We start from the raw sequence: 230,686 nt of genomic DNA, 5'->3' as shown, positions 1-230,686 counted from the left end.
GGAAGCCCCTGCCGGCGAAGCTGCCGTCTACGTGACCGACGGCTGCCAGCTCTACCGGACGTCGAACGGCAGTCTGGTCATGCTCTGGTCGAGCTACGAGCAGGGCAGCTATGTGCAGACGATCGCGCGCTCGACGAGCGGCCGCCTCGAAGGCCCGTGGGAGCAGCTCGATCCGCTCGTCAGAGGCGACAGCGGGCACGGCATGCTGTTCCGCGCGTTCGACGGCCGCCTGCTGCTGATCCTGCATCGTCCGTTCAGCATGCCGGAATCGCGCGGTTATCTGTACGAAATGGAAGATACGGGAGACACCTTCCGGGTCGTGGGCTGAGCGCAGCGGTACGCCCCTGTCGTCCGCCGCGTTCGATCCGCGGCAGACGGCCGCGTTCGCCCAAGCCCATACGCAAAACCGGACGCGGCACGGCGGGAGATCCGCTGCGCTGCGTCCGGTTTTCTTTTTTTATAACGTTTCTTTTCCATCAAAATCGATTCTTGCGTCCGATTATTTGCCGCGGCGCGCGCCCGGCTTGACGTTGGCGGGCTCGGTGCCCGGCGGCCGACGCTCCACCCGAAGCCACAAAATGCCGCTGACGAGCGCATACACGCCGACGAACAGAACGAAGATGCCGGCGACGAGATTGTCCAGCATGAGGATGCCGGTAACGAACATGATCGCGGCGAGCACGAAACGAATCAGGGAACGCTTGTATTTCATCAAAATCGATCATTCTCCTTTGAATTTAAACGGTATCGTCTAGCTACGCGAAAAAGCGCAAAGGGTTTCAACAAAGCGTGCGCGAAACGAAAAGGAAATAGGAATTGCACGGATTTTGGTTTATAGTAAAAGTAGACACGATATAGACATAGAAGAGTCGATAGTTCCGGAGTGGAGCCTTACTTTTTGCAAATATACGGGATAAGGCAGGTTTTGTTATGAGCAGCGTACTCAAAAAAACAGACGTGATCTTAATCGGGGCCGGAGTCATGAGCGCGACGCTCGGAACCTTGCTGAAAGAACTGGCGCCGGAATGGGAAATCAAAACATTCGAGAAGCTGGCAAGCGCCGGAGAAGAAAGTTCCAACGAGTGGAATAACGCGGGCACGGGCCATGCGGCCCTGTGCGAACTCAACTATACGACGGAAAAAGCGGACGGTTCGATCGATATCAGCAAGGCCGTCAATATCAACGAGCAGTTTCAGCTGTCGCGGCAGTTCTGGGCGGACCTCGTCCGGCGCGGCCTGATCTCGAATCCGGACCAATTCATTCGCCCGATTCCGCACATGAGCTGGGTGACCGGCGAGAAAGACGTCGATTTCCTCGGGAAGCGATTTAAAGCGCTATCACAAAATCCGCTGTTCCAGGGCATGGAATATTCGGAAGACAAAAGCCGGCTCAAAGAGTGGATTCCGCTCATGATGCAGGGCCGTGACGAGAACGAGCCGGTAGCGGCGACCAAGATCGACTCCGGTACGGACGTCAATTTCGGCGCGCTGACGCGGCTGCTGTTCGATCACCTCAAGACGAAGGGCGTCGAGGTGAATTACCGCCACAGCATCAAGGACATCAAGCGCGCGCCGGACGGCGGCTGGATCGTCAAAGTGCAGAACCTGGACAGCAATAGGGTCGAGCGGCATCATGCCAAGTTCGTCTTTATCGGGGCGGGCGGAGGCAGTCTGCCTTTGCTGCAAAAAACGGGCATTCCGGAATCGCGGCATATCGGCGGGTTCCCGGTCAGCGGCCTGTTCATGGTGTGCAAAAAACCGGAAGTCGCCGAGAAGCATCATGCGAAAGTGTACGGCAAAGCCAAGCTGGGCGCACCGCCGATGTCGGTTCCCCATCTGGATACGCGCTACATCGACGGCAAAAAAGCGCTGCTGTTCGGTCCGTTCGCGGGCTTTACGCCGAAGTTCCTGAAGACCGGCTCGAACATGGACCTGATCGGTTCGGTCAAGCCGAGCAATCTGTTCACGATGCTCGCGGCCGGCGCCAAGGAAATGGGCCTGACCAAGTACCTCGTCCAGCAGGTCATGCTCTCGAACGCCCAGCGGATCAGCGAACTGCGCGAGTTTATCCCGGACGTGAAGGACGAAGACTGGGAAGTCGTCACGGCCGGCCAGCGCGTGCAGGTCATCAAGGACACGCCGCAGGGCAAAGGCACGCTGCAGTTCGGCACGGAAGTGGTCAGCGCCGCCGACGGTTCCGTCGCCGCGCTGCTCGGCGCTTCGCCGGGCGCTTCGACCGCGGTGCACGTCATGCTTGAGCTGATGCAGCGCTGCTTCCCGCAGCAGATGCCGCAGTGGGAGCCGAAGATCAAAGAGATGATCCCGTCTTACGGCAAGCGCCTGTCGGACCACCCGGAGCTGTTCCAGGAGTTGTTCGACGCGACGGCGGACGCGCTGAAGCTTGAGAAGATCGCGGCGGTCCGGCGCTAGGCGAGCGTATACCGGGCTTCTGGACCGATCTGTCCGGACCCGCCTCTCTGGCCCGGCCGAGAAGTCGGCCAGCACGATGTGGGCCGCAGCGCCAAGCGGATAAAGCCTTCGATCCCTATGGGGATCGGAGGCTTTTTGTCGTGCGGTCGGGGCGGCTTCAGGCGGCAGGGCGAGCAGAGGCAGACGGAGCAGAGGCACGCCCGGCGAATCGGACCTTTTAACGGAAAAAGGTTCGTCTGGCAGGAAAAGCGGCTTTTTGCCGCCTAAGCGCAAGCGTGCTTTTCTCCGCTTTGCCGCCGCCGCTCGCTTAGTCCGCGCGCGTCTCCTCCGGCTGCGCCGCGAAATACCGATCCGCGGCTTCCCCGAATGCCTGCATCAGGAAAGCCGTCGCCCGGCGGCTGACGTCCGCTCGGGGGCATATCATGTCGAACGCATGATAACAGCCGGCGTACCGCTCGAACCGTACCGGCACGCCGGCGGCGCGCAGGTTCTCGACGTAGGCGACCGTCTCGTCGCGGAACGGCTCCAGCTCGCCGACGAACGTGACGGCCGGAGGCAGGCCGCCGTAGTCGGTCGCCCGGGCCGCGGCGGCGTAGGGCGGAACGTCTTCGCGGCCGTGCAGCTCGCCCAGATACAACTGCCAGGCCCATCCGTTGGAATTGGAATCCCAGATCGGGGCGTTGTTGCCCTGCGCGGATTCGCCCTGCATCCGGTCGTCGATCATCGGGTAGAGCGGCATCTGGAACGCCAGCTTCACTTCGTTCAGATCGCGGGCGTACAGCGTCAGCGCCGCGCTCAATCCGCCGCCGGCGCTTTCTCCGCCGACCATGAGCTGGTCGGTACGGATGCCAAGTTCCGCGGCGTGCTCTTTCATCCAGAGCAGCGCGTCGTAGCTGTCATGCAGCGCCGCCGGATAAGGCGCTTCGACCGACAGCCGGTAATCCGGCGCGACGATCACGCAGTCCCGCGTGCCGATCAGGTTCTTGTACATGTCGGCGTTCAGTTCGGGCAGGCCGAGCGAATAGCCGCCGCCGTGCAGCCACAAGATGCCGGGTACCTGCGAGACTTCGCGTCGCGGACGGTAGATGCGGACGCGAATCTGCCGGCCGCCGCGCGCCGGAATCCACCGTTCGTCGCAGCGCAGCCCGTCGATATTTTTGCCTTTGCGTCCTTGCAGCGCTTTGCCGGCGCTTTTGGCCGAAGCGATATACTTCGCTTCGGTCGATTTTTGCGTGAGAGCTTTCATGAAGAGACCTTTGAGCCGCAGCTGCCGATCGATCATGCGAAGCGTGACTTTCATGGACGAAGCCTCCTGTTCGTTACGGATTCGATACGTGCTTCGGCTTTATTTTAAACGGATTCGAACGCTCGCTTCAAATTTCGGACCGCCCGCCTGGCGAACGATGACAATCCCTTTCCGAAACACACGAAATGTTGCAATAATCCCGTATCTCTGGCGTTCGGCGATTGTTATATTGAGCACAGTCAAAATGTAACCGCTTCATAAGAAGAGAGGGGATCGATCGCAATGAACAGAAAAAGACGGGTATGGCCGCTCATGCTGGCGTTGGTCACGCTGCTCGGTACGCTGCCGACGGCAGCCGGACGGGCTTCGGCCGAGCCTGCCGCTTCGGCGGCCGCACCGCAGATCGTGAACGGAGGATTCGAAGCCGACTTCTGGGCCGATCGTTCGTGGAACGTCGCGACCGACGATTGGGAGCAGGCGGAAGTGAGCCGTTTTGCATACGCGGCCGATTCGTGGATCACGAAAAACGAAGGCGGGCATGCGCTCAAATATTGGATCAAAGACGCCGCCGTCTCGACGCGAAGCGTTACGGTCAGTCAAAGCGTGTACGATCTGCCGGCGGGCCGGTACGAGCTGACCGCGCAGTCGATGGGCGGCGCGGGCGCCGAAGCGGGTCAGGTGCAGCTGTTCGCCGGTACGGCAGCAGGCATCGAACAAGCCACGACCGGCTATAACGGCTGGAACAAGCGGTCGCTGGAATTCACGCTGGGCGAACCGGTGTCCGAACTGCGGCTGGGCGCCTACGTCTCCGGGCAGGCCAAAGCGTGGGGTTATCTGGACGATCTGCGGCTGACGCGGATCGGCGCGGATAAGGTTCAGCCGGTGCAGGCGGATATTTTCGTGCAAAAAGTCGAAGGACTCGGCAGCGGCTTCATCAAAGGGGTCGACGTCTCCAGCGTAACGGCGCTTGAGCGCAGCGGCGTCGTATTCCGCGATGCGGCGGGAACGCCGACGGATCTGTTCGCGACGCTGCACCAATCGGGCGTCAATTACGTGCGGGTGCGCGTCTGGAACGATCCGTATACGGCGGACGGCCAAGGCTACGGCGGCGGAGACAACGATCTCGCCACGGCGATCGACATCGGCCGCAGAGCGACCGCAAACGGCATGAAAGTGCTGGTCGATTTCCACTATTCGGACTTCTGGGCCGATCCGGCCAAGCAGCAGACGCCCAAAGCCTGGGCCGGATACACGCCGGAGCAAAAAGGCGAAGCGATCTACGCGTATACGAAAAATAATCTGCAGCAGATGCGTGCCGCGGGCGTCGACGTCGGCATGGTGCAGATCGGCAACGAGACGAACGGCTTTTTTGTCGGGGAAAAAGAGTGGAAGGCGATCGCCGGGATGTTCGCCCAGGGCAGCCGCGCGGTGCGCGAGGCCGATCCGTCGATCCTCGTCGCCCTGCATTTTACCAATCCGGAATCGTCGGGCCGCTATGCGAATTACGCGGCCGAATTGGCGAAGCATAACGTCGATTACGACGTGTTCGCCAGCTCCTATTATCCGTTCTGGCACGGGTCGCTGGGCAATCTGACCGCCGTGCTCAAGCAGGTCGCGGATACGTACGGCAAAAAAGTAATGGTGGCCGAGACGTCGTACGCCTACACGGCGGAAGACGGCGACGGCCACGGCAACACGGCTCCAAAAGAATCGGGGCAGACGCTCGATTATCCGATCAGCGTGCAGGGACAGGCGACGTCGGTACGCGGCGTGATCGATGCGGTCGCGCAGGTCGGCGCAGCGGGCATCGGCGTGTTCTATTGGGAACCGGCCTGGCTGCCGGTCGGACCGGCCGCCGAGCTCGCGGGCAACAAAGCGCTGTGGGAGAAGTACGGTTCCGGCTGGGCTTCCAGCTACGCGGCCGAATACGATCCGCACGACGCCGGCGCCTGGTACGGAGGCAGCGCGGTCGACAATCAGGCGCTGTTCGATTTTGCCGGGCGGCCGCTGTCTTCGCTGAACGTGTTCAAGTACGTCGACACGGGAGCCGTCGCTCCGCTCCGGGTCGATGCGGTGCGTTCGGTCGGCTTGTCGGTCAAGGCCGGCGAACCGGTCACGCTGCCCGCGACGGTCGAAGCGGTCTACAACGACGGCAGCGTTCGTCCGCTGCCTGCCGCATGGGACGAAGCCGCCCTGAATGCGGCCATCCAACAAGGGCCGGGCCGCTACGTCATCGGCGGCACGGCGGAAGGGGGACATCCGGTGTCGGCTGTGCTTGAGATCAAGCTTGCGAACCTGCTGTCGAACGGAAGCTTCGAGCAGGCGGACCGCAGCATGTGGCATATCGCGTACGGCGAAGGCCGCATTCCGCATACGGCTTACCAGAACAAAGAATCCGACGCCAAATCGGGCCGGTATTCGCTGCACTTCTATTCGTCCGAAGGCACGGACTTCCGGATCGAGCAGACGGTCAGCGGGCTCGCGCCGGGCTACTACGACCTGTCCATGTCGATCCAGGGCGGAGACTTTACGCAGGGCGACCTGAAGCTGCTGGCTTCGAGCGGCGATCAGGCACGCCAAGCGTCCGCCGCGGTCCATGGCTGGCAGCAGTGGGACGAGCCGAAGATCTCCGGCATCCGCGTCGAAGACGGCCGCATCACGGTCGGCGCTTCGGTCTATGCCAACGCGGGCGCGTGGGGCACGCTGGACGATTTCTACCTGACGTTCGCGCGCGAACTGGAGACGACGCCGCCTTCGCCGGGCGGCGGCACGCCGACCGATCCGGCACCGAAGGTGCCGGAAGCGCCGCAGCCGGCCGTGCCGGCGAATCCGACGCCGACCCTGCCGCCTTCGCCGGTCGTCACGCCGGTTCCGGCGCAGCCGGCTGTACCGGCGGTGCCCGGCAATGAGCCCGTCGTACCTGCGCAGCCGGGCGGGGAGCCGTCGGCGGCTGCGCAGCCGTACATGCAGGGCTATCCGGACGGCACGTTCCGTCCGGCCAAAGCGGTCTCGCGGGCGGAGCTCGCCGCGATGCTGCTGCGGGTGAGCGGCGGCCCGGCAGCCGCGGCGAGCGCGAATGCGGGGCCATCCGCATTCGGAGGCGCGACCGGCGCTGCGGGCGCGCCGGTTGCGGCAGCGAACGCCGCCGCAAAAGCGGCCGCTGCGGGTGCCGGCGGTGCGGCCAAGCCGCCGGCAGGCGTCGGCTACGCCGACGTGGCGGCCGACAGTTGGGCCGCGGAAGCGGTTCGGGCCGTGACGGAGTCCGGCTGGATGCGCGGCACCGGCGCGGACGCTTTCGGCCCGAACCGGCCCGTGACCCGGGCCGAGATGGCCGCCGTACTGGCGCGCTGGAAGGCGCTGCCTGCGGCGGGCGGGGCCGGGCTTGAATCGGCGGGATTCTCCGATACCGCCGGGCACTGGGCCGCGGGCGATCTGGCCCGCGCGCGGCAGGCCGGCTATCTGCGCGGCCTGCCGGACGGCCGCTTCGAGCCGGACCGGGCCCTGAGCCGCGCCGAAGCCGCGGCCGTGTTCAACCGGGTCCTGGGTCGGACCCTGCCGGCTGCGCCGGACGCTTCGCGCTGGCCGGACGTGCCGGCCGGACACTGGGCACTCGCGGATATCGAAGCCGCCGCCGGGGATTCTTCCCGCTAGAAGAGGGGTTCTTGATGCTCGAAAATGCGCACCATGTATGCTTATTTGCACACAGGGTGCGCATTTTTGTTTTAAAATCATACGTTTTTGCATTATAATGAAGCCAAGCAAACGTCAAGGAGGCGTATCAAATGACCCAAACCAACATCAATATTCGAATCGACGAAGAAGTGAAAAAAGAAGCGGAGCACCTTTTTGCGGAACTTGGATTGAATATGACGACCGCGGTGAACCTGTTTATTCGTCAAGCGATCCGTCAGGGAGGCATTCCGTTCGAGGTCACGACGCAGGTCGATCCTTTTTATAATCCTGCGAATTTAAAAAGATTGCAGGAATCGATCCAACAAATCGAGCGCGGTCAGGGCGTGCAGAAGACGATGCAGGATCTGGAACATTCAAATCATGCGTAATTTGATTTTCTCGAGTTATGCTTGGGAAGATTACGTCTACTGGCAAACGCAGGATCGCAAAACGCTGAAGCGAATCAATCAATTAATCCAAGACATTGAACGCGGCGGATACGAAGGCATCGGAAAGCCGGAACCGCTGCGAGGCGATCTGTCGGGATACTGGAGCCGCCGAATCGACGATACGAATCGGCTGGTGTATCGGCTGAACGAGACTTCGATCGAATTTTATGCTTTTCGTACGCATTACGGCGATCACTGAAGACCGAATCGGATCCAAGCGAGTTCCAACCCGCCTTCACCCTTCCCGCTCGCCCGCCGCCTCTTCGGCCAGCAGCCGAGTCAGGTGTTCTTCCGTCCCGCTGCCGGCCCGGGGCACGAGAATCGTCCAGATCAGGCTCGGGTTATGGTCGACGCAGCCGGCGGAGCGGATATCGAAGTGCATCTCCGGGCCGTCTGGCAGGCGGAGCACGGCGGCGAAAGCGTGATTCTGCTTGATCTCGTACAGGTCCCAGCAGCGGCGGAAGTGTTCGCTTTCGCGGTTCAGGTGCTCGAACCGCTCCATGTAGACCGGGCTGTGCTTGGCACGCTCGAATAGGGTGCGCAGCCACGAGGCAGTGTAGCGCCCGAACTCTTCCCAGTTGACGAGCCGCTGCCGGTAATCCGCGTCGAGAAAAGCCAGCTGCATCATATGCCGGTCCCGCTCGGGCATGCGGCCGAAGTCCGCGAGCGTCAGCTCGGCGGCCCGGTTCCAGGCCAGCACGTTCGTGTCGTCGTCGGTGATGAAGCTGGGGTAGCGCATCTGCCCGGTGAGCGACCGCAGCAGCGGCAGGTCGATTGGGGCCGCGGAGAGCGGCTCGTCCGCAAGATCGGTCTCCGCGAGCGACAGCAGGTAGCTGCGCTCGGAATCGCCGAGCTGCAGCGCCCGTCCGATGCCGAGCAGGATATCGGGCGACGGATTCAGGTCTTTGCCCTGCTCCAGCCACGTGTAATACGTGACGCTCATATTGGCCAGATAGGCGACTTCTTCCCGGCGCAGGCCGGGTGTGCGCCGCCGGCCCGGCAGCGGGTCGATGCCGCAGTCTTCCGGCTTCAGCCGCTGCCGCCGGGAGCGGATAAATTCGCCGAGCGCGGCGGACGAACGGTAAGTTTTCATGATCGGGGTTCCGCCTTTCTCCGTAATCGGGATCTTCGACTTCATTGTAGAACATATGAACGGAACGCACAAAAAACAACCCGGGCAAGGGTGGGGGGATCGCCCGGGCTGTTTTTGCATCGTACCGGATTGTGCCTGACCAGACCTGATTAAGCCTGGTCGTTCCTGTCGGTCATGCGGGAAAATCGCTGCCAAGCGTCTCTTATTCTTCGATCGGCAGAATAGTCGCGGGCAGCTTCAGCCCGTTGAAATAATCGACCGCGTTGTAGAGGAGAACGGCCGCTTCGGCGCGCGTGATCTCCGCCTGCGGATCGAACTTTTTGTCCGCATCCAGCTCCGCGATCTCAAGCGCGATAGCGAGCTGCGTGGAGCCGAGCTTGTCGATGTCGAATAGATCCTGATCGGCGATCTCCGGAACGAGGATGTTGATCATCGGCAGATTGCCGGCCGTCTTGAGCGCATCCATCAGGTAGTCCACGTAGTCTTCGCGCGTGATTTTGGCAGACGGATCGACCGCGCCGGGGATGCTCACGCCGCTGTTGGCGGCATCGAGGAAGGCATCGGCGTACCACGCGTCGTTCTTGACGGCGGGGAACAGGTCGTGAGCGGTCTTGGACGGATCGGCCTCCGGCGTCTCAAGCGCAGACAAGCCGAGGCCGTTCGAGATGAACTGCAGCGCCTGGGCCTGCGTCAACGCCGCGCCCGGAGCGAAAGACTGCGCGCCGACACCTTTGACGATACCTTTTTGCTGGAGCGCTTCGATCTTTTGCTGTCCGGCCACGCTGCCCAGATCTTTGAACGCCGGAGGTGCCGCAAGCAGCGAGCCGCCGAGCGAAGCGGTCAGCAGGGAGACGGACATGAGCGAGGCCGCGAATTTCTTTTTCATCGATATAACCTCCTAAAGGAACTGTTCGGATACGGGAATCGTCGGATTCCGCTTCTTGCCTACCCAGACGAAGCGTTTTCGGAAAAGGTTGCGGCGGACAGGGCGATTTGCCCTTTTTTTCGCTAAGATAAGTGGACAAGAAGAGGTCCGAGCGGACCTTCACCGGATCGATTCGCGCGATTCGGACTTTCCCTATTGAAGGAGGAATGAAGCATGACCGCCAATCCCGACCGTCACCTTGACGAACCCGAACTGCCACCGGACAAAAGAGCCAAAGTGCACGCGTACCGCATCCTCAACGGCTATGCCGCCCGGGGACAGACGGTGTTTGCCGGCTCGTCCCTGATGGAGTTTTTCCCGATCCACGAGCTGCAGCAGGCGTTCGGGCCGTCGTTTGTCTGCTGCAATCGCGGCGTGGCCGGCTTCGTGACGCGCGAGCTGCTGGCTGCCCTGGACGAATGCGTGCTGGATCTTGCGCCGTCGCGGCTGTTGATCAATATCGGCACCAATGACATCGGCGAACCGGATTACGAGCTGCCGGGGCTGATTGCCCGCTACGAAGAGATTTTGCGGCGGGTGCGGGAGTGTCTGCCGGACTGCCGGATCGTGACGCTGGCGTATTATCCGGTCAACGCGGACGACGTTTTTGCCGGTGTGGACCGGGCGGCCGCGGCGGATCTGTTCTCGCGCCGCAGCAACCGGGCGATCCGCGAAGCGAACGAAGCGGTCGCCGCCCTGTCGCGCCGGCTCGGCATCGAACATCTCGACCTGAACGACGGGCTTGCGGACGACGCGGGCAATCTGCGGGCCGCATACACGATGGACGGCATCCACATGTACGCGAACGGCTACAAAGTCGTATGGGACAATCTGCGGCCCCATCTATGAACGCATCCACAGCGTATACAGGTCAAAGAATCGTAGGCGAAGGGAGCGGAAAGCGATGCAGCCTATTCTCGACCGGTACCTGACCCGGCTCACTTCGCTCGGCGAGCGGGAACGCCAAGACATTCTGGACGAGCTGAATATCCGCAAATATGCCCGGAGTACGCTGCTGCTGGAGCAGGGCGAAGTGTCGGGCAAATGCTATTTCGTGCTGCAGGGCTGCCTCAGGCAGTACGCGATCGACGAGCAGGGCCGGGAGCATACGTCCAATTTCTATACGGAAGAACAGGCCGTTGCCGGCTTCAGCCGGTATGCGCCGGCCGAAGGGTCGGACTGCTTCGTGGCGTGCGTGGAAGATTGCGTCGTGGTCGTCGGGGATTTTGCGGAAGAGCAGGCGATGTTCGGCCGGCACGGGCAGCTGGAATCGATGGCCCGGCGCATGATGGAAGAGCATCTGGGCAAAGTCCAGCGGGAATTCGCCGCGTTTGCCGCTTCTTCGCCGGAAGAACGCTACCGCGACATGCTGCGCAGCCGCCCGGACCTGCCGGGCCGCGTACCGCAGCATCAGCTGGCCAGCTATTTGGGCATGACGCCCGAGTCGCTGAGCCGGATCAAGAAACGGCTTCAGGACGCGTAACCGTCCGGGGAGCTGTTTCTTTGCCGCCGCGTGCCAGCAGCCAGAGAGCAAGCCCCAGTTCGCCTGCCGCCATCGGGACGGCGAGGATCGCTTCGAGCAGTCCCAGCGCTTCGGTTCCTTCGGGCAGCAGGATGCGCAGCGAATGGACGACGATGTAGCCGAACGACGCGAGCAGCAGCAGGAAGCCGATCCAGCGCGGCATCGACGCGGCGCGCAGCGCCAGCAGGCCGAGCGTCAGCAGATGCAGGCCGAACACGACCAGTCCGATCGACCAGATCAGGTCGAACGCGTCCAGCGCCAGCTTGACGAGGGCGGCGTTCGAGCCGGCAGCACCCGGGAGCGGGCCGGCTTGGCCGGCCAGCAGCAGAGCGGCGACGAGAGCCGCGATCGCGGTGCCGAGCAGCGCGGTGTAGGTCAGGCGGAGCCAGGCGCCGAGCAGCGACCCGCCGCGATGGACCGGTTCGAAGAACACGTACAGCGCCCAGGCGGCCGCCGCGTCGCAGATCAGAATGAGCAGCCAGCCGAATATTTCCGCCCTGAACCAACCCGATGCGGAGCGCAGATTGGCCGCAGTGGCGGCAGCGTCGTCCTGTACGACAAGCATGCCGTGAATCCAGCCGTAGCCGAGCCCGGCGATTGCGGCCATCAGCAGCAGCGATACGCCCGCTGTCAATGCCGCGCCCCGCTGCGCAGGGGTGTGGGGATGAGTCGTGTTTTCCATGGATTTCTCTCCTTTTGGATGCTTGGTCTTGTCTTCATTGTAGGGGGCGGACGCAGGAAAAGCCTTGACTTAAGTCAAGGCTTTTTCTGCGTGGGGATAGGTTTGGGAATCCGATCGTAGGAACAACGTTAATTGCGGTCTTGGAATTGTAAAGCTGTTACGTTAAGAGCATATTGTTTTCCGTTTTTGTTATAAATATAAATTGAAAAATCAGAGCTTAATCCGTTATGAATAAGATCTTCTATATGTATCGTTTTTTTGCTTTTTCCGGTTAATTTATAATTCTCGATAAAAGGTGCAGCATTCGCATCCACGCTTATAAAAACGGGAGTATCAGAAGTGTTTTCTACCGTGATATCTAAATATTTGCCGTGTTTACTTTCCGTGTTGAATTCATCCGTAAAAGCGGTATACCCTTTGAATTCAGAAACGGCTATATATCTTTGGCTCTCTTCTTCCTGGACGCCGGCTTGTGCAACATACATTCCCTCTCCCAAACATAAAGCAAGAGCGGCAATCCACGTAACAATCGATTTAGTGTTATACATCGAAATCTCTCCTTTCCAACGGATCGTTGTCATCAGAATATTCTTTAAAGAGTGCTTATAAAATTGTGTTTTATTTTTATTATATAATAAAAATAAAACCTAATACATACAAAATTAGTCGAAAAGCCCGACTTTCCAAGTAGAAAGTTGGGCTTTTCTCTATAAATCCAATCTGACACTAGCCGGAATCGGCCATACACGACTCACGTAGTCCGAACGGCTGCGTCGATCAGCAAGCGAGCGGCAAACAGAGCGGCGTCCTTCGAGCGAAGGGGCGCCGCTTTTTGCAATGCCGCTGTTTTGCCGCAATCCCGCCTCAAGCCGCAACCTGTTTCAAAAACCGCGATCCGGTCCTTCTATTTACAGAGAACGCCCGCTGTCGGGAAGCCGAAGCGCGAAAGGAGAATGTGTATGCTGATCATCCTTTTCGGGATCGGACTGCTGCTGGCCTGCGTATTGGCCTGGACGGTCCGCATGCCCGAAATTCCGACCGCGTCCGCCGCAAGCGTGATGGCGTGCGCCATTTTCACGCAGGGGGTCGTGATCCATTTTGCCGGCAAAGGCTCGATCGGAGCGCAGATTGCCGCCGGGCTGACGCTGCTGCTCTGGCTGGGCCTGCTGGCCGCTTATCTGGGCAGCGTGCGCGACCGCAGCTTCCGGAGCCGCCATTGGGACGAGCCCGTCGGACGCTTCGCGATCGGCACGTGGGTCGCGGGCACGTCGTCGGCGCTGACGGCGGCCCATGTCAACTTCCCCGAGCTGCATCCGGTGCTCGTGCCGCTCGGCATCCTGAACGCCGGCCTGCTGATCTTCTACCTGTTCGCCGCTTCGCTGGCGGCGGGCGAGATCGCCGGGCAGTGGCGGAACCTGAAGCTGCACGGCGTTATTTTGCTGACGGCCGTCGCGATCCAGTCGGTCTCGCTCATGCTGCACGAGCTGTTCGGCGCCAAAGAGTACATGGTCTACCGGGTGCTCGTGCTGCTCGGCATCCTGTTCTATCTGGCCGCGGCGGCGCTGCTCGTGCTGCGTTACGCGCGCAAAGACTGGACGCTGGCCGACGATTGGCCGGAGACGAACTGCATCCTGTACGGAGCCGTCGCCATTACAGGCGCCGCAGCGCTAAAATCGTCCGTGTTTCCGGACGGCGTGCTGCTGGGCATCTGGATCTTTGCCCTGCTGCTTCTGCTGCTCGTGGAAAGCGCGGAGATCGTGCGCGGCGTGCTGCGCGTCCGCCAATACGGCTGGGCCGAAGGGATCGGCGTGTATGCCCCGGCGCAGTGGTCCAGACTGTTTACGCTCGGGATGTTCTACTTCTTCACGCAGCAGGGCGGACGCTTGTTCCCGGAAAATGCACAGCATGGGCTTAGTGTCCTTCGTGAGTGGATATTGGTTGGCGGAGCATGGATGCTGTCTGTTCTCTTTTTCGCGGAGGTAGTGCTCTGGGCATTCAGGTTGGTGATCAATTCGTCCGCACCAGGCAAACAAGTTCGATAAAATTTAACGCATAAATATACAAATTTCTCGCCGGAGAGAGTATGATGGAGGCATCGGCTTATATCCATACAGAAAACGGAGAGATGACCCATGACCCGATTTGAGAGCGATTATACCCAAGGCGCCCACCCACGCATCCTGCAGCGCCTGCTTGAGACCAATCTGGACCAGACGAGCGGCTACGGCACCGACGAATACTGCGACTGCGCCCGCGCGCTGATCCGCCGGGAGTGCCGGTCGGAGCAGGCGGACGTCCATTTCCTCGTCGGCGGCACGCAGACGAACACGACCGTGATCGCCGCGCTGCTGCGTCCGCATCAGGGCGTGCTGTCCGCGGACACGGGGCATATCGCGGGGCACGAGACCGGCGCGATCGAATCGACCGGGCACAAAGTGCTGACGCTGCCGCATCAAGACGGCAAGATTACCGCGCAGCAGGTGCGCCAAGCCTGCCTCGACCATTGGACCGACGACGCGCGCCAGCATACGGTGCAGCCGGGCATGGTCTATATTTCGCAGTCGACGGAGAACGGAACCGTCTACAGCCTTGCGGAACTCGAAGCGCTCAGTCAGGTCTGCCGCGAATACGGCCTGCCGCTGTTCGTCGACGGCGCACGGCTCGGTTACGCGCTGGCCGCCGAAGGCAGCGACGTGACGCTGGCCGACCTGGCGCGGCTCACCGACGTGTTCTACATCGGCGGCACCAAGCTCGGCGCGCTGATGGGCGAAGCCGTCGTGATCTCGAACGAAGCGCTCAAGCGCGATTTCCGCTATCTGATCAAGCAGCGCGGCGGCCTGCTGGCCAAAGGGCGCCTGCTCGGCATCCAGTTCGAGACGCTGTTCGAGGACGGGCTGTATTTCGACATTTCGCGCAGTGCGGTCACTCTTGCCGTCAAGCTGAGAGACGCGCTGGGCGGCATGGGCTTCGGGTTCCTGCATGCTTCGCCGACCAACCAACAGTTCCCGATCCTGCCGGACGCGCTGCTGAACGGACTGCGGAAGCAGCATACGTTTTCGACCTGGGCCAAAGTCGACGCCGGACACACCGCCGTGCGCTTCTGCACGAGCTGGGGCACGACGGAAGCGGAGATCGACGGGCTGATCGGGGATGTGCGGGCACTGGCTTTTCCGGAAGGGCTTGAAGTGCGGCAGTTGGAAAACGCGTAATTCGCCGGGCTTCAAGCCTCTGCTTCGAAAAAAAGAAGGCGGCTTTGTTAAAAAGCGGCCTTCTTTTTGTTGTGTTTTTGGGGAGGCGGAGGCGGAAGCGAAATTAAAATCGAAGGCGGAATCGTTGGGAAAAAGGCGCGGCGACGAGCCCAACGAATCGTCAGCACGCTAAAACGACGTTTTAACTGCCGCAGCAAATCCAACGAATCGTCCTGTCGTTATGCCGCCGATTTTAGCGCCGAACCGGCTTTTTTGGCCCTATAGCGTTCTGACGATTCGTTAGTTTTGGAAAACCCGCGAAAACAGCCGAATAGCGTGATCAGGATTCGTTAGGGTGCCGGGGACCGATGTGTTGGAATGCGGCCCCGCCCATCGCCTTGCCCATCGCCCCGCCCAAAACTCGCCCTACTCGTACTTTTTCGCCATCAGGCCGAGCAGACGCTGGCGCACGGACGGCCATTCCGTATCGAGGATGCTGTAGAAAATATTGTCGTGGACCGGGCCGCCGGGTTCGATGCGGTGGCGGCGGAAGACGCCTTCGCGGACGGCGCCGATCCGCTCGACGGCCTGCTGCGAACGCAGGTTGAGGCTGCTGACGGAGAGCTGGATGCGGATCGTGTCCATGCGTTCGAAGCCGTATTGCAGCAGCAAATATTTGCACTCCGTGTTGACGCCGGTGCGCCAGTAGTCCGGGGACAGGAACGTCCAGCCGATCTCGGCGTTGCGGTGGAAAGCGTCGATGTCGCCGATGCTCGTCGTGCCGAGGACGGCGCCGGTCCGGCGATCTTCGATGACGAACGGGAGACGGCTCCGATCGGCGCGCCGGGCGAGCATGTCGTCGAAGCTTCGTTCCAGCCCGGCGCCGGAAGGAACGTTCAGCCAGGTGTCTTGCCAGATTTCGGGCCTTTGCAGCACCCGGTACAGACCTTCGCGGTGGTGTTCTTCGATCGGGACGAGCGAGACAAGGGAGCCTTGCAAAATGCCGGGTTCCGCCGGTGTCCGCTGCGCGTCGCCGGGCAGGGTGCGGTCCGTAAGAGAGTCGGGGCCTCGATCAAGGTTGATAGACATGGGGGTCCTCCTGCTTGGGTGTGGGATGGGGGTCGATCTTTTTTTCCAGTATAAAAAAGAACACGCCGGCCCGGAATGAATTCGGAAGCGGAATGTATGCACGATTCCACACGAAAAGCCGCGATCCCCGAATCTCGCATGAAAACGCCTCCAATTATCCCGGTAGTGCCGAAGCCCCGGTCTATCATAAAATATAGAGAAGAAAGCGCATTAATAAGGAGGATCACCATGTCTGCCGAAACCAACTATCCGTTTCAGAATACATCGCTTCCGCTTGAGGAGCGCGTAAACGACCTCGTCTCCCGCTTCACGCAAGACGAGAAAGTCGACCTGATGATCCAATACCAGACCGCCGTCGAACGGCTTGGCGTCAAACCTTACAAGCATGGCACGGAAGCCGCCCACGGCATGGCCTGGCTTGGCGAAGCGACCGGTTATCCGCAGCCGATCGGCCTGTCGAGCATCTGGGACGAAGAACTGCTCCGGGAGATTGGCAGCGCGATCGGCGACGAAGCCCGCGGCTTTTACAAAAGAGATCCCGAAATCAACGGCTTGACGCTGTGGGCGCCGACCGTCGACATGGAGCGCGATCCGCGCTGGGGACGGACCGAAGAAGCGTACGGCGAAGACCCGGTTCTGGCCGGCAAGCTCTCGTCCGCCCTCGTCAAAGGCATTCAGGGCGACCATCCCAAGTATCTGAAAGCGGTTGCGACGCTGAAGCATTTTATCGGCAACAATAACGAAGTGGGCCGCGGCGACGCTTCGGTCAGCATCGATCCGCGCAACATGCGCGAATATTACCTCAAAGCGTTCGAGATTCCGTTCAAGGAAGGCGGCGCGCAGTCGATGATGACGTCGTACAACGCCGTCAACGGCGTGCCGGCCAACCTGAACCCGGACGTAAACGGGATCGTCAAGGAAGAATGGGGCATGGACGGCTTCGTCGTCAGCGACGCGTTCGACGTGTCCGGCACGGTGCGCGACCACGGCTACCTGGAGTCGCATACGGAAGCGGTGGCCCGCTCCGTCAAGGAAGGCGGCATCGACAGCCTCACCGACGACGGCGAATTGATGAAGAGTTCGCTGCGCGAAGCGCTCAAAGACGGACAGATTACGGAAGCCGATCTCGACGTCGCGCTGCGCAACACGTTCCGCGTGCGGTTCCGTCTGGGCGAATTCGATCCGGAAGAAGGCAATCCGTACGCGGCGATCGACGAATCCGTCATCATGAACAAGAAGCATGAAGAACTGGCCCGCACCGCGGCGCGCAAAGCGATCGTGCTGCTCAAAAACGACAACAAAACGCTGCCGCTGCAGGCGGACAAGCTCAGTAAAGTCGCTGTCATCGGACCGCTCGGCGGCACCGTCTACCGCGACTGGTACAGCGGCGAACTGCCGTACGCGATCACGCCGCTCGAAGGCATCCGGCAGAAGCTGGACGGCGCGGGGCAGGGCGGACAGGTACAGTTTGCCGGGGGAACGGACCGCATCAAGCTGAAGTCGAAAAAGAACGGCAAATACGTCAAGCTGCAAACTGCGGAAGAAGCGCCGCTTGCGGCATCGGCCGAATCCGCGGACGAAGCGTCCGTATTCGAGCTGACCGATTGGGGCTGGGACAACGCGACGCTGATCGCCGAAGAGAACGGCCTGTACGTGACGACCGACGACCGGATCGTCAAAGCTTCGGCGAACCGCATCTGGGAATGGTTCACGAAGGAAGTGTTCCTCGTTCGTCCCGAGAACGGCGCAGCGTCGCAGGATGCGGCTTCGATCACGTTCTCGACGTGGAAAGACACGCCGGTCACGGTAGGCGACAGCGGCGAACTGCTGTCGGGCGACGGCCGGGCCGAAGAAACGTCGAACGAGATCGACGCGGGCGGTACGTCCGCGCTCGACAATTCCGCGGCCGAAGCGCTGCAGGCGGATACTTTCGATGTGGAGACCGTCACGGACAAGTTCGAAGCGGCCCGCATCGCGGCCCACAATGCGGAAGTCGCCGTCGTCTTCGTCGGCAACCATCCGCTGATCAACGGCAAAGAGACGGTCGACCGTCCGGACATCACGCTGCCGCAGTCGCAGGAGCAGCTGATTAAGGAAGTCATGTCCGTCAATCCGAACACGGTCGTCGTCGTGGTCGGCAGCTATCCGTACGCCCTGAACTGGGTGAACGACAACGTGCCGGCCGTGCTCTATTCGACGCATGCCGGCCAGGAAGTGGGCCGCGCGATCGCGGACGTGCTGTTCGGCGAAGAAAATCCGGCCGGCCGCCTGAGCATGACCTGGTACAAATCGGTCGACCAGCTGCCGGAATTTATGGATTACGATATCATCCAGGGCAATCGTACCTACCGCTACTTCGAAGGCGACGCGCTGTATCCGTTCGGCTACGGCCTCTCGTACACGACGTTCCGCTACGACGGCCTGACGCTCGGCAGCCCGAGCCTCGAAGGTTCCGCCGAAGCGACGATTTCGCTGACGGTCACAGTGGCCAATGCGGGCGAGCTGGACGGCGAAGAAGTCGTACAGGTCTACGGCCGCGTGGATCAATCCCGCGTGAAGCGTCCGCTCAAGCAGCTGCTCGCGTTCCGCCGCATCAAGCTGGCCGCGGGCGAGACGACCGAAGTCTCTTTCGACATTCCGCTGTCGGAACTGGCCGTATGGGACGTTACCCGCGATCGCTTCGTGATCGAGAACGGCGCCTACACGCTGTCGGCCGGCCCGTCTTCGGGCGAACTGCCGGTCAGCGCGGCGCTTGAAGTGTCCGGCGAGACCATTCCGCCGCGCGATCTGACGCAGCTCACCCGCGCCGTCAATTACGACGCCTACGCGGGCGTCATTCTCGGCGAATGCCACGAAGGCGGCAGCGCGATCGAAGTGACCGGCAGCGAAGGCTGGATCTCGTTCAACGATGCCGAATTCGGCTCCGGCGCGGCTTCCGTGACGGTCCGCGCCGCAAGCGCGGAAGGCGGCACGCTCGACGTCCGCCTCGGCGGACCGGAAGGCCAACTGGCCGGCACCGCTTCCGTCGAAGCGGGCGGCGTGCAGCAGTGGAACGACGTGACGATCAGCCTCGCGGACGTAAGCGGCCGTCAGGACGTCTGCGTCATGCTGAACGGCAAAGTCTCCGTCAGCAGTATCCGTTTTGCGTAAATGATCCTACGGGAAGGTTCCCGGTTAGCGGGAGCCTGATTGTCGGGCAGCCCGGTTCTCCAAGTGGAGAATCGGGCTGTTTGGCGTATGGGGTTATAGGCGTATAGCGCGGGCTGTCCTCCGCCGGGGCCGGAAACGAACATTCCGAACACGCCAAAAAGCGAAAATCCGGACCCTACATGTCCGGACTTTCGCTTGGGCAAGCAAGCTTTTTGAAAAGCACGCTCCGAAGAAAGAGATCTTATCTCATGTTCCCGATGATCGAAGATCTCGAGTCCTGCATCTTCTTGACGAAGTTCGTCATTACGTCGAACGCTTCGTTGCGCTTGTTGCTCATCGACTGCAGGCGAAGCATGTCCATCTGCTGGGAATTGCTGGCCGCGTCGATCTGCGCTTGGCGAGCCGCAGCCGTCTCCGCGTCTCCGCTCTGTTTGGCCGAAGCCAACTGCGAGTTCAGCAGCGCGATCTGCGCGTTGCGGTCTTGAACGGCAGTGAGCTGCGCCTGAAGCTGCTGTTCCAGCAGGCGCGAACGCTCCGACTGTACCATCATGAGAGCCGTTTCGATATCCATCGACTGGATATTTTGCATATTGACCGAAGTCATTCCGCCCGTGCCGTTCACGGTCGTCGCGGAAGCCGGAGCCACGATCGAGACCGCTGCCACGGCCGCGAAAGCCGAAGCGAAAATTGCTTTTTTCATGTTTTTCATTCTGTTTCCCCATCTCTTCAAGTAATGGATACCTGTTACTTCTTGGTAGCTTCCGCAAGCTTATCTCATGCCCACCCAATAAACAATTCGATTTAGATCAAATTTAAATCAAATTTTTCGATAACGCGGACGAGGCCGGAAAGGCTTTTTTGCTTTATACTCTTTATAATAAAAGACAGACGACTCACACCCGCAGAAAAGAGGAACAAATGGAACCGATCCAAGACGCATCCAAACAACAGAGCCAACCCGGACAACAAAACCAAACCGAAATCCGCATCGTCCCGTTCGAAGCCGAACATATCCCGTACGTCAACGACATGAACGAAGCGTTCCCGATCTTCGGCCGCCTCGTGCCGAGCTTCGAAGGCGGCATATGGACCTATACGGAAGAGCGGTTCGAGCGCCCATCGTTTCTTAGCTTTCCCGACGACCGCCTGGACTGGGAGAGCTATGTCGGCAGCGACCGCAAAGCGATCTTCCTCGCGTTCCGCGGCGACCGCTGCATCGGCCAGGTCCGGTTGGTGCAGGATTGGACGGGCTACGCGTACGTCGAGAACATCGCCGTTCGCGGCTCGCACCGCGGAAGCGGCATGGCCGCCCTGCTGCTTGAGCAGGCGGAACGCTGGGCGCGCGAGCAGGAGCTGCACGGGCTGTCGCTCGAAGCGCAGGACGACAATCTGGCGGCCTGCCGCTTTTACCTGAAGCACGGCCTGATTCTCGGCGGCGTCGACACGCTCAAGCAGGCGTTCAACCCGGAGATCGGCACGACGCTGTATTTTTACAAAATATTCGAAGCTTCGGAATAGGCGGAGATGACCGAAACGAAAAGAACCGGCACTGCAAAAGGATTGCGGCAGAAGCAGCTATTGCGAATCTGCCGTGATCCGGCTATTCTGAAAATAGTACAATCGTTCTAAAGGGGAATCGGTATGAACAAACGGCATTACGACAGCGGAGAGACCCGGCGGATCATTGCGGAGAAAGCAGGCAAACTTTTTGCGCAGAAAGGATTTGCGGCGACATCGATAGCGGACATCTCACGGGAATCCGGATTTAGCAAAGGGCATATTTATTATCATTTTGAGAATAAAGAGAAGTTGTTCGTCGCGCTTGCGAAAGACACGATGCGGGCATGGGGAGAGAAATGGGCGGCCATCGAGCCCAATTACCCGACCGCGACGGAGAAACTGTATGCGGTGGCCCGTTTCGCGATGAACAATTACAAAACGCCGCTGCTTCTCGTCGGACAAGAGCTGGCGGGCAGCCCGAACACCGATCCGGAGACGCTGCAGCAGCTGCAGAGGTTGGCTGAGACGCCGCTGGGTGTGTACGGAAGCATTTTGCGGAAGGGTATCGAAGATGGGGAATTCGGAATCGACGACCTGCCTAGCGCGACTTTCCTGTTCGGCACTTGGATCGGGGCGCTCTGTCCGCTGATCTTCTCGATGGAACCGGAGGTTCTCGAACGGCTGTTCCAACAGGGAGTCGATATTTTCCTGGGAGGAATCCGGCACAAGTGACGGTTCCTTTATTAAGATTAGAACGATTGTACTAATTATTCTAATCTAAAGGAGTGAGGGTTATGGGAACAAAAACAGGAAGAAATCAGGCAGCGTCGCAGCGTCGGGTCGCAATCGTTACGGGAGCCGCTTCAGGCATTGGACAGGCGATCGCACGTGAATTGACGGAACGCGGAGTAGATGTTTTTATTGCGGATATTGACGAAGCGGGCGGGCGGAAAGTGGTGGAAGAGGTCACGAAGGCAGGCGGCACGGCAAGGTTCCTTCGGCTCGATGTCACGGATGCGGGGCAGGTTGAGAATGCGGTGCGCAGCGTGTACGAGGAGTACGGCCGTCTTGATTATATATTCAACAACGCGGGCATTTCGCTGTACGGAGAGCTGTATGATATGACGCAGGCGCATTGGCGGCGTATTGTCGATGTCAATCTCTGGGGGGTGATCAACGGCGTGCAGGCCGCGTATCCGATTATGAAAAAGCAGGGCTTCGGCCATATCGCCAATACTTCGTCCGCCACGGCCATGGGACCGGCGCCAACAGCCGCCGCTTATGCGACAACCAAGCATGCCGTACTGGGTCTGACGACCTCGCTGCATTACGAGGCGGAGGCGTTTGGAGTCAAAGTGAGCGCCTTATGTCCTTCTTTTGTGGATACGCCGATCTTTGCAAGCAGTGAAGGCATCAACATGGACCTTGGAAAAGTGCAGGCTCAAATGAACAAGCAGAAGATGATGAGCCCCGAACGGTTCGCTCAGATTGCGATTCGCGGCCTGGAGCGAAATCAGCCGCTTGTCTGCCCGATGCCGCTGCGGCGCACGATGGACGTATTCTTCGCCCTTTTCCCGGCAGCGCATCGCAGTCTGATGCGGCTGGTCTGCCACGTATCGCGCAAAGCGCGCAGCGAGAAGGCCGATTCGCGTACCGAAGCAGCCGTGTAGTTGCGCTGCAGGACATGGACAAGTCATAAAGCGAACCCGCTTCCGGTATGGCGCCGAGGATGCCGACAGCGGAAGAAGAATCATAACAGGTACGCCTGCACGGTCCAAACTGGAAATGAGCGTCATACTTCTATACTGTAAGAGAAGTAGAGTATTTTCAACAAGGAGGCCTTTTCCATGACCGATCTTTCCGCCAACCCGACCGCCGGATGGAATTTTGATAACAGTTATGCCAAACTGCCCGAGACGTTCTACAGTTCGCTGCCGCCCGTGCCGGTCCGCAAGCCGGAGGCCGTAATCTTGAACGACGCCCTGGCCGCCGAACTCGGATTGAATCCCGAGTGGCTGCACGGCGAAGAAGCCGCGTCCGTATTCGGCGGCAATACGCTGCCGGAAGGGGCGTACCCGCTGGCGCAGGCTTACGCGGGCCATCAGTTCGGCGGCTTCAACCGCCTGGGCGACGGCCGCGCGGTGCTGCTCGGCGAACAGCTGACGCCCGGCGGCCGCCGCGTCGACATCCAGCTCAAAGGCTCCGGGCGCACGCCGTTCTCGCGCGGAGGCGACGGCCGCGCCGCGCTCGGCCCGATGCTGCGCGAATACATCATCAGCGAAGCGATGCACGCCCTGAACATCCCGACGACGCGCAGCCTCGCCGTCACCGCGACCGGCGAGCCGATCCGGCGCGAAACGGAGCTGCCCGGCGCGGTACTGACGCGCACGGCGGCCAGCCATCTGCGCGTCGGCACGTTCCAGTACGCGGCGCAGTGGGGCGGACCGGACGCGGTCCGGACGCTTGCGGACTACGCAATCGAACGCCACTACCCGGAGATCGAGGCAGCCAATCCGGTCGGCGATCCGGTCGCCGGTGCGGACGGCGAGCGCTATGCGGCCTTCCTGAGCGGCGTCGTGGAGCGCCAGGCCGCGCTGATCGCGCAGTGGATGCTGGCCGGCTTCATTCACGGCGTCATGAACACCGACAACATGACGATCAGCGGCGAGTCGATCGACTACGGCCCGTGCGCGTTCCTCGACGCCTACGACCCGGCGACCGTGTTCAGCTCGATCGACACGGGCGGCCGCTACGCCTACGGCAACCAGCCGCCGATCGCGCTGTGGAACCTGACGCGGCTGGCCGAGACGCTCATTCCGCTGCTGGGCGAAGACACCGAACGCGCGGTCGAGATCGCGCAGGGCATCCTCGGCCGCTTCGAACGGCTGTATCTGGATGCCTGGTTCGACGGCATGCGCGGCAAGCTCGGCCTGTTCGGCCGCGAAGACGAAGACGAGAAGCTGATCGCCGATCTGCTCGATCTGATGAAAGCGTTCCGGGCCGACTATACGAACACGTTCGTCGGCCTGACGTTCGGCTTGCCGGCGTTCGACGACGAAGCGGGCAACGCCGAACTTGACTACGCCGGTATCGAAGCGGAGAGCGGCGAAGGCCGCCCGGCGAATTTCCCCGGCGCGGACGCCCTGCTGGCAAGCGGCGAATATCGCGTCTGGCGCGAGCGCTGGCAGCAGCGGCTGCAGCGCCAGACGGAATCCCGCGCAGAAGCGGAAGCGCTCATGCGGCGCAGCAACCCGGCGATCATTCCGCGCAACCACCGCGTGGAAGAAGCGCTGGCCGCCGCTTCAAGCGAAGGCGATTACGAGCCGCTGCACCGGCTGGTCGCCGCGCTGGCCGATCCGCACGCGCATTCCGCCCGGCAGGCGCCGTACGCGCAGCTTGCGCCCGACGATCACGCAGGCTACCGGACGTTCTGCGGCACGTGATTGGCACGCATTGGCCAAGCAGGGAGAGGATTCCCGATATCCTCTTCCTGCTTTTTTTCGTCGATCCGCCCACGCCGCCGCAGATCCGGGATATAATGGACGGGACGATTGCCGCCGCCCGGGTCCGCTATTTTCCGAAAGCGTTTGCGAAGAACAGCCGACCCGGCGAAATTTCTCCGAAAAGAGGGTACGACGATCATGATCAGACCGACCGAAGACCAGCAGTATTACGAACTGACAAGTCCGACCGAGCTGCCCAAAGCGTCCGGATTTCTGTGGAATAACCAGATGATGATCCATATGAACTGCCGCGGATACGCGGTGTCCCAATTCATGCAGCCGGAGCCGGCCAAGTATTCGTATGCGCCGAACCTGGAAGCCAAAACGTTTATGCAGCCGGAACAGCCGTATTACGCGCATCATCCCGGCCGTTTTCTTTTTATCAAAGATGAGGAGAGCGGTTACATTTTCTCTGCGCCGTACGAGCCGACCCGCCAGCTGCCCGAGAAATACACGTTCGCCGCGGGCAAGCACGATATCCGCTGGACGATCGAGCACTGGAACCTGCGTATCGAGATGACGCTGACGCTTCCAAAGGACGGCGTGGCCGAGCTGTGGAAGATCAAAGTCAAAAATACGGGCGCGCGCAAGCGCAAGATCAGCCTGTATCCGTATTTCAGCGTCGGCTACATGTCGTGGATGAACCAGTCCGGCGTTTACGACGAGAAGCTTGGAGCCATCGTCTGCTCTGCGATTACGCCGTACCAGAAAGTGCAGGATTACCCGGCCATCAAGAACCTGAAAGACAAGACGTACCTGCTCGCGGAAAAAAAACCGGACGCGTGGGAAGTGAGCCAGGAAGCGTTCGAAGGCGAAGGCGGCATCATGCGTCCGTCGGCGCTTGAGAGCGGCCTGCTGGCGTGCGGCGACGCCCGCTACGAGATGCCGACCGCGGCTATGCAGTACCGGATTCAACCGGAAGCGGGCGAAGAACTGGAGTACCGCTTCGTGTTCGGGCCCGCCAAGGACGAAGCCGAGATCGCGGACATTCGGGAACTGTACTTCGGCACGGAAAAAGAGTCCGGCGCGGCGTCTACCGAAGACGGTTTCGACGCAGCGGCAAGGGCTTATGCGGCGTACGTCGCCGAAGGCCGCGGCTGCCTGACGATCGATACGCCGGACAAAGGGCTCGACAACTTCGTCAACCAGTGGCTGCCGCGCCAGGTCTACTACCACGGCGTGACCAACCGGCTGTCGACCGATCCGCAGACGCGCAATTATCTGCAGGATCATATGGGCATGAGTTATATCGATCCGGATACGACGAGAAAAGCTTTTCTCACCGCGTTGTCCCAGCAGCGCCCGGACGGTTCGATGCCGGACGGCATCGTGCTGTACGAAGGCGCGGAATTGAAATACATCAATCAGGTGCCGCACACCGACCACTGCGTCTGGCTGCCGGTCTGCCTGAGCACGTATCTCGACGAGACGAACGATTACGCGCTGCTCGGCGAAGAAGTGGCGTACGCCGGCGCAGACAAGACGGGTACCGTGTTCGAGCATATCGATCTGGCGGTCCAATGGCTGATCGGCGACCGCGACGAACGCGGACTGAACTATATCAATCAGGGCGACTGGTGCGACCCGATGAACATGGTCGGCCACAAAGGCCGCGGCGTGTCCGGCTGGCTGACGATCGCGACGGCGTACGCCTGCCGGATCTGGGCAGACATGTGCGAGCAGTACGGCCGAACGGAAGAAGCGGCGAACTACCGGGAGCAGGCCGAAGAGATCAACGGCGCGGTCAACCGCCATCTGTGGGACGGCGACTGGTATGCCCGCGGCATTACCGACGACGGCGTGCCGTTCGGCATCAGCGCGGACGAGGAAGGGCGCATCTTCATCAATCCGCAGGGCTGGTCGCTGCTGAGCGGCGCGGCGGACGCTGCGAAGAAGGAGAAGCTGATCCGCGCGGTGGAAGAGCAGCTCGAAAGTCCTTACGGAGTCGAGAAACTGGCGCCTTCGTATACGGCGATGCGCGAAGACGTCGGCCGGGTGACGCAGAAGCATCCGGGTTCGGCGGAGAACGGGGCGGTGTACAACCACGCGGCGGCTTTCTATATCTACGCGCTGTACGCGGTCGGCGAGAAAGAGAACGCCTACCGGCTGCTGCGCAAAATGCTGCCGGGCACCGATCCGGCCGACATCAAGCAGCGCGGCCAACTGCCGGTATTCATCCCGAACTATTACCGGGGCGCTTACCGCCAGTTCCCGCGCACGGCGGGACGGTCGAGCCATCTGTTCAACACGGGCACGGTGCCGTGGGTCTACCGCTGCGTCATCGACGGATTGTTCGGGGTGCAGGGCACGCCGGACGGCCTGCGCATCGCGCCGCAGCTGCCGGCGGACTGGAACGAAGCTTCGGCGGTCCGGACTTTCCGGGGCGCGGAGTTCCGGATCGCGATCCGGCGCGAAGCGGGCGTGAGCGAGACGGAAGTGTATCTCGGCGGCGCGGCCGGCGGCGAGCGGATCGAAGGAGGCATCGTGCGCGGCGTACAGGCCGGCGAGTCGTACGACGTGACGGTGAAGCTGCCGCTGTAGGGCGCCGGGGCTCGCGGCCGGCCCGGCCCGGCCGAAAGTGCGGCCGGACGGCTTCGCCGGGAGGCCGGGAGAAGCCGGCGCGCAGCCGCAAGCATCGGCGCGGCGGTCCGCATAGGCGCGGCAAAAGGCTCCTTCCCGATACGGGAAGGAGCTCAACGTGTCGAGAAAGTCTGATTCTGAACAAAGTGAGGAGGCGGAGGGAGAAATTCAGTGTAGGAGCGCCAGCGTTCGCCTTTGAAATCAGGAAAATCCCATTCAAATTTGATCCTTTTTCCTGATTTCAACACGCGACCGGAACGAATTTCTCCCGCAGTCGACAAGCTTCTCATACGTATAGGACTTTCTCGACAGCCTGAGCTCCTTCCCGATACGGGAAGGAGCTTTTTGCCTGTTCGGCGAGCCGCCGGCGGCAATCGGCCTGTCAGGCCGCGCCTCTTCGATCAGGCGGCCCGGGCGGCGGATTTGCGCCGCCGGACGACGCCTTCCGCCAGCGCATAGGCGGCGAACAACGCCAGCAGCATGACGTACACGGCGTCGGTCGAAGGCAGCAGCGGCAGGGCGACGGCCGCGACCAGCACGAACGCGGCCGTGCGCAGCAGCGAACGCCGGACATGGGCCGGGCTGTGCCCCGGCAGGAAGACGATCGCGGACGACGCGGCGTACAGCGCGAAGCCGGCCAGCGACAGCCAGGCAAAATTGCGGACGGTCAGCTCGTGGTGGAAGCCGTAGTGGACGACGTTCGCCACGAGGCCGAGCGACATGAAAGTCAGCAGATGTCCGTAGATGACCGACTGGCCGGAGCTCTGCCGCTCTTCGCCGGCGATATGTTCCGACGATTCGAAATAATGCCACCAGATCGACGCGGCGATGCCGAAGCCGATCAGCGCCGGGAAGATCAGCGGCGCGCCGGCATGTCCTTCCCGCAGCCCGTTCACGATGACGAGAATCAGCTCGCCCAGCAGGATGATCGTCGCGAGGCCGTAGCGTTCGAGCAGATGCGGATGATGGACGGGCAGATGCCCGAGCACGCGGCGGCGCGCCAGCAGCGGCAGCCCAATATCGGCGAAGATGCCGAGATAGAGAACGAAGAACTTGGCGTCTCCCGGCACGAAGACGGAGCTGAAGCTGACCAGGGCGCCGCCCGTGAAGCCGAGGGCGAGAAAGCGGGCGATGCGCCGCGGTTCGCCGTCTTTTTCCAGCCAGGTTCGTACGTACATCGCTGCGGTGGACAGCCGGATTCCGACGTACCCGAGCATGAACGCGAGGAAATACGCGTCGAAGTCGGGGTTGATGCTGGCCGCCATGACGATTACGAACGCCATTTGAAGGAAATAGGCGATTCGCTGGACGGTATCGTCCCGGCCGAAGCGGTTGACGTAGACGGTGAAGCCGGTCCACGCCCACCACAGAGGCACGAAGATCAGTATGTATTTCAGGAGAAGGTCCGGCGCGATAGCGCCGTGATGCGAATGGGACAGCACGTGCGCGGTGATCGAGATGGCCGCGACGTAGATCAGATCGTAGAACAGTTCGAGCCAGGTTACTTTTTTGTGCGCGATAGACGAAATGGAAGCCACGCATCCTTTCTTTGGAAGTTTAGCCGGGCGGTTACAGCCAGTATATCAGCGATTGCGTTCGGGGCGGAAAATATCGTGTGATTTCGCCGGGCGTGCCGTATGATAGAAGCCACGACGAATTTCAAATTCAAATTGGGTCCGGGAGCTGCGCGCCATGAAATACGAAATGCTTTTGTTTGCCCTGCTGATCGCGGCAACCGGCTGTTCGCTGGCGATGGTCGCTTTGTCCTGGCGGCGCAGGGAGTTCCCGATCGCCGTCAGTTACGGACTCAGCATGCTGGCCAGCTCTTTCTATACATTCGGCTACGCATTCGAGCTGCTGGCCGACCGTCTGGACGATATTCGGTTCTGGCTGCGGGTCGAGTACGTCGGCATCGCGTTCGGCACTGCGCTGTGGATCATGATGGTCATGCAGTATACGGGCTCCGTCGGCCGGCTGCGCGCCCGCATCGTGCTGCCGCTGCTGCTCGTGCCTCTGCTCACGTTCGTCGCCCACTACACGAATCCGTGGACCGGCTGGTTCTATTCGTCCGTATCGCTGGTCCACGTAGACGGCCTGGCGCTGATCGCCACGGAAAAAGGACCGCTGTACAAGCTGCATATCGCGTACAATTACGCGCTGATCGTCGCCGGGATGCTGCTGCTCGTGCAGATGCTGCTGCGGGCGAAGCCCGGTACCCGCAAACCGATCGTGTTCATGATCTTCGGTTCGCTTATCGCCTATATCCCTTCGTTCGTGTACGTGGTCGGCTTTTTGCCGCTGTCGATCGATCTTTCCCCGTTCGGGCTGGTCGTCGCCGGGATCTTCTACCTGTGGGGCATCTACCAGTTCAACCTGCTCCGGCTCGCGCCGCTCGCGCTGCGCCGGGTGTTCGCGTCGATGCCGGATGCCGTGCTGCTGTTCGGGCCCGACGACCGGCTGATCGGCTTCAACCCGTCCGCGCGGCAGATGCTGCCCGGGCTCGGGGGACACCAGATCGGGCTGTCCCCGGAAGAGGTACTGGCCGCGATGCCGGCCTTGTCCGGCATCGTCCGGACGGGAGCGGCCGATTTCCGGCAGCGGGCCGCGGACGGCGGCGACGGGCATTACGACGTCCGCTTCTCGACGCTTCGCGACCGGCTTCAGCGGCCGGCCGGCAGCATGGTGCTGCTGACGGATATCGGCGAAGCAGTGCGCGCCGAACGTAGAATCCTCGACGATTCCGCGAAGCTGGAACAGCTCAACACGTTCAAGGACAAAATGTTCCAGGTCGTGGCGCACGACCTGCGCGATCCGCTGGCGGTGCTGGTCAACCTCGCCGAACTGCTGGAAGAAGAAAGCGAGGACCGCGGGAGCCGGAGCGAGGTCGCGGACGAGATCGGGCGGCAGATCCGCGGAACGTTCGCGCTGATCGAAGGGCTGCTGGACTGGCTGCGCAGCCAGGGCGGCGGCATGGCTTTCCACCCGATGCAGCGGGATCTGCCGCGCACGGTGGAGCGGCATTTCGACCGGCTGCGGCATCGCGGCGAGAGCAAGCGCCTGACGCTGCGTTCTTCGGTCCGCGCCGGAACGCTCGTGTACGCGGACAAGGAGATGCTGGACCTGGTCCTGCGCAACCTGCTGTCCAACGCGATCAAGTTCACGGAAGAAGGCGGCACGATCGAAGTCGGCGCGCGCCTCGAAGCGGACCGCTGCGTCGTGTACGTCCGCGATACGGGCTCGGGCATGCCGCCGGAACGGGCCGCCGCCCTGCTGCGCGAGACGTATCCGGTATCGGAGACAGGCACCGCGGGCGAACGCGGCATCGGGCTGGGACTGTCGCTGTGCCGCTCTTTCCTGCGGTTGAACGGCGGCGACATCTGGTTCGACAGCCAGCTTGATCTCGGCAGTACGTTTTACTTCTCGCTGCCCGTATCGCCCGCGGAAGACCAGGAAGGGGGAGAGCCATGAAAGTCATTTTGATCGACGACGAACCCGCCATGCACCTCGTTTTGACCCGCATGCTGTCGAAGCTGGGCGGCTTTGAAGTAGCGGGCGCTTTTTCCGATACCGCTTCGGCCCATGCCTACCTGCAAACGCAGGACGCGGACCTGATCCTGCTGGACATCAGCATGCCGCGGGAGAGCGGGCTGGAATTCGCCGCGCGCCTGCGCGCCGAAGGCCGGCAGATCCGGCTCGTGTTTCTCACCTCGCACAAGGAATACGCGCTGGACGCGTTCGACGTGTATGCGTTCGATTACCTGATCAAGCCCGTCGTGCGCGAGAAGCTGCACCGGACGCTGCTGCGCGCCGCTTCGGAACGAACTTTCGCCGAACCGCCGAGCCCCGCCGAGCCCCCGCCGCCGGGTGCGGACGGCTTGACGGTGCGCGTGTTCGGCGGCATCGAGCTGTTCGGGCCGGGCGACGTGCGCGCCAAATGGAAATCCCGCAAAAGCGCCGAGCTGTTCGCGTACCTGCTGCTGCGCCGCGGCCGGCATTGTTCCCGCGAGCGGCTCGTCGAAGACCTGTTCGGCAGCATGCCGCAAAAAAACGCCGAAACGTACCTCAACACGACCGCTTACCAGCTGCGCAAACTGCTCGAAGGTTTCGGACGCAAAGACATGCTCACTTCCGACAATCTGCACTACGCGCTGGAACCGGGAGCCTCGGACTCGGTCGACCTGCTGGAGTTCGAGGCCGGCTGCCGGGAAGCGCTTGCGCCTGCGGCCGCTTTCGACCTGCCGCGGGCGGCGGCCCTTGAAGAACTGTACGCCGGGCCGCTGTTCGGCGAGCGCGATTTCGTCTGGGCGTCCGGGGAAGCGGAACGTCTGGACCGGATGTATCTCGCGCTCGGCCGCCGGCTGGGCGAAGAACTGCTGGATCGGGGAGAAGCTTCGGCGGCCGCCGACCTGGCGGTCAAGCTGATCGGGCGCAGCGATCTGGACGAAGCGCCCAGACTGCTGCTGCTGGAAGCTTCGGCGATGCAGCATGACCGGGCGGGACTCGTGCGGCAGTACGAAGACTACGCCCGGGCGCTGCGCCGCGAACTGGGCGTCGATCCGTCGCCGCCGCTGGCTGCCCGGTACCGCAAACTGCTAGGCGGCCTGACCTGACTCCTGACGCCTGAAAGTCTCTAAAGTCTCTAAAGTATGAAAGCCCACAAACGCTCGGAACTCCTGTCGTCGGCCCAAGCCGCCGGATAGGACGTCCGAAGCGTTTTTTTTGTCGAAAAAATAAACAAAAAAGCGATTTTTGTCATGGAACAAGCCTTTTGTCGCGGATTTATAGGTCGAAAGGGGAGGTATTTTGTCATTGGTTTGTCATTGAGGCCGTTTATACTTGCTTGGTATTCAATAACAGGCAGCGAATTCATAACTGAGGGGGAATGGTTTTGGTTAAAATGAGGGGTGGAAAATGGACGGCGTCCGCGATGGCGGCGTTGGTGCTGTTTTCGTCGTACGGAACGGCTTTTGGCGCGGAGGCGCCGGCCGCCGGACAGGCTAAATCGGATATTAAGGGACATTGGGCGGAGAGCCAAATCGCGGATTGGATGAGCCGGGGACTCGTGACCGGATACACGGACGGCAGCTTCAAGCCGAACGGACAAATTACGCGCGCGGAGTTTTTCGCCTTGATCAACCGTTCGTTCGGGTTTACCGAAAAAGAAAACGTAAAATTCGGCGACCTGCCCGCGGGCAGTTGGGCTTACGACGAAGTGTCCAAAGCGGTCAAAGCCGGCTACGTATCCGGTTACGGCAACGGCAGCGTCGGCGCGGCCGATCCGATCAGCCGGCAGGAAGCGGCGGTTATCGTGGCCCGCCTGCTCGACCTGAAGGGCGACGCGGCCGGCGCGGACTTCTCCGATGCCGACAAGTTCGCGAGCTGGGCCGACCAGGCGATCCGGGCCGTATCGGCTTCGGACATCATGCGCGGTTCGAGCGGCCGCTTCAGTCCCGGACTGCTGATCACCCGCGGCGAAGCGGTCGTGACGCTGGACCGCGCGGGCCTTGCCTATGCGGCTTCGCAGGCGAACCGCAAGTATGACGCGGCCGGCACGTACGGCCCGGCTTCGGGCAAAGAGACGGTGGCGGGCAGCGTATCGGTGAACGTGCCGGGCGTGACGCTGAAGAACATGGTCATCGAAGGCGACCTGATCCTCGGCGAAGGCATCGGCTCCGGCGACGCATTCCTCGACGGCATCGAAGTCAAAGGCCGCGTGCTCGTTCACGGCGGCGGCGAGAACAGTATCCACTTCAACGATTCGGTGCTGGTCGACGTCATTATCGACAAAGCCTCCGGCTTCGGAACGGTCCGTATCGTGTCCGAAGGCACGACCACGGTCGCGATGGTGATCGTGAATTCCCCGGCCTTTATTCAGGAAGCGGGTTCCACGGCGGCGGGCTTCGGCAACGTCAATGTCAACGCTTCGCTCCCGGCCGGCTCCAAAGTCACGCTGCAGGGCTCGTTCGAGACGCTGAACGTCAGCGCCAAGCAGATTCAGGTCGACCTGCCGGAAGGCACGGTCAAGAACCTGAACGCGGCTGCGACCGCGTCGGACCTGTCGCTGAACCTGAACGCGGGTACGACGGTCAACTCGCTCGTGCTGAACGCGATCGTCAAAGTGCTCGGCCGCGGCACGATCGTCGCCGCCGTCATGAACACGGGCGGATCGACGTTCCAGACGCCGCCGCAGACTTCCAGTGGTTCGGGCGCTTCGACTCCGGCCGTTCCCGCTCCGGTTACGCCGAACCCGGCCCCGTCTGTGCCTTCCAATCCGGCTCCGACCAATCCGAACAACCCGACGAATCCGACGACGCCAAGCGTCCCGGCTGTCGATACGGGCGCGCTGAGCGCCGCAATCGCGGCAGGCGGCGAACTGCTGCAGGCCCATCCGTCCGGCGAGATGAACGGCAGCGTGGCGGTCGAAGCTTACGACGCCTACAAGAACGCCATTCAGGCGGCTCACGGGGTGCTGGGCAATACCGCATCGACGCAAGCCCAAATCAACGCGGCCGTTGAAGCGTTGTCCTCGGCCACGAACGTGTTCCGCGCTTCCTTCATCGTCGTCGATACGAGCGCGCTGAGCGCCGCGATTGCGGAAGCCGGCATGCTGCTCGATGCCCATCCGATCGGCGAAGCGAACGGCAACGTCAGCCAAGACACGCATGACGCTCTCGCTTCGGCGATCAAAGCGGCCGATTCCGTTCTGCTGGACGCTTCCAAGCTGACCCAGGGCCGGGTACAAGCGGCGCTGGACGAGCTGTCCAAAGCGGTCGCGGTCTTCCAGGGAGAAGGCTCGATCATCGTCGTCGATACGAAGGCGCTGAACGAAGCGGTAACGTCCGCCCGCCAGCTGCTGGCCGAGCATCCGGTCGGCGAAGCGAACGGCAACGTGACCGACGAGGTCTATGCCGACTTCGAATCGGCCGTGCAGCTTGCGGCCGTCGTGCTCGGCAGCCCGGCCTCGACGCAGCCGAACGTCTATGAAGCGCTGGACCGTCTGGCGGTCGCCCAATCGGCGTTCCAGGGCCAATACGTGATCGTGAACCTGGAAGAACTGAAGCAGCGCTTCAACGCTTCGGCGAAGCTGCTCGGCCAGCATGCAGTCGGCGAAGCGAACGGCGAAGTTCCGGCTTCCGCCGCTGAAGCAATGCGCGCGGTGCTGGAGCAGGCCAACCGGGCCTTGACCTCGCCGGCTTCGACGCAGGCCCAGGTCGATGCGTTTGTCGCCGCGCTGGCCAAAGCCGATCAGGACTTCAAGGCCTCGATCATCGTAAAAGTGAATATTCAGGCGGACAGTTCGCGCTCTTCGGGCCTTCCGATGATCCGCGTAACCGAACTGCCGGCAGGCGCGAACCGTATTCTCGTCTACGACGGTCAGAAGCAGATCGGTTCCGCGAACTCGAACGGCCCTACCGCTTCCGTCAGCGTGGATTATCTGACGCCGGGCATGCATACGCTGACCGTTCAGGTCACGAACGGCAGTATGCCGTCCGCGATCGCTTCGAACGTCCTGAATTACGAAGCGCTGCCGGCCGCTATCCGGCCGGCTTCCCAGTTCAGCGCAGGTTCGATGCACGGAGTTACCCTGTCGGTAACCGGGTCGGTCTACACGTGGGGCTATAACAATGCCGGACAGATCGGCGACGGCACGAAGACGATCCATCCGGCGATCTACGACGTACCGGGTCTGCCGACAGGCATCATTGCGGTGCAGGCCGGCTTCGACCATACGATGATTCTGACGCAGGACGGCAAAGTATGGAAATGGGGCCGCGGAGCAGGCATGCTTCCGGCGCAGGTCTCGGGGCTCGACCATATCGTCGCGATCGGCTCCGAAGGCGGAACGCTTGAAGTCGCACTGAAAAGCGACGGCACCGTCTTGTACATGGAATCTTACGGAACGCGCAAAAATATGGAACTGACCGACGTTAAAGCGATCGTTGGCACGTACGCTTCCGCCTATGCACTGAAAACGGACGGAACGGTATGGGCATGGGGCGGTTATAACGAAAATGGGCAGCTCGGCAATGACACGACGACAGGCAGCCAGGTCCCCGTGCGCGTACTCGGCCTGCCGGCCAACGTGGCGGAGATTCGCGGAGGCAACCAGCACGGCGTCGCGCTGACGGAAGACGGCGACGTGTATGCCTGGGGCTTTAACCAGATGGGCCAAATCGGCAACGGCACGCTGACGAACAGTCTGCACGCGATCAAGGTCGAGGGTCTGCCCAAGATTACGCTGATCGGTACCGGCAACTACAGCACGTTCGCCAAAGGCGTGGACGGCAAAGTGTACGCTTGGGGCGCCGGCTACAACGGCCAGTTGGGACTCGGGCACACGAATCACGCCAATCCCGTGCCGCAAGCGATCAACTATAACCTGTCGAAGGTTGTAGCGATCAGCGGCGGAGGCAGCAACACGACGTTCGCCCTGATGGCCGACGGACGCGTCATGTCGTGGGGCTCCGGCAGCTACGGCATGCTCGGCGACGGCGCGCAAAGCGGCGGTTACCGCCTGACGCCGGGAACTTCCATCCCGAACATAAATTTGTTCGGCAACGTGATCGAGGATTAATCGATCCTGAATGAATGGATCACGGTTTGACCCGGCGCCGCGCAGCCGCTTTCGGCGTTCCCCGGGAACGCCCGAACGGGCGCGGCGCCGGTCCCCCGCTTCGCCGCTTCGCGCGAACCGATTCGCTTCAATCGCTCCTTCCGCACGCCAAAGGCCCGTCATCTTCCAGGATGACGGGCCTTTTTGCTGCGTTCGGAAGCGGCGGCTGTCCGCCGGCCGCGGGCGACGGATGGTGTCCTCGGCTGGCGGACGGCGAACGTCCGCATTAGGCGGACATGCTCTTACGGCAGGTCCCCATGACGAGTCCCCCCACGACGGGTCCCTACGGCAGTTCCCTACGACGGGTCCTCTACGACGGGGCCCCTACGGCCAGACGCCGGCGGGCCTGCGTCCGGCCGCGGACAAGTCCCCGCTAGCCGCCCAAGCCGAGCCGGGCCGCCATGCTGTAGCCGGTCGGCCCGGCGTTGTAGCGCCGGCGCAGCTCGATCAGGTTCGGCCCGAACGTCGCTTCGAGCGTCTCGCGATGCGCCTGCATCAGCTCGTAGATGTACAGGTCGTGCACGATCACTTCCGTGATCGGCATGACCAGTCCCGGATGCAGCGTCCACGCCGCGCGGCTGTCCGCGCCCAGCGATACGATGCCCGCGACGACTTCGCGGTCGTCGGCGCTGACGACGATCCAGCGGCCGCCGTATTCGCGCGTGATCTCGTCGCTCGAATCGTGCGGATACACCTGCGCGAAGTCGAAATCCAGCTCGCCGTAGACGACGAGCAGCACGTCCAGCCCGCGCTGCGCGGCGGCGCGCAGCCGCGGTTCCAGCAGCCGCGCTTCCTCGGGCCAGATCTCCAGCAGCACGCGGGTCTCGGCCCGCTCGATCGTGTCGGCCGCCCGCGCAAGAATGGCGTCCGTCCCCGTAATGTTCCAGATGTTCTCGCGGTTGGACGAGACGAACGCATAATGGTCCAGCGCCGTCTCCGCCGCTTCGAACGACGATTCGGCGCGCTTTTTTTTCAACCGGACCAGTTCCTGCGGCGGCAGCGGCGTATAGAGCGAAGGTTCTTCGTGGCTGATCAGCACTTCCCCGCGTTCGACGAGGCCGTTCAGCACTTCGTAAATTTTGGAGCGCGGAACGCCCGAACCGAGCGACACGGCATAGCCCGACAGCGGCGATTTATCCAGCAGCGCAAGGTAGGCCTTGGCTTCGTATTCGGTAAAATTCAGATCCTGTAGCAGTTTGATAATCTCGGGTTTCATGCGTGAGCCTCCCAGCGATAGATCTTGCGTCTTCCCCTTCTTCCTCGAAGGTAGCTGACCCCATTATCCCACATCCCGCTTGACACCGTATAGCGCCGATGATATATCTGTATACTAGTGACTACTAGAGTAGCGACTACGTAAACAGACATCGATCGGTCCAATCTTGGAGGTGCAGAATGGGAATTATCGTTAGAAAACGGCCGGCGTCAGCAATCGGCGCAGCGAATACAAGCGCCGAACCGACGGAACATCTTCGGCGCGGGCGCACGCTTTACTTGATCGCCGCGTTAATCGCGATCGTGTTCTGGAGCACTTCTTTTGTGGGCACGAAGATCGCCTACGCTTCGTTCCCTCCGCTGACGCTCGGCGCCGCAAGGTTCGCGATCGCGTCGCTTATTTTGGGCGGCATCGTGCTGCTGCGCCGCGAGTTCGTGCGCCCTGCTCCCCGCGACCTCGGCTTGATGGCGCTGAGCGGGCTGCTCGGGACGACGGTCTATTTTGCGCTGGAAAATATCGGGGTGCAGCTGACGACGGCGTCGAGCGCCGCGCTGATCGTCGCTTCGTATCCGGCCGTGACGGCGCTGCTGGAATTGTTTTTTACCGGACGAGAATCTCGTGGATGCGGGGGCTCGGCATCGCGCTTGCGATCTTCGGCGTATACCGGATTTCGGGCGGCGGCGCGGAGCAGGGAGGCCCGCACGAGCTGACCGGCAACCTGCTGCTGATCGCGGCCGGCTTCGTGTTCGCGCTCTACAATTTTGCTACGCGACAGGTCGTCGGCTGCTACTCGATGGTGACGGTGTCGTTCTACCAGACGGTCGCGGGCACGATCGCTTTTGTCCCGCTTGCGCTGATCGAGGCGCCGCAGTGGCGCGTGCCGACGACGGAATCGCTGTGGATACTGCTGTATCTGGGCGTCTTCTGCTCGGTCGCGGCGTTCATGCTGTACAATTTCGGCCTGCGGGGACTGACGGCCGGCACCGCGATGGCGCTGATGAACCTCGTCCCGATCATTGGCGTGGCGCTGTCGATCGGCCTGCTCGGCGAGAGCCTGCGCCCGGGCGACTGGATCGGCGGCCTGATCGTCATCCTGGGCGTCGCCTTGAGCGTGCGGGAGCGTCCCCGGCCGCGCGGCGAGGGTTGAAGAGGCTGCTCTGCGGCAGCCGTATGGCTCTGATTACGAAACCCGGTTTCATTGGGTAAAATAGAAGAAAGGAGCGTGATGGAGCATGGACAGCAAACAGCGTTTTTCCGAACGGGTAGAAGCCTATATCAAATACCGCCCCGATTATCCGCAGGCGGCGCTCGATTATTTGTACGGCGAGGTAAGGTTGGATCAAGCGGACGAGATTGCGGACGTCGGAGCGGGCACGGGCATCTTCTCCAAGCTTCTGCTGGAGCGGGGCAGCCGCGTTGCGGCGGTGGAACCGAACGCGGACATGCGGGCAGCGGCGACCCAAGAACTCGGCGGACACCCCGGCTTCCGGGCGATCGAAGGTTCGGCCGAGCAGACCGGACTGCCGGAGAACGCCGCGGGAGCGATCGTCTGCGCGCAGGCGTTCCACTGGTTCGACCGGGCCGCGGCGCGGGCGGAGTTCAAGCGGATTCTGAAGCCCGGCGGCCCCGTCGCGCTGATCTGGAACAACCGCCTGACGCACGGTTCCCCGTTTCTCGAAGGGTACGAAGATCTGCTGCAGACGTACGGCACCGATTACGCCGAGGTGAACCACAGCCGGATTTCGCCGGACGAGCTGCAGCGCTTTTTCGGGGACAATCCGATGACGCTCTCCAGGTTCGGCAACCGCCAGGTGTTCGATTTCGAAGGGCTGAGCGGCCGGTTGAATTCTTCGTCGTACGCGCCCGCGCCGGGACATCCCCGGTACGAACCGATGATGGAGGAGCTGCGCCGTCTGTTCGATCGGACGGAGCAAGACGGCCAGGTCTTTTTCGAGTACGAGACGGAGATTTACTGGGGTACGCTGTAGGCAGATCGGCAGATAGACAGATGAAAAAAACCGCTGACCGATCGGGGTCGGCGGTTTTTTGGCGCTCGCTTGTCCGGCACTCTTTTACATAAAATCGAAGAAATACCGGACGACGTGGAAAAATACCGGCGCCGTGTACGTCAGGCTGTCGATCTGGCTGAGGTAGCTTTTCTTGAGCGTGGACGCTTTGTCTTCGTCGCCGACGAGCAGGTCGCGCTTGAGCACGGAGACGGTCAGGCTGCCGAAGAAGCCCGCGAGCGCCAGCAGCACGCCGAACCACGCGGCCGCGCCGGGACCGAACGGGGTCAGGTAGGGAGCGAGCGCAAGCGAAGCGCCCGTCGTCGCAAGCAGCGCGCAGACAAACCCTTCCCACGTCAGGTTCGGATTGGCGGTCGGCACCACTTTTCTTTTGCCGAAGTAGAGCGACACCACGGTGTGGATCACGTCGTTCAGTTGGGTGAGCACGACGAGGAACAGCACGAGCCCGCCTCCGAATTCCGGCGTCGCGAACTGGAAATACGCCAGATGGCTGAGACCGAACACCATGAGCATAAGGCCCCATTGGGTCGAGCTGACGCTGCGCAGGAAGCCGAACGTGCCTTTGCCCATCAGGCGCGGAATCGGCAGCACGAGGAACACATACAGCGGAATAAACACGATGAACATCCCGTACCAGCCGGTATAGATCCAGTAGAACTGCACCGGAATGGCGAGATACGCCCAGAGGAACAGCCGCCGGTCCGCTTTGCGCGTGCCGCGGATCATGGAGAAGTATTCTTTGAGCGCGAAAAAGCACAGGATCATAAGCGAGACGAGCGACACGGCGGGCGTGAACAGCGTAGCAAGGCAGAAAATGAAGAACATGCCCCACCAGGTCTTGATCCGGATGCCGATAGACGCATAGTCTTTGTCGCGGTGCCGACGGCTGACGAACGCGTACACGAGATTGGCCGCGATCAGCACGGCGAGCACGAGCAGAAGCACGATATAGGAACTGAACAAATCATCACCAACTTAGGGTTAAAGTAGCAGTCGAGTCCGCTTGACTATGCTATCATAAAGGAATCATTGAAAAAGGCGCAAGGCGAAAATCGGCCCGGTCCGCGCTCCTCGGCGAACGCCGAATCGAAGCGGGGCGGCCTGCTTACGCAGGGACGCGATTTTGCGCGCTTGGCGCCGCGCCGGAAGGGGGACTCTGCGATGACGGATCAACGGTCCGTGTACATTTTGCTGACGAATACGGGGACGATTTTTACGAAAATGATTCGGACGTACACGCGGGCGCCGTACAATCATGCCTCGATCGCGTTCAACCGCGAACTGACGGAGCTGTACAGCTTCGGCCGCAAAAACCCGTACAACCCGATCGACGGCGGCTTTGTCCGCGAAGACATCCGCACGGGCACGTTCAGCCGCTACCCGAACACGACCTGCGTCATCTACGAACTGCAGGTCAGTCCGCGCGAGGTGGAGAAGATGCGCCGGGTGCTGAACGTGTTTATCCGCAGCCGGGAAAAATATCTCTACAACCTGCTCGGAATCGTCGGCGTGGCGTTCAAAGAGCCGGTGGAGTTCAGCAATTCGTATTTCTGCTCGCAGTTCGTGGCGGAAATTTTGCACCGGTCGGGTATCAAGATCTGGAACAAACTGCCCGCGCTCGTGACGCCGGACGATTTTCGCCAGAATCCGCGTCTGGAACTGGTGTACGAAGGGCGGCTGAACGAATATAAGCACGCGGCTTCGCCGGACGAACCGGCGGTCGAAGGCGCGGAGCCGAAATAGAACGGAAGACAGGCATTCACGCGAAAAAGGAGAGGTCGATTGTGAAAATCGGAAGAAACGACCCGTGCTACTGCGGTTCGGGCAAAAAGTACAAAAAATGCTGCCTCGGCAAAGAAGTCGCGTTCACGGACTCGGCGAAGTTCGCGGAGCTGCAAAAAGCCGACCCGGCGTTCGCGCCGCGCCGCTACTACGTAGGCCGGATCACCGGGCTTGACGCCCGTTTGCAAGGAGAGACGCGCACGGAGGAGCTGGAGACCGAGCTGATGACGCTTGCCGGCGACCTGCTGGACGACCTGGACAGCGGACGCCTGCACGCGTTCACCCGTTACGGCGAAGGCTTCCGCCCGTCGGAGCGCCGCCTGCTGCAGGAACTGGCGAACCGGATCTGGGGCGGCCTCGTGCTTGGCGGCTTCCAGGAGCAGGACGTGCTGCGCGCCCTGACGGCTTTTGCCGCGGCAGCGCTGACCGCCGGATTCGACGAGACGCCGCCGACGGCGGGCGCTCGGCTGTTCGCGGATGCGTACGGCAAGCTGCTGCGCTGGGAGCTGACGCCGGGCGAAGACGGAGCAGAGCCGGACGGATTCGAGCTGGACGTGCGGACGGAGACGGCCGAGGCTTGAGGGGAAGCGGCCGGTGAAGGCGCTGATGGGGCTGAAGGCGGATCAAGCCTGAGTCCGAGCCCAGGCCCAAGCCCAAGCTGCGTTTGAGGCGGACGGGTTCGGGCTTGACGCGCGGACGGAGACGGCCGAGGCTTGAGGGGCAGCGGCCGGTGGAGGCGCTGAAGGCGGATCAAGCCTGAGCCCAAGCCCAAGCCCCAAGCCCAAGCCCAAGCCCGAGCTGCGTTTGAGGCGGACGCGTGCGGGCTGACGTTCGAGACTGAAGCTGGGCAGCCGGCACAGGTATCTGGCCGCTGGAACTGTTTACCAAGACCTTTTCAAATTTTCTATTCAACACTCTAATCTAAAAATGCCGCAGACCTTCATCCGTTCCGGCCGACTCGCGTAATTATGGCGAAGTCCGGCTCGAAAAGATGGGAGTTTGCGGCATTTTGATGTCTGGGGAGCCGGAGAAGGTGGATATAAGGGGGAACGGGGAGGTGGGACGCTTTTTCGGCAGCGCGTGCGGAACTCCGGCGGCAGCTGCGGAATTTTCGCGGCGGGCGGCGAATTAACGGCGAGAATGCATTTAATTTGCCGGGGTTTGGATGAAAAGCGGGAATAGCTGCGAGAATACAGCTATTTGGCTCTTTAGCCGGTGGTTTCGGCGGAAAAGGTGGAAATAAGTGTTGTCAGGCAGTTATTTGAGCGAAGGCGGCGCGGATGGGGGGAATAAGTGTATTTTCGCAGTTATTTGGGCGAACGCGAGGCGGATGAGGCGAAAAAACCTGTCCTCGCGGTTAATTCGGGCGAAGGCGCCAGGCGGCAAGCGGCAGGAGGTACGCCGCTTTTGCGGCGGCGCGTGCGGAACTTCGGCGGTAGCTGCGGAATTTTCGCGACGTGCGGCGAATTAACGGCGAGAATACATTTAATTTGCCGGAGTTTGGGTGAAAAGCGGAAATAGCTGCGAGAATACAGCTATTTCGCCCTTTAGCCAGTGGTTTGGGCGAAAAGGCTGGGAATAAGTGCTCTCTCGCAGTTATTTGAGCGAAGGCGGCGCGGATGGGGGGAATAAGTGTATTTTCGCAGTTATTTGGGCGAGAGCGGGGCGGATGAGGCGAAAAAACCTGTCCTCGCGGTTAGTCGCGCGTAGGCAGGACGGATAGAGAGGCGGTGCCGATCCGATAGGGCGAATAAGCCTTCTCGCATGGGTATTCGCGGGCCGGATGGGACGAATAAGCTTATTCTCGCGGTTATTCGGGCGAAAGTGGCAGGCAGTACGCCGCTTTCTCGGCAGCGCGTGCGGAACTCTGGCGGCAGCTGCGGAATTTTCGCGGCGGGCGGCGAATTAACGGCGAGAATACATTTAATTTGCCGGGGTTTGGATGAAAAGCGGGAATAGCTGCGAGAATACAGCTATTTCACCATCAAGCTGGCGGTTTGGGCGAAAAGGCTGGGAATAAGTGCTCTCTCGCAGTTATTTGAGCGAAGGCGGCGCGGATGGGGGGAATAAGTGTATTTTCGCAGTTATTTGGGCGAGAGCGGCGAAGGCAGAGCCAATAAGGGTTCGGACGCAGCCATTTAGGCGGACTGCATCCGAAGAAAGTCCCTGACTGCATCTATCGCAGTTAGGGACTCGGCTTGGCGCAGCGAAATGATGAGCGCAGCACGCAGGAGAGCGGCTACAAGCGAAGCGCCGACGGGCCGATGTGCGGGAGAAGCGAACCGGCTGGTTCGCCAGAGCCCGCTAATGGCTCGGCGAAGCCGCCTCAAGCCGGCAGCTCCACGGTAAACGTCGTCTGCTCGCCGGGCGTGCTGGCGGCGGAGATCCGGCCTTTGTGCTGATCGACGATCGATTTGGCGATCGCGAGACCCAGGCCGTGCCCGCCCTGGGAACGGGTGCGGGACTGGTCGGTGCGGTAGAAGCGGTCGAATACCCGCGGCAGCTGTTCGGCGGGAATGCCCGCGCCGGTGTTGCGGATCGCGAGCGCGATCTCGCCCTGGCCGCGCTTGAGCGAGAGCGTCACGCAGCCGCGCGGATCGGCGTATTTGATCGCGTTGTCGAGCAGGATCATCGTCACCTGCACGATCTGCTCGCGGCTGCCGACGATCGCAAGGTCGGGCTCGATATCGTAATCGAGCGACAGATCCTTTTCGAAAATGACAGCTTCCATTGTCAGCATGACGTTCTCGACCGCGTCGCTCAGGTCGAAGCGCGACTGGACCATGCCGGTCCGCGAGTCGTCCATCTCGGTCAAATAGAGCAGGTCGCCGGTCAGCTTTGCCATGCGCTCGGTCTCCGACTTGATGTACAGCAGCCATTTCTCCTGGCTGCGGATGCTCTCGTCGCGGTTCGCGAGCAGCACGTCGGCGTTTGTGTTGATGACCGCAAGCGGCGTCTTGAGCTCGTGCGAAGCATCGCCGATAAACTGCTTCTGCTTCTCGAACGCTTCGCGCACCGGTGCAATCGAGCGGTTCGCGAAGAAGCGGCTGAAGAAGAACAGCACGACGAGCATGACGAGGCCGACGGCCGAAAAGGTGTAGATCAGCGTCTTCAGAATTTCCTGGCGCGCCGTCGTGTCGATAAAGACGTACATCGTGCCGTCTGCGGATTGAATCCGGCCGAACGTCCAGCGGCTGTCGTCCAGCACGAAGCTGCCCCGTTCGCGATCGGCCGCGGCAGCTTCCGCAAGCGCCGCGGCATAAAATTCGTCGGTCATGCTGAAACGGGACTCCATCTCCGTCAGCGTTCCCGCCGAATCGGTACGCAGCATGAACGACACGGAACGCTGCGGCGGCGTACCGTTCGCGCCGAAGCCGCCGTCCTCGGGCGGCCCGCCCATCCCGCCTTCAAAAGCCCCGCTGCCTGCACCCGCGTTCGCACCCTCACTTGCGCCCACATTCGCGCCTGGACTATCGCCCGCACCTGGATTCATGCCTGCACCCGCGTTCGCACTCTCACTTGCGCTCGCATTCGCGCCTGCACTATCGCCCGCGCCCGGATTCATGCCCTCACCCGCGTTCGCACCCTCACCCGCGTTCGCACCCTCACTTGCGCCCGCGTCCGCACCCGCACCAGCGCCCGCATTTGCGCCGGCGTTCGCCCCCTCGCCCATACCCGCGCCTCCGCCATTCCCCCCGCCGCCTTCCCGAGGGCTGCCGCCGTTCAAGCCGTCGCGGTACATATTGATCGTGCGCGCAAGATCCATGTTGATCTCGCCCTGCACCTGCCGGTAGGTGATGGTGTAGATGGTCGCAAACGCCGCCAGCATCAGGAGGACGATCGTGACCAGATTGACGATGAGGAAGCGGTCACGCAGTTTTTTGAACAGCGGATTCGACAGGTCGTGCCGGCCGTTCGAGCGGATGCTTTTTCCCATTAGCCCTTACCCTCCTCCAGCACGTAGCCTACGCCCCGGATCGTCGAGATGCGCGTGTCCGAGCCGAGGAAATTCAATTTTTTGCGCAAAAAAGAAATATACACTTCCACGTTATTATGCTCCGCTTCCGAATCGAACCCCCACAGCTTCTCGATGATTTGCTCTTTGGACGTTACCGCCTGCTTGCGCAAAATCAGCAGCTCCAGCAGCTCGCTTTCCTTCGGATTGAGCTTGATCTCTTTGCCGCGCACGGTCAGCTTCGGATTGGTCGCGTTCAGTTCCAGATCCCCGTATTTCAACGCGTCTTCAGGCATGACCTCGCCTTTGCGCCGCATGGCTGCCCGGATGCGCGCCAGCAGCTCGTCCGAGGAAAAAGGCTTCGCCACGTAGTCGTCCGCCCCGTGATCCAGCCCCGCGATTTTTTCGGGAATCTCGCCTTTGGCCGTCAGCAGGATGACCGGCACGGCCATGTTCTGGCTGCGCACCGTTTGGAGAATACTAATCCCGTCCATGCCCGGCAGCATAATATCGAGCAGCAGCAGATCGTAAATGCCGCTGAGCGCGTAATCCAGGCCGTCTTCGCCGTCATGCACGACATCGACCGAATAATTGTTTTTTTTCAAAATTTGGGACAAGGCTTCCGCCAGGTGCACTTCGTCTTCCACGATCAGGATTCTCATCTGTATTCACCCTCTGTTTGAGTTTGGTTGAATGCGTTCGCCGCTTGGCGCTGAATTTCTTTCATTATATCGGGAAAGGCTTTAGTGAACCTTAAGCAGCTGCCTACAGAATGAACAGCTATTTCTTTCAAATGAATGATATAAATAAAATAATATCGAAATATCTTTATAAAGGATAAAAATGGTATTGATTTATATCTAATAAATGCTATCTTATTCATATAGAAAAACAAAAAATTGATGAAAAGGAGTTTTTAAATTGAGCTTATCAAAAAAAATGATATCGTCAGTTTTAGCTTTTTCCATCATTTCTATTTCTTCAACTAATATGTTTACACAGAGTAGTTTTGCACAAGAAGCACAACCCCAAATCGCTCAATATCATCTTGAAAATAATGTAGTCGATGAGAATTTTGTCGTAGTAGGTATTAAATATACCGACACCACCGTTGAGGTTAAGGAAACAAAGCAAGGAAAAGAAACTAATCTAGTTGAGAAAGAGACCTACATATTCAAAGAGAACAAAGAGAAATATGCTGAAATGTTTCCTGATCACACTACAACAACTGAAATTTTGATTACGAATGAAAATGAATATTTTATCAATGATAAAAAACTCTCGGAAGAAGAGCTTAACACGCCATACTCTAGTGACGTAACAAATGACCTTTCCATGAAAGGAACAGCAATGGGCGTTATGACATTAGGCCTAGAAAGTGGAGGTAAGCAGGGGTTAACCTATTATACAAATAGAGGGTTAAAACCATACGATGTCTATGATTTTCGTGCGTATCCTTCTGCTAACTTTTTTCTGGAAAAAGCAGAGGGTAGTGTCACGTTCGGTTCGGCATCAGCCTCTACGCATGGTTCAAGATTAAGCGATTTTAAAATGTACGCTAATGTTGTAGCAAGTTCTAAAGACGGTGTAGATCAAGGAATGGTACAGTTGGCTGCATCCGGAGTTGGATATTTTGCACATGTTATAATAGGAATGATCGGAACTTCAGTAGCGGCGTATCAAGTTTATAAGAATAGTAATGCCGGACTGGAAGCTATGAGAAATGCCTACAACGTAATAAAGTAACGAACACGGATATGGAAAAAGGAACAGAGAGTTTTACTATTAACTCTACTGTTCTTTTTTCTATTTTAGAGGAGGGTGACTATGCTGAAATTGATGCGGAAATTTTTGTTCTTCTTTTGTTTGCTGAGCGCGGGTTTGTCTTTTTTCTATATCGAATTTAATATTCTATTTACCTTTGTACTTTCGCTTTTGATGCTCGTATGCTTTTTGGAAGGAAAAGATCAGAAGACGAGGGAGAAGGATCCGTTAAACTCGATGAATTATTTAATAGGAGCTGTTATTGCATTTTTATTGACGATTGTTATTTTGTTAATGAGATATAATAATTCGTAAAGAACGGGTGCTCCAGTTCTTTTTTATTTTGCCTAAATTCGCCTAGATCGTTTAAGATTCGCTAAAGGTTATCGGCCTAAGATACGGATAGGGCAAGACGACGCCGACCCCACAGCGAAAGGAACGATGAATCATGGCAATCGAAGTCTTCAACCGATACGAGAGCAAATATGTGATGGATCACGCCGCTTACCTCAGGATTTACACGGCGCTGCTGGAATATATGGAAAAAGACGAATATAACAAAAACGAATTTTACTGCATCAGCAATCTGTACTTTGACACGCCGCACGACTCGCTGATCCGCCAAAGCCTCGCCAAGCCGAAATACAAGGAAAAGCTGCGTCTCCGCGCTTACGGCGTGCCGGGCGAAGACGCGAAAGTGTATCTGGAGATCAAGAAAAAAGTGTTCGGTCTGGTCAACAAACGCCGCACGGCGCTGAAGCTGAGCGAAGCCTACGACTTTGTGCGCACCGGCCGGCCGCCGGAACTTCAGCCTTACATGAATGCCCAGGTGGTCGACGAGATCGAATATTTCCTGCGCCTCTACGAACTGGAACCGAAAGTGTATCTGTCCTACGACCGCAAAGCGCTGTTCGACAAGACGAGCCGCGACCTGCGTATCACGTTCGATACGAATATCCGCTGCCGCCGGCACGACGTCCGGTTGGAACGCGGCGATTACGGCGAGCCGCTGATGGAACCCGGCCAATGGCTGATGGAAGTCAAAGCGGAGAAGACGGTACCGGCCTGGCTGTCCAAACTGCTGTCCGAGCACGGACTGTACCGGACGAGCTTTTCCAAATACGGCAACGAATACAAGAAGCTGCTCAAGAACCGAAAAGCCATGCCCGAACTGAATCCGAGTCCGAACCTGAACCCGAATACTCAAGTCGGCGCGATCCTCGATCTGCCCGACTTCGAACATGCCAACCAAAAGGAGACTGTGCTCTATGCTTGATTCCATTCTCAATAGCACCACGACAAGCACGACCGATCTGACTCTTACGACCACGCTGATGACGATCGCCCTCGCGGTGGTGCTGGGCCTGATCATCAGCTTGACGTATATGAAAACGAATAAAGCGACCTATACGCAGGGCTTTACGCTGACGCTGGTCATTCTCCCGATCGTCGTCGCCGTCATCATCTTGATGATCGGCAGCAACGTGGCCCGCGCGTTCAGCCTGGCCGGAGCGTTCTCGATCATCCGTTTCCGCAGCGCGGCGGGCGATCCGAAAGACATTACGTACGTCCTGTTCACGATGGCGTCGGGCCTGGCCTGCGGCGTCGGCTCTCTCGGCTACGCCGTATTGTTCACCCTGATCCTCTGCGTCGTCATGTTCGCGCTGAACGTCTTCAAATTCGGCGCCCGCAAATCGCAGCAGAAGACGCTCAAAGTGACGATTCCGGAAAATCTCGGCTACGAGGAAGCGTTCGAAGAAGTGTTCCGCAAATTCGGCGTGCAGCACGATCTCAAGAAGATCCGCACGACCGAACTCGGCAGCCTGTACGAACTCGTCTACTCCGTTACGCTGGACGCGAGCGTCAACCAGAAAGCCTTTCTCGATTCGATCCGTACCCGCAACGGCAATCTCGACCTGTCGCTGACGATGGCCCCTCCCATGACCGCCGATTATTAAGACCTGCCGCCCCGCCCTTCCCGCGCCCGCCCCCGTTCGATTCCTACAGCAGCGACGCAGGAGCATCCCTCCATTCAGCACCCTGGAAAAGACGTCCTTTCTCCCTCATACCGGGAAAAGGGACGTCTTTTTTCTCACGCACACTCAAGTTCTTCACGCTCTATCCCCTTGGATATTCTTTCTCTACAGCCCCAGCCGCCGTAGACTTCAAGCCCGATTCAATGTTGCAAATACAACAAAATACACTTATGATTTGACTACACCCAAGATTCCCTCCCACAGCCCTTTGCCTTTCCGCCCTTTATCTTTGCCTTTTATCTTTCCGCCTTTTGTCTTTGCCTTTTTGCCTTTTAAATATCCACACCCCCCTGGAGCGGGAGCTTTTCGAACCGGAGCGCCTTTGCCCTTTCCCCTCACCCCTAAATCTTTTACTCAATCAAAGGGGAAAGGACAACGAAGCGCAGGTCGAAACGCTCCCGCTCCCACCACCCGCCCAACAGGAAGGAGCCCCCACCCATGACAGAAATCCTGCGCGAGATCGGCATGATCGCCCGGGCGCTCGACTCGATCAGCAATATCGAATTCAAGGAGCAGCAGCTCACCAAAGGGCAATATCTCTACCTCGTGCGCATCTGCGAGAACCCCGGCATCATTCAGGAGAAGCTGGCGGAGATGATCAAAGTGGACCGGACGACGGCCGCCCGCGCGATCCAGAAGCTGGAGACGAACGGACTGGTCGAGAAAAGAGGCGACGCACATAACCGCAAGATCAAGAAGCTGTTTCCGACGCAGCAAGGGCTGGAAGTCGTCCCGGTGATCCGGCGCGAGAACGACCATTCCGACCGGGTGGCGCTGGCCGGATTGTCGCAGGAAGAAGCAGAGACGGTGCTGCACCTGCTGCGCAAAATCCGCGGCAACGTCGAAGTCGATTGGGAGTTTGTCAAAAAAGGCGGCAAACGGGACTACTGACGCCAAGGCGGCACAAGCCGAACAGAAGAAAGGATGAACGGAATGAACATCAAGCTTCGAACATGCGACGAGCGGGACCTGCAGGAACTGCGCGAGATCAGCATTGAGACGTTTAGCGACACGTTCGGCGAGCAGAACAAACCGGACAATATGCAGGCCTATCTGGAAAAAGCGTTTGACGAACAGCGGCTGCTGCGGGAATTGAAGACGGTGAATTCGACGTTCTTTTTCCTGGAGCTCGACGGGCAGTTGGCCGGCTTCCTGAAGATCAACACCGACGAAGCCCAATCGGAACCGATGGGAGCCGAGGCTTTGGAGATCGAACGTATTTATGTCCGGCGGACTTTTCAGCAAAAAGGACTGGGCCAGACCTTGATCGACAAAGCGTTCGAGCGGGCCGCCGCGCAAAGAAAACGCAGCGTCTGGCTCGGCGTGTGGGAGAAAAACGAAAAAGCCGCCGCTTTTTACGCCAAAAACGGCTTCGTGCGAACCGGTTCCCACACGTTCATGATGGGGGACGAAGAGCAGACCGACTGGATCATGACGAAAACGCTGGAGCCGCAGAAGGAGCCGCAATAAGTTATACACAGAGCCGATCCGCGCCCCAAAAGCCGGATCGGCTTCTTTTGGCCTGTGGATAACCGTTTTTTCACCCGAATTTTGTTTATCCACAGGTGGATAAGTTAAAATTCAACCGCTCCGCCTCCTTTTTCACCGCCTCGCAGCGTACCGCCAAACAAAAAACCGTCTGACGGATCTTGCATCCGTCAGACGGTAAGCCGATCTTTCGAACGCCGCCTATTTCGAAATCGCATCCGAAATTACACGGACATCGCGGCGTTCCCTTGTTCTTTTTCGTCAAGCAGCAGATCCACGAGTCCCGGGAAGCGCAGGTTCAATTCGTCCGCACGCAGGGAGTAGAAGTGTTCCTTGCCCTGAAAGCGCGGCCGGATCAATCCGGCTTCGCGCAGAATCTTGATATGATGCGACAGCGTGGATTTGGAAATATGGTCGACTTCGAAGCCCGAGCAGTTTTTCTCGCCCGAGCTGGCCAGGCACCGCACGATCTTCATGCGAACCGGATCGCCGAGCGCGGCGCATACGACGGTGAGGCTCAGGTCGGGAGCGGCCGGAATATTTGGAGTTTTCATGCTTGTAGGGTACCATATTCGCCGTTTTCGCACAAACTTCGATCAAATTCGAACTAAAGATTGCGCAGGATGGCGAAGAAGTGGTAGGATTCTCTATAGTTCGAAAAATATCGAAACGTTAAAGACGGCGGGCCAAGCCAACTCGTCCCGTCCTATCCGCTTCGCCAGGAGGATCACCCATGGAAACCGTACCTTTATTGAATACTTATTTTCGCCTGTTCGACGCGGCGCGCACCGACGAGTCGGCGATGCAGGATCTGCTCTCGCTGTTCGTTCCCGATGCGGAGATCGTGCTGAACGGCAGCAGCCGTACCGGATTCGAAGACTTCGTGCGAGCGTTCTATGCCTACAACAGCGACGTGAAGCATATGTGGGAAGCGTGGGAACGCCAGCCCGACGGAAGCTACCGCACGAACTGGGCCGTATGCGGACATTCCGCCGAAGGCAAAGTCTACGCCAAGACGGGAATCGACATCGCCCGCCTGAACGAGCAGGGCAAGATCGTCTATCTGGAAAATGTGCCAACCGACAAAGAAGCTTTCGGACGCTACAACGATTAAGCCGGACCTCGGATCGGACTTTCCGCGACGCGAAAAAGCGCCTTTTTTCCCTGCCGGGAGAAAAGGCGCTTTTTGCTGCGGCGTTCGGGTTCGGACCGGCTTTTTTGGCTTGGAATTTTGCCTGGAAGCTAGCCTTTGATCGACCCCACGTATACGCCTTTGACGAAATATTTTTGCAGGAACGGGTATACGAGCAGGATCGGGAGTGTCGAGACGACGATCGTACAGTATTTGACCAACTCGCGGTGGGCGGTGGCGCTGCCCGCGCTGTCGATCACCACGCCGCCGGAGCTGCCCATGGTAGCCGCGCTCGTGTCGTTGGCGACGAGAATCTCCTTCAATAGAAGCTGGAGCGGGAATTTGTCCCGGTCCTGCAGCAGCACCATCGCGTTGAACCAGGAGTTCCAGTTGCCGACGAGATAGTAGAGGAAGATGACGGCAAGCGTCGCTTTGGACAGCGGAACGATGATGCTCAGCAGAATACGCATGGAGCTTGCCCCGTCGATCGTCGCCGCTTCTTCCAGTTCCTGCGGCAGCGCCTGGAAGCCGGTGCGCAGGATGATCATGTTCCACGTATTGATCGCGCCCGGCAGCACCATCGCCCAGACATTGTTGTACAGGCCGATGTCTTTCATCAGCAGGAACCACGGGATCAGTCCGCCGCCGAAGAACATGGTGATCGTGATCAGGATCATGATGTATTTTTTGAAAAACAGATCCCGCCGGGACAGCACGTAGGCGCCCATGATCGTCATGACCATGTTGATCGCCGTGCCGAGTCCGACGTACAGCAGCGTATTGGCGTAGCCGACGAGCAGGGCGTTGTCGCGGAAGATCAGCTTGTAGCCGTCCAGCGTAAAGCCGAGCGGGGCGAGCAGCAGTCCTTTGTGGGCAACCAGCCGCGCCGGATCGCTCATCGAAGCGAACAGGATATGCACGATCGGATACAGGCAGACGAGCGTCAGCGCGGCGAGCAGCAGATAGATCGCCGCGTCGATCAGCCGGTTGCCCAGCGATTTGTATTGGACCATGTTGCGTATACGCTCCTTTCTACCACAGGCTGACTTCGGATTTGCGTCTGGCGATACTGTTCGTCATCCAGAGCAGGCCGAAGTTAATGAGAGCGCTGAACAATCCGACGGCCGTCGAATAGCTCAGGCTGGCTTCGCGCAGGCCGCGTCTATAGACGTAAGACCCGATCACATCCGCCGTGTCGTAAGTGAGCGGATTATAGAGCAGGATAATTTTTTCGTAACCGGAAGCCATCAGACCGCCGACCGCGAAAATGAACAGGATAACGATGGTCGGCGTGATTTGCGGCAGCGTGACATGCCACATTTTGCGCAGTCGGCTCGCTCCGTCCATATCCGCCGCTTCATACAGCGACGTGTCGATCGAGCCCATCGCGGCAAGGTAGATGATACTTTCCCAACCGATGCTCTGCCAGATGCCCGAGAACACGTACAGCGGCCGGAACATCGAAGAGTAGCCGAGCAGGGAAGTATACTCTTTGCCCGTGATCCACTGAAGCGCCTGCGTAATGATGCCTTGGTCGGCAGTGAAAATATGGATCATGCCGGCCACGACGACGAGTGAAATAAAATGCGGCATGTAGGTGATCGTCTGCACGGTGCGTTTGAACATTTTGCTGCGGATTTCGTTCAGCAGCAGCGCCAGAATAATCGGGGCGGTGAAGCCGAACGCGATGCCCCACAGATTCAGCAGCAGCGTATTTTTGACGACCCGCCAAAAATACGGACCCTGGAAAAAGTCGATAAAATGCTTCATGCCGACCCAGGGACTTTCGGAAAATCCGAGCAGCGGCTTGTAGTCCTTGAATGCGATCAGCAGACCCCACATCGGCCCGTAGCAGAACACGATGAACCAGATCAGGACGGGAATGACAAGCAGATAGGGGAACCAATTTTTGCGCACGTCTTTTTTGATCAGCGCCGCGGTTCGGGGGCGTTCGGACACCGCCGAGCCGCGCGTCTTTTTGTTTTTTTGCAGCGTAAGCACCCGGTCGTTCACCTCCCTGTAAATTCATGCGAGGCCGTCCCCGCTTAACGTTGGTTGTAGCGGTCGAGCGCGGCCTGATGCAGGGCGACGAATTCTTCGAGACCCATCTTCTGCGCTTCCTGCAGGAACTTGTCGTACGCGTCTACCGGCAGCTCGCCCATGATGATCTTGGCGTAGTATTCGCTTCGCAGCGTCGCCAATTGGTTGCCGAGCTCGGCTTCGCGCGACGCTTCTTCCTGGGTAAACGTGATCGGAGGCATCGTCATGCTCGCGTCCATCTCTTCCGTCCACGTTTTGCGGATATCGCCGGAGTAGCTGCCTTCGGCCACGATCAGCGGGTTGGAATTATGCTCGTCGCGGATATTTGCCCAGTCGTGCACCCGGTATTTGTGCAGCGTCGTCGCAACCGGCTGTCCGTCCGGGTCTTTGTAAATGTAGCTTTCCGCCGGGAAGTACGGTTTGCCGTCTTTGTCGATCAGATGCACCTTGCCGTATTCGCCGTAGTTGAACACTTCCCAGCCTTTTTTGCTGTAGCCGAAGTCCAGAAACGCCATCGCCGCTTCGACGTTCTCCGCCTGCGTCGTAATCGCGGCGCTCGTACCGGCCCGCATAAAGTTTTTGTAGCTGACCTGAGGCTTATCGCCTTCGTTCAGCACCGGATTCGGCGCGCCGACGAAGTCGATATCGTTCTGCTGCTTCCAGTAGCTCCACATCGTATCCGGGGAGTCCATCATGATCGCGGTCTTGTCGGAGATCGCGGTCGCCATGCGCTGGTTGAAGTCCGCCGTCGCCCAGTCGCGGTTGAGCAGTCCTTCCTTGTTCCAATCCTGCATCGTCTTGAGATACTCTTTGGCTTTGGGCTGGGCCGGTCCCCATTGGACTTTGCCGTCCGCGTCCATGAACGTCCAGTCCCAGACTCCGTAAGCGCCGTTGATAATACCGGTGAAAATCTGTCCGTACGACGAGCCGTAGTTGAGCGGTTCGGTGTAGCCGACTTCTTTGGCTTTGGTGAGGAACGTGTGCCATTCGTCGATCGTGGTCGGTACTTCGAGACCCGTCTTCTCCAGCGCTTCCTTCTTGATCAGCGGACCGAACCACATCCACTCGGAATAAGGCGCGATGCCGTAGAAGCCGAGCAGTCTGCCGCTGTCGGTAACGGTCGTTTTGCGGCGCATTTCGTCGGAGTTGCGCCAGGCGTTGTAGTTCGGCGCATTTTTCTCGATCAGATCGGTGAGGTCGATAAAGGCGCCGTCGTTCAGACCCGCTTCGAGCCCGCCCGGATATCGGCCCGGATCGATAATGATGTCCGGCAGCTCGCCCGACGAGATCATCAGCGTGAACGCATCCGCTTCCTGTCCGACCGGCGGCGTGATGAAATTGACTTTGATGCCGGTGAGCTTCTGCACCTGCTTCTGCACAAGCTGAGTGTTCATGTCCGGGATTTCGGCGGGGGCCGCCATCCATACGTCCAGCGTCACGTCGCCTTCGACCGGATAAGCGGAATAGTCGTTCGGGATGGGCTGATCGAAAATGTCGCCGAGATATGTATCGTTGAGCGTGCCGTTCACTTCGTCGATTTGCTGCTGCGTCGGTTTTTCGTTGCCCCGGATATCGCTGCCGATATCGGTAAAAGCGACCTGTTCCTGCTTGACGGTCGTCTCGCTGTCCGTGGTCGAAGCTTCTTCGGTCTTTGCGCCGCTGCATGCCGTCGAGACGGCAAGCGTGGAGACGGCGGCCAACAGAGCCGCACGTTTGGCGAATGTACGCATATTCATCTTAATCCCCCCTGATCGGTAACTTTGATGTTCCCCTAAATGGTAGCGCTTACAAATAGTGGATTCAATAGACGGATTTTTGGTCTTAGCGACGTATTTTTTGATGTTTGGGTTTCTTTTTCGGCATGTGGCAGGTCGGGCAGACGAAACAGGTTCAGAAGTATTCGTCCGTTTAAGATTCGCTAAAGCTTCGGGGCTTAGGATAAAGGCAGTCGCAACGACGCTTGCCCGCGCACACCACGCACCCAAACCCAACCCGAAGGGAACGATCATAGATGAAAAAAACGACCAAGATCGAGAAAACGAAAAGATTCCAGGCGAAAAAACGGACCGGCCTCGTCCTTTTCCTCGGCGCCCTGCTGACCTTGTCGGCGTGCAGTTCGGCAGCGGACACGGCGGAGACGGCCGCGGCGACTACGACGGCGTCCGCGTCCGGCACACAGACGGCGAACTCGACCACAACCGCCGCGACCGCGACGACCGTCCCGGCTTCCGTTAACCCGAGCGGCCGGACGACAGCCGATCTCGTCACGCTGGACGACGAAGATTACGCCGCGGAAGCTTCGGCGGACGCGACGACGATCGCGCTCGGCGGAAGCGGCGCTTCGATCGACGGAAGCGGCGCCGAGGCGGCGGACGGATCGGTGACGATTACCGCGGCCGGCACGTACGTCCTGAGCGGGACGCTGGGCGACGGGCAGATCGTCGTGGATACGGCGGATGCCGATCCCGTGCACTTGATCCTGAACGGCGTCGATCTGACGGATCAAGACAGTGCTCCGATCTACGTCAAATCGGCCGGGAAAGTGATTCTGACGCTTGCCGCAGGCACGGTCAACACGGTGACAGACGGCCAGACGTATGCGTTGAACGCGGACGGGGAGCCGAGTGCGGCCATTTTCAGCAAAGCCGATCTGACGATTAACGGAACCGGCAGCCTGACCGTCACGGCCAACTACAAAGACGGCATCACGAGCAAAGACGATCTCAATATCGTCAGCGGCACGATCGACGTCAAAGCGGCGGACGACGGACTGGTCGGCAAAGACCGCGTGTATGTCGAAGACGGCACGATCGGTATCGACGCGGCCGGCGACGGCATCAAATCGACGAACGACGAAGACGCGGAAAAAGGATTCGTGGCGATCCGGGGCGGCACATTCGGGATTACGGCGGGCCAGGACGGCATCCAGGGCGAAACGGACGTCGTCGTGGACGGCGGCACGTTCAACCTCGTGACCGGCGGCGGCCACGAAAACGGGCCGGAGCACACCGAAGAAATGGGCGGCGGCTTCGGAGGAGGCGGCTTCGGCGGCGGCCAGCGTCCGGAAGGCGGCATGCGCGGTCCGGGCGGAACCGGCGATCCGGGAACCGGACAGGGACCGTCCGTGGACGGCAGCGGAGCCGCTTCGGGCACGGCGAATACCGGCGCTGCGGCGTCGGACGGCCCTCCGGCGCTGCCGGACGGCGCCCAGCCCGAAGACGGCGGAACGCCTCCCGCCCTGCCGGGCGGCGCTTCGGATACAGCGGCGGCCGAATCCGGCAGCGATTCTTCCGCGGCGTCCGGCACGTCGGCTGCGGCGGCCGAGACCGAGACCGAATCCGGCAGCATGAAAGGCATCAAAGCCGGGACGACGCTGATCGTGAACGGCGGTACGATCGTCGTCGACTCGGCGGACGACGCGCTGCACAGCAACGGCGACGTCGAAGTGACAGGCGGCGACCTGCAAATCTCGACCGGCGACGACGCGCTGCACGGCGAGACGAACCTGACGATCGCGGCCGGCAAGGTCGACGTCAAGACGAGCTACGAAGGGCTGGAAGCCGAACAGATCTCGATCGCCGGCGGCGAGATCAACGTCGTCGCGACCGACGACGGGGTCAATGCGTCGGAAGCTTCGGCGGCGGTCGAGGCGGGGACAGGGTCGGCGGCAGAGGCGGACGCGGCGGCAGGCACGCCGGAGACAGGGACGACAGGAGCCGAGACGAACGCGGCCGATTCGGCGACGGAACAGGCGACGACGACAGTTGCGAAAGCGGAGGTCGGAACGACGGCATCCGGTGCGGCGACGGGCAAAGCGACGACAGCGGTCGTCGCGGCTTCGGGGTCCGCGAATGAGGCGGCTGCGGACGCGAGCGCCGATTCGGCGACGGCTTCCGCGACCGATACGGCGGCGCGCGGCGGCTTCGGCGGCGGCATGGGAGGGATGGGCGCGGGCAGTGCCCAATTGACCATCAGCGGCGGCACGCTGACCGTCGACGCGGAAGGCGACGGCCTCGATGCCAACGGATCGATCGCGATGACGGGCGGCACGGTGACCGTGTACGGTCCGACGGGCGACGGCAACGGTGCGCTCGACTACGACGGCACGTTCGACATTAGCGGCGGCACGCTGATCACGGCCGGCAGCGCCGGCATGGCGCAGGCTCCGAGCGAACAATCGGCGCAGCTCTCCGTCGCGATGACGTTCACGGACACGCAGGAAGCCGGCACGCGGGTCGATCTCAAGAACGACGAAGGCGCCGTCGTGGCGACCGTCACGCCGACCAAAGCGTTCCGCACCGTCGTATTCAGCTCGGCTGATCTGCAGAACGGCGGCACGTATACGGTGGCGGCCGGTCAAGCCGACGTCGTGACCTTCACCGTCTCGGGCAGCGTGACAACGTGGGTAGACGAGTCCGGCATCACAACCGGGAACACCGGCGGAATGGGCGGAGGCAGACGGTAAACCGACTCATGGCAAAATGAACATTCACTCCGATCCGGAGGCCCGCCAGCCTCCGGATCGGTTTTTTTGTATGGAGATGACGCGGATCGGACAGCTTCGGGTCTGCGTTTGTGCCTATAGCTGTACCTGTACCTGTGCTTGGCGCAAACTTGGGGCATCCTATCGAACCTGTCGCGGGGCGCGCCGGATTAACGTCCTGAAGACACTTATTTTTGCGAAAATACTGCCAAAAGCGCAAATAACGGCACAGATCCATTTATTTTGCGGAAAAAAGGGGATTTCGGCTTCGAAGCGCGGAAATAGCTGCTTCTACGCCGTTATTCGGCTCGTCGCGGACCGGCGTAAGGGAGTAAGTGCCCTCTTGCCGTTATTTATACGAAAAAAGGACGACTGGACGGAACAATCGCGCGCCATTTGAATTCCGGCGGAAAGCGTGCTATATTTTACGAAAATAAGAACATGCGTTCTTTTTCGTCTGGAAAATCCCGCCAGGACGAACGTCCAGGGTCGAAAGTCCGATGCCGCATGCCCGAGTGAGATTTGCGCGGGAATCACGTATAATGCTAACCAACCAAAGATTAGCGAGGAGGCGCTTGATTTGCTACAATTGACTGCATCCCATATCGATTCGCTCGCCCCGAACGCTGCCGCGGCCAAGAACGGCCGCGGGCTCGTTCAGAAGAACAAGTTCGTCAAGCTCAACGTATCCGCGGAAGGCGACCTGCTGTTCGGCGAATGTTCCGGCAGCGGCAAGTCCAACTACGTCTGTTCCGTCGACTTCGTCACTCCCGACAATCCGGTGTCCCGCTGCAGCTGCCCGAGCCGGCAGTTTCCGTGCAAGCACGCGCTGGGCCTTATGTACGCTTACGCGGACGGCCTGAAGTTCGAGCAGGCGTCCGTGCCGGAAGACATTTCGTCGAAGAGAGACAAGGCCGGCAAGCGCGAAGAGAACAAGGCCAAGCGCGACAGCGGCGAACTTCCGCCCGCCAAGCCGAAGAAAGTGAACAAGGCCGCGCTCAAGAAGAAGATCGGGCAGCAGCTTGAAGCGCTGGACGAACTGGAGAAATTGTCGCTGTCGCTCGTGCGCGGCGGGCTGGGCACGGCGAACGCGAAGACGGTCAAAGACCTGAACGACCATGCCAAGCGGCTCGGCAGCAGTTATTTGACCGGAGCGGAGAACGAGCTTCGCCGCCTGGCCCTGCTGCTGGAGCAGGAAGATCGCGAGAGCGGGTATACATACGCGGCCGAGCAGCTGACGCTGCTGAACGCTTTTATCAAGAAAGGCCGCTCCTACCTGCAGGCGAAGCAGGAAGATCCGGAACTGTCGCCGGATGCGGAATCGACGATCGAGGAATGGCTGGGCCATGCCTGGCAGCTGTCCGAGCTGAAGGAAGCGGGACGGGTCAGCGAGAACGTCCAACTGCTGCAGCTCGCGTTCTACAGCTACCGGGACGAAGCGCGCAAAGAATTCGTCGATACCGGCTTCTGGCTGGAACTCGGCGAGAGCCGGATTCACCGCACGGTGCAGTACCGCCCGTTCAAAGCGGTCAAGTTCATGAAGGAAGAAGACAGCTTTTTCAGCGTCGCGCAGATCAATGAGCTGTACCGGTATCCGGGCGGCCTGAACGCCCGCGTGCGCTTCGAGGGCATGCTGCCGCGGCAGACGTCTTCCGCCGATTTCGAATCGATTCGATCCGCCGCTTCGACTTCGATCGCGGACGCGGTGAAGGCCGTCAAGAACCAGCTCAAGGACCCGCTGGCCGACCGCGCGCCGGTCGTTCTGCTGCAAGCGGCCCGGATCGCGCAGACCGAGAGCGGGGCTTTCGCGCTGGTCGACGAATCCGGCGGCACGCTGGAACTCGGCGACATTTACCGGCTTCCGCAGCCGACCACGCCCCTGCTGTCGCTCGTCGATCCCGCGCTGCTGGAAGACACCGACGTGCTGGCGATGTTCGAGCACCGGATGGACACGGGAAGACTCGTCGCCCAGCCGCTCACGCTGATCAAGGGCGAGCGGATCACGCGGCTGTTGTATTGAGCGGAACGCCGTCGAAGACAGAGCCCGGATTCCGGGACGAATCGAACAGAATCGGGAGGAGAAGCCAATGAGTACGACTTTGTTGCAGGAACTCCAGGGCGAACTGCGCCGCCTGTATATCGCGGGCAGCGACCTGGCGGCGGACGATTTCCGCCTGAAACGGATCGAACCGAAGCTTGCGCAGCTCGGAGAGCGGGCGCCGGTGTTCAAGAAGCTGGCCGAAGGCATCGCGGAATTGACGGGACCGTCCGAAGCGGAAGCGCGCGCTTCCAGGCTGCAGGACGTGTCGCTGCTGCTGAATTCGGTGCTGTCGACGCAGGGCGCGACGGCACCGGGCGGCGACATGTCGGCCGAGAAGCCGGCGGACAGCGGCCTGACCGATTTGACGACGTCCCGCTCGTACCGCCAGCTGGCGGAAGTGCAGAACGCGCTGTCCACTTCGGGCGGAGGACGCTACGAGATCGTAACGACGGCCCATCGGGACGGCTTGTTCCGCGATCTGCGCCTGTTCCCGTTCGCGATGAAGGCGCTGAACGATCCGTACGCGGAACTGGCCGATTACGCCGTCCGATATATCCTGCCTTCCTACGGAAGGGTCATCGTGCCGTACCTGCTGGCGGACCTGAACCTTCAGGGCGGACGCGAAGAAGAACGCCGCCTTGAAGTCGTGCGGACGCTTGGCGTCGATGCCGGCGACAAGCGTTCGCTTGCGCGGCTCGTGCAGGCGGCGGAAGAAGGCTCGGACAAAGTCCGCGCGGCGGCAATATCCTGCCTCGGCACGCATCCGGACTTCGAAAACCGCCTGATCGAATGGTCGCTCGACAAGAAGAAGCCGGTGCGCGAAGGCGCGCTTGCCGCGCTTGCCGTACGCAATTCGGCGGACGCCCGCGAACGGCTGTACGACGCGTTCGTCGGCAAGGACGCGATTCCGGCCGCGCAGGCGATCGGGGCCGCTCCGGCGGAAGAGATGCTTGCGCGCATCATCCCGCTGTACGCGGAGCGGCTGCGCGAAGAGTATGCGGGCGAAGAAGACCGCAAAAGCAAAGACAAGCTGTGGAGCGCGCTGGAACCGTTCACGATCGCGTTTCGGAATGCGGAGCACCCGCAACTGGAACGGCTGTACCTGGATTTCTGCGGACATCCGAACGCTTATCCGGCGCTCGGCCGGCTGGATTACGCGGAACGGTTCCGCGTCCTGAGCCAGGCGGCCCGCTATCTGGAAAATACGGACACCGAAGAAGCGCTCGAAGTGCTGTACGCGCTCGAAGAGCAGAGTCCCGATTTTCTGCCGTATGCATTCCATGCGACGAAGCGCCGCCGTTCGCCGGCCGAACTGTACGACCGTTACGCCGGTTCGGGCCGGGGCAGGCTGCGCGAAGCCGTATCCAAAAAAGCGCAGGCGATCCAGAAGAAGCTGATCGAGACGCTGCACGGAGAGATCCACGTGTACGACAATTACGTCCGGCGGCGTCTGCCGCAGGACGTCATCGAGACGCAGTGGGACCCGCGTTGGCTCGATTGGACGATCGACCGGGGCGATCTGGAACTGGTATCGGGCTTTGCCGCTCCCGGCAATCCGAGACTGCTGCCGTTTTTGAGAAAACAGGTCGAGAAAAACGCCAGCCCTTATTACGAGAATTACATTTTCAGCGCGCTCGACGCGGGCGATTACGACGAAGATACGAAGTACGGACTGCTCATGAGCTGGATGGAAAATAAGGACTGGAAAAAAATCTACAGCATCTATCCGGACGAGATCGAGCGTTTGACGGGCATCCCGGACCGGTTTGCCGCGGACGCCGCCGACCGTCTGGAGCCGCTGATCGCGAACGCGAGGTTCGAGAGCCTCAAGGAAACGATGCAGGAAGTCGTCCATTCGCTTCGCCGGCGGGCCGCCGGCGCGGAGTAAAGGCGGCGAAGCCGCGATCGGATCACCGCACGGATCACCGCAATCCCATCTTGCAGTCGAGAGGAGAATGAACAAATGGCAGCAGCGAAGAAGCAAGAGCAGGAGGCTATGCGCCTACCGGCGGAAGTGTTGTACCAGGAAGAGATCGAGGCGCTGCAAAAAGCGGACAAAGGGGCGGTCCCGCCGGGTTGGCAGATGTCGCCGCGTTCCGTGTTGACGTTTCTGACCGGCGGCACGGCCGGAAAGCTGGACATCACGCCCAAATACATAGGCAACCGGCGTCTGGTCGAGATGGCGATCGCCACGCTCGTTACGGACCGTGCGCTGATGCTGATCGGCGAGCCGGGCACCGCCAAGTCCTGGCTGTCCGAGAACCTGACCGCCGCCGTCAGCGGCAACTCGGGCCTTGTCGTGCAGGGAACGGCCGGCACGAGCGAAGAACATGTCCGCTATTCGTGGAATTACGCGATGCTGCTGGCCAACGGCCCGACGCCGGAAGCGCTCGTGCGGAGCCCGATCATGCGCGCGATGGAAGGCGGCAGCGTCGCCCGGTTCGAAGAGATTTCGCGCTGCGCGTCGGAAGTGCAGGACGCGTTGATCTCGATTTTGTCCGAGAAGACCGTCTCGGTACCCGAACTCGGCAGCGAGACGAGCGCCCGCAAAGGCTTCTCGATTATCGCCACGGCGAACACGCGCGACCGCGGCGTGAACGAAATGTCCGCCGCCCTCAAGCGGCGCTTCAACATTATCGTTCTGCCCGCGCCGTCGGATCTGGAGACGGAACTGTCGATCGTCAAGAAGCGGGTCGGCGAGATTGCCGCTTCCTACCAGCTGCACGCTTCGCCTCCGGCCGACGAGGCGCTGCTCAAGGTCGTGACGATCTTCCGCGAGCTGCGCAGCGGCATGACGCTCGACCGCAAGGAGAAGCTCAAATCGCCCGGCGGCGTCATCTCGACGGCCGAAGCGATTTCGCTGCTGACGAACAGCATGGCGCTTGCGGCAAGTTTCGGCAGCGGCGAGATGACCGACGAGGATCTGGCGGCCGGCCTGCAGGGCGCGATCGTCAAGGACGATGACAAGGACAAGCTCGTCTGGAAAGAATACCTGGACAACGTCATGAAGAAACGGGGATCGGAGTGGCGCGGACTGTATCAAGCGTGCAGGGAGATGAACGAGTGAAGACGGCGGCCGACGTCACCGTCTCCGTATTCGGCGTCCGGCACCTGTCCCCCGGCGGTGCCCGCCATCTGCTGCAATATCTGGACGCGGTCCGGCCGACGGCGGTGCTGATCGAAGGCCCGTCCGATGCGACTCCCCTGATCCGCGATCTCGTCGATCCGTCGACCGTTCCGCCGGTCGCCATTCTGGCTTTTACCGACGAGATGCCTGTGCGCACGGCGCTGTGGCCGTTCGCCGTCTATTCGCCGGAGCTTCAGGCGATGCGCTGGGCCGCGAAGAACGGCGCCCTGTGCGAACTGATCGACCTGCCGGCCGGGTCGGCGCTGGCGCTGCAGGATCTGCGGCGCGGCGGCGAAGATCTGCCCGGTCGGCCGCAGGGCGAAGAAGAGCCGGAAGCCGCGGTGGCGGGGCGTTCGGTGTACGAACGCATCGCCGACCTGGCGGACGAGCACGACTACGAGACGTACTGGGAACGTCATTACGAGCACAACGCGAATCCGGATGCCTACCGGGATTCGATCCTGGCCTTTTCGGCCGAGATGCGATCGCTCGGCGAAGACCGCGAGCAGTCCGAGCAGCCGCAGGAACACGCGTATAATCACGTCCGCGAAGCGTATATGCGGCGGCAGATTCTGAACGTCGTTGAAGCGGGGCACGATCCCGCCAAAGTCGTAGTCGTCTGCGGCGCCTACCATGCGGCGGCGCTGGAGCATCCGGCCGGCGGCGCCATGAGCGACGCGGAACTTGCGGCGATGCCGCTGCGCGGTTCGAAGCTGACGCTGATGCCGTATTCGTATTACCGGCTCTCCAGCCTGTCGGGCTACGGCGCGGGGAACCGCGCTCCGCATTACTACCAGCTGATGTGGGACGCGATGGAGGCCGGGCGGCCGGACGAGCTGCCGCGCGTCTATCTGTCAACGGCGGCGCGCAGCCTGCGCGAGGCCGGCACGCACCGTTCGACGGCGGAAGTCATCGAAGCGGTGCGGCTGGCCGAAGGGCTGGCTTCGCTGCACGGCGGCAGCGCGCCGACGCTGCTGGAACTGCGCGACGCGGCGCAGACGCTGCTCGGCCGCGGCGAGCTGTCGGTCGTGGCCGAAGCGCTGGCCCGGGTCGAGATCGGCACCCGGATCGGCAGCCTGGCCGAAGGCGTCAGCCAGACGCCGCTGCAGGACGACCTGAACCGCGAGTTGAAGCGGCTCAAGTTGACCAAATACAAGACCGCGGTCGCGGCCGATCTGTCGCTCGATCTGCGCGAGAACCGGCGCGTCTCGTCTCCCGAAGCCGCTTTTCTCGACCTGAACCGCTCCTTCCTGTTCCATCGCCTGGAATTGCTGGACATTCCGTTCGTCCGCGCAAAATCCGCGGGCGCGGATCGGGCGATCTGGGCCGAAGACTGGATTATCCAGTGGACGCCGGAAGCCGAGATCCGGGTCGTCGAATCGACCCTGCTCGGCGAGACGATCGAGATCGCCTGCGCGTATCGGCTGCGCGAACGGCTGGAAGCCTGCACTTCCATTTCGGAAGCTTCGAAGCTGATCGAAGCCGCCGTCCGCTGCGGCATGACCGCGCAGATGGAAGACGGGCGCCGCGTGCTGCAAGCGCTGGCGGCGGATAGCCGCGACGTGGCCCAGATCGCGGCGGCGGCTTCGCGGCTGTCCGGCATTATCGCCTACGGCGATATTCGCCGCGCGGACACGGCGCCGCTCGTGCCGCTGCTGACGCAGCTGTTCTATCGCGGCTGCCTCTATCTGACCGACGCCGCCAACTGCAGCGACGAAGCGGCTTACGGCATCGTGTCCGCGATGGGCAGCCTGAACCAGATTGCGCAGGAACACGACGACGTCGTCGACGTGCCGCTCTGGACGGCGGAGCTGTCCGGGCTGTCGGAGCGCGACGACCGCAATCCGAAGCTGTCCGGCTTCTCCTGCGCGCTGCTGCTGGAACGCGGGGAGATGGACGCGGAGAAGTGCGCCGCCGAAGTGTCGCGGCGGCTGTCGCCGGGCATTCCGTCCGAGCTTGGCGCGGGCTGGTTCGAAGGACTGTCCATGCGCAACCGCTATGCGCTGCTGTCGCGCATGAGCCTGTGGCAACAGTTGAACGATTATATCCATTCGCTCGACGACGAAGAATTCAAGCGCGCGCTCGTGTTCCTGCGCCGGGCGTTCAGTTCGTTCTCGGCGCACGAGAAGACGATGATCGCCGAGACGCTGGGCGAGCTGTGGGGCGTGAACGCGGAGCAGGCCGCGGAAATTCTGACCGGGGATCTGAAGGAGGAAGAGGACAAGATGCTGGATGAATTGAACGATTTCGACTTTGGGGACTTTTAGTATGGGGAACATGGCGGATAAGGAAAACGGCAGCGGGCGGAACGAGCCGGACTTGGCGGCGCAGCAGAAGCAGCACGCGGTGTCCCGCTGGCGGTTGATTCTGGGCGAAGCGGCCCAGAAGCAGCTGGAAGGCATGAACGGACCCGGCGGCCTGCATTTGACGGAGGAAGAAGCGATCATGGACGCGGCGTTGGCGGCGATCTACGACGACACGACGGACGGAGCGCCGTCGGCCGGCGGTTCGGGCGGACGCGCGGCGGGCGGCGGACGAGGTTCCGTCAATCTGTCGCGCTGGCTCGGCGACGTGCGCAGCCTGTTCTCGGAAGACGTCGTCTCGATCATCCAGAACGACGCGATCGAGCGGCGCGGCTGGAAGCAGCTGCTGTTCGAGCCGGAGCTGCTCGCCTCGGTCAAGCCGGATATCCAGATGGTCGGAACGCTGATGGCGCTCAAAGGCAAAATTCCCGAGAAAACCAAAGAAACGGCCCGCATGCTCGTCAAAGCGGTCGTGGACGACCTCATGTCCCGCATGAAGGAAGACATGCAGCGGGCCGTGACCGGCGCGCTGAACAAGCGCCAGCATACGCCGCTGCCTTCGCTCAGCGGACTGGACTGGAAGCGGACGATCCAGCGCAACCTGAAGCATTACGATACCGAGCGGAAGATTCTGATTCCCGAACGGTTCTACTACTTCGACCGGGCTCGGCGCAGCAAGGAATGGACCGTCATTCTCGACATCGACCAGAGCGGTTCCATGGCCGAATCGGTCATCTGGGCTTCGGTGACAGGCGCGGTCTTCGCCAGCATGCCGGCGCTGGATACGCGCGTCGTCGTGTTCGATACGGAAGTCGTCGACCTGACCGAGCAGTGCGCCGACGATCCCGTCGACATGCTGTTCGGCATTCAGCTCGGCGGCGGAACCGACATCAACAAGTCGGTCGCCTACTGCGAGAACTTCATCGAAGATCCGAAGAAGACGCTGTTCATCATGGTGACCGACCTGTACGAAGGCGGCAACCAGTCGGCGCTCGTGCGCCGGATGCGCGAGATGCGCGAATCGGGCGTACGGACGCTCTGTTTGCTGGCGCTCTCCGACAGCGGCCGCCCGTTCTATGACGAGCGGCTGGCCCGGCAGCTGGCGAGAGACGGCACGCCGTGCTTTGCCTGCACGCCGGCCATGCTGCCCGAACTCGTGGCGGGTGCGCTGCAGGGACAGGACATGAGCGCGCTGGCCAAAAAGCTGACGCCGGAAAAAGGCTGAGGAGGCGTTAAGATGGCCAAGTTGCCCGAACTGATCATCCGGCGCCCGGTTCCCGGCGATATCGCTTCGGCCGGCCAGGTGTTCGAATCGGCGATCGCGGACGCTTTTGCACGCGAAGGATTGAATGACGTACCCGAAGAAATCGAAGACGAAATTTCGCATAAAAAAAGACTGTTGTCGGAAGCGTTGGGTCAAGAGGCTGCGGACCCAGCGGCACCGGAACGACAGGCGGCGGAACCCGCGCCGGCGGACCAAGCGCCGCCGAAACGGCGGTCGGAGTCCGCGAGCCCCGGCGGCATCAGCCGGGATTCCGGCGCCTTGCCGCCGGCCGAACTGCCGGGCGCTCCGGGCAGCCTCTCTCCGCCCTTCTTCCTCGTCGCCGAACACGGCGGCGAGGTCGTCGGCACGATTTCGTTCGGTCCCTGCGGCGAGAACATTCGCGAATGTGCCGAAGGGCGGCTGAACGAAGTAGGAGAGCTCGGCAGCCTGTATGTCCGGCCGGACCTGCAGGATCGCGGCATCGGTTCGGCGCTGATCGCAGCGATGACGGAGGAACTGCGCCGCCGCGGCATTCGCCGATTCTGCCTCGACAGCGGATACGCCCGGGCGCAGGCACGCTGGACGCGCAAGTTCGGCCCGCCGCATATCGTCGCCGCGGATTATTGGGGGCCGGGGATGCCGCATAAGCTCTGGCTGTGCACGGTGACGCCCGCCGCCGATTACGACAAGTCGAGAGCAGCCCTGCTCAAGGAAGCGGAGGCGTATATCGGGAAGTATCGCCAGTATGCTTTTTTCCGCGAACCGGATACGCCGCAGGAACTGGAATCGCTCAAAATCATGCAGCCGCGCTACCTGTCCACGTATGAACCTTTGCGGGAATTTCCGCGGCTGGAACGGCTGGAATTCGGCACGACCGATTCGAAGATGACGATCCCTGACCTGTCGGGAATCGAAGCGGCGGCCGGGCTGAAGCAGCTTGCTTTTGTCTCGAAAACGACGGTGAAGCGCGGGATCGAAGCGATCGCCGGGCTGCGCCGGCTGGACACGCTGCATCTGGCGGAGCTGGCGCAGGCCATTCCGCCGAATCTGCTGTCTTCGCTGCACGGATTGCGGAAGCTCAGCTTGTCGCGCTTGAATTACGAGAGCCCGACGGCACTGCCGCCGGCGCTTGAGAAATTGCAGCTGCAATTTAACGAATTGCAGCGGATTCCCGACTATGACCGGGCGCCGACGGTGCGCGAATTGTCGCTCGGAGCGATCACCTGCGGCCTTGAAGACCTCGATTCGCTGTCGGTCTTCCCGAATGTCGAACAGGTGCGGCTGATATCGCCCAAGTCGCTGAACGATCTTTCGCAGGCCGCCCGCCTTCTCCGGCTGCGGGTGCTCGACGCCAATTTCTGCATGGCTGCGGATCTTGGCGGGTTCCATGCGCATCCGGCTATCGAGGAGCTGAGGCTGCGGGGTTCGGGAGTCGTCAGTTTGCGGGAGATGGGCATCTGCCCGGCGCTGCATACGCTCTACGTGGAGAAGTCGAAGCTGGCGTCGATCGAAGGCATTCGCGAGCAGTTTCCGAAGCTTGAACATTTGTGGATCTGGGGCACGAAGGTCAAAGACCTGCGTCCGCTCGCCGGCATGAGCCGGTTGAACAACCTCGACGTCACGATGCTCAAGCCCAGGACGTGGGACTTTCTGCCGACGCTGATCGGGCTGGAACGGCTTGATCTGTCCAAAACGTCTTTTGCCGATCCGGGGCTGCTGCTTGAACTTCCGGCGCTCAAATGGGTGCGGTTGTCCGGCAGCCAGGCGCAGTCGGGCACGCAGGAATGGCTGGAGCTGGAGCGGCTGATGCAGGCGCGCGGCGGAGAGTTGGTACACCGCTGACTGCCTGCATCCTGCGCGGCGAGTGCCTGTCCGAACGGCCACTCCGGAAGGGCGGCCAGAGCGGAGACAGGGAACCGTCGAACGCTGACCGGGAGGTCCGGTACTCAAGGGCATATCGCCGAAAAACAAAAAAAGGCGACCCTGACGGGCGCCTTTTTGCATCTTTTTGCATATCGAATACGTTCGCCGACTTGCGTCTGTCCGTGGTAGGCGGATAGAATCAAGCGATCTCCGCGTCTTCCGGCACGATGACCTGAACATGCGAAGGCAGGATGTGCATCTCGATCGGCAGCGCCGGTCCGGGTTCGCCGTCGACGTTCGTCTTGACCGGCTCCGTGGAGGAGACGCTGACGCGTTTGGTCGTGAAGTATTCCACGTCCTTATGCGCTTTGAGATTGCCGAGCAGCAGCGAGACGCCCGCTGTCAGCGTGTTGAAGATGTTCAGATCGTGCAGAATGAAGCAGTGCAGCAGTCCGTCGTCGACGGAAGCGTCCGGCGCCAGATTCTCGAAGCCGCCGACCGAGTTGGTCAGCGCGGCGATGAAGATCGGCGCGTCGCCTTCCCACGTTCCGCCGTCGTGCGTGATCCGCAGCGGCGAGACCGAATTGCCGAGCAGCTCTTTGGCGCCCTGCTTGAAGTAAGCGAACGCGCCGAGCTTCGACTTCTCTTCGGACGTGACGGACGACAGCGCGTCGGCAAGCGATCCGGCCGCGACCACGTTCGCGAACAGCTGGTCGTTGATCCGGGCCATATCGACCTGGCGCAGCCGCGTCGAGCTTAACGTACGGATAGCCTGGTCGGGATCGAGCGGAATATGGAGCGCCCGGGCAAAATCGTTCACGGTGCCGAGCGGAATGACGCCGAGCTTCGGACGATGCGGCTGATCGAGCAGCCCGTTGATCGTCTCGTGCAGCGTGCCGTCCCCGCCGACGGAGACGACGAGGTCGAACTTGTCCTGGCAGGCGGATACGCAGAATTTGGTAGCATCCAGCTCCTGCGTCGTTTCTTTGATGACGACGTCATAGCCGATTTCTTCGCGCAGCGCGTCTTCGACTTTGCGTACGTATTCAAGCGCCTTCTCTTTGCCTGAAGACGGATTCATTATAATCATGGCCTGCTTCACGAAGCAGCTCCCCCGTTCTGATATGGAATAGGCTTGCACTTTTTCTTTACCCAGAAAACGGGCGATCGTCTCCATTTTTGGAGACGCGGAAGCGCGATATTTCGGCAAGACGCCAGGTATGGCTGTCCAAGGCTTCGCCAAGACGTCGAAGAGAACGGACAAAAGATCGGTTATAATGAACGGAGTTCATAAAATGCCCGGGTATCACCCTGCCCAAGGGCCGAAGGAGAGAGCGGTAATGAGCGAGCAGAAAAGGCCCGCGGACGATCTGAAGCTGCGCATCGAGCGCCATATCGAAGCGATCGGCGCATTTACGTCCACGCCGGGCCGCGGCACGACGCGCCTGACTTACAGCGAGCAGGACCGGCAGGCGCGGACGTATATCAAGCAGGTGATGGCCGAATACGGGCTTCAGGTGCGGGAAGACGGGTTCGGCAATATTTTCGGCAAACAAGAAGGAACGATCGAAGGCGCGCCGAGCGTGCTGATCGGATCGCATTTCGATTCGGTGCCCAATGGGGGTTCGTACGACGGTCCGGCGGGCGTGATCGCGGGGCTCGAAGTCGCGCGGCTGTTCCGGGAAAACGGGCTGACGCCCAAATATCCGCTTGAAGCGATCGCGATGATCGAAGAGGAAGGCGGCCGGTTCATCGGAGGGCTGCTCGGTTCGCGCGCCATGCTCGGCGCCATCTCGCGCGAGGAGTTCGCCAATACGAAAGACAAGGACGGCATCACGACGATCGAAGCGATGCAGGCAATCGGACTGGACCCGGAGCTGCCGGGCAAGCGGGACGCGCAGAGCCTCAAAGCGTTCCTTGAGCTGCATATCGAGCAGGGGCCGATCCTGGAAGAAGAAGGTCTTCCGATCGGCATCGTCGAAGCGATCGTCGGCCTGACGCAGATTCAGGTCACGGTGCGCGGCAGTGCCGGCCATGCCGGTACGATGCCGATGGAACGCCGCGCCGACGCGCTGGTCGCCGCTGCGAAGATCGTGGCCCGGCTGCCGGAACTCGCGCTGGAGCAGGGCGGCGGGACAGTCGCGACGATCGGTCGGCTGAACGTTTTTCCAAACGGGGCGAACGTTATTCCCAATCGGGTCGTGTTCACGGCCGACCTGCGCGCGGGACGCGAAGAAGACGTGCTGGGCATGCTTGAAAAAGCGGAAGCGCTGGCGCGTTCGGTGGCGGGCGGCGGGATCGAGGTCGATATCGAGCGCCAGCTGTATATCCAGCCCAAGCGCATGAGCGGCAAAGTGCGGGAGCTGCTGGAAAAAGGCAGTGAATCGCTCGGCATCCCTTATCGCGCGCTCAACAGCGGGGCGGGACATGACGCGATGATCTTTTCCGATTACACCGACGTGGGCATGCTGTTCGTGCCGAGCCGCGGCGGACTCAGCCACTGCCCGGAAGAATGGTCGGATGCGGCGGATATCGCGCGTGCGGTCGAAATCTTGTATGAGGCGGCCAAAGCGCTGACGGAAGCCGATTAGAAGAAAGCTTGGGCCGTCCTTCGCCCCGAAGCCGATCCGGGTGTCGCCGAATGTTCGGTTTTGCGGGTTGTGGAGAAGCGGCCGCCTGTGGCACCATGAAGAGAAGAGAACGAACGCGAGAGAAAAGAGGAATAAAACCGATGAATGAACTGCCCAACTGCCCGGCCTGCAATTCCGCATACACGTACGAGGACGGCAATCTGCTCGTCTGTCCGGAATGCGCGCACGAATGGACGCCGGGAGCGGAAGCGCCGAGCGGCGCGGAAGCGGAGAAGAAAGTGCGCGACGCCAACGGCAACGAACTGCGCGACGGCGATTCCGTCACCGTGATCAAAGACCTCAAGGTCAAAGGAAGTTCGTCCACCCTCAAGATCGGCACCAAAGTCAAAAATATCCGGCTGGTCGACGGCGATCACGATATCGACTGCAAGATCGACGGCTTCGGCGCGATGAAGCTGAAGTCGGAGTTCGTGCGCAAAGCCTAAAAAAGCATTCGGAGGACTGACAACGATGACACAGAAATTCGACGATCCGCTGCCTGAACCGGGGGCTTACCGCGCACGCTTCAGAGGCGACTGCGAGAACTGCTTCGGCTTGTGCTGCGCGGCGCTGCCTTTTGCGGCCTCGGTCGATTTTGCGATCGACAAAGCGGCCGGCGAGCCCTGCCGCAACCTGCGCGACGATTTTCGCTGCGGCATTCATACGAAGCTGCGCGGCAGCGGATTTCGCGGCTGCACCGTCTACGACTGCTTCGGCGCGGGCCAGAAAGTGTCGCAGCAGACGTTCGGCGGCGTGAATTGGCGCGAGCGGCCGGAGACGGCGCGCGCCATGTTCGAAGTGCTGCCGATCGTCTGGCAGCTGCACGAGCTGATGCTGTACCTGACCGAGCTGCTCGGCCGCTCCGCGGCCTCGAAGCTCCATCCGCAGCTGGGCGAGGCGCTCGCGGAGATCGAGCGCCTCACGCAGCTTGAACCCGACGCTCTCCTGAAGCTGAGCGTCTCCGCGCAGCGCGCGGAAGTGAACGGGCTGCTGCTCGAAGGCAGCGAGCTCGTTCGGGCCGAAGCGCTGCGCCGCAAGGCTGCGCGCGGCGAAGAGCCGGCGCGCGGGCGGCAGCACCCGCGCGGGGGCAAGGCCGGCCGCCGGGGCCGCAGGCCGGCTATCGGCCGCGGCGCGGACCTCGTGGGCGCCGATCTGCGCGGCGAGGACCTGCGCGCCGCGAATCTGCGAGGCGCCTACCTGATCGCCGCGAACCTCAGCGGCGCGGACCTGCGCGAAGCGGACCTGATCGGCGCGGATTTCCGCGACGCCGATCTGCGGGGCGCCGACCTGACCGGCGCCCTGTTCCTGACGCAGGTCCAGTTGAACGCGGCCCGGGGGGACGCGTCGACGACCCTGCCGCCGGGCCTTGAGCGCCCGGACCACTGGACGGCGGCGGGCTGAACGCCTGCCGCTTGCCGCGAATCGACGAGAGAAGGAGGCAGGCCCGATGAACGGAATGAAGTTAACGCCGGCCCACGCTTCGGACGTGGAGCGGTTGGCCGAACTGCGCGCGGAAGCGCTGCATGAATCGTTGACGCGGCTGGGCCGCTATGACGAGCAGGGCGTACGCGAGAGATTCCGCCGTTCGTTCGTGCCGGAGCATACGAAGATCGTGGAACAAGGCGGCGAATTTGCCGGCTGCGTGGCTCTGCGGCCGGAGCCGGAGGGCTACTGGCTGGAGCATTTCTATCTGCGGGGCGGCAGCCGCGGCAGCGGTCTCGGCACGCGGGTGCTGCATGCCGTTCTGGGCGAAGAGCGGGATCGGCGCCTGCCGGTGCGGCTTAACGTGCTGCAGGGCAGCGCGGCCCGCCGCCTGTACGAACGTTTCGGCTTCGAGACCGAAAGCGAAGACGAGATCGACGTCTACCTGATCTTGCATCCCCGAGCGGAGGTGGAAGCATGAAGCTGAATCGGCTCGGCCGCAGCGGTCTGTACGTCTCGGAACTCGGGCTCGGCACCAACGCGTTCGGCAAGCGCGCCGACGAAGAGACGTCGATCCGCGTCATCCATGCGGCGCTGGACGGCGGGATCAACTTTCTCGATACGGCCAATATTTATGCCGGCACGGAATCGGAACGCATCATCGGCAGGGCGCTTGAAGGACGCCGCGACCAGGTCGTGCTCACGACCAAAGCCGGCCTGCCGCGCGGCGAAGGCCCGAACGAGCGCGGTTCGTCGCGCCGCCATCTGCAAAGGGAACTGGAAGACAGCCTCCGGCGCCTGCGCACCGATCATATCGACTTGTACCAGATCCATACGTTCGACCCGGATACGCCGCTCGAAGAGACGCTGCGCGCGCTGGACGACTTCGTCTCCTCCGGCAAAGTGCGCTACGTCGGCGCTTCGAATTATGCCGCGTGGGAATTCATGAAGGCGCTCGGCATCAGCGAGCGGGAAGGCTTCGTCCGCTACATATCGAGCCAGACGAGCTATTCGCTGGCGGACCGTACGCCGGAGCGCGAACTGATCCCGATGTGTCTCGATCAGGGCGTGGGCGTCATTCCGTATTTCCCGCTTGCGGGCGGCATTCTGAGCGGCAAATACGGCGAAGGTACGCCGGCTCCGGCCGGTTCCCGTGCCGAGACCGATCCCAATTTCCGGCGCTTTCTGCACGAACGGTATGTGCGGTTGGGGCGCGACGTGTCCGCGCTTGCGGCGGAAGCGTCGACTACGCCGAGCACGCTGTCGCTATCGTGGCTGCTGCGCCGCCCGGCCGTCTCGACCGTGATCGTCGGCGCGACGCGTCCGCAGCAGGTGGAAGACAATCTGGAGAGCGTCCGGCTGCAGCCGGACGCGGAGCTGCTGGCGAAGCTCGACGAGATCAGCGAGCCGTTCCGCTCCGGCGAACCGTTCGCGGTCTACCGCCTGAACTGACCGGTATCCCCGGCATGACCGAATTCAGGATCGAGAACGGAGCGTGATTCCATGCACGGCCATACGTTTCTGCTTGCGCCGGATTCTTTTAAGGGAAGCATGACAGCCAAAGAAGTCTGCCTCGCGATGGAGACGGGGCTGCGCCGGGTCTACCCGGACGCCCGCTATATCCACCTTCCGATGGCGGACGGCGGCGAAGGCACGGTGCAGTCGCTGGTCGACGCGTCGGGCGGCACGCTGCACGAGCGGGAAGTGACGGGTCCGCTCGGTGCGCCGGTGACGGCAAGCTTTGGCCTGCTCGGCGACGGGCAGACGGCGGCGATCGAGATGGCGTCGGCAAGCGGGATTCATTTTGTCGACGAGCATACGAAAAATCCGCTCATCGCGACCAGTTACGGCACGGGCGAACTGATCCGCGCCTGTCTGGACTTCGGCGTGCGGAAGATTCTGATCGGCCTCGGCGGCAGCGCCACCAACGACGGGGGAGCGGGCATGGCCGAAGCGCTCGGCGTGAAATTTCGGGATGCGAACGGGCAGGAGCTTCGCCGCGGCGGCGGCGGTCTGGCCGAGCTGCGGTCGATCGATACGTCGGGACTCGATCCCCGGCTCGGGCAGGTCGAAATCGTCGTCGCCTGCGACGTGACTAATCCGCTGTGCGGCGCGCAGGGCGCTTCGCATGTGTTCGGCCCGCAAAAAGGCGCCACGCCGGGTATGGTCAAGACGCTCGACGCCAATCTGTCCCGTTACGCCGACGTGATCGCGCAGCAGCTTGGCCGCGACGTCCGCGACGTGCCGGGAGCGGGCGCGGCCGGCGGCCTCGGCGCGGGACTGCTCGCGTTCACCCGGTCCGAGCTGCGCCGCGGCGTCGACATCGTGCTCGATTATAACCGGTTCGAGCGCCAAGCGGCTGAAGCCGATCTCGTGTTCACCGGCGAAGGCGGGATCGATGTCCAGACCCGATTCGGCAAAACGCCGTACGGCGTCGCCCGGGCTTCCCGCCGGGCCGGCAAAAAAGTGATCGCGATCGCCGGCTTCGTCGGCGACGGGATCGAGAGCCTGTACGACGAAGGGATCGACGCGGTGTTCGGCATCGTGCCGGGCGCCGCGCGGCTGCCCGACCTGCTGGCCGCCGGCCCGGAGAACGTGGCCCGGACGTGCGAGAACATCGCGCGGGTGCTGAAGCTCTCCGGTTGGAACAGTCGGCAGGAGCCGCCGATTTAACGCAAAAGCCGAAGCCGGCCGCTTCGGCCTTTTCGCATGGAATCGGTTCGTTCGTGAAGCCTTCGCGTAACGGGTATACTTGTTTTTGGAAGAGGCGTCCCGACTATTTATGTCCTCGCGCGCGATTGGGCGAAACGCCGAGCGCGGGAGCACGTAATCCCCATAGACACTCCCGCGCGGCATTCGATGCAGGGCCTGGATCGTTCCCCGGCGTCCATGAAGCAGCGGCACGATCCAAAGCGGAAGTTTGTTAACAATTGTTTAGCATTGTTTAATCTGCAATTCGAATGTATTTTAAACATAGAGCTTACAATAACAGAATCCGCATTCCCACCGATCAAAATTCTATCGAAATCGAGGGACAGGTATGAAAATTTTGATTACGACCGAATGTTACCGACCGATCATCAACGGCGTCGTTACCTCGGTGGTCAATTTGCAAAACGAACTGGAGAAGAACGGGCACGAGGTTCGCATCCTGACCCTGTCGCCGGACGGCCGTTCGTTCACCGAAGGCGGCGTCACCCATATCGGCTCCGTGGGCGCGCTCTACCCGGGCGTTCGCACGGCGCTGCGCGTACATCGAAGAGAGCTGCGCGAGCTGCTCGACTGGAAACCGGACGTTATTCATTCGCAGTGCGAATTCAGTACGTTCCGCATGGCCAGATACATAGCGGGAGCGCTGAAGATCCCGATCGTTCATACGTACCATACGGTGTACGAAGACTACACCCATTATTTCTCGCCCAGCCGCACGTGGGGACGCGCGGCGGTCGCGCTGTTTACCCGCCGCACGCTGAAGCATGTGGAGAGCGTCGTCGCCCCTACGCAGAAAGTCCGCAGTCTACTGGAAAGTTACGGCGTGCCCGGCGATATCCAGGTCGTGCCGACCGGCGTGGACCTGAGCCAGTTTCAGGCCGAACTGCCTGCGGAACGTCGCCTGCTTCTTAGAAAAAGCCTCGGTCTGTCCGAAGAAGATCGGGTACTGGTGTCTGTCGGACGGTTAGCCAAAGAGAAAAATCTCGAAGAAATCCTGCGCTTCGTCTCGCGCTGTCCCCATCCGCGGCTGAAGCTGCTGATCGTCGGGGACGGCCCGAACCGGCAGGCGCTGGAACGGCGCGCGGACGAGCTCGGCTTGCGCGAGCGGATCGTGTTCGCGGGCATGGTCCAGCCGGAACAAGTCGCGAATTATTACAAGCTGGGCGACCTGTTCGTCAGCGCTTCGAACAGCGAGACGCAGGGCTTGACCTACATCGAAGCGATGGCTTCCGGCGTGCCGGTGCTGTGCCGCCGGGATGACTGCCTCAACGGCGTCGTCGACAGCGGCGTCAACGGTTGGCAGTACGAGACGTTCGAGCAGTTCGAAGCGTCGCTCGCGACGGCGCTCGATCGGCCGGGACTGCTGGCGGAGCTCGGCGAGAACGCCCGCAAGCTTGCGCTGGAACGCTACTCGTCTTCCGCTTTCGGCGACAGCGCGGAGCAGATCTATCTCCGGGCTGCCGCGAGTTACAGCCCGGCGGCCGGCCGGGCGCCTCTGATGGCGGCTCTCAAATAAAGGCCATCCAAGCCTTGGCAGGCGGACAGCCCAACAGCCGGATCACCCGGCGGCTTACGGATTCCATACTGACAGATCGGAGGGAACGATTTTGAAGTCTTCCTCGATGCGCTACATGATGAACGCCACGACCGCCGCGGGCCTGGCCGCCTGCGCGGCCTGCATCGTTTACGGATTCTATGCGGGCTTATTCAGTTCCCAGGCTTCGCTGGAAGCTTTTCTGACGGGGTTTGGCGTCTGGGCTCCGCTGATCTTCGTCGTCTTCCAGGCCGTGCAGGTCGTCATCCCGATTCTGCCCGGCGGTATCGGCTGCGTCGGCGGCATTCTGATCTTTGGGCCGCTGGCCGGATTCCTCTACAATTACGTCGGCATCTGCCTCGGCTCGCTTGCGGCGTTCCTGCTGGCGCGAAGATACGGCCGCCCGATTCTGGACAGCATGTTCAGTCCGAAGCTGCTCGCCAAATACAAACACTGGACGGAAGGCCGGCGCTTCAATAATTTGTTCGCCGTCGGCATCTTCATGCCGGTTGCGCCGGACGATTTCCTCTGCTACCTTGCCGGAACGACGAAGATGACGCTGCGCCGCTTCACGACGATTATCCTGCTCGGCAAGCCGCTGGCGATCGCCGCCTACAGCTTCGGCCTGAGCGCGGCGATTACGTGGGCCGCCGGATTGTTCGGGATGGCTTGAACGTGAAGAAGGGAAGGACAACGAATATGAAAATACTGCTCTATGCCGGATCGCTCGATACGGTCAGCCGAAGCGGGGTCGGCGAAGCCGTGCGCCATCAGCGCGAAGCGCTGGAAAGGCTCGGCGTCGCGTACACGATGGACGAACGGGAAGACTACGACGTCGTCCATCTGAACACCATTTTCCCCGACTCGCTGCGCATGGCGCGAAGAGCGAAGCGGCAGGGCAAAAAGGTCGTGTACCATGCCCATTCCACGATGGAAGACTTCCGCAATTCGTTTATCGGCTCCAATCTGGCCGCTCCCTTGTTCAAGCGCTGGATCATGCGCTGCTACCGCAGCGCCGACCTGCTGATCACGCCGACCGACTATGCCCGAGGCCTGCTGCTCGGGTACGGCCTGACCGGCCCGATCGTCAGCTTGTCGAACGGGGTGGACAGTGCCTTCTTCGCGCCGGACGCCGAAGCCGGACTCCGGTTCCGCGAGCGGTACGGACTCGCAGCCGACACCAAAGTCATTTTGTCGGTCGGCCATTACATCGAGCGCAAAGGCGTGCTGGACTTCGTGGAACTGGCCCGCCGCATGCCGGATCACGAATTTTACTGGTTCGGCCATACGCCGCTGTACATGATCCCGCCGAAGATTCGCCAAGCCGTCGAGACGAAGCTGCCGAACCTGCATTTTCCCGGCTACGTGAACCGGACCGAACTGCGCGACGCCTACTGCGGCAGCGACCTGTTTCTGTTCGCCACGCACGAGGAGACGGAAGGCATCGTGCTGCTGGAAGCGCTGGCCGCCGAAATTCCGGTCCTCGTGCGCGATCTGCCGATCTATGCGGATTGGCTGCGCGACGGCGAGACCGTGTACAAAGCGCGGAGCCTGGAGACGTTCGAGCGCGGCATACGCGGGATCACGCAGCGCACGCTGCCGGATCTGACGGGTAATGGCCGCGAGCTTGCGCTCGGCCTCGACCTCGACGCCGTCGGACGGCGGTTGGTCGAGCTGTACGGCAGGGCGCTGCATGGCGAACCGGAGCCGCCGCGGGCCAAAGTGCTGCGCACCGACGGGTAACGGCCGTCGAATCGGCCGCCGCCGCTCCCGCAAGCCGGCACGAAGCGTTACCTACCAAAAAGCCCTGTCGTCGCTCGGGAGTATCCGCGGATACCCCCGAAGCGTACGAACAGGGCTTTTTGCGCCGAAAATAAGGCGTTAATCGTTAATCGTTAATCTTTAGCCTGAAGTTAAGGCAGTTTGTTGCCCGCCGCGCGGTAGATGGCGTACCATTCTTCGCGGGACAGCTTCACTTCGCCGGCTTTAATGCAGTCTTTGATGCGCTGCACGTTCATCGTGCCTGTCACCGGCTGCATGTTGGCCGGGTGGCGCAGCAGCCACGCGATCGCGATCGTCGTGTTGCTGACGCCGTGCGCTTCGGCCACGTTGTTGATTTCCGCGTTCAATTCCGGGAACTTGTCGTTGTCGAGGAACACGCCTTCGAAAAATCCGTATTGGAACGGCGACCACGGCTGGACCGTGATATCGTTCAGGCGGCAGTAGTCGAGAATGCTGCCGTCGCGGTCGACCGATTCGTCGATCAGCATGTTGACGTTGACGCCGTTGGAGATCATGTTGGCGTTCGTGATGCTGAGCTGGAGCTGATTGGCAACCAGCGGCTGCTTCACGTATTTTTTGAGCAGATCGATCTGCATCGGTTTTTGGTTGGATACGCCGAAGTGGCGCACTTTGCCCGAAGCTTCCAGCTTGTCGAACGCTTCTGCCACTTCTTCCGGCTCGACGAGGGCGTCGGGACGGTGCAGCAGCAGGATGTCGAGGTAATCGGTGTTCAGTCTTTGCAGGATGCCGTCGACGGAAGACAGGATATGCTCTTTGGAGAAATCGAACTGTCCCTGACGGATGCCGCATTTGGATTGAAGGATCAGGTTCTCGCGCACGGACGGGCTCATATGTACCGCTTCGGCGAAAATCTCTTCGCACTTGCCGCCGCCGTAAATGTCCGCATGGTCGAAGAAGTTCGCGCCTTCGTCGAGTGCCGTTTGCACGAAGGTTTCCGCTTCTTTTTTGTCCAGGGAATCGATTCTCATGCAGCCGACAGCGACTATCGGTACGTCAAGATTGCTGCTTCCGAGCTTGATTGTTCTCATCAGGTCTTTCCTCCTCGTATTGGACGAAGGTCCGATTCAACGGAACCCCCGCTGCTGTATGAATGGACGACTTTGGCAAAGGAACCTTTCAGGCTAACCGGTACTTGAAAACATATCAATTGTGGCATAAAAATAAAACGTTTTCAAGGCGAAAAAGCCGCCGTACGAGTTTGGAAGCGAAGCTTCGGCATGATGCGCCCCTTCGACCGGATTCAGTGGAAAATACCGAGCCCGATCGCCAGAATCATCGCGGTGAGCAGCATCTTTTTCTCGCACGCCGTCACGGCTGCCGCGTCCTGCACGTCCACCCGGGCCAGCCAATAGACCGACAGCGCCGCAGCCGCCAGCACGATACCCGCGGCGAGCGTCCGGCCCGTTCCGGCGAACCAGAGCGCGGATACGCCGATCAGGGCGAAATAGACGACGGCCGGCAGACGGGCGAACGCGGGGCCGAACCGGTCGGCGGCCCAGACGACGCTGGTCCGCTTGACGGGGGAAGCGCCGCGGTCGGCCTCCAGATCGGGAATATGATGCACCATTACCCAGGATATGCAGTACATGGCGTTGATCCACGCATTTTGCACGGCCCACAGCGGCAGATCGTCCAGCAGCAGCCACGCTCCGCCGAGTCCCAGCGCGAAAGTGGACGGAAACGTGCTCAGCCACTCCCCGGCAAAAGGAACGTACGACAGCCGAAGCGGAGCCGCGGAGTAGGAGACAGCACCCCAGATTCCGATGACCAGCAGCACGGCGAGCCGAATCTGCCCCATTGCGGCGAGCACCCCCGCGCCAATCAGCAGTACGGCCGTCAGCCCGAAGCCGAAACGTCCCAGCGCTTCCGGCGAGATGCGTCCGTTCTGAATGACCCGGCTGCCGCCGGACAGCAGGGCGGGACTGCGTTCGTCCGTGCCGGACCGGTAATCGGTATAATCGTTGAGCGCATGCGTCAGCAGGCCGTGGATCAGCAGACAGCCGACGAGCAGCAGCGCCGCCGCGGTCAGTACCCGATCGGTCGGCACCGCCGGATCGGCAAACAGCGGATAGACGCCGGAGAAAATAATGACGACGCTCGAAGCGATGACGGCGGCCGGCCGCATGAGCAGCAGTCCGTTTTTGAGGGCGGCAGCGGCGGAGTTCGGCAAGCTTCCAGCTCCTTTCAAGGGAGGATTACCCCCTTATATAACACCCGGTCCAAGCGAAGAACCAGCTTAAAATAAGGTCTCAAGCATCTGGGGAAAATATATTCAACTAATCGAAAAAGATTTCTAAACCTATACAGGGCAAGGGTTCGAGAACTTACCGGATTTGGATACTTAGCTTACATAAGAAGATAGAAAAGATTCAAAAACCTAACCGAGGTTAATAGTAAAAGAATGTCATTCGTGCTTTACAAAGGAGAACAAACAAAATGTTGGCTAAAGTTAAAACTCTTCTCATCGCTTTCACGCTCGTTTCCTCGTTCGGTGCCGCTTCCGCTTTCGCGGGTGAAGTCTCGACCGCTTCTGCCGGAACTTCTTACGTTTCGGCCGCAGCCGAAGTGGAACAAACGACAGGCAACGCCGTGGACGAAGCAACCGACGACGACGGAGACAACGGACTTTGGGGCCTGCTTGGCCTGCTTGGTTTGCTTGGCCTGCTCGGTCTGCGCCGCCGCCACGACCATGATACGACGACTCGTACAGGCAGATAATTCGATCGGGGCAGCAATCAAGCAGTAGGTAAGACAGAAAGCGCCTTTGCCGTGGGAATCTCGCGGCAAGGCGCTTTTTCGTGAAAAGAAACTCCGCCGCTGCCCGTTAGAAAACAGGCAATCCCGCCGTCGGCGTCGCTTTTCCGATCGCGGTCCTCGTTCCGATTCTCTTTTTCGCGACCGTTCCTGCCCGGATTCCGTGAAGATTGAACCGATTTTCAAAACAAAGCTTGAAATCTTCGAAGAAAAAGCCGATAATGAGTATATAAAATAATTATAGTTACTTACTTTAATAAATATATTTAGCCTTCGATTCGGCGGCTCATCAAAAGGAGATTCAATTATGGAAATCGGTATCAGTACATTTGTGGAAACGACCCCTGCGGACGGCACCGGCCCGACGATCAGTCACGCGGAGCGCATTCGCCAGGTAGTGGAAGAAATCGTGCTCGCGGACCAAGTCGGCCTCGACGTTTTCGGCGTGGGCGAGCATCACCGGATCGATTACGCGGCGTCCGCGCCTGCGGTCATTCTGGCCGCGGCGGCGGCGCGCACCGAGAAGATCCGTCTGACGAGCGCGGTGACGGTGCTGTCTTCGGCCGATCCGGTCCGCGTATTTCAGGATTTCTCGACGGTAGACGCGATCTCGAACGGCCGCGCGGAGATCATGGCGGGCCGCGGATCGTTCATCGAGTCGTTCCCGCTGTTCGGGTACGATCTGAACGATTACGACGACCTGTTCGACGAGAAGCTGGAGCTGCTGCTCAAGATCCAGCAATCGGAAATCGTCGACTGGAAAGGCGGACACCGTCCGGCGATCAAAGGCCGGGGCGTCTACCCGCGTCCGGTACAGGAGAAGCTGCCTGTCTGGATCGGCAGCGGCGGCAACCAGGAATCCGTCGTGCGCGCCGGCCTGCTCAACCTGCCGCTGGTGCTCGCGATCATCGGCGGACGTCCGAGCCAGTTCGCGCCGCTCGTCGACCTGTACAAGCGCGCCGCCGAGCACGGCGGGAACGACGCTTCCCTGCTTCCGGTCGCTTCGCATTCGCACGGCTTCGTCGGCGAGACCGACGACGAAGCGGCGGACAAGTTCTTCCCGTCGATGCGCTACGCGATGACGGTGCTCGGCAAAGAGCGCGGTTGGGGTCCGTATACCCGCCAGGGCTACGACGCGCTGCGCGGTCCGGAAGGCGCCCTGTACGTCGGCAGCCCGGAGACGGTCGCGAAGAAGATCATCGACCTGCGCAAAAAAGTCGGCATCACGCGCTTCATGCTGCATACGCCGGTCGGCACGATGGGCAATCACGAAGACGTGATGCGTTCGGTCGAGCTGCTCGGTACGAAGGTCGCCCCGATCGTGCGCGAAGAGATCGCGGCCTGGGAAGCGGCGGGACAGCCGGCCGAGTAAAGAGGTCACACGGGATAAAAGGATTCGTGATCCGAGAAGGTCCGCGCCTGAGGGCGCGGGCCTTTTTTGTCGTTGGGGGTTGTGCCGACGAGCGGGCCCGGGGAGATTGAAAAGAGAATCGAATATTCCTGTACAGGAATATTCGATTCGGTTATACTGAAGCCGACACAAGACGCAGAGCGGAAAGAGGTGATCTTGCGCGGGCCCGCTTCGGGCGAAAGTAGACAGAAGCCGGATCGAGGGGCCGCGCAGAGACGGTATGGATGAAGGGAATACGGAGTTGTTCGGCGCGTTGGCGGAACCGGGCCGCATGCGGATCGTCTCGCTGCTGCGCGGCGGGCCGCTCAGCGTGGGCGAGATCGTGCAGCGATTGGACATGCGCCAGCCGCAGGCTTCCAAGCACTTGAAGGTGCTTCAGCAGGCGGGCGTGGTCGAGGTGCGGGCCGAAGCGAACCGCAGACATTACGGGCTGCGGCCCGAGCCTTTTCGCGAACTGGAAGATTGGCTGGCGGGCTACCGCGAGCTGTGGGAAGAACGGTTCGACCGGCTGGACGCGTACCTGCGCGACATGCCGGACTGATCGGCAGCACGGGACAGCACGGGAAACGAGCTTCGGGCCGATGCCCGGGGCAGGCTTGGAAGTTGTATTCAAATTCAGCTTTTCGAGGAGGACCACGACATGACCGACCGCATGATCGTAAGAGTCGAAGGCCGCGAATTTATTATGGAAAGGATCTTCAAGGCACCGCGCGAGAAAGTGTTCGCCGCTTTCACCCAATGCGAACATTTGACGCATTGGTGGGGACCGCGAGGCTGGGAGCTGACCGCGTGCACGCTCGATTTTCGCCCGGAAGGAGTCTGGCATTACTGCATGACGTGCAAGGACAAGAATCAGGGCGAGTTTTTCGGGATGGAATCGTGGGGCAAAGGGGTATACCGGTCGATTGACGCGCCGAACTCGTTCGTCTACACCGATTATTTTTCCGATGCCGACGGCGCGATCAATGAAGACCTGCCTCCGTCCGACACGACGCTCGTTTTCGAAGAGATCGAAGGCGGCACGAAGCTGATCTCGCGCACGCTGTACGATTCCGAACAATCGCTGCAGACCGTCGTCGAGATGGGCATGGAGCACGGCATCCGCGAGACGTGGGACCGGCTGGAAGAGTATTTGGCCTAAAATGAAAAGAGCAGGTTCGCATCGAAGCGGAGAGACTTCGAAGCGAACCTGCTCTTTTTTTGTAAACAGCTTGGTGGCTGTCTGATGGATTCGGGACGGAAAACATTCGTTTCAGGACGGTTTGTGCCTATAAGGGATCAAAGTATGAGAGAGTGAGGGAGCAAACGGAACGTTTCGTTGCATGAAGCCAAATAGACGGGAGGAACAAGATGGAACCGAAAAAAGCGATCATGTCATTGGTCATAAGTTCGATTGTTTTCATGATTCTGGTCGGAGTCGGAGCTTCGAATTTCGGAAGAGTCGAGGGACAGCCTCTGACTTTGTTTAACGTCGTAGGATTTGTTATGAGCTTGGGCATGTTGATCTTGTCGGTAGGGGCTCTGATTCGAAAGTTAAGCGAACAGAAGAGAGGTCGGCATTAAGGAGTAAAATGAAAAAAGAGATTATTAAAGATCAGGAGCTAAAGAGCATTGCAGTCAGAAATATAATCGATGTTAAAATTGGGTATAAAGTAAATTTATAGCTAAATAACATTCTACTATACTTGTAAATGCCTTTCAAAGGAGTTTAATAGATGTTGAAAGGTTTTTTTACAAGGAGGAATGTTGTGATTACCATTTCGTCTTCAGGCATACTGTTCATACAGCTTTCAGATTATACGCTTCTGCTGCTGTTACTTGCTTTTGGATTAAAAAAAGCGAAACTTCGCTTTTTTCTGAGCGTCCGCAGATCGAAGAATGCGTTCAGGTTGCGTTCCAGAGATCTCTGGATAGGCGAAAAATAGACAAGCAATTGTTCTCGCTCGCCATCGGCAGTCGTCGTATTCATCTGGCGCTGTCCGACCTTTACTTTATCGAAACGCTCCCCCCGCATAAGCTGATTGTACATACGGCGGATTCGCAGTATCAGTTCTATGGGAAGCTGAATCAGTTGGAAAAAGAGTACCCCCAAATGATGAGGGTACATAAAGCTTTTTTGATCAATCCGGAAAATGTACAGGAAATTGATTTTTCAAACAAACAAATCTTTTTTGCAGAAGGGATCGCCTGCAGCCTGTCCGGCAGCAAAGTCAAAGCAATCAAGGAACGGATAGCCAAAACTCCGTCTGATTAAAAGGGCTGAACGTCTCTACCCGAACAGCTTTCGCTGCAGCAGCGCCAGCGCCCGTTCGATCTCCTGCTCTTCCTCTGCCGAGATGCCGTCGATCCGCTGCTCGAACCGTTCCTGTGCCTGTCCGAACACGCGGCCCATCAAAGCCTGCCCGTTCGCGGACAGCCGGAACAGCTGGCGGCGCCGGTCGGCGTCGTCCACCGCTTTTTCGCACAATCCTTTTTCCAGCAGCTTGCGCAGCTCCCGGCTTGTATTGGGCAGCGACAAATCGACGCAGTCCGCGATATCGCTCGGCGTTACCGGCTGCGTAAACATCATATATTCGAGAATTTTATATTGGGCGGGCGTAATATCTTCGCTCTTCACGCCCTTGGTCAGTTCGTGGCTGACTTCATGTACCGAAGATATGAAAGCGACGACTTTTTGAAATAGTGCGCTGTGGTCCATGTTCTCACCTCTTTTCTTTAACATAGCAAAAAACTTATCTATAAACAATTATCATTTGACAACTATAACTCCGGTGTGCTATCTTTTTGTTATCAAATGATAATGAAAAGGGGAACACACATGAACATGCTGTTGATCTACGCGCATCCCAATCACCAGAGCCTGAGTTACGCTTTTATGCAGCAGGTATTGCGCGGCGGAGGCGAGAACCCGGGCGTCAAGGAAGTCCGCGTGCTCGATCTGTACGAAGAAGGCTTCGACCCGGTGCTGGTGTTCAACGAAGACAAGCGCCGGCGCGACATGCATATCGATCCCGAACTTTCGCGGCATCGCGAGCTGCTCATGTGGGCGGACAAAATCGTGCTGATCTATCCGATCTGGTGGGGACGTCCGCCCGCGATGATGCTGGGCTTCGTCGACCGGATGTTCGCGTCCAAGTTCGCCTATCTCGACAAAGGCGGCCTGATGCCGGAAGGACTCATGAAAGGCAAATCCGTCGTCTGCATCTCCGTCATGAAAGGACCGACCGGCTATTTGCGCCTCGTCATGGGCAACGCCCATCAGGTACTCATGCGCCGGGCGCTGTTCGGATACGTCGGCATCAAAAAAGTGAAGTTTTTCGAATTTGGCGGCATGGAAAGTCCCAAAGGCAAGCATGCGCAGAAGCTGGACAAAGTCTACAAATATTTCCGGGCCGTGGCTCAGTAAGCGTGGCTGCCCTGAAATCGCCCACACAAAAAAAGGAACGGCTCATAAGCCGTTCCTTTTCTTTTCCTGCCCTTGCCGGAAAAATCGAGTAGAGCGCAGCTCGTCCCTTCCGCTTTTTTCCCAACTTCGTCTCGCTTAAAATTTTCCCGGCATCTTTTTCACCACAGCTTCGGACAGGTCGTTGCCGGTCATCCACATATGGTTGTAGCCGATGCGCAGCGCTTGATACGTCTTGGCGTAGTTGGCGTTGTGATACGAGTCGATCGCCGTGATCACATGCGCGCCGTGCATGGCGTTCGCCTGGTACGTCATCGTCTTGTCGAGCGGCAGGCGGTTGACCTGGAACGCGGTAATCTTGGCGACGAAATCGCCGAGATCGGCTTTGGCGGCTTTGCGGCCCGCTTCGTTACCGGCAAGCGTCGCAGCCAGATACAGCTGGTAATCCTTGATATGGCGGTTCCACTGTTCGTTGAACGTTTTGGCGGCGCCGGCCCCGAACAGGCTGCGGTGCACCGCGGTCAAAGCGGCCGTGTTTTTATCCAGCGCGGCTTTGGCGTTGGCGTAATCCGGCGCTTTGTCGTGCGCTTTCTGAAGCACGAGGATCGACAGGATCGCGTGCTCGCCGAGTCCTTGTCCCATCTGCTGGCGCAGGTAGGCGGCATCCGTCTGGGTCGACGTTCCTTTGAACTTGGCCGGGAACTGCTTCACGACGGCGGTCGCCATCATGGCGCCGATCGTCGAAGTGCGGGCATAGGCGTTATGCGCAGCCGTGTACGCGGTTCCGTATTTGCCGGAAGCGTAGCCGTCGAACGATTGCAGCAGATACTGCTCATGGACGAGCAGGTTTTGTTCGAGCGTCTTGCGGTCGAGGTGCGGATTGAGATTGTTGAGCACCGTAGCCATGGACGAAGCGTTTTTCTTCAGATCCGACGTGGCCTGTTTGCGGGCGGCGTCGTTCTTGGAGCGGGTCGCGTCAACGTAGTTCATCAGCAGCGCGATATGGTTATCCCAGCCTGTGCGGAACGTTTGGGCGGCGCTTTTGCCGTAGAGGTCCGACACCATCATGGCCATCGTATTCGAGTTGGCGTTGAGCAAGTTCATCGCTTCCGAGGCGTCTTTGGCTTGGTTAAATCGTTTTTGCATGGCTATAACCGTGTAGTAGGCATGTTCGCCGTGCACTTTGGCCATCGTCGTGCGCAGATCGGCAGCCGGCGTTTTGGTAGTAGGCGCCGAAGCGCCAAAAGCGGTTACAGGCAGGGCCGTCAGAATGAGGCAAAGCATCAACAAAAGAAAGGGACGAAACGGTTTTCTCATAGATGCAGCTCCTTTTCCGTGGATTGGGCTTCACGCTTACCTTTAAAGAAAATTTTTCCTGTTGAATCACCTCAATGGAAATTTGTGTTCGCCTTGCGGGCATGCTATCCTAAAGGCCGTAAAGTGGAAAAAAACGGGCAAGTCTATCTTTTTTCAAAACGGAGGGGAAAATATGAAAGCGCTATTTATCGGAGGAACGGGCACGATCAGCACAGAGATTACGAAGCTGCTGCTTGCGCAGGGGCATGACCTTTATTTGCTGAACCGGGGCAGCCGCAATGCGGAACTGCCGGAAGGCGCGCATCTGCTGCAGGGCGACATCAACGACGAAGCCGAAGCGGCCAAGCTGATCGCGGATCTGGAGTTCGACGTAGTCGCGCAGTTCATCGCATTCGTGCCGGCGCAGGTCGAGCGCGACTACCGTCTGTTCAAAGGGAAAACGAAGCAGTATCTGTTTATCAGCTCGGCGTCCGCCTACCAGTCGCCGCCGGCGGATTACCGGATCACCGAGAGCACGCCGCTCGCGAATCCGTACTGGGAATACTCGCGCAACAAGATCGCCTGCGAAGAATACTTGATGCAGCGTTACCGCGAAGACGGCTTCCCGGTGACGATCGTCCGTCCGAGCCATACGTACAGCGAACGTTCGGTGCCGGTCGGCGTACACGGCAGCAAAGGGCCATGGCAGGTGCTCAAGCGGATGCAGGAAGGCAAGCCGGTGCTCGTGCACGGAGACGGCACGTCGCTCTGGACGGTCACGCACAGCCGCGACTTCGCCAAAGGCTTCGTCGGGCTGATGGGTAATATTCACGCGATCGGCGATGCGGTGCATATCACGTCCGACGAATCGGTCACGTGGAACCAGATTCACGAGATCGTCGCGTCGGCGCTCGGGGTGAAGCCGAACCTGCTGCATGCGCCGTCGGCGTTCCTCGACGCGTGCAGCGGCGAAGACTACCGCGGCAGCCTGCTCGGCGACAAGGCCAATACGGTCGTGTTCGACAACTCGAAGCTCAAGCGGCTCGTGCCGGAATTCGTCGCGACGACGCGGGCGGACCAGGGACTGCGCGAAGCGGTGGCGTACATGCTGTCGCATTCGGAAGCGCAGCAGGAAGATCCCGAATTCGACGCCTGGAGCGATAAAGTGGCGGCGGCGTTGGAACGGGCCGTTGCCGAGATCAAAGGCTGAAACAAAGTTCGTCCCGGCCGCTTCGCGGATTTTCCGCGGAGCGGCTTTTTGATTGGAAACCGCGCGATTCTGCGTGGCCCGGTACACTTCCGCACGAACCGGCCGCTATCCAACTAATGGTTGGGCATAAACAGCTAAACTGCTATATAATAAAAAGAATTGCGCAAGAATACCCAGTCCCTATAGTCCGTTTGACCGAAAGCGATCCTATCTTCCAGATGGAGCAGGTGAACATGGCCCAGCCGTTATTCGTATACGTATCGATCATCATGATGGGCGGGATGCTGAGCCTTTTTCTCGCGGTTTATGCCCTGCTCCGATTCAAGCATGCGCCAGGCGGCCGATATTACGTGTTGGCCGCGCTTATGGCTTCTATTTTGGCGTTCGGATACGCGTTCGAACTGACCAGCGACACGCTGGAACAGATCAAATTCTGGATCGGCATCGAATATTTCTCCCTGCCTTTCCTGCCGGTGTTTACGCTGCTGATGTGCGTGGAATACGCGGGCATCCGGCTCGGCAATTGGAAAAAGCGCATGCTGTACCTCATCCCGCTGCTGACTTTCGTGATTCAGCATACGAACGATCTGCATCATTTGTACTATACGTCGATCGGCCTGCGGGCGGACGCGCCGTTCCCGATCGTCGAACTCGGCCGCGGGCCGTGGTATGCCGTCCATACGCTCTATTTGTACGGCTGCCTGGCGCTCTCGATCTTCGCGCTGTCGACGCGCATGCGCCGGAGCGGCCGCCGTTTCCGCCTGCAGATGCTGGCGATGGCCGCGGGGCTGCTCGTGCCGGTCGCGGGCAATCTGTATTACCTCGCAGGGCTCAGTCCGTACGGCATCGACCTCGGGCCGGTGTTTATCAGCTTCTCGTTCGTGTTCCACAGCATGGCCGTGTTCCGTTTCCGCATGTTCGACGTGGCGCCGATCGCGCGCGACCTCGTGTTCGAGAACATGGAAGACGGCGTGCTCGTCCTGAATGCGCAGAACGTCATGGTCGATTACAACGCCGCCATGTTGAAGCTTGCTCCCGGCTTGAACAGCCGCCTGATCGGGCGTCCGGCCGAGGAAGTGCTGGCCGAGCGTCCGCAGATCGCGCAGAGCGTAGTCGACGGCCGGGAATGCGATCTGCGGCTCGGCGGGGACGACGACGGGATTTACGTGCATCTTCGGTTCTCGCCGATCCGCGACCGCGAAGGGCAGCGCTCCGGCAGCATCGTCACGTTCGTCAACATTACCGAACGGGTCGAGATGGAAAAAGAACTCAAGCGGCTCGCCAATACCGACGGCCTCACCGGGCTGTTCAACAAAAACGCCCTGATCGAGCGGGCCGAGCGGGGACTGCGCGAAGCTTCGCGGCATGGCGGGTCCGCCGCGGTCGTCATGTTCGACGTCGATCACTTCAAGCGCGTCAACGATACGTTCGGCCACGAAGCGGGCGACCGGGTCCTGTCCGGCGTGGCGGAGATCATCCGCTCGATCATCGAACCCGAAGACGTCGCCGGCCGCTACGGCGGGGACGAATTCGTCCTGTACCTGCCGGACACCGGCGCACAAGAAGCGTGCGCCCGGGCCGAGCGTATTCGCGCCGCCGTGGCGGCGCTTGCGATCGACGTCGTCGGCCACGGTGTGAGAGTCACGTCCAGCTTCGGCGTCGCGCAGCTTCCGGCGGAAGCGCTGTCCGATCCCACGCCCGCCGACGTCTGCATGCAGACGCTGATGCGCAAAGCCGACCAGGCGCTGTACGAGTCCAAGCAGCTCGGCCGCAACCGCGTCAGCCTGTACGCGGACGAAGTCCGCGGCACGGACGCCGCCCGGTTGGAAGGGGCGGAGTGAGCGGGCTCCCGAAAAGGCCGCTCAATCGCTCCACACCGCCAACATCCATAAATTTATGTTGCGGCTAAACGGCGATTCTCCCTTGTGCCGGAGCCGCGTCTAACGTACGATAGAACGACAGACGTCCATGCGCATCGGAACGGCCGATAGATCGGTACGGCGGGAGGCGAGGGACGCGAAAGCGAGGCGAACCAATCATGGCAAGCAAGAAGGGCGGCACGGGCCGCGGTACCGGCAAGAAAGGCTGGACCCGCTGGCAAAAAGCGGAGAACCGCAAGAAGAACGCACCCAAACCTTACAAGACCAAGGGAACCAAAGACACCGAAGCGAAACCCGAAACCGGCGGAGCAAACGGCGAATAGGCGGAAGTTTCCGGCCGCAGCCGATGAAGATACAGTCGGCGCAGCAGCGCGGGCAGCAAGAAAAGACCGTTTTCCACGACCATCTGAGAGATGGCGGGGAAAGCGGTCTTTTTGATGGTTTTTTTTCGGCGGGGATTCGGGATTGGCGCTGCATGTGCAAGGCCGATATTCAGTTCGCCGACGAGCCGTGCGCCGCCATCCGCGCGTTGTGCTCGGCGAGCGGCAGATCGAAATTGTCGCGATTGCCGAGCTGCGTCGTCTGTCCGCTGCCGTGCCGGCCGTACAGGACAAGCCAGTAGAAAATCGGATACTGGCGCAGCGGATTCCGCTTCGGCCCGACGCGCACGTCGGCCAGCTCCTCGTAGCGGGGCCAGAGGTCCGCGACGTTCGGCGTGATCTTGCGGTGCGCGCGTCCGCCTTCGATATGTTCGCATACGCGCTCGGTTCTCAGCCGTTCGCGCCAGCTGCCGTAGAACGTATGCGAGCTGCCGTGCGTGCGGCACAGAAACGGGCGCGCCGGATACACCCGGCATCGTCCCGTCGCCCGGTCGAGCAGCGGACAGGGGAAACTGTTGCGTCCCGCATGGTGGCGAATCGCGTCCAGCTCGCCTTGGCGGTCGGCCGTGTGCGTCAGCGACGCGTGCAGGTCGGGATTTTCGCTCTGAAACGCCAGCAGGTTCTCTTCGGCGCGTTCGAACGCTTCGCGGACTTCGTCTTTGCTCCAGTGTCGTTCCATGTAGACGAGCAGCAGTTCGAATTCGACTTGGGACACGGGAAAATAGTCGGAGCAGCATGAGCTGCATCCTTCGTGGCAGGGAGGCTGCTTGGGACTGCCCGCCCGGTAGTCCGCGATCGTGACTTCGACGTCACCGTACAAGCGGGTCATCTGCACCGCCCGGCTGTCGGCCGAGGCCGTCTTGTGGCAGAGACGCATTTTGCGTCCGCTGCCGCAAAAACACGGTGCGTTCTCATCCGGAGCCAGCTGCGGCGTGTGCGCTTCCGGCGTATTCGGCATGCGGGTTTCACTTCCTCGAAGTTGGATTCTTTTCCCATTATACGCTTTATGCCGCACGGTTGACAAAAAAGGGCCATTCTTTTATTGTTGATAGTAACTTTTAGATAATATCAATATGTGACGAACGAAATGCTTGCCGTGATAGATGGACGCAAGCGGGAGATGACGCGGAGGTGCACGGGCATGACACAAGAACGGGCGGAAGGAAGCAGTTTGGGAAAAGAGAACGGACTCGACCCCGAAAAGCGTAACGGCGCAGAGAAGCCTGACCACAGCGGGAACGGCAGCGGAAAAAGCGGCAGAAGCGGCGAAGACGCGGACAAACGCAGTCCCGGGACGGCGCGCGACGCCGACGGCCGGACGGAAGAGGAATTTCTCGCCGCGTACGACGTCGGCGATTACGAGCGGCCTTCGGTGGCGGCGGACATGGTCATTTTCACGGTGGCGGGCGACAAAGAAGCGAATTACCGCAAGCTGCCCAAGCGTTCGCTGCGCGTGCTGCTCATTCGCCGGGGCGGCCATCCGTACTTGGGCAGCTGGGCGCTACCGGGCGGATTCGTCCGCCCGAACGAGACGGCGGATCAGGCGGCGGCCCGGGAGCTGCGCGAAGAGACGGGCGTGGACCGCGTCTATCTGGAGCAGCTGCACACGTTCAGCGACGTGGGGCGCGATCCGCGCACCTGGGTCATGAGCTGCGCCTATATGGCGCTCGTCGACAGCCGTGGTCTGGACGTGCGCGCCGGCGACGATGCCGATCGCGCCGCCTGGTTCGAGCTGACGTACCGGCTGCAAGGCGACAGCCGGGAGCGGCTGGGCGGCGGCGTGGTGCATACGCGGCGCTATGAGCTGCGGCTGACGTCCTTCGGGGCGGGCAGCGGCGAAGCCGAAGCGCGGCGCGGGAACGGGGCGGACGGGACGGAGAGCACGGACGAAGCCGACGCGATCGAATTGACCGCGATCGTGGAGCGCCGGCTTACCCGCACGAACGGGGCTTCGACCGACGAGTACCGGATCGCGGACAATGACGGTCTGGCATTCGACCATGCCAAGATGATCGCGATGGCGATCGAGCGGCTGCGGATGCGCGTGGAACGCGACGAGCTGGCGCTGCATCTGATGCCCGAGCGGTTCACGCTGACGCAGCTGCAGCAGGTCTACGAAGCGATTCTGGACCGCGAACTGCTCAAAGCGGCTTTCCGCCGCAAAGCGGAGCCGCTCGTGGAGAAAACGGACGAATATACGGAACATGCGGGTCACCGGCCGTCGAGATTGTATCGGCGCAGCCGCGAAGAATGGGGAGATTACCGATGAATTACGAGCTGAACGAACTGCGCCGGGCGCACGAAGCGGGGCAGCGGTTCAAATATTTGTTTTTCTGGGGACATACGCCCAAGCGGCCGGGCACGATTGACGCCAGCTGTCTGAGCCAGTGGTGGCCGAGCGCTTTTACGGTCGACGGCACCGAATACGTCTGCGCGGAGCAGTACATGATGGCGGAGAAAGCGCGGTTGTTCCGGGACGAAGAGACGCGCCAGCGCATTTTGCGGGCCGAACATCCGAAGCGCATGAAAGAATTGGGCCGGGAAGTCCGGAACTTCGACGACGCCGTCTGGAAAAAAGAAGCGTACGGCATCGTCCGGCGCGCGAGCACGGAGAAGTTCCGGCAGAACGCCGAGCTGTGGGCTTTTCTCCGCAGTACCCAAAACCGCGTGCTGGTCGAAGCCAGTCCGAGAGACCGGATCTGGGGCATCGGCCTCGGCAAAGACCACCCCGACGTGGAGAATCCGTCCGCATGGCGCGGAACGAATCTGCTCGGTTTTGCGCTGAGCGAAGCGCGGGATACGTTATTGAAGGAGGAAGTTCAAGATGAATGAACGGACGCAGGGACAGGCAGGCGGCAGCCGGGAAAAAGCGCGCGACCGCATGCGGCGCACCGCCGCCGAGACGGTAGAGATCGCCCGCAGCGGCGTGTACGCCTACCGCGGACAATCGATCGATATTCGCGCAGCGCAGCGGCTGAGCGAAGAAGGCAGCCGGCTTATTACGCCGGAGCGCGGCGCGGAAATCGTGCGCACGCTGGCCGGCCGCAGCGGCAGCCTGCGCACGGACTACCGCGTCGTCAACGAATCGGCCGTGAAAACGGTGCGGGAGTTGGCGGTGGGCGGAGCCGGGCTGGGCGAGGTAGCGGGCGGAGAGAGCGTCGGAGCGGTGCGGGATGCGGCGGCAGGCGGAGCGGCGGCAAGGGAAGCGGAGCAAGGCGAAGCTGGGCGCGAAGCAGGCCGAAGCGAAGTGGCGGCGGGTGGAGCGGGTGGAGGCGAGGCGGTTCGCGAAGCGGTGGGCGAAGGACGCATAGGCGAGGCGGTTCGCGAAGCGGCGGCAGGTGGAGCGGTCATAGCTGGAACGGGCCGTATCGGGCTGCTGAATTTTGCCAGCGCCAAAAATCCGGGCGGCGGCTTCTTGAACGGGGCGACGGCGCAGGAAGAGAATCTGGCGATTTCGAGCGGCCTGTATCTGTCGCAGCTGCGAAACGCCGGCTACTACGACGCCAATCGGGCCTGCGGCTCGATGATGTATACGCATCACGCGATTTATTCGCCGGACGTCGTCTTTTTCCGCGACGAGCGGTTCGAACTCGCGCCTCCGGTCTGCGCGTCGGTCTTAACGCTGCCGGCCGTCAACTACGGCCAGGTGCTGCTCAAGGGAGAAGATGCCGACCAAGCCAAAATCGCCATGCTGGAACGCATGCGACTGGCGCTGGCGATCTTCGCCGAACGCGGCGACCGGACGATCGTGCTCGGCGCCTACGGCTGCGGTGTGTTCCGCAACGACCCGGCGGAAGTCGCTTCCTGGTGGCGCCGCCTTCTGGACGGCGAAGGCTGGTCTGCGCACTTCGAACAAGTCGTGTTCGCCGTACTGGACCGTTCGCAAGACGGCCGCACCCTTCGGCCGTTCGAGCGCATCTGGGGCCGCGCGCTCTGAGCGAGGGCGGCGCAGCGCGCAGGGGCGCGAACAAAGCCGGTGCCAAGCCGGCAGCGGGCGGCTTCGAGCGGGGACACACCGCGACACGCCGCGCAACGCCAAAAAAAGAGGAAATAAGTGCGACAGCGCACTTATTTCCTTTTCTTTGCGAGCTCGCTGCAAATAGCTGCCTGAGAACACTTATTTGCCGCTTTCTTTACGGATATTCTCGTCTATAGGCAAATTAGTTGTTCTCTCGCACCTATTTCGCAATTTGCGGCTTTTTGGAGCCGAATAATTGCAGCTGTGCACTTAATTCGAGCAGGCCAGCGGTTCAGGCGATCGGATAGCTGTCATTCGGCAGGCGATGCGCCTAATAAGTGCGACAGCGCACTTATTTCCTCTTCTTTGCGAGCTCACCGCAAATAACGGCCTGAGAACACTTATTTGCCGCTTTCCTTACGGATATTCTCGTCTTTGGGCAAATTAGTTGTTCTCTCGCACCTATTTCGCAATTTACGGCTTTTTGGAGCCGAATAATTGCAGCTGTGCACTTAATTCGAACAGGCCGACTGTTCAGGCGATCGGATAGCTGTCATGAGGCGGGCGATGCGCCTGATGCGCCGCCGCGAAAAGGCCCGAACCGCGATCCATTCGCGGTTCGGGCCTTGGACGGTTATTCTTGTCCCGCCTGCTCATCGAGCAGGATGGCTGGTTTGGCCCGGCCGGCCAACCTGGTCCGGCCCACAAACCGATGTCAGCCATATAATCAATGCTGGCTTACAAAAAGCGGCTCAGCGTATCAACTTCGCCTTATGGCTCAGCCTCACGCTCCAACTTGGCGTCCGCCTCCTGCGCTCAATGCCCGCCCAGCGCTCAATACCCGCCCTGCGCTCAATGCCCGCCCTGCGCTCGATACCCGTCCTGCGCTCAATGCCTGCTCAGCGCTCAATGCCCGCCGCTGCGGCGTTTCAAAGATTCCGCGTACGTATCGCGGCGGAAGTTCAGGATCGGGTCGTCGGACAGGGCGATTCCGTCCGGGACGGCGGTCGGGTCCATGATCAGTCCCGGCGGCTCGGCGATCGGTTCCAGCAGCACGAGGCGGCCGGCGTCGATCCGTTTGCGGTCGCTCGGCCAGCGCTTGGTCGGATCGTTCGTCGGGTCGCCTTCTTCGCCGAAGACGATATTCAGCTTGAACGACGGCGGATGCGCGAGCATCCGCAGCTCCAGTTCGCGTTCCAGATAGTCGTCGGGCATGGCGGCCGCGTCGTGGATCGACAGCGTCTGCACGCCGAGGTCGGGAATCCATTCGAACTTGACCGGCCGGCGGCGTCCTTCCGAATCGACGAGAATATAGACGTGAATGCAGTAATAGAGGTTGGTGGCGTAGCTGGCCGGCGGTTTGAGACGCTTGAGCGCCAGCAGACTCTGCCGGCTCTCGCCGAAGTGGCGGGCGAAGCGGCGCAGCGCTTCCGCTTTGGGCATCTTGCCGGCTTTGGTGCGGTTGAGCGTCGTCAGCATTTCCATAAAAGATTCCGGCGTCCGGGCAAAAAAGACCGGAACGGTAACGCCCACCATATTGGTGTGCCCGCCTTCCGGTAGCAAAAACTGGACCGCCATGCCTTTGGCCGGCGATAACAGGTCGGCCAGCGCCGGATCGGTCGAGCTGCCCGAGAAGCGGACGATCGCCTTGATCTCGCGCTCCTGCAAATGCGCGGCGGTCGTGTACGGGGCGGCTTTGCCGCTCGGGAGAAAAGAAGCCCGGCAGCAAAAGCCGCGCGCATGGGCACGCCGGTAGCCGGGATGGACGCCGGAGACGTGTTCGAGTTCGTCGACGGCTTCTTCCGCCGCCGTGACGTATAGGGAATCGGATGTGCCGGAAGCCTCGTTCGCGCCGCCGGATAAGCCGTTTGCTTGATGATTTTCAGTTTCGCTGAACATAGCGGTCGTTCACCTCTCGCTTCCTGTCGCTGCCGGAGAACGGCTGTATGTGCCGCTCTCCGGTCATTCCCTTTTCTATACCCGAGAATTCGGCAAATAGAATCGCCCTTCGCCGGATTCGGCAAAGGGCGATTCTATTGTTCGGATGTCGGGACCCGACCTGCCGACGGAATCTTCGGTCAAGGGTTCCAGCCGCTTCCTTATAAGGATGTTCGATCCGGCTTGTGCGCTATCGTTCGCGGGCGATCCCGATCTTTTTTTGCATGCGATCGGGCTTGCCCCGGCAACGGATTACCCCGTAATCGGCTGCAGCCGGTACACCTCGCGGCTCTCGATCAGCGGTTCCGTCGCCCGCCGGTACTCCCGGTAATGCTCGCTGTCCAGATGCGCCTGGACGGCCGCCGCGTTCTCCCAACGCTCGTAGAAGACGAAGGTGAGCGGATCTTCGGTCGATTCGTTCAACACGTATTCGACGCATCCCTGCTCCGTCCTCGTCGGACCGACGACTTTGATTAACTCGCCTCTGAGCTCGTGCTCGCCTCTGAGCTCGTGCTCTGTTCCGGGCTTGGCTTTGAGTATGGCCGTGATCGTGATTTCTTCCATTTGAAAAACCCCTTAGTATCGAAAATTGAGAAGGCCTTCGGCCCTTAATTTGCAGCCGCCGCGTCGAAAATTGAGAAGGCCTTCGGCCCTTAATTTGCAGCTGCCGCGTCAAAAATTGAGAAAGCCTACGGCCCCTTAATTTGCAGACGCCGCGCTAAGCGACATCTTTTAATCTTTAATCTTTAATCTTTTAGAACTTTACCCTTTCCGTCCTATCCAAAACTCCCTTCCCCTCCCCTTTCAAGACTCGCTTTTCGCCCCCCGGCTTCTTTTCCAGAAAAAGAATGCCGCTCCTCCGACGACCAGTACGCCGAGGATGACGTAGATCACGTTCGAGAAGACGTCAAGCTGGCCGACTACGCTTTCCCACGATTCGCCGACCGCGCTGCCGATATACGTCAGTACCGTGTTCCACAGCAGCGAGCCGAGCGTTGTGAGCAGCAGGAACGAACCCAGATTCATGCGCACGCTGCCGGCGGGGATCGAGATCAGGCTGCGCACGAGCGGCACGAGGCGGCAGAGGAACACGGCCCATTTGCCGAAACGGTCGAACCAGCCGTAGGCTTTGCCGACGTCTTCTTTTTTGAGCCGGAGCCATTTGCCGCGCTTCTCGATCAGCCGCTCCATGCGGTCCTGCTTCATGACGGCGCCGATCGCGTACAGCGCGACCGCGCCCGCCACGGAGCCGAGCGTCGAAGCGATCACGACTCCGGTAATGTTCATGTCCGTCTGCGTCGTCATGAATCCGCCGAACGTCAAGATGACCTCGGACGGAATCGGCGGGAAAATATTTTCCAGGGCAATCAGCAGAAAAATGCCGAAGTATCCCCAGTCGTTCATGAAGTCCGTAATCCAATTCTCCATTTCGTTCACCTCGGCTGTTGAATTTGAAGGGATTCCGGCTCCCGGTGCTGCTGCGAAAACGTCGATGACGGCGTCCCGATTCAATATGTAAATATCGATATATTTTCAGAAAAAGAAGAGATATTTTCAATTTTGCTTGCGAGCGTCCGCTTGAGGGCAGGGGCCCGGTACCCGCCGCGATGTCCTCCACCTGATCTTAAAGGATGCGGGAATGCGGTTGCAAGTTTGGCCCGGAAGCCGCAGTATTTCGGACTGGGCGCGAACGTTTGTTTGCCGTAGAATAGAGGAGAGAAGGCTGCGCGAAGAGGAGGAAGAACGTATGAAAATCGACCGTTTGCTGGCGATCACCATTCTGCTGCTGAACCGCAGGCGCATCAGCGCGGGGGAGCTGGCGGAGAGATTCGAAGTCTCGACCAAGACCGTCTACCGGGACATCGAGACGCTGTGCCGCGCCGGGATTCCGATCGTGTCGCATCAGGGCATGAGCGGCGGGTTCGAGCTGATGGAACGCTACACGATCGGGCGGCAGATGCTCAGCTCCGGCGAGATCGAAGCGCTGCGCACAGCGGTAAAAGGCGCGGCCAGCGTGCTCGGGGACCGGACGTTCGCCGACCTGACGGAGAAGGTGCAGGCGCTGCTGGGCAGCGGAAGCGGCCAGGAAGGAGCCGGGCCGGGCGTCGTGTTCGACTTCAATCCGTGGGGACCGAACGGAATGATGCGCGGCCAGGTCGAGATTTTGCGGCAGGCTGCCCGGGAAGCGGTGCGGATGGACATTCGCTACCTGAACATGAACGGGCTGGAGAGCCGGCGCCTTATCGAACCGTCCATGCTGCTGATGAAAGGAAGCGTCTGGTACGTACAGGCGTACTGTCTGCTGCGCAGCGAATTCCGGCTGTTTCGGCTGTCGCGCATACTGGAGCTCAGGGAGACGGGCGAGCCGTTTCTGCCTAAGCCGGCGCCGACGCTCGACGGTTACGCATGGAACGACGACTGGAATCCGCTGCCCCGGATCGAAGTGTCGCTGCGTTTTCGCCCGGAAGTCCGGATTCGCGTGACGGACGAATTCAATCCGGCGAGCATCGAAGAAACGGAAGACGGAAGCGTCCGGGTGCATACGTCGTTCTCGCGCGACGAATGGTTCTACGGCATGCTGCTCAGCTACGGCGACAAGGTGACGGTCGAATCGCCGCCCGAAGTGCGAAGCGAGCTGCTGCGGCGGGCACGAAGCCTGATCGCCGCTTACGGCGCGGACGCCGACGCCGACGGGAGCGACAGGTCCGGAAGCGAAGGCGCAGCCGGGAAAAGCGTGGCGGATCGCACGTCGGATCGGGTATTGGAGCGGGTGTCGGACCGAAAATGAGAAGGTGCCTCTAACATGGACAGCAAGCTGTCCATGTTAGAGGCGTATACTGACGGAAACGGAGTCGAGAGAGGAAGAGGGAAATGGAATCTTTCAATGCGTCAGCCCGTCAGCGCGAGCACCAGGAAGAATCGGAGAGCGGGGCCGCGTACGAGACGCGCAAAGCGTTTGCCCTGACCGGCTTCGCCGCAAGAACGACCAATGCGGCCGAATTCGGTTCGGCCGGCAAAATTCCGGGCCTGTGGCAGACGTACGGACAAAGTTCGCTCGCCGCGGACCCGGGGCCCGAAGTGCTCAATCCGCATCTGCTCTATGCGCTCTACACCGATTACGAGAGCGACGCTTCGGGCGCCTACACGCTCGTAATCGGCCATGAATCTGCCGCCGCTTCGGCCGGATCGCAGACTTCGGCCGTTCGGTCCGAAGCTTCCCAAGCCGCAGCGGAGAGCGCGGAAAGCGGCGCGTTCCGTGTGCCCGAGACGTTCCGGGCGCTGGTGCCGCAGAGCCGCTATCGGGTGTTCAAGACCCGCACAGGCCCGATGGGCGAAGTCGTCGCCGAAGCGTGGGCCGGCATCTGGGCCCATTTCGAACAGTCGGCCGAGCGGCGGACGTATACCGGCGACTTCGAGCTGTACGACACCCGGGGCATGGACCCCGAAGCGGCGGAAGTGCTGATCTATATCGCGGTCGGCTGAACGCTGGGCGCTTGGGCGGAGGTCCCGGTTGGAGCGAAGACCGGGTGAGAGATCGAACGGACGAGCGAACTGACGATCGAACGGACGATCGAACCGAAGACGGTGCCGGATATGGGAAAAGAAAACCGATACACGAACAACCCCCGCCGGGTCCCGGCGGGGGTTGTTCGTTCCGATACGCAGCGAGCGCTTAAATCCGAAGCCAAGACGACAGGCGAAGGCGAAGCTGGCCGACGCACCGGTCGACACCGCGTCCCACCCGCTTGGGGCGCCGAGCAGCGCGTTCGGCGACCCGCCGACCGGCCCGCTCGCGGCGCCGAGCGACAGATTCGGCGCTGAGCCGATCCATACGCCGACCGACCCGCTCGGAAGCACGCTTATGAGCGCGTCCCGTCACTTCGGTACGGCGTGCAGCATCGTCCAGATGTCTTCGGGCGGCACCGGCCGGCCGAACAGGAAGCCCTGCATCTCGACGCATTCGATCGTACGCAGAATCTCGGCCTGGTTCTCGCTTTCGACGCCTTCGGCGATGACGCTCATGTCCAGCGTCCGGGCGAGATCGATAATGTGCGAGACGATCTTCCGGTTGACCTGGCGGTTCTCCAGCTTGCTCGTGAACTGCCGGGCGATCTTGAGCTTGTCGATCGGGAACGTCTCCAGATAAGACAGGGACGAGTAGCCCGTGCCGAAGTCGTCGATCGAGAGCGTCAGGCCAAGCTGCTTGAGCGCTTTTAACCGGGCCAGTACGAGTTCCGGCTTCTCCAGCGCCGCCGATTCGGTAATTTCGAGATCGAGCAGATCCGGGCGAAGGCCTACCTCGTTCAGCACGCTTTCGATCTGTTCGACGATATCCGGCCGGTGCAGCTGCCGGGGCGACAAGTTGACGCCTACCTTGATCGGCCTGCCGGCGTCGCTCCACTGCTTCGCCTGCCGGCACGCCTCGTTCAGCACCCAATCGCCGATTGCCAGAATATGCCCGCTTTCTTCCGCGATCGGAATGAATTCGACCGGCGAGACGAGCCCCAGCTGAGGATGGTTCCAGCGGATCAGCGCTTCGACCCCTTTTAACTGTCCGGAAGCGGAATCGATCTGCGGCTGGTAATGCAGGAAGAACTGCTCGGCGTCGAGCGCAAGGCCCAGATCTTTTTCCAACATGAACTTGCGCGACACGCCGGGATCGGTCTCGCAGTACATCCGGTGATGGCCGCGGCCGCCGTATTTGACCTGGTACAGGGCGATATCCGCCTTTTTCATCAGGCCGACCGGGGTGTCGTCGTCGATCGGATACACCGACAGGCCGATGCTCGGCAGCGCGACGATCTCCTGCTCTTCCAGATCGTGCGGAGGCCGGAGCGCTTCCAGAATGCGTTGGGCGGCCGCCCGGACGCCTTCCCGGTCGTCGACGCCGCGCAGGATCAGCGTGAACTCGTCGCCGCCCTGGCGCGCGACCGTGTCCGCTTCGCCGATGCAGAGCCGCAGCCGTTCCGCCACGGAGATCAGCAGCCGGTCGCCTACGTCGTGGCCGAGCGTGTCGTTCACGTTTTTGAAGCGGTCGAGGTCGATGAACACGACGGCGAACGTCTCGCCCGACACGCGCGCTTCCTCGATCGTCTCTTTGAGTTCGGCATCGAACGACGCGCGGTTGGGCAGGCCCGTCAGCGCGTCATGGTAAGCCAGATAACGAATCTGTTCCTCATTGCGTTTGTTCTCCGTAATGTCGCGGCCGATACCGAAAATGCCCACGACGCGGTCGCGCACGCGAATCGGGATATGCGTCACGCTGACGATGCTGATCCGGCCGCTGAGGCTGCGGATTTGGCCTTCGTAACGTTCCGACAGCCCGGACTTGGCGGCGCCCATATAATCGGCCAGGCCGCTGATCGGCTCATGCACGAACTCGGTATGGGACCTGCCGATCAGCTGCTCCGGCGCGCAGTCCAGCAGATCCGCCGAAGCCGCGTTCGCGCTGTCGAACTTGCCGTTCGAATCGAGCGAATAGACGGCGTCCGGATGGTATTCGAACATCGATTTGTAGCGCTGCTCGCTCAATTCGAGCTGTTCCGTCTTGCGGTACACGCTGAGCAGCAGTTGGTGATTCTCCAGAATGATCAGCAGCTGCCGCACGATCACGAGCAGGATCGACACGCCCGTTCCGATCGTAAAAGCATCGATGCCGGCGGAGCCCGAGATCATGAAGAAGAACAGGATCATCACGTTCAGGTAAGGCAGCACGATCCGCGGGATGTCGAGCCGTTCGACGCCCGCCTCCGGCACGTCCCGGACCGATTCGGTCTGCGTTTCGGGCTGCTGGATATATCCGGCGTAGCCGACCAGCAGCAGGCTGAGCATGAAGAACGGATCGACGAAGCTGCCGGAGTCGTACGATTCGGCGGACAGCAGGTACAGATAGATCGAATCGACGAACGCCTGGGTCACGAGGCCGGCGAAGATAAACACGATCAGGCGTCCGGGGAAAATGCGGCGCGCGCCCCAATACAGGCTCATCGCGCCGAACAGCAGCGCCAGATCGGTGATCGGATAAGACAGGTTGACGACCATCGTCAGCGTCGACAGCTTGCCTTCGCGCAGAATCGGCCCGATCAGGTAATGCCAGCTGAACGTGGCGGCGACGGTCATGACGATCAGGATGTCGAACACCAGCTTGAACGCGCCGTAGCTTTTTTTGAGCCGAATAAACGGATAGATGAACGCGGCGAGGTAGCAGACGACCTGAAGAATATAAAAGAAGTCGGTCCAGCCCGGGGAAGGGGGATCGATTCGCAAAAATTTCTCTTCGTACAGCCAGATCAATTCGGCGATAAAATAGCTGAAGCAGCCGATCGACAGCAGCGTCCAGAACGTTCGTTTCTCTCCGAGCGTTCGCCGGGCGGCGCCGGCCAGCCAGAAAGCGGCCGTAAGGCTTCCGGCTACGGACAGGAGATTGCCTCCCCACGTCGCAACGTTGTCGTTGTCGGTCCAGATCGCGATCCAGGCGTAATACCCAAGCGTAAACAATAGGACGAATAAAAGGGCGGCAGCAGGTTTGACGGAAATGCGCATGAAGGGTTCCCTCTTTTTTATATAGTTCTTTAGCTCTATGGTTATCATAGTCTATCTCTCTCTTCATCGGTACGAAAAAAAGAAAGATTAGAAAAATATCCTCATGGAAATAAAGGGCGAAAAAGTAACCAAAGCCGCGCCACGCGGCACTAATAGGGTGAACGAGCGGAGGAGGCCAAGAACGACGATGGAAGATTGGGTGAAAAAAGCGCAGGCGGGAGATCCCGAAGCGTACGAGCGGCTGTTTCGGCAGTTCGGTAAAATGGCCTATGCCGCCGCCTACGAAAAACTCGGCGACGCGCACGCTGCGGAAGACGCCGTGCAGGAGGCATTCGCGGAAGCGTTCGCCGGAATTCGGGAGCTGGAACGCCCGGAAGCGTTCCCCGGCTGGCTGCGCACGATCGTCAGGCGCCGCGCTTTCCGGATGATCCGGCGCAAAGCGGTGCCGACGCTGCCGATCGAAGAGACGGCGGCGGCGTTCGCCGACGAAGCGGCGAATACGGAACAGATCGCGCAGCGCAGAGAGCAGCGGCGGGCGCTGTACGATTCGGTGGAACAACTGCCGGGCAGCCAGCGGCTCGCGGTGCGCCTGTTTTATTTCGAAGGCTACCGGATTCGGGACATCTCGGCTTTTTTGGGCGTATCGGAATCGGCACTCAAAAAAAGGCTGTTCGACGCCCGCGCCCGGCTCCGGTCGGCGCTGCACGTCTCGGACTTCTCCGCCGCGTTCCACGATCTGTACGAAGGAGGAAAAAGCATGCTGCACCTTGTAAACGGAGACCATACGGCCGAGCGGATACGCGAAGCGGGTATCGAAGGGGACGTGCTCGTCTGGCGGGAACTGTATCCGTTCGGACCGGTCTTTCCCGATATGGAACAAGCGTCGGCGCGTTACGCGCGGGCGGAACATTTGGAGCGGGAGCTGGGCATTCCCCGGCAGACGCTGCTCGGCGGCTGCGCGGAGCAGGAACGCAAACTGCGGGAACTGCAGCAGTACGAGGAAGTCGTGCTGTGGTTCGAGCACGACCTGTTCGACCAGACGATGCTGGCGCTGGTGCTGAACCGGATCGGCCGCATGCAAACGGGCAGCGCGCGGATCAGCCTGCTCTGCGTCGGCGCCTTCCCGGGCATCGGGATTTTTCACGGTCTCGGCCAGCTCCGTGCCGACCAGCTCAAGACGCTGTCCGGCACGTGGCAGCCGGTCGGGCCCGAGCAGTACGCGCTCGCGGAGCGGCTGTGGGCGGCCTACAGCTCGCCGAATCCCGAAGACCATGTCCGCTTCCTCGAATCGGACACCGCGGCGCTGCCGTTCGCGCGCGCCGCGTTCGAGGCGCATCTGTCGCGGCTGCCGTCGACCGCGGACGGTCTCGGCGTCATCGAGCGGACCGCGCTCGAAGAAGCGGCCGCCGGCGCCTCTACCCCCGCCGAGCTGTTCAAGCGCTCGGCGGACCGGCTGGTCGCCCTCGGCCTGGGCGACCTGGAATTCTGGCGGCATCTGGAGCGGATGACCGCCGGCCCTGATCCGCTGCTCGTTGCCGGCGGATCGGGAGCGTTCCCGAAATACGGCTTCTTCGCGCCGGAATTCGGGAACCGGACCTTCGCGCCGTCGGAACTCGGACGGCGCATCCTTGCGGGAGAGACGGCCGCGCCTGGGCCGGTCTCTCCCGCCTGGGCCGGCGGGCTGCGCCTCGCCGGCGAAGCTTCGCCGCGCTGGGACGTCCGCGCGCGGCAGGTGGTGCCGGCCGCGGATTGAGCGGAGCGGGGCGGCCGCAGCGGCCCTCGGCCGCCCGGCGCCGCGCCGCTGGGCGGCTGGCCGTTCCCGGGCGGCGAGCGGCCCGCCGCTTGGCCCGGCCGTCTGCGCCGGCGCCGCGCAGGCCCGGCTGCCGGGCGGCCTGAAGGTCCGCCCGCCGCCCGGCGGACTGGGTTCGCCGTTCTCCCGCGTTCCGCTGCGGACCTACGGCCGGCTCTGCGTACACGCTGCGCTCCGCCGCCCCGTCGACGCGTCTTTTTTTCGCATCTTTCTTTTCTGGATCGCGTATAAAGGGTAGTCTAGAAGATACACATCCGAGACCAGGGAGGAACACGCATGACGAACGAACCCGACGAGATCCGTCCGGAGAACGCGGAAGAAGACGCAGCCGGGCGCGAAGCCGCGCAACCGGCCGTGCCCGACAGCACCGAACAGCTTCGCGCCGCATTGGCGGAAGTGGAGAAATGGATGAAGAGCCAGCGCAAACTGCCGATCTGGGACCGCATCACCCAGATTCCGTTCAAGCTGCTCGACAAAGTCACGCCCAAGTTTATCCACCGCAAGATCGGCAGCCTGCTCGACGAGATGGGCAACTACGTCCAGAACGGCGGCAAATACCTGATCGCGCGGCGGCGCGTGACAGGCATGCTGGAGAATCTGGCACGCAAAAGGCAGCAGCCGGAAGCCGGCCCGTACCCGCTCTCCCTGATGGACGAAGCTTCGTCCCGATTGAGCGCGGAGAGCCGCAACCTCGCTACGGCGCAGGGCGCGACCACGGGGCTTGGCGGGGTATTCACGCTCGCGGCGGACATTCCCGCGGTGCTGGGCCTGTCGCTCAAAGTCATTCAGGAAATCGGCCTCTGCTACGGCTACGACGCCAACGAGAAAGCCGAGCGCGTATTCGCGATCAAAGTGCTGCAGTTCGCTTCCTCCGACATCGTCGGCAAGCAGGCCGTGCTGGAAGAACTGAATCTCAAAGCCGGCGAAGACGGCAAACTGCCGCCCGCCATCACCGGGATGTCCAAAATCCAGGGCTGGCGCGAAGTCGTGATGACCTACCGGGAGAGCTGGGGCTGGAAAAAGCTGCTTCAGGCCGTCCCGGTCGCGGGTATCGTTTTCGGCGCGTTCGCCAACCGGCAGACGCTCGGCGACGTGTCCGAAGCGGCCGTCATGCTGTATCGCAAGCGGCGCGTGCTGGAGCGGTTGGACGCTCTGGACCGGCAGTAGCCGAAGCGGCCCGGCCGTGCGGGAAGACGTGCGCGTTCGGGGCTTGTCGGCTCCGTGGATACCGGCTCCGGGCCTGCCGGCTCGGGACTTCTGTGCCCGGAGCGCTGAGCGGGGCGCGTGCGTCCGGGCCGCATACGCTCGGGCCGTCCCGGCGGCCAAATCGGCGTTCGGTCTTGGACCGGACGCTTTTTGGCGCGGTTTTTGCCGCGGTTTTTGCCGCGATTCGCGTTGACTGCCGGGCTGCGGGTTAATTCTGTGGAAGAGAGCGAGAACGCAGCCGGCGCATTTGTTCGCGGGAGTACGGCACGTTCGGCGGATCAATCGGGGCGGCGAAGGCGGGCAGCAATCCCGGGCTTCGCCGCGATCAAGGAGGCACATCGATGCAGTGGAAAGGCAGAAAAGCGAGCCGTAACGTGGAAGACCGGCGCGGACAAAGCGGCGGAGGCGGCGGATTGAAAGTAGGCGGCGGCCTCGGAATCGGCGGAGTCGTGATCGTGATCATCGTCATGCTGCTCGGCGGCGATCCGGGCAGCCTGCTCGGCGGAGGCGGCTCTTCGACGGACACGGCGCAGACCCAGACGCAGGGAAGTTACCAGGGAACGGCGGAGGAAGAAGAACAGGCTGATTTCGTCTCGGTCGTGCTGGCCGACACGGAAGAAGTGTGGAGCCGGGTGTTCCGCGAAAACGGGATGACTTACCGTAATCCCAAGCTCGTCCTGTTTACGGACAGCGTGCAGTCGGCCTGCGGCACGGCCAGTTCCGCCGTCGGGCCGTTCTATTGTCCGGGCGATGAGAAGCTGTATATCGACCTCGACTTTTACGACGAATTGAATCGGCAGTTCAACGCTCCGGGCGACTTCGCGATGGCTTACGTCGTGGCGCACGAGGTCGGTCACCACGTGCAGAACCTGCTCGGCACGAGCGGGAAGGTCGACCAGCTGCGCCGGAAATTGAGCGAAACGGAGTACAACAAGTATTCCGTCAAGCTGGAGCTTCAGGCGGATTATTACGCGGGGGTCTGGGCGCATTACGAACAGGGCCAGAACCTGTTGGAGGAGGGCGACCTGGACGAAGCGCTGACGGCCGCAAGCGCCGTGGGCGACGACAGCATCCAGCTGCAATCGCGGGGCTACGTCGTGCCGGACAGCTTCACGCACGGCACGTCCGAACAGCGCAAAAGCTGGTTCTACAAAGGCTTCCAGAGCGGCACGATCGAAGGCGGCGATACGTTCGGCGGCAGCTTGTAGGATTTGGGCTGCGGGCTGTGGGCGGGCTTGCGCTGCGTGCGGGCGTGCCACGGGAGTTCGCCCGGGCGTCCGATCCAAATGTTGACTTTTCGTCAGCATTTGGATCGAAAACCCGGCTAATTCGGCAAAATGTTGACCTCATGCACACATTTTTGCCCATACAGCGCCGAAAAGGCTGTATTCAGCGAAAAATGTGCACAAAAAGTCAACTTTCAAAGCGAAGAGGCCCCTTTTGCAGCTAAAATGCTGCCCAAAAGTCAACATTTCAGCTGCAAAGAGCTGTAACAGCTCCATACCACCGTGCGGCCAAGCGTGATTCGCGCCGCGTTCGATCCGCCGGATCCGCGATCGACAAAAGAACCTTCATTTCCGCCGCCGGGCGGAAACGAAGGTTCTTTTTGATCGTTCGACCTGCTCGACGAGTCCCGCGGCGGCTGTCTCCGCGCGCAGGGCCGCATCCGCGGTCTTCGGCGGCACTTTGCGCCTCGAGCGGACCGGGTCGGCGTTTTACAAGCCGCCTCTACCGCGTTGCTCCCGGCTTCCGCTCCGCCACGCCCGGCCGCCAGCCGCCGCTCAGTCCTCTTCGCAAGCTCCGGCCGCGGTCTTCGTCTCGCCTTCCATCGACGGCTCGACCGTTACGCCGTCTTCCACGGCCGGCTCCCGTTCCGCCGCCGCCGTCACGCCGCTGCCGCTCGCCACTCCGCCTCCGGCCTCACTGCCGCCTTCCGCGCCGCTTCCAGCCGCGCCCGAACCTGCCGCCTGGCCTTCGCTTCCGGCCTCCCCGCCGCCATCCGCGCCGTTGCCATCCGGGCCCGCACCTGCCGCCGCTTCGCCTCCGGCCGCACCCTCGCCTTCCGCGCCGCTTCCAGCCACGCCCGCACCTGCCGCCGCTCCGCCTCCGGCCTCACCGCCGCCATCCGCGCCGCTTCCAGCCACGCCCGCACCTGCCGCCTGGCCTTCGCCTCCGGCCGCATCCTCGCCTTCCCCGCCGCCATCCGCGCCGCTTCCAGCCGCGCCCGAACCTGCCGCCGCTTCGCCTCCGGCCTCACCGCCGCCTTCCGCGCCGCTTCCAGCCGCGCCCGCACCTGCCTCCTGGCCTTCACCTCCGGCCTTCCCGCCGCTGCCAGCCGCACCCGCACCCGCCTGCGTCTCCGGGAAGCGCTGCGCGATCCACTCCGTGAACAGCGCGTAATCGCGCTCCACGACGTCGGAGTAAGCGTAGGCGAACTGCGAGATGTGTTTGGCGAACGCGTCGGAGTCGTCGCCCATCGCTTTGGCGATTTCTTTTTCGCTGTGGTAGGGCAGGAGGCCCATGCTGACGTCGAAGTCGGCGCGGGCGTGCATCTTGGCCGTCAGGCGGCCCATCAGCGTCAGGACGCGCTCCATGTCTTCGGTCGTTTTGAGGTCTTCGAGCTTCAGGCGCTTCTTGTACGGCGAACGTTCGCGCGCGTAGAAATGGCGGCCGTCCATCGTCAGGAAACCGAGGTAGGGATCGGCTTCGTGGTGCATCGCCTGCTGCGTCGCGGTGACCCGCTTGCCCTGATGGGAGAACGTGTTCCAGAACGATTCGGAATACGGCATGAAGTAGGCGGGCACCGGCACGCGAACTTCCTTGACTTCGAGCACCGTATCGTCGGAATCGCGGTCGCCCGTCGCTTCGGCCGAGCCGCCTTCGATCAGCACGTAGAACCGCGACAGGCCGATCGAAGCGGTGCCGGAACCGCGCTTCACGGCGACGTCCTTGATCCGGTAATGCTCCGCGTCGGGACGGCGGCAGAGCAGCGTGTCCATGTACAGGCTCCAGGACCGCTCCAGCTCTGCGCGTTCCGCTTCGGCCGGTTCGACCAGCTCGGCATTTTCGAGGAACGCGCGTCCGCTCTGCATCCGGGCTGTTACTTTTTCCAGAAAATGACCCTGCTGCCGTTTCTCCAGTTTGCGCAGCAGCTTGCGAACCGGGCCTTTGGCGCAGTCGGAATCGACGACGAAGTCGGCCGGGTCGTCTTTGCCGCAGGCGAACTTGTCGATTTGCTTATAGTACGAACGGATATAATGCGCCGCGGCTTCGACCTGTTCGGTCGGCGTGTAGCCGAGCTGGCGCCCGACGAGCACGACGCTCACGGCCATCCGCACAACGTCGTAGAGGTACGAGCCCACGTACCCTTCGTCGAAATCGTTCACGTCGTAGACGATGCGGCCCGTCTCGCTCTGGAAAGCGCCGAAGTTTTCAAAATGCAGGTCGCCCTGCACCCACGTCGGGCGCTCTTTGGGCGTGTGGTACGGGAAATATTGGCGTGTTACGTCAAAATAAAACAGGTAAGCGCTGCCGCGATAAAAAGAAAACGGGCTCAGCGCCATTTTGCGATACTTCTCGGCCCGTTTGTCGTCATCCAGGCTCATCCGTTCCCCGTCGAATTCCTCGAATATCGAAATCAGCGTATCCTGGCGCAGTTTTTTGCGTGTGCGCAGCACGCCTTCGGTGATGCTTGCGTTAACCGTGGACATGAACTTCACTCCTCTGAAATGGAATCCCGGTCGACCCGCCAAGAAGGCGGCCGCCGGGCTGGCGGACGATCGGGTTCTGCATGGAAAAGCATACGCAGCCGCGACGTCCGAAGTTGCGCTTCCCGTTTATTTTCGTGGCGCGCCGGGGAAATGTATGATAGGATGAGCAGCGCCGGACGCGCTTCGCGCAGCCGGCGGGCCACCGCATCATTCGAATAAGAGGACGTGACAAGCATGATTCAAATTACCGTACCGAAGCCGGACGTCGTGATCGAGAAGCAGACGGATCCGCAGCTCAGCCATATTTACGGCTTTACCGATTTCCACCTGATTACACGGGAGGAAGGCGGCATCTTCATGTTTTACGGCGAGAACGACGAGCTGCTGTTCGTCGGCAAAGCCCGCAAGATCAGACCGCGCATCAAGAAGCATTTCGAAGACAACGTCTCTCCGATGAAGGCTCACCGGGAAGAAGTGCGCCGCATCGAAGTGTGCGTCGTCGCCGATCCGACGGAGCGCGAAATCTACGAGACGTACCTGATCAACAACGGCCGCGCGAAATACAACGTGGACAAAGTCTTTTACAAATAAGACGACCGGACGCCGAGCCGCCGCGAGGCGCTCAAGAGCCCCGTCGATCCGGGAATCGCGCGGCGTCCGGACCCATTTGATGCCAAAAAAGCTTATCCTCCGAAGGATAAGCTTTTTTGCTTGGGCTTTGCGGGTGCTGCGGTTCACGAACACGCGGTCAGGAAGAATGGTTCCACTTGTGGTCGCCCGACAGGTATTTCTCCGTCAGGATCGACAGCAGCTGGATACCGACTTCGTTGTGCCCGCCTTCGGGAATGATCAGGTCGGCGTATTTCTTCGACGGTTCGATGAACGCTTCGTGCATCGGCTTGACCGTCGTCAAATATTGGTCGTGCACCGAACGGATATTGCGGCCGCGATCTTCGATGTCACGCAGCACGCGGCGCAGGATGCGCACGTCCGGGTCCGTGTCGACGAAGACCTTGATGTCGAGCAGGGCGCGCAGATGTTCGTCCGACAGGACGTGCAGCCCTTCGATGATGACGATGTTGTTCGGCTTGAGCTCCACCGTCTTGTCCGCGGAACGCGCGTGCACGGTGAAGTCGTATACCGGAGCGTAAGCCGCCCGGCCTGCCTTGAGGTCGTTCAGGTGCCGAACCATCAGATCGTTGTCGAACGCGAAGGGGTGGTCGTAATTGATCGCTCCGCGCTCCTCGAAGCTCAGCTCCGGATGATCTTTATAATAGTTGTCCTGTGATATGAACGTGACTTTGCCCGCGCCGAGGCGGTCAATGACGGAGCGTGCTACCGTTGTTTTACCGGAACCGGTGCCGCCGGCGATACCAATAATAAGCATGGCGATCGATAAACCTCCCTAGGTTGATGGCCGATTGCAATGTTTGCAATTTCAGTATTGTAGCACAGCGCCGCCTTTTTTTCATCCGATTTTGTCCGATTATTGCGCCGTTTCGCCGATTTAACGAAAATTTTGCGAACGGCGGTCCCGACACCGGCACAAAACGGATTGCGCACGACCGAATGCGCCGATACAATTGAGAAACGCAAAACCCATACTCAGTCCAAGAACGGGAGGACTTCCCTGTGACCAACCCTACCGGCAGCCGAAGTTTGAGCCGGCTGATCCGCCGCTCCATGAATTCGTCCACGCTGTTCACGATTCTCGTCTTTGCGGTCATCGTCACCATCCTGCTCTCCATCGTCATTCGTCCGCTGGCCCAGCTCGGCGCGCAGCTTGTGGCGCATTCGACGATGCGGGAGATGACGTCGCCGGCGTTTCCGGGCAACCACGGCATCGAACGCCTCGAAGACCTGTCGCCCGACGCTTCCGGCTTTCAGCGCTGGTGGGAGACGGTCGAGCGGCAGGAGGTCGTCAATTACCGGATTCCGCTGATCGACGGCGACGAGCCGCTCGTCTACGACGAAGGGCGCGAGATGCCGCGCGAGCTGCATACGGTCGACCTGATCGTCGAGCTGGACGGCAGGGAGCTGTATCGCAGCGCCTATCTGTCGCCGTCCGGCACGGCCGAAGAAGCGATCCGCGAGCGCAACTGGCTGTACGAATATTTCAACAAGCCGTATCTGGCGCCGATCGTGAACGACGAAGGACGGGAGATCGGGCTGATTACGTCCCGGATCTATCCGCCGCTGCTGGTAGAGATCGTAGGCGTCACCGCCGTGCTGATGCTTCTGCTCGGGCTGCTCTGCTTCTATGTCAACTATTTGCTCGGCAAACTGCTGATCGGTCCGATGCAGCGTTCGCTGGGACAGCTGCGCAACGTGTTTCGCCGCCTGGCGGACGGAGACGTGGACGAGCTGTTCGAGAACGGCGTCCGCATGGACCGCTCGTATTCGGAGATCGAGGAGATCGCCGTCGAAGCGGACCGGATCATCGACAACACGAAGATGTATATGGGTCAGCTGCGCGAGAAGAACGAAGAATTGGAAGCGCAGAAAAAAGTGCTGACGCTGCACGCGACGATCGACGGCCTGACGGGGCTGTTCAACCGGCGGCACTTTCTGGAGCTGCTCGCCGGGCGGCTCGAAGAGCCGGGGCTGACGCTTGCGCTGCTCGATATCGACGATTTCAAGCGAATCAACGACACGTACGGGCATGCGGCGGGCGACGTTATTCTCGAAGGCTTTGCCGGCGTGCTGCGCGAAGCGTTCGGAGGCCGTGCGGTAGCGGGCCGGTTCGGCGGCGAAGAATTCGCCGTCTTCCTGACCGGCGTGCCCGAGTCCGAAGCGCTGGATGGCGCCGAGCGTCTGCGGCGGGCGATCGGATCGGCGCGCTTCGAGCTGCCGCGCCACGGTTCGATCGGCGTCACGTCGAGCATCGGCATGGTCTGGGCACGGCACAATCGCGGCACTTTCGAAGAGCTGTACCAGCTGGCGGATGCCGCGTTGTACGCGTCGAAAGCGGCCGGCAAAAACCGGGTGACGCTGGCGGACGATTCGCTGCTGCGCCGCGAAGGGTAACGCCGCGCCGAATTAAATATGGATTCCTTTTCAAATTTTGTCCAAAAAATGGGCAGGAATGAGACGGGCTCTCGCCGAATACTTCAATACTTGAACAATTTTCCATGCCGCAGACGCTTTTGTGCCGCCTATGGAAAATAGACTTTGGAATATGGGACGGGAGGGACCAGGGGACTCATGAACGGACCGAATGAAGAACAAGTAAGCGACAGTTTCGTCGTCAGGGCGCTGGAAGACAATTTGGCCATCATCCGTTTTGACGTGAGCCGCCGGGTCGTGTACGTGAACGAGAACTTTGCCGCGGTGCTGGGCTATTCCAGGGAAGAGATGCTCGGTATGGACCATCGGCGCTTCTGCCTGCCCGAATTCGCCAACAGTTCGGACTACGACCGCTTCTGGCGCGACCTGCTCAACGGGCGCACGTACGAAGACAAGGTCGAGCGAATCACTTCGGCCGGCAAAAGGCTGTGGCTGCAAGCCACGTACATGCCGGTCTTCGGCAGCAATCGCCAGGTGCTCGGCGTGTGCAAGGTCGCGTCGGACATCACCGAGCGCATCGTGACCATTTCGACCGTCATGGGCGAGCTGCAGCAGATGTCGGACGGCCTGAACATTCGGGCGGAAGCCGGCATCCAGCGCAGCCACGAACTGCTCGGCAGCATCGAGGAGATCGCCGAAGTGTCGAGCCAGAATATGACGACGCTCGAAAGTTTGCAGGAGCAGGCGGAATCGATTCGCGGCATCGTGAAGACGATTCAGCAGATCGCTTCGCAAACGGGGCTGCTTGCGCTGAATGCGGCGATCGAAGCGGCGCGGGCCGGCGAGCACGGCAAAGGCTTCGACGTCGTGGCCAAGGAAGTGCGGAAGCTGTCCGAACGGGTCGGCGAATCGATCGTCGAGGTCCGGCAGAATATCGAAGGCATCACGCGCGAAGTGAACAACATTACGAAGGGCACGAGCCGGGCGCAGTCCACCGTGTCCAAAAGCCAAAAAGGGATTCGACTGGCAATTGACGAATTCGCGGATATTTCGGCCGCTTCCGGCGAACTGGATGCGCAGGCGAAAGAGTTTTCGAAACTGATTTGACCGGAAAAAGAATACGCACAACCAAGGCCGAATCAACGATTCGGTCTTTTGGTTTATACAAAATTCGACATAATTAGAGATTGGACCGAATTTTAAACGATTACGTGGGGTTTATTAGCAAAAAGACCACCCAGCTGGAATAAATTTCAAAAAAAATCTCTGGGAAATGTCGAAAAATATAATATTTAGTCACCGACGGACGATATAAAGAGTAACGTATTAGTATTGGGCAAAATTGGATTGACGGGCTTTTAATTTTGGTGCCTCAGCCTAGAAATGAATTTACGGAAAAGGGTGAATCGTCTATGGATCGTATTCGTGTAATGAGAGAAGAAGCAATGGATCAGTTGGTCATCAGCGCCTTGGAGAAAAGTCTGGCCTTGATCCGCTTCGATATGAAGCGCCGGGTCGTGTACGTCAATTCGAATTTTGCCCAGGCGATGGGGTACACGGAAGAGCAGATGTTGGGAATGGAACACCGGCAGTTTTGCTTCCCGGAATTTTTGAACAGCTCGGAGTACGAAAAGTTTTGGCGCGACCTGATGTCCGGACGGAGTTTTCAGGACAAGGTCGAGCGGATGGACGCCCACGGCAAGCGCCTCTGGCTGGAAGCGACGTACATGCCGGTCATCGACAGCAGCGGCAAAGTGCAGGCCGTGTTCAAGGTAGCGACCGACATTACGCGCCGGCAGAACAGCATTGAGGAAGTCGTGACCGAACTGCAGCAGATGTCCGAAGGATTGAACCTGCGTGCGGAATCGGGCATCGTGCGCAGCCACGAAATGCTCAAGAGCGTCGAGCGGATCTCGGACATCTCGGAGAAAAACATTTCGACACTTGCCAGCTTGCAGGGCCAGGCGGAATCGATTCGCGGCATCGTTCAGACGATTCAGGAAATCGCTTCCCAGACGAGCCTGCTGGCGCTGAACGCGGCGATCGAAGCGGCACATGCCGGCGAACACGGCAAAGGCTTCGATATCGTGGCCAAAGAAGTGCGCAAGCTTGCCGGCCGCGTCAGCGAGTCGATCGTCGAAGTGCGCCGCAACATTGAAGGCATCACGAAGGAAGTCTCGAACATTACCGAAGGAACGAATCTGGCGCAGGAGAATATTGTCCAGAGCCAGTCGCAGATCCGCACCGCGATGGAAGAGTTCGAAGACATTTCCGCCGCTTCGGAGCAGTTGGACGCGCGCGCGAAAGATTTTAACAATATCATCTGACCCGGATCGCGGTTGTCCGTTTCGGCGGCGCAAGCGGCCTGGCGGACGAACGTTTGGTGCACCCTGCATGGGGCCGCCTATCGAATCAAGCTGGGGTACGAAGCTCCGGCTTTTTTGCCGTGTCCGTTTTGGGCTTCGCTTCCGCTTATGCCTTATAATGAAGAAGACGCGGATCGTTCAACCGAACGGCGGAAGGAGGAGCAGGGATGAAGCTGTCGATTCTGGATTATTCGGAAATTCGCGAAGGTTCTTCTTCGGAGCAGGCTTTCGGCGAATCGTTGGAACTGGCCCGCAGCGCGGAGCGTTGGGGCTATCACCGTTATTGGGTATCGGAGCATCACGGCAACCGGGTGCTCGCGGGCAGCGCGCCCGAAATTCTCGTCACGGCCGCGGCCGCCTCGCTTCAGGGGCGGATGCGGGTCGGCTCGGGCGGCGTGATGCTGCCGATGCACAGTCCGTTCAAGGTGGCGGAGAATTTCTCCGTTCTGTCTTCGCTCTACCCGGGCCGCATCGATCTTGGCGTCGGGCGCTCGACCGGAGGGCGGGCCGAGACGTCCGCCGCTCTGCTGGACGGCCGCAGCGGCTCGTTCCGGCAGTATCCCGAGCAGGTGGCGCGGCTGGCGGCCCATATTCGCGGCACCGCCGGCGCCGCGGTCACGCCGCGCCCGCAGACGCCGCCGGAGCTGTGGCTGCTCGGCTCCAGCGAAGGCGGCGCGCAGATCGCCGCGGCGAACGGCATGGGCCTGGCGTTCGGCCATTTCGTTCGCGGCCGGGCCGGCCGCGAAGCGGTTCGAGCGTACCGCGAACGCTTCGTTCCTGCTTCGGGCAGCGAACGCCCGCGGGTGCTGGTATCGCTGTTTGCCGTATGCGGCCGCGACGAAGCGGAAGCGCAGCGGCTCGCCGCCGCTTTTGACGATTATCTGCTCGATATCGGCGAAGGCGGCCGGCTGGACCGCGTGCCTTCGCTCGCGGAGATCGCTGCGCGCGTCTATACGGCGGAGCAGCAGGCCAAGATCGCGGCCGGACGCGTGCGTATGGTCGTCGGCGATCCGGCCGGCGTGCGGCGCCAGCTGATCGCGCTCGCGGATCTGTACGAAGCGGACGAAGTGATGCTGGCGACGGTCTCGCCCGACTTCGAAGCGAAGCTGCGCATGTACGAGCTGCTCGCGGACGCGTTCCGGCTGGATCGCCGGGGTTGAGCGGGCCTGTCGGCTGCAACTTCGCGTCTGATCGCGTCCGATCGCGTCCGGCCCCGCTCGGGCCGCAAATTCCGTATCCGATACAAGGCGCACGCCGTTAAAAGTGTATGCCACACAAAAGCGCGTATCGCAAAAAGGACCGCCCCCAATGGGGGCGGTCCTTTGCCGTTCGGCGCACTTGCCAACGCGGCTTAACGCGCGTACCGCGCAATCGTGTCTTCCAGCAGATCCGCGACGGCGTGCGGGCCGCGGCTCAGGTCGCTGCGGGACAGGTGCAGACGAACGAGGCTCTCGTCCGTGCCCATCGCTTCGGAGAAAAATCCGCCGAGGCCGCGGGCGCGGCGGTCGATTTCGAGCATCAGTTCGAGCTCGCCGTTATTTTGGCGGAACAGCACTTCCAGTTCGTCGAGCTGGCCGCGGAATTTGGTCGTCGGCACGTATTCGAATTCCTGCACGAACGGCAGCGGAGCGCCGAGGCGCGGCGCGTAATCGTTCGTGACTTCGCGCAGGCGGAAGCCCAGCAGTTCGACCGCGTCCAGCGCGATCTGGATCTCGTCGCTCGGCGTTACGTTCAGCGCGTCGCGGTCGGTGGCGTCGGCGGCGCTCGGAATATCGAGGCCGGTCTCGACCCACACGCCGGAGCTGCGCAGCGTGATCGGCACGTATTCCGGCAGCGTGAAGCGGAACGGGATCTGCTTGCGTTCGCCGGCGCGCAGCGTGAACCGGTCGGTCAGCAGGAACTTGGTAATCGTCACCGTCTCGCTGTGTTTGCGGTCGTCGCGCTCGCGGATATATTCCGACTTGATGAACAGATAGATACGGTCGACCTGCTGCTCGACCTGGCCGCCTTCGATATGCACGATACCCGAGATGTCGCCGCCGACCGGCACCTGCGCCGTGTCGAGCACCGTATCCACCTTGGCATTACCGATTCCAACGCTGGCTAGCATTTTTTTGAAAAAAGACATAAATATTCACCCTCCGTTTGATTGATGCCAACTATACGGCGGCGTACGGAATGCGGTTTCGTTTTGCCGTCAAAAATTTCGGAATAGGCCGGTTCATGCTTTTAAAATGCCTCTCGCCGCGCGCTGGCCGGAGATAACCGCGCCTTCCATCGTCGCGAGGAACGGCTGCTTCGTATAATCGCCGGCGAGGAACAAGCCCGGGATCGGGGTGACCTGCTTGGGCCGCTTTTTCTCGCTGCCCGGCGACAGGCGGTAGAAGTTCTCGTCGCCGCGGATAATGCGGTATTCCATCGCGCTGTCGACGCCGTTCAGCCCGATTGCTTTGAGGCTCTCGACGGTGCGCTGCCACACTTCTTCTTCCGGCAGGTCGACCAGCGAGTCGGGATCGACGAGGATGATCGACGTCCGCCCGTCCTTGCCGCGAAACGTCGTGCGGGACTGCTCGCCGAACGAGCCGAGCTGCGTGCCGGGTCCGAACGTCGTCCGGTCCTGCGCCAGCAGCGGCTGCTGCAGTTCGAACTGCGCCGTCACGTGCGGCATGGCGTCCAGTTCGAAGAACGGCTGGAACGCCGACACGGCCGAGAAATGTTCGGCCAGCAGCTTCTGCGAGCGGCGGATATTGGCGGCCACGACGACGTTCGCCGACAGCAGCCGTTCCCCGTTTTCGAGTTCGACGCCGATCACGCTCTCCTTTTCCACGATCAGGCTCTTGACCGGCGCCGACGTGCGCACCGTTCCGCCGAGCCGCTCGATCGCATCCGCCAGCGGCCGGCACATGACGTCGGTCATGCCGCCGCTGAACGCGCCGATCCGCATTTTGTGCAGACGCGGAATGCCCGGGGCGAACAGGCCGAAGAAAGCGTAGGACGAATACTGCTCGGGCGGCAGGAAGAAGATGCCCGACGACAGCGGCTGCAAGATGCGGTCCAGCGCCTGCTGCGTCACGTGATGGCGTTCGGCGTAGTCTTTGAGCGAAATCTCGTCGAGGTCTTCGGGATTGGCCAAATAATCTTTGAACCCGGCCGCGAAAAACGAAATCAGCGACGCTTTGTCGGCCGGCGTGAGGTAGCTGTTGTTGCCGAGCGCGCCGAGTACCGTTTTGAGCGGAGCGCGGATCACGTCGAGTCCGAATTCGCCGGATTCTTTGGCTTCCGGGTGCCGGGCTTCCATCGTTTTTTCCCAAAAGAGCATGTCGTTCAGTTCGATGCCGGCGCGTTCGAGCAGCTCGGGCAGCAGCGTGTAATAGCCGATGAATTTGTGGAAGCCGGATTCGACCTCCATGCCGTGCTCATTCCAGTTGGCGGTGCGGCCTCCTACGTACGGGGCGGCTTCCAGCACGAGCACGGGTTTGCCTTTTTCGGCCAGTTCGAATCCGCAGGTCAAGCCGGCCAGGCCGGCGCCGATCACGATCGTCAACGGTTCGGACGGAACATTCGGAGTGTGCGACAAGTGATTTTCCTCGCTTTCGGTTTGGGAGTTCATACGTTCCATTACCCGCTTCTCGCAGACTTGCGCTTGACTCTCGGGTTTACCTGAGGGTTTACGATGGGATCAGGCGAAGCGGAACACCCGTTTCGCGCCGAAGGAGGAGAACGGATATGAAATCGCGCAGGAAATCGGAGACGGAATCGGGTAAAAAAACGGATACCCTATCGCCGCGGGAAAAAAAGCCGCGAGCGCTCGCGCCGGTCGCCGCCGGCTGGGGAAGCTTCGTGCTGGCTTTGTATGCGGCGGCCGCGGCGCATCACGCAATGGAGCGTGCGGGTGTCGGCCTGCCGGTCCAGCGCTTGGTGCAGGCGCTGATCGTCGCCTTGATCGTCGTGCCGGCCGTGCTGTGGATGTACCGCCGGTGGGCGGGCGAATTCCCGCTGCGCGTTCGCGGCGGCGCCTGGAAGCGGGAAGTCGGTGCCGGCCTGGCCGCGGCCGGCATCGCGCTTGCGCTTGCGGCGCTCGGGTTCGGGATCGCCCACGGCCTCGGCTGGATCGTCGTGGAAGAGATTCGGTTCACGGCGCCGCTGCTGGGCGCAATGGCGTTCAATCTCGGCGTCGCGCTGCTGTACGAAGCGCTGCCGGAAGAACTCGTGTTCCGCGGCGTCATTCCCGACGCGCTGGGCCGCCGGATGCGCCGAGCCGCCGCGTTTATACTCGCTCCGGTGCTGTTCGTGCTGGCGCCGCTCGCGACGCGCGCCCTGCAGGCGGCGACCGGCATGGACACGCAGGCGGTCACCGTCGATTACGTCGTGCTGCTGTTTTTCTTTGCCGTGGCGCTGCAGTTCGCCCGCTTCGCGCTGGGCGGACTCGGGGGCAGCATCGGCTTTCATCTGGCGTACCTTATGCTGGCGCGGTTCGCCGTTTTGGCCGAACCGGGCGAAGGACTGGTCCGCTACGTCGAAATCGAACGGGAGACGGGCAGCCTGTTCGTGCTGTTCCTGACCGTCGTGGTCGGCGGAGCGGCGGTGTTCGCGGTGATCGGCGGCCTGCGCCGCCGGCATAACGAAAAAGCGCCGGGCGATGCCTTGCGCAGGGCGCGGCGGTTGGGGTAAGCTCGCAGCACGACCGAAAAGGGGGAGAGACGATGGACAGCCGCACGTACAAAGTCGGCGAATTGGCCCGGCGTTCGGGCGTCAGCGTAGCCGCGCTTCATTATTACGAAGAACTCGGCCTGCTGAAGCCCGAACGCCACCCGGATTCCGGGTATCGGCTGTACGGCCCGGCGGACCTCGTCCGGCTGCAGGAGATCGCCGTGCTCAAAGCGATGGGATTCAAGCTGTCGGCGATCGGCGACCTGCCGGCCGGCAGCGACGGGCCGCGCGAACAGTCATGGAAAAGCGCGCTGCTGCGGCAGTCGCAGCAGATTGAGTCGCGCATGGAGGAGCTTGCCGCCATGCGGAAGCTGATCGAGTCCAGCCTGTTCTCGATCGAAGTGAACGGCGAAGTCGTGCTGGAAGACATGGCCGATTTCGTGCGCCAGCTGGGCGACTTCGACGCTTCGCGCAAAGGCGAGGCCCGGCGGGCTTTCTTCTCCGACGAAGAGCTGCGCCGGCTTCCGCAGCCGGTCGAGACCGGGCCGCAGGCCGAAGCGTGGGCGGCGCTGCTGCGCGGTGTTCGCGCCAACCTGCACCGCCCGCCCGACGCGCCGGAGTCGCTTGAGCTGGCGCACGCGCTGCTGGAGTACGCGGAAGGCGCTTTCGGCGGCGACGAGCGGCTGCTTGAGCGCTACTGGACGTTCGTCCGGCCGGAGCCGGGCGAACCGGCCCGCGCCTACGGACTGGACGACGAAGCTTCCGCTTATATTGAAGCGATTACGGACGAATACATGCGCCGACGCGGCGGGCAATAGGCGGGGGCCGCGCCTCAGCGGGCGATGTCCGCCATCGCTTCGCGCAGCGTCGGGTACCGGAATTCGAACCCTTCGCGCAGCAGGCGTTCCGGCGCCACCCAGCGGCTCTTGAGCATCAGTTCCGTCTCGGTCCGGATCGCGACCGCGCCGAGCCGGAGCATCCAGACCGGCGCGGGCAGGCCGAACTTGCGGCCGTACGCTTCCCGGATGACGCGCATCTGCTCGGCGTTCGTGACCTGCTCCGGCGCCGAGGCGTTGAAGACGCCCGACAGGTCGGGGCGGTGCTCCAAAAATTCGACCATCCGGCAAATATCGTCGAGATGCGCCCAACTGAAGCGCTGATCGCCGGGACCCTGCCGGCCGCCGAGGCCGAAGCGGACGAGGTTGGCGTACGGCGTCATGACGCCTCCGCCGCGTCCGAGCACGATGGCGATCCGCAGAACGGCTTTGCGCGTGCGCGGCGTATCGGCGGCGAACAACGCTTCTTCCCACGCTTTGGCGACGTCGACGGAGAAGCCGCTGCCGAGTTCGCCGCCGTCTTCCGTCATCGGACGGTCGCGGGCGTCCCGGTAGATCGTGGCCGTTCCGGAATTGATCCACAGTTCCGGCGGATTAGAACAGGCGGCGACCGCTTCCCCGAGACGGCGCGTCGTGTCGGTGCGGGAAGTCAGAATGTCGCGCTTGTTGCGTTCATTGTAGCGGCAGTTGACCGAGCGTCCGGCGAGATTGACGAGCAGCGCCGATCCTTCGAGCGCTTCGGCAATCGCGGCAGGATCGTCCCAGGAGATATGGCCGGGCCGCCGCGAGATCATGCGGACGTCGTATCCTTTTTTCGCGTATCGGGCCTGCAGTTCGCTTCCTATAAATCCGGTCGCTCCGGCGAGCACGATTTTGCGCCCGGGTTCGGCAAAAAGCGGGATTTGCGTCATCTTTTCCTCCTTGCGGCGTTGAACCGGCTTTTTTTATCGCAATCTTCTCCATTTTATACCCGTGTTCCCTTCAAATCACCCGCCCAGTTGACGATAAAGCGAAAAGGACGCAATCTAAACTGAAGGACGGATCAAGAACCGGATCGACAATGTGCTGGAGGAGACACGGAATGGACAGATACCTGCGAATCGGAGAGGAAAATCTTACGACGGAGAGCGAATGGAAAATCCTGCTGGTCGGAGGCGAACGCGACGAAGCCGGATTGATGTCGCATTTGCTGGCCGGATTTGATTTTGAAAGCCGTCCTGTGCGGCTTCTTCATGCTGAAAACATCCATGAAGCCCGCCCCCTGTTGGAAGAACAGACGGATATCGCAGTCGTGCTGCTGGAGCTCGACGCTTCGCAAGACCGGCAGCCGCTGGACCTGGTCGGTTACGTGCGCGGTACGCTTTCGAACGCGGCGGTCCGGATCGTCGTCGTGGCCGACAAAGGCTGGGCGGCGGCGGAAGAAGAGATCATGTGCGGCTACGATATCAACAGCTTCCGGATCAAAGGCGAACTCGACGGCGGCCTCGGCAAGCTCAAGTCGGCGCTGGTCGGCTCGTTTCGCGCTTACCGGGATTTCAAGAAGACCGAAGACGAGAAAAAGAGCCTGGAGCACGTGGCGCTGTATTCTTCGTTCGTGCTGAACGCGGGTTCGATGGAAGAGTTGGCGCAGGACGTGCTGCGTCATCTGGCTTCGATTTTGAAGACGCCACACCCTTTCGAAGGATTGATCCTGCAAAAAAACGACAAAAAATGGCGCAAGCTCGCCGCGGCGGGCAAATACGCGGACCTCGACGTCTATTCGCTGCCCCGCGACATCGAGAACGTGCTGCCGAGGCTGCGCACGTTCAACCGGCATTCGCTGACGCTGGAAGGCTTCAGCTTCCATTCGCCGGGTATCGCGGGCACCGAGCGGTTGATCTTTATCGATTCCTGCCGGACGCCGATCGACTGGGAATACTATCTGGCGGAGTCGTACTGCGCCAATACCGACGCGGCGTTCGAGAATATGGAACTGCGCCACGAGATCGAGAGCACGCAGAAGGAAATCATCTACACGCTGGGCGAAATCGCGGAGACCCGTTCCCAGGAGACGGGATTTCATGTCAAACGGGTCGCCGAATACACGAAACTGCTCGCGCTCAAATACGGACTGCCGGAAGAAGAAGCGAACCTGCTGGCGCTGGCGAGTCCCATGCACGATATCGGCAAGGTCGGCATCAGCGATTCCATCCTCAACAAGCCGGGCAAGCTGACGGAAGAAGAATATGCCACGATGAAGACGCATGCGCTGTCGGGGTACGAAATGCTGAAGCATTCCACCCGGCCGATCCTCAAAACGGCGGCGATCATCGCGCTGCAGCACCACGAGAAATACAGCGGAGGCGGCTACCCGCACGGACTGCGCGGCGAAGAGATCCATCTCTACGGCCGGATTACCGCGATCGCCGACGTGTTCGACGCGCTGGCCAGCGACCGGGTCTACAAAAAGGCGTGGCCGCTGGGCGAGATCGTCGACTTGTTCCACAAAGAAAAAGGCGGCCATTTCGACCCGATGCTGACCGACCTGTTTCTCGCGCACCTGGACGAGTTTCTGGAGATTCGGGCCCGCTACGCCGACGAGAAAGTGTTCTGACGGGCAAAAGCGCGCTCCCCGCCTCTTGTGTTCAACCCCGAAATTTGGGACAATGAAAAGCGAACGCTCGGCTGTGCGGCTTACCGCCGTACAGCCGAATTTTACGTACCGGGCAGCGGCGCACAAGAAGCGTCCGTTCCGGTTTTGAAAAGAGGGTAACCCACCATGAACAGCAAACCGTCCATTTATGGACTGACTTTGGATGCGCTGTCCGGATGGCTGACGCAAAACGGGGAGAAAAAATCCCGTGCCGCGCACATCTGGGAGGCGCTGTATACGGCAAGAGTGAGCGATTTCGATCAGATGACGGCCGTTAACGGAGCTTGTCTCGATCTGCTCAAAGACCGCTTTGCCCTGAACACGATGACGGAGTTCGTCAAGCAGGAAGCTTCCGACGGCACCGTCAAATTTCTGCTGCAATTACACGACGGCAGCCTGATCGAGACCGTTCTTATGCGCAAAAAGTACGGCTTGTCCGTCTGCGTTACGACGCAGGTCGGCTGCAATATCGGCTGCAGCTTCTGCGCGAGCGGCCTGATCAAGAAAAGCCGCGACCTGACCGCCGGCGAGATCGTCGAGCAGATCATGACCGTGCAGCATTACCTCGACGCGGCCGGCCAAGACGAGAAAGTGACCAACATCGTCGTCATGGGCATCGGCGAACCGTTCGACAACTTCGAGCATCTGATCCAGTTCCTCGAAGTGGTCAAAGACCGCAAGGGACTCGCGATCGCGGCCAAGCGCATCACCGTCTCGACGAGCGGCATCCCGTCCAAGATCCGCGCGTTCGCGGATCTCGGCACCCAGACGCATCTGGCGATCTCGCTGCATGCGCCGAACAACGACCTGCGCACGCAGATCATGATGATCAACCGCGCGTTCCCGCTGGAGCAGCTGATGGACGCCGTCCGCTATTACCTCAAGACGACGAACCGCCGGATCATGTTCGAATACATCCTGCTGAGCGAAGTCAACGACGGCACCGACACGGCGGCCCAACTGGCCGACCTGCTGGACGAGTTCAAGGATCAGGCCAGCATCAACCTGATTCCGTACAACCCCGTCGACGAGCACAGCCAGTACCAGCGCAGCACGCCGGAAGCGATCAACAGCTTCTACGACGTCCTGAAGAAGCGCAATATCAACGCGACCGTCCGCATGGAACACGGCACCGACATCGATGCCGCCTGCGGACAGCTGCGCAGCAAGCAGATCCGCAAAGACGGCCAGTCCGGCCGTACCGGCACCGTCGCGGCGGGCTGAGCTGCGGTTGCGCGGGCGGGCTCGCGATCGGCCGATGTCCGAGCGGGCTCGTACGAAGCCGGGATCGGGGTCTGCTTGGACAGGTAGTTTGCCCGGCCCGGCAGCGTTGGACTTCCGGGTCTTGCGGTCTGTGCCGGAATCGCGGATCACGAATCGCCGGATCGCCTGCTCGATCACGCTAACGAACCGTTATCACGCTATTTGTCTTCCGGGCCGCTTTTTAAATCGGCTAACGAATCGTCGTCACGCTATCGGCTCCAAATCGTCCCCAAATGGCCGTTTGCGGCTGCATAAGGATATGACGATTCGTTAATTTGCGAAAAAGGCGAAAAATTGGCTTATAGCGGGATGAGGATTCGTTAGGCTGCGAATTCGGCCCTTCATATGCGTTGCGCGGCGAATCTATCCTTCGTACGCGCTGCGCGGCATCCGCCGCGTCCGCCTCGCAGCCGAATCTGCCCGAAAAACCCGGCTCTCCATATGGAGAGCCGGGTTTTTTCGATCATTCAAGCGCATCCCGGAACCGGAACCGTTTTTTTCCCCTAACAGGTTTGCCCGGATTTCTTGAAAACGCTATACTTTTCCCGAGCCGGCTGTCGCCAAGGTCGACGGGCAGCCGCCTATTCACGTACAGGGAGGAACGAACATGATACGCAAAGCTTCGGTCATGACAGTCTTCAGGGAGCATCACGACGAATACCGGCGCCGGCACGACGAGCTGTGGCCGGAGATGGAGGGCATGCTGCGCGAACACGGCATGCTCAGCTACTCGATTTTTCTGGACGCGGAGACGGATCGGCTGTTTGCCTATCTTGAGATCGAAGACGAAGAGCGCTGGGCCCGATCGGCCGATACCGACGTCTGCCGCAGATGGTGGGCGTATATGCGGGACATTATGGAGACGAACCCGGACGACAGCCCCGTATCGCGGGAGCTGAAGCCGGTGTTCCATTTGGGACGCTGAGCGGCGGCCGTCAACGGATGCCCAATCATTTTCAACGTAAATATTGCCTTAAATAAACAGAAATCGTATGCTGAATGGGAATATCGGGAAGTTCTGAGCGATGCCGGGAGTTTTCGCAACGCATTTGTGCCAGGCGCGTATACGAGGGCATAAACGGATAATAGAAGTGGAAGAATGGAATCCGACAAGAAAGGGGAATAGAGAATGGATAGGGACATTGCGGTGATCTTGTTCGAAAAAATGGTCGGGGGCGAGTTGAGGCAGATCGAAGAGCGTCCGTGGAGCATGAACATGGTCGCGGCGCTCGAACATGCCAATTACCTCGTCGTGCAGGGCAAGGAATACGAAGCGGTCGAAGGACGGCTGAACGTCGATACGGGCAAGCTCGAACTGCTGCTCGTGCCGATGCACGGCTGAAGCCGGGCACCCCAGACGGAACGTTTGCGAAGGAGGGACAAGAACGTTGGATCATACGGATAAAGAACGCTATACGTTAAAAGCGGAACCCCAAGCGCAATCGCCGGACAAGACGGGCGAGTTGGACAAGCCGAATAAGTCGAACAAGCCGGGCAAGGTCGAAAGCCCATCTGCCGATCCGGCCGCCGAAAGCGCCGGCAAGGACAAAGAACCGGGCTTCGGCCGGCCGATCAAGGTGCTGTCGACGTCGCTGGGTCTTGCGCTGATCGCCAATACGGCGCTGGTGCCGGGCGGAGCGCTGGCCTCGAACGCGTCCGGCGGTTCTTCGGAGCCGAAGCTGGTCGAGTTCTCGACGGACGAAGTCAAGCAGTATTACGACCCGACGGTCGACTGGAGCCTGCCGATTACGGAAGAAGACCTGCAGGAGCAGGAGCAGACGACCGCGCCTTCGGGCGGATCGGACGGGACGACCGTCGTCAACAACTATTACGGCGGATACGGGTCGGGCTTCGGCTGGAGCGACCTGCTGCTGTATCACTTCCTGTTCAACAATGCCGGCGTCTATTCGTCGCGCGGCTGGTACGACAACCGCCGCGGCTATTACGCGGGCTCGACCCGTCCGTACACGCCGCGCACGTACGACAGCGGCAGCTTCCAGAACCGCTCGGTGACCGGTTCGACGGTGCGCCCGAAGACGTCGAATTCCACCGGCAAAATCACCCGGCGGTCCACGTCTTCGGGTTCCGGCGGCGTCGGCGGCCGGTCCAGCGGACTCAGCTCGTCCGGCTCCAAGTCGTCGGGTTCGAAGTCCGGCGGCTTCTTCGGCGGATGAGCGGGATCTTTCGCATCGCGGGCACGCCGTCGGAAGACCGCGCGGCCCGCGTGGAGGAACTGCGCGAACTGGGCTTCACGTGGGCGGACTACGAAGACGAACGGTATTGGATCGACCAGGCGGCCGTCATGGGCGCGGACGTCCACGCCGAATTGGAACAGGCGTCGGTCCGACTGTGGAACGTGTTCGACAAAGCGGTTCGCTACGTCCACCGGCGCCGCGACCTGTACGAATTGATCGGCATTCCGCCGATCCTGTGGAACATGCTCGACCAGGCGCCGGTCGCGGAAGACGCGAAGATCAGCCGGTACGCGCGCTTCGATTTTGCCGTGACGGACGAGCCCGGCGAGCCGGGCCGCGCTCGCATCAAGCTGCTGGAGCTTAATGCGGACACGCCGACCGGCTACGTGGAGTCGTCGATCGCCACGCCGTGGATGTGCGAGCGGCTCGGGCTGCGCAGCATGAACGGCGGCATGGCGGAGCGGGTCAGGGCGGCCTGGGCGGCCGAGCGGCCGGATACGGCGGCGTGTATCGCCTACGGCGAACATGCCGAAGACTCGGGCACGATCGAGGCGCTCGTCAAGCACAGCGGCCGCGAGATGCGGCTGGTCGACTGCCTGGAACTGACGATCGACGACGGCCGGGTCAAAGACGGGCAGGGCCGGCCGATCGACCGGATGTTCGCCCTGTATCCCAAAGAGTGGATGTCGGTGGACGACGGAGGCGAAGCGCTGGCCTACGCGGTCGAGAGCGGACAGCTCAAGCTGTTCAATCATCCGCATGCCATTTTGCTGCAATCCAAAGGCATGATGGCCGTCGTCTGGGGTCTGCACGAACTGGGCATGCTGTACGACGAGGAAGAACGCGAAGCCATTTCCCGCTACATGCTGCCTACATATAACAAGCCGTTGTTTTCCGGCGATTACGTCTCGAAGTCCATGTTCGGCCGCGAAGGCGGCTCCGTGCGCATGTACGGACAGGCCGGCGAGCTGGAGCTGCAGGACGAAGACGGCTACGACACGAGCGGGCTGTTCCCGGTCGTGTATCAGAAAAGAGCGGATCTGCCGCGCGTGCACACCGCCGAAGGCGAACTGCATCTGCTCGCGGGCATGTTCGTGATCGACGGAGCTCCGTGCGGCATGCTGGGCCGCGCCGGAGGACTCATTACCGGCAATGCCAGCCATTTTATCGCGTTGGGAGTGGAATAGATGCTGCGAAATAACGAAAAGGCCGGGCGGAACCGCCGCATGCGGACACTCGTCTGGCTGCCGGCGCTTCTGCTGCTGCTCGTGCTCGGTGCCTGTTCGAACAGCTCCGTGACGAGCACGAATGCCGACGACGGGCCGGGCGAAAATACGGTGCCTTGGGACTACCGCATTCAGGAAGGTTCGGTCGGCGACCTGATCGGCAGCGACATGACCGTGCTGCCGGACAACGAGCTGCTGCCGAACGACAATAACTACGCGACCGGGCAGGAAGTATGGACGCTGCAATCGATGAGCGCGACGCTTAGGACCGACGAGCAGGGACGCAACGACGTGCAGCTGTCCGGCTGGACGACGCTCAAGTCGTATGCGGACGAAGCCGCGGCGAAGGCCGATCTGGAAAATCTCAAAGTGTCCGTCACGACGGAAGTTGACGTGGTCGGCGTGTACAAAACGGAAAAAGGCGGCGAGACGCGCAATTTTGCCGTGGTCGAACTGCCGTCGGGCAACCGGATCAAACAACCGGTCGACGAATCGCGTTACGGCAAGCTGAAAGACGTCAAGACGACGGAAGTCGTGCTGGAAGAAGTGCATGACTTTGCCGATTACGATCTGGCATATGCGAAATTTCGGGGGTGGGCCAAGTGATGGAGGATTTGGGGTTTGACTGGGTAACGGTATACAATTTGGCGGTCAGTCTGGTCGCGATCATCGTGCTGCAAATCTTGGGCATGCTGGTGTTCTTCATCAAGACGCCGTTCAACGACATGGACGAGCTCAAAAAAGGCAATGTGGCTGTCGGCCTCGCGCTCGGCGGCAAGTTTATCGCGACGGGTATCATTCTCGGCATCTCGGCCTACACGAACACGTCGATCTGGTACATGGCGATCTGGTTCGTGGTCGGACAGATCTGCCTCGTGATCGTCTACTACGTATTCGAACTGGTGACGCCGAAGTTCAAAATCGCGGACCAGCTCGAAAAAGGCAACGTCGCCGTCGGCCTGCTGCTGTGCGCGGTCTTCATCGGCACGGCGATCTCGATCAGCAGCCTGATCATCTGATCGGCGCAGCAAAAAGGCCGCGTCCGCTATTCCAGCGGGCGCGGCCTTCTCGGGCTTGACGGCCTGGCGATCGAAATTCGGCGCGAATGGTGCGAATAGTTCGGGAGCGGGCGTGCCTCCGCAGGGCGTGCTGCCGAAGGGCGTGTCACAGCAGGGCGTGCCGTTGCAGAGCGTGCTGCCGAAGGGCATGTCACCGCAGGGCTTACCGCCGCAGGGCGTAACGCGTCTTAGGCGCCGCCCCGGATCACGCGCACGTCGGCCGGCGGGATGTCTTCGCCTTCGTACAGCATGAAGCGGCCGTCCATCCATTCGATCCGCAGCAGCTTCATGTCGTCGGACTGGTACTGCCAGACGGACTGGTCGCCGCCCTGCATGAACGGCGTGCGGCCGGTCGTCGCGACGTGGCCGTTGTACTGCTCTTCGAGATGGTACACGACGCCGTCGAGATCCATCGTCGCCGGCACGTCCTGGATCGAATCGAGGCGTCCGTCGATCGGCCGGTAGAGCGCGTATTTGTTCTCTTCGCGTTCCTCGATAACGAGGTACGACAGGTTCGCGCCGTCGCGCAGCGTCAGGACGACGGCTTTGCGGCGGGCGTTCTGGGTGCGGCCGGTGACTTCGTACGTCACCATCGAGACTTCGCAAATATCGCCGGGGCCGATCTCGAGAATGCCGCGTTCCTTCAGCGGAGCTTCCGGTTTGGCAAAGATGTTGCGAATGCGTTTGAACATGGACATGGTTATGACCTCCAACCTGGGATAAAGCCGGCTTGTCCGGCAGTTTTCGCATGTAGGGCTTTACGTGTTGCCAAGCGGCCGCGTTTCGGAAAAGTCTTCTATTCTCCTATCGTAGACGATCCGCGGCCCGAATCCAAGCAAGGGGGAGCGGACGTGCACTTTTTTATCCGGCTGTCGACCAGGTTGATGCATATGAGCAAGACGACGATCGGAGTCATCATCTTGACCTTCGTGCTGCTGAGTGCGACGATCGCCTACGCGATCGAGCCTGCGACTTTTACGAACTGGTTCAACGCTTTCTATTGGGTGCTGACGACGATGGCCACGGTGGGGTACGGCGACTATTTCGCCACGACGCCCGCGGGCAAAATTTTTACTATTTTCCTGTACATCTTCGGGATCGGTCTGCTCAGTCTTGTGATCGGCAAGGTGATCGATTCGATCGCGGAGGTGCAGCGGCAGAGAGGGGCGGGCCTGTTGAAGTTCGAAGGACGGGAACATATCGTAATCGTCAACTGGGGCAAAAAAGCGCGGTCGGCGATCGAAGAAATTTTGGAAAACGCGCCCAAAACGCAGATCGTGCTCATCGACGAATCGAACCGGCATCCGCTGGAACAGCTGGAGCAGGTACATTTCGTCAGCGGCGATCCGGCCGCGGACCACATCCTCGCCAAAGCGAGCATCGCCACCTGCCGGGCCGCGATCATCTTCGCGGACGAGCGCATTCAGGAGGGTGCGCTCGTCGACGGCAAATCGCTGCTGATCGTGTCCAGCATCGAGCGGATCGCGCCGCAGGTCCATACGACGGTCGAGATCACGATCGAAAACCACGTCCAGAACTTCCGCCACGCACAGGTGAACGAGTTCATCCTGTCGCATGACGCCATCTCGCGTCTCGCGGTGCGGGCGGCGCTGCACGAAGGCAGCTCGGACGTCATCACGCAGCTGCTTAACCGCACGAACGGTAGCGACGTGTACGAAGTGCCGGTCGACCGCTCGTGGCGCACGTACGGCGACGCGTTCCAGGCGCTGCTGGCGCAGGGCGCCACGCTGATCGCCGACCGCGAAGACCTCGGCATCAACCGCAAGCTCGGTACGCCGATCCCGGCGGAAGCGAAGCTGTACGTGGTGGCGGACGAAGAGACGCACCGGCGGATTTCGGGGAAAGGCGCGCGCGGGTGAGGCGGGTGAGGCGGGTGAGAGGGTGCGGTTGACGAGCGCGGCTGAGGCGATTGCGGCGGATAGAGCGGATTGGGACGGGTCAAGGGGATTGAAGATTGAAGCCGCTTGAAGCGCTTGAGACGGTTAGAGCAGATTAAGGCGATTGAAGCACTCGAGGCGATTGAGGGGATTGAAGCACTCGAGACGATTGAGTGGATTGAAGCCATTAAGGCCATTAAGGCGACTGAAGCGCTCGAGTCGATTGAGGGGATTGAAGCACTCGAGACGATTGAGTGGATTGAAGCCATTAAGGCTATTAAGGCGACTGAAGCGCTCGAGTCGATTGAAGCGGAAAAGGTAGACTGTTTGGCAGCGTGAAGCTGCGGCGGCCGCTCAAACAAGCCGAAAAGGCTGTTTGGGGCGAAAAATGTGTGCGAAAAGGCAACATTTTGCTGCGGGAAGGTGGGTTTTTGAAGAAATGTTGACTTTATGATCACATTTTTGCTTAAAAAACGCCGAAAGGACTGTTTTAAGCGGAAAATGTGTGCAAAACGTCAACTTTTCGAACTAAACTGCTCTTTTTTTGCTAAAATGCTGTCGAAAAGTCAACATTTGAACGGGTTCGGGCATACATCTGCTCGTGGATTCGGTTGCAGACCTGAAGGAGCGGATAGAGCGAAAGGTTTTGATGGGTCGGACCGAGGAACGGTCTGTCATCAATCACGAACGAAAAGCCCGGCTATCGCATTGCGCGATTGGCCGGGCTTTTGTCTGCGGAGCAGGGGGCTGCCGCTCCCTTAACTTCCCGGCGGAAACCAGATCGTCCGCAGATCGATCCAGCCCTGCGCGCCGAAGCTGACGCCGCGAATGCCGGGCAGGTACGCCGTCTGAAGCGGCGTCTCGTACAGGATATGCAGCTGATGCTGCGCGATCAGGAAAGCTTCCAGCCGATCCAGTTCGCGGCCCCGCCCGCGGGGCGTCGTCTCTTCCGCGGCCCGGCGCAGCGCGCTCCGGACGAAAGAACGGGTCGACGAGTCGGCATGTTCCGACAGCGTCTGGTACAGGTCGAACAGCCGCAGTTGTTCGTCGCGATCGCGGATCAGCGAGAACAGGATCAGGTCGGCTGCCAGCCGGGTCCGGCCTTTGAAATCGTCCACTGTCACGATGATGACGCGGCACGCATAGCCGCGTCGTTCCAGCCGCTCTCGGAGGAGAGCGGCGTCTTTGCGATACTGCGGAATGGTCAGCAGGCGCAGCGGCTGCCGCTCCGCGGTAGGTTCGGCCGCCGGCGCAGCGGCAGCCGAATCGGCCAAGCCCGGGCTCGCGAAGCCGCCCGCTTCGGCTGCCGGGCCGTCGCCGGCAGAGCCCGTGCGCGTGCGGCTCTCCGCCGCGCCCAAGTGCGCCGCATCCGCCGCTTCCGCTCCGGCCGTCGCCGCATCCGCTGCGTCTTCCCGCCGTCCGGCCGCCCCGCCCGGCGCGTCCTCCGCGGAGATCGCCGCCATGACCGCGGCCCGTTCGGCGGGATCGCGCAGCGGTCCGCTTTTCGTGTTGCACGTGACGAATTTGCGCGAGAACACTTCCGCGTGTGCCCGGCTCCAGGCACTTTCCTGCCTCATGACGCCGCTGCCGCTGTCGTCCGGCCCTGCGGCGGAATCGCCGCTTTCCGGCTGCGCCGCTTCCGCAAGCGATCCTGCTCCCCGCTCCGCGCCCGCAGAAGCTGCCGCCCCGCTGCCTGCTTCGTCGTCGCCCTCTTTTCCCGCCATCCCGCCGTCCGCTCTTGCCGCGTCGCTATCCGTGCCTGTCGCGTCGTTATCCGCGCCTGTCGCCGTGCCGTCCGCGCCCGCCGTCCCGCCATCCTCCCTTGCCGCCTCGCCGTCCGTCCCCGCCGCCACCGGCCCGCCACCCGGCCACACGTGAAACGGCGAATCCGATTCGCCGCCGTCTTCGCCGCCTGCGATCCGCCACGGGAGATTGACGATCTCGACCCGGTCCAGATGCGCGCGGCCCGCGTAATGCGGCACATGCGCTTCGAGCACGCACAAGCCGGGATCGAAAGCCGCGACCCGGAACGGGCCGGTGCCGATCGGGCGCAGGGCGACCGGTTCGTCGCCGCGCCGCAGCGGCACGATCGACGCCCGGCTGGTGCACAGAAACGGCAGAAACAGCGCGTGCGCCCGCTTCAGGCGAAACCGCACGACGAGCGGGCCGGGCGCCGTCACTTCGGCGATATTGCGGAACATGAAGCCGTACAGCATCCGTTCGGGCAGCCGCCGCATGCGCTCGAACGAATGGACGACGTCGTCGGCGGTGAGGAGGCGGCCGTCGTGGAACGGCACGTCTTTGCGCAGGTAGAACGTCCACGCCGTGCCGTCTTCGCCGCATTCCCAATGATGCGCGAGCGCCGGCAGGATCTCGTCCGAGCCGCCCTGCTGCCGCACTAGTCCGTCGAACACGTGGCCGACGACAAACGATTCCGCCAGCAGGTTCGTGCGCAGCGGGTCGAGCGAATGCAGCCGCTGGCGGATCGGCAGCCGCAGCGTGTCGATCTGCCGCCCGGTGCGGGTCTCCGAATGGTGGCCGAAGTAGGCGCGCAGCGATTCGCGCAGCCGTTCCCGCATCGCGGGCGGCGGAGCGCCGTCGCCGAGACCGCCCGCGAGGCCGCGCACATCGCCGCGCCCGATCGCGTCCGCCACCGAGGCCGCGGCGATCTCTTCCGGCGTCACGCGAAACGTCAGGCCCGAACGCCGGCCGCGCCCGCGCTTGGACGACCAGCCGATCCAGTTTGCCGCCGCCATTTTGCCGATGACCGTCAGGGCGCTCCGATGCGTGCAGTCCAGCGTCTCCGCCACCTCCGCAAGCGTCACCTGCGCGCCCGTCTCCCCGTCGTCTTCCGCTCCGTACCGCTCGTGCAGCAGCAGGAATTGTCTGTGCAGCTTCATGCTCGTCCTCCTCCGTAAAATGCGAAAAAACGTCTCCCAACCTTTCTATTTATCTTCTTATTTTAACGTCTACAATGGGAAAAGAATACAGTCCCGACGGCGCAGACCGTTCGGACAGGCGGAGGGAACGAGAGATGAACGAATCGACGATCAAGTCAAAAAGGAGCCTGCTGCCCGCCCTGGCAGTCGCGCTGACGTTGGGCGGCCTGCACCAACTGCTGTTCTACGGGCTTCTGCCGGGCTTGTCCGTGCCGCTGTTTTTGCTGCTGCTGTACGCCTACTTCTGGACGTTCGGCCGGGAAGCGGTACGTCCGCAAGGGCCGGCCGGGTACCTGCTTGCGGCCGCCGTGCTGCTGCTTGCGCTGACGTATGCGCTGTTCGACAACCCGGTGTTTTTCGTGCTGAACCTGCTCGCGCTGCCGACCTTGACCGCCTGGCATCTGACCTACATGCTGGGCGACCGCAGACGCAGCTGGCACGACCTGCGGCTTATTCCCGACGCGTTCGGCCATATGCTGAAGCAGACGGTGCTGCATGTGCCGGACGTGTTCGCTTTGTTCCGGCGTCGTCCGCAGGAAGGGGATGCCGCAAACGGCGAAGGCGATTCCGCGCTGCGGCAGGTGCTGTACGGACTGGCGTTCGCGGTGCCGCTGCTTGCGGTCGTGCTGATGCTGCTGCTTTCGGCGGACGGCGTGCTGCGCACGATGGCGGGCGAAATCCCGGCCTGGTTCGGCAATCTGTCGCTCGGAGACGGCGGAATCCGGCTGCTGTGGGCGCTTGCGACAGGCGGATTCCTGTTCACGTATCTGGGCGGGTTCCGTTCGCCGAAACGCCGGCCGCCCGTGCAGGGTCCGAAGCTTGCGGAACATTTTGAACCGGTCCATCCGGTCCAAACGACCGATCCGCTCTCCAAACTGCAGCCGCTGCCCGTGGTCACGCTGCTGGTCGCGTTGAATCTCGTCTACGTGCTGTTCGTGGCGTTCCAGTTCTCGTACCTGTTCGGCGCCTGGCAGGGCGTGCTGCCCGAATCTTCTTCGTACGCCGACTATGCGCGCAGCGGCTTCGGGGAATTGATCGGCGTAACGTTTATCAACTTCGGTGTGCTGCTGCTCGGTCTGTACGCGACGCTGCGCGGGGAAGGCCGGATACGCCGGGCGCTGGACGGCCTGCATCTGCTGCTCGCGCTCTGCTCGGTAGCGATGCTCGGTTCGGCTTTTTCCCGGCTGCTGCTGTACGAAGAAGCGTACGGCTATACGCGGCTGCGTTTTCTCGTGCATGCGTTCATGATTTTCCTGTTCGCCGTGCTGGTTCTGTTCGCGCTGTGTATCCGCATGCGCCGTATCCCGCTCGGCCGCGTGCTGGTCGTGCTCGGCGTCGCTGCGTACCTGGCGGTCAACTATGCCTGCATGGATCGCGTGATCACGCGGCTCAACCTCGATCGCCAGCAGGCGGCCGAGGCGACGATCGACCTTGAGTATCTGCTGGACCTGTCCGACGATGCGGTGCCTGTCCTGATCGAACGCGCCGAACCAGACAGCGAATTGGATCGGCGGCTGCGGGAAAAAGCCCAAAGCGAGCTTGGAGAGAACGTGCCGTGGCAATCCTGGAACCTGTCCGATTGGCAGGCCCGCGAGCAGCTTAACCGATATGTAAACTGAAACGTATGCCGCAGCGGCGGGCTTTGCGCGCAAGTTTGACCTGCCTGTTAACGTTTTGGAATTTGCTGAAAAAACACCTGAAAAACCGTCACCTTCTTCGCTCCTTCTGGGTAAAAGGGAGAGAGAGCGGCCGGCATGTAGGTTTCGATCGTCGGAATGCCGGCCCGCGCCGAATGAAGAGGAGGGATTGCGTGGATTTTTATCGCTCAAGCGGGGAAGAATCTTTGAAGGAACTGAAGTCCCGCCCGGAAGGTCTGGAAACGGGGGAAGCCGGCAGACGGCTTGAGGAACACGGCTACAACGAACTGAAGGAGCGGCAAAAAGATCCGATCTGGAAGCTGATTCTCGAATCGTTCAAAGATCCGATGGTCATCGTGCTGCTGGCGGCCGCCATCGTGCAGCTCGCACTCGGCGAGATCATCGAATCGATTATCATCTTCGCGGTATTGATCATGAATTCGGTGATCGGCGTCGTGCAGACGCGCAAAGCGGAAAATTCGCTCGATGCGCTCAAGCAGATGTCGGCGCCCGCCGCCAAAGTCAAACGCAGCGGACAGGTACATACGATCGAGGCGAGGGAAGTGGTGCCCGGCGACATCGTGCTGCTCGAAGCGGGCGATTACGTGCCGGCCGACGGACGGCTGCTGGAGAGCAGCTCGCTGAAGACGGACGAAGGCATGCTGACCGGCGAATCGGAACCGGCCGAGAAGCATACCGACACGATCGAAGAAGAGTCGGGGATCGGCGACCGCCGCAACATGGTGTTCAGCGGCGCGCTCGTGGTCTACGGCCGGGGGACGATGCTCGTCACCGGCACGGGCACGAATTCGGAGATCGGCAAGATCGCCGGATTGATCGAGAGCGCCGAAGCGAAGCAGACGCCGCTGCAGCGCAAGCTGGAGAGCTTCAGCAAGAAACTCGGTCTGTTCATCCTTATTCTCTGCATCGTCATCTTCGGCGTCGAAGCGGGACGCGAATGGTTCTCCAACGATACGGGAGACATGACGGGCGCGATCCTGAACTCGTTCATGTTCGCCGTAGCCGTCGCGGTCGCGGCGATTCCCGAAGCGCTGTCGTCGATCGTGACGATCGTGCTTGCGGTCGGCACGAACAAGATGGCGAAGCGCCATGCCATCATCCGGCGCCTGCCGGCGGTCGAGACGCTCGGTTCGACGAGCGTCATCTGTACCGACAAGACCGGTACGCTGACGCAGAACAAGATGACCGTCGTCGACGACTTCGTGCCGGAAGGCCGCGAAGGCCAGGTGCCGGACGATCCGAACGAATGGACGGATTCCGAGCAGTGGCTGATGCGCATCGCGGTATTGTGCAACGACTCGCGCATCAACGAAGACGGACAGGAGATCGGCGATCCGACGGAGACGGCGCTGCTCGCCTACAGCTCCAAGAAAAACCGCAGCCACGAAGAAGTGCGCGGCACGTACGAACGCGAAGGCGAGATTCCGTTCGACTCCGACCGCAAGCTGATGTCGACCGTGCATACGGTCGACGGCCGCCGCCTGCTGCTCGTCAAAGGCGGACCGGACGTGCTGCTCGACCGCTGCACCGGCATCCGGATCGACGGTCGCGAAGAGAAGTTCACGGACGAATGGCTGCGCGGCATTCAGGCGCAGAACGAATCGTTCTCCGACCGTGCGCTGCGCGTGCTGGCCTTCGGTTACAAAGAAATCGCCGCCGGCGTCACGGTCGACGAAGACGACGAGAACGAATTGGTGTTCGTCGGTCTGACGGCGATGATCGATCCGCCGCGCGACGCGGTCTACGGCGCGATCAAGGAAGCGCGAAGCGCCGGTATTCGCCCGGTCATGATCACGGGCGACCACAAGACGACGGCGCAGGCGATCGGCCGCGATATCGGGCTGATGGAAGAAGGCGACGAAGCGCTGACCGGCCGCGAGCTGGACGCGCTGTCCGACAGCGAACTGGACAACCGGCTGGAACATATCGCCGTGTACGCGCGCGTCTCGCCGGAGAACAAGATCCGCATCGTCCGCGCCTGGCAGAAAAAAGGCCGGATCACCGCCATGACCGGCGACGGCGTCAACGACGCCCCGGCGCTCAAGCAGGCCGATATCGGCGTGGCGATGGGCAGCGGCACGGACGTGGCCAAAAATTCCGCGGCGATGGTCCTGACAGACGATAACTTCGTCTCGATCGTCAGCGCCGTCGAAGTCGGCCGCACCGTGTTCGACAATATCAAGAAATCGATCGCCTACCTGTTCTCGGGCAATCTGGGCGCGATCATCGCGATTCTGTTCGCGCTGATCTTCGACTGGATCAATCCGTTCACGGCGCTGCAGCTGCTGTTCATCAACCTGCTGAACGATTCGCTGCCGGCGATCGCGCTCGGCATGGAGAAAGCCGAACCGGAAGTCATGCGGCGCAAGCCGCGCGACATCAACGAAGGCATCTTCGCGGGTGGCACGCTCCAGACCGTCATCACGCGCGGCGTGCTGATCGGGATCGCGGTCATCGTCTCGCAGTATATCGGGCTGCAGGAGTCGCCCGAGCTGAGCGTGGCGATGGCGTTCACGACGCTGATTCTGGCGCGCACGCTGCAGACGTTCGCGGCGCGTTCGCAGACGCAGACGGCGTTCGGAGCCGGCTTCTTCGATAACAAATATGTGCTCGGCGCCGTGCTGTTCTGCTTCGCGTTGTATGCGGTCACGCTGCTGCCGGGCGTGCGCGACATCTTCTCGATCCCGGCCGATTTCGGCGTGAACGACTGGCTGATCGCGGCCGGCCTTGCGCTCGGCGCGGTCGTGCTGATGGAGATCGTCAAAGTGATTCGGGTGCGGATGGAACGTTCCAAAAACTAAGTTCGCAGCCAAAAGACGCTCTCTCCCTGTTCGTAGGGCGGGAGCGTCTTTTTTACTTTTTTGACGGATACAAAAAACGGTCGGTACCGTCCTGCGCGCCGAAATATCGAAGATAATAGCCTTGTTTGTACCGATCGCGAACTTGGTCGATATGCGGATCGTTTTCGAATGAAAGATAACCGGCCAAGTAAAGCATAATCAAATACTCTTCGAATTCAGGGTTGCCTAGCTCTCTGTCTTCGTCGTCGATGCCGTGAAAAATCGCAATTTCCAACGACAGCAAATTGGACATCCCGACCTGCGTAGAATTCATGACCCAGGCATGGGCATCGTCTTTTTCCGGATCAAAATCGGCATTTAGCTGCATTAACTTTTCGATGCCGCGGGGATCTTCGAATACATAAGCGCCTTTTGCATAGGCGAAGCCGGCCTGGGGATCTTCGCTCAACTCGGAAAAACGACTCAGTTCAACTTTTTCAGCATAATAGACTTCGGTTAATCGGGCGTGGATTTGCTCGTCCGTAAAACGGTTGGGGAGGTTCGATTTCACGTAAAGGTCGTAGAGCTGTTGAATATTCGGGAGAGTCATGTACTCATTCCTTTCGTCGACTCAACGGGGCTTGCGCAAAAGGCGGAATCCCGTTATATTGTTTTCATGAGAATGATTATCAATTAAAATTCGGACGGAGGCTCACGATTCCATGACAACAAGAACGTTCAAAAGTCTGGCTTTTACGCTGGTCGGCGGTCTGGCCCTTGCTCTAAGCGCCTGCTCGGGCGATGCGGCGACAGACAATGCGGCAGACCAAGGCACGGCGGCGACCGAACCGGCAGCCGGTCGGACGGCGGAAGACACGGCGGACAGCGGCACCGGCGAGGCGGCCTCTTCGGCGGAAGAACGCGTACTGACCGACTCGATGGGGCATGAAGTGACGATCCCGGCCGAGCCGAAAGCGATCATCGCTTCCTATCTGGAAGATCCTCTGGTCGCGCTCGGCGTGAAGCCGGTCGCGCAGTGGATGATCGGCACAGATATGCTGCAAGCTTATTTGCAGGATTCGCTGTCCGGCATTCCGGGCATTCCGTCCGATCTGCCGCTCGAAGTGACAGCCAGCTACGCGCCGGACCTGATCCTGATGGACAGCGCGGAACTGGTGGCGGGCGACAAGTACAAGCAGTATTCGGCGATTGCTCCGACCTATGTGGTAGGCAATGCGCAGAACAACGACTGGCGGCAGGAACTGCTGACGATCGGGGAAGTGCTGGGCAAGCCGGAAGACGCGCAGCGGGTGCTGGACGAATACGAAGCCAAAGCGGCCGATGCCAAAAGCAAGCTGGGCGCAGCCACTAAGGGCGCGAACAAAGCGGCGGCGCTCTGGGTTACGGAAAAAGACGTCTACGTCGTGAACATGAACCTGTCGAGCGGAGACGTGATCTACAACGATCTCGGCATGGCCGTGCCGGATCTCGTGAAGCAGTCTTCGGAAGCCGGCGAAGCGAACTGGAGCAGCCTATCGCTTGAGCTGCTGGCCGGCCTGGACGCGGACTACGTGTTCCTCGTTAACGCAAGCGGCAAAGACAAGGAACAGGTGCTGGCCGATCCGGTCTGGCAGAATATCCCGGCCGTAAAGGCGGGGCAGGTGTACGAGTTCGGCCGCGACAGCAGCTGGCTGTACACGGGCGCCGTCGCCAACAGCCGGATGATCGACGACGTGCTGCGCAGCGTCACGGGCGCCGAGTAACCCGCCAAAGCCGCTTCAGGCGGGCGGCAGGGGCTGCCTAGGCGCCGTCTAGGCCTCAGTCCGCCATCATCGCGCCCGGAAGTTCACCGTCGACGATCCGGTTCAGCACGTCCTGTACGGTCACTCCGTCGAAGTAATCGAGATAGCGCCGCTCCGCTTCGTCGAAGTAGCCGCTCATCGCGCCGGAGATCCCGGATGCGACGACGCAGTCGCTGCCGGGGCTGCCGGTATTCTTTTTCGGCCGAAGTCCTCCGCAGCATGCCGCCCGGTACACGTCGGACAGCCGGATGCCGGCAGGCTCGGCCGCCAGCCGGTAACCGCCGCCTATGCCTTCGCGCGTAAGCACCCAGCCTTGTTCCCGCAGGCAGCCCATCGTTTTGCGGACTCGCGCAGGGTGGATGCCGACGTTTGCGGCCAGTTCCTCGCTGTTGGCGGACCGGGAAGGAGAGTGGGCCAAATAGACCAAAATGTGCACGGCGGCAGGAAATTCGCTATTCATTGTTTATCCCTCCCTCACTTGATTTAATATAAGGATAAGATTCGAAGGTCCGTGCGGAGAATGAATAACGGTTCACCTTTCTTGACCTTTTGAACTGTATCCTTTATAATTACAGTTATAACCCAAGTATAATTCTTTCAGCCGCATCTGGCAAACAACAAACTTCTTAACGGGGAAGAGAGAGGTGTATCAACATGAGTAAATGGACGACGGGAGACTGGATTCAAGCATATACCGACGACGGAGCTCTGGTACACGGTTATCTGATTGCGGCGAGTGCGCCCATTCAGACGGCTCTGCTGCAAGTGACCCACAGCGACAACAAGGAGTTGATGGGCAAGGAGATTGCCGTATCGGATCGGGGCATGAAGAAATTGTCGGAGAATCCGCGCAAAAGCGAGCAGGAGATTCGCAGCCTGATCGACCTGGCCTTGCAGATTCGCGACGAAGCCTGGTTCACGGAACTGACCAACGAGCTTCGCACCGGTCCTAGACGGGCCAGACGCAAAGACGACGGCCAGCAATTCCGTACGGTGAACCGGTTGGGATCGCCGGACATTCGTTGAGACGGCCCTGCATGACCGCATGTTCTGAAATTCGGCTCGAAACCTATAGATTAGCGTCAACGGCATGAAGCGGAATCGTCTTGGAGGCGATGGCCGCTTTTTGTTTTTTTGCCGGGAAAAGAAAAAGACAAAACGAAGCGAAGGAGGCACGCGTATGGGATACCGAAAAATCGCCGCCGGTCTGCTGACTGCCGCCCTGCTGCTCGCGCAGAGCCGAACCGCCGGCTTCGCGAATCCGGGTTCGCCGCCGGCGCAGCCGATCGTGCTGGCGTATTACACGGCGGATTCGGACGCATCGCTGCGGCAGTATTCGGACCGGTTCAATCGGCTCGCCACCGATACGCTCAATGCGGACGCGGCCGGCAATCTGGTCGGGTCCGTGCCGGAGCGGGCGCTGGAGAGGGCGGACCGCGCCGGCATGGAGTCGTACGCGCTCGTCTCGAATTACGGCGAGAACGGCTGGGACGCGGACATCGCCCGCCGCGTGCTGAACGAGCCGCAGGCCAAAATCCGGCTTATTCGCCATATGCTGCGGACGGTCCGCACGCACGATTACGCCGGCATCAATATCGATTTCGAAGAGGTGCGGCCGGAAGATCGGGCGGCGCTGAGCCGCTTCGTGCGCGACACGGCCCGGGAGATGCGCAAATCCGGCAAAAAAACGATGGTGTCCGTGCCGGCCAAATCGGAAGACGATCCCGGTAACGGCTGGTCCGGCGCTTTCGATTACGAAGCGCTCGGACGCGAAGCCGATCTGATCCAGGTCATGACGTACGACGAACACGGAATGTGGAGCGAACCGGGTTCGTCGGCCGGCCTCGCGTGGATGGAATCTTCGCTGAAATTTGCCGTCTCGGAAGTGGAGCCGTCCAAGCTGCTTGCGGGCATTCCCGCTTACGGCAACGATTGGAATCTGTCCGATCCGCAAGACGAGAGCGGCGCCATGCTGAAATGGACGGAAGCGCGCCGCATCGTCCGCATGCTGGGCAATCCCGGGACGCGCGACGCCCGGTCGCTGTCCATGCGCCTGCCCTACACCGCGCCGGGCGGCGACAAGCATGTGCTCTGGTACGAAGACGCGTACAGCATCAAGCTCAAGGCGCGGCTGGCGGTCAGGTATCGGCTGGCCGGCTTGTCCGTGTATGCGCTGGGCATGGAGGACGAGACCTTCTGGGCGGCGCTGCAGGCGGGACTGAAGTGACGGGCCGCGATTGAACCGGATCGGAAGCGGATTGGAATCGGCGAAGGCTGCACGGCGGTTGGGCCGCACGCTGCGTAAAATACGAAATTTCGCGCCGCGTATCTTCTCTTTATCTTCTTATTTTATCTTTTACAATAAAGAGTAAGAAGATCGATCAGACCGATCGAAGAGGAGGCTAATAACGTGCGATACGGAACGGGCGAAGACGTCATTCGGATTCGGGTGCTGCCGCAGGAAGCGACGGAAGTGGCGGAATGGGCAGGGCTGATGCTGAGCGAGCTGGTGGGAGAAGAAGCGGGCGAAGAAGGGAAGCCGGTGCGTCTTCGCGATCCGGAGCGCGCGGCGGAACTGCTGGAGCTGCTCATGCTGTGCGCGGAAGAAGGCGCGGACGCGTCGTCGGCGCTTGAGCCGGCGATCAAGCTGTGCGAAGCGGCAGGGCAAGGGGAGAAGGAACCCGGCGTAGCAGGGCCAGAGATGTCGCGGCTTGGCGAAACGCAGCGAAGGTCGGCGCAGGAGGCGGTGTCGGTATCGGTATCGGCGAAAGGGGCGGGAACGGATAAGCGGCAGGACGGGGGCAAAGAGCCGGCCGGGGCGCCGTACCCGCCGCCGATCGGCTGGCATCCGTACTACGGAAGCGGCGCGCCGGATTTTGCGGACCGCGAAGAAGAGTCCGCTTACCGCAGCGACGAAGAGCGTACGGACGTGCTGATGGCGGTCCGCTTCGGCGCTTCCGCCCTGATCGACCTGGCGCGCAGCCACGGCATAGACGTGCCGCCCGGCGGCAAGCGGGCGGCAGGCGGATCTCCGGGGCGCCGTCCCCGCCGCTGAATGATCGCCGGACACGGGAAAAAGCGCCGATCTCTTCGCATTCGACGGAATGCGGGAGGCGGCGCTTTTTTTCTTTTTTGCGTAAAGTGCACGAAGGAAGAAGTGGATCGGACTGAATCGGATCGGACTCGATCACTTGGGGTCTGAAAGCTTAGGCGGCGCTGATCTTCTGATTGTCGGTCGCGCTGCCGTTTGTGCCGTCCTGTTTTTTGTTGCGGCCCCAGACATGTGCTCTGAGGTAAGGGATGACCCAACGGTCGAGACCGATTTTGCCGGCGTTCAGGGCAGCGACGACGATGAAGATCTCGGCCAGGATCAGGTACGGGTTGGTGCTGACGGTGCCCGAGAAGAGGAAGGCGAAGTTCATGACCATGCCCATCAGAGCGGCGAAGGTGGTGAACGTACCGAGGATCAGGCCCAGGCCTACCGCGAATTCGCCGATAGGGACGAGGACGTTGAACAGGCCGACATTCGGGATGGCGAAGTGTTCAAGGAAGCTTGCCCACAGAGGCTGCACGGCCGGATGGTCGCCGCCCGACTGAGCCAGCGCGCCCTGCAGGAAGCCCGAAGCGTCAAAGCCTCCGCCGGTCAGCTTGCCCCATCCTCCGGTAATCCATTTGTATCCGATGTACACGCGCAGTACGGTCAGCAGCCACATTGCCACTTTGTTCGTTCTCAGCCAGTTGTTCATTAGTTCCACTCTCCTAAGGGTTTATTGGGTCGCTGTCTCAGCGGCTCTTTTTGTTTGTTTGGTTGATGATCATCTCTTCCATGTCCTTATCTTAAATTAAATCTAAAATTTAATATGTGATAAATATCACAATATACGATGAATTTAAAATAAAAGTTCGGGCGCGCATAAAAAGCGGTATCCGGGCAAGCGGAAGCCGGCGTTCGGCGGGCTGCCGAGAGGGGGTTGAGAGGTGGTTGAGAGGCGGTGAAAAGGCGGTCGATAGCAGGTCAAGAAGTCGTTAAGAGGCGGTCAGAAGGCGATCCAGAACCGTTCAAGAGCCGTATGCGTATAAAAAAAAGGCTGCCCGCTCTCCGAGGAGAGCGGGCAGCCTTTCTGGCGTTCCCGGATCGGCGGGGCCGGATTAGGGTTCGGGTATCGATGTTCCTGTGTCGGCGTTCGCGTATCAACTTTCCCTTACCGGCCTTCCCGGATCGTCAAAGGCCGGTGGCCGCTTCGCGCCTTCGGCCCTGACGTCAGGCGTCCCCGCGTCCGTTCCGCGAGCCGCCGCGGGACTCGCCCCGGCGGTGCTCCGGCGCCGCGCCCTGCTGCCCGGCCGGGCTGTCGCCGGCCGAAGCCGCCGCGCCCTTGGCTGGCGCGTCGCCAAGCAGCGAGCCGAGAATCAGCCCAATGAATCTCGCGGCGATTCTGCGGCTGCCGGAGTCCGGCGAATACGGATCTTCGGCGGACAGGCTGAGCTTCTGGAGCAGGCCCATCATGGCGGTGAAGATGAACTCGCCGGTCTCGCGCAGATCAAGGTCCAAGCGAAGCGAGCCGTCTTCGATACCGGCGCTCAGCGCTTCGTTCAGGAAATGCCGCTCTTTCTGCTCGGCGATAAAAGCGCCGTACCGCTCGCGCAGCCTGTCGCCGGGCGGATACGCGTCGTAGTGCAGGTCGAACAGCAGAATGAACTTCATGGAGTCCCGATTGCAATCGGCATACGCCGCCCAGGCCAGCAGCATGGCCCGAAGACGGTCGGCGCCGGTCGGCGCGGGCAATAACCGCTCGCCCGGCAGAGCCTCCACCGGCCCGCCGGGCCCGCCGGGTCCGATGGGTCCGGCCGAGCCGCCCGAATCCGCCGCAGCCTGCTCGCCGGCCGCCCGGACCTGTTCGGCCATCTGCGCCAGCGCCTCCATCTGCACTTCGAAGCCGACTTCGTCGATCGATTCGAAGTGCTTGTAGAACGTGACGCGGCTGACGCCGGCCTGTTCGCAGATGTCTTTGACAGCCACCGCGGCAAAGCCCCGCTTCAGAAACAGCGTCCGTCCGGCGGCGATCAATTCTTCGCGGTTGTGCTGCTTGCGCTGCCGATGCCATGTCTCACTCATGCCCGGCCCCTCCTTCGGCTGCCGGCTTCGCCTGGCGCCCGCCCGTCAAGGCAAGCGCGGCCAGCAGAATGACGGCCCCCAGCACATAAGGCAGATTGATCTGTACGTCAAACAGCCATCCGGCGAGCAGCGGACCGACGATGCTGCCGAGGCTCATATACGTCGTGTTGAGTCCCGCCGCATAGCCCTGCCGGTCTCCGGCGGCGTTGGCGATCAGCGTGCCGACGGTCGGGCGCAGGAACGAGTTGAACGCGAAGAAGATGGCCGAAATCAACAGCAGATAGACGAGATTGAACCGGATCAGCATCAGCACCAGGGCGGCGGCGGTCAGGATCAGCGACAGCCGGATCAGCCTGATTTCGCCGAACCGGCGCACCGCGCGGTCCAGCAGCCAGATCTGGCAGACGATGCCGATCACCGCGCCGAGCGTGATGACGATCGAGATGCTGCGCGCGTCGAAGCCGTATTTTTGCTCGACGAACAGCGCGTAGACCGTCTCGTAGTTGACGAGCCCGAACGTCATGACAAACACGAGCAGCAGATAGCGAAAATAAGGCGTGCGGAACGAATCCGCGACCTGCCGCGCGATCGGCTGCCGCTTGTGCACGCCGGCGGCGGCTCGGCGCTCCGGCGTCAGCGTCTCGCGCAGCAGCAGCGACAAGCCGGCGGCCAGCAGGCTGAGACCCGCCGCGCAGTAGTAAGGCACGCGAATGCCGAATTCGGCGATCAGGCCGCCCAGTCCGGGCCCGAGTACCATGCCGAGATTCATCGCGGCGCCGAGGTAACCCATGCCTTTGGCACGGGTCGCGGGCGTCGTGCTGTCGGCGACGTACGCCATGACGGACGGGACCATCAGGCCGAGCCCGATGCCGCCGATAAAGCGCGCGGCGTACAGCAGCGGCAGCGTATGGCCGACCGCGAACAGGTAATCGGAGACGACGGTGAACAGCAGGCCGGCGATAATGAGCTTTTTGCGGCCGAGCCGGTCCGACAGCTGTCCGCCGATCGGCGAGAACAGGAACTGCGCCGCGCCGAAAGCCGCGACCAGATAGCCGGCGGCCGTTCCCGCGGCATCGAACTGCTTGAGGTACTCGGGCAGGATCGGAATGACCATGCCCTGACCGAGCAGCGCGATAAACAAATTGAGCATGAGCACGAACATCGGCAGGCCGATGTTCGAAGATTTTCCGGAAGCGTCCGGCAGGGAAGCGGGCATGATCGGACTCCTTTTATATAGTTTACACACTGTAACCTTTGCAGCTCGATCAGCATACTCCTTTTTTTTGCCAAAGTAAATGCGGTTGTTTGCTGTTTAGGTGAGAGGCCGGCGCGGAAAAGGGTAACAGAAAGTATGCCTATTAACTAAGCATTTCCTATAGAGTAGGATCATAGACTAACATTTTGAAAAAAGAGAAGAGGGAGGGGTCCGCATGAACGATTTCAAATCCCGGCTGTCCGCGATCAGGCAGAACCAGCGCAATCTGCTGCAAGAAACGCAGGCACTGCTGGAAGAGTACGAATCGAGCGATTTGATTCACGAGAACGAGAAGCTCCGCCGTCAGTCGGAAGAAGACAGGCGGGAGCTGGCCGCGCTCCGCGCCGAGAGCTTCAAGCTGAACAAGCAGAACGCCGAACTGCGCCTGTCGCTGACGGAACAGATTCTGGATGAGAAGCTGAACATTTTGCGCTTGTCCCGAAGCAAAATGGATACTTATTTTGCCGGGAGCAAAGTCCAGCGGATCAACCGGCTGCGCCTATTCGAAGAACAGGCGCGCACACGCATACATAAGATGATGACGGCTTCGCTCCGGCTGAACGGCGGCGAACAGCAGCAATTCCGCCTCAAGCTGGAAGAGCTGTCGGAGCAGCTGGAGATCAGCCTGGACCGCCAGCGCCGCTGGCAGGAAGAAGCGGACCGGCAGGCGGGCGAATCGCTGGACGACGGCTATCGCCTGCTGGAAGACGAAGGCGTGGACGAAGACACGATCCGGCGCCGGGTGCGGCAGAACCGGATCGAGATGAAGATCGGCCTGAACTGGATCAACAAGCTGGCGATTCTGCTGATTCTGGTCGCGGTGGGCATGGCGTTCAATTACACGTACTCGACGTGGTTCAACGATTACGTGCGCGGCAGCGTCTTTTTCCTGTTCGGCGCGCTTCTCCTCGGCGGCGGCGAATGGCTGTACCGGCGCGGCCGGCGCACGTTCGCGCTCGGGCTGCTCGGCGGCGGGACGGCCGTGCTGTACGGCTCGATTTTCTACAGCTATTTCCTGCTCGGCATTATCGGAATGGGCGCGGCGCTGCTGCTGTCGGTGCTCGTCACGCTGACCACGGTGCTGCTGGCGCTGCGTTACGAATCGCGGACGATCTGCGCGCTGGGACTCGTCGGCGGCTATCTGCCGCTGCTGTCGTACGGGCTCGCTTCGGGCCTGTCGGGACCTGCCGTGTATGCGGCCATGGTCTACCTGCTGCTGCTCAACCTGCTGCTGCTGCTCGTCTCGCTGCATAAGCGCTGGACCGTGGTCGCGTATATCGGCTTTGCGCTGAATACGCCGGCTATGCTGGTGCTCGTCTGGCTGGCGGACAGCCGCTGGATCGGCGCGGGCTATGCTTTCGCGACTTTCCTCATGTATCTGGCGCTGACGCTTGCGTACCCGATGCGCTTCAAGCGCAAGCTGTCCGAATGGGACGTCGCGCTGCTCGGCATCAATACGTTCGTCGGCTGCGGCGTCATGTACGCGCTGCTGCAATCGTCGGGCGCGATCGAGTTCCGGGGCCTGCTTGCGCTGCTGTTCGGCCTGCTGTACGTAGGACTCGGGCTGCTGGCGGAACGGCTCGTACCGGAGGAGAAAAATACGCGGCTGCTGTTCTATGTCACGGCGCTCGTCTTCGCGATTCTGATCGTGCCGTTCCAACTTGGCGAAGCGTGGACGTCGCTCGGCTGGTTGGCCGAAGCATGCGTGCTCAGCGTATACGGCCGCCGCGCCGGTTCGAAGAGGCTGGAACGCGGCGGCTGGGCCGTCATGCTGCTCTGCATAGCCGCTTTCGTAGTGGTCGATCTGCCGCTCGGCGGATTGACCCTGCTGATCAGCGGCGAGAATTCCTCTGTGTTCATGGTCAAATACACGCTCTTGACGCTGGGCACGCTCGGCCTCGCGCTGTTCTATGCGTGGGATGAATTCCGGAACCACGGCGTAGACCGTTCTTCCGAAGCGGAACGCCGCGTCCGCTATTCGCCGGACGAGCGCCGCATGCTGCTGTTCTTCCGGTACGCTGCGCTGCTGAACGTCTGGTTCTACGGGGTGTACGAAACGTTCTACGTCTACGAGCGTCTGCTTCCGAACGGCGGCAGCCATTACCTGTTCTACAAAATGCTGCTCGCGGCCGCCGTGACGGCGCTGCTCTCGGTCGGCCTCTCCCGCTTCACGCTGATCCGGGACGAAGTCACCCGCATGTATGCGCTGATCCAGTACGGCATCGCCTGCTTCATCGGCATCGCGCTCATGCTGACGATGCCGGTACTGTCGGCGCGAAGCGATCTCAACGGAGCGAACGATTACGCGGCGCTTGCGGTGCTGCTTGTCGTCAACGCCGCCGTGTTCTGGAGCGGCAACCGCAGCCTGCGCAGCGTCGTGCGCCGCTATCCGCAGGCCGGGGAGTGGTATCCGGTCGGTATCGCGGCCTACGTGCTGGTCATGCTCACCGCCCTGCTCGGCGTCCAGCTCCATGTCGACGATTTCGGTCTTCTGTACAGCCTGGCCTACCTGCTGGTCGCGCTGGGCTGCATTCTGTACGGCTTCCGCCGCCGCTACGTCCATATCCGCCGGCTCGGCCTGATCCTGACGCTGCTGTGCACGGCCAAGCTGCTGATCTTCGATCTCGGGCTGAACGGCCTGGGCAGCCGGATTCTGGCGTATTTCGCGGCCGGATTTATCCTGCTCGGCATTTCTTATTTGTACCAGCGCGTATCGAACCGCCTGGAAGCGGACGAAGGGAAGGAGCCTAACGACGATGCGGAAAAAGAAGATTGAAGGCAAGCCGGCTGCGGCGAAAAAAAAGCTTGGCGCCGCGCTCGGCGCGGCCGTGCTGCTGGCGGCAGTCCCGGGCGGCGCGGACGCCCGGGCGGAACAGCCTGCGCCCGCCGCTGCCCCAGCCGTGTTCGGGGCTGCGGGCGAAACGGCCGCCGGGCGCCAAACGGCGGCTGTGTTCGAGGCTCGCCCGGCGGAAGACGACTACGCGGATTCCGGCACGTGGAACTTTGCCAAAGAGATCCAGGCTGCTCCGGGATCGCAGTACCAGGCGCTGTTCCTCGATGCCGACGTCTACGCGCGGGCCGAGGAGAACTTGAACGACGTGCGCATTGTCGATTCGGCGGGCCGGTTCGTGCCGTATTACGCCGATTCGGGCGAAGAAGGCGAGCGGGGGCTCGACCGCCAGTATCCGCTGGAGCTGGTCGACCGCGCCAAGAGCAAAAGCGCGACGCGGTTCGATTTTCGCGTCGTCCCGGCTTCCGGCAGCGAAGACGTGCGCGGCAGCCGGCTGACGTTCCCGCTGTCGCAGAGTTCTTTTCTCAAAAAAGTACGGGTTCAGGGCAGTTACGACGGGCAGCTCTGGGAAGACTTGACCGAAGGCGAACTGTATTCGACCGGCGAAGGCATATTCCGCAACGTGATCGAACTGGAAGAGCCGGTCAAATACGGCTATTACCGCCTGATCGCGCCGAACGGCGAAGAACCGCTTGCGCTGACCGAAGGGACGCTGACCGACGTCGGCGCGGCCGTCAGCGGCGAACGATTCCGCCGGACCGCGGAACTGCCGTTCAACGTGCAGCCTTCCGCGCGCATGTCGGAAGTCGTGCTCTATAACGCCGACAAGCTGCGCATCGACCGGATTCGGTTGAACGCTTCCGCGTCGGACGGCTCCAGCAGCTTCAGCCGGCTGTTCTACGTGAACCGGGCCAAAGGCACCGGCGCCAACACGCGCGTATTGTCGCCGACGCGGCTCAATCGGCTGGAACTTGACGGCGAGAGCGTCGACGATACCGAGATCCGGCTGGCGGAACCGATCCGCAACGAGAAGCCGATGATCGTGATCGACAACGCGGGCAATCTGCCGCTGAACATCGAATCGATCGAAGTGGGCTACCGCGTCGACCGGCTCGTGTTCGAAGACACCGGCGCCGGCCCTTACCGCCTCGTGTACGGGGCGGAGCGGCAGCCTCCGCCGCAGTACGACCTCGCCGCGTTCCGCACCGAGATCGAACGCTCGAAGCCGGCCGAAGCCGCGCTCGGCCCCGAGAATGCGGCCCGGTTCGTGCCGCCGGCTCCCGGCACGGACGGAGCCGACCCCGCGCCCAAAATCGGCGCGGGCGCTTCGCTCCAAATTCTGTTCAATGTGGTGCTGGTCGGCGTCGCTCTGCTGCTGATCGTGCTGGTGAGCCGGAAATTGAGGAAAAAGTGAGGGGATCGCATGCGATTTTTTACGGAAAGATTGTATCGGGAAATGCAGTTGAGCAGTCTGCTCGCGGTGCCGAGGACGAAGGAAGGGTGGGACGAAGAATTGGCGTTCTGCCGCGAGATCGGAGTCGATTACGTCGAGCAGGCCCACGTGAGCCTGGCCCATAACCGCAAGGAGCTGCTTGCGCTGCTGCCGGCGGCGCTGCATCCGTACGTGCTTGACGGTACGCTCAATCAGCCGTATGCGCCGCCGGAGCTGGCCGCACGGATCGCCGATTGGCGGGCAGACTTCGATCGCCGGCAGCAGGAGTTCGGCCGGGCCGCGCGGGAAGCTTACGAATCGGTCAAGGAGCAGCTGCCGCCGGCCGCCCGGGAACTGTGGGAACGTTCGCTGCACGACGCGCAGTTCGTCTCGTGCGAACGCCGGCCGGGCGGCGTGATCGAGCTGCGGTTCGACGAGTCGACGATGGGCAAAGCCTCGGCGCCGCCGAACCGCCTCGTCTTCTCGGGCGTGGGCGCCGCGACGATTCCGGACGATCTGGAGCGCGCTTATTGGTACGGCGAAGAATTCGAGTTGGTGCCGGCCGGGTTCGCCCTGCTTGTCCTGCTGCAAAAAGAAGACGGAGGATTTACCGAACTGCGGATCGAAGCGGAAAGCCTGAAGGTGGACTGGGCCTGAATGTGCGTTAAAATGGAGGAGAGTCGACGATACGAAGGAGGCATTCCCATGCACGACAAACACCCGGACCCACACCCGGACCCATCCGGGCCGGACGCTTACGCGGCCGCCAAAAGCCAACTGCTGGACGCTTACCGGTTCCGCCACGCCGTCAAGGACTTCGATCCCGCGCGGCAGGTAGCGGCGGACGATTTCGACTTCATTCTGGAAGCCGGCCGGCTGTCGCCGAGCTCGTACGGCTTCGAGCCGTGGAAATTCGTCGTCGTACAGAATCCGGAGCTGCGGAGCAAGATCGCGGTGCATGCCGGCGGCGCTCGCCGCCAGCTGGCTTCGGCCAGCCACGTGATCCTCGTGCTGGCCCGGCTGCCGCACGATATGACGGCGGATTCGGCCTACATCTCGTACATGCTGGATGACGTGCAGCGCCTGCCGCAGGAGATCTCCGACATGAAGCGCAAAACGTACGACGCGTTTCTGCGTACGGGCTTCGCGCTGCAAGATAACGAGCGCGCCATGTTCGAATGGTCCTGCCGCCAGACGTATCTGGCGCTCGGCAACATGATGACGGCCGCCGCGATGATCGGCATCGATTCCTGCCCGATGGAAGGCTTCGTCAAGCTTGAGACGGAGCGCGTGCTGGCCGAGGAAGGGCTGCTGGACACGGCGCATTTCGGCCTTGCCTGCATGGCCGCTTTCGGCTACCGCGCGGGCGAACCGACGGAGAAGACCCGTCGGCCGCTTGGCGAAGTGGTGGAATGGCGGTAGATTCCGCCTGCGCGCCTGCGCGTTCGTTCGCCCGGCGCCAGAGCCGCGCGCTGCCTTAAAGCTCAAAAAAGAAGCGAAGACCGCCTACCCGGTCTTCGCTTCTTTGCGTCCGAACTGTTTTTTTACTAAGCCGCCTATTCCGTCTGTTCGCCCGGTCTATTTCCCGACGCGGAACAGGTCGAACCCGTCGATTTCGGCGTAGCCGTCTCCTTTGGCGAAACGGATCGTATGCTTGCCTTTGTCCAGCGTCATTTTCTGTGTCGAGGTGCCCCAGTTGTCCCAGCCCTGGTTCGTCACGAAGAAGTCGCTGGCCGGTCCGCCGTCCACGGACAGCTTCAGCGTCGACCAATTGCCGCCCGCCGTTCCGTTGCCGGTCCGCGCATAGAGGATGTACGTGCCGCCTTTGTCCACGTCGACGTCGATGTCCACGTAGCTCTCGGGCGTGTCGATATAGCCGACTTTCGCGCCGCCCGAACTGTCCGCGTGCTGCGACACTTTGGCGGTGCCGCCGAGCCGGCCGTCTTCCGCTTCGTAGCGGTCGCGCTGCGGTTCGCCCGAAGGCAATGGAATCGGTTGGTTGGGATCAAGCGGACTGCCGAAGTTCGGCGTCTTGTCCGCGTTCCAGCTGAACGGCTGCGTGCGAATCTCGCGGTCCCAGCCGGAACCTTGTCTTTTGGCCGCATGATACACGATCCAGTCTTCCTGCCCGTCCGGCGACTCGGTGAAGCTGGCATGACCCGGTCCGTAGACGCCGCCGCCTGTCTTGAACACCTGATCCGGCCGTTTGGTCCACGAAGCCGGGTCCAGCAGGTCGCTGTTGTTCTTGGCCGTCAGCAGGCCGAGCGAATAATCGTCGGTCCAGCTGCCGCTGGCGGAGTAGACGATGTTGATCTGATTGCCTTTGACGAGAATCTGCGGGCCTTCGTTCACGTTCGGCGAATGGTTCGTCTCCCACTGATACTCCGGCCGCGCGATCTCGACTCTCGGCGAATCGATCGTCCACGGATTGCTCATGCGCGCGATATAGAGCACCTGCCGCACGTTCTCGGTGCCTTCCCAGCCCGACCAGACAAAATACGAGATGCCGCGCGCCTTGAACACCGTCCCGTCGATCGCCCAGCGGTTGGTCGAATCGGCGATCGGGCCTTTGTCGACCCAGGTGCCTTTGAGCGGATTGAGCGACTTGTTCTGCATGACGTACATCCGGTGGTTGGCGTTGTCCCCGTCGTCTTTGGCGTAGTAAATATACCAGGCGCCGTCGATCCGGTGGATTTCCGGGGCCCACACGTTCTGGCCGCCCGTCTCGACGACCGTCGTCTCGGCCGCGTCGATGCCGGTCATCGTCTTGGAGCGCCAGAGCGTCACGTTGCCGCCCGTCGTTTTCGTGAAGTAATAGTAGCCGTCCGCGTGCCGGTACATGAACGGATCGGCGCCGTCCTGCATGATGACGTTGTAGAAATCGTTTTTTGTCTGAGCCGAAGCTGCCTGTGCCGCCTCATAACTTCCGCCGCTAAGCGTCGTGCCGAGCAGCATCAGCGCAAGGCCGCCTTTGAGCCATGTTTTTCTGTTCATTCAGTGTTGTCTCCCCTCGGTTGAGTGTTACGAACAACTTAACGCAATCGCGCGGCGGCGAACAGGACGGATCTTTGGGGGGAACGGTCTTATTTTTTGGGAAAAGACTTGCGGTCGCGCAGATATGGACCTATTTTTAGGTATGGACGTAATTTTGGCAAAATGAAGGAAAAACGGCGTTTGCGCTGCGATCGGATTTAGAATAGAGGCAGGGCGTGTATAAGGACAATAAACGGACATAACGGTGACCGGATGCCGGGAACGAGGAGGAGAAGCGGGATGGGCCGCTCGGATTTTTGGTACGGAAAAAGAACGCCGCTCTGGCTCGTGCCCGTGCTGGCCGCCCTGGTGCTGACTTTGGGGCTGTGGTTGACGGACAATTATGAAAGCGGATACGAAACGCCGGCCGCGGCGGAGACGAAGACGGCGATCGAGTTCTGGACGCCGTTCAGCGGCGGGGACAGCTCGTTCATGAACGGTCTGGTCGCGCGGTACAACGAAGAGAACGGCGAAGGGATCGTCGTGCGGATGAACAACAACAAGCTGGACGATTATTATACGAAATTGTCGACCGCGATCGTGACCGGCGAAGCGCCGGACGTGGCGATCGTGCATGCTTCGAAGTACGCGCAGTACGTTCCGGCGGATTTTGTCACGGCGATCGCGGGAGAAGAAGCGGCGGAGGCCGGGGTGGACTGGGACGGGTACAACCCAAACATTCTGCGCAAAACGGTGCTGGGCGACCACCATTACGGCGTGCCGCTGGATGCCCACTTCGGCGTGCTGTATTACAACAAAAAATGGCTGAAGCAGGCGGGGCTGTACGCAAACGGCAAAGTGCTCCTTGAGCCCGGCGAACAGGGATTTACCGATTTTCTCAAAAAGATCCGCGCGAACGTTCCCGAAAACGTGGCGCCGCTCGCCGTGCCGAATATCCGTATCGATTCGCTGTGGCTCTGGTGGTCGCTGTATAGCCAGATCGACGGAGGCGGGCGGCTCTACGCGGCGGACGGCAAACACGCCGGATTGAACATGAAAGCGGCGGAACGTTCGCTGGATTACGTCGATTCGCTGTACCGGGAAGGGCTGATTCCGCCGGACATCAACGACGCGACGAGCCAGTTCGCGCGGGGCGAAGCGGCCACGCTGTTTCTTGGCGTCTGGTCGATCGGGCTGTTCGAGCAGGCGGAAGGGCTCGACTTCGGCGTCATGCCGCTGCCGCAGATCTACGACCGCCCCGCCTCGTGGGGCGACGCGCATACGCTGGCGCTGCCCGCGCAGGCGCAGGCCGATCCGGCGAAGCGCCGGGCGGCGCTGAAGTTCGCCGCCTGGCTCACCCGACACGGCGACGTCTGGGCGCAGGCCGGGCATATTCCGGCGTATGAAGCGGCCGCGCAATCGCAAGCTTTTCTCGCGCTGCCGAGCCGGAGCGATTACGCCGAAGCGGCCGACGACGTCGCTTATTTCCCGGATCATCCGAAGCAGGGACGGGTCAGCGACGAACTGGTCGTCGAACTGGAGCGGCTGTGGTCGGGCAGCCAGACGGTAGACGGCATGCTGAAGGGAATCGGGCCGAAAATCGACCGGATTCTGGAGGAATAACAGATGGGCAAATTTGCGCAATACCGCAGTCTGTGGAGCCGCAAACAAGCGCGCCGCGCCAACCGAAGCCTCGCATTCAAGCTGATCGGCATCAATCTGATCCTCATCGCCGTGCCGCTGCTGCTCTCGTCGCTGCTCAGCGGCATCGGCTACTCCCGGGCGGTCCAGCGCAACGTCGGCGCGTACCAGGCGGACGCCGTGCACGAATTCAGCGCGAACCTCGACATCTATATGAACGAACTGGCGCTGCTGTCGGTGCTGCCTTACCAGACGCCGGACCTGCTCGACTATCTGGAGCGCCGGGACGCGGGCGAAGCGACGGTGTACGAAGAACGGATGCTGCTGGAAGAATTCATGCGGCGCATCCGGGTGAACGGGCGGGTCGATACGATCGGAATCACGCTGCAGGCGCAGCAGGTGCGTTCGTACGTCGAGCCGCCCGACAGCCCCGGACGGTTCACCGAGGAAGACGATCCCGACCTGAGCGCGTTCGCCGAAGCGGCCGCGTTCGGCGAAGCGGTGTTCGTCGGTCCGCATTCGCTGAAATCCGACAACGGCTCGACGTACAGCGTCTTCTCGGCGGTCCGCGTCATTCGCAGCCTCGAAAGTGGGAAACGGCTCGCCATTCTCAAAATCGACGTGCCGTCGAGCGACCTGCGCGAGCGGATCGCGAATCTGTCGGGCAGCGGCGAGCGCTCGGTGGCGGTGCTCGGCGGAAGCGGCGAGCCGATCTACGAGAGCGGCGCTTTTCCCGATTCGACCGGCCGCCTCGCGGCTTATCGGGGCGAAGGCACCGTCACGCTCGGCAGCGGGCGTTCTTCGGTGCTGATGACGTACGTGACGTCGCCGGTGACAGGCTGGACCGTGCTTCAGGCGGTCCCGATGAGCATTCTGCTCAAGGACGCGGAGACGGTCAACCGGCAGATGCTGCTTGTCGGCCTGGCCTGTCTGGCCGCTTCGATCTTCGTCTCGGTCTTGTACGCGCTGCGGATCACACGCCCGCTCAGCCGGCTGCGCCATTCGATGAAGCTGGTCGAGAAAGGGCAGTTCGGCATCTCGATCCCGGTCGAGAGCGAAGACGAGATCGGCCATTTGAGCCGGACGTTCAATCTGATGGTGTCCCGGCTCGGCACGCTGACGTATCGGCTGTACGAGACGGAGATCCGGGAGAAAAACGCGGAGATCGCTTCGCTGCAGAGCCAGATCAATCCGCATTTTCTCTATAATACGCTCGGCTCGATCAGCATGTACGCCGAGCTCGAAGGCAACCGGGAAGTCGTCAGCATGACCAACCATCTGAGCGCCCTGCTGCGCTACAGCATGGGCGGGGGACGCGACGAAGTGACCGTCCGCGAAGAGATCGAGCATATTCGCGGGTATCTGGCGATTCAGGGCATCCGGTACGAAGAGCGGCTGCGCTACCGGATCGAAGCGGAGCCGGGATTGATGGACAGCCCGGTCATTCGGCTGACGCTGCAGCCGGTCGTGGAGAACGCGATCGTGCACGGGCTGGAGCACGGAATCGGCGAAGTCGGCATCGTCATCGCGATCGGACTAAGCGGCGAGCGTATCCTCATCTCCGTGACGGATGACGGACCGGGCATGAGCGACGAACAGCTGCGGCGCCAGAACGCCAAGATGGAAGAAGGGCTGCTGCCGGAAGGGCCGGGCGGGCACGGGCTGGTCAATGTGCACCGCAGGCTGGTGCTCAAGTACGGATCGGGCTTCGGCGTCCGGCTGGAGCGGGCGGAGTCCGGCGGCATCCGGGCTTCGATCCGGCTGCCGGACCTGCGGGAACGCGAAGAGGAAGAAGGGAGAGACCGCCATGGATAAACGCAAAGTGCTGGTCGTCGACGACGAAGCGATCTTTCGCCGGGGACTGCGCCATTTGATCGGAACGTCGGACACCCCTTGGGAAGTGTGCGGCGAAGCCAAAGACGGCCTTGAAGCGCTGGAGGAAATCGAGCGCACGAAGCCGGATCTCGTCATTACGGACATCCGCATGCCGCGCCTCGACGGGATCGGCCTGCAGGAACAGCTGCGCGAGCGCTACCCCGAGATTCGCTGCTTCGTGCTGAGCGGCTATAACGATTTTCGCTATGCGCAAAGTTCGCTGCGCTTCGGCGCGCGGGATTACCTGCTCAAGCCGATCGACAAGGCGGAGCTGTACCGGGTGCTCGGCCAGGTGGAGCGCGAATTGGTGCAGGCCGAGCTGCAGCGGGCCGAGCGGCTGCCGCAGCGGCGCCTGCCGGCCGTGCTCGCGGAAGAGCGGGACCGGCTGCTCGACGGGCTCGTGCGCGGCGAACTGCCGCATGCGCGCCCGGGCGAGCTGCGCGAAGCCGGCATCGAGTTCGAACGGGGCGTGTACGTGCTCGTCGCCGAGCTCGACAAGGACTCGGTCGAGCCGAGCCGCTACGAGCGGCAGGAAGCGGAATTGTTCTCGCTCTACATTCGCCAATTCATCGAAGAAGCGCTGTCCGGCGTGCGGACAGGGTTCGTGTTCCGGCGCGGCGCCGGCGTCGTCGCGCTGCTGGACGCCGAAGCGTCCGCCGCGTCGCGGGCGGACGTCGCGGAACTGGCCCGGCATATCGCGGGCCGTATCCGGCGCGAAGCGAACCTGACGATCACGATCGGAATCGGCGGCGGGGTCCACGGCGTCGAGGAGATCTCCAAATCGTACGGCGAAGCGAGAATCGCTTTGCTCTATCGGCTGACTTCCGGCGGCAACCGGGTCCTGCTGTACGAGGACCCGCCGCGCCAGGAACCGGGCGCGGTGCGGACGCCGCTGACCCAGCGCGGCTATCTGGAGCAGGCGCTGCTCGAAGGCGAAGGCGGGGACCTCGGCGAGCGGGTGCGCGAAGGCATCGGGCAGCTGTGCGATTCCGGCGCGAGTCCGTCCGTGATCCACGAGCAGGTGTGCCGGATGCTGCTTGAAGCATACGGCCTCGCCGTGGACCGCGGCGTCCAAGGCGATTGGCCGGAAGGCCGCGATATCGGCGCGGCGCTGCAGGGCGCGCTTGCGCTCAGCTCGCGCTCGGAGCTGGCCGCTTACTGCGCGGGCCTGCTGCGCTCGCTTCAGGCGCTGGTCCGCCGCGGGGACGAGAGCGAAGGGCTGCACGCGGTAGACCGCGTCGTCCGCCATATCGAAGAACATTACGCCGAGCCGATCACGCTCGGCAGCATGGCGGAACTCGTCTTCCTGAACGCGTCTTACCTCAGCAGCCTGTTCAAGATCCGGCTCGGCCGCTCGTTCGTCGAGATTCTGACCGAAGTGCGCGTGCGCGAAGCGTCCCGGCTGCTGCTGCATACCGACGACAAAATCGCTTCCGTCGCCTACGGGACGGGCTTCTCCAATATCCGGCACTTCAACCGCGTCTTCAAGGCGGAGACGGGCCGCACGCCCAAAGAATTCCGCGAGACGCTGCGCCCGGACCGGGCGAATGCCTGACAGGCGCGCGGATGTGGGGAGGGGAAGATGGGCGGCGGGCAAACCGGCTTCCAGGCGTCGCCTCGCTCCGTCAAAAGTTGGACGGCCGCCAAACGACAAACCGTCTCCGACCTTCCCGCCCGCAGCCAAGGCAGCGGCGCCTCCTTCGGGAGCCGCCCGGCCGCTGCCGCGGCCCGAAGGCCGAACCGCTCCAAGCCGGAACCTGCCTCCGGCTTTTTTGCGTTGGGCACCCCGCCGCCGCAGCAGGCTCGACGGCGCGCCGCTCTATGGCTTCGCGCTCTGATTCGCCGCCTGCTAAACCCAAATATATGTCCACTCCGCCTAAAGAAGCGTCATTTTACCGCGCGGCCGTCGGCCTTATGATTGATTTGTAAGCGTAATCAACAGAAAACGCGGGGTTTAACGAAAACGGCCGTTTGCTTCGAGAAGACTTTTCGAGAAGTCCAACCGGGCCGTTTATCCGAAAGGGAGGCACGAAGATGAGAAAAAGAAACCTGTTCAAACCGGCGGCATTGGCTTTGACGCTCATGCTGCTGCTTAGCGCCTGTGCGGGCGGCGGAGCTGGCACAAGCGGCAGTGGCGGCGGCACGACGGCCGGCACCGGAGGCGAAGGCGGCGGCGATGCGCCTGCCGGCAAGACGACCATTTCGTTCTGGACGCCGTTCAGCGGCGGCGACGGCGAGTTCATGACGCAGATGATCGAGAAGTTCAACGCGGAGAATCAGGAGATTCACGTGGAACAGCTCGCGAACCCGGCGGGCGATTATTACACGAAATTGCAGACGTCGCTTGCGTCCGACCAGGCGCCGGACCTTATGGTCCTGCACTCCTCGCGCATGCCGCAGTTCGTTCCGGCCGGCTTCGTAACGCCGCTGGACGACCTGGCCGCGGAGAGCCAGCTCGATTGGGGCGAGTTCAACCCGACGATTCTGGAATCGACGATCTATGAAGACAAACATTATTCGATCCCGCTCGATACGCATGCGATCGTCATGTACTACAACAAAGACCATCTGGAGAAAGCCGGCGTGCTCGGCGAAGACGGCAAACCGGTCTTCGACCAGACGCCGGAAGGCTTCACCGAATTCCTGACCAAGATCAAAGCCGCCGTGCCGGCCGACGTGGCGCCGCTGGCCCAGCCGGACGTGCGGACCGACTCCTACTGGATGTTCTGGGGCTTCTATAACCAGCTCACCGACGGAGGCAAGTTCTACGACGAGAGCGGCAAAGCCGCGCTCAACAACCCGCAGGCGCTCGAAGCGCTTGAGTACGTCAATAGCCTCTACACGTCCAAGCTTATTCCGCCGAAGATCAACGACGCGGTCAAGCTGTTCCAGGATAAGCGCGCCGCCGTGCTGACGACGGGCGTATGGAGTACCGGCGCGTTCGAAAGCGTCGACGGCCTGAACTTCGGCGCCGTGCCGATGCCGCAAATCTACGACCAACCGGCGACGTGGGGCGATTCGCATACGCTGGCGCTGCCGAAGCACGGCACGGAAGATCCGGTCAAGCAAAAAGCCGCGCTCACGTTCGCCAAGTGGCTGGCGGACAACGGCGAGCTGTGGGCCAAAGCCGGCCATATTCCGAGCGTAACGCGGGTGCTTGAATCCCAGGCGTTCAAAGACATGCCGTACCGCAGCGACTACGCGGCCTCGGCCGACTTCGTCAAATACTGGCCGCGTAACGAGAAACAGGGCCAGATCAACGATAACGTCATCAAGGAATTCGAGAAGATGATGGCCGGCAAACAGGACCCGAAGACGACGCTTGAAAAAGCGAACGCCGTCATCGACAAGACGAGCGGCAAGTAACCGCCCGGACCGGTCCGGAATTTGCCGGACCTCAAGCAGAAGGAAGCGGCAGGGGCGATTCCGCCGCGCGCCGCTTCCTTTTTTTATGAATCTGAAAGGAGTGACCGCAACCATGGCTTCCAAAACATTGTCCGACCGCAACGACGCGGGAGCGAACGCCCGCGCGCCGCGAAGCTCGCTGCGCCGGCAGGGCTGGGTAACCGGCGTCCTGATGGTGCTTCCGTATACGATCTTTTTCCTGCTGTTCTCGATGATTCCGATCATCTACGGCTTCGGCGTCAGCTTCTACGACTGGTCGCTGCTCGGCGACCGAACGTTTATCGGGCTGCAGAACTATACGAATCTGCTGCAGGACGAAGAATTCCGTACCAATCTGCTGAACACGGTGCTGTTCACCGTCATCAGCGTGCCGCTCATTACGGCGATCGGGCTGCTGCTGGCGGTGCTCGTCAACAGTATCCGCAAAGGACAGGGCTTTCTGCGTATCGCGTTCTTCATGCCTTATGTGCTGTCCGTCTCCGTCATCTCCAGCATCTGGGTTATTTTTCTCCAGCCGTATACCGGCCTGCTGAACCGCATCCTGCGCGGAATCGGCTTGATCAACAGCGAGATCTTCTGGCTGTCCGATTCGACGCTCGCCTGGGCTTCGATCATCATGGCGACGCTGTGGTGGACGATGGGCTTCGTGTTCGTGCTGTTCCTCGCGGGACTGCAGGACATCCCGGAATCGTTCTACGAAGCGGCCGGACTCGAAGGCGCGAGCCGCTGGCAGACGTTCCGCTACGTGACGTTCCCGTCGCTGTCGCGCGTGACGGTGCTGGTCGTCGTGCTGCAGACGATCTCTTCGTTCAAAATCTTCGGCCAGTCCAAGCTGATTACCGGCGGCGGGCCGGCGGGCGCGACCAAGACGGTCGTGTTCTCGATTTACGAAAACGGCTTCCAGACGTTCCAGATGGGCTACGCTTCGGCCATCGCGTTCGTGCTGATGCTGGTCATTCTGGTCATCTCGCTGCTGCAGACGACGCTGCTGCGCAGATTCGGGGAATAAGCCCACAAGGAGGAGTGCACGATGCTCGATCGAATCTACCCTTATGTCGTACGGATCGCGGCCGTTCTGCTGGCCCTCATGTTTCTGACGCCGATCCTCTGGATGCTGTCGCTCTCGCTGACGCCCGAAGGAGGCAGCCTGTTCGCCGGAGGCTTCAACGTCTCGTTCGACAACTACGCCACCGTGCTGAACCGGGCTCCGATCTTCGGTTGGATGGGCAACAGCCTGGTTGTGTCGTCGATCACGACGGCACTCGTGCTGCTGCTTGCGTCGATGGCCGCCTATTCGTTTTCCCGTATTCGGTTTCCCGGCAGCAAAGTGCTGTTCATCCTGTTCCTGTCGGCGATGATGATTCCGGGCGAAGCGACGCTGATCCCGCTGTACCTGCTGATGCGCGACGCCGGCCTGCTCGGTACGCGCGTATCGCTGATCCTGCCGGCGATCGCGGGTCCGATGGGCATCTTCATCATGAAGCAGTTTTTTGACGGACTGCCCAAAGACCTGGAAGAAGCGGCGCGCATCGACGGAGCCGGCTTCTTCAAAATCTGGTATCGCATCTTCCTGCCGCTGTCGCGTCCCGCGCTTGCCGCGCTCGGCATTTTCACCTTTATCGGCGCCTGGAACGACTACGTCTGGCCGCTGATCTCCATTTCGGACAAAGCGTACATGACGATCACGCTCGGCCTGCCGATGTTCCAGAGTTCGTACAACCAGGAATACGCGCTGCCGATGACCGCCAATGCGCTCGCCGCCATTCCGGTGCTGATCGTGTTCCTTATTTTCCAGAAACAGATCATCAAAGGCATCGCGTTCACCGGCGGCAAAGAAATGTAACGAATCGTTCGGCCACACCCATTTTCCGATCATCAAGGAGGACTTATGCCTACGCCATCTTCTGAACCTTCATCCCTGCAAAAAAATACCGCGCTGCCCCGTCCCGAATATCCCCGTCCGCAGTTCGAGCGCGCGCAGTGGCTCAATCTGAACGGGGAATGGGACTTCGCGTTCGACGACGACCGCCGGGGCGACCGCGAACGCTGGTACGAATCCGGCCGCGGAGCGTTCGAACGCCGGATCAACGTCCCGTTCGCTTTTCAAAGCAAGCTCAGCGGCATCGGCGACCCCGGCTTCCATGATCTCGTCTGGTACCGCCGCGCGTTCGACGTGCCCGAGGAGTGGGCCGGCCGCCGGATCGTCCTCAATATCGGCGCGTGCGATTATGCGTCCACCGTCTGGGTCAACGGCCGCTGGGCGGCTTCGCACGAAGGCGGCCATACGCCTTTTGGCGCGGACATTACCGACCTGCTGAACGCGGAAGGCGGCAACACGCTCGTCTTGCGGGCCGAAGATTTCAGCCGCGACGTGACGCTGCCCCGGGGCAAGCAGTTCTGGCAGGAAGGCTCGCAGAGCATCTTCTACACCCGGACGACCGGAATCTGGCAGACCGTCTGGCTGGAACCGATGCATGAAGCGCGACTGGAAAAAGTAAAGCTGACGCCTGACATCGATCGCGGCGAAGTACGGATGCGCCTATTCTTTTCCCGGGAGACCTTTTCGCGGGAGACGAGTTCCGTGACCGAAGCCGCCGAGCCGGTTACGGCCGTCGTACGGATTTCTTTTGCCGGGCAGCCGGTTGCCGAACAGTCTTTCCCTGTGCGCAATGCCGAAGAATCGCGGGCGATCGGGCTGAACGATTTCAACGATCACGGCCTCGGCCGCTGGTGGACGCCGGAGCAGCCGAATCTGTACGACGTCACGTTCGAACTGGTGCGCGGCGGGCAGACGATCGATGCGGTAAGCAGCTATTTCGGCATGCGCAAAATTTCGATCGAGAACGGACGGCTGAGCCTGAACAACCGCCCGACCTATATGCGCCTCGTGCTGGATCAGGGTTATTTCCCGGACGGCGTGTTGACGGCACCGACGGACGAAGATTTTGTGCGGGACATCCGCCTGACCAAAGAAATGGGCTTCGACGGCGTACGCAAGCATCAGAAGATGGAAGATCCGCGTTTCCTGCACTGGTGCGATCGGATGGGCCTGCTCGTTTGGGGCGAAGCGGCGAATGCTTACGCGTATTCGGAGGAATACGTGCGCCGGTTTACCCGCGAATGGCAGGAAGCGGTCGACCGCGACTACAACCATCCGTGCATCGTCGTCTGGGTGCCGATGAACGAAAGCTGGGGCATTCCGAACGTGCAGGTCGACATACGCCAGCAGCAGCACGGCCAGACGCTGTACTATCTGACGAAGTCGCTCGACGAGACGCGTCCGGTCATCTACAACGACGGCTGGGAGATGATGACGACCGATATCGCGGCGATCCACGATTACGAATGGCGCGAGCCCGTGCTGACCGAGCGCTACGCGACCGCGGAGCGGGCGACGCAGGCCATGCCGGCCAACCGGCGCATCTTCGTCGGCGGCAGCCGGTACGAAGGCCAGCCGATTCTCGTGACCGAGTTCGGCGGCATCGCCTACCGCAAAAGCGAGCAGGAAGGCTGGGGCTATTCCGGCGCGGACAGCGACGAAGACTTCCTGGCGCGCCTCGGCGCCGTCATCCGCCCGCTGACCGTTTCCGGCGTGGTGCAGGGCTTCTGCTACACGCAGCTGACCGACGTCGAGCAGGAGATCAACGGGCTCGTGACCTACCACCGGGTGCCGAAAGTGCCGGTGGAGGACATCCGCAGAGTCGTACGGGGCGAAGAGTAGGCGGAGAGATTGCAGAGCGCCGGATTCGACAAGGAAAAGCCGGGCAACCCCGTTGGGGGTTGCCCGGCTTTTTGGCGTTTGCACAGAAAGCTTCTAATTGTAGACAAGTACACCCCATGGAGACACTGTTCTCTCCGCTTACGTACGAAAACCTTCCGACACAAAACGTTCATGGCCCAAAGCTGTTTTTGAGGCGCGGACCCTATCCGGCAGGTGTTTCTCGGAGGTATAATGTAAGCGTAAACAAAAAACGAATCCACCCCCGGATTTCTATCCGTTTCATCATCCAAGGAGGATGGCCAACATGGCAGCGGCATTGAAAGAATTCAAAAATTGGGTCACCGGCCTGCGTCACCCGGATCATGTACTTGGCGACGACGACTATCGCCGACTGGAATTTTCGGTCGAGCGCCACTTGCATACGCCGGAAGTTCGCAGTCCGATCACGTATCAGGAAGAAGCCCGGATCAAAATGGTTCAGTATCATTAGAAGATCGGATTGATGGAGCGGAGATCGGAGCGTCCCGCTGCTTTATTTTCCGGTCAAGTCTTCGCCACTCCGCTCATCCATGACTTCCCGACTCCGCCGATCTGGCATTCGCACAAGGGCGCAAACCTTGCCGCGGAAGCCGGATTTTTTATTGCGGTTTTCGGTGAAAAAGAAGGGGCATGATTCCGCAATCGCATAGCCGCATCATAAACAGGACTCCGATCGGAGCCTTTTCTTTTTTTGAACGGTGCGGAGATCCGGAAAGTTGGGGGAGCCGTCTGCGGAATATTTTTCCGGGGCGTCTCCTATGCTACAATGAGAACGTTCCAACCCAAAAGCTTGACCACAATGCGAGAAGCGGAAGGATGACGAAAATGAGCGAACAACCTATCAACGAGAGCGAAATGATCGCCTATATTGCGGACAAAACAGGAGTCGGCGAAGCGGGCATCAAATACGTGCTGAAGCACGAGCAGGACTTTATCGCAGCCGCGGCCAAAAAGCCGGGCGACACGATCGAACTGGACGGCGACGAACTGGTCGATTACGTCATGGCGCGTAAAGACGTCAAGCTCAACGAGCTGGAAGTCGAAAACGTGCTGGATGCCGAGATGGCCTACCTGATCGACAAAGGGCTGGCGGGTTACGAAGACTGAGTTTTCGACAGCTGCCGCGATCGGCACGGCGTTCGATGCCCGGCGCGGCGGCAGACGGAAAACTTTCGGCCCGGGCGCAGGGGATGCAAGCCGCGCAGGCGTCGATGAAGTGACGAAAATGTGGAAAAGGCGCGTTTTCGCGAGGGAATTTGCAGACAGTACGCGACAAGCGGGCGAATCGGCAAAATCCCGCGCAGAAAGCGCGCCTTTTCGTTATTAGGAAGGAGACTCACGCCCATGGAACCGGAAGACCGAATAAAAAGGCGGGCGGCGATGGAGCAGCTCGTCTCCGAGGCGGATGCCCATCTGCCCGAGGCGCCGACAGGGCCAGACGGCCCGAACGGGCCTACCGGACCGGAAGAGAGGCCGAAGAAGAAAAAGCGGGGTACGCTGCGCAAGCTCGCGATCACGTTCAACTGGATCTTGATCGCCTTACTGCTTCTTGTGCTGGCAGGCTTCGTGTACCAATGGCTCGGCGAGCGCGAAGACCGGCAGGCGTTCGTCCCTCCGGGACAGATGGTGGAAGTGGACGGACACCGGATGCACGTGTACACGGAGGAAAAAGCGGGCAAAAGCGCAAACGAAGCGACGGTGGTGCTGATCGCGGGGTGGGGGACGCCGAATCCGTACGCGAACTTCTCCCCGCTGTATGACGGCCTGCGCGGCAAAGCGCAGTTCGCGGTCGTGGAGCGGTTCGGGTACGGCTACAGCGACGTGACGGATGACGATCGGGACGTCGACCGGATCGCGGAAGAACTGCACGAAGCGCTGGAAGCCGCCGACGTGCCGCCGCCTTACGTGCTGGCGCCCCATTCGCTCGGCGTGCTGGAGTCGATCCGGTTCGCGCAGCTGTATCCGGGCGAAGTCAAAGGGCTGGTGCTGATCGACACCGGCTCGCCGGAGTTTTACGAGACGTTCCGATCGCGCGCGTTCCAGTCCCGGCTTCAGCGGATCGCGATCAAGTCCGGCGCCGTGCGGGCGCTGTATCACGTGCCCGGTTTTGCGGAAAAGGTAGCGGCGGGACGCAACGGGCTCAAGCTGCTGTCGCCGGACATGAAAGAGCGCGACCGCCTCGCCACGCTGCTCGTGGCGAACAACGAGAACGTCACGGACGAGATGCAGGAGATGCACGCGAACGCCCGCAAAGTGGTGCAGGGCAAAGAGCGGCTGGACATCCCGATGATCATTCTCGCGGCCGACCATCTGGGCGAGATCAGCGAAGAACGCATGGATACGCAGCGGCAGTTCGGCGAATCCTGGTCGACCGAATCGGAAGTCCGCGTCGTGCAGGGCAGCGGTCATTCGATGCCGGCGTATCAGCCGCAGGCGATCGTCGACGCGCTGCTCGAAAGCGTGGAGAAGACCCGTTAAGCGAGAAAAGAAATCGGTACGGTTGACAACGATTCGTTCCTGAAACTATAATGGTTACAATTGATGGATTCATTCATCCCACCTCATTTTTGAAGGAGCGAATACAAATGGGCAAAATTATCGTAACCGGAGCTTCCGGTCATCTGGGAACGGCGGCAATCCGCCATCTGATCAATCTCGGCACACCGGCGGGAGACATCGTCGGAATCGTGCGCGACAAGGCCAAAGCATCGGAGATCGCGCAGCTCGGCGTCGAGCTTCGCCACGGCGACTATGACGATGCTTCTACGCTGCCCGCGGCGTTCGAAGGCGGCGAGAAGCTGCTGTTCGTCTCCGCCTCGTCGATGGACAACACGCTGCGCATTCGCCAGCATGCCGCGGTCGTCGAAGCGGCGCGCAACGCCGGCGTTCAGCATATCGCCTATACGGGCATTGCTTTCCCCGAGCAGATGACGACAGGTCTGGAGAACGTGCATTTGGCGACGGAATATATGCTCCGCACGACAGGCATCGCGTACACGTTCCTGCGCAACGGGTTCTACGTCGACCTGCTCGTGAACGAAGGCACCCCGCATGTAGCGGCCGCAGGTTCGGTCATCTCCGCGGCGCCGACCGGCAAGATGAACTACGTGACCCGCGACAATCTGGCCCGCGCCGCAGCCGTCGTGCTGACGGGCGAAGGCCACGCCAACCGCATCTACGAGCTGACTTCGCCGCAGCCGTTCTCGTACGACGAATACGCCGCCGTGCTGGCCGAAGTCTCCGGCAAGCCGGTTGCCCACAAGGCGCTGCCGGCTCCCGAAGCCGTAACCGCGCTGGCCTCCGCCGGCGTACCGGAAGAAGCCGGCGGCTTCCTCGTATACGTGGTTGACGCCGCGATCGAGAAGGGCGAATTCGCTTCCGCTTCGACCGACCTGACCGACCTGATCGGAGACGCGTACACGCCGCTGAAGAGCGCGGTGGAAGCGGTGTTTAAGGGCTGATCGGGGCAAATCTTCGATCGGAAGCGCGCAGGCCCGGGCGACCGCGCTGCATGGCATGAAGAGCAGCGGCATGAACGCAAGCGGTGTACATGCAAGCAGTGAGCCTGCAAGCGATACGTCTACTGAAAAGCCCGGCATGGGAATCATGCCGGGCTTTTTTGTGCGAGAACGGCGGAAAGGAAAACGGTGCACTGCATGAACTGCATCTTCATGTACGCTAACGAACCGAGAGAACGCTATTAAGCTATTTTCGGGCTTTTTCCGATTTTAACGAATCGACATAACGCTATATGCGATCTGAAGCGTGTTTTTGCGGAAAATAGACGGAATAGCGATATGACGATTCGTTAGTTTTGCGAAACATGCGAAACTGGTTGTTTAGCGTGATAAGGATTCGTTAGCGCCGGTCGAAGCCGGTATAGACCGCCGCAGTAGCAGCATCGGCGCGGACGCGAATGTCCGCCGCAGCCGGCCTACGCGGCTCCAATGCGCCACCCGGGCAAGCGCATGGTACGCAAAAAGCCGCCTCCGGTATCTTTCCCGGAGGCGGCTTCGACGTTCAGAAAATCGAAATCAGTTCTTTCGTATACAAATGGCGGTCTTCCGCGAACAACTCGTTCGCTGCGAAGCGGTCGATGATCTCGCCGCCCCGCATGACCATGACGCGCTGGCTCATCCGGTGCACGGCGGCAAGGTCGTGCGAGATGAACAGGTACGACAGGCCGAGCGACGTGCGCAGGCCGTCCAGCAGATCCAGGACGGCGCCCTGCGAGATGACGTCGAGGCTGGCCGTCGGCTCGTCGAGCACGACGACGTCCGGCTCGATGCCGATCGCCCGCGCGATCGTGACGCGCTGGCGCTGTCCGCCGCTCAGCTCGTGCGGATAGCGGCCGGCGAGTTCGGCCGGAAGCTCGACGGCTTCGAGCAGCCGGCGGATATAGGCGTCGCGCGACGTGTACGCGAAGTGCGTGAGCTTCGCGCCCTGGCCGAGCTGCTGATACGGATCGAGCAGCGAATCCGCGATCCGCAGTTTGGGATTCAGCGCGGCCGTCGGGTTCTGGAACACGATCTGGATCTTGCGGCGATGCGGCCGCAGCCTGCGGCCGTTCAGGCGGGCGATCTCGTGCCCGCCGAGCCGGATCGAGCCGCGATCGGCGTCTTCGATCCGCATGAGGCAGCGGGCCAGCGTGCTTTTGCCGCAGCCGCTCTCGCCGACCAGGCCCAGGCATTCGCCGCGGTCGAGGGCGAAGCCGACGTCCTGCACGGCCGGACGCTCCGCGCCGGCATACGTGCGGGTAAGCCCGTCCACGCTCAGGACGGGCACGGCGCTTGAAGAGGGAGGCAGCAGCGGTTGGATCAAGTCGGTTCCTCCTCGAGTCCCGAATTCAGCGAGCGGCTCAGGATGGGAGCGGCCGCGATCAGCTGGCGGGTATAATCGTGCTGCGGATGGTCGAGAATGCGGTGCTTGCCGCCGGATTCGACGATCCGGCCTTCCTTCATGACGGACAAGCGGTTCGCGTAGCGGCGGACATGCCGCCAGTCGTGCGTAATGAACAAGATGGCGCAGCCGGTCTCCGCCTGTTTGCGCGCCAGCAGTTCCAGCACCCGGTGGCCCGACACGCTGTCGAGCGCGGTCGTCACTTCGTCGGCGATCAGCAGGCGCGGCGACAGCATCAGCGCGGTCGCGATCGAAGCCCGCTGCAGCTGTCCGCCGCTCAGTTGGAACGGATAGCGGCGCAGCAGCTTGGCGTCGAGCCCGACGGATTCCAGCGCTTCGGCCGCTTTGGAGCGGCGGACGGCGGCGGATTTTTCCCCGTGGACTTTCTGGTATTCGTCGAAGTGCGCGCCGATACTGCGAAACGGGGTGAACGCGCCCTGATAGTCCTGAAAAATATACGAGATGCGGCTGCCCCTCAGGGCGCGCATCTCTTTCGGCTTGCGGTCGAGCAGATTGCTTCCGTCGAACATCATCCGTCCCGACGCGTGCAAATTGGGCGGCAGCAGCTGCCCGATCGCCTGCGACAGCAGGCTTTTTCCGCTGCCGCTCTGTCCGACCAGCGCCATGAATTCGCCTTCGCGCACGGCAAGCGACACCTTGTCGACAAGCGTGCGATCCCGACCGGCGATACTCAATTCCTCGATGGAGAGAATCACGGCTGCACCTCCTTTTTCACGTCGAACCGGTCTCGCAGGTAGTCGCCCAGCATGTTCGCGATCAGCACGACCGAGACGATGGCGAGGCCCGGGTACACCATCAGTTCGGGACGCGACTGGAAGTACGGCCGCGAATCGTTCAGCATGGCGCCCCACTCCGGCGTCGGCGGCTGCGCGCCCAGGCCGATATAGGACAGCGACGAGATCAGCAGGATGATTTTGCCGATATCGAGACTGGCCAGCACGAGCACATGCCCCGCGATATGCGGCAGCAGATGCTTGGTCATGATGCGCGCGTCCGACAGGCCGTTCGTGCGGGCGATCCGGATATAGTCTTTTTGCGATTCGGCCAGAACGGTGCTGCGAACGAGCCGGGCATAGTTGACCCATTTGACGATGACGATCGCAAGTACCAGATTACTGATGCCCGCGCCGAGCAGGCCGCTCAGCACAATGGCGACGATCGTATCGGGAAAAGCGAGAAAGCCGTCGGCGATCCGCATGAACAACCGGTCGACCCAGCCGCGTCGGTAGCCGGCGATCAGGCCGAACGGAATACCGATCACGAGTGCGGCGCCCAGCGCGAGCAGGCTGTAGCCGATCGTCTGTCCGCCGCCGAGCAGCAGCCGCGTGAGCACGTCGCGGCCCAGATGGTCGGTGCCGAGCGGGTGCGACGCGCTTGCGCCGTGCAGGCGCCCGCGCAGGTCGGTCAGCGTCGGATCGTGCTTCAGGTACAGAAACGTATAGGCGGAGGCGGCCAGGACGAGCAGCACGAACAAGGCGCCGGCGATTGCCTGCCAGCCGTGCTTTTTCGACTTCGGTGCGCCGGATAAGCGCAGGGAGACCGGTTTGGGCATCATCGGTGGGCCTCCTTTTCCTTGAGTTTCATCTCGGGATTCAAATACCGGTACGACAGGTCGACCGCCGTATTCACGACGAAGACGACGACGGCCATGATCAGGATATAGCCCTGGATCAACGGATAATCGCGCTGGCGAATCGCGTCGACGACGAGTTTGCCGATGCCCGGATAGGCGAACAGCACTTCGATCACGACGACGCCGCCGATCAGGCTGCCGAGGCTGACGCCGAACACGGTGATGACCGGAGGCAGGCTGTGGCGCAGCGCATGCAGCCAGAAGATACGCCCTTCGGACAATCCGCGCGCCCGCGCGGAACGGACGAACTCCTGGCTCAGCGAGTCGAGCAGGCTGGAGCGCAGCAGACGCACGTAGACGCTGGAGATTGCAAGCCCCAGCGTCAGAGAAGGCAGAATGAGCGAAGCGAAGCCGCCGCGTCCCATCGTCGGCAGGCTGCCGAAGCGGACGCCCAGCAGGTCAATCAGGATCAGGCCGAGCCAGAAGCTGGGCACCGCCGCGCCGACGATCGACAGCATGCGGCTGAACGTATCGATCCAGCGTCCGCGGTACACCGCCGAGAGCGAGCCGAGCGGCACCGCCACGAGCAGCATGACCAGCAGCGCGCCGAGCGTCAGTTCCGCCGTCGCCGGCAGCGCCTTGAGCAGTGTCTGCATGACCGGCTGGCCGGTGGAATACGAAGTGCCGAAGTCCAGCCGGACAAAATCGAGCAGCCACTTGCCGAACTGGATCGGCAGCGGGTCGTTGAAGCCCATCTCTTCGCGCATGTCGTCCACCTGTTCCTGGCTGACGGACAGCTCGTCCACGTTCAGGATCGTCAGGACCGGATCGCCGGGCGCAAGGCGGATAAACAGGAAGCTGACGAACATGATGAACAGCAGGAACAGAAAAACTTCGAGAAACTTGCGGACCAAAAGGCGAAACATTACATCACGTCCAGCTTATTCGTGATCATGTAGTATTCGCTGCGCGTCGTGATCCAGTTTTTGACCTTGCTGCCGTTATAGGCCACGATCGTGCCCGGGTGCAGGACGAACGAATTGAGCACGTTGTCGTGCACGTAGTTTGCGGCCCGCTCGGCGAGTTCGGCGCGCTTCTCGGGAGCGACGGTCAGGTTCAGTTCGTCGATGATCGCGGTCAATTCCGGATCTTCCGAACCGCTGAAGTTCAGCGCGCCCGTCGGATGGTACGTCGCGTTCAGGTAGTAGCCGGCGTCGCCGCGCGGGGCGGTCAGGTTGCTGTACGTCGCCAGGTCCCAGTCGCGGTTCGAAGCCATATATTCTTCCGGCGTATCGATCTGGCGGATCTCCACGTCGATGCCGATCTGCTTGGCGTCGGATTGGAACACCTGCGCGATCAGCGGCAGGTCGGCGCGGGCCGAGTAGGTCAGCAGCGTGAGCGCAAGCGGCTTGCCGTCCTTGGCCATGACGCCGTTCTCAAGCTTGTAGCCGGCCGCTTGAAGATGCTTCACGGCCGCTTCGGAGCCCGTATCGGACGCCGTGTTGTCGTATTTCGGCGCGAACGGCAGCGAAGGCAGGAACGGGCCGATCGCGGGTTCGCCGTAACCGAGCAGAATCGTGTCCACGATGCCCTGACGGTCGATCAGCGCGTCCATCGCTTTGCGCACGTTGAGGTCCTTCATGCTGTCTCGCTCCATGTTCATCGTCATCTGGTGCACGCGGAACGTCGACGTCGATTCGACTTTCGTGCCGGCAATCGCTTTGAGCGAATCGAGGCTTTCGACTTCCGGACGATACACGATATCGACCTGGCCGGATTTGAGCGCGAGCGACCTGGCGTTGGCGTCTTCGTTGAACGAGAACGTGATCGAGTCGAGCGGCGAGACGCCGTCCCAGTAGCCGTCGTAACGGCTCAGTTCAAGCTTGCTGCCCGGGGTAAACGTATCCAGCGCGAACGGACCCGTGCCGATCGGTTTGTTGACGATGTCCGGCTCGCTCACGTCGATGATCGCGGTGTTCGGGTTGACCAGTTCGGACGCGAATTCGGGAAACGGCTGGGTTGTCGTAATGGCGAGCTTGTCGCCGTCGGCTTCGATCGATTCGATCTTCAGCGCGTTCTGGATCGCGACGTTTTCTTCCAGCGCGCGTTCCAGCGAAGCTTTGACGGAATCGCCGGTCATCGGCTTGCCGTTCTGGAATTTGACGTCGTCGCGCAGGTCGATCGTCCAGTGTTGGCCGTCTTTGCTGTCCCAGCTCTCGGCGAGCCACGGAGCGACGGTCAGGTTGTCTTCGTCGAGCCGCACGAGCGTTTCCGTGATGCCCGCGCGCAGCGGCACGTAGCTAGAATCGACGTGCGGATCGAGCGAGCTCGTGGCGAAGTTGTAGAGGAAGTGGACGTTTTTGTCGGTCGAAGCCTGGGCCGCGTTCGGCGCGGACGCAGTCGATTCGGACGAAGAGCCGCAGGCGCTGAGCAGGCCGGCGCCCAAAGCGAGGGATAACAGAGCGGAGAACCGCATTTTTGTATTCAACAGGAAAACCTTCTTTCTGATTTCTCGGGTCTGATTTATCTATTTCGTAATAATTATGATTAACACGACGAAGTCCATCTTATCGTAACGATTACGTTTTGACAAGCTATGTCATAGCGTACATAGTTGTCTGGTCAAGAAACACCCAGTTCACAGACAATAAAGAGAAAATAAAGGGAAGGTACAGGAAAAATAAAGAGAAGCTGCGGGAAAGAAGCAGAGAGGAAGCACAGAAATATAGAAACGCGAAAAACCCCTCCGGCAGGAGGGGCAGACTGCATCTATGGAAAAAGCGAAGGTTCGGTCAAACCCCGTTCGCTTGAATGTTAGGACAAGGCCGCAGCTTCGGCCGCTTCCTCGCGCGCTTCCCGGTCGGCCAGCAGGCTGTCGATGCCGAATCCCGGTTCTCTGGAAGCGGCGAAGTAAGCGGCCAGCGCCATCAGCGCGAGATCCAGTTCGTAACCCGACGATCCGCCCGCGCCGAGCAGGCCCGCCGGAAGCTTGACCGTGACGATGGCGCCGATCATGACGACGATAAAGGCGGCGGCCGACGCCCGTGTCAGCAGCCCGAGAATCATCATCGTGCCGCAGACCAACTCCAGCATGGCGATCATGTAGGCGAGAAAACCGGGCAGGCCCACGCTTGCGAACCAGTCCGCCGTATTGCCGATGCCTCCGCTCAATTTCGAAATGCCGTGCGCCAAAAAGATCGTTCCCAATAAAAGCCGCATCGCCGTTGCCGTCCATTTCATCGTCATCGTCAGTTGCTCCTCGCAAGTTTCTATGTAAATTAAAGTTGTTTACTAATCATAATATAATCGGTTTACTAAAGTTCGTCAATTACTTTTTGTAATATAAAAAAGCGAACCTCAAGGGCTCGCTTTGAACGGACAAACAGACTACGTATTGCGCGGCGTGTAATCCAGATCCTTGAACAGCCGGTCCAGCTCTTTGGGCGTCAGGTCGCGCCATTTGCCGGTCGGCAGACTGTTCAGGTAGATGTTCATGATCCGCGTGCGCTTGAGCGCGCGGACGTTGTAGTCGAGCGCTTCGCACATGCGGCGGATCTGGCGGTTGAGGCCCTGGGTCAGCGTGATCTGGAACACGAATTTGGACAGCTGCTCCACTTCGCACGGCAGCGTCTTCGTATCGAGAATCTCGACGCCCGACGCCATTTTCCGGATAAACTCAGGGGTGAGGGGACGATCGACCGTGACGATGTATTCTTTCTCGTGCCGGTTCTCCGCTCTCAGAATCTGGTTGACGATGTCGCCGTCGTTCGTGAGCAGGATCAGGCCTTCGGAGTCTTTGTCGAGCCGGCCGACGTGGAAGATCCGCTGCGAATGGCCGATAAAATCGACGATGTTGCCTTTGACGCTGCGCTCGGTCGTGCTGGTGATGCCGACCGGTTTGTTGAGCGCGATATAGACGTTTTCCTGCGCCGCTTTTTCTTTGATCCGTTTGCCGCCGACCCGCACGTCGTCGCCCGGTTCCACCTGGCTGCCCAGGTCGGCCGGCGCGCCGTTGATCGTCACTTTGCCTTCGGCGATAATTTTGTCCGCTCCGCGTCTCGACGTGAAGCCGGACTCGGCGATATATTTGTTAATCCGCAATGTGTACGCACACCTTTCTCGTTGAAAAAATTCTCTGTTTACCATAGCGCAAAAGGGGAGGGGTTGTACAGACGTTCCGAACTTTATGCGTGAAGACGATTTGGGAAAAGAACGCAAAAAAGCCGGTTCACTTGAACCAGCCTTTCTCCTTGAAGCGCGTAATCGCTTCGATCCGGTTGCCGACGCCGAGCTTGTCGAGGATGACCGAGACGTAGTTGCGCACCGTGCCGTTCGTCAGCGACAGCTCGCTTGCGATCTCTTTCGTGTTTTTGCCTTCCGAGATGAGCAGCAGCACTTCCTTCTCCCGTTCGGTCAGCGGATTCTCTTCGGCAAAAGGCGCGTCGTCGACCAGTTCCGGCGCATAGATGCGCCGGCCGGACATGACGCTGCGGATCGCTTCGGCCAGATCCTCGCTCGGGCTGTCCTTGAGCAGGTAGCCGTGCGCGCCGGCCTTGATCGCCCGTTCGAAGTAGCCGGAACGCGCGAACGTCGTCAGGATCAGCACGCGGCAGCCGGAGCCTTTGAGCTCCTCGGCCGCTTCGAGTCCCGTTTTCTTCGGCATCTCGATGTCCATGACGCAGATGTCCGGCTTGTGCAGCCGAACGAGGCGCACCAGTTCCTCGCCGTCGCCCGCGCGGCCGACCACTTCCATGTCTTCTTCCAGATCGAGCAGCGAAGCCAGCGCCCCGAGCAGCATGCGCTGGTCTTCCGCGATAACGATTCTGATCATCGTCTTACCCCTCCTTGTCGATCGCCCGTCCGACGGCGGGCGGAGATGCTTCCGGCGCAAGGCTTTCCGGCTCCGGCTCCTGCTGCGCCAGCACGTTCGGGATACGCATCGTGAGCGTCGTTCCCTTCTCGCCCGGCAGCGCCGCCGCGATCTCCAGGCGGCCGTTCACGAATTCGAGGCGTTCGCGCATGCCGCGCAGCCCGCTGCCGCGCGAACGGCTGCCCTGCCGGTCGCCGCGCTTTTGCCCGTCGCCCTGGCCGAGCCCGCTGCCGTTATCGGACACGCGCACGATCAGTTCCGCCGGCAGCGGCTCGATCTCGATCGAACAGGCGCTTGCGCCGCTGTGCTTGACGATATTCGTCACCGCTTCCTTGAGGCACATGCTGACGACGTTCTCGTTCAGCAGCGACGTACGCGTCTCGGCCGGATCGCCGATCAGCGTGAACTCGATCTCGGCTGCCTTGAGAATCTGCCGCAGCCGGTGCACTTCGTCTTCGACGTGGGTGCCGCGCATCTGCGTAACGAGCTCCCGCAGTTCCTTCAGCACGACGCGAGCGGTCTGCTGCACGTCGCGGATTTCGTTCTCCGCGCGCTGCGGGTCTTTGCTCACGAGCCGGGCGGCGAGGTCGCTTTTGAGTCCGATCAGCGCCAGGTTCTGCCCGAGCGTATCGTGCAGATCCCGCGCGATCCGCTGCCGTTCTTCCATGACGACCAGTTCCGAGATGCGTTTGTTCGCATGTTCGAGCTGGCCTTCGAGCCGTTCGCTGCGGTTGCGGTTGTACGTCGTGACCGGCAGCAGGATGACCGCGATCACGGTCAGGGCGACGAACGGCCACTGGCTGACCATCAGCGGATTCAGATGCACGTAACCGACGTAGACGGAAGCGAGCGCGGCGGCCAGCTGAACCCAGTACAAGGTGAAAAAGCCGCTTTTGCTGCGAATATTCCCGACGAAATAAGCGAGGAACACCGCAAAATACATATAACCGAACATCAGCGTCATCGACACCGAGAATACGATCTGCATGACGGTCCAGAAATAGAGCAGGCGGCCTTTGGAAGCGAACGCCAGCAGGTAGCAGACGAAGAATCCGATGACCATGCAGATGCCGGTGACGACATGGAACGGGGTCGAAGAGCGGAAGATGAAATAGAACGGCAGGATATAGAAAACGACCCATACGTACGGATTGAGGCCGGTGCTGCGCTGGAAGATTTGGTACCACTTCTGCATGATCGACTGCCCCCTATAAAGCGATGCCGGCGGCACGACCGCCGCGGGTCTGCGCACGACCTGATTTTTTGTGATCATTATAACCCGGGGCCCCCTTTTTTCCCAAACCGACCCCGTCGCGGGCTGCGCGCGGAATCGGTCGTAATGGCGAAATCGCCGACTCAAGCGGCTTTTTCGTTCTGTTTTCGGCAAAGCAAAGACCCCGGAATGCGGAATGCCGGGGTCGGATGATTGGATCCGTGAAGCTATCCCTGATCGATCAAGCGGCGTACAATCGATCAATCGTGGGGAAGAGCCGTCTTTTTGTTCAGTTCGCGGGATACGGTCTGGACCGCGTTTTTCGGAAGTCCGCTGCGAACTTTCCGGCTGTAGCCGGTGAACGTTTTGGTTTCTTCGTCCCACAGGCGGAACTTGAGCGATTGCAGGCTGGTTTTCAGCGTGATCGTCGTCGCTTTTTGCAGCGGAATCGACGAATCATGCGCTTTTTCCAGATTGTAGTTCGGCACTTTCGGACTCAGGTGATGCACGTGGTGGAAGCCGATGTTGCCGGTAATCCACTGAAGCGGCTTAGGCAGTTTGTAGTACGAGCTGCCTTCGACGGCCGCGTTCACGTAGTTCCATTCTTCTTCGTGTTCGAAGTACGAATCTTCGAATTGATGCTGCACGTAGAACAACCAGATGCCGAGCATGCCGGAGAAGAAGAAGACCGGACCTTGCACGAGCAGGAAGGCCTGCCAGCCCATTGCCCATACCAGACCCGCGTACAGCAGCACGATCAGGATCGTCGTCAGGTGCGTGTTGCGGCGTTCCAGAGCTTTGGCGCCTTTGCGGTTGAAGCGGCCTTGAATCAGGAAGACGAAGATCGGTCCGATTCCGAACATGACGAGCGGGTTGCGGTAGAACCGGTAAGCCAGGCGCGTCCAGAAGGAAGCTTGTTCATACTCCTCGGTCGTCAGCAGCCACATGTCGCCTTCGCCGCGCTTGTCGAGGTTGCTGCTTGTCGCATGGTGCATCGTATGGCTGTATTTCCATTTGCGGTACGGCATGATCGTAATGACGCCGGTGATCGTGCCGACGATGTCATTGGCTTTTTTGTTTTTGAAAAAAGAACCGTGCGTGCAGTCGTGGAAAATGATGAACGTCCGGATCACGAAGCCGGAAGCGACGAGCAGGAGCGGAAGGGCCAGCCAATAAGAGATCGACATGGCCAGATAACCTCCGACCCAGAACAGGATGAGCGGGATAATCGTATTCAACAGCTGAAAAACGCTGGCTTTGGTATCTGCTTTTTCGTATGGTTTCATGTGCTGCTTGAGTTCCGTAATTGGATTGTGGGCACGGGACGCGGTCATGAATGACTCCCCTTTCGCGGACGTTCCTTGGAACGCCTCTCTTGTACCCAAGTATAACGGGGATCGAAGCGTTGCCACAGTCATAAATGTCAGATGACACAGATGACAAATGTCATATTGCCGCCGTATTTATCTCAATTTTTGAATATACAAAATGCGCGGAGAAGAGTAGAATGAGGACGTCCGGCATACATTGTGAATTAATTAACAATGTAGAGCCGAAAAGAGACGCATACCAGGAACAGGGGTTGGGGAAAATGGGGAACGAGCATGTGCACGGAAAAAAAGGTCGCGCGAAAGGCCGGGCGGGACTGCTGCTGCTTGCGGCCGCGATCGGCGCGGCGCTGGCCGGCTGCGGCGCTTCGCCCGGCGATGGCGCGGCCGGAGCGGCCGCCGCGGGGAAGCCGGCCGCAGAGACGATCACGCTGGGACTGCTGCCGTCGATCGACGCTATTCCTTTTATCGTGGCGCACGAGCAGGGCTTCGATGCCGAGAACGGGGTGACGCTCGATATTCGCACGTTCAAAAGCGCCAAAGACCGCGACGTCGCTTTTCAGGCGGGGCAGGTCGAAGGGCTCAGCGCCGATCTGGTCGCGATCTCGATCTATAACGAAGCGGGCCAGGACGTGAAAATCACGAGCACGACGTTCGGCGAATTCGATCTGCTGACCGGGAACGCGGACATCCGCAGCGTATCGGACCTCAAAGGCAAAACGGTCATTCTGTCCAAAAACACGTTGACCGAATACACGATGGCGATGATGCTCAAGCAGGCCGGACTGACGGAAGCCGACATTACCATTACCGAAGTGCCGCAGATCCCGACGCGCCTTGAGCTGCTCAAGAACGGCAAAGCCGACGCGGCGGTACTGCCGCAGCCGTTCGTGACGATGGGCACGGCAGCGGGGCTCGAAGTGCTGGGCTCGACGCATACGGCGAAGATCAATCCGTTCGTGCTCGCTTTCCCGCAGCGCGTCATCGACGACAAGGCCGACGCGATTCGCGGCATGTACGCCGCGTACGACCAGGCGGTGGATTACATGCACGGCCGCGAGCAATCCGACTACCTCGATCTCATTATCGAAAAGGTCGGGTATCCGGAGACGCTCAAAGAACAGATCGACGTACCGGATTACGGGCCGGCCGTTCAGGCCGATCCGGCGCAGGTGGATTCCGCCCTGGATTGGGCACGGGACAAAGGGCTGCTGACGCGGGACCTTCAAGCCGCGGACGTCATGTCGGACGTGCGGTTCAAATAGAAGGCCGGATGAGGGGAAGAGGTAGCAGGGCGCCCACGTCCGGGCAGGCAGGCAGACATTCCCCGATCCCCGGTTTCGATGCTCTATATGGAAGGAACATGATGGAAAGCACGCGAACAGGACCGGGGCGACCCACCAGGAGGAGGGAAGAAGATGGAAGACGAACAGGCGCTTGGCGGATATAGCCGCCAAGCGGAAGATCCCGCGGCCGGCAGGCATGCGGCCGGAAGCGAACCGGGCCGCAAAGCGTTCGATCGGGAGAAGCGTTCGCCCCGATCGAATGCGCCTGCGGCTGACGCTTTGGGCGGCGGAGGCTTCGCCGCGCGGGGGCTGCGCGTCGACTACGGCGGCGTGCCGGTCCTCGGTCCGCTCGACCTGGATCTGCCGGAGCCCGGCATCTATACCGTACTGGGCTTATCGGGCAGCGGCAAATCGACGCTGCTGCGGGCGGCCGCGGGACTGCTGCCGGGCTTCGGCGGCCGTCTCGCCCTGGGCAGCCGCCCGCTCGGCGGCGGGCGCGCGGCCGGCGCCGCCGGATCCGAAGGACCGGCGGTGCGCGTCGGCTTCGTGCCGCAGGACTATGGCCTGCTGCCGTGGCAGACGGCGCTCGCGAACGTCCGGACCGCGCTGCGCATCGCGCGTCCGGCGGAGCCTCGCGCGCAGCGCGAAGAGGCCGCGCTCCGCTGGCTCGGCCTCATGGGCCTGGGCGGCCTGGAACGCCGCTATCCGCGCGCGCTGAGCGGCGGGCAGCAGCAGCGCGTGGCGATCGCACGCGCCTTCGCGGTGCGGCCGGACCTGCTCCTGCTGGACGAGCCGTTCTCCGCGCTCGACGCGGCGACGCGCGAAGGGCTGCAGCGCCTGCTGCTTGGCAGCTGGCTCGCGCAGCCGTCGACGATGCTGTTCGTCACGCACGACGTGGAAGAAGCCGTCCTGCTCGGCCGGAAGATCGTGCTGCTGGCGGCAGCGAAGCGTCCGGCCCCGGCGTCTTCGGGCACCGCGGCCGGAACTTCCGGCGCCGCGCCCGCCAGCGTGTCCGCCGGCGCTTCGCCTGCCGGCGTGCGCGTGATCGACAACGAAGCGATCTGCTCGCTGCCGTTTGACAGCCGGCGCGACGATGACCGCTTCTATGCGCAGGTTCGCACGCTGCGCCGGATGTTGGGCGACGGGGCGGTGAGCGCCCCATGAACGGACGCCACGCGCAGCCGCTGCTGCGGCTGCTGGCCGTCTTCGCCGCGCTGCACGGGCTGTGGGCGCTGCTGTCCGCCTTGTTGAAGCGGGAGATGCTGCCGTCTCCCGCCGCCGTGTACCGCGCGCTGCTTGCGCTGGACGGAAGCGACATGGCGCTCCATGTCGGTACGAGTCTGGGCCGCGTCTTCGCCGGCCTCGCGCTTGCGCTGGCCGGCGGGCTGCTGCTCGGCCTGCTCATGGGCCGCTCGCCGCGCTGGAACCGGCTGCTCGATCCGGTCGTGTACCTGACGTATCCGATTCCGAAGATCGCGCTGCTGCCGGTGGCGATGCTGTTTCTCGGTCTCGGCGAAGCGTCGAAGATCGCCATGATCGTGCTTATTCTCGTTTTCCAGGTCATCATCTCCGTACGCGACGGGGTCAAAGCGATTCCGGCTGCCGCGTACGACGTGCTGACCACGCTCGGGGCCGGCCGCCTGGCGCGCTTCACGTACGTCACGCTGCCCGGCGCGTTGTCGCCGATTCTCAGCACGGTGCGGATCTCGCTTGGTACGGCTTTTTCCGTCCTGTTCTTCACGGAAATCTACGGCACGGAGCACGGCTTGGGCTACTTCATCATGGACGCCTGGCTGCGGCTGGATTACCCCGAAATGTATGCCGGCATCCTGCTGTTCAGCGCGGCCGGATTCGTCTTGTTCGCGCTGGTCGACCTGTTCGAGCGCCGCTTTATGAAGTGGCGCGACTGACAGGGGACCGGCGGATGCGCGTTCGGAACGGACGCGCATCCGCCGGGAATTTGAGGGCGAACTTCACGCCGTTCTCAGGACAATTCCGATTTTTCTTAGAAGGATTATAGTTAGATTTCATACTATAAGTGCTCATACAGTATGGAATCATGGAAAAAACCTTTTTATGATCGTTAATGCCTTTTTATCATCGGCAGCCCCATGACTTCAATCCTTATATTTCACCGTACATTCGAAGACCCCGAACGAAAGCGCAGGCCTCGCGGCCCGGCTTCCGTTCGGGGTCTTTTTCAAGCTTGCTCCGTTGTGTTCGACTCCGTTGTGTTCGACTCCGTTGTGTTCGACTCCGTTGTGTTCGACTCCGTTCTGTTCGGCTCCGTTCTGTCCGGTTTCGTTCCGTCCTTCCGCTTTCCGACCGGAATCCAGATCTCGCTGCGGTAATCCGGCGCGCTCTGGTCGCGCTGCTCGTTCCACAGCAGCTCCGGCCCTTCCGCCTGCCCATAGCCGGCAGAAGGGAACCACTCCGAATAGATGCGGCCCCATGTCTCCTGCAGCGCGTCCGGGAATTTGCCGACGGCTTCGAACACGGCCCAGCTCGAAGCTTCCACTTCCAGCGAAGCGAAGCCTTCCGGAACCGCGAGGGTGGTCGCGGCTCCGATGTAATGGTCGAGCCCGCCTTTTTCCTGCATCCGCTCTTCCGAGAACCGGGTCGAAGCGCTGACGAGGCCGCCGGGTTCGATATTCGATACTTTTTTCATCAGGCCGATTTTGTCCATGTCCAGACTGTGCCACATCGCGGCGATCTCCGGGTTCACGCCCGAGAACACGATCGGAACCCGCTTCATGATGCCGACGATGCGAAAAGCTTCTTTTTCCACGATACGAACTTTCATGCGCTCTCCTCCTTCAACGGTCAATCGGAAGGTCATGGGCAGATACGCCTGAAGCTTCGCGCCGCTGCGGCGCGCTTCGGACGGCGTCACGCCGTGCAGCTGCCGGAACGCCCGCGCAAACGAATCCGCCGAGTCGTATCCGTACTTGAGCGCGAGATCGACGATCTTCGCGCCGCCGCTTTGCAGCTCCCAGGCCGCCAGCGTCAGTCGTCTGCGCCGGACGTATTCGGTCAGCGTGACCCCGGCGAGAAACGAAAACATCCGCCTGAAATGGGTCTCCGAACACAAAGCGATCCGGGCAGCCGCCTTCAGGTCGATCTCGTCGCCGAGATGCTGTTCGATATAAGCCATCGCTTCGTTCATATTTTCCAGTAAGTTCACCGCATTCCCCTCCTTGATTTCAAGATACCGGATTTTGGCCGCCTCCGCCCGACCTTTCGGGTGCCGGTTTTGTCGGGCGCGGCGGCGGATGCGGCATGCGGCAAGTCCAAAAAAAAGAAGCGGGAGGCCCCGGGGCCTTCCGCTTCTTTTTTGCCGTTCTGATTGCGCGGCGCTGGCGCACCTCGCTGCTTGCAGGCGATTTTCCAATGGAGCTGCTCCAAAAATCGCTTCTTGCAAAATAATGTTATTTGCCGGCCGGATCGGCCAGTCCCGTGCTGCGCAGCAGGTTGACCAGCAGCGCGGCGGCTTCGCCGGCCGTTCCCTGGCGCTGCGCGGCGATGATCTGTCCTTTGTCGCCGCGGAACAGGCCCGCCGCGTACGCGGTCTCGACGTACGAATCGGCCCATTCGGAGACGTCGCCGGCATCGCCGAACGCGTTTTTCGCCGTGGTCGAAGCCGGGGCGAGGGCGTTCAGCTGCAGGTCGAACTGGCGGCTGGCGTTCACGAGGATCGCGATCATCTCTTCGCGGGTGATCGCTCCGTCGGACTGGACGCTGGCCGGCAGCCCTTCGTACAAGCCCGCGCTGCGCAGCGCGGCCAGCGACGAAGCGGCGTTCGTGCCGTACGACTCAAGGCCGAGCGCGCGTACCGTCATGCGGGCGAACGCTTCGCGGTCCAGCGGCGCGGCGACTTCGCGGCCTTCGAGAATGCCTTTGGTCGTCGACGCGCTGACCGCGCTATCGAACCATTTGCCGGAATCGGCCGGTTTGTCGTAACGAACGAGCAGGACCGGATTGCCGCCGGTCGTGTGCAGGATCGCCTGGCCGTCCTTGAACGTGACCGGAATCGGCACGTATTTACCGTCGACGAGCATGACGGCGCCGAGGCTTGCGAGGTCGGAACCGGCGGGAACAGGAATCGTCTGCTCGCCGTAGCGGCGGTCGTAGCCGTTAATGTCAGTCGATTTGGAGCCGCTGCTCGCGATCATGCGGAACGCGTACGCGTCGCCGACCGGCACGGCGCCGACCGCTTTGGTCCAGGCGCCCGGAGTCGTCGATACGGGCGTCTTCTCGATCTCGATCCGGATCGAGACTTGATCCGACGTCACGCCGAGGCGCTGCGCGGCTTCGGACAGGCGCAGGCGTTCGACCGGGAACGTGATGCCGACGTCGGCCGTGCTGACCGAGAGTTTATTCGCTTTGCTCGACAGCGGCGCAAGCGTGCTGCCGTCCAACAGGATCTGCATGGCGGTACCGCTGAGCTGCGGCAGGCGATAAGCGAGCGTCTCGCCGCGTGCCGCCTGCTCGGAAGCCTGGGAGATCCCTTGCGGAGTCAGCCGGAGTTCCGCGCGCGACGAGCCGTCCTCCGCCGTGGAACGGGTCAGGCTGGCCGAACGGGTCGTCAGGTTGCCGGCCGAGACGGCGAGCACCTGGATCGATTCTTCCGCGCCTGCGGCCGGGGTTGTCGGTGCGGTAGTCGGTGCAGTCGTCGGTGCGGTCGTCGGTGCCGGGACTTCGAACGTAGGCGCCGGTGCCGGAGCGGCAGGCGGAGTCTCGACCGGAGGCGGCGTTTCCGCTGGCGGAAGCGTGCCTTTCGGCGTAGCCGATACGAAGTTGGAGTAGCCTACGTTCGAATGGCTTTTGATCGCGAAGCGGAAATAATACGTTTTCCCGTTAACGAGGCCCGTGACGGTCAGCGACGTGTCCGTGAGGTTCGAAACGTTCGACGGGTTGACCGTTTCGTAATTCATGCCGTCGTCTCCCGAAATTTCCAGGCGGCCGTCTTCGAAGTTCCGGGGCTTGGTATAACGAAGCGTCGCCGATTGGTCGCCGGATTCGGCCGTCAGACTCTGCCAGGCGAGGTCGGCTTCGGGGATTTCGGTGCCCGGGCTGCCGCCGCCCGTGTCGCCGCCCGATTCGCCCAGCGCTTCGAACGGTTGGTCGGAGAGCGTGTCGTCCGCAGGTTCCGCGTAAGCGGCGCCGAGGCCGAGGTACTGGCTGAGATAGGCGAACGAATCGCCTTCGTAAGTTGCGGGCTCGGCGTGGGCCGCGACGGAGGAACCGCTCAACAGCTGAGCGGTCAGGCCGGTCGTGAGCACGGCGGAACGGAGCATGACCTTTGTTTTGTTTTTGCTTTTGCTGCGGGCTGCATTCTTCTTGTTGTTCATAAGGCACGCTCCTGATTATCGAATAGGATCTATGGATCTATGGATCTATGGATCTATGGATCTACGGATCTACGGATCTACGGACGTATCAGCCGCAGGCAGGAAGGCACCAGGATTTTGGACGCTTCCAGTTCGCGGCTGATGACTCCGACTTTGTTCATGTTGGCTTCGTACAGCCAGATCGAGCCGTCGCGTTCGATGCCGAGATCGAGCCCGATTTCCCACAGTTTGTGTTCCATCCGGTCTTCGAGCCGATCTGCGGCGGCAAGAGCGAAACGGCGGACGCGGGCGTCCATTTCTTCTTCGCGGCCCGGGAACTGGTACGGCAGGAACCAGCTCCATTGGGTGAAGGCCCGCAGGTTGGTATGGTGGTTGACGACTTTGTGGCGCTGCTGCGTGGAGATATACGGCATATGGCCGATAATGTGGAACCGGTCGTCGTCGCCCCGGATCAGATGGACGCGAATATGAAAAGGCAGTCCTTCCGGAGTCACGCTGTCGACGAATTTTTGCAGGACCATCTCTTTGCTTGCGGCCAATCCGCCGAGCAGCTCGGATAACCGGTCTTCGGGCAGCAGATGGCTGTACAGCGGATCGTCGACGCGATAATGCTCGCCTTCCCGCCGGACGACGATGATCGCGGAACCTTTCGTCCCGCCGCTCGGCTTGATCACGGTCTGGCCGTGGTCGTCGATAAACGATTTCGCTGCCGCGGCGGAATCGAGCGCAGCGTACGGAATGAGATGGGGAGCGACTTCGGGATCGCCCGAGAGCAGTTCGTAGGCTTTGAGCTTGCTGAAGCTGCCGGCCGGACGCGAATGCGTGTTGGGGATGCCTTCGAGCCTGAGGTAAGCCTGCTCCGAGCGCCGCAGCCCCCGTTCCTTGAGCCGGTCGTACACGACGTCGGGCAGGCGCCGGTACTGCGCCGTCCAGCGGCCGCGTTCAAACACTTGCGCTTTGAGCAGCGGGGAAGCGAACGCCGCGTCGACCGGACGGAACCAGAAGAAATCGGCATCGTGCGCGGCGCTGGCAAAAGCCATGGCGTCGTGCAGCCGCACTTCGTTGTCGCTTTCGGACACGAGCATGCCGAGCGTCTGCCGCGTGCGAATCTGCCCGCTCCGCACGGCGTGCATATGCCGGCAGAAGCCGAGCAGCCGCACCGCGCGCAGCTCTTCGTGGTCGCGCGTCTCGGGCGAAGCGTTGGCTTCGAGGAAAAAGATCTCGCCGCGCTCGCCGAGCAGCAGGTCGATCCCGAGTTCGTTGCACAAAAAAGGATACGGCCGATTGACGGCTTCCGCCAGCCGCAGCGCCGTCTGTTCCAGCTTGATCCGCAGCGCTCCGGCGTCTTCTCCGTGCAGGGATCGAAGCGTCTCTTCGAGATCCGGGCTCGTTCCGCCCGCTCCGAGATTGCTGACGAACGACCCGGGCCGGCCGACGCGCGGGTAGGTACGGGTCACGCGGAACTCGCCGTGCTCGTCGCGCTGGACGTGCACGCGGTAATCGATCGGTTCGCCCTGCGGCGTCAAGGTCGGCCGGCAGGCCTGGACCAGATGGCGCCGCGGGCCGGAGACGATTTGGCGCAGCCGTTTGTTCAGCGCGCTTGGGCCGAGCAGGCGCGAAGCGCCGCCGCTCTCGTCCAGCCGGTAGCGGTCCGCTTCGCGGCGCAGGCGCAGCAGGCCCTGACCGCGGCGCCCCGCGGCCGGCTTGATGACGACGTCGCCGTAGAGCGCCAGCATGTCCAGGGCGCGCTGCGCCGAGTCGAGCGGCTCCGTCGGCAGCAGAAGCTCGGCAAACTCCGCTTGAAGGGACGAAGCCACCGCCTCTTTGTCTCCGATCAGGTGAACGGCAAAAGGAACTTTTTGGCGCAGCGCTTTTTCCGCTTCGGGCCGCTTGGCGGCAAGCTCCGGAGCTTCGTTCAGCACGACGTCCGGATAAGGGGTCTCGCGCAGGTGGAATTGGTCGTGATGGGGGTGAAGCGCCTTGATCGTTTCCCTTTCGGGATCGATGCCGTCCAGGCCGAAGAAGCAGAGCGAGACGTTCTGGCGCTCCGCTTCCGCGAGCAGCGCGTCGATGCGCGCTCGTCCAATGGCCTCGAACGGGTCGGTACGATGATATACGCCGATTAACATGATGCCGGATATTCCTCCTGTTCGATCACGGGTTTCGTTCCAAGCGATTGGATGCACGGAATAAAAGTGAATAAAATTTACTATATATGTCGGCAGACAGAGGGTTTTTTTAAATAGGGATTTTTCCGACGTCCAAAAAACCTTCCGAACCCGTCTGCGGCGCACCTATACGGGACTTGTATATTTTTTGTACATGTCCGTTTGGTAGGCTGGAGGGGAAATAGAGGATGGCTATTCAAATCGGAAAGTGGGGGAATTATGGAATTCAAAAAGTGGGGTTACGGCGTGAAACGGGGCTTCCGTTCGCTGCTGGTGGTGGCCGTCGTGATCGGTACGGCCGAAGGGGCTTTCGGAGCGATGGGCACGGCTCATGCCGCGGTCACGATCAATCCGGGCGGCGTGGCCGGACCGGTGTTGTGGATGAGATCGGATATGGACGCCGGTTCGATGAACGGAGAATCCGTGGCGTCCTGGAAAGATCAGAGCGCGTCGGCCAATAATGCGGCTCAGACCGCGGCGGCGTCACAGCCGACGTATTGGAATGATTCGGCGCACAATATCAACTTCAATCCGGTGCTGGATTTTGATCGGGACTTTTTGTCGCTTGGCATCAATACGCTGCCGCTTGGCAAAAAGGCCAGAACGGTCGCGATCGCGGCCAAAACCGATACGTTGTCCGGGATCTGCTATGTGATTGCGTGGGGAACGGCCAACAGCGTCAATACGGCCGCGGGCATGCTGAGAAACGGAAGCAAATTGGGACTGACTCCGATGAACTCTTCGACGGACCGCACCCAAACGATGTATTCCGTCGACAATCTGGCTAACGTTGAATTTCCGCATGAGCAGTTCCTGACTTGGACCGGCGGAGAAAGCGGAAACGATAACATTGCCAGATTATACAGCAAAATGAAACCTGTCGAAGAGAATAAGCCGAACGGATTCGGGCAAATCGTGCCCAAGATGTGGAATACGACCGACACGCACGGTGCGGCCATCGGCAAAGTCATTCCGGAAGGTCAAGCCGAAGGGTATTGGGACGGCAAGATCCTCGATATCATCGTATACGATCGCGCCCTGACGGATCTGGAGCGCCAAAAGGTGAGCACTTACCTGGCGATCAAGAACGGATATACAATCAGTCCGGGGGACACTTACGACGCTTCCTACCTCGATTCCGGCGAAAATAAAGTGTGGGACTCCGTACTCAACGGCTCGTACACGCACCGAATCACGAGCATCGGCAGCGATTCGGGCAGCGGCCTGAAGCAGAAGCAGGCCAAAGCGCAGGAAGCGGGCGCGGTCGTAACGGCGGCGCTGGGCACGGCCGTTCAGGAGACCAACTCGGCTAACCTCAACGAATTCGCCGCGGACTTGTCATTTTTCATTTTCGGCGATAACGGCACCGACGCGAACTACACGCAGACCATTGCCCAGACGCAGGATGTCTCGTTGAAGCGGATGGAGCGTATCCACAAAGCGGATACGACCAACTGGGGCAATCAAGCGGTCACGCTGCAGCTCGATCTTGCGCCGCGCAATGCCGCGCAGCCGGAACAGCATTATCTGGTCGTCAGCTCCCGGGAAGATTTGCAGAACCCGAGATTCCTGCCTCTGGATGCGTCGGGAAGCCTCACGCTCGGCAGCGATAAACTGGCCGACGGAGAGTTCTTCACGTTCGCCCATGTCGACAAGACGGCGCTGGACGCCAGAGTGTCTCTGATCGACGGCGAATTGACCGCAGGCAAGCTCAAAGAGAACGATTATACGCCGGCAAGCTGGTCCGATCTGGTGAATAAGCAGGCCGCGGCGAAGCTTCAACTCGGCAACCCGCTCGCTTCGCAGGCTCAAATCGACCAGGCGCTCAAAGCATTGTCCGACGCCTACGACGGCCTGAAGCTTCAGGCAGCCTCGTTTGACCGGGCGGTGCTGGAAAAAGGATCTTCCGGTTCCAGCGTGACGGTGACGCTTGATCGCGGCGTGACGTTCGGCGGCCAGGTACCGGCCGGCTTCACGGTCCGTGTCGGCAGCACCGACGTGCCGCTTCTGCCGTCGAATATCAGCGTCGATCCGCAGGACCCGACGCGGGTACGCATCAACCTGCCGGCCGATCTCGACCTGTCGAACGTCGACACGGTCGGCGTGGCTTACGACTCGGCGACGGGCAGCCTGAAAGGGCTGAACGGCGGAACGGTCGGCAGCTTCAATGAACCGGCCCACAGCGGATTCGGCGCGGCGCTGACGATCGCGCAGCCGGATACCGTAACGGGTGTCGTCTACGGCGACGAGCCGACCTTCGGCGGCATGACCGAGCCGGGAACGGAATCGCTCGACGTCGTCGTTCGCGACGCGCAGGGCCAAATCGTCACCGGCGCAGGCGGTGCGGCGGTTATCGACCCGTCGACCGGCGCCTGGAACCTGGCTTCGAAGCAGTCGCTGCCGCCGGGCACGTACACGGTTGAAGTGACCGCGAAGAAGAACGGGCAGGTCGCGGTGAAGACCCGCACGTTCACAGTCGTCGACAAAACGGCGCTTCAGCAGCGCCGTGACATCATCATCGGCGAGGATCTGAAGGGTTCGGCCTACACGCCTTCGACGTGGAACGAACTGCAGGGCGCGCTGGATGAAGCGGCGCAGGTCCTGGGCGACAAGACGGCGACGCAGGCCCGGATCGATGCCGCGCTGAACCGTCTGAACGCGGCTCGCTCGGGGCTGACGCTTGTGCCGGTCGAGCCGACGAACCCGACCAACCCGACTACTCCGGTTACGCCGCCGCCGTCCGTCCCGATTCCGTCTTCGCCGCCGCCGGTACCTGCGGCGCCGAACAAGCAGATTATCTCGGTAGACGTGGCGGCCGGCTCGGAAGGGCTGACGGATCTGACGCGGGTCGAGCTGGAACGCACGACGAACGCGGACGGGTCGCTGAGCGACCAGGTGACGTTCACGCCGGCCAAAGCGCAGGAAGCGATCGGCAAAGCGCTGGCCAAAAACGATCCGACCGCGCGGATTCTTATTCCCGATCCGACCGACGCGATCGGCGAAGTCAACGTCAATCTGCCGCAGGCAACGATCGCGCTGCTGACCCGCAGCGGCGTGAATCTGGAGATCCACAACCCGAACGGCACGGTCGTCGTACCGGCCTCTTCGCTCGAAGGGGTGTCCGGCGACCTGTACTTCCGCCTCGTACCGATCAAGCAGCCGCAGCAGCGGCAGCAGGTCGAGAATCGCGCCGTGACCGAACAGGTCGTGCGCGAGCTGAGCGGCAACAAAGCGGCAACGGTTGCCTCGCGTCCGATGACGATCGAGACCAATCTGTCGAGCCGTCCGGTGACGCTCGTACTGCCGCTGGACGCGGCAAAACTGCCGGAGAACGCGGCGCAGCGCGCCGACTTCCTGCGGGAACTGGGCGTGTATATCGAACACAGCGACGGCACCAAGGAAGTGGTACGCGGCGAAGTCGTGACGATGGACGCGGCGGCGGGCGGCAAGCTCGGCCTGCGCTTCGGTATCCAGAAGTTCAGCACGTTCACGATTGTGCATCTGGCCGAAGCGGCGCACCATGACGCGTATATCCAGGGGTATACCGACGGCACGCTGCGTCCGGATCAAGGCGTGATCCGGGCCGAGATGGCGGCGATGCTGAGCCGTCTGGGCCAACTGCAAGCGGCCTCCGGTACGCAAGCGGCCGCCTTCTCCGATCTGCGGAGCGGCTATTGGGCCGGCGATTACGTCGGTCAGGTCACGGCAGCAGGCTGGATGAAAGGGTACACGGACGGCAGCTTCAAGCCGGACGGCGCGATTACCCGCGAAGAAATGGCTTCGATCGCGTTCAACTACTTGGGCTTGAAGGCAGGCAGTTCGACCGGCGGGTTCCCGGATGTCCGGGCGAACGGCTGGTCCGGCGGCCTCATCGCCGCCGTACAGAGCGAAGGTCTGATGTCCGGCTACCCGGACGGCACGTTCCGTCCGCAGCAGGCGCTGACGCGGGCCGAAGCGGTCACGATCTTGAACCGGCTGTTCGACCGCGGACCGCTGCACGGCGCGGAAGGCGCGACATGGCCGGACGTATCGGCTGCGCACTGGGCTTACGGCGATCTGATGGAAGCTTCGCTGGATCACGATTATGCCAAGCGCAGCGGCGGAGGCGAAGATTGGGTGGCTGCCGACTGAAGATTGACGACCCTGTCCGGAACTTTCCGGGCAGGGTCTTTTTAACAAATCCGACATCAGGAAACGAAAGAAAGGAAGCGGTCATATGAAAGCGCTGCTGGTCGACGACGAAAGATTGGCGCTGCTGCGGTTGAAAAGCATGCTGGAGCAGGAGGAAGGGGTGCGGATCGCCGGCGTGTTCAGCGATGGCAGCCAGGCTCTGGAAGGGATACGGGAAACGGCCCCGGATATCGTCTTTCTCGATATCGGCATGCCCGAAATCGACGGATTGGAATTGGCTTCCCGGATTCGGGCCGCGGACGCTTCGGTCGATATCGTGTTCACAAGCGGCTCCGTCCGGCATGCGGTCGAAGCGTACGAATATTATCCGCTGGATTATATGAGAAAACCGATCGACCGCCAGCGGCTCAGCCGAACGCTCGACCGGGCCCGGCATCGTTTGACGGCGGAGATCCGCGAAGGGACCGACGAGGCCGGGCAGCCCGGACTGCGCTGCCTGGGGCCGCTTCAGGTCAACCGCCCCGGGCGCGGATCGGGTTACCCGAAATGGCGAACGACCAAAGCGCAGGAACTGTTCGCTTACCTGCTGCACAACCGGGGACGGATGGTCGGCCGGGACACGCTGTTCGAACTGCTGTGGCAGGGATTCGAGCCGGAACGGGCGGCGTCCCAACTGTACAATACGATCTATACCGTCCGCGCGGTGCTCAAGGACGAAGGACTTGACCTTACGCTGTCCAAAGGCGGTCCGGCGGCAGGCTACCGGCTGGAGACGGGCCCGGTGAAACTCGACGTCGAAGACTGGGAAGAAGGGCTTGCGGCCCTGCCGCCGATCGGGCCGGAGACGGTCGGGCTGCACGAAGCGTCTCTGCGCGGCTACACGGGCGATTATCTGGCCGAACTGGATTACGCGTGGGCGAACAGCGAGCGCGAGCGGCTGCGGCGGCTCTGGATGGCGCATGCGCGGCAGTTAAGCCAGTTCTATCGCGCGCAGCGGATGCGCAGCGAAGAAGAAGCGGTCGCGCATCGGCTGCACCGCTTCAAATAGCCGGTCGCGCCCGGGGTTCCGGCGGACAGGCCGAACAGGATAAGGGCATAAGGGGGATAAGGGCGGCGCCGATTTTTGGCGCTCGCCCTTTTGGGCGCAATCGGGTATAACAGACAGGGAAGGCAAGCTGCCGGATTGAGGTGCGATCGAGGTCTGATCAAGGTGTGATTGAGATGCGATCAAGGCCCGATCGTGACATTTTCGGCTTGGCGAAGGAGGAACCCTGTGTGAACAAGACCGATCGCATGCTGGCGATCCTGCTGCGGCTGCAGCGCAGCGGAACGCTGAGGGCGGAAGATCTGGCCGAAACGTTCGAGACGAGCGTCAGAACGATTTATCGCGATATGCAGGCTTTGAGCGAGGCGGGCGTTCCGCTGCTGGGCACGCCCGGCAGCGGCTACTCGTTAATGGAAGGATATTTCCTGCCGCCGGTGATGCTGACTGCGGACGAAGCGCTGGCCGCGCTGATCGGCGCCGACTTCACCGCGCGGCATTTTGGCGGACGCGTGCGTCTCGGTTCGGGTTCTTTTCGCGAAAAGATCGAAGCCGTGCTGCCGCCGGACCTGCGCCGCGACGTGGAGCAGCTGCGCGAAACGACGCGGCTCCTGATCGAAAACGTCTCGGCGGCGGACGAAGAAGAATTCGAACGGACGGAGCTGCTGCGCCGGGCGGTGCTGGAGCGGCGCAACGTCCGGTTCGGCTACACCAAAGTGGGAGACGAAGCGCCGACAGCCGCGGAAGCGGCATCCGCATCCGCTTCGCGTACTGTGTCCCCCTACGGTCTGGTCTGGATGCGGGGCGCCTGGATGCTGATCGCCTACTGCCATGCGCGCGAAGCGATCCGGCATTTTCGCGTGTCGCGGATGGAGCGGCTGGCCGCGCTCGACGAAACGTTCCGCCTGCCCGACGATTTTCGGCTGTCCGATTACCGGGCACCGGATGATCGCTCGATGCGGGCTATCGTCCGGGCGAACGCCGCGGCGGCCCGGATGGTGCGGGAGCAGCGGCCGTATTACCTGGAGAGCGCCGAAGCCGACGGAGCGGATTGGCGGCTGCATTTTCGTATGCGCCGGAACGAGGATCTGCTGCCGCTGCTGCTCTCGCTCGGATCTTCCGCCGAAGTGATCGAACCGCCGGAGCTGAGAGAGCGGCTGCGCGAAGAACTTCGATCCATGCTGAAGCGATACTGAGCGAGAGCCCTGCGAAGCGATGCGGGATCAAAAAAGCGAACGGCCGCGAAGATCGCGCCGTTCGCTTTTTTGATCCCGCTTCTTGGATCGGAACAGCTTGAACGCGGCTCCGATCCGCCTTCATTCCGCGGCCGGGAAGCGCTCCACGATCATCGATTCCAGCAGCGCGTACGCTTTTTCCAGATCCAGCTCCGGCCTAAGCATTTTCTGGAGCGCCAAGCCGTCGAAGCAGGCGAGCAGAACCGCGGACAGCGCTTCGCGTTCTTCCGCCTCGATGACGGGGAGCGCGGCCTGCAGCACGCCGGAGATGCCGCCCTGCCCGACCCGCAGCAGCTCCGCGATCTCTCCGGCAAGCTCGGGGCTGCGCAGCCCCAGCGCGAACAGCTCGTAGCGCAGCTTGTACCATTCCGGCCGATGCGCGTCCGCGTCTTCGCCGGTCTCCGGCAGCGGCGGCGCGGCGGCGTCCGGCCCGGCGTCCCGCTCGGCGGACAGCCCTCCGAATTCCGCTTCGTACCGCCGGCAGCTTTCGCGCACGACTTCGTGCAGAATTTCTTCTTTGGTCTTAAAATAGTAATGAACCAATCCGGGCGCGGCCAATCCGGCTTCCGCCGCGATCTCCTTGATCGACGCGTCCGAATAGCCCCGGCTCGCCATGGCCCGCGCCGCGGCTTCGACAATTTGTTTTTTTCTCGGATTTTCTCTCATGCCGTTCCTCCTTAGGGCCCGAATCTTCGCTGCATTTAGCCTAGCAGGTCGTCTGCCGCTCCGCAATCCGGCGCGCGGACGCCGGACGAACACGGGGAAATCGCAGCGGCCCCAACGAATTTTCGCCGGGGTATTCACAAAAAAAGCCCCGCTTCCGAAAAAAGGGAAACAGACGTTTTTTAAATAACGGTCCGGACCTTCAGCGCCGTTCCGCAAGGAAAAGAGAACGAATACATGCTAAAAAAATGGTTGATCCTGCTTCTTGGCTCCTTTTTGGTCCTGATCGTGCCGGCGATCGGCCTGTTCAACACGATTTCGGCGCAGCAGGGCGCGCCGGAAGCGTCGGACGGCAGGCTCGATCTGAGCGGCTGGGATTACGCGTCCCGCGGAGCCGTCTCGTTAAGCGGCGAATGGGAATTTTACCCCGGCGTCCTGCTGGGTCCCGGCGATTTTTCGGGCACCGAAGCCGGGCGGACGATCCTGCGCGTTCCGTCTGCCTGGAATCGGGCCATGCCCGGCGGGGCGATCGGGATCGGCACTTACCGGCTGGTCGTCGAGCTGGGCCGCGAGACGAACGAGGATTACGGCCTGCGCGTCGCCAACGTGCGCATGGCGAGCCGGACTTACCTGAACGGCGAAGAGATCGGTTCGAGCGGCGTACCGGCCGCGACGCCGGAGGCGGGCATTCAGGCCAATCTGCCGTATACCGGATTCACGCGTCTCTACGGTTCGCAGGCGGAACTGATCGTGCAGGCCGCGAATTTCAGTTACGCCTCGGGCGGAATCGTCGATACGATCGATTTCGGGCCCGAGAACGTCATCCTGCGCGAAGAGCAGAGCGACTGGATTCGGGACTTCGTCGTATTGTGCGGATTTTTGCTGCCCGGCCTGCTGTTTCTGCTGCTGTACGTGCTCCATAAAAGAGAGCTGCCCCAACTTTTTCTCGGGTTGTTCTGCATGCTGGCGGTGCTGTACATTTTGACCCACGGCGAGAAAATGATCGGTTTTCTGCTGCCGGAACTGCCTTACGCGGCCGTCATGAAGCTGCAGGCGGTCTCGGCCAACCTCATCTATCTCATGCTGGTGGCCTACATGTACGTACTCATGCCCGGCACGGTGCACCGAACGATGCTGCGGGCTTACGCGGTGCTGTCGTTCGGCGGCGCGTTCGCGGCGCTCGTGCTGCCGATGGCGATCTTCTCGCACGTCGAGGCGACGCTGTTCACGGCCGCGCTGATCAGCATCGCCTATACGATGCTCGTCACGTTCCGCTGGGTCAGCCGGCAGCCGGAAGATGCGAATCTGGTCGGGCTCGGCCTGTTGGCCATCTCCATGTTCATCCTGATGATGGTCATCGGACAGGTGACGGGGCTGGACATCAGCCGCTTGGCGATCTACGAATTGGTGCTGTTCGTGCTTGCGCAGACGGTGCTGATCATTCGCCGGTTCGTCCGCGCGTTTGCCGACGTCGAGCGGCTGTCGAAACGGCTGCTCACGCTGGACGGGCTCAAGGACGAGTTCATGGCCGATACGTCGCACGAGCTGAGAACGCCGCTGCACGGCATTATCAATATCGCGAGGTCGATGCTGGAAGGTGCGGCGGGACCGGCTTCGAGCAAGCAAAAAGAAAATCTGGCGATCATCATGACGACGGGGCAGCGGTTATCGCGGCTCGTCGACGACCTGCTGGATTTCTCCCGCCTCAAAGAAGGCCGAATCCGCCTGGCCGCCCGCCCGCTGTACCTGTCTTCCGTCGTACAGTCGGTCATGGAGGTCGTCGCCTACACGCTGGACGGCAAGCCGATCTCGGTTCGGCAGGAATGCCCGGACGATCTGCCGTGCGTGCGCATGGACGAAGACCGGCTGCGGCAAATTTTGTACAATTTGCTCGGCAACGCCGTGAAATACACGGAGCGGGGCGAGATCTGCGTCCGCGCGTCGGCGTCGGGCGATTGGGTGACGGTCGAGGTGTCCGACACAGGCGTCGGTATCGAGCGCAAGCGCTGGCCGGACATTTTCCGCCGGTTCGAACGGGCGGAAGAGACGGAAGGGCTGCGGGGAGCCGGTCTCGGCTTGAGCATTACGCGGGAACTGGTGGAACTCGGCGGAGGCCGGATCTGGTTGGAATCGGAGCCCGGCGCGGGCACGACCTTCTTCTTCACGCTGCCGATCTCGGCCGAGACGCCGGATAGCGGCGAAGAAGACCGTCTGGTGAGAGCGGGAAGCGGCCTCGAAGCGCAGTCCGTCATACCGGACCCGCTTGACCGGTTCCGTTCGCCGCGGGCGCGGCCCGAAACGTCGGCATTCTCCGGGCTGTCTGGCCGGTCCGAAACGGCCGAAGCATCCGGCACGACCGGCGCGGATCAACCGGACGAAGCGGCTGCGCCGGTCGGCGACGCGGGCCGGATTCTGATCGTCGACGACGATCCGGTGAACCGGCGCGTGCTGCTCAACCTGCTGGCGACGGTCGGCTGCGACGTCTCGGCCGTATCCGGCGGCGCCGAAGCGCTCGCTTTTCTCGACGTCCATCCCGATATCGAGCTGGTCGTCACCGACTGGATGATGCCCGGCATGTCCGGGCTTGAGCTCAGCCGGGAGCTGCGCAGCCGCCGTTCGCTGGCCGAACTGCCGATTCTGCTGCTGACCGCGCGCGGGCTTCCGGAAGACGTGCGGGCCGGCTTCGACGCGGGCGCGAGCGATTTTCTCGGCAAGCCGGTCGACGCCGGCGAGCTGCGCGCCAGAGTGCGCACGCTGATCGGCATGCGCCGCGCGGCCGAAGAAGCGGTCCGAACGGAAATGGCTTTTTTGCAAGCCCAAATCAAGCCGCATTTCCTGTACAATGCGCTTAACGTCATTATCGCCACCTGCCCGGTCGATCCCGACAAGGCGACCGAGCTGCTGATCGAGCTGAGCCAGTATTTGCGCGGCAGCTTCGATTTCCGCAATCGGGACCATCTCGTTCCGCTGCACAAGGAACTGGAACTGGTCCATTCGTATATCGCGCTGGAGCAGGCCCGCTTCGAAGAACGGCTGTCGTTCGTCTGCGAGACCGACGATCTCGTCGGCGTGTTCGTGCCGCCGCTGAGCATTCAGCCGCTGGTCGAGAACGCCGTCCGCCACGGCATCATGCAGCGCGCCGCGGGCGGCGTCGTCCGCCTGGAGATTCGCGACAACGGCCGGTCGGTCTCCGTCCGCGTCGAAGACAACGGCGTGGGACTCGGGCCGGAGGCGTTCGGCGAGATCATGGCCGGACGCCGGGGCGGCGTCGGCCTGCGCAATATCCATCGCCGGCTCTCCGCGCTGCACGGCGCTTCACTGCACCTGGAAGAGCGGCCTGCCGGCCGCGAAGGCACCGCGATCGGCTTCGAACTGCCGAAGGATGCCGGGCTCTAAGGCCGGATTCCGGCTTGTTCAGAAAATGTTCAGCCCTGTCCGTTATGCTGGTTGCAGCGGACGGATACGTCCGCGTTCCCGGGAAAGGGCTGAGAAATTTGCGGATCTATATATTGGACAGCGACGAAAGGTCCTCCCTGCTGACCGCCCGAATGTTGGAAGAATATACCGACATCGACCTGCTCGGCTGTTCGGGAGACGCGTCCCCGGGATTGCAGGAAGTCGCCCGGCTTGAGCCCGATGCCGTATTCATCGACACGAAGCTCGGCTGCATCTCCGGGCTTGCGGCTTCCGAACGGCTGCTGCGCGAGTTCCCCCGCCTGCGCGTCGTCTACGTGACGGCCAGCCGGGAGTACGCGGTCGAAGCGTTCGAGCAGCGGGCCTTCGACTATTTGATCAAACCCCTGACGCGAGAAAGGCTGGCGCGGACGGTTGTCCGGCTGCGGCATTCCTGCGAAAACGCTTTGTGGCGCCAGGAAGACTAGGCGTTCGCGGATATAGACAAGTCATACACAACAGGAGTGAGTAGGCATGCGGGCAATGCTGATCGACGACGAAAAGCCGGCTTTGATGCACTTGGAGCGCCTGTTGCGAACAGACGGACGGATCGAGCCGGCCGTTCTGTGCACGTCGGCGCGCGAAGGGCTCGAACGGCTGGAACAGGAAGCGGTAGATGCCGTTTTTCTGGATATCGGTATGCCCGAGATGAACGGCCTCGAAGCGGCGGAGTATATCCAGCAGGCCCGCCCCGGCATCGCGATCATCTTCGTGACCGCCTATTCCGATTACGCGGTGGAAGCGTTCGATCTGCAGGCGATCGATTACCTGCTCAAGCCGATCGGCACGCCGCGCCTGCAAAAAGCGATTGACCGGATCGTGCCTTCCGTTCAAGCCAGACAGGCCGCCGGTGTCCCTTCGGCGCCCGTCTCTTCGGCGGCGGACGAAGAGCGGCCGCCTGCGGACATCCTGACTTTTCGCCGCCTGGAACTGGTCGATCCCGAGTCCGGCGACGTTCGTGCGATCAAATGGCGCACGGCGAAGGCGCAGGAACTTTTCGCCTACCTGCTGCATCAAGGCGAGCAATGGGTGCGGCGCGACGAGCTGATCGACCTGCTCTGGCCGGACGCCCCGATCGATAAATCGGCGGCGTATCTGCACACGTCCGTCTACCAGCTGCGCAAGATGCTCAAAGAGTGGAATCCCCGGCTGCAGCTGGAATACCGGCAGGAGAGTTACCGCCTGCTGCGCGGCGGGGCGTCGTCCGACGCCGAGCTGTTCGAGCGCGGCAGCGAACAACTGCCCCGCGACGCGGCCGGGCGAATGTCCGGCCTGCAGCGGCTGCTCGCCATGTGGCGCGGCGGATACCTGGAGCAGCACGACTACGGCTGGGCCGAGAACCGGGCCGACGAGTTGAAGAGGCTGCGTCTGCGCCTGACGCTGGAGCTGGCCGAACGGGAGCGGGAAAGCGGCAGTCCGCAGGAAGCGATCCGCCGCCTGAGCGCGCTTCAGGGCGAGGAACCGTTCGCCGAAGACGTCTGCCGGGAGCTGATGCGGTCCTGCGAGGCGGCCGGAGACAAGCGGCAGGCGCGCGAACATTATCTGTCGCTGGAGCGCCTGCTGCAGGAAGAACTCGGCGTCAGGCCGGAGTCGCAGACGGAACGTCTGTACGAGCGGATCCGAAGCTGAATATCGCGACGCACCCCAAAAAGCCCCGATGACCGCAGCTGCGGTCATCGGGGCTTTTGTCTGGCTTATGCGGCGCCGCGCGGCAGGCAGCCAGTCAGGCATCCGGCTCCGTAAACGGAACGCCTGAGCCTGCCTGGCCCGGACCGTCAGCACGCCTGCAAGCGGGCTTACTCCGACTTGGCCTGCGGCACCGCGCACGAACCGTCCGAGCAGCCTTCGGCATCGCCGTCGTCCGCGCCGAGCACGGTCAGCGGCGAACGTTCGCCCCAGGCGCGGGTCAGCGCCTGATCGAACACTTCGTCCGGCTGCGCGCCGGATACGGCGAACTTGCCGTCGAGCACGAAGAACGGCACGCCGCGCACGCCGAGCTGCGTCGCTTGTTCTTCGTCCGCCCGGACGTTTTGGGCATAGGCGTCCGAGTTCAGCACGCCGAGCACTTCGTCCTTGTCCAGGCCCGCTTCGGCCGCAAGCTTCGCGATCTCTTCGGGATCGCCCAGGAAGGCGCCTTCGGTGAAGTAAGCCTGCATCAGGCGTTCGGTCACGGCCTGGGACAGCCCTTTCTCCGCCGCGAAATGCGCGACGCGATGCGCATCGAACGTATTCGTGTAGCGCATCCGGTCGAAATCGTAATGCAGGCCGACGCCGTTGGCCGCTTCGCCGACGCTGTGGTTCGAAGCGATCGCCTGTTCGCGGCTCATGCCGTACTTGCCGGCGAGCAGATCGTGAATATCGCCTTCGATATGCACATGGGCATTGGGGTCAAGTTCGAAGCTCTTATAGACGACTTCGACCTGATCCTGATGCGGGAACCGCTCCAGGGCGTGTTCGAGGCGGCGCTTGCCGATATAACAGAACGGGCAGACATAGTCCGACCAGACTTCGATTTTCATGGGAAAAACTCCTTTTGCCGCTGCATGCGGACGGCGCGCTTACGCTCCTCTAGGGATCGGGCAGCGCGCGGCGTTCCGCAGGAATGGCTATGATTTGCTTACTTAACATCATTATAGTTACATTTAGTAAGTAAATCAAGCCTTTTCGTGAAAAGAAGAGCTTCCTACACTGTTCTGACCCTGTTCCGGCGTTGTTCTGACCCTGTTCCGACCCTGTTCTGAAGCTTTTCCGGCGCCAAGCGGCTGCGTCCGCCGCGCGTCGCCGCAGCCGCAGCAGGTCCGTACACGCAGCACGCGGCAGGCTGAACGCAAAAATCCCGCTTCGCGCACATACGCGAAGCGGGACGGTCGAACCTTTGCCTGTTCCGGTTAAGGACGGGGCTTGAAGATGCCGAACGGTCTGCCGATCGGCAGGAACTCGCGGCCGAAGTGCGCGTTGAGCACGTTGGCGCCGCAGCCGTACAGCGACAGCAGGCCGATCGCCATTTCCGCGTAAGCGGCGAGCTGGTGGAAAAATTCCGGAGCGCCGAACGCGTCGAACGTCAGGCCGAGGAACAGCACGTCGATCAGGCAGAAGATGAAGAACAGCACTTTGTTCGTCTCCATCGCCCCGATCGTCATGAACAGCGTGAAGACCAGATAGCCGCCGAAGGCGAAGCCGAGCTGCTTGCCGTCGACAGACCCGGCCAGTTCCGGTCCGAACGTGCCGAGTTTGATCATCCAGTTGGCCGCCATCGCGAACCAGAAAAACGCGTACGCCGCAAAAGCGGTCATGCCGAACGTATTGTCGTGCTTGGCGTCCTGGATCGCGGCGAACAACTGGGCGCAGGCGCCCAGGAAAACGGCCCAGGCTGCAGCGTAACCGAGACCTTCCGTCAGTCCGAGCTTCTGCGACGAAGCGACGAGCGTGACGATGGCCAGACCGAACAAGCCGATGGCGCCGGGATCGGCGGTAGTGATTTTGACGTGGGTAGGGGACGGGTGATTCATGATTCTGTTATTCCTCCAACAATGCAAGATAGAAAGCGGATAAGGCCCGGAGCTTTACGTTCCGTGTAGAACTCAACTGACCTATTGTACTCGAAAAGAAAGCCGAAATGAATATGGAAAGTCATGTTTCTACGAAAAAATTTCGGGAATCGGCAGCGGGAAGAAAGTGGATGCGCTTACCGGACCCGCGATTCGAAAAAACGGCTGTCTGTGGTCCGGACGAAGAGACGCCTTTCGCCCACCCGGTTCGCGGACACGCCAAAAAACCGCCGGCCGAAGCCGGCGGTCTGGAACAGGCAGCCAAGTGCTAGCGATCACGACGGACTCCGGCGTGCTCCGGTCGTGCTCCGGTTCAGTCCCGGAACAGGAAGTCGATCTGCTCGATCCGCTGCGGCGTCAGCGCGTCGCCGGGCGTCTTGAGATTGGCGTCGCTTTAATCGACTTTGGCCCCGTAGGCGCGCATGAACAGGACGGCCTGCTCGCGGTCCATACGCACGTTTTTGACGTCCAGCGATTTGAAATCGACGCCGTCGAGAATCGCTTCGCGCAGATCCGCGCCCTGCAGCTTCGCTCCGGCCAGCACGCAGCGGGTCAGGTCGGCTCCGCGCAGATCGGCTTTTTGCAGGCTGGTCTGCGACAGATCCGCTTCGAAAAAGCGCGCTCCGCGCAGATCCTGCCGGTCCAGCCGCGTCTGCCGCAGATTCGTGTACGACCAGTCGCCGCGCACGACCGTAAAGCCGTCCAGCTTCGCGCCCGCGAAGTCGGACCCGGTCATCTTGCAGCTGTCGAACTTGGCCGCGAACAGATTCGCTTCCGTAAACTTGCAGTTCTCGAACGCGGAATCGGTATGGATCGATCCGTTCATCGAAGCGCCGCGAAAATCGCATTCGGTGAACCGGCAGCCTGTCGTCAGAATCTCTTCCATCGAACCGTAGGCGAAGCGGCAGCGGACGAACGTGCAGTTGACCAATTCGCCGTCGCGCATCTCCTGCGAGCCGAAATCGACGTCTTCGTATTCGCGATTTTGATATTCGAACATGTCGATGGCGCCTCCCGTCTAGGCCCGGCGCTCGAACGCCTGGACGACTTCCAGAATGACTTCGGTCGCTTTGACCATGTTGTCGGCGGAGACGAACTCGTAACGGCCGTGGTAGTTTTCGCCGCCGGTGAAAATGTTCGGCGTCGGCAGGCCCATGTACGACAGCTGCGAGCCGTCGGTGCCGCCGCGGATCGGACGGATGTCCGGCTCGATGCCGAGCTTCTTCATCGCGTCGCCGACCAGGTCCACGATCTCGATCACCGGTTCGATTTTCTCGCGCATATTATAGTACTGATCGCGCAGCTCCAGCAGCACGTTCTCGTCGCCGTACGTCTGACGGAACTCGCCGGCGATACTTTCCATCAGCTTTTTGCGCGCTTCGAAGCTGCTGCGGTCGAAATCGCGGATGATGTACGACAGCGTCGCCTGATCCGTTCCCCCGTTCATGTCGAGCAGGTGGAAAAAGCCTTCGTAGCCTTCCGTGAATTCCGGCGACTCCTGCTCCGGCAGGCGGCGGTGGAACTCCATCGCGATCTTGGCGGCGTTGATCATTTTGCCTTTGGCCGTGCCCGGATGGACGCTCACGCCTTTGATCGTCACTTTGGCGGCCGCCGCATTGAAGCTTTCGTACTCCAGTTCGCCGAGCGGGCCTCCGTCCATCGTATAGGCGTATTTCGCGCCGAACGCTTCCACGTCGAAGCGCTGCGGGCCGCGCCCGATCTCTTCGTCCGGCGTGAACGCCACGCGGATCTTGCCGTGCTTCAGTTCGGGATGCGCGATCAGATGATTCAGGGCAGTCATGATCTCGGCCATGCCCGCTTTGTCGTCGGCGCCGAGCAGCGTCGTGCCGTCGGTCGTCACAAGCGTATGGTCGACGTAGTGCGTAAGCTCCGGGAAGTCGCGCGGGGAGAGCACGATGCCCAGTTCGCGGTTCAGCACGATGTCTCCGCCGTCGTAGCGCTCGACGATCTGCGGATTGACGTTGGCGCCGCTCAGTTCGGTCGCCGTGTCGAGGTGGGCGAGGAAGCCGATGACGGGCACGTCGCTTTTGTCGGTTTTGGCTTCGAGCGAAGCCATGACGTAACCGTTTTCGTCGAGCGTGATTTCGGTAAGTCCCATTTCTGTCAGCTCGCGTACGAGCTGCTCGGCCAGCTTCATCTGTCCCGGCGTGGACGGGCAGGTCTCGCTGTCTTCGTTGGACTGGGTATCGAAACGGGCATAGCGGTCGAGACGTTCGATCAGCTCTTTTTTCATGGATGCAAAGCCTTCTTTCCGTGGGCCGTCTCCGGCGGGCCGAAGAAGCGGACGCCTCTCGCCCGGCAAAAGGGAGCAGGCGCGCTTCGGCGCGGCATTCCGACCGGATCGGCGCTTCGATTTGGCGGCCCGGCTCGCACGCAAGCATGCGGCGGGCACGCGCATACCGTTAGTTTATCATGAAAAAGGCTTTCGAAAAAAGCGCGGCCCGGCTGGCGATTTGCGTCCGAACGTGAGAAAATACACCGTGCATCTTATCAGACCGAAATCGCAGAAGCCGCGCTTCCCGCGATTTCGGTATTCGGAGGTTGGAACATGAACGTATCACTGGTTGTTTTTCAAGGGCCGAGCGCTTCGGGCAAAAGTACGCTTCAAGCGCTGCTGGGGCTGCCCCGCATCGTGACCTGGACGTCGCGGGCGCCGCGCGCAGGCGAGCTCGACGGAGTCGATTACCATTTCGCGCCGCGGCAGACGCTTGAGCGGATGAAGGACGCGGGAGACATGCTGGAGACGAGCGAATACCGCGGCCACCTGTACGGCACGTCGCTCGCTTCGATCGAAGGAACGGCCCGCGGCGCGGGGCTGCGTTCGATCGTGCTCGACGCAAGCGGAGCCCGCGTCGCCCGGGCGCTGCTCGGCGAGCGCGCGCTGCTGCTCGGCGTGGCCGCTTCGCGCGCCGAATGCGAAGCGCGCCTGCTGGCACGCGGGTCGGACGCCGCGCAGATCGCGGCGCGCCTCGCCGGATACGACGAAGAGATCGCGGCCTTGAGCGGCTGCGACCTCATCGTGCGAAGCGGGGACGGCGCCCTGGAGCGGGCGGGCGAGATCGTGCAGGCGCTGCGCCCGCTGCTCGGCGCCTAGCTAGCCTTCCAGCAGGCGCTGCCCCACGTATTCGCCGGGCTTCCAGCCGCCCGGACAGGCGAACAGGCCGCTCGCGATATGCACGGTATATTCGTTCAATTTGTCCATTTGGCTCATCAGCCGCAGCATCGGCACGAACTGCTTGTCCGGGTCGCGCTGGTAGCTGAGGAACAGCAGTCCGGCGTCTACATTGCCGGTCCGGGCGTCGATCCCGCCCGTATACGAATAGGCCCGGCGGTGCATCTGCGCACCGTCTTGTTTGGCCAGGCGGACATGGGAGTCCGCGGGCAGTTCGCCCGGCGAGACGGTATCGAATTCGCCCGTCTTGCCGTAGGCCGCGCCGGAGTCTTTGCGCCGGCCGAACGTGTCTTCCTGGTCCTTGAGCGAGGAACGGTCCCACACTTCCAGCAGCATGCGGATTTTGCGGTAGGCGAGGTAGCTGCCGCCCCGCATCCAGTCCGGCTCGTCTTCGCCGCACCAGACGACGTCGCCGTAGCCGGCGCCGGAATCGTGCAGCGCGTTGGCCGTGCCGTCCTTGAAGCCGAACAGGTTGCGCGGCGTGCTGCCCGGAGGCGAGCTGATGAAGCCTTCCTGCATCCACAGCACCGAGGCGGTAAAAGCCGACAGCCGGATCAAATTGCGCGCCGCGTGAAAAGCGACCTGTTGGTCTTCCGCGCACACCTGCACGCAGATGTCCCCGCCGGACAGCGCTTCGTCGATCCGGTCTTTCGGCATGCGCGGAATGTCGCGCAGATGCTTGGGCGCCCGCGCCGCAAGGCCGAACCGATCCTGTCCGCCCTGCGCGAACAGGGAAGGGCCGAACCCGAACGTGACGCTGAGCTTCGCGGCCGGAAGGTCGACGCTTTCGCCGCTGTCGCTCGGCGGCAGCAGGCGCCCGTTCGCTTCGACGGCGGAAGCGCCGCCCGTGCTGAGGTCGCAAAAGCGGGTCCAGTCCCGCAGCAGGCCGATCAGCGTCTTGCGATCGGCTGCCGTCACCTTGAAGCCGACCAGATACATATAGGTCTGCTGCGGGGTGACGATGCCGGCCTGGTGTTCGCCGTAGAAGTCCAGCCGCTCGTTCGCGGCCGCCGCCGATTCTCCGCCGGCCGCGGCCGGAGGGGCTTCCGCCGCTCCGAACATTTTCAGGATGGCGCCGAGGCCGCTTGCGCCCAGCGCGATCCCGCCGCCCGCGGCGGCGGACATTTTGAGCATTTCCCGCCGCGTGTAGCCTTTTCCCGAACGGCCCGAACCGCCCGTTTCGCTTGCTCCTGCGGCTTCGCCTGCCTTCGCGTCTTGCGCCGAATGATTCCCGTCTGCGCGTTCGGTGCCGCGTTCGCCGTCTGCCGGTTCGTGCTTCGTATGCTTCATCTTTTCGTCCTCCGCTCCGTGGCGCCTACAAGATTTTCGCCGTTTGCGACATCAGTTCCGACAGTTGGGACAGCTGATCGCTCAGTTCCCGGATTTGTTCCGTCTTGAGATCGGTGTAGAGCGCATAGCTGCCGTCTTTGTTATATTGGGCCAGCGTCTCTTCCATCGTACGGAACTGTTGGTCGAGCTGGTCCGCCAGCTCCCGGTGTCCGTCGTTCAGCGCCGGGATCATCGCGAAGTAGACCGCTTTGGAGCCTTCCACGTTCGCGGCCAGATCGACAAGGTCGGTATGCGAATACGTCTCTTCCTCGCCCGTAATCTTCGAGGTTGCCGCTTCGTTCAGCAGTTCCATCGCGCCGGCGACCATCGCTTCCGGTTCGAGCTTGAGGTCGGCGATTTTGGCTTGCAGCGCTTTGACGTCCGTCATGAGCAGATCCGCGTATTTGCCCTGCCCTTCCAGCGAACCGTCTTCCCACAGCGCACGTTCGATCCGGTGAAAGCCGGTCCACTGTTCTTCGTTCTCCACGTCCGGCAGCCGCGCGTCGATCTTCGGATCGAGGTCGCCGAGGCTTTCCGCGATCGGTTCGATATTTTCGTAATAGGTGCGGGAGATGGGGTAAGCGGTTTTGGCCGCTTCGATATTGCCCGCTTTGACCGCGTCGGCGAACACCTGCGTCTCTTCCACGAAGCGGTCCGTCTGCTCGCGTACGTATTTCTCGTAGCCGGAGACGGCCTCGGCGAGCACTTCGGAAGCGGCGGCGTCGGTCTTTTTGGCCGTCAGCAGGTCGTCCAGAGCACCCTGCAGCTTGCCGGCGTTGTCGGTCAGCGCAGCGTAATCCATTTTGTCATAGGCGGAAGCGGAAAAGATCGGCATCTCGTATTTCTCCACTTCGGTGTACAGCAGCGGGAAGCGGTCGCGCACCGTGTTCTCGTAGGAGAGCCACAAATCGTTGATCGATCCGCTGAGTTTTTTGACTTTGGCGTCGTCTTTGGCGGCGAGCGCCGCCTGGAATTGCGTCGTCTCGTCCTTCATCTTCTGCGCGCCCTGCCGCACCGCTTCGTCGGCTGCGCGATCTGCCGCGGCGTCTGCGGTGTCGGCCGGTGCCGACGCTTCGGAAGCCGGTTTCTCGGCGGCTGCCGGAGCGGTCTGCGTGCTTGCGGCCGTGTCTTCCGCGGCGGCGCCGCAGGCGCTCAGCGCGAGCATCGCGACCAGAGCGGCCGAAGAGAGGATGGCGAACGGGAGCTTGCGGCGGGACGTCGGTTCGTTATTTTTGATCGGGTGCAGATGGGTCATGGGGGTACCTCCGTAAATGGAATAGGAAAAAAAGCGGGATCAGGCCGCCCGGCGGCTTCTGCGGGGCAGCAGCGGACCGAGATAGGCGGCCAGCGCGGCGGACAGAAGCAGCAGTTGGGGCAGCGTGCTGTACCATGAGGAATACAGGCTGATCGACGGGATCGACGGCAGGTAACTTTCGGTCGTGGACGGAATCAGGCCCGCCATCTGCAGGCTGTGAATGCCCGAGCCGAGAAATTTGAAGCCCAGATAGAACACGACGACGCTTGAAATGAGGAAAAAAGGTCTCAACGGCAGCCGGTCGCCCAGCTTCAAGATGACGACGGCGACGACGATCAGCACGCCGAATCCGGCTCCGATCCCCAGCAGCAGTTCGCGTCCCGGCATCCGGCCGGCGAGGCCGATCAGGAAGATGACGGTCTCCAGTCCTTCGCGTACGATCGCGAGAAAAGCGAGCAGCGCAAGCGAAAACGTCCACCCGCCCGAAAGGGCACGGCGGCTGCCTGCTTGCAGCTTCTCGTTCCAGCGCCGGATATCGGAGCTGCGGTGCAGCCAATACCCGACGTACAGCAGCATGGCGGCGGCCGCAATGCCGGTCCAGCCGTTCAGCAGCGAGTTGCCCGCCCCGAACACGGAAGCGGACAGCAGCAGCGAGACGCCGGCGCCCGCCGCGACCGAGAACAGTAGGCCGGCCGCCGAACCGGCGACGATCCAGCGCTGTCCGCGCGCGGAGCCGGACTTGCGGACGAAAGCGAGCAGCGAGCCGACGACGAGCAGCGCTTCAAGTCCTTCCCGGATCGGAATGAGCGCCGCGTCGATCCAGCTGTAGCCGGCGTCGGCGAGCGGCGTCAGCGCGGCGATCATGTTGTCGAGCAGCGGCACGGCCCGGTCGATCTGGTCCGGATCGTCCAGGTAGGCGGGCAGCAGCACGAGATCGCGTTCGGTATTCGCGTAGACGGAAGCCGAACGGCCGACGACTTCGCCTTCGACGGCCAGCCACAGGTTCTGCAGCTCCCGCGCTCCGCGGGCCGCGCCGTCCGGATCGCCGGCTTCGATCGCCGATTTGACGCCGCCAAGCTTCGATAGGTAAGCGCCGAGCGTCATGCGGGTACGGCCTTCGTTGTCGGCGTAGGCGCCTTCGTCGTAGCTGACGAGCGCGAGGCGCAGCGCTTCAAGCTTCGAGCGGATCTCGCCGGGATCGCCGCCGACATAGGCCAGCGACACGTCGGCGATCCCGCTGCCGATTTCGGCGGAAAGCGCCGCGGAGTCGGCTTTGGCGCCCTGCTTGCTGCGGGCCCACCACGACTTGACCGGCGCGAAGCTGGCTTTCGAGGCTTCCGCGTCGCCGCTGCGGAGCTGAAGCAGGGCTGCGTCCACGGCCGCGAGCGCGTCGGCCGGGGCCGGCGCATCGCCGGCAGCCGAAGCGTGCCCGCCGAAGATGCCGAGCAGCAGAAGCAGCGCCAGCAGGACGGCCGGGACACGAACGCGGACAGGAATCAGAAACGGGATGGACATGGACGAATCTTCCTTTCCGGGTAACGCCTCGTTCGTTGTATTCATTTTGATAATGATTATCATTTGGTTAAAAGTAACTCTGAGTATAGAAGCGCGGAAGACGGTTGTCAATGTCAAAAAATTAGCAGGTACGTCCGGGGTGAGCGGGAAGACAAAGCCCATAACAGCAACGATTACAGCCGAATATCCACCGAAACGGTTTTCCGTTTTCGTGGGGAAGATTTAAGTTTGACAAGGGCTTTCGCGCGCTCTATACTGAGTTTATTTCGCTTAGGTGATAATCATTATCAATTATGTAAAACGGAGGCGTTGACTATGGCTTTTGGGCCGGGAAGCATTGCGGTCGTAGTAGGGGTGGCCTTGTTGGTGTTCGGTCCGAAAAAGCTGCCGGAGCTGGGGCGTGCGGCCGGAGAGACGCTGAAGGAATTCCGCAGCGCGACGCGGGGACTCGGAGACGACTCCGCCAAGGATTCGGGCGCGGCCGCACGCAAATCGGCCGAAGCGGCGCCGACGGTTGCCCTGTCGAAAGAGCCGGTTGAAGGCGAAGGCGGGGGAGGACGGCCCGACTCTCCCTGACGAGGCGCGCATGGGACTGCTGGATCACGTGGTCGAGCTGCGTCGGCGCCTGCTGGTATGCGCGGGCGTTTTTCTCGCGCTGTTCGTCGGCGGGTTCTTCGCGGCGCCTCCGGTCATCGGCCTGCTCGAACGTTCCGGCGCGGAGCTCGGCGTGTCGCTGCACGTGTTCCGCGTGACGGACGCGCTCTCCATTATGGTGCAGGCCGCGTTCTGGTTCGCCGCGGTGTTGATTCTGCCGCTTGCGCTGCATCAGACGTGGCAGTTCGTCAAGCCGGGGCTGTACGGAGCCGAACGCCGCGCGATCCGGCTGCATATTTTTGCGATCTTCGCGTTGTTCCTGGTCGGGGCGGCGTTTGCGTACGAGATCGTGTTTCCGGTCATGCTGCGCTTTATGTTCGGGCTGACGGCGGAGTTGGGACTTGAGCCGGTGATCGGCATTCGCGAATATTTCGACTTCATGCTGCGGCTTGTCGTTCCTTTTGGCATCCTGTTCGAACTTCCGCTTCTATTGACGCTGCTGACCCGGCTCGGGATCGTGACTCCGGCTTCGCTGCGGCGTATCCGCAAGTACGCGTATTTGGCCCTGCTGGTCGCCGCCGGCTTCATCGCTCCGCCGGACGCGCTGTCGCTGCTGATCGTGACGCTGCCGCTCATCCTGCTGTACGAGGCGGGGATCGGCATCAGTTCGCTGGCTTACGGAAAAGTCCGGAGTTCGTAATTTCGCCTCGCCGGATCGGAAGCGATTGTCGGGGCGGGAGAGCCTGCCGGTTCCCCTGAATGCGAGTGCGAAAAGCAAAAAAGTGCAGAGGGCTTTTTCCCAGGTCCGGCGTGGCTTAAAGCGAGCGTCCAAGCTAAAATTCGGGCAAAATTATCGAAAAAAATGGCGGAAACGTTTGCTTTTGGGGAAAGGCTGTGGTAATATTTTAGGTAACAGCGAATATGAATATGCCCCCTGATTTCACATATTGGAAAGGGTTGTCATGTATGGGTTATGGAACCTTTTCCAATGTGTGATTTTTTTATATCCCCACGGAGCATAAAAAATGCATGTTGACCGGACTTGGATCATCTCCAAAGCTCCGGAATCAAAATTTTTGGAGGTTTTCTCTCATGGAAACAGGAACAGTAAAATGGTTTAACGCAGAAAAAGGTTACGGCTTTATCGAAGTAGAAGGCGGAAGCGACGTATTCGTTCACTTCTCCGCTATCCAAGGCGACGGTTTCAAAACCCTCGACGAAGGCCAACGCGTAGAATTCAACATCGTTGAAGGCAACCGTGGACCACAAGCTGAAAACGTAACTAAACTGTAAGAACTCAATGAACGGACTGCTCTTAACCATGCGTTGGGGGCAGTCCTTTTTCACTTGGAGACAACTTTTTAACGATTAACATATACCGGGACCGGCTGCGGCCCCTATCAAATGCGGGGAGGCATCGAGCATGTATTTTCGTAAAAAACAGGACGAGGAACTTGTGAAAGAAAGCACCGCGGTATGGACTTGCGAGCAGGAAGACTGCAAGGGCTGGATGAGAGACAACTTTTCGTTCGAGGATGAACCGAAGTGTCCGATCTGCTCGTCTTCGATGAAACGGGATACGAAAATGCTTCCGGTGCTGGCCAATCCGACCGGAGATCCTAAAGCGCAGAACAAGTAAGACCGGCAGACCGGTCGAAAGCAAGCGCCATACATGAGTTCATTGAAGACCCAACATCAAATCGTTTTCGGTACGAATCGCTCTTTTTGAGCCTCGAACCGGAAGCGATTTTTTTTGTTTGGGCGTGTGAATGAAGGTTGGAACGGCCGAAGCGCGGCGAATGTGAGAAACCGCGCGGACCGTCCGTCGTATAATGAAGACAAAACCCGAAGCGGTCGGCCGCCGATCACGAATTCGCGGCCGGCAAACGCCGGAGGGTGGGGTCAGATACTCGGTAGGGGGAATGGTTATGGAAGCGCGTCATGTCAAAATTACGGGAACGGGACGGTATTTGCCGGGAGTCGGCATATCGGCCGCACAGATCGACGACAGGCTGGGGACCGAACCGGGCTGGGTCATGCGCAAGACGAGCGTGGCCAACCGGCATTTCGTCGGCGCGGAGACCGCTTCGCAGATGGGTGCGGAAGCGGCCCGCGAAGCGCTGGAGAGAGCCGGACTGGCTTTTGCCGATATGGACTGCCTCGTCTGCGCAAGCGGTACGATGGAGCAGCCGATTCCGTGCACGGCCGCGCTGATCCAGCGCGCGCTGGGCGAAGAAGAATCCGGCGTGCCGTGCTTCGACATCAATGCGACCTGCCTGAGCTTCGTGACCGCGCTCGACACGCTGTCGTATCTCGTGGACGCGGGCCGCTATCGCCGGGTGCTGATCGTGTCCAGCGAGATCGCGTCCAAAGGGCTGAACTGGTCCGACAAAGAAAGCGCGGCGCTGTTCGGCGACGGAGCCGCCGCCGCGGTCGTGGAACGCTCCGCTGCGGGCGAGCCTTCGCGCATCCTGCATGCCCGGATGACGACGCACAGCGCAGGCGCGCGCCATTCGGAGATCCGGGGCGGAGGCAGCGGCCTGCCGTCTGCGTCCTACAGCTCCGCTGCGGCCGCCGATTACCTGTTCTCGATGGACGGCGAAGGCATCTTCCGCCAGGCTTCGCGCCTGCTGCCGGCGTTCATGCAGGAACTGCTGGGCGGCGCCGGCTTGTCCATGGCCGACTTCAAGCTCGTCGTGCCGCATCAGGGCAGCGTGATGGCCATGCGGCTGCTTCAGCGCAAGCTGGGCATCAGCGAGGAGCAAATGCTCTATATCGCGCCGCATTACGGCAACGTCATCGCCGCTTCGATTCCGCTCGGGCTGGACCGGGCCGTGCGCGAAGGTCGGCTGGAACGCGGCGACAACGTGCTGTTGGTCGGCACGTCGGCCGGGCTGTCGCTCGGCGGGATCGCGCTGGTCTATTGAGGCGCGCGGCGCATGGACACGCGGGGCGACGGCCCCAAGAAGGGGGAGACGTCATGAACGGGCTGCGCGTTCTGATTACGGGCGGCCGCGCGCCTTGCGCGCTGGACCTGGCGCGCGCTTTCGCGGCGAGAGGCGCGGAGGTGTATGCCGCCGAGAGTCTGGAGCATCCGCTGTGCGCGGCTTCGCGCGCGGTCAAGCGGAGCTTCCGCGTGCCGCCGCCGGCGCAGGACCCGGCGGGCTACGCGGCTGCGCTGCGCGACATCGTGCGCCGCGAGGGTATCGGTCTGCTGCTGCCGACCTGCGAGGAAATCTTCTACGTTTCCGCGTACCGGGGCAGCTTCGGCCCGGACTGCCGCGTGCTCGCGCCCCCGCTGGGGACGCTGCGCGAACTGCACAGCAAATGGGCGTTTATCGCGCTGTGCGCGCGGTTGGGGTTGGCCGTGCCGGAAACGGTGCGGCTGACGTTTGCGGATGGGGCTGGCGGAAGCGCCGGAGATAGCGGAGAGGTCGGGGGAGACGCGGAGGAAGGCCGGGAAGCTGGGAGTGAAGCCCAGTGGACGGGCGTGGCGCCAAGCGGAGCCGGGGAAAGCGTGGGCGAAGGCGGAGCGGCCCCGAGCGAAGCGCTATCCGGCGGCGGGGGCCGGGGAAGCGGCCGCGAAGAAGCGCGCATCGAAGGGCGGATTCCGCGGACGGCGCCCGGCGATCCGGCTTATGTGCTGAAGCCGGAGTTTTCCCGGTTCTCGGCCGGGGTGTCCCGGCACGGCTCGCTCGGCGAAGCGCGCGAGCATGCGCGCCGCGCGGGCGGGTCGTGGGTGGCGCAGCGCTACGCCGCGGGCGAGCTGCTGTGCACGTACGGAGCGGCGCACGAAGGGCGGCTGCTCGCGCACGCGGCGTATCGCGCGCCGCAGACGGCGAGCGGAGCGTCCGTCTGCTTCGAACCCGACGCCGATCCGCAGGTGCGGGAATGGGTGGTCCGCTTCGTGGAGCGGACGAACTTCAGCGGTCAGCTGGCGTTCGACTTCATCCGGACGGAGGAAGGGGAGCTGCTGCCGATCGAATGCAATCCGCGCGCCACAAGCGGCGTGCATCTGCTGCTTGCGCCGCAGGCCGCGGGCGGCGGAACTTCGCGCGGGGACGCGGAGCACGCGGAGCTGTCCGCGTCCGGCGATCGTCGGCGCGTTCCGGACCTGACGGATGCGCTGGCGCGGCCGGATACGGTGGACGCCGTGATTCTGGCCCGGCCGGCGAGGACGCCGATGCTGCTGCTGCCGATGCTCGGCAGCGGACTGGGCCAGCTGACGCGGCCCAGGCGGTTTGCCGGCTGGCTGCGCGATTTGCGCGGCTCGCGCGACGTGCTGCTGCGGCGCGGCGACGCCCGCGTGCTGCCGCAGGCGCTGCGCATGATGCTGGAACTTCGCCGCCGCGCGCGTTCGATCGGAGGTTCGCTGTCGGAAGCTTCGGTAGCCGATATCGGCTGGGACGGCCAGCCGATCGGGGAAGAAGGGATCGACGGGCGAGCCGCCCGTCCGAACGATTGAAGCGAAGGCCGTTCGGCCCGGACGCGATTCCGGCAGCCCGCCGAGGTGTCGCGGATACAAAGTCCGTCCCGGAGAGATCCTGCCAAAAGGATACCGGGCGCTGCGTGTGCATAAGGGAGGGACAACCCCTTGGGCGAAAAAAAGTTATCCACATGTGGAGAAGTGTCTAAAAGGACTGTTTTAGGCTATTTCGTGTCCAAATTGGGGAAAAACCGTGGACAACGTGGATAACCACCCCCCTTTTCTGTGGATGAATGAAAAATTTGTTTTGGAAAAAGTTGTACACAGCGCCGAAATTTACGGGCAAAATTCAACATCACGGCCTCTGGAGGGACGGAAAATGAAGATTTTGGTGACCGGAGCGACCGGGTTTTTGGGCGGGCATACGGCGCGAAGCCTGCTGGAAGACGGACACGAAGTGACCGGCTTGGGCCGAAGCGTACAGGCCGGCGAGCGGCTGGAGCAGAGCGGAATCCGCTTCGTCCGCGCGGAACTGGACGATGCGGAAGCTATCGGGCGGGCGATAGGCACGGGATTCGACGCCGTGATCCACTGCGGCGCGCATTCCGCTGCGTGGGGACGGGAAGAGACGTTCATGGCGGCGAATGTGAACGGCACGGCGAATGTGGCGGAAGCCTGCCTGCGCGCCGGCGTGTCCCGCCTCGTACATATCTCCACGCCGAGCCTGTATTTCGGGGCCAAAGCCCGGATCGGCGTGCGGGAACACGATCCGCTGCCCGCGAAGCCGATCAGCGCGTACGCCCGGACCAAACGGCTGGCGGAACAGGAAGTCGAACGCGTGCGCCGGCTCGGGCTGGACGCGATCGTGCTGCGGCCCCGCGCTTTGTACGGGCCGGGAGATCTCACGATCCTGCCCCGGCTGATCGAAGCCAACGGCCGGACGGGCGTGCCGCTGATCGGCGGAGGTGAGGCGCTGATCGACCTGACGTACGTGGACGACGCGGTCCGCGCGCTCAAGCTGGCCGCGTTCGCCCCGGCGGAACTTTCGGACGGCGCCCGCATTTATAACATAAGCGGAGGCGCGCCGATTGCTTTGGCTGCGGCCGCCGGGCTGCTGTTCGCGAAGCTGGGCCGTCCGCTGCGCGGCAAAAAGCTGTCTTTTGCCGCCGCTTATGCACTCGCCTCCCTGATGGAAAGCGCCGCGCGGCTGCGGCCTTCGGGCGGCGAACCGATGCTGACCCGCGCGCTGGTCGGCATGCTCGGCAGCAGCCAAACGCTGGATATCGGCGCCGCGCGGAGCGGACTCGGCTACGAACCGCTCGTCGGCATCGAAGAAGGGCTGGACCGTTTCGTCGAATGGTGGACCGGGCAGGAAGGAGAGCGATCGCGTTGAAAATCAAATTGAATACCGAAGCGAACGTCGAACGGAACTCCAACAGGAAAGCCAACCCGAACGTCAACCCGAACGCCAATAGGCATGCGGAGAGAACTGCCGAATCGGACGAGGCAAAAACGGGCGTGCGCCCGACTCCTTCCGCGCTGGATTCGCTCTGGGAACTGGCCGGCGGACCCGCGCCCAGAGTGGAACTCAGGCTGTTCCCGACCGGAAGCTGCCGCCATCCGGAATGGGTCACGATCCGGGGCGGCCGGCTGCGCAGCGTCCGTATTCCGGCGCTGTTCGCCTGTATCCGCCATCCGCGGCACGGCCTGATCCTGTTCGATACGGGCTATTCGGACCGCTTTTTCCGCGAGACGGACCCGTTCCCGGAACGGCTGTACCGGATCACGACTCCGGTGCAGTTCGAAGCCGGGCAGAGCGCGGCCGAACGGCTGCGGGCCGCGGGCATGCGGCCGGAAGCGGTCGGCCGCATTATTATCTCGCATTTTCACGCCGACCATGTGGCGGGACTGCGCGATTTTCCGCAGGCGTCCTTTTTGTACGAGCGCGAAGCGCTCGACAAGATGCGCGGACTGCGCGGGATCGGCGCGGTCAAGCGCGGATTCCTGCCGGGGCTGCTGCCCGGCGATTTCGACCGCCGGGCGCGGCCGTTCGCGCCGGAGTCGCGCGTCGACGTGCCGGAAGGGTTCCTGCCCGGCTTTGCCTGGCGGCGCCTGACCGACGTGCTCGGCGACGGCAGCCTGCTCGCCGTCGATCTGCCCGGCCATGCCTACGGGCAGATCGGGCTGCTGCTGCGCACGGCCCGCGGACCGGCGCTGCTGTGCGCCGATGCCGCCTGGTCGGCGGCGGCTTACCGGGAAGACCGCCCGCCCAGCGCGCTTGCGGGCGTTATCATGCCTGACCGCCGCGCCTACGCGGACAGCTTCCGCGCGCTGCGCGGGCTGCACGAAGCTTTCCCGGAGCTGCGCATCGTCGCTTCGCACTGCCCGGAAGCGGAAGCCGCCTACGCGATAGGCGGCAGCCCGCTATAAGGGCGCCGAACTTTCCGCTTCGGGCGCGCCGTCCGCGCGGGCTATGCAACGCCTGAGGCCCATCCCGCCTCAATCGCGCCGTCCGCGCGGGCTATGCAACGCCTGAGGCCCATCCCGCCTCAATCGCGCCGTCCGCGCGGGCTATGCAAGGCCTGCGGCCCCATCCCGCCTCAATCGCGTCGTCCGCGCGAGGCATGCGCATGCGCCGCCGACCGCCGAACTTTCCGCTTCGGGCGCGCCGCTCGAACTTTTGCGCCGAACATTCGCATTTCAAACAGGAGGAACCTGCCGATGAAGACCGATTCCCTACATATTCTTATGCAGTACGCGGCGGCACGCCGGCGCGCGGCCATACCGGATCGCGATGCTCTGGAACGGTGGCGGGAGCCGCGCATCCTCCGCCATCTGGACAGGGTGCGTGCCGCTTCGCCTTTTTACCGGGAGCTGTGGCAGGGGCTGGATACGCGGGACTGGCGCCGGTTCCCGGAGATCGACAAAAAAGCGATGATGGAGCATTTCGACACGCTCAATACGGCGGGCGTCCGCCGCGAAGAAGCGATGGAGCTGGCGCTGGAAGGAGAGCGCACGCGCGATTTCACGCCGGAGATCGGCGGGCTGACGATCGGCCTGTCGTCCGGCACGTCGGGCAGCCGGGGGTTGTTTCTCGTCAGCCGCCGCGAGCGGTTGGCCTGGACGGGGACCATTTTGCAGCGCGTGCTGCCCGGACCGCTGCTTCAGGGACACCGGATCGCTTTTTTCCTGCGGGCCGACAGCAATTTGTACGGATCGGTGCGCAGCCGGCGGGTGGCGTTCGAGTTCTACGATCTGCTGCATCCGCTTGAGCGGCACGTGGAACGGCTGAACGCGCAGCGTCCGAGCGTGCTTGCCGCGCCGCCGTCGATGCTGCGCCTGCTGGCGGGCGAAGTTCGCTCCGGCCGGCTCCGCATCGCGCCCGGACATCTGGTGTCGATGGCCGAAGTGCTCGATCCGCTGGACCGGCGCATGATCGAAGAGAGCTTCGGTCTGCGTATCCATCAGGTGTACCAGTGCACCGAAGGTTTTCTGGGCGCGTCGTGCAGCCACGGGACGCTGCATCTCAACGAAGACGTCGTCCATATCGAAAAAGAATACGTGGACGCGGAGCGCAAAACGTTCGTGCCGATCGTAACCGATTTCGTCCGCTTCTCCCAGCCGATCGTGCGCTACCGGCTCGGCGACCTGCTGACCGAAAGTCCGGTGTCCTGCGCCTGCGGCTCGCCCTTTACGGCGATCGAGCGGATTGAAGGGCGGAGCGACGACTTGTTCGTGCTGCCGGCGGCAAACGGGACGGGCTTCGTCACGCTGTTCCCGGACTACGTCTCGCGGGCGATTATCGGCGCGTCGGAGCGGGTCGAAGCGTACCGCGCCGTCCTGCACGCGCCGGACAGGCTTGAGATCGAACTGGATACGGCCGCGGCAGCCGGAACGGAGGCGCGGGCGCAGACCGAATCCGACGTGGAAAATGCGCTGGCTGCGCTGTGCGCGCGTATCGGCGCGGCCATGCCGGAGACGGCGTTCGCGCCGTACGCCTTCGTGCCCGGAGCGGTCAAATTGAGACGGGTGCAGAGGAGGTTTGCGGTGAATGACCGAATGGAACCTGTATGAAGGGGACAGTCTGGAGCGCTGGCTGACGGAACAACGATCCCGCCGCGAAGCTGCGGACGCCAAATCCGCGAAGAGTAAGATTACTTACAGTAAGGAATCTTTCAATAATAAACCTGACAATAAAGGATCTTATAATGAAGCGTCCCCTAACGAAGATTCGGACGACGCCTCCACGCTGCGCTGGCTGTCCGCCATGCAGGGCGAAGGCGTGCCTGCGCTGATCGCGAACGTCGATACGACGCTGCGCGCCCTGCGCTGCGAATCGCTCGGCGTGACGCTTCCGCTGAGCGTGGGCGAACGCGAATACGGCGATTCCTACGTGTTCTCGCCGTACACGCATTACATCAGCTACGCGCGCGAGGAGCTGTCGCTGCTGGAATCGCGCGCCGCCCGCGCCCTGCTCGGCGTGCTGTTGACGCCGGCCGGCTGGCTGCTCAAGGCGTCGCGGTTCAACCGCGCGGTCCAGGTCAACAACCGGCTGCTGTCGACGAATCTGTATCCGCCGCTTGACGGGTCGGCTCTTGCATCGGCCGTTGCCCTGCTGCTCCGGGAGTTCCCGGACCGCTCGATCGTATTCCGTTCGCTCAACCGCCGCACGACGCCCGGTTGTCTCGACGCGCTGACGGAGATGGGCTTCCGGCTCGTGCCGAGCCGCCAGGTGTATCTGTACGAAGCGCCGGACCGGATTCCGTCCAAAGCCCGCTGGCTGCAGAAGCGCGATTACGGCCTGCTGGACAAGCACGGCTACGACGTGTGCGGGCCGGAAGAGTTGGGCGAAGCCGACGCGCCGCGGCTGGCCGAGCTGTACCGGCTGCTGTACCTCGACAAATATTCGGCGCACAATCCGGCGTTCACGCCGCGCTTTTTTGAGCGGGCGCTGCGGTCGAATCTGCTGAAGCTGCATGCGCTGCGCTCGCGGGCAAGCGGCCGGCTGGACGCCGTGCTCGGCTATTACGCGCAGGGCGGCATCATGACGACGCCCGTGTTCGGCTACGACACGGGCGTGCCGCAGGAGATCGGGCTGTACCGCATGCTGTCGGCGGTGCTGCTGCGCCTGGCGGCCGAAGAAGGCTGCCTGCTGCACGAGAGCGCCGGAGCGGCGCAGTTCAAGCGCAACCGCGGCGCGGTCGCGGAGATCGAATACAGCGCCGTGTACGACCGGCATCTGCCGCCGCATCGCCGGGCCGGCTGGGCGCTGCTGTCGCCGCTGCTCAACCGGGTCGGCGTGCCGATCATGCACAAATATAAATTTTGACGGAATCGGAGCGGGAATCGCCTTCGCGATCCGCGCCTGGCTTCCGCCGAAAAGATCGGGCTGCCGCAGCCGATCTTTTCCCTGCTTTTTAATCAAGAAAGCGACGTCCGCATACATAGAAATGTAGCCTTCATGCGTTTTTTTCTATAGAATAGCGGTTAGAAAGAAGTTAAAGATACCGTTAAATATCGGGAAAAGACCGGAGCCGATCGGGGTCCGGGCATCCGGTTGCCAGAGGAGGGGTTTCATCATCACAGATCCACACATCATTCGTTTCGAGTCCGTGACGAAGCAGTACGACGACGGGCTCACCGTGCTCAAAAAGATCGATTTCGAAATCGAGCGGGGCAAGTTCTACACGCTGCTCGGTCCTTCGGGCTGCGGCAAAACGACCATCCTGCGCATGATCGCGGGCTTCATGGAACCGACGGAAGGCTCGATCTATCTGGGCGGACGGGTCATCAACAAAGTGCCGCCGGAGAAACGGCAGGTCAATACCGTCTTCCAGGACTACGCCCTGTTCCCGCATCTGAACGTGTTCGAGAACGTCGCGTTCGGGCTGCGGATCAAGAAAATGAAGCCGAACGTCATCGCGGCCAAAGTGACGGAAGCGTTGAACATGGTCAATCTCGACGGCTACGAGAACCGCGCGATTACCGAGATGTCCGGCGGCCAGCGCCAGCGCGTGGCGATCGCCCGGGCGATCGTGAACGAGCCGGAAGTGCTGCTGCTCGACGAGCCGCTGTCCGCGCTCGACCTCAAGCTGCGGACCGAGATGCAGTACGTCCTGCGCGAGCTGCAGCAGCGGCTGGGCATTACGTTCATCTTCGTCACGCACGACCAGGAAGAGGCGCTGGCGATGTCGGATTATATTTTCGTCATGAACCAGGGCCGGATCGAGCAGAGCGGCACGCCGAACGATATTTACGACGAGCCGATCAACCGCTTTGTGGCCGATTTTATCGGCGAATCGAATATCGTGCCCGGCGTCATGATCGAAGACTACCGCGTCGAATTTAACGGCCGGCGCTTCGAATGCGTCGACGCGGGACTGCGTCCGAACGAGCCGATCGAGATCGTCGTTCGTCCGGAAGATCTGGAGATCACGACGCCGGAAGCCGGCAAAATGCAAGTCCGCGTCGATTCGCAGCTGTTCCGCGGCGTCCATTACGAGATTAGCTGCTACGACGATTCCGGCCAGGAATGGCTCGTGCATTCGACCAAACGGGCCGAAGTCGGCGCGCAGATCGGATTGACGTTCGATCCGGAAGCGATCCACGTCATGCGTTTCGGCGAAACGGAGGAAGAATTCGACCGCCGCCTGGAAGCGTACGAAGAAGACGAAGACGCGGGAGTGCCGGTCCATGAACGGTAAGGGCAGCGGAAACGCGCGGTCGCTCGCCTACATTCCTTATTATCTGTGGGTGGCGTTGTTCGTTATCGCGCCTGTCGTGCTGGTCGTCTATTATTCGCTGTTCGACGTGGAAGGCAATCTGACGCTGTCGAATTACGCGGACTTTTTCACTCCCGTCTATCTGAGCATGACGCTGAGTTCGTTCTGGTACGCGTTTCTTATTACGCTGTTCTCGCTGCTGATCGCGTATCCGGCGGCGTATCTGCTGACGCGCACCAAGCACAAGCAGCTGTGGCTGCTGCTCATCATCCTGCCGACGTGGATCAACCTGCTGCTCAAGACGTATGCGTTCATCGGCATCTTCGGCACGTACGGCCCGATCAACGCCCTGCTCGGCTCGATCGGGTTCGGCGAACAGCAGCTGCTGTTCACGAGCGGAAGCTTCGTGTTCGTGTCGATCTACATCTTCGTGCCGTTCATGATCATGCCGATCTATAACGCGCTCGAAGAACTGAACGTGTCGCTCACCGACGCCGCCCGCGACCTGGGCGCTTCCAGCTGGATCACGTTCCGCCGGGTCATTTTCCCGCTGACGCTCTCCGGGGTCAAATCGGGCTGCATCTCCGTATTCATCCCGGCGCTGTCGCTGTTCATGATCACGCGCCTGATCGCCGGCAACAAGGTCATCACGCTCGGCACGGCGATCGAGCAGCACTTCCTCGTCACGCAGGACTGGGGCATGGGCTCGACCGTCGCCGTGTTCCTGATCGTCGCGATGGCCGTCATCATGTTCCTGACCGGCGGAACCGGAAAAGGGGTGCGAAGATGAGGAAAAAGAACGGCATCTCCAATCTGTATCTGGTCCTCGTCTTCGCCGTCCTGTACGCGCCGATCCTGTACCTGATGTTCTACTCGTTCAACAGCGGCGGCACGATGCACGGCTTCGAAGGCTTTACGCTCGATTATTACAAGGAAGTGTTCGCCGATACGCGGCTGATCATCATCGTGATCAACACGCTCGTCATCGCGCTGCTGTCTTCGACGATCGCGACGATCATCGGGGTATTCGGATCGCTCGCGATCGAGAATATCCGGCGCGCCCGGCTCAAGAACACGCTGCTGTCGCTTAACAACGTGCTGATCGTCAGCCCGGACGTCATCATCGGCGCTTCGTTCCTGATCCTGTTCACGATGGTCGGGGTGAAGCTCGGCTTCGCTTCGGTATTGATCTCGCACGTGGCGTTCAGCATTCCGATCACGGTGCTCATGATCCTGCCGAGGCTGCAGGAGATGAGCCCGACGCTGCTCGACGCGGCACGCGATCTCGGCGCGAGCAAGCGCGACGTGCTGACCAAAGTCATATTGCCGTTTATCCGTCCCGGCATCTTCAGCGGCTTCTTCATGGCGCTGACGTATTCGCTGGACGACTTCGCCGTCACGTTCTTCGTGACAGGCAGCGGCTATTCGACGCTTGCCGTCGAAATCTACTCGCGGGCCAGACAGGGCGTCTCGCTGTCGATCAACGCGCTGTCCACGCTGATCTTCCTGTTCACCGTGTTCCTCGTCGTCGCGTACTACATTTCGATGCGCCGCGGCGAAAAGCGCAAGCTGGCCGACGCGGCCGCGCGAATGGGGGTGCCGGAATGAAATCGATGACGCGCACGCTGATCCTGATACTGGTCGCGGCTTTTGCGCTGATGTTTCTCGCCAACCGGCTGAACTCCAGCGAAGGCTACAGCAGCGGCAATACGCTGACCATCTACAACTGGGGCGATTATATCGACCCCGAACTGCTCGACCGCTTTCAGGAAGAGACGGGCATCACGGTCATCTACCAGACGTTCGATTCGAACGAAGCGATGCTGACCAAGATCGAACAGGGCGGCACGACGTTCGACGTGGCGATCCCGTCCGATTACGCGATCGAGAAGATGCGGGAAGAGAATCTGCTTATTCCGCTCGATCACGCCAAGATTCCGAATATGCGGCATCTCGATCCCAAGTTCCTCGATCTGTCGTTCGACCCGGGCAACGAGTACTCGATGCCGTATTTCTGGGGCACGCTCGGCGTCGTCTACAACCCGACTCTGACCGACCTGAAGTTCGAGAGCTGGGAAGACCTGTGGGACCCGACGCTTCGCAACGACATTCTGCTGACCGACGGGGCGCGCGAAGTGATCGGCACCGGGCTCGTCAGCCAGGGCTATTCGCTTAACGACAAGAACGAACAGCATCTGGCGCAGGCGCTGGACCATCTGATGGACCTGACGCCGAACGTCAAAGCGATCGTCGGCGACGAGATCAAGCTGCTGCTGGCGAACGGCGAAGCGGCGGCGGGCCTTGTATTTTCGGGCGACGCCTCGGAGATCATGAGCGAGAACGAAGAACTCGATTACGTGGTGCCGAAGGAAGGGTCCAACCTGTACTTCGACAACATGGTCATTCCGAGAACGGCGCAGAACGTCGACGGGGCGATGGCGTTTATCAACTTCATGCTCGATCCGGAAGTGAACGCGCAGAACACGGAATACGTCGGGTATTCGACGCCGAACGACGCCGCGCTTGCGCTGCTGCCGGAAGACATCTCGGGCGACGAACGTTTCTATCCGTCCGACGAGCTGACGAATCAGCTTGAAGTGTACGAGAATCTGGGCAAAAAATGGCTGGTCCGCTACAACGAATTGTTCCTGCAGTTCAAAATGAACGGTTCTTAAAGCGCAGCATCCTCAACACAAAACTCAAAACGCAAAATGTAAATGGAAAAGGGACCACGTACGGCACACGACGAAAAATCCCGTTCGCGCAGAAGCGCGGACGGGATTTTTTTCGTTCTTTTTTTGACGGACATCTTAAATCTACTGCGTCGCATAGCTCAAGCCGTACACCGAGCCAACAGCCATGACCACCGTCCAGACGGCCAGGCTGACCGCCATCCAGCCGATCACCCAGCGGCGGGAAGAACCGAACGACAAGGCGAGCACGGCGGCAATATCGGTACCCACGAGCGCCGGAGCGACGAGCGCGAGGCCGGGGACGCCGTATTTTTCCCACACCCGCCTGGCCCGCGTTTCTTTTTTGGAAGAAGCCGTGCGGCCCTGCTTGACCTTGCGGCGCTCCAGCCAGGCGGAGATGCGGGTGAAGAAGAGGCCGATCAGCAGAACCATGAGGAAGTTGCCCGCGAAGCCGATGATCGACACGGCGACCGGGGACAAGCCCCAGACAATGCCGAGCGGCACGACCAGAAAAATGTCCAACCACGGGGCGGCTGCCAGCAGAAACAAAGCCGCGTACTGCCACACTACGTCCAATTCCCTAATCCATTCGAACATGGGCCCGAACCTCGCTTTCGCTATATGTATTTGGGGCAATCCCGTTGATCTTACCCATTCCTGCCTAACAATTCAAATAATGCGGTCTCCGCTGCCGAGTTTCTCCGTTCCTGTTCTAGATATCCACCGGCGTCCTGCTATAATAGAGATTAGATTTTACATAGAGATTGGATTCTAAAAGAGACGGGATTTTCAAAAATCGGACTATTCGAGATGTCGAAAGGGCAGAGGCCATGAGCAATGGAAGATACGCAGGCAGCGAGGCGAACAGCGAAAATCGGCGGTATGCCGGACACGATTCCCCGCCCCGGCACCGCGAACCGGCGGCCGAGCACCCCAAGCCGGGCGCGGGCCGCTACATGCCGGGATTGGACGGACTGCGCGCGCTCGCGGTGCTCGCCGTCATTTTCTATCATCTGCATACGCAGTGGGCACCGGGCGGACTGCTCGGCGTCACGATGTTCTTCGTGCTGTCGGGCTACCTGATCACGGATATCCTGCTGGCGCAGTGGGACCGGACAGGTCGCTTCGACATGAAAGATTTCTGGGTCCGGCGGGCCAAAAGACTGCTGCCGGCCATGCTCGCGGTCGTGCTGGCGACGGTGCTGTGGTCGATTCTCGTCGACCGCAGCCGCCTGCCGGCGATGCTCGGCGACGTGCCGGCTGCGCTGCTGTATTACAGCAACTGGTGGCTGATCTTCCACGAAGTGTCTTACTTCGAGAGCTTCGGCCCGCTCTCGCCGCTCGGCCATCTGTGGTCGCTCGCGGTCGAGGAGCAGTTCTACATTTTCTGGCCGGTACTGCTCGGCATCGGGCTTATTCTGGCGCAGAAGAACCGCGGCAAGCTGGCGCTCGTGCTGGCCGGCCTGTCGCTCGCTTCGGCGCTCGCGATGGGCATCATGTACCAGCCGGGGCAGGACCCGAGCCGTGTCTACTACGGCACGGATACGCGCCTGTTCTCGCTGCTGATCGGCGCGGCGCTCGCCGTCGTCTGGCCGAGCCGCAAGCTCAAAACGAACATTTCCAGATCGGCCACGAAGACGCTCGACGTCACGGCGACGATCTGCCTGATCGTGATCGCGGTGCTTATCTTCAAGTCTAACGATTACGGTACGTTCCTGTACCGCGGAGGCATGGTGCTGCTGTCGCTGGCGACGACGATTCTCGTCGCGGCGCTCGCCCATCCGGCCTGCCGGCTCGGCCGGGTGCTCGGCGCCAAGCCTTTGCGCTGGATCGGCGCCCGCTCGTACGGACTGTACCTGTGGCACTATCCGGTCATCGTGCTGACGACCCCGCTCGTCAATACCGGCGGCCCGAACATGACGCGCATCCTGCTCCAGCTGCTCGTCAGCTTCGTGCTGGCGGAACTGTCGTACCGCTACGTGGAGCAGCCTGTGCGGAGCGGCAATTTCGGTCGCTGGTGGAAGCGGGTCATGCGCGAGCCCGGCATCGGCCGCAAGCGGCTGCTGCGCACGCTTGGCGGCACGGCGGCGCTCGTGCTGGTGCTCGGCTTCGCGATGAACCGCCTGGCGCCGCCGGCCGAAGCGCAGACGCCTTATGCCGGCACGGATGTGCCGGCTGTGGAAGCGGCAGCCGATCCGGCTGCGGCGGTGCCGGCGGTCGACGCCGCGGATGTGCCGCTGCCGGCCGGAACAGGCGTCGGCATGACGGCTATCGGCGACTCCGTCATGCTCGACATCAAGCCGTACCTGACGGCGGAACTGCCGGGCATCGCGGTCGACGGCCTCGTCGGCCGCCAGATGTCGCAGGCGCCGGCGCTGGTCGACCAGCTCGAAGCGGAAGGCCGGATCGGCACGACCGTGCTGATCCAGCTCGGAACGAACGGCTCGTTTACCGACGAGCAGTTGGACGGGCTGCTGGCGAAGCTGCCGGAAGCGAAGAAGATCATTCTGGTCAACACGCGGGTGCCGCGTCCGTGGGAAGGCGTCGTCAACAGCGCGCTGGAACGCGCGGCGCAGCGGGACGACCGCGTCCTGCTGATCGACTGGCATTCGGCCAGCGCCGGGCGCGACGATTACTTTGCCCGCGACGGCGTGCATCTGATGCCGGCCGGCGCGCGCGCCTACACGCAGCTGCTCGTGGACGCGCTCAAAGGCTCGTGACCGGAGCCGCGGATGCGGATTAAGAGACATTCACGGATTAAGAAACATTCACGGATTCGGATCTCAATAATAGAAGAAAGCCCCTGCTGCCGCCGATTGCGGACACAGGGGCTTTTTGACGTATCCGGCATAGGCGGGGTGTGCCGCTTATGCGGCGTACCCGGCGGAATTTCGCCTAGACGCGGCCGACCGGGCCGGATTTGGATTTTCTGCGCAGCGGCAGCAGCAGCAGGGCGCCCAGGCCGATCAGGACGAACGCCAGCAGCGGCTGCTCCATGAACGTGCGGGTCGTCAGCGCTTCGATCGAGAAGACGGCGAAGAACAGCAGCGACAGCACGGTCAGGATGTTGATCGGGATCAGCAGCCAGCGGTTGCGGCCGCTGAACCAATAGAATTCGAACAATCCGACGGCGGGAGCGAGAATGAAGCCCGGCCACATGACGTTCCAACTGCCGAATAGCATCGCAATCTGGCAGACGATCGCGACGGTCACGAGAATACCGCCGGGAATCAGCAGTCCGGGCAGCCGCCCGTGCGTCATCGAGAAATACATCCAATGGAAGAACAGGCCCAGCGGAAGAATGAACAGCGACGCCCAGAAATAACCGAAGATCATGCCCGAGTTCATGCCGATGCCTTGGCCGAGCAGCAGATAAGCGCCGAGCAGGATCAGCAGGGGTCCCCAAATCGCTTTTTTTGACATAACAACCTCTCCTCTTTATATCGTTTGAGTTCACTATACGCCCTTCTGCCGATCGGCACCTCGTTCAACGGGTTGAAAAGGACTCGGTCTCAAGACCGATTGTGCCCCGGAAGACGGCGTGCGGCAGAGGCAATAGCGTCGCGCATTTGCCGTACGGATTTTTTTGTCGTACGGTGGATACAAAAAAGGAGGGATGGCATGATTTCGTTTCTGCTGACGCTCAAGCGTCTGCTCGGCGGCATCTTCCGGGCGTTCCGTTCCAAAAATTTTCAGGCGCTGTTCGTGCTTGTGCTCGTATTCCTGCTGTCCGGCACCCTGTTCTACGTCAACGAAGAAGGGCTGACGGTCGTGGACGCGCTCTATTTCTGCGTCATGACGCTGAGTACGGTCGGGCATCCGGATTTCGTGCCGGCGACGAACCTCGGCAAAGTGTTCACGATGGTATACGTCATGGCCGGCACGGGCATTTTTATCGCCCTGATCCTGCATATCGCCTACGCCATTTTCAAAGATAAAAGGCGCGAAGAACATGACGAAGAAGACGGCTTCGGCCGAACTTCGGGGAAAAAAACGCCAAATAAACGAACGGGGGAAAAAATATGAATATTTTGATTTCCGGCTTCGAGCCGTTCGGCGGTTCGCCGATCAATCCGACCGAGGAGCTGATGGAGCAGATCGGACGGGAAGATTTGGGCGAAGCGTTCGCGGACGTGCGGCTGCATACGCTGCTGCTGCCGGTCCGCTACGACGAATGCGCCGCGAAGCTGCTGGCCGAGACGCGGCGGCTGAAGCCGGATGCGGTTATCGCCTGCGGCCTTGCCGCGGGGCGCACCGCCATCACGCCGGAGCGGATCGCGATCAACGTCAAGGACACGGAAAGTTACGCCGATAACGAAGGGCGCAGCCCGAGAGACGAACCGATCCGCGCGGACGGCCCGGACGGCCTGCTCTCGACGCTGCCGATCCGCCGGATCGTGCAGGAGCTGCAGGCGGCCGGCATTCCGTCTGCTGTCTCCAATACGGCCGGCACGTATATTTGCAACAATACGATGTACGCGCTGCTTGACGATCTTCGGGAAAGCGGCTCGCCGGCGCTTGCGGGCTTCGTCCATTTTCCGGCGTCGACCCGGCTTGCCGCGCTCAAGCCTTCGCTGCCTTCGCTGCCGCAGGAGACGCTGCTCGAAGCGCTGCGCCTCATCGTCCGCGTCACGGCCGAAGCGGTGCGCGGCGCCGATTAAGCAGGCGATTTGCGGTAACGGAACCGCGAAATATCAAGTTTTGCTTGCAGGCTAACTTATATTATCCGTTTATGCCTGAATTTACATTTTTTTTGCGGAAGGCCGTTACAAAGTTTGAAAACGGGGTAATGATTACGGAATCACAACCTTCGTAATCTACTTCGCTCTGCTCCAGCCGACGAACCGCTTGCGCCTGTCCAACCTGTGTGATCACAACCGCAGCAAGTGCTTCAACACATGAATGAAATACACGGCTTAAGTTTGTGCAGCGCATTTGAAATTCGACGTTTTTCATTTTGACAAGGAAAGGCGGATGGCTTCAATGAGCAGTATACAAGGCATACAAGGCATACAGGGCAGAACTTCGCCGGTGGCTCCGCTCAGCGCACTGCCCGCGCTGAATACGTCCTACACGCCGAGCCGTCACGGCAAGGCGCCGTTGGAGAATCGTAAAGCGAGTCTGGAAGTCGAGCTGTCCCGTATCCTTCAGCTTCCGGTATCGGATCAGGATCGGGAACAGCGCGCCATGCGTATCCGGCGCCATATCGCGCTGCTGGAACGGCATATCGCGCTGCTGGACGCAGCCAACGGGGAACGCCCGGAATTCACTTCCGTGCAGGGACGTCCGGATCGCGAGCATCCGGAGTCGGAACCTCAGGCGCAGCCTGAATTCAGCATGACCGAAGAACTTCACGAACAGTCGGTCAACGAACAGCCCGCCGCGCCGCGCAAAGCGCCCAAAGGCGGCGACGATTACGCCAGAGCGATGCTCGGCTCGTTGGAGGCGCTCGGTTCGCTGGGGTCGCTCTACGCGCCGCCGGCCGCTCCGGGCGCGGTGCAGCCGTGGGAGAACCGTTCCGAACCGGCCAAGGCCGTACGGGTCGGACGCAATTTCGACGTCAGCATCTAAATGCCGCCGATTCAAGTCGGCACCAACAAGAAAAGCCCCGTTTACGGCCCCGGCCGGCAGCGGGGCTTTTTGCGTGCGGACGGATGTCGGCGCCGCGGCCGCTTTGCGGTTCTATCTCAGCCTTCGCAGCCGAGCGGGAGTAAGGAATTTTCGCCTGTTTGACCCGGGGCGGCAAACGCGATAGAATGTATCGGTAATTAAAAGTAACCAATTATCGATTTTAGCATCTATCGGAGGGTGACCGGATCTATGAGCAGCGAAGCAAAAAGACAAGACATTCTGGACGCGTACCGGTTCAGACATGCAACCAAAACTTTTGATCCCGACCGGAAAATTCCGGCCGAGGAATTCGATTTTATTCTGGAGACAGGGCGGCTGTCGCCAAGTTCGGTCGGTCTGGAGCCGTGGAAATTCGTCGTCGTCCAGAATCGGGAACTGCGCGAGAAGATGCGCCCGGTCTCGTGGGGCGCACAGGGCCATCTATCGACGGCCAGCCACTTCGTCGTTATTCTGGCCCGCCGCGACGTGCGCTACGATTCGGCCTATATGAAAGAGCAGATGCTTGAAGTGAAAAAGTATCCGCCCGAACTCGTCGAGAAGATGACGACGGATCTGTACAAGACGTTCCAGGAAGAACATATGGACCTGCGCGACGAACGCAGCCTGTTCGACTGGGCTTCGAAGCAGACGTATATCGCGCTCGGCAACATGATGACCGCCGCCGCACAGATCGGCATCGACTCGTGCCCGATCGAAGGCTTCGACCGCGCCAAGCTGGACGAGGTTTTGGCGGAAGCGGGCCTGCTCGAAGACGGCGCCTACGGCGTCAGCGTCATGGCAGCGTTCGGCTACCGGGACAAAGAACCCCGGCCGCAGACGCGCAGACCGGTGGAAGACGTCATCCGCTGGGTGTAAGCGCGCCGCCGCGAAGCCCCACTTTCGCGAAACGAACAGGAAAAAGCCCGCCTTGTCACAAGGCGGGCTTTTTCCTGTTTTTTGCGTCGAATCCGGATTTGCCGCTGCAAAAAACCGGCTGCACCGCGTCCTTGCATCGCTTAACATAGGGGAGGAACAAGCAAAGGAGTCGATGCCCCATGGAAGCCATCCTGCACGGATTCGTGCTGGCTCTCGGCCTGATTCTGCCGCTTGGCGTGCAGAACGTATTTGTGTTTACCCAGGGCGCGGCCCAGCCGCGCCTGCCTGGCGCCCTGCCGGCGGTGGTCGCGGCTTCGCTGTGCGACACGCTGTTGATCCTGCTCGCCGTATTCGGCGTCTCCGCCGTCGTGCTGGAGTTCGAAGGGCTTCGCCTCGCCCTGATGCTGGCCGGGATCGCTTTTCTCGCCTATATGGGCTTCTCTCTCTGGCGGTCGCGCCCGGCCGAAGCGCAGGGCGGCTCCGCCGCGCCTACCCGGGCGCTGCCGCCGGCGAAGCAGATCCTGTTCGCCGCTTCGGTATCGCTGCTCAATCCGCACGCGCTGCTCGATACGATCGGCGTGATCGGGACGAGCGCGCTCGCTTACGCCGGCGCGGACCAAGTGCGCTTTGCGGCGGCCTGCGTCGCCGTCTCGTGGATCTGGTTCGCCGGCCTGGCCGGAGCCGGTTCGGTGCTGCGCCGCTTCGACGGCGGCGGCCGGCTGATGCTGCGGTTCAACCGCGGCTCGGCGCTGTTCATCTGGGGCACCGCGCTGGTGCTGGCGTGGAATCTGCTGCAGGAGCTGCCGCGCGGCTGAACGCCAAGCAACCCGTTAGCCGCAAATTCGCCTTTCGGCGGATTCGCTTCTAACGGGCTGTTGGTATGACACACGCACAGGACGCGGACGGTCGGGCCGGGGAACTTGCGCTCCCCGGCCCGCAACGGCTCACAGCCGTCCGAAGCCGCTCCAGGCGCCAGACGCAAGCTTACTCCTGTACGGCGCAGTCCATCGTGCTGTCTTGTTCGGGAAGCGCCCAGACGGATACGCTGCCGCCGTTGACCGGGAACGTGGCGAAGCCGTCTTCCTCGATCACGATCTTGTCTTCGCGCGTGTTCGTCAGGTCGATCCATTCTTCGCCCGCGCGCTCCGCGCCGACGTTCATTCTTTTCTCGCCCGGTTCGCCGTTCGCAATGACGACCGCGCAGCCGGAACCTTCGACTTCTTCGCTGCCCAGACGGACCCAGCCGATCGTGTTCGGATGGTCGAAGTAGTCGACCTGCTCGCCGTACGCTTTTTGGCAGCGCGCGTAGAGCAGCGGATCGATCGCCATTTTCTTGCCTTCGATCGGGTTCTCGCCGCCGATACCGAAGTAATC

Annotated in this window: 195 protein-coding genes and 1 pseudogene (2 of these 196 cut by a window edge); 132 read left to right on the top strand and 64 right to left on the bottom strand. The window is 61.4% G+C overall.

Translation table 11 applies throughout. The features are described 5' to 3' along the window. Positions 1-328, top strand: partial view of a glycoside hydrolase family 43 protein gene (locus FFV09_RS10055; RefSeq protein WP_141447712.1) — the final stretch only. It extends 683 nt beyond the left edge of the window; only the last 328 of its 1,011 coding nucleotides appear in the window; its start codon lies off the left edge, out of view; it ends in the stop codon at positions 326-328. A 171-nt stretch (positions 329-499) separates the two neighbouring features. Here the strand turns inward: FFV09_RS10055 and FFV09_RS10050 are convergent, their stop codons facing one another. Continuing rightward, positions 500-715 carry a hypothetical protein gene (locus FFV09_RS10050; RefSeq protein WP_141447711.1) on the bottom strand — a complete coding sequence of 72 codons (216 nt, stop codon included), beginning with the start codon at positions 713-715 and terminating at the stop codon, positions 500-502. A 215-nt stretch (positions 716-930) separates the two neighbouring features. Between FFV09_RS10050 and FFV09_RS10045 the strand changes: the two genes are divergently transcribed. Continuing rightward, positions 931-2,430 (top strand): malate:quinone oxidoreductase, encoded by a 1,500-nt coding sequence (locus tag FFV09_RS10045; protein ID WP_141447710.1) that lies wholly within the window; start codon positions 931-933, stop codon positions 2,428-2,430. Positions 2,431-2,737: 307 nt separating this feature from the next. Here FFV09_RS10045 and FFV09_RS10040 read toward each other — a convergent pair whose 3' ends face one another. Continuing rightward, entirely contained in the window at positions 2,738-3,730 is a 993-nt protein-coding gene (locus FFV09_RS10040; protein WP_141447709.1) for an alpha/beta hydrolase, read from the bottom strand. Positions 3,731-3,958: 228 nt separating this feature from the next. On the opposite strand from FFV09_RS10040, the gene FFV09_RS10035 reads away from it, so the two are divergent. From FFV09_RS10035 to FFV09_RS10025, 3 genes are all read left to right on the top strand, one after another. Continuing rightward, on the top strand, positions 3,959-7,327 hold the full coding sequence (locus tag FFV09_RS10035) for a glycosyl hydrolase 53 family protein (RefSeq protein ID WP_141447708.1): 3,369 nt from the start codon (positions 3,959-3,961) through the stop codon (positions 7,325-7,327). 131 nt (positions 7,328-7,458) lie between these two features. Then, complete coding sequence (locus tag FFV09_RS10030; protein WP_141447707.1) at positions 7,459-7,737, top strand: type II toxin-antitoxin system RelB/DinJ family antitoxin; 279 nt, start codon at positions 7,459-7,461, stop codon at positions 7,735-7,737. Beyond that, positions 7,730-7,996, top strand: a complete 267-nt coding sequence (locus FFV09_RS10025) for a Txe/YoeB family addiction module toxin (protein ID WP_141447706.1) — start codon at positions 7,730-7,732, stop codon at positions 7,994-7,996. Before FFV09_RS10030 ends, FFV09_RS10025 begins: the two co-directional genes overlap by 8 nt. 36 nt (positions 7,997-8,032) lie before the next feature. Here the strand turns inward: FFV09_RS10025 and FFV09_RS10020 are convergent, their stop codons facing one another. Both FFV09_RS10020 and FFV09_RS10015 read right to left on the bottom strand, forming a co-directional pair. Further along, a complete protein-coding gene (locus tag FFV09_RS10020) occupies positions 8,033-8,890 on the bottom strand; it encodes a helix-turn-helix transcriptional regulator (protein WP_141447705.1) in 858 nt (285 codons plus the stop codon). 202 nt (positions 8,891-9,092) lie between these two features. Further along, entirely contained in the window at positions 9,093-9,776 is a 684-nt protein-coding gene (locus tag FFV09_RS10015; RefSeq protein ID WP_141447704.1) for an S-layer homology domain-containing protein, read from the bottom strand. A 213-nt stretch (positions 9,777-9,989) separates the two neighbouring features. Between FFV09_RS10015 and FFV09_RS10010 the strand changes: the two genes are divergently transcribed. Then, positions 9,990-10,664: a GDSL-type esterase/lipase family protein gene (locus FFV09_RS10010; RefSeq protein ID WP_141447703.1), complete on the top strand. Its 675-nt coding sequence runs from the start codon at positions 9,990-9,992 to the stop codon at positions 10,662-10,664. Positions 10,665-10,719: 55 nt separating this feature from the next. Then, complete coding sequence (locus tag FFV09_RS10005) at positions 10,720-11,298, top strand: Crp/Fnr family transcriptional regulator (protein WP_141447702.1); 579 nt, start codon at positions 10,720-10,722, stop codon at positions 11,296-11,298. Here the strand turns inward: FFV09_RS10005 and FFV09_RS10000 are convergent. After that, positions 11,273-12,019, bottom strand: a complete 747-nt coding sequence (locus tag FFV09_RS10000) for a DUF4386 domain-containing protein (protein WP_141447701.1) — start codon at positions 12,017-12,019, stop codon at positions 11,273-11,275. The two genes, FFV09_RS10005 and FFV09_RS10000, sit on opposite strands and share 26 nt — an antisense overlap. A 128-nt stretch (positions 12,020-12,147) precedes the next feature. Then, the gene (locus tag FFV09_RS09995) at positions 12,148-12,567 is read right to left on the bottom strand and encodes a hypothetical protein (RefSeq protein WP_141447700.1); all 420 of its coding nucleotides are present in this window, start codon (positions 12,565-12,567) and stop codon (positions 12,148-12,150) included. A gap of 411 nt (positions 12,568-12,978) precedes the next feature. On the opposite strand from FFV09_RS09995, the gene FFV09_RS09990 reads away from it, so the two are divergent. Together FFV09_RS09990 and FFV09_RS09985 are read left to right on the top strand one after the other, a co-directional pair. After that, entirely contained in the window at positions 12,979-14,061 is a 1,083-nt protein-coding gene (locus tag FFV09_RS09990; RefSeq protein WP_141447699.1) for a hypothetical protein, read from the top strand. A 90-nt stretch (positions 14,062-14,151) separates the two neighbouring features. Next, positions 14,152-15,228, top strand: a complete 1,077-nt coding sequence (locus FFV09_RS09985) for a threonine aldolase family protein (RefSeq protein ID WP_141447698.1) — start codon at positions 14,152-14,154, stop codon at positions 15,226-15,228. A 405-nt stretch (positions 15,229-15,633) separates the two neighbouring features. Here FFV09_RS09985 and FFV09_RS09980 read toward each other — a convergent pair whose 3' ends face one another. Then, positions 15,634-16,296 (bottom strand): GNAT family N-acetyltransferase, encoded by a 663-nt coding sequence (locus FFV09_RS09980; RefSeq protein WP_141447697.1) that lies wholly within the window; start codon positions 16,294-16,296, stop codon positions 15,634-15,636. Between the two features lie 228 nt (positions 16,297-16,524). Between FFV09_RS09980 and FFV09_RS09975 the strand changes: the two genes are divergently transcribed. Beyond that, positions 16,525-19,446: a glycoside hydrolase family 3 C-terminal domain-containing protein gene (locus FFV09_RS09975; protein ID WP_141447696.1), complete on the top strand. Its 2,922-nt coding sequence runs from the start codon at positions 16,525-16,527 to the stop codon at positions 19,444-19,446. A 241-nt stretch (positions 19,447-19,687) separates the two neighbouring features. Here FFV09_RS09975 and FFV09_RS09970 read toward each other — a convergent pair whose 3' ends face one another. Beyond that, positions 19,688-20,146 carry a hypothetical protein gene (locus tag FFV09_RS09970; protein ID WP_141447695.1) on the bottom strand — a complete coding sequence of 153 codons (459 nt, stop codon included), beginning with the start codon at positions 20,144-20,146 and terminating at the stop codon, positions 19,688-19,690. A gap of 218 nt (positions 20,147-20,364) precedes the next feature. Here FFV09_RS09970 and FFV09_RS09965 point away from each other — a divergent pair, with 218 nt between their 5' ends. From FFV09_RS09965 to FFV09_RS09945, 5 genes are all read left to right on the top strand, one after another. After that, positions 20,365-20,964, top strand: coding sequence for a GNAT family N-acetyltransferase (locus FFV09_RS09965; protein ID WP_141447694.1), 600 nt, complete (start codon positions 20,365-20,367; stop codon positions 20,962-20,964). A 123-nt stretch (positions 20,965-21,087) separates the two neighbouring features. Then, positions 21,088-21,678 (top strand): TetR/AcrR family transcriptional regulator, encoded by a 591-nt coding sequence (locus FFV09_RS09960; protein ID WP_141447693.1) that lies wholly within the window; start codon positions 21,088-21,090, stop codon positions 21,676-21,678. Between the two features lie 62 nt (positions 21,679-21,740). Continuing rightward, entirely contained in the window at positions 21,741-22,616 is an 876-nt protein-coding gene (locus FFV09_RS09955; protein ID WP_141447692.1) for an SDR family NAD(P)-dependent oxidoreductase, read from the top strand. A 177-nt stretch (positions 22,617-22,793) separates the two neighbouring features. Then, positions 22,794-24,389: a protein adenylyltransferase SelO gene (locus FFV09_RS09950; protein ID WP_141447691.1), complete on the top strand. Its 1,596-nt coding sequence runs from the start codon at positions 22,794-22,796 to the stop codon at positions 24,387-24,389. A gap of 198 nt (positions 24,390-24,587) precedes the next feature. Continuing rightward, positions 24,588-26,990 carry a GH36-type glycosyl hydrolase domain-containing protein gene (locus FFV09_RS09945; RefSeq protein ID WP_141447690.1) on the top strand — a complete coding sequence of 801 codons (2,403 nt, stop codon included), beginning with the start codon at positions 24,588-24,590 and terminating at the stop codon, positions 26,988-26,990. Positions 26,991-27,430: 440 nt separating this feature from the next. On the opposite strand, the gene FFV09_RS09940 is transcribed toward FFV09_RS09945, so the two are convergent. Further along, positions 27,431-28,567 (bottom strand): low temperature requirement protein A, encoded by a 1,137-nt coding sequence (locus FFV09_RS09940; protein ID WP_141447689.1) that lies wholly within the window; start codon positions 28,565-28,567, stop codon positions 27,431-27,433. A 154-nt stretch (positions 28,568-28,721) separates the two neighbouring features. On the opposite strand from FFV09_RS09940, the gene FFV09_RS09935 reads away from it, so the two are divergent. The 3 genes from FFV09_RS09935 to FFV09_RS09925 all read left to right on the top strand — a co-directional run bounded on the left by FFV09_RS09935 (position 28,722) and on the right by FFV09_RS09925 (position 35,604). After that, on the top strand, positions 28,722-30,497 hold the full coding sequence (locus FFV09_RS09935; protein WP_141447688.1) for a sensor histidine kinase: 1,776 nt from the start codon (positions 28,722-28,724) through the stop codon (positions 30,495-30,497). After that, on the top strand, positions 30,494-31,639 hold the full coding sequence (locus FFV09_RS09930) for a response regulator (protein ID WP_141447687.1): 1,146 nt from the start codon (positions 30,494-30,496) through the stop codon (positions 31,637-31,639). The genes FFV09_RS09935 and FFV09_RS09930 overlap by 4 nt, the downstream gene beginning before the upstream one ends. 287 nt (positions 31,640-31,926) lie before the next feature. Continuing rightward, positions 31,927-35,604, top strand: a complete 3,678-nt coding sequence (locus FFV09_RS09925) for an S-layer homology domain-containing protein (protein ID WP_246098556.1) — start codon at positions 31,927-31,929, stop codon at positions 35,602-35,604. A 412-nt stretch (positions 35,605-36,016) separates the two neighbouring features. Here FFV09_RS09925 and FFV09_RS09920 read toward each other — a convergent pair whose 3' ends face one another. After that, positions 36,017-36,859: a TrmB family transcriptional regulator gene (locus tag FFV09_RS09920; RefSeq protein WP_141447685.1), complete on the bottom strand. Its 843-nt coding sequence runs from the start codon at positions 36,857-36,859 to the stop codon at positions 36,017-36,019. A 278-nt stretch (positions 36,860-37,137) separates the two neighbouring features. Between FFV09_RS09920 and FFV09_RS24475 the strand changes: the two genes are divergently transcribed. From FFV09_RS24475 to FFV09_RS09910, 3 genes are all read left to right on the top strand, one after another. Next, positions 37,138-37,569, top strand: a complete 432-nt coding sequence (locus tag FFV09_RS24475) for a DMT family transporter (protein ID WP_342782099.1) — start codon at positions 37,138-37,140, stop codon at positions 37,567-37,569. Further along, positions 37,482-38,006 (top strand): DMT family transporter, encoded by a 525-nt coding sequence (locus FFV09_RS24470; protein WP_342782098.1) that lies wholly within the window; start codon positions 37,482-37,484, stop codon positions 38,004-38,006. The genes FFV09_RS24475 and FFV09_RS24470 overlap by 88 nt, the downstream gene beginning before the upstream one ends. Positions 38,007-38,091: 85 nt before the next feature. Continuing rightward, positions 38,092-38,847, top strand: coding sequence for a class I SAM-dependent methyltransferase (locus FFV09_RS09910; RefSeq protein ID WP_141447684.1), 756 nt, complete (start codon positions 38,092-38,094; stop codon positions 38,845-38,847). Positions 38,848-38,931: 84 nt separating this feature from the next. Here the strand turns inward: FFV09_RS09910 and FFV09_RS09905 are convergent, their stop codons facing one another. Then, positions 38,932-39,819, bottom strand: coding sequence for a phosphatidate cytidylyltransferase (locus FFV09_RS09905; protein ID WP_425472314.1), 888 nt, complete (start codon positions 39,817-39,819; stop codon positions 38,932-38,934). Between the two features lie 228 nt (positions 39,820-40,047). Between FFV09_RS09905 and FFV09_RS09900 the strand changes: the two genes are divergently transcribed. After that, positions 40,048-40,629: a hypothetical protein gene (locus FFV09_RS09900; protein ID WP_141447682.1), complete on the top strand. Its 582-nt coding sequence runs from the start codon at positions 40,048-40,050 to the stop codon at positions 40,627-40,629. Positions 40,630-40,670: 41 nt separating this feature from the next. Beyond that, complete coding sequence (locus tag FFV09_RS24125; protein ID WP_246098519.1) at positions 40,671-41,249, top strand: SEC-C metal-binding domain-containing protein; 579 nt, start codon at positions 40,671-40,673, stop codon at positions 41,247-41,249. 1,745 nt (positions 41,250-42,994) lie between these two features. On the opposite strand, the gene FFV09_RS09890 is transcribed toward FFV09_RS24125, so the two are convergent. Beyond that, on the bottom strand, positions 42,995-44,605 hold the full coding sequence (locus tag FFV09_RS09890) for a sensor histidine kinase (RefSeq protein ID WP_246098518.1): 1,611 nt from the start codon (positions 44,603-44,605) through the stop codon (positions 42,995-42,997). Continuing rightward, complete coding sequence (locus FFV09_RS09880) at positions 44,605-45,285, bottom strand: response regulator transcription factor (RefSeq protein ID WP_141447681.1); 681 nt, start codon at positions 45,283-45,285, stop codon at positions 44,605-44,607. The genes FFV09_RS09890 and FFV09_RS09880 overlap by 1 nt, the downstream gene beginning before the upstream one ends. 259 nt (positions 45,286-45,544) lie before the next feature. Between FFV09_RS09880 and FFV09_RS09875 the strand changes: the two genes are divergently transcribed. From FFV09_RS09875 to paiA, 5 genes are all read left to right on the top strand, one after another. Further along, a complete protein-coding gene (locus tag FFV09_RS09875; protein WP_141447680.1) occupies positions 45,545-46,369 on the top strand; it encodes a hypothetical protein in 825 nt (274 codons plus the stop codon). A 466-nt stretch (positions 46,370-46,835) separates the two neighbouring features. Further along, a complete protein-coding gene (locus FFV09_RS09870) occupies positions 46,836-47,663 on the top strand; it encodes a polyphosphate polymerase domain-containing protein (protein ID WP_141447679.1) in 828 nt (275 codons plus the stop codon). Further along, positions 47,656-48,345 (top strand): DUF4956 domain-containing protein, encoded by a 690-nt coding sequence (locus tag FFV09_RS09865; protein ID WP_141447678.1) that lies wholly within the window; start codon positions 47,656-47,658, stop codon positions 48,343-48,345. Before FFV09_RS09870 ends, FFV09_RS09865 begins: the two co-directional genes overlap by 8 nt. Positions 48,346-48,861: 516 nt before the next feature. Then, on the top strand, positions 48,862-49,314 hold the full coding sequence (locus FFV09_RS09860) for a MarR family winged helix-turn-helix transcriptional regulator (RefSeq protein ID WP_141447677.1): 453 nt from the start codon (positions 48,862-48,864) through the stop codon (positions 49,312-49,314). 42 nt (positions 49,315-49,356) lie between these two features. Continuing rightward, on the top strand, positions 49,357-49,893 hold the full coding sequence (gene paiA / locus FFV09_RS09855; RefSeq protein WP_141447676.1) for a spermidine/spermine N(1)-acetyltransferase: 537 nt from the start codon (positions 49,357-49,359) through the stop codon (positions 49,891-49,893). Between the two features lie 242 nt (positions 49,894-50,135). Here the strand turns inward: paiA and FFV09_RS09850 are convergent, their stop codons facing one another. Further along, positions 50,136-50,465 (bottom strand): ArsR/SmtB family transcription factor, encoded by a 330-nt coding sequence (locus FFV09_RS09850; protein ID WP_141447675.1) that lies wholly within the window; start codon positions 50,463-50,465, stop codon positions 50,136-50,138. A gap of 179 nt (positions 50,466-50,644) precedes the next feature. Between FFV09_RS09850 and FFV09_RS09845 the strand changes: the two genes are divergently transcribed. Further along, the gene (locus FFV09_RS09845) at positions 50,645-51,025 is read left to right on the top strand and encodes a nuclear transport factor 2 family protein (protein ID WP_141447674.1); all 381 of its coding nucleotides are present in this window, start codon (positions 50,645-50,647) and stop codon (positions 51,023-51,025) included. A 128-nt stretch (positions 51,026-51,153) separates the two neighbouring features. Here FFV09_RS09845 and FFV09_RS09840 read toward each other — a convergent pair whose 3' ends face one another. The 3 genes from FFV09_RS09840 to FFV09_RS09830 are packed head-to-tail and all read right to left on the bottom strand — an operon-like array spanning position 51,154 to position 54,813. Beyond that, positions 51,154-52,056, bottom strand: coding sequence for a carbohydrate ABC transporter permease (locus FFV09_RS09840; protein WP_141447673.1), 903 nt, complete (start codon positions 52,054-52,056; stop codon positions 51,154-51,156). 19 nt (positions 52,057-52,075) lie between these two features. Continuing rightward, positions 52,076-53,035 carry an ABC transporter permease gene (locus FFV09_RS09835; protein WP_342782110.1) on the bottom strand — a complete coding sequence of 320 codons (960 nt, stop codon included), beginning with the start codon at positions 53,033-53,035 and terminating at the stop codon, positions 52,076-52,078. Positions 53,036-53,088: 53 nt separating this feature from the next. Next, positions 53,089-54,813 carry an extracellular solute-binding protein gene (locus FFV09_RS09830; protein ID WP_141450418.1) on the bottom strand — a complete coding sequence of 575 codons (1,725 nt, stop codon included), beginning with the start codon at positions 54,811-54,813 and terminating at the stop codon, positions 53,089-53,091. A gap of 281 nt (positions 54,814-55,094) precedes the next feature. Here FFV09_RS09830 and FFV09_RS09825 point away from each other — a divergent pair, with 281 nt between their 5' ends. The 7 genes from FFV09_RS09825 (at position 55,095) to FFV09_RS09795 (ending at position 68,143) form a co-directional block, all read left to right on the top strand. Then, a complete protein-coding gene (locus tag FFV09_RS09825; protein WP_141447671.1) occupies positions 55,095-57,548 on the top strand; it encodes a carbohydrate-binding domain-containing protein in 2,454 nt (817 codons plus the stop codon). Between the two features lie 598 nt (positions 57,549-58,146). Further along, complete coding sequence (locus FFV09_RS09820) at positions 58,147-59,586, top strand: SWIM zinc finger family protein (protein WP_141447670.1); 1,440 nt, start codon at positions 58,147-58,149, stop codon at positions 59,584-59,586. A 67-nt stretch (positions 59,587-59,653) separates the two neighbouring features. Further along, positions 59,654-61,495 (top strand): HEAT repeat domain-containing protein, encoded by a 1,842-nt coding sequence (locus FFV09_RS09815; protein WP_141447669.1) that lies wholly within the window; start codon positions 59,654-59,656, stop codon positions 61,493-61,495. Between the two features lie 75 nt (positions 61,496-61,570). Continuing rightward, entirely contained in the window at positions 61,571-62,674 is a 1,104-nt protein-coding gene (locus tag FFV09_RS09810) for an AAA family ATPase (protein WP_141447668.1), read from the top strand. After that, positions 62,671-65,001: a DUF5682 family protein gene (locus tag FFV09_RS09805; protein ID WP_141447667.1), complete on the top strand. Its 2,331-nt coding sequence runs from the start codon at positions 62,671-62,673 to the stop codon at positions 64,999-65,001. The genes FFV09_RS09810 and FFV09_RS09805 overlap by 4 nt, the downstream gene beginning before the upstream one ends. A gap of 1 nt (position 65,002) precedes the next feature. After that, complete coding sequence (locus tag FFV09_RS09800) at positions 65,003-66,262, top strand: VWA domain-containing protein (protein WP_425472289.1); 1,260 nt, start codon at positions 65,003-65,005, stop codon at positions 66,260-66,262. A gap of 12 nt (positions 66,263-66,274) precedes the next feature. Next, on the top strand, positions 66,275-68,143 hold the full coding sequence (locus FFV09_RS09795) for a GNAT family N-acetyltransferase (protein WP_141447666.1): 1,869 nt from the start codon (positions 66,275-66,277) through the stop codon (positions 68,141-68,143). A gap of 220 nt (positions 68,144-68,363) precedes the next feature. On the opposite strand, the gene FFV09_RS09790 is transcribed toward FFV09_RS09795, so the two are convergent. Continuing rightward, the gene (locus tag FFV09_RS09790; RefSeq protein WP_141447665.1) at positions 68,364-69,266 is read right to left on the bottom strand and encodes a diacylglycerol/lipid kinase family protein; all 903 of its coding nucleotides are present in this window, start codon (positions 69,264-69,266) and stop codon (positions 68,364-68,366) included. 238 nt (positions 69,267-69,504) lie between these two features. Between FFV09_RS09790 and FFV09_RS09785 the strand changes: the two genes are divergently transcribed. The 9 genes from FFV09_RS09785 (at position 69,505) to FFV09_RS09745 (ending at position 78,205) form a co-directional block, all read left to right on the top strand. Then, positions 69,505-70,755, top strand: coding sequence for a Zn-dependent hydrolase (locus FFV09_RS09785; RefSeq protein WP_141447664.1), 1,251 nt, complete (start codon positions 69,505-69,507; stop codon positions 70,753-70,755). A gap of 140 nt (positions 70,756-70,895) precedes the next feature. Continuing rightward, the gene (locus FFV09_RS09780) at positions 70,896-71,240 is read left to right on the top strand and encodes a zinc ribbon domain-containing protein YjdM (RefSeq protein ID WP_141447663.1); all 345 of its coding nucleotides are present in this window, start codon (positions 70,896-70,898) and stop codon (positions 71,238-71,240) included. A gap of 25 nt (positions 71,241-71,265) precedes the next feature. Beyond that, positions 71,266-72,195 carry a pentapeptide repeat-containing protein gene (locus FFV09_RS09775; protein ID WP_141447662.1) on the top strand — a complete coding sequence of 310 codons (930 nt, stop codon included), beginning with the start codon at positions 71,266-71,268 and terminating at the stop codon, positions 72,193-72,195. Between the two features lie 46 nt (positions 72,196-72,241). Further along, positions 72,242-72,697 carry a GNAT family N-acetyltransferase gene (locus tag FFV09_RS09770; RefSeq protein ID WP_141447661.1) on the top strand — a complete coding sequence of 152 codons (456 nt, stop codon included), beginning with the start codon at positions 72,242-72,244 and terminating at the stop codon, positions 72,695-72,697. Continuing rightward, positions 72,694-73,668, top strand: coding sequence for an aldo/keto reductase (locus FFV09_RS09765; protein ID WP_141447660.1), 975 nt, complete (start codon positions 72,694-72,696; stop codon positions 73,666-73,668). The genes FFV09_RS09770 and FFV09_RS09765 overlap by 4 nt, the downstream gene beginning before the upstream one ends. Before the next feature lie 51 nt (positions 73,669-73,719). Next, a complete protein-coding gene (locus FFV09_RS09760) occupies positions 73,720-74,889 on the top strand; it encodes a glycerate kinase (protein WP_141447659.1) in 1,170 nt (389 codons plus the stop codon). 367 nt (positions 74,890-75,256) lie between these two features. Then, complete coding sequence (locus FFV09_RS09755; RefSeq protein ID WP_141447658.1) at positions 75,257-76,444, top strand: glycosyltransferase family 4 protein; 1,188 nt, start codon at positions 75,257-75,259, stop codon at positions 76,442-76,444. A 91-nt stretch (positions 76,445-76,535) separates the two neighbouring features. Further along, positions 76,536-77,135, top strand: a complete 600-nt coding sequence (locus FFV09_RS09750; RefSeq protein ID WP_141447657.1) for a TVP38/TMEM64 family protein — start codon at positions 76,536-76,538, stop codon at positions 77,133-77,135. Positions 77,136-77,161: 26 nt separating this feature from the next. Further along, positions 77,162-78,205 (top strand): LTA glycolipid anchor biosynthesis glycosyltransferase, IagA/BgsA family, encoded by a 1,044-nt coding sequence (locus tag FFV09_RS09745; protein WP_141447656.1) that lies wholly within the window; start codon positions 77,162-77,164, stop codon positions 78,203-78,205. Positions 78,206-78,375: 170 nt separating this feature from the next. On the opposite strand, the gene FFV09_RS09740 is transcribed toward FFV09_RS09745, so the two are convergent. Further along, the gene (locus tag FFV09_RS09740; protein WP_141447655.1) at positions 78,376-79,293 is read right to left on the bottom strand and encodes an aldo/keto reductase; all 918 of its coding nucleotides are present in this window, start codon (positions 79,291-79,293) and stop codon (positions 78,376-78,378) included. Positions 79,294-79,505: 212 nt separating this feature from the next. Further along, positions 79,506-80,435, bottom strand: a complete 930-nt coding sequence (locus FFV09_RS09735; RefSeq protein WP_141447654.1) for a prenyltransferase — start codon at positions 80,433-80,435, stop codon at positions 79,506-79,508. Between the two features lie 266 nt (positions 80,436-80,701). Between FFV09_RS09735 and FFV09_RS09730 the strand changes: the two genes are divergently transcribed. The 5 genes from FFV09_RS09730 to FFV09_RS23725 all read left to right on the top strand — a co-directional run bounded on the left by FFV09_RS09730 (position 80,702) and on the right by FFV09_RS23725 (position 84,684). Beyond that, on the top strand, positions 80,702-80,983 hold the full coding sequence (locus FFV09_RS09730) for a WGxxGxxG family protein (RefSeq protein ID WP_141447653.1): 282 nt from the start codon (positions 80,702-80,704) through the stop codon (positions 80,981-80,983). A gap of 343 nt (positions 80,984-81,326) precedes the next feature. After that, positions 81,327-82,391, top strand: coding sequence for an LLM class flavin-dependent oxidoreductase (locus FFV09_RS09725; RefSeq protein ID WP_141447652.1), 1,065 nt, complete (start codon positions 81,327-81,329; stop codon positions 82,389-82,391). A gap of 259 nt (positions 82,392-82,650) precedes the next feature. Continuing rightward, on the top strand, positions 82,651-82,971 hold the full coding sequence (locus tag FFV09_RS09720) for an ArsR/SmtB family transcription factor (protein ID WP_141447651.1): 321 nt from the start codon (positions 82,651-82,653) through the stop codon (positions 82,969-82,971). A gap of 99 nt (positions 82,972-83,070) precedes the next feature. After that, positions 83,071-83,571 carry an SRPBCC domain-containing protein gene (locus FFV09_RS09715; RefSeq protein WP_141447650.1) on the top strand — a complete coding sequence of 167 codons (501 nt, stop codon included), beginning with the start codon at positions 83,071-83,073 and terminating at the stop codon, positions 83,569-83,571. A gap of 792 nt (positions 83,572-84,363) precedes the next feature. Then, complete coding sequence (locus FFV09_RS23725) at positions 84,364-84,684, top strand: LytTR family DNA-binding domain-containing protein (RefSeq protein ID WP_170314986.1); 321 nt, start codon at positions 84,364-84,366, stop codon at positions 84,682-84,684. Between the two features lie 15 nt (positions 84,685-84,699). Here FFV09_RS23725 and FFV09_RS09705 read toward each other — a convergent pair whose 3' ends face one another. Then, the gene (locus FFV09_RS09705) at positions 84,700-85,128 is read right to left on the bottom strand and encodes a MarR family winged helix-turn-helix transcriptional regulator (RefSeq protein ID WP_141447648.1); all 429 of its coding nucleotides are present in this window, start codon (positions 85,126-85,128) and stop codon (positions 84,700-84,702) included. 120 nt (positions 85,129-85,248) lie between these two features. Here FFV09_RS09705 and FFV09_RS09700 point away from each other — a divergent pair, with 120 nt between their 5' ends. After that, positions 85,249-85,836, top strand: coding sequence for an NAD(P)H-dependent oxidoreductase (locus FFV09_RS09700; RefSeq protein WP_141447647.1), 588 nt, complete (start codon positions 85,249-85,251; stop codon positions 85,834-85,836). Between the two features lie 135 nt (positions 85,837-85,971). On the opposite strand, the gene FFV09_RS09695 is transcribed toward FFV09_RS09700, so the two are convergent. Further along, the gene (locus FFV09_RS09695) at positions 85,972-87,150 is read right to left on the bottom strand and encodes a hypothetical protein (RefSeq protein ID WP_141447646.1); all 1,179 of its coding nucleotides are present in this window, start codon (positions 87,148-87,150) and stop codon (positions 85,972-85,974) included. Between the two features lie 172 nt (positions 87,151-87,322). On the opposite strand from FFV09_RS09695, the gene FFV09_RS09690 reads away from it, so the two are divergent. The 3 genes from FFV09_RS09690 (at position 87,323) to FFV09_RS09680 (ending at position 90,542) form a co-directional block, all read left to right on the top strand. Continuing rightward, positions 87,323-88,339 carry an SDR family oxidoreductase gene (locus FFV09_RS09690; RefSeq protein ID WP_141447645.1) on the top strand — a complete coding sequence of 339 codons (1,017 nt, stop codon included), beginning with the start codon at positions 87,323-87,325 and terminating at the stop codon, positions 88,337-88,339. Positions 88,340-88,572: 233 nt separating this feature from the next. Beyond that, a complete protein-coding gene (locus FFV09_RS09685; RefSeq protein WP_170314985.1) occupies positions 88,573-90,180 on the top strand; it encodes a histidine kinase N-terminal 7TM domain-containing diguanylate cyclase in 1,608 nt (535 codons plus the stop codon). A 197-nt stretch (positions 90,181-90,377) separates the two neighbouring features. After that, positions 90,378-90,542 (top strand): DUF3934 family protein, encoded by a 165-nt coding sequence (locus FFV09_RS09680; RefSeq protein ID WP_141447643.1) that lies wholly within the window; start codon positions 90,378-90,380, stop codon positions 90,540-90,542. A 169-nt stretch (positions 90,543-90,711) separates the two neighbouring features. Here the strand turns inward: FFV09_RS09680 and FFV09_RS09675 are convergent, their stop codons facing one another. Next, the gene (locus tag FFV09_RS09675) at positions 90,712-91,557 is read right to left on the bottom strand and encodes a YkgJ family cysteine cluster protein (RefSeq protein ID WP_141447642.1); all 846 of its coding nucleotides are present in this window, start codon (positions 91,555-91,557) and stop codon (positions 90,712-90,714) included. 183 nt (positions 91,558-91,740) lie between these two features. Between FFV09_RS09675 and FFV09_RS09670 the strand changes: the two genes are divergently transcribed. Genes FFV09_RS09670 through FFV09_RS24120 form a run of 3 tightly spaced genes read left to right on the top strand, consistent with a single transcriptional unit; the run spans position 91,741 to position 94,536 of the window. Beyond that, positions 91,741-92,868 carry an NUDIX hydrolase gene (locus FFV09_RS09670; protein ID WP_141447641.1) on the top strand — a complete coding sequence of 376 codons (1,128 nt, stop codon included), beginning with the start codon at positions 91,741-91,743 and terminating at the stop codon, positions 92,866-92,868. Then, positions 92,865-93,431 carry a riboflavin biosynthesis intermediates N-glycosidase gene (locus tag FFV09_RS09665; RefSeq protein ID WP_141447640.1) on the top strand — a complete coding sequence of 189 codons (567 nt, stop codon included), beginning with the start codon at positions 92,865-92,867 and terminating at the stop codon, positions 93,429-93,431. The genes FFV09_RS09670 and FFV09_RS09665 overlap by 4 nt, the downstream gene beginning before the upstream one ends. Further along, positions 93,424-94,536 (top strand): TIGR02452 family protein, encoded by a 1,113-nt coding sequence (locus FFV09_RS24120; protein WP_342782097.1) that lies wholly within the window; start codon positions 93,424-93,426, stop codon positions 94,534-94,536. Before FFV09_RS09665 ends, FFV09_RS24120 begins: the two co-directional genes overlap by 8 nt. 927 nt (positions 94,537-95,463) lie before the next feature. Here the strand turns inward: FFV09_RS24120 and FFV09_RS09655 are convergent. The 3 genes from FFV09_RS09655 to FFV09_RS09645 form a co-directional block, all read right to left on the bottom strand. Further along, entirely contained in the window at positions 95,464-96,456 is a 993-nt protein-coding gene (locus tag FFV09_RS09655) for a catalase family peroxidase (RefSeq protein WP_141447639.1), read from the bottom strand. Between the two features lie 291 nt (positions 96,457-96,747). Beyond that, positions 96,748-97,059, bottom strand: coding sequence for a putative quinol monooxygenase (locus FFV09_RS09650; RefSeq protein ID WP_141447638.1), 312 nt, complete (start codon positions 97,057-97,059; stop codon positions 96,748-96,750). A 240-nt stretch (positions 97,060-97,299) separates the two neighbouring features. Next, the gene (locus FFV09_RS09645; RefSeq protein ID WP_141447637.1) at positions 97,300-97,923 is read right to left on the bottom strand and encodes a DedA family protein; all 624 of its coding nucleotides are present in this window, start codon (positions 97,921-97,923) and stop codon (positions 97,300-97,302) included. Between the two features lie 319 nt (positions 97,924-98,242). On the opposite strand from FFV09_RS09645, the gene FFV09_RS09640 reads away from it, so the two are divergent. Both FFV09_RS09640 and FFV09_RS09635 read left to right on the top strand, forming a co-directional pair. After that, positions 98,243-99,283, top strand: a complete 1,041-nt coding sequence (locus FFV09_RS09640; protein WP_141447636.1) for a helix-turn-helix transcriptional regulator — start codon at positions 98,243-98,245, stop codon at positions 99,281-99,283. 83 nt (positions 99,284-99,366) lie between these two features. Continuing rightward, entirely contained in the window at positions 99,367-99,978 is a 612-nt protein-coding gene (locus tag FFV09_RS09635; protein ID WP_141447635.1) for a GyrI-like domain-containing protein, read from the top strand. Positions 99,979-100,371: 393 nt separating this feature from the next. On the opposite strand, the gene FFV09_RS09630 is transcribed toward FFV09_RS09635, so the two are convergent. Further along, a complete protein-coding gene (locus FFV09_RS09630; protein ID WP_141447634.1) occupies positions 100,372-103,038 on the bottom strand; it encodes a DUF4084 domain-containing protein in 2,667 nt (888 codons plus the stop codon). A 187-nt stretch (positions 103,039-103,225) separates the two neighbouring features. Between FFV09_RS09630 and FFV09_RS09625 the strand changes: the two genes are divergently transcribed. From FFV09_RS09625 to ypfJ, 3 genes are all read left to right on the top strand, one after another. Then, positions 103,226-104,791, top strand: a complete 1,566-nt coding sequence (locus FFV09_RS09625; protein WP_141447633.1) for a sigma-70 family RNA polymerase sigma factor — start codon at positions 103,226-103,228, stop codon at positions 104,789-104,791. 333 nt (positions 104,792-105,124) lie between these two features. Further along, positions 105,125-106,015: an EcsC family protein gene (locus FFV09_RS09620; protein ID WP_141447632.1), complete on the top strand. Its 891-nt coding sequence runs from the start codon at positions 105,125-105,127 to the stop codon at positions 106,013-106,015. Between the two features lie 380 nt (positions 106,016-106,395). Beyond that, positions 106,396-107,262, top strand: coding sequence for a KPN_02809 family neutral zinc metallopeptidase (ypfJ, locus tag FFV09_RS09615; RefSeq protein ID WP_141447631.1), 867 nt, complete (start codon positions 106,396-106,398; stop codon positions 107,260-107,262). A 573-nt stretch (positions 107,263-107,835) separates the two neighbouring features. Here the strand turns inward: ypfJ and FFV09_RS09610 are convergent. Beyond that, on the bottom strand, positions 107,836-109,764 hold the full coding sequence (locus tag FFV09_RS09610) for a DUF2252 domain-containing protein (RefSeq protein WP_342782096.1): 1,929 nt from the start codon (positions 109,762-109,764) through the stop codon (positions 107,836-107,838). 234 nt (positions 109,765-109,998) lie between these two features. On the opposite strand from FFV09_RS09610, the gene FFV09_RS09605 reads away from it, so the two are divergent. Next, positions 109,999-110,355 (top strand): nucleotide excision repair endonuclease, encoded by a 357-nt coding sequence (locus FFV09_RS09605; RefSeq protein ID WP_141447630.1) that lies wholly within the window; start codon positions 109,999-110,001, stop codon positions 110,353-110,355. A gap of 157 nt (positions 110,356-110,512) precedes the next feature. Here the strand turns inward: FFV09_RS09605 and udk are convergent, their stop codons facing one another. Further along, complete coding sequence (gene udk, locus FFV09_RS09600; protein ID WP_141447629.1) at positions 110,513-111,151, bottom strand: uridine kinase; 639 nt, start codon at positions 111,149-111,151, stop codon at positions 110,513-110,515. Positions 111,152-111,396: 245 nt separating this feature from the next. Here udk and FFV09_RS09595 point away from each other — a divergent pair, with 245 nt between their 5' ends. From FFV09_RS09595 to FFV09_RS09580, 4 genes are all read left to right on the top strand, one after another. Next, positions 111,397-112,791: a GGDEF domain-containing protein gene (locus FFV09_RS09595; protein ID WP_141447628.1), complete on the top strand. Its 1,395-nt coding sequence runs from the start codon at positions 111,397-111,399 to the stop codon at positions 112,789-112,791. Positions 112,792-112,968: 177 nt separating this feature from the next. Then, positions 112,969-113,877 (top strand): methyl-accepting chemotaxis protein, encoded by a 909-nt coding sequence (locus FFV09_RS09590; protein ID WP_141447627.1) that lies wholly within the window; start codon positions 112,969-112,971, stop codon positions 113,875-113,877. Between the two features lie 338 nt (positions 113,878-114,215). Next, entirely contained in the window at positions 114,216-115,097 is an 882-nt protein-coding gene (locus FFV09_RS09585; protein WP_246098516.1) for a methyl-accepting chemotaxis protein, read from the top strand. Positions 115,098-115,303: 206 nt separating this feature from the next. Further along, on the top strand, positions 115,304-116,296 hold the full coding sequence (locus FFV09_RS09580) for an LLM class flavin-dependent oxidoreductase (protein ID WP_141447625.1): 993 nt from the start codon (positions 115,304-115,306) through the stop codon (positions 116,294-116,296). A gap of 191 nt (positions 116,297-116,487) precedes the next feature. Here FFV09_RS09580 and FFV09_RS09575 read toward each other — a convergent pair whose 3' ends face one another. Both FFV09_RS09575 and FFV09_RS09570 read right to left on the bottom strand, forming a co-directional pair. Beyond that, the gene (locus FFV09_RS09575; protein ID WP_141447624.1) at positions 116,488-117,264 is read right to left on the bottom strand and encodes a sporulation protein; all 777 of its coding nucleotides are present in this window, start codon (positions 117,262-117,264) and stop codon (positions 116,488-116,490) included. A 93-nt stretch (positions 117,265-117,357) separates the two neighbouring features. Continuing rightward, positions 117,358-118,755 (bottom strand): hydroxysqualene dehydroxylase, encoded by a 1,398-nt coding sequence (locus FFV09_RS09570; RefSeq protein WP_246098515.1) that lies wholly within the window; start codon positions 118,753-118,755, stop codon positions 117,358-117,360. 107 nt (positions 118,756-118,862) lie between these two features. Between FFV09_RS09570 and FFV09_RS09565 the strand changes: the two genes are divergently transcribed. Further along, a complete protein-coding gene (locus FFV09_RS09565) occupies positions 118,863-119,807 on the top strand; it encodes a CPBP family intramembrane glutamic endopeptidase (protein ID WP_141447623.1) in 945 nt (314 codons plus the stop codon). Between the two features lie 32 nt (positions 119,808-119,839). Continuing rightward, a complete protein-coding gene (locus FFV09_RS09560; RefSeq protein ID WP_141447622.1) occupies positions 119,840-120,604 on the top strand; it encodes a MerR family transcriptional regulator in 765 nt (254 codons plus the stop codon). 14 nt (positions 120,605-120,618) lie between these two features. Here FFV09_RS09560 and FFV09_RS09555 read toward each other — a convergent pair whose 3' ends face one another. Continuing rightward, a complete protein-coding gene (locus FFV09_RS09555) occupies positions 120,619-121,533 on the bottom strand; it encodes a TIGR01777 family oxidoreductase (protein ID WP_141447621.1) in 915 nt (304 codons plus the stop codon). Positions 121,534-121,703: 170 nt separating this feature from the next. Between FFV09_RS09555 and FFV09_RS24115 the strand changes: the two genes are divergently transcribed. From FFV09_RS24115 to FFV09_RS09515, 8 genes are all read left to right on the top strand, one after another. Then, positions 121,704-123,215, top strand: a complete 1,512-nt coding sequence (locus FFV09_RS24115; protein ID WP_170314984.1) for an HD domain-containing phosphohydrolase — start codon at positions 121,704-121,706, stop codon at positions 123,213-123,215. A gap of 165 nt (positions 123,216-123,380) precedes the next feature. Next, positions 123,381-124,478, top strand: a complete 1,098-nt coding sequence (rlmN, locus tag FFV09_RS09545) for a dual-specificity RNA methyltransferase RlmN (protein WP_141447619.1) — start codon at positions 123,381-123,383, stop codon at positions 124,476-124,478. A gap of 646 nt (positions 124,479-125,124) precedes the next feature. After that, a complete protein-coding gene (gene rhaM, locus FFV09_RS09540) occupies positions 125,125-125,442 on the top strand; it encodes an L-rhamnose mutarotase (protein ID WP_141447618.1) in 318 nt (105 codons plus the stop codon). Between the two features lie 204 nt (positions 125,443-125,646). Further along, positions 125,647-125,859 (top strand): hypothetical protein, encoded by a 213-nt coding sequence (locus FFV09_RS09535; RefSeq protein WP_141447617.1) that lies wholly within the window; start codon positions 125,647-125,649, stop codon positions 125,857-125,859. Between the two features lie 121 nt (positions 125,860-125,980). Further along, positions 125,981-126,691 carry a hypothetical protein gene (locus FFV09_RS09530; RefSeq protein ID WP_425472312.1) on the top strand — a complete coding sequence of 237 codons (711 nt, stop codon included), beginning with the start codon at positions 125,981-125,983 and terminating at the stop codon, positions 126,689-126,691. Beyond that, positions 126,688-127,899 (top strand): glutathionylspermidine synthase family protein, encoded by a 1,212-nt coding sequence (locus tag FFV09_RS09525; protein ID WP_141447616.1) that lies wholly within the window; start codon positions 126,688-126,690, stop codon positions 127,897-127,899. Before FFV09_RS09530 ends, FFV09_RS09525 begins: the two co-directional genes overlap by 4 nt. Beyond that, positions 127,900-128,544, top strand: a complete 645-nt coding sequence (locus FFV09_RS09520) for a hypothetical protein (RefSeq protein WP_141447615.1) — start codon at positions 127,900-127,902, stop codon at positions 128,542-128,544. It begins immediately after the preceding gene. Continuing rightward, complete coding sequence (locus FFV09_RS09515) at positions 128,544-128,957, top strand: DUF350 domain-containing protein (RefSeq protein WP_141450414.1); 414 nt, start codon at positions 128,544-128,546, stop codon at positions 128,955-128,957. Before FFV09_RS09520 ends, FFV09_RS09515 begins: the two co-directional genes overlap by 1 nt. Positions 128,958-129,184: 227 nt before the next feature. Here FFV09_RS09515 and FFV09_RS09510 read toward each other — a convergent pair whose 3' ends face one another. Beyond that, complete coding sequence (locus FFV09_RS09510; RefSeq protein ID WP_141447614.1) at positions 129,185-129,694, bottom strand: DUF4178 domain-containing protein; 510 nt, start codon at positions 129,692-129,694, stop codon at positions 129,185-129,187. Between the two features lie 153 nt (positions 129,695-129,847). Between FFV09_RS09510 and FFV09_RS09505 the strand changes: the two genes are divergently transcribed. Then, on the top strand, positions 129,848-130,876 hold the full coding sequence (locus FFV09_RS09505) for a potassium channel family protein (protein ID WP_141447613.1): 1,029 nt from the start codon (positions 129,848-129,850) through the stop codon (positions 130,874-130,876). A gap of 105 nt (positions 130,877-130,981) precedes the next feature. Further along, positions 130,982-131,233 (top strand): hypothetical protein, encoded by a 252-nt coding sequence (locus FFV09_RS09500; RefSeq protein WP_141447612.1) that lies wholly within the window; start codon positions 130,982-130,984, stop codon positions 131,231-131,233. A 419-nt stretch (positions 131,234-131,652) separates the two neighbouring features. Here the strand turns inward: FFV09_RS09500 and FFV09_RS09495 are convergent, their stop codons facing one another. Then, complete coding sequence (locus FFV09_RS09495) at positions 131,653-133,794, bottom strand: ABC transporter substrate-binding protein (RefSeq protein ID WP_141447611.1); 2,142 nt, start codon at positions 133,792-133,794, stop codon at positions 131,653-131,655. A gap of 134 nt (positions 133,795-133,928) precedes the next feature. Here FFV09_RS09495 and FFV09_RS09490 point away from each other — a divergent pair, with 134 nt between their 5' ends. Continuing rightward, positions 133,929-135,452 carry a DUF4153 domain-containing protein gene (locus FFV09_RS09490; protein ID WP_170314983.1) on the top strand — a complete coding sequence of 508 codons (1,524 nt, stop codon included), beginning with the start codon at positions 133,929-133,931 and terminating at the stop codon, positions 135,450-135,452. Positions 135,453-135,643: 191 nt separating this feature from the next. Further along, complete coding sequence (locus tag FFV09_RS09485; RefSeq protein ID WP_141447609.1) at positions 135,644-138,292, top strand: cation-translocating P-type ATPase; 2,649 nt, start codon at positions 135,644-135,646, stop codon at positions 138,290-138,292. A gap of 52 nt (positions 138,293-138,344) precedes the next feature. On the opposite strand, the gene FFV09_RS09480 is transcribed toward FFV09_RS09485, so the two are convergent. Further along, on the bottom strand, positions 138,345-138,881 hold the full coding sequence (locus FFV09_RS09480) for a pyruvate kinase (protein ID WP_141447608.1): 537 nt from the start codon (positions 138,879-138,881) through the stop codon (positions 138,345-138,347). 112 nt (positions 138,882-138,993) lie between these two features. On the opposite strand from FFV09_RS09480, the gene FFV09_RS09475 reads away from it, so the two are divergent. Then, complete coding sequence (locus FFV09_RS09475; protein ID WP_141447607.1) at positions 138,994-140,034, top strand: ABC transporter substrate-binding protein; 1,041 nt, start codon at positions 138,994-138,996, stop codon at positions 140,032-140,034. A gap of 55 nt (positions 140,035-140,089) precedes the next feature. Here FFV09_RS09475 and FFV09_RS09470 read toward each other — a convergent pair whose 3' ends face one another. Then, positions 140,090-140,533: an Rrf2 family transcriptional regulator gene (locus FFV09_RS09470; protein ID WP_141447606.1), complete on the bottom strand. Its 444-nt coding sequence runs from the start codon at positions 140,531-140,533 to the stop codon at positions 140,090-140,092. Between the two features lie 194 nt (positions 140,534-140,727). On the opposite strand from FFV09_RS09470, the gene FFV09_RS09465 reads away from it, so the two are divergent. The 3 genes from FFV09_RS09465 to FFV09_RS09455 all read left to right on the top strand — a co-directional run bounded on the left by FFV09_RS09465 (position 140,728) and on the right by FFV09_RS09455 (position 143,128). Then, positions 140,728-141,099, top strand: coding sequence for an IDEAL domain-containing protein (locus FFV09_RS09465; RefSeq protein WP_141447605.1), 372 nt, complete (start codon positions 140,728-140,730; stop codon positions 141,097-141,099). A gap of 154 nt (positions 141,100-141,253) precedes the next feature. Further along, on the top strand, positions 141,254-142,300 hold the full coding sequence (locus FFV09_RS09460) for a glycosyl hydrolase family 18 protein (protein ID WP_170314982.1): 1,047 nt from the start codon (positions 141,254-141,256) through the stop codon (positions 142,298-142,300). A 183-nt stretch (positions 142,301-142,483) separates the two neighbouring features. Then, positions 142,484-143,128, top strand: a complete 645-nt coding sequence (locus FFV09_RS09455) for a hypothetical protein (RefSeq protein ID WP_141447603.1) — start codon at positions 142,484-142,486, stop codon at positions 143,126-143,128. A gap of 151 nt (positions 143,129-143,279) precedes the next feature. On the opposite strand, the gene FFV09_RS09450 is transcribed toward FFV09_RS09455, so the two are convergent. The 3 genes from FFV09_RS09450 to FFV09_RS09440 all read right to left on the bottom strand — a co-directional run bounded on the left by FFV09_RS09450 (position 143,280) and on the right by FFV09_RS09440 (position 146,402). After that, entirely contained in the window at positions 143,280-143,819 is a 540-nt protein-coding gene (locus FFV09_RS09450; RefSeq protein WP_141447602.1) for a DoxX family protein, read from the bottom strand. A 515-nt stretch (positions 143,820-144,334) separates the two neighbouring features. Beyond that, complete coding sequence (locus FFV09_RS09445; protein WP_141447601.1) at positions 144,335-145,186, bottom strand: TetR/AcrR family transcriptional regulator; 852 nt, start codon at positions 145,184-145,186, stop codon at positions 144,335-144,337. Next, positions 145,179-146,402, bottom strand: a complete 1,224-nt coding sequence (locus FFV09_RS09440) for an MFS transporter (RefSeq protein WP_141447600.1) — start codon at positions 146,400-146,402, stop codon at positions 145,179-145,181. Before FFV09_RS09440 ends, FFV09_RS09445 begins: the two co-directional genes overlap by 8 nt. 214 nt (positions 146,403-146,616) lie before the next feature. Between FFV09_RS09440 and FFV09_RS09435 the strand changes: the two genes are divergently transcribed. The 4 genes from FFV09_RS09435 to FFV09_RS09420 are packed head-to-tail and all read left to right on the top strand — an operon-like array spanning position 146,617 to position 152,086. Then, positions 146,617-149,217 carry a DUF2339 domain-containing protein gene (locus FFV09_RS09435; RefSeq protein WP_141447599.1) on the top strand — a complete coding sequence of 867 codons (2,601 nt, stop codon included), beginning with the start codon at positions 146,617-146,619 and terminating at the stop codon, positions 149,215-149,217. Further along, positions 149,198-150,646, top strand: coding sequence for a DUF3999 family protein (locus FFV09_RS09430; RefSeq protein ID WP_141447598.1), 1,449 nt, complete (start codon positions 149,198-149,200; stop codon positions 150,644-150,646). The genes FFV09_RS09435 and FFV09_RS09430 overlap by 20 nt, the downstream gene beginning before the upstream one ends. Before the next feature lie 9 nt (positions 150,647-150,655). Next, complete coding sequence (locus FFV09_RS09425; RefSeq protein ID WP_141447597.1) at positions 150,656-151,321, top strand: DUF4085 family protein; 666 nt, start codon at positions 150,656-150,658, stop codon at positions 151,319-151,321. A gap of 48 nt (positions 151,322-151,369) precedes the next feature. After that, positions 151,370-152,086: an NAD(P)H-dependent oxidoreductase gene (locus FFV09_RS09420; RefSeq protein WP_141447596.1), complete on the top strand. Its 717-nt coding sequence runs from the start codon at positions 151,370-151,372 to the stop codon at positions 152,084-152,086. A 156-nt stretch (positions 152,087-152,242) separates the two neighbouring features. Here the strand turns inward: FFV09_RS09420 and FFV09_RS09415 are convergent, their stop codons facing one another. Next, positions 152,243-153,658 carry a family 43 glycosylhydrolase gene (locus FFV09_RS09415; protein ID WP_141447595.1) on the bottom strand — a complete coding sequence of 472 codons (1,416 nt, stop codon included), beginning with the start codon at positions 153,656-153,658 and terminating at the stop codon, positions 152,243-152,245. Between the two features lie 279 nt (positions 153,659-153,937). On the opposite strand from FFV09_RS09415, the gene FFV09_RS09410 reads away from it, so the two are divergent. The 12 genes from FFV09_RS09410 (at position 153,938) to FFV09_RS09360 (ending at position 167,779) form a co-directional block, all read left to right on the top strand. Next, a complete protein-coding gene (locus FFV09_RS09410; protein WP_141447594.1) occupies positions 153,938-155,260 on the top strand; it encodes an extracellular solute-binding protein in 1,323 nt (440 codons plus the stop codon). Between the two features lie 3 nt (positions 155,261-155,263). Continuing rightward, a complete protein-coding gene (locus tag FFV09_RS09405) occupies positions 155,264-157,093 on the top strand; it encodes a cache domain-containing sensor histidine kinase (RefSeq protein WP_141447593.1) in 1,830 nt (609 codons plus the stop codon). After that, on the top strand, positions 157,086-158,708 hold the full coding sequence (locus tag FFV09_RS09400; protein ID WP_141447592.1) for a response regulator: 1,623 nt from the start codon (positions 157,086-157,088) through the stop codon (positions 158,706-158,708). Before FFV09_RS09405 ends, FFV09_RS09400 begins: the two co-directional genes overlap by 8 nt. A gap of 479 nt (positions 158,709-159,187) precedes the next feature. Further along, the gene (locus FFV09_RS09395) at positions 159,188-160,519 is read left to right on the top strand and encodes an ABC transporter substrate-binding protein (RefSeq protein ID WP_141447591.1); all 1,332 of its coding nucleotides are present in this window, start codon (positions 159,188-159,190) and stop codon (positions 160,517-160,519) included. 112 nt (positions 160,520-160,631) lie between these two features. Next, positions 160,632-161,567 carry a carbohydrate ABC transporter permease gene (locus FFV09_RS09390; RefSeq protein ID WP_141447590.1) on the top strand — a complete coding sequence of 312 codons (936 nt, stop codon included), beginning with the start codon at positions 160,632-160,634 and terminating at the stop codon, positions 161,565-161,567. A 21-nt stretch (positions 161,568-161,588) separates the two neighbouring features. Continuing rightward, positions 161,589-162,401: a carbohydrate ABC transporter permease gene (locus tag FFV09_RS09385; protein WP_141447589.1), complete on the top strand. Its 813-nt coding sequence runs from the start codon at positions 161,589-161,591 to the stop codon at positions 162,399-162,401. Positions 162,402-162,446: 45 nt separating this feature from the next. Then, positions 162,447-164,279, top strand: coding sequence for a glycoside hydrolase family 2 protein (locus FFV09_RS09380; RefSeq protein ID WP_141447588.1), 1,833 nt, complete (start codon positions 162,447-162,449; stop codon positions 164,277-164,279). Positions 164,280-164,583: 304 nt separating this feature from the next. Next, on the top strand, positions 164,584-164,769 hold the full coding sequence (locus FFV09_RS09375; RefSeq protein ID WP_141447587.1) for a hypothetical protein: 186 nt from the start codon (positions 164,584-164,586) through the stop codon (positions 164,767-164,769). A gap of 12 nt (positions 164,770-164,781) precedes the next feature. Next, positions 164,782-164,952: a hypothetical protein gene (locus FFV09_RS23720; protein WP_170314981.1), complete on the top strand. Its 171-nt coding sequence runs from the start codon at positions 164,782-164,784 to the stop codon at positions 164,950-164,952. A gap of 191 nt (positions 164,953-165,143) precedes the next feature. Next, positions 165,144-165,425 carry an HU family DNA-binding protein gene (locus FFV09_RS09370; RefSeq protein ID WP_141447586.1) on the top strand — a complete coding sequence of 94 codons (282 nt, stop codon included), beginning with the start codon at positions 165,144-165,146 and terminating at the stop codon, positions 165,423-165,425. Between the two features lie 237 nt (positions 165,426-165,662). Next, positions 165,663-166,796, top strand: a complete 1,134-nt coding sequence (locus tag FFV09_RS09365; protein ID WP_141447585.1) for an alpha/beta fold hydrolase — start codon at positions 165,663-165,665, stop codon at positions 166,794-166,796. 107 nt (positions 166,797-166,903) lie between these two features. Continuing rightward, a complete protein-coding gene (locus FFV09_RS09360) occupies positions 166,904-167,779 on the top strand; it encodes an SDR family oxidoreductase (protein ID WP_141447584.1) in 876 nt (291 codons plus the stop codon). A 559-nt stretch (positions 167,780-168,338) separates the two neighbouring features. On the opposite strand, the gene FFV09_RS09355 is transcribed toward FFV09_RS09360, so the two are convergent. The 10 genes from FFV09_RS09355 to desA all read right to left on the bottom strand — a co-directional run bounded on the left by FFV09_RS09355 (position 168,339) and on the right by desA (position 178,228). After that, positions 168,339-169,139 carry an ABC transporter ATP-binding protein gene (locus tag FFV09_RS09355; protein ID WP_246098514.1) on the bottom strand — a complete coding sequence of 267 codons (801 nt, stop codon included), beginning with the start codon at positions 169,137-169,139 and terminating at the stop codon, positions 168,339-168,341. Next, positions 169,136-169,933, bottom strand: a complete 798-nt coding sequence (locus tag FFV09_RS09350; protein ID WP_141447583.1) for an ABC transporter ATP-binding protein — start codon at positions 169,931-169,933, stop codon at positions 169,136-169,138. The genes FFV09_RS09355 and FFV09_RS09350 overlap by 4 nt, the downstream gene beginning before the upstream one ends. After that, on the bottom strand, positions 169,930-170,793 hold the full coding sequence (gene nikC, locus FFV09_RS09345; protein WP_425472287.1) for a nickel transporter permease: 864 nt from the start codon (positions 170,791-170,793) through the stop codon (positions 169,930-169,932). Before nikC ends, FFV09_RS09350 begins: the two co-directional genes overlap by 4 nt. Further along, positions 170,790-171,737 (bottom strand): nickel ABC transporter permease, encoded by a 948-nt coding sequence (gene nikB / locus FFV09_RS09340; protein ID WP_141447582.1) that lies wholly within the window; start codon positions 171,735-171,737, stop codon positions 170,790-170,792. Before nikB ends, nikC begins: the two co-directional genes overlap by 4 nt. After that, a complete protein-coding gene (gene nikA, locus FFV09_RS09335; RefSeq protein WP_141450411.1) occupies positions 171,737-173,287 on the bottom strand; it encodes a nickel ABC transporter substrate-binding protein in 1,551 nt (516 codons plus the stop codon). Before nikA ends, nikB begins: the two co-directional genes overlap by 1 nt. A gap of 338 nt (positions 173,288-173,625) precedes the next feature. Then, the gene (locus FFV09_RS09330; RefSeq protein ID WP_246098513.1) at positions 173,626-174,057 is read right to left on the bottom strand and encodes a DoxX family protein; all 432 of its coding nucleotides are present in this window, start codon (positions 174,055-174,057) and stop codon (positions 173,626-173,628) included. Between the two features lie 141 nt (positions 174,058-174,198). After that, a complete protein-coding gene (rluF, locus tag FFV09_RS09325; protein WP_141447581.1) occupies positions 174,199-174,957 on the bottom strand; it encodes a 23S rRNA pseudouridine(2604) synthase RluF in 759 nt (252 codons plus the stop codon). An 82-nt stretch (positions 174,958-175,039) separates the two neighbouring features. Further along, on the bottom strand, positions 175,040-175,642 hold the full coding sequence (locus FFV09_RS09320; protein ID WP_141447580.1) for a response regulator transcription factor: 603 nt from the start codon (positions 175,640-175,642) through the stop codon (positions 175,040-175,042). A 4-nt stretch (positions 175,643-175,646) separates the two neighbouring features. After that, positions 175,647-176,876 (bottom strand): sensor histidine kinase, encoded by a 1,230-nt coding sequence (locus FFV09_RS09315; RefSeq protein ID WP_141450409.1) that lies wholly within the window; start codon positions 176,874-176,876, stop codon positions 175,647-175,649. Positions 176,877-177,154: 278 nt separating this feature from the next. Then, a complete protein-coding gene (desA, locus tag FFV09_RS09310; protein WP_141447579.1) occupies positions 177,155-178,228 on the bottom strand; it encodes a Delta(5) desaturase DesA in 1,074 nt (357 codons plus the stop codon). A gap of 257 nt (positions 178,229-178,485) precedes the next feature. On the opposite strand from desA, the gene FFV09_RS09305 reads away from it, so the two are divergent. From FFV09_RS09305 to FFV09_RS09295, 3 genes are all read left to right on the top strand, one after another. Continuing rightward, positions 178,486-179,487, top strand: coding sequence for an ABC transporter substrate-binding protein (locus tag FFV09_RS09305; protein WP_141447578.1), 1,002 nt, complete (start codon positions 178,486-178,488; stop codon positions 179,485-179,487). A 153-nt stretch (positions 179,488-179,640) separates the two neighbouring features. Next, positions 179,641-180,672 carry an ABC transporter ATP-binding protein gene (locus tag FFV09_RS09300; RefSeq protein ID WP_141447577.1) on the top strand — a complete coding sequence of 344 codons (1,032 nt, stop codon included), beginning with the start codon at positions 179,641-179,643 and terminating at the stop codon, positions 180,670-180,672. After that, positions 180,669-181,418, top strand: a complete 750-nt coding sequence (locus tag FFV09_RS09295) for an ABC transporter permease (RefSeq protein WP_141447576.1) — start codon at positions 180,669-180,671, stop codon at positions 181,416-181,418. The genes FFV09_RS09300 and FFV09_RS09295 overlap by 4 nt, the downstream gene beginning before the upstream one ends. 290 nt (positions 181,419-181,708) lie before the next feature. Here the strand turns inward: FFV09_RS09295 and FFV09_RS09290 are convergent, their stop codons facing one another. Further along, positions 181,709-182,692: an AraC family transcriptional regulator gene (locus FFV09_RS09290; RefSeq protein ID WP_170314980.1), complete on the bottom strand. Its 984-nt coding sequence runs from the start codon at positions 182,690-182,692 to the stop codon at positions 181,709-181,711. A 95-nt stretch (positions 182,693-182,787) separates the two neighbouring features. Here FFV09_RS09290 and FFV09_RS23715 point away from each other — a divergent pair, with 95 nt between their 5' ends. Beyond that, positions 182,788-182,934 carry a hypothetical protein gene (locus tag FFV09_RS23715; protein ID WP_170314979.1) on the top strand — a complete coding sequence of 49 codons (147 nt, stop codon included), beginning with the start codon at positions 182,788-182,790 and terminating at the stop codon, positions 182,932-182,934. A 2-nt stretch (positions 182,935-182,936) separates the two neighbouring features. Here the strand turns inward: FFV09_RS23715 and FFV09_RS09285 are convergent, their stop codons facing one another. Both FFV09_RS09285 and FFV09_RS09280 read right to left on the bottom strand, forming a co-directional pair. Then, positions 182,937-184,859 (bottom strand): S-layer homology domain-containing protein, encoded by a 1,923-nt coding sequence (locus FFV09_RS09285; RefSeq protein ID WP_141447575.1) that lies wholly within the window; start codon positions 184,857-184,859, stop codon positions 182,937-182,939. 77 nt (positions 184,860-184,936) lie between these two features. Beyond that, positions 184,937-186,988, bottom strand: coding sequence for a YheC/YheD family protein (locus FFV09_RS09280; protein WP_141447574.1), 2,052 nt, complete (start codon positions 186,986-186,988; stop codon positions 184,937-184,939). Positions 186,989-187,246: 258 nt separating this feature from the next. Here FFV09_RS09280 and FFV09_RS09275 point away from each other — a divergent pair, with 258 nt between their 5' ends. The 3 genes from FFV09_RS09275 to FFV09_RS09265 all read left to right on the top strand — a co-directional run bounded on the left by FFV09_RS09275 (position 187,247) and on the right by FFV09_RS09265 (position 193,396). Continuing rightward, positions 187,247-191,158 (top strand): DUF8202 domain-containing protein, encoded by a 3,912-nt coding sequence (locus FFV09_RS09275; RefSeq protein ID WP_141447573.1) that lies wholly within the window; start codon positions 187,247-187,249, stop codon positions 191,156-191,158. Positions 191,159-191,243: 85 nt separating this feature from the next. After that, positions 191,244-192,206 (top strand): response regulator, encoded by a 963-nt coding sequence (locus FFV09_RS09270; protein ID WP_141447572.1) that lies wholly within the window; start codon positions 191,244-191,246, stop codon positions 192,204-192,206. A gap of 227 nt (positions 192,207-192,433) precedes the next feature. Continuing rightward, positions 192,434-193,396, top strand: coding sequence for a helix-turn-helix transcriptional regulator (locus tag FFV09_RS09265; protein WP_141447571.1), 963 nt, complete (start codon positions 192,434-192,436; stop codon positions 193,394-193,396). A 120-nt stretch (positions 193,397-193,516) separates the two neighbouring features. Here FFV09_RS09265 and FFV09_RS09260 read toward each other — a convergent pair whose 3' ends face one another. Beyond that, positions 193,517-194,101: a TetR/AcrR family transcriptional regulator gene (locus FFV09_RS09260; RefSeq protein WP_141447570.1), complete on the bottom strand. Its 585-nt coding sequence runs from the start codon at positions 194,099-194,101 to the stop codon at positions 193,517-193,519. A gap of 234 nt (positions 194,102-194,335) precedes the next feature. On the opposite strand from FFV09_RS09260, the gene FFV09_RS09255 reads away from it, so the two are divergent. The 3 genes from FFV09_RS09255 (at position 194,336) to FFV09_RS09245 (ending at position 199,180) form a co-directional block, all read left to right on the top strand. Then, a complete protein-coding gene (locus FFV09_RS09255; RefSeq protein ID WP_141447569.1) occupies positions 194,336-197,494 on the top strand; it encodes a hybrid sensor histidine kinase/response regulator in 3,159 nt (1,052 codons plus the stop codon). A gap of 98 nt (positions 197,495-197,592) precedes the next feature. Beyond that, entirely contained in the window at positions 197,593-197,979 is a 387-nt protein-coding gene (locus FFV09_RS09250) for a LytR/AlgR family response regulator transcription factor (RefSeq protein WP_170314978.1), read from the top strand. A gap of 46 nt (positions 197,980-198,025) precedes the next feature. After that, positions 198,026-199,180, top strand: a complete 1,155-nt coding sequence (locus FFV09_RS09245) for a response regulator (RefSeq protein WP_141447567.1) — start codon at positions 198,026-198,028, stop codon at positions 199,178-199,180. 167 nt (positions 199,181-199,347) lie between these two features. Here FFV09_RS09245 and FFV09_RS09240 read toward each other — a convergent pair whose 3' ends face one another. From FFV09_RS09240 to pepT, 4 genes are all read right to left on the bottom strand, one after another. Then, the gene (locus FFV09_RS09240) at positions 199,348-200,070 is read right to left on the bottom strand and encodes a DsbA family oxidoreductase (RefSeq protein ID WP_141447566.1); all 723 of its coding nucleotides are present in this window, start codon (positions 200,068-200,070) and stop codon (positions 199,348-199,350) included. A 369-nt stretch (positions 200,071-200,439) separates the two neighbouring features. Continuing rightward, a complete protein-coding gene (locus FFV09_RS09235; RefSeq protein WP_141447565.1) occupies positions 200,440-201,060 on the bottom strand; it encodes an acetate uptake transporter in 621 nt (206 codons plus the stop codon). Positions 201,061-201,493: 433 nt separating this feature from the next. Next, positions 201,494-202,099, bottom strand: a complete 606-nt coding sequence (locus tag FFV09_RS09230) for a pentapeptide repeat-containing protein (protein WP_141447564.1) — start codon at positions 202,097-202,099, stop codon at positions 201,494-201,496. Positions 202,100-202,117: 18 nt separating this feature from the next. Then, positions 202,118-203,353, bottom strand: a complete 1,236-nt coding sequence (pepT, locus tag FFV09_RS09225) for a peptidase T (protein WP_141447563.1) — start codon at positions 203,351-203,353, stop codon at positions 202,118-202,120. A 315-nt stretch (positions 203,354-203,668) separates the two neighbouring features. Here pepT and FFV09_RS09220 point away from each other — a divergent pair, with 315 nt between their 5' ends. Then, entirely contained in the window at positions 203,669-204,214 is a 546-nt protein-coding gene (locus FFV09_RS09220; protein WP_141447562.1) for a guanylate kinase, read from the top strand. On the opposite strand, the gene efeB is transcribed toward FFV09_RS09220, so the two are convergent. Genes efeB through FFV09_RS09205 form a run of 3 tightly spaced genes read right to left on the bottom strand, consistent with a single transcriptional unit; the run spans position 204,215 to position 208,391 of the window. After that, positions 204,215-205,582: an iron uptake transporter deferrochelatase/peroxidase subunit gene (gene efeB, locus FFV09_RS09215; RefSeq protein WP_141447561.1), complete on the bottom strand. Its 1,368-nt coding sequence runs from the start codon at positions 205,580-205,582 to the stop codon at positions 204,215-204,217. Between the two features lie 25 nt (positions 205,583-205,607). After that, entirely contained in the window at positions 205,608-206,876 is a 1,269-nt protein-coding gene (gene efeO, locus FFV09_RS09210) for an iron uptake system protein EfeO (protein ID WP_141447560.1), read from the bottom strand. Between the two features lie 39 nt (positions 206,877-206,915). Next, complete coding sequence (locus tag FFV09_RS09205) at positions 206,916-208,391, bottom strand: FTR1 family iron permease (RefSeq protein ID WP_141447559.1); 1,476 nt, start codon at positions 208,389-208,391, stop codon at positions 206,916-206,918. Between the two features lie 315 nt (positions 208,392-208,706). On the opposite strand from FFV09_RS09205, the pseudogene tatA reads away from it, so the two are divergent. The 14 genes and pseudogenes from tatA to FFV09_RS09135 all read left to right on the top strand — a co-directional run. Beyond that, positions 208,707-208,865, top strand: a pseudogene (tatA, locus tag FFV09_RS24110) (twin-arginine translocase TatA/TatE family subunit); the annotation flags it as partial. Between the two features lie 112 nt (positions 208,866-208,977). Continuing rightward, positions 208,978-209,685 carry a twin-arginine translocase subunit TatC gene (gene tatC, locus FFV09_RS09195; protein WP_141447557.1) on the top strand — a complete coding sequence of 236 codons (708 nt, stop codon included), beginning with the start codon at positions 208,978-208,980 and terminating at the stop codon, positions 209,683-209,685. Positions 209,686-210,077: 392 nt separating this feature from the next. Then, entirely contained in the window at positions 210,078-210,278 is a 201-nt protein-coding gene (locus FFV09_RS09190) for a cold-shock protein (protein WP_018976919.1), read from the top strand. Between the two features lie 130 nt (positions 210,279-210,408). Continuing rightward, complete coding sequence (locus tag FFV09_RS09185) at positions 210,409-210,624, top strand: cold-shock protein (protein ID WP_141447556.1); 216 nt, start codon at positions 210,409-210,411, stop codon at positions 210,622-210,624. 289 nt (positions 210,625-210,913) lie between these two features. Continuing rightward, a complete protein-coding gene (locus FFV09_RS09180; protein WP_141447555.1) occupies positions 210,914-211,912 on the top strand; it encodes a beta-ketoacyl-ACP synthase III in 999 nt (332 codons plus the stop codon). 53 nt (positions 211,913-211,965) lie between these two features. Further along, positions 211,966-213,450: an ATP-grasp domain-containing protein gene (locus tag FFV09_RS09175; RefSeq protein ID WP_141447554.1), complete on the top strand. Its 1,485-nt coding sequence runs from the start codon at positions 211,966-211,968 to the stop codon at positions 213,448-213,450. A gap of 340 nt (positions 213,451-213,790) precedes the next feature. Next, a complete protein-coding gene (locus FFV09_RS09170; RefSeq protein WP_141447553.1) occupies positions 213,791-214,804 on the top strand; it encodes an NAD-dependent epimerase/dehydratase family protein in 1,014 nt (337 codons plus the stop codon). Further along, positions 214,801-215,841: an MBL fold metallo-hydrolase gene (locus FFV09_RS09165; protein ID WP_246098512.1), complete on the top strand. Its 1,041-nt coding sequence runs from the start codon at positions 214,801-214,803 to the stop codon at positions 215,839-215,841. The genes FFV09_RS09170 and FFV09_RS09165 overlap by 4 nt, the downstream gene beginning before the upstream one ends. Positions 215,842-216,132: 291 nt before the next feature. Then, positions 216,133-217,485 carry a F390 synthetase-related protein gene (locus tag FFV09_RS09160; protein ID WP_141447551.1) on the top strand — a complete coding sequence of 451 codons (1,353 nt, stop codon included), beginning with the start codon at positions 216,133-216,135 and terminating at the stop codon, positions 217,483-217,485. After that, complete coding sequence (locus FFV09_RS09155) at positions 217,463-218,740, top strand: GNAT family N-acetyltransferase (protein WP_141447550.1); 1,278 nt, start codon at positions 217,463-217,465, stop codon at positions 218,738-218,740. Before FFV09_RS09160 ends, FFV09_RS09155 begins: the two co-directional genes overlap by 23 nt. A 250-nt stretch (positions 218,741-218,990) precedes the next feature. Further along, positions 218,991-220,115 (top strand): ABC transporter ATP-binding protein, encoded by a 1,125-nt coding sequence (locus FFV09_RS09150; RefSeq protein ID WP_141447549.1) that lies wholly within the window; start codon positions 218,991-218,993, stop codon positions 220,113-220,115. Beyond that, positions 220,105-220,923 carry an ABC transporter permease gene (locus FFV09_RS09145; RefSeq protein WP_141447548.1) on the top strand — a complete coding sequence of 273 codons (819 nt, stop codon included), beginning with the start codon at positions 220,105-220,107 and terminating at the stop codon, positions 220,921-220,923. The genes FFV09_RS09150 and FFV09_RS09145 overlap by 11 nt, the downstream gene beginning before the upstream one ends. After that, positions 220,920-221,741: an ABC transporter permease gene (locus FFV09_RS09140; protein WP_141447547.1), complete on the top strand. Its 822-nt coding sequence runs from the start codon at positions 220,920-220,922 to the stop codon at positions 221,739-221,741. Before FFV09_RS09145 ends, FFV09_RS09140 begins: the two co-directional genes overlap by 4 nt. Further along, positions 221,738-222,808 (top strand): ABC transporter substrate-binding protein, encoded by a 1,071-nt coding sequence (locus FFV09_RS09135; RefSeq protein WP_141447546.1) that lies wholly within the window; start codon positions 221,738-221,740, stop codon positions 222,806-222,808. The genes FFV09_RS09140 and FFV09_RS09135 overlap by 4 nt, the downstream gene beginning before the upstream one ends. A gap of 141 nt (positions 222,809-222,949) precedes the next feature. On the opposite strand, the gene FFV09_RS09130 is transcribed toward FFV09_RS09135, so the two are convergent. Further along, positions 222,950-223,423 (bottom strand): small multi-drug export protein, encoded by a 474-nt coding sequence (locus tag FFV09_RS09130; RefSeq protein ID WP_141447545.1) that lies wholly within the window; start codon positions 223,421-223,423, stop codon positions 222,950-222,952. A gap of 233 nt (positions 223,424-223,656) precedes the next feature. Between FFV09_RS09130 and FFV09_RS09125 the strand changes: the two genes are divergently transcribed. Further along, positions 223,657-225,546, top strand: a complete 1,890-nt coding sequence (locus FFV09_RS09125) for an acyltransferase family protein (protein WP_141447544.1) — start codon at positions 223,657-223,659, stop codon at positions 225,544-225,546. A 175-nt stretch (positions 225,547-225,721) separates the two neighbouring features. Here the strand turns inward: FFV09_RS09125 and FFV09_RS09120 are convergent, their stop codons facing one another. Further along, complete coding sequence (locus tag FFV09_RS09120; RefSeq protein WP_141447543.1) at positions 225,722-226,249, bottom strand: hypothetical protein; 528 nt, start codon at positions 226,247-226,249, stop codon at positions 225,722-225,724. 198 nt (positions 226,250-226,447) lie between these two features. Between FFV09_RS09120 and FFV09_RS09115 the strand changes: the two genes are divergently transcribed. The 5 genes from FFV09_RS09115 to FFV09_RS09095 all read left to right on the top strand — a co-directional run bounded on the left by FFV09_RS09115 (position 226,448) and on the right by FFV09_RS09095 (position 230,127). Beyond that, on the top strand, positions 226,448-226,852 hold the full coding sequence (locus tag FFV09_RS09115) for a potassium channel family protein (RefSeq protein WP_141447542.1): 405 nt from the start codon (positions 226,448-226,450) through the stop codon (positions 226,850-226,852). Further along, a complete protein-coding gene (locus FFV09_RS09110; RefSeq protein ID WP_141447541.1) occupies positions 226,849-227,487 on the top strand; it encodes a pyroglutamyl-peptidase I in 639 nt (212 codons plus the stop codon). The genes FFV09_RS09115 and FFV09_RS09110 overlap by 4 nt, the downstream gene beginning before the upstream one ends. Positions 227,488-227,809: 322 nt before the next feature. Further along, positions 227,810-228,397 carry a hypothetical protein gene (locus FFV09_RS09105; RefSeq protein ID WP_141447540.1) on the top strand — a complete coding sequence of 196 codons (588 nt, stop codon included), beginning with the start codon at positions 227,810-227,812 and terminating at the stop codon, positions 228,395-228,397. Positions 228,398-228,646: 249 nt separating this feature from the next. Beyond that, positions 228,647-229,312 (top strand): NAD(P)H-dependent oxidoreductase, encoded by a 666-nt coding sequence (locus FFV09_RS09100; protein ID WP_141447539.1) that lies wholly within the window; start codon positions 228,647-228,649, stop codon positions 229,310-229,312. Between the two features lie 179 nt (positions 229,313-229,491). Next, complete coding sequence (locus tag FFV09_RS09095; RefSeq protein ID WP_141447538.1) at positions 229,492-230,127, top strand: LysE/ArgO family amino acid transporter; 636 nt, start codon at positions 229,492-229,494, stop codon at positions 230,125-230,127. Positions 230,128-230,296: 169 nt separating this feature from the next. On the opposite strand, the gene FFV09_RS09090 is transcribed toward FFV09_RS09095, so the two are convergent. Then, positions 230,297-230,686 carry the final stretch of an alpha-amylase gene (locus tag FFV09_RS09090; protein WP_141447537.1) on the bottom strand. Its footprint extends 1,101 nt past the window's final position, so only the last 390 of its 1,491 coding nucleotides appear in the window; the start codon falls outside the window, past its right edge; the stop codon is at positions 230,297-230,299.

The organism is Saccharibacillus brassicae (genome assembly GCF_006542275.1).
Lineage (GTDB): Bacteria > Bacillota > Bacilli > Paenibacillales > Paenibacillaceae > Saccharibacillus > Saccharibacillus brassicae.
The sequence above is the reverse complement of the archived record's forward strand: the minus strand, read 5'-3'. Positions and strand labels throughout refer to the sequence as shown.

What these genes read in the sequence shown, in the direction of transcription:
- FFV09_RS10045 (WP_141447710.1), top strand. Translation starts at nt 931, where the DNA reads ATGAGCAGCGTACTCAAAAAAACAGACGTGATCTTAATCGGGGCCGGA.
- FFV09_RS10040 (WP_141447709.1), bottom strand. Translation starts at nt 3,730, where the DNA reads ATGAAAGTCACGCTTCGCATGATCGATCGGCAGCTGCGGCTCAAAGGT.
- FFV09_RS10035 (WP_141447708.1), top strand. Translation starts at nt 3,959, where the DNA reads ATGAACAGAAAAAGACGGGTATGGCCGCTCATGCTGGCGTTGGTCACG.
- FFV09_RS10030 (WP_141447707.1), top strand. Translation starts at nt 7,459, where the DNA reads ATGACCCAAACCAACATCAATATTCGAATCGACGAAGAAGTGAAAAAA.
- FFV09_RS10025 (WP_141447706.1), top strand. Translation starts at nt 7,730, where the DNA reads ATGCGTAATTTGATTTTCTCGAGTTATGCTTGGGAAGATTACGTCTAC.
- FFV09_RS10020 (WP_141447705.1), bottom strand. Translation starts at nt 8,890, where the DNA reads ATGAAAACTTACCGTTCGTCCGCCGCGCTCGGCGAATTTATCCGCTCC.
- FFV09_RS10015 (WP_141447704.1), bottom strand. Translation starts at nt 9,776, where the DNA reads ATGAAAAAGAAATTCGCGGCCTCGCTCATGTCCGTCTCCCTGCTGACC.
- FFV09_RS10010 (WP_141447703.1), top strand. Translation starts at nt 9,990, where the DNA reads ATGACCGCCAATCCCGACCGTCACCTTGACGAACCCGAACTGCCACCG.
- FFV09_RS10005 (WP_141447702.1), top strand. Translation starts at nt 10,720, where the DNA reads ATGCAGCCTATTCTCGACCGGTACCTGACCCGGCTCACTTCGCTCGGC.
- FFV09_RS10000 (WP_141447701.1), bottom strand. Translation starts at nt 12,019, where the DNA reads ATGGAAAACACGACTCATCCCCACACCCCTGCGCAGCGGGGCGCGGCA.
- FFV09_RS09995 (WP_141447700.1), bottom strand. Translation starts at nt 12,567, where the DNA reads ATGTATAACACTAAATCGATTGTTACGTGGATTGCCGCTCTTGCTTTA.
- FFV09_RS09990 (WP_141447699.1), top strand. Translation starts at nt 12,979, where the DNA reads ATGCTGATCATCCTTTTCGGGATCGGACTGCTGCTGGCCTGCGTATTG.
- FFV09_RS09985 (WP_141447698.1), top strand. Translation starts at nt 14,152, where the DNA reads ATGACCCGATTTGAGAGCGATTATACCCAAGGCGCCCACCCACGCATC.
- FFV09_RS09980 (WP_141447697.1), bottom strand. Translation starts at nt 16,296, where the DNA reads ATGTCTATCAACCTTGATCGAGGCCCCGACTCTCTTACGGACCGCACC.
- FFV09_RS09975 (WP_141447696.1), top strand. Translation starts at nt 16,525, where the DNA reads ATGTCTGCCGAAACCAACTATCCGTTTCAGAATACATCGCTTCCGCTT.
- FFV09_RS09970 (WP_141447695.1), bottom strand. Translation starts at nt 20,146, where the DNA reads ATGAAAAAAGCAATTTTCGCTTCGGCTTTCGCGGCCGTGGCAGCGGTC.
- FFV09_RS09965 (WP_141447694.1), top strand. Translation starts at nt 20,365, where the DNA reads ATGGAACCGATCCAAGACGCATCCAAACAACAGAGCCAACCCGGACAA.
- FFV09_RS09960 (WP_141447693.1), top strand. Translation starts at nt 21,088, where the DNA reads ATGAACAAACGGCATTACGACAGCGGAGAGACCCGGCGGATCATTGCG.
- FFV09_RS09955 (WP_141447692.1), top strand. Translation starts at nt 21,741, where the DNA reads ATGGGAACAAAAACAGGAAGAAATCAGGCAGCGTCGCAGCGTCGGGTC.
- FFV09_RS09950 (WP_141447691.1), top strand. Translation starts at nt 22,794, where the DNA reads ATGACCGATCTTTCCGCCAACCCGACCGCCGGATGGAATTTTGATAAC.
- FFV09_RS09945 (WP_141447690.1), top strand. Translation starts at nt 24,588, where the DNA reads ATGATCAGACCGACCGAAGACCAGCAGTATTACGAACTGACAAGTCCG.
- FFV09_RS09935 (WP_141447688.1), top strand. Translation starts at nt 28,722, where the DNA reads ATGAAATACGAAATGCTTTTGTTTGCCCTGCTGATCGCGGCAACCGGC.
- FFV09_RS09930 (WP_141447687.1), top strand. Translation starts at nt 30,494, where the DNA reads ATGAAAGTCATTTTGATCGACGACGAACCCGCCATGCACCTCGTTTTG.
- FFV09_RS09925 (WP_246098556.1), top strand. Translation starts at nt 31,927, where the DNA reads ATGAGGGGTGGAAAATGGACGGCGTCCGCGATGGCGGCGTTGGTGCTG.
- FFV09_RS09920 (WP_141447685.1), bottom strand. Translation starts at nt 36,859, where the DNA reads ATGAAACCCGAGATTATCAAACTGCTACAGGATCTGAATTTTACCGAA.
- FFV09_RS24470 (WP_342782098.1), top strand. Translation starts at nt 37,482, where the DNA reads ATGCGGGGGCTCGGCATCGCGCTTGCGATCTTCGGCGTATACCGGATT.
- FFV09_RS09910 (WP_141447684.1), top strand. Translation starts at nt 38,092, where the DNA reads ATGGACAGCAAACAGCGTTTTTCCGAACGGGTAGAAGCCTATATCAAA.
- FFV09_RS09900 (WP_141447682.1), top strand. Translation starts at nt 40,048, where the DNA reads ATGACGGATCAACGGTCCGTGTACATTTTGCTGACGAATACGGGGACG.
- FFV09_RS09890 (WP_246098518.1), bottom strand. Translation starts at nt 44,605, where the DNA reads ATGGGAAAAAGCATCCGCTCGAACGGCCGGCACGACCTGTCGAATCCG.
- FFV09_RS09880 (WP_141447681.1), bottom strand. Translation starts at nt 45,285, where the DNA reads ATGAGAATCCTGATCGTGGAAGACGAAGTGCACCTGGCGGAAGCCTTG.
- FFV09_RS09870 (WP_141447679.1), top strand. Translation starts at nt 46,836, where the DNA reads ATGGCAATCGAAGTCTTCAACCGATACGAGAGCAAATATGTGATGGAT.
- FFV09_RS09865 (WP_141447678.1), top strand. Translation starts at nt 47,656, where the DNA reads ATGCTTGATTCCATTCTCAATAGCACCACGACAAGCACGACCGATCTG.
- FFV09_RS09860 (WP_141447677.1), top strand. Translation starts at nt 48,862, where the DNA reads ATGACAGAAATCCTGCGCGAGATCGGCATGATCGCCCGGGCGCTCGAC.
- paiA (WP_141447676.1), top strand. Translation starts at nt 49,357, where the DNA reads ATGAACATCAAGCTTCGAACATGCGACGAGCGGGACCTGCAGGAACTG.
- FFV09_RS09850 (WP_141447675.1), bottom strand. Translation starts at nt 50,465, where the DNA reads ATGAAAACTCCAAATATTCCGGCCGCTCCCGACCTGAGCCTCACCGTC.
- FFV09_RS09845 (WP_141447674.1), top strand. Translation starts at nt 50,645, where the DNA reads ATGGAAACCGTACCTTTATTGAATACTTATTTTCGCCTGTTCGACGCG.
- FFV09_RS09840 (WP_141447673.1), bottom strand. Translation starts at nt 52,056, where the DNA reads ATGGTCCAATACAAATCGCTGGGCAACCGGCTGATCGACGCGGCGATC.
- FFV09_RS09830 (WP_141450418.1), bottom strand. Translation starts at nt 54,813, where the DNA reads ATGCGTACATTCGCCAAACGTGCGGCTCTGTTGGCCGCCGTCTCCACG.
- FFV09_RS09825 (WP_141447671.1), top strand. Translation starts at nt 55,095, where the DNA reads ATGAAAAAAACGACCAAGATCGAGAAAACGAAAAGATTCCAGGCGAAA.
- FFV09_RS09815 (WP_141447669.1), top strand. Translation starts at nt 59,654, where the DNA reads ATGAGTACGACTTTGTTGCAGGAACTCCAGGGCGAACTGCGCCGCCTG.
- FFV09_RS09810 (WP_141447668.1), top strand. Translation starts at nt 61,571, where the DNA reads ATGGCAGCAGCGAAGAAGCAAGAGCAGGAGGCTATGCGCCTACCGGCG.
- FFV09_RS09800 (WP_425472289.1), top strand. Translation starts at nt 65,003, where the DNA reads ATGGGGAACATGGCGGATAAGGAAAACGGCAGCGGGCGGAACGAGCCG.
- FFV09_RS09795 (WP_141447666.1), top strand. Translation starts at nt 66,275, where the DNA reads ATGGCCAAGTTGCCCGAACTGATCATCCGGCGCCCGGTTCCCGGCGAT.
- FFV09_RS09785 (WP_141447664.1), top strand. Translation starts at nt 69,505, where the DNA reads ATGAGCGAGCAGAAAAGGCCCGCGGACGATCTGAAGCTGCGCATCGAG.
- FFV09_RS09780 (WP_141447663.1), top strand. Translation starts at nt 70,896, where the DNA reads ATGAATGAACTGCCCAACTGCCCGGCCTGCAATTCCGCATACACGTAC.
- FFV09_RS09775 (WP_141447662.1), top strand. Translation starts at nt 71,266, where the DNA reads ATGACACAGAAATTCGACGATCCGCTGCCTGAACCGGGGGCTTACCGC.
- FFV09_RS09770 (WP_141447661.1), top strand. Translation starts at nt 72,242, where the DNA reads ATGAACGGAATGAAGTTAACGCCGGCCCACGCTTCGGACGTGGAGCGG.
- FFV09_RS09765 (WP_141447660.1), top strand. Translation starts at nt 72,694, where the DNA reads ATGAAGCTGAATCGGCTCGGCCGCAGCGGTCTGTACGTCTCGGAACTC.
- FFV09_RS09760 (WP_141447659.1), top strand. Translation starts at nt 73,720, where the DNA reads ATGCACGGCCATACGTTTCTGCTTGCGCCGGATTCTTTTAAGGGAAGC.
- FFV09_RS09755 (WP_141447658.1), top strand. Translation starts at nt 75,257, where the DNA reads ATGAAAATTTTGATTACGACCGAATGTTACCGACCGATCATCAACGGC.
- FFV09_RS09745 (WP_141447656.1), top strand. Translation starts at nt 77,162, where the DNA reads ATGAAAATACTGCTCTATGCCGGATCGCTCGATACGGTCAGCCGAAGC.
- FFV09_RS09740 (WP_141447655.1), bottom strand. Translation starts at nt 79,293, where the DNA reads ATGAGAACAATCAAGCTCGGAAGCAGCAATCTTGACGTACCGATAGTC.
- FFV09_RS09730 (WP_141447653.1), top strand. Translation starts at nt 80,702, where the DNA reads ATGTTGGCTAAAGTTAAAACTCTTCTCATCGCTTTCACGCTCGTTTCC.
- FFV09_RS09725 (WP_141447652.1), top strand. Translation starts at nt 81,327, where the DNA reads ATGGAAATCGGTATCAGTACATTTGTGGAAACGACCCCTGCGGACGGC.
- FFV09_RS09720 (WP_141447651.1), top strand. Translation starts at nt 82,651, where the DNA reads ATGGATGAAGGGAATACGGAGTTGTTCGGCGCGTTGGCGGAACCGGGC.
- FFV09_RS09715 (WP_141447650.1), top strand. Translation starts at nt 83,071, where the DNA reads ATGACCGACCGCATGATCGTAAGAGTCGAAGGCCGCGAATTTATTATG.
- FFV09_RS09705 (WP_141447648.1), bottom strand. Translation starts at nt 85,128, where the DNA reads ATGGACCACAGCGCACTATTTCAAAAAGTCGTCGCTTTCATATCTTCG.
- FFV09_RS09700 (WP_141447647.1), top strand. Translation starts at nt 85,249, where the DNA reads ATGAACATGCTGTTGATCTACGCGCATCCCAATCACCAGAGCCTGAGT.
- FFV09_RS09695 (WP_141447646.1), bottom strand. Translation starts at nt 87,150, where the DNA reads ATGAGAAAACCGTTTCGTCCCTTTCTTTTGTTGATGCTTTGCCTCATT.
- FFV09_RS09690 (WP_141447645.1), top strand. Translation starts at nt 87,323, where the DNA reads ATGAAAGCGCTATTTATCGGAGGAACGGGCACGATCAGCACAGAGATT.
- FFV09_RS09685 (WP_170314985.1), top strand. Translation starts at nt 88,573, where the DNA reads ATGGCCCAGCCGTTATTCGTATACGTATCGATCATCATGATGGGCGGG.
- FFV09_RS09680 (WP_141447643.1), top strand. Translation starts at nt 90,378, where the DNA reads ATGGCAAGCAAGAAGGGCGGCACGGGCCGCGGTACCGGCAAGAAAGGC.
- FFV09_RS09675 (WP_141447642.1), bottom strand. Translation starts at nt 91,557, where the DNA reads ATGCCGAATACGCCGGAAGCGCACACGCCGCAGCTGGCTCCGGATGAG.
- FFV09_RS09670 (WP_141447641.1), top strand. Translation starts at nt 91,741, where the DNA reads ATGACACAAGAACGGGCGGAAGGAAGCAGTTTGGGAAAAGAGAACGGA.
- FFV09_RS09665 (WP_141447640.1), top strand. Translation starts at nt 92,865, where the DNA reads ATGAATTACGAGCTGAACGAACTGCGCCGGGCGCACGAAGCGGGGCAG.
- FFV09_RS24120 (WP_342782097.1), top strand. Translation starts at nt 93,424, where the DNA reads ATGAATGAACGGACGCAGGGACAGGCAGGCGGCAGCCGGGAAAAAGCG.
- FFV09_RS09655 (WP_141447639.1), bottom strand. Translation starts at nt 96,456, where the DNA reads ATGTTCAGCGAAACTGAAAATCATCAAGCAAACGGCTTATCCGGCGGC.
- FFV09_RS09650 (WP_141447638.1), bottom strand. Translation starts at nt 97,059, where the DNA reads ATGGAAGAAATCACGATCACGGCCATACTCAAAGCCAAGCCCGGAACA.
- FFV09_RS09645 (WP_141447637.1), bottom strand. Translation starts at nt 97,923, where the DNA reads ATGGAGAATTGGATTACGGACTTCATGAACGACTGGGGATACTTCGGC.
- FFV09_RS09640 (WP_141447636.1), top strand. Translation starts at nt 98,243, where the DNA reads ATGAAAATCGACCGTTTGCTGGCGATCACCATTCTGCTGCTGAACCGC.
- FFV09_RS09635 (WP_141447635.1), top strand. Translation starts at nt 99,367, where the DNA reads ATGGAATCTTTCAATGCGTCAGCCCGTCAGCGCGAGCACCAGGAAGAA.
- FFV09_RS09630 (WP_141447634.1), bottom strand. Translation starts at nt 103,038, where the DNA reads ATGCGCATTTCCGTCAAACCTGCTGCCGCCCTTTTATTCGTCCTATTG.
- FFV09_RS09625 (WP_141447633.1), top strand. Translation starts at nt 103,226, where the DNA reads ATGGAAGATTGGGTGAAAAAAGCGCAGGCGGGAGATCCCGAAGCGTAC.
- FFV09_RS09620 (WP_141447632.1), top strand. Translation starts at nt 105,125, where the DNA reads ATGACGAACGAACCCGACGAGATCCGTCCGGAGAACGCGGAAGAAGAC.
- ypfJ (WP_141447631.1), top strand. Translation starts at nt 106,396, where the DNA reads ATGCAGTGGAAAGGCAGAAAAGCGAGCCGTAACGTGGAAGACCGGCGC.
- FFV09_RS09610 (WP_342782096.1), bottom strand. Translation starts at nt 109,764, where the DNA reads ATGTCCACGGTTAACGCAAGCATCACCGAAGGCGTGCTGCGCACACGC.
- FFV09_RS09605 (WP_141447630.1), top strand. Translation starts at nt 109,999, where the DNA reads ATGATTCAAATTACCGTACCGAAGCCGGACGTCGTGATCGAGAAGCAG.
- udk (WP_141447629.1), bottom strand. Translation starts at nt 111,151, where the DNA reads ATGCTTATTATTGGTATCGCCGGCGGCACCGGTTCCGGTAAAACAACG.
- FFV09_RS09590 (WP_141447627.1), top strand. Translation starts at nt 112,969, where the DNA reads ATGAACGGACCGAATGAAGAACAAGTAAGCGACAGTTTCGTCGTCAGG.
- FFV09_RS09585 (WP_246098516.1), top strand. Translation starts at nt 114,216, where the DNA reads ATGGATCAGTTGGTCATCAGCGCCTTGGAGAAAAGTCTGGCCTTGATC.
- FFV09_RS09580 (WP_141447625.1), top strand. Translation starts at nt 115,304, where the DNA reads ATGAAGCTGTCGATTCTGGATTATTCGGAAATTCGCGAAGGTTCTTCT.
- FFV09_RS09575 (WP_141447624.1), bottom strand. Translation starts at nt 117,264, where the DNA reads ATGTCTTTTTTCAAAAAAATGCTAGCCAGCGTTGGAATCGGTAATGCC.
- FFV09_RS09570 (WP_246098515.1), bottom strand. Translation starts at nt 118,755, where the DNA reads ATGGAACGTATGAACTCCCAAACCGAAAGCGAGGAAAATCACTTGTCG.
- FFV09_RS09565 (WP_141447623.1), top strand. Translation starts at nt 118,863, where the DNA reads ATGAAATCGCGCAGGAAATCGGAGACGGAATCGGGTAAAAAAACGGAT.
- FFV09_RS09560 (WP_141447622.1), top strand. Translation starts at nt 119,840, where the DNA reads ATGGACAGCCGCACGTACAAAGTCGGCGAATTGGCCCGGCGTTCGGGC.
- FFV09_RS09555 (WP_141447621.1), bottom strand. Translation starts at nt 121,533, where the DNA reads ATGACGCAAATCCCGCTTTTTGCCGAACCCGGGCGCAAAATCGTGCTC.
- FFV09_RS24115 (WP_170314984.1), top strand. Translation starts at nt 121,704, where the DNA reads ATGGACAGATACCTGCGAATCGGAGAGGAAAATCTTACGACGGAGAGC.
- rlmN (WP_141447619.1), top strand. Translation starts at nt 123,381, where the DNA reads ATGAACAGCAAACCGTCCATTTATGGACTGACTTTGGATGCGCTGTCC.
- rhaM (WP_141447618.1), top strand. Translation starts at nt 125,125, where the DNA reads ATGATACGCAAAGCTTCGGTCATGACAGTCTTCAGGGAGCATCACGAC.
- FFV09_RS09535 (WP_141447617.1), top strand. Translation starts at nt 125,647, where the DNA reads ATGGATAGGGACATTGCGGTGATCTTGTTCGAAAAAATGGTCGGGGGC.
- FFV09_RS09525 (WP_141447616.1), top strand. Translation starts at nt 126,688, where the DNA reads ATGAGCGGGATCTTTCGCATCGCGGGCACGCCGTCGGAAGACCGCGCG.
- FFV09_RS09520 (WP_141447615.1), top strand. Translation starts at nt 127,900, where the DNA reads ATGCTGCGAAATAACGAAAAGGCCGGGCGGAACCGCCGCATGCGGACA.
- FFV09_RS09515 (WP_141450414.1), top strand. Translation starts at nt 128,544, where the DNA reads ATGGAGGATTTGGGGTTTGACTGGGTAACGGTATACAATTTGGCGGTC.
- FFV09_RS09510 (WP_141447614.1), bottom strand. Translation starts at nt 129,694, where the DNA reads ATGTCCATGTTCAAACGCATTCGCAACATCTTTGCCAAACCGGAAGCT.
- FFV09_RS09495 (WP_141447611.1), bottom strand. Translation starts at nt 133,794, where the DNA reads ATGAAGCTGCACAGACAATTCCTGCTGCTGCACGAGCGGTACGGAGCG.
- FFV09_RS09490 (WP_170314983.1), top strand. Translation starts at nt 133,929, where the DNA reads ATGAACGAATCGACGATCAAGTCAAAAAGGAGCCTGCTGCCCGCCCTG.
- FFV09_RS09480 (WP_141447608.1), bottom strand. Translation starts at nt 138,881, where the DNA reads ATGACTCTCCCGAATATTCAACAGCTCTACGACCTTTACGTGAAATCG.
- FFV09_RS09475 (WP_141447607.1), top strand. Translation starts at nt 138,994, where the DNA reads ATGACAACAAGAACGTTCAAAAGTCTGGCTTTTACGCTGGTCGGCGGT.
- FFV09_RS09470 (WP_141447606.1), bottom strand. Translation starts at nt 140,533, where the DNA reads ATGAATAGCGAATTTCCTGCCGCCGTGCACATTTTGGTCTATTTGGCC.
- FFV09_RS09465 (WP_141447605.1), top strand. Translation starts at nt 140,728, where the DNA reads ATGAGTAAATGGACGACGGGAGACTGGATTCAAGCATATACCGACGAC.
- FFV09_RS09460 (WP_170314982.1), top strand. Translation starts at nt 141,254, where the DNA reads ATGGGATACCGAAAAATCGCCGCCGGTCTGCTGACTGCCGCCCTGCTG.
- FFV09_RS09450 (WP_141447602.1), bottom strand. Translation starts at nt 143,819, where the DNA reads ATGAACAACTGGCTGAGAACGAACAAAGTGGCAATGTGGCTGCTGACC.
- FFV09_RS09445 (WP_141447601.1), bottom strand. Translation starts at nt 145,186, where the DNA reads ATGAGTGAGACATGGCATCGGCAGCGCAAGCAGCACAACCGCGAAGAA.
- FFV09_RS09440 (WP_141447600.1), bottom strand. Translation starts at nt 146,402, where the DNA reads ATGCCCGCTTCCCTGCCGGACGCTTCCGGAAAATCTTCGAACATCGGC.
- FFV09_RS09435 (WP_141447599.1), top strand. Translation starts at nt 146,617, where the DNA reads ATGAACGATTTCAAATCCCGGCTGTCCGCGATCAGGCAGAACCAGCGC.
- FFV09_RS09430 (WP_141447598.1), top strand. Translation starts at nt 149,198, where the DNA reads ATGCGGAAAAAGAAGATTGAAGGCAAGCCGGCTGCGGCGAAAAAAAAG.
- FFV09_RS09425 (WP_141447597.1), top strand. Translation starts at nt 150,656, where the DNA reads ATGCGATTTTTTACGGAAAGATTGTATCGGGAAATGCAGTTGAGCAGT.
- FFV09_RS09420 (WP_141447596.1), top strand. Translation starts at nt 151,370, where the DNA reads ATGCACGACAAACACCCGGACCCACACCCGGACCCATCCGGGCCGGAC.
- FFV09_RS09415 (WP_141447595.1), bottom strand. Translation starts at nt 153,658, where the DNA reads ATGAACAGAAAAACATGGCTCAAAGGCGGCCTTGCGCTGATGCTGCTC.
- FFV09_RS09410 (WP_141447594.1), top strand. Translation starts at nt 153,938, where the DNA reads ATGGGCCGCTCGGATTTTTGGTACGGAAAAAGAACGCCGCTCTGGCTC.
- FFV09_RS09405 (WP_141447593.1), top strand. Translation starts at nt 155,264, where the DNA reads ATGGGCAAATTTGCGCAATACCGCAGTCTGTGGAGCCGCAAACAAGCG.
- FFV09_RS09400 (WP_141447592.1), top strand. Translation starts at nt 157,086, where the DNA reads ATGGATAAACGCAAAGTGCTGGTCGTCGACGACGAAGCGATCTTTCGC.
- FFV09_RS09395 (WP_141447591.1), top strand. Translation starts at nt 159,188, where the DNA reads ATGAGAAAAAGAAACCTGTTCAAACCGGCGGCATTGGCTTTGACGCTC.
- FFV09_RS09390 (WP_141447590.1), top strand. Translation starts at nt 160,632, where the DNA reads ATGGCTTCCAAAACATTGTCCGACCGCAACGACGCGGGAGCGAACGCC.
- FFV09_RS09385 (WP_141447589.1), top strand. Translation starts at nt 161,589, where the DNA reads ATGCTCGATCGAATCTACCCTTATGTCGTACGGATCGCGGCCGTTCTG.
- FFV09_RS09380 (WP_141447588.1), top strand. Translation starts at nt 162,447, where the DNA reads ATGCCTACGCCATCTTCTGAACCTTCATCCCTGCAAAAAAATACCGCG.
- FFV09_RS09375 (WP_141447587.1), top strand. Translation starts at nt 164,584, where the DNA reads ATGGCAGCGGCATTGAAAGAATTCAAAAATTGGGTCACCGGCCTGCGT.
- FFV09_RS23720 (WP_170314981.1), top strand. Translation starts at nt 164,782, where the DNA reads ATGGAGCGGAGATCGGAGCGTCCCGCTGCTTTATTTTCCGGTCAAGTC.
- FFV09_RS09370 (WP_141447586.1), top strand. Translation starts at nt 165,144, where the DNA reads ATGAGCGAACAACCTATCAACGAGAGCGAAATGATCGCCTATATTGCG.
- FFV09_RS09365 (WP_141447585.1), top strand. Translation starts at nt 165,663, where the DNA reads ATGGAACCGGAAGACCGAATAAAAAGGCGGGCGGCGATGGAGCAGCTC.
- FFV09_RS09360 (WP_141447584.1), top strand. Translation starts at nt 166,904, where the DNA reads ATGGGCAAAATTATCGTAACCGGAGCTTCCGGTCATCTGGGAACGGCG.
- nikC (WP_425472287.1), bottom strand. Translation starts at nt 170,793, where the DNA reads ATGATGCCCAAACCGGTCTCCCTGCGCTTATCCGGCGCACCGAAGTCG.
- nikB (WP_141447582.1), bottom strand. Translation starts at nt 171,737, where the DNA reads ATGTTTCGCCTTTTGGTCCGCAAGTTTCTCGAAGTTTTTCTGTTCCTG.
- nikA (WP_141450411.1), bottom strand. Translation starts at nt 173,287, where the DNA reads ATGCGGTTCTCCGCTCTGTTATCCCTCGCTTTGGGCGCCGGCCTGCTC.
- FFV09_RS09330 (WP_246098513.1), bottom strand. Translation starts at nt 174,057, where the DNA reads ATGACGATGAAATGGACGGCAACGGCGATGCGGCTTTTATTGGGAACG.
- rluF (WP_141447581.1), bottom strand. Translation starts at nt 174,957, where the DNA reads ATGGTAAACAGAGAATTTTTTCAACGAGAAAGGTGTGCGTACACATTG.
- FFV09_RS09320 (WP_141447580.1), bottom strand. Translation starts at nt 175,642, where the DNA reads ATGATCAGAATCGTTATCGCGGAAGACCAGCGCATGCTGCTCGGGGCG.
- FFV09_RS09315 (WP_141450409.1), bottom strand. Translation starts at nt 176,876, where the DNA reads ATGCAGAAGTGGTACCAAATCTTCCAGCGCAGCACCGGCCTCAATCCG.
- desA (WP_141447579.1), bottom strand. Translation starts at nt 178,228, where the DNA reads ATGACCGCGTCCCGTGCCCACAATCCAATTACGGAACTCAAGCAGCAC.
- FFV09_RS09305 (WP_141447578.1), top strand. Translation starts at nt 178,486, where the DNA reads ATGGGGAACGAGCATGTGCACGGAAAAAAAGGTCGCGCGAAAGGCCGG.
- FFV09_RS09300 (WP_141447577.1), top strand. Translation starts at nt 179,641, where the DNA reads ATGGAAGACGAACAGGCGCTTGGCGGATATAGCCGCCAAGCGGAAGAT.
- FFV09_RS09295 (WP_141447576.1), top strand. Translation starts at nt 180,669, where the DNA reads ATGAACGGACGCCACGCGCAGCCGCTGCTGCGGCTGCTGGCCGTCTTC.
- FFV09_RS23715 (WP_170314979.1), top strand. Translation starts at nt 182,788, where the DNA reads ATGCGGCAAGTCCAAAAAAAAGAAGCGGGAGGCCCCGGGGCCTTCCGC.
- FFV09_RS09285 (WP_141447575.1), bottom strand. Translation starts at nt 184,859, where the DNA reads ATGAACAACAAGAAGAATGCAGCCCGCAGCAAAAGCAAAAACAAAACA.
- FFV09_RS09280 (WP_141447574.1), bottom strand. Translation starts at nt 186,988, where the DNA reads ATGTTAATCGGCGTATATCATCGTACCGACCCGTTCGAGGCCATTGGA.
- FFV09_RS09275 (WP_141447573.1), top strand. Translation starts at nt 187,247, where the DNA reads ATGGAATTCAAAAAGTGGGGTTACGGCGTGAAACGGGGCTTCCGTTCG.
- FFV09_RS09270 (WP_141447572.1), top strand. Translation starts at nt 191,244, where the DNA reads ATGAAAGCGCTGCTGGTCGACGACGAAAGATTGGCGCTGCTGCGGTTG.
- FFV09_RS09260 (WP_141447570.1), bottom strand. Translation starts at nt 194,101, where the DNA reads ATGAGAGAAAATCCGAGAAAAAAACAAATTGTCGAAGCCGCGGCGCGG.
- FFV09_RS09255 (WP_141447569.1), top strand. Translation starts at nt 194,336, where the DNA reads ATGCTAAAAAAATGGTTGATCCTGCTTCTTGGCTCCTTTTTGGTCCTG.
- FFV09_RS09245 (WP_141447567.1), top strand. Translation starts at nt 198,026, where the DNA reads ATGCGGGCAATGCTGATCGACGACGAAAAGCCGGCTTTGATGCACTTG.
- FFV09_RS09240 (WP_141447566.1), bottom strand. Translation starts at nt 200,070, where the DNA reads ATGAAAATCGAAGTCTGGTCGGACTATGTCTGCCCGTTCTGTTATATC.
- FFV09_RS09235 (WP_141447565.1), bottom strand. Translation starts at nt 201,060, where the DNA reads ATGAATCACCCGTCCCCTACCCACGTCAAAATCACTACCGCCGATCCC.
- FFV09_RS09230 (WP_141447564.1), bottom strand. Translation starts at nt 202,099, where the DNA reads ATGTTCGAATATCAAAATCGCGAATACGAAGACGTCGATTTCGGCTCG.
- pepT (WP_141447563.1), bottom strand. Translation starts at nt 203,353, where the DNA reads ATGAAAAAAGAGCTGATCGAACGTCTCGACCGCTATGCCCGTTTCGAT.
- FFV09_RS09220 (WP_141447562.1), top strand. Translation starts at nt 203,669, where the DNA reads ATGAACGTATCACTGGTTGTTTTTCAAGGGCCGAGCGCTTCGGGCAAA.
- efeB (WP_141447561.1), bottom strand. Translation starts at nt 205,582, where the DNA reads ATGAAGCATACGAAGCACGAACCGGCAGACGGCGAACGCGGCACCGAA.
- efeO (WP_141447560.1), bottom strand. Translation starts at nt 206,876, where the DNA reads ATGACCCATCTGCACCCGATCAAAAATAACGAACCGACGTCCCGCCGC.
- FFV09_RS09205 (WP_141447559.1), bottom strand. Translation starts at nt 208,391, where the DNA reads ATGTCCATCCCGTTTCTGATTCCTGTCCGCGTTCGTGTCCCGGCCGTC.
- tatC (WP_141447557.1), top strand. Translation starts at nt 208,978, where the DNA reads ATGGGACTGCTGGATCACGTGGTCGAGCTGCGTCGGCGCCTGCTGGTA.
- FFV09_RS09190 (WP_018976919.1), top strand. Translation starts at nt 210,078, where the DNA reads ATGGAAACAGGAACAGTAAAATGGTTTAACGCAGAAAAAGGTTACGGC.
- FFV09_RS09185 (WP_141447556.1), top strand. Translation starts at nt 210,409, where the DNA reads ATGTATTTTCGTAAAAAACAGGACGAGGAACTTGTGAAAGAAAGCACC.
- FFV09_RS09180 (WP_141447555.1), top strand. Translation starts at nt 210,914, where the DNA reads ATGGAAGCGCGTCATGTCAAAATTACGGGAACGGGACGGTATTTGCCG.
- FFV09_RS09175 (WP_141447554.1), top strand. Translation starts at nt 211,966, where the DNA reads ATGAACGGGCTGCGCGTTCTGATTACGGGCGGCCGCGCGCCTTGCGCG.
- FFV09_RS09170 (WP_141447553.1), top strand. Translation starts at nt 213,791, where the DNA reads ATGAAGATTTTGGTGACCGGAGCGACCGGGTTTTTGGGCGGGCATACG.
- FFV09_RS09160 (WP_141447551.1), top strand. Translation starts at nt 216,133, where the DNA reads ATGAAGACCGATTCCCTACATATTCTTATGCAGTACGCGGCGGCACGC.
- FFV09_RS09155 (WP_141447550.1), top strand. Translation starts at nt 217,463, where the DNA reads ATGACCGAATGGAACCTGTATGAAGGGGACAGTCTGGAGCGCTGGCTG.
- FFV09_RS09145 (WP_141447548.1), top strand. Translation starts at nt 220,105, where the DNA reads ATGAACGGTAAGGGCAGCGGAAACGCGCGGTCGCTCGCCTACATTCCT.
- FFV09_RS09140 (WP_141447547.1), top strand. Translation starts at nt 220,920, where the DNA reads ATGAGGAAAAAGAACGGCATCTCCAATCTGTATCTGGTCCTCGTCTTC.
- FFV09_RS09135 (WP_141447546.1), top strand. Translation starts at nt 221,738, where the DNA reads ATGAAATCGATGACGCGCACGCTGATCCTGATACTGGTCGCGGCTTTT.
- FFV09_RS09130 (WP_141447545.1), bottom strand. Translation starts at nt 223,423, where the DNA reads ATGTTCGAATGGATTAGGGAATTGGACGTAGTGTGGCAGTACGCGGCT.
- FFV09_RS09125 (WP_141447544.1), top strand. Translation starts at nt 223,657, where the DNA reads ATGAGCAATGGAAGATACGCAGGCAGCGAGGCGAACAGCGAAAATCGG.
- FFV09_RS09120 (WP_141447543.1), bottom strand. Translation starts at nt 226,249, where the DNA reads ATGTCAAAAAAAGCGATTTGGGGACCCCTGCTGATCCTGCTCGGCGCT.
- FFV09_RS09115 (WP_141447542.1), top strand. Translation starts at nt 226,448, where the DNA reads ATGATTTCGTTTCTGCTGACGCTCAAGCGTCTGCTCGGCGGCATCTTC.
- FFV09_RS09110 (WP_141447541.1), top strand. Translation starts at nt 226,849, where the DNA reads ATGAATATTTTGATTTCCGGCTTCGAGCCGTTCGGCGGTTCGCCGATC.
- FFV09_RS09105 (WP_141447540.1), top strand. Translation starts at nt 227,810, where the DNA reads ATGAGCAGTATACAAGGCATACAAGGCATACAGGGCAGAACTTCGCCG.
- FFV09_RS09100 (WP_141447539.1), top strand. Translation starts at nt 228,647, where the DNA reads ATGAGCAGCGAAGCAAAAAGACAAGACATTCTGGACGCGTACCGGTTC.
- FFV09_RS09095 (WP_141447538.1), top strand. Translation starts at nt 229,492, where the DNA reads ATGGAAGCCATCCTGCACGGATTCGTGCTGGCTCTCGGCCTGATTCTG.